Here is a 230070-nt window from a genome sequence, read left to right on the forward strand (position 1 = left end):
TCCGAACGGCAATACGGTCGCGATCGAGGATGAGGTCTTTCGCCTCGCCGATGCCCGGCGCGAATTCGATCTCGCGATCAGCATCACGAAATCATCGCTCTCGCTGATCCGCGCGAGCCTTGGCCGCAAGTTCTGAGGCCACCCATGACCGATATGCTCTCTGCGACCCAGATTTCGACTTCGGGCATGAAGGCGCAGGCCGTGCGGCTGCGCCATGTCTCGGAAAACATCGCCAATGTCGACACGCCCGGCTATCGCCGCAAGATGGTCAGCTTCGAGGAGGCCGCCGATTTCGGCCGTCCCTCGGGGGGTGTCACGACCAGCGCAACCCAGCTTGACCAGTCCGACCTGCCCGAGCTCTTCGATCCCAGTCACCCCATGGCCAATGCCGAGGGCTACTACCGTGGCTCGAACGTCGATCTGGTGATCGAGATCGCGGATTCACGTGAAGCGAGCCGCAGCTACGAGGCCAATCTGCGCGTCTTCGAACAATCGCGGCAAATGAGCTCATCGCTGCTCGACCTGATCCGCCGCTGAAAGGAACCGACATGATTTCCCAAATCTCTGCCGCCAATGCCTACCACAGCGCGCTGAGCTCGGTCGCGCCGACCGAGCCGCTGCCAGATGGCGCCAAATCCGCGATCAGCGATTTCTCCCGTGTCATGGACGAGATGGACCGCACTGCGCAGGGCGCAATGACCGGGCAGGCCGACACCCATGATCTCGTGCAGTCGATCGCCCGCGCCGAACTGGCGCTCGATACCGTGACCGCGATTCGCGACAAGGTGGTCGAGGCCTATCAGGAACTCATGCGGATGCCGGTCTGAGCTCAGCCATGAAAGAGGACCTGCTCTTCGACATGATGCGTCAGTCGCTCTGGATCGCGGTCCGGATGTCGGCCCCCCTGCTCGCGGTCGCGCTGATCACCGGCGTGGTGATCGGTCTGGTCCAAGCGCTGACCTCGATTCAGGAAATGACCCTGACCTTCGTGCCGAAAATCGGCCTGATGCTCGTGGTTTTCTGGGTCACGATGAGCTTCATGACCTCGATGCTTGCCGGTTTCTTCACCGACCAGCTGCTGCCGCTGATCGGAGGCGCCTGAGCGATGGATAACGCGATCTACGCCGCCCTGACCCGGCAGTCGGGCCTGATGCGCGAGATGCGCACCGTGGCGAACAACATTGCCAATGCCAACACCACCGGCTTTCGGCGCGAGGGCGTGGTTTTCTCGGAATATATGGTGTCGCTCAATCGCGGCGGAGAGACCCTCGCCATGGCCAATGCCCGTGGCCGGATGATCGATCTGCGTCCGGGCGGGCTGACCCAGACCGGCGGCACGCTCGACCTCGCGCTCGAAGGCGATGGCTTTTTCATGGTCCAGACGCCACAGGGCAACCGGCTGACGCGCGCCGGGGCCTTCGCGCTAAGCCCGAATGGCGAAATCGTCGATATGGCGGGAAACCAGCTCCTTGATGACGGCGCCGCCCCAATCGCGATCCCCGATGGCACCAAGAACATTGGCATCGGTTCGGACGGCACGGTTTCGGCCGATGACCAGCCCGTCGGCAGGGTCGGCCTTTTTGCGACGCCCGACCCTTCGCTTCTTCAACACGAAGCGGGCACGCTCTTCGACCCCGGGCCCAACCCGCAACCCCTTGAGGACGCCCGTGTCCGCCAGGGTTTCATCGAGGAATCGAACGTCGATCCGGTTCTCGAGATCTCGCGCATGATCGAGGTGCAGCGTGCCTATGAGCTTGGGCAAAGCTTTCTCGAAAATGAAGACCAACGCATCCGCAATGTCATCGTCTCCCTGACCCGCTGAAAGGAGCGTTATGAGAGCCCTTCAAATCGCCGCAACCGGCATGAGCGCGCAGCAAACTCGTGTCGAGGTCATCTCGAACAACCTGGCGAACATGTCCACCACCGGCTACAACGCCCGCCGCGCCGAATTTTCGGACCTTTACTACCAGCAGGCCGTCCGTCCGGGCACGCTGACCTCGACCGAGGGCACGATGGTCCCGGCAGGCGTTCAGTTGGGCCTTGGCGTGCGCCCGACCGCGGTCACGGTCCAGCTTCAACAAGGCTCGCTCACCCAGACCAATGGCGATCTCGATGTCGCGATCGACGGGAACGGCTATCTGGAGATCACCCTGCCCTCCGGCATCTCGGCCTATACCCGCGACGGCAGCCTGAAGCGTTCGGCGGACGGCCAGATCGTGACCAACGACGGCTATCCGGTCGCGCCGGGCATCACCATTCCCGCCGATGCTGCCAGCGTTGCCATCAGCCCGAATGGCGAGGTCCTTGCCTTTTTCAACGATCAGGTCGATCCCCAGAACCTCGGCCAGTTCTCGCTTGCGACCTTCGTCAACGAAAAGGGGCTTGAGGCGACGGGCGGCAACCTTTTCCTCGAAACCCCGGCATCAGGCCCGGCGCAGGTCGCCAATCCCGGCGAACAGGGGCTTGGCACGCTGCGCGCGGGCTATCTCGAGGAAAGCTCGGTCGATCCCGTCCGCGAAATCACCGAGCTGATCAAGGCGCAGCGCGGCTATGAGCTGAACTCCAAAGTCATCACCGCCGCCGACCAGATGCTCGGCGCTACCGTGCAGATCCGCTGATGCGCTGGTTTGTCCTTTCGCTGCTGCTTCTGCCCGTCGCAGCCCCGGCCGCCCCGCCACTTGCCACCCGCACCCTGCCCGCCGGAACGATCATCAGCCCCGAGGATCTGACCGAGGGCGATCCGGACGAAAACGCCGGGATGGTCGGGTTGGCGACGCGGGTGATGATTTATAGCGGTAAACCGGTTCAGCTGACCCAGCTGACTGCACCCAAGCTGATCGAGCGCAACCAGCTCGTCACGCTCGTCTATGAAAACGCGCTCCTGCGCATCGAAGCCGAGGGACGCGCGCTGGCCGCCGGCTCGGTCGGAGAGATCGTGCGCGTGATGAATCTCTCGTCCCGCACAACGCTTGCGGGCCGCGTTCAACCCGATGGCACCATTCTCGTCGAACAGAGATGATCCCCATGACCAGACTGCCCCCCCTTCTGCCCGGAACGCTCTGCCTGCTCCTGATCGCGCTTTCGGGCTGTGGCCGCGTCCGCGAGATCGGCCGCGCGCCCGAAATGACCGACCCGCTTGCAGGCGATGAGTTCCGCGCTATGACCGAGGTCAGCTATGCCACGCCAAGCTTCCCGGATGAAGGCACCAGCCAGACCGGGCTCGCCTCGCTTTGGACCACGCGGCAGAATTCGCTCATCAGCGACAGCCGCGCGAGCGAGCGCGGTGATATCCTGACCGTGGTCATCGAGATCGACGACAAGGCAGAGTTCCAAAACAGTTCGGGCCGGACCCGCTCTGCCTCGGATACGGCCGGGATCCCGAATATGATGGGCATCCCGCAGCGCCTCGATAAAATTTTGCCCGAAGGCGCCAGCATGGATTCTCTGGCCGAAGCCAAGTCGAGCTCGACCTATAAAGGCAGCGGCAATATTTCGCGCCGCGAGAAGCTGACGCTGCGGGTCGCGGCAACGGTGATCGGCACGCTCGCGAACGGGGTTTTGCGCATTCAGGGCTCGCAAGAGGTGCGCGTGAACAACGAAGTCCGCGAGCTCACCGTCAGCGGCTTCGTGCGGCCTTCGGACATTGGGCGGCGTAATGAGATCGCCTATGACCGGATCGCGGGCGCGCGCATTTCCTATGGCGGGCGCGGCACGATCAGCGACGCACAGCGACCGCGCTATGGCCAGCAGATCGCCGATATCATCCTTCCCTATTGAGAGCCGAGATGATCCGTAAAATCCTGATGCTCGTGCTGCCGCTTCTGGCCTTTCTGGGCGGAGCCGTCGGCGGCAATATCCTCCACGACAAATCCAAGCCCGCCGAATCCGTTTTTGCCGAAGGCGAGGAGGGAGAGGGCGAAGGTCATGCGAAAGGCAAAGACGCCAAACCCGAGGCGACCGAGATGGGCTATTTCCGGTTCCCGACGCAATTCTTCGTGCCGATCATCCGCAATGGCGATGTCAGTGGCACGATGATCCTCGCCGTGACGCTGGAGGTGCCGAAACCCGCGCAGGAAAAGGTTTATGGCGCCGAATATCGCTTGCGCGACGCCTTGCTTGGTGCCCTGATGATCCATGCCAATACCGGCGGATTTGACGGAAACTTCACCGCCGACGCCCAGATGGACCGGCTGAAAGCCGCCTTGCTCAAAGCCGCGCAAGCTGCGGATGCCCCCGACGTGAGCCGGGTTCTGGTCGAAGATATCGCCTTTCAGCCCCTGCCCGGCTGATCGGCTCTGGTAGAGCGGCAGCCAAGCCCTTAGGTTTGACCCGCCTTTCAGGGAACCAATGTCTTGGCTTTTCGGATCACCATTGCGCTCGCAAGCTACCAGGGCGCGCGCTTTCTACGCGAACAGCTCGACAGCATTGCCGGGCAGGATCACCGCAACTGGAACTTGCTGGTCTCGGATGACGGCTCGGACGATGGCACGCGCGAGATCGCCGAGAGCTTTCTGCGCGAAGGGCATGGGACAGGGGGACGGATCATCGACGGTCCGAAAGCCGGGGCCACGCATAACTTTCTGGCGCTGGCCCAAAAGGCCGATCCCGACGGATGGCTGGCCTTCAGCGATCAGGACGATGTCTGGCTGCCTGACAAGCTCAGCCGGGCTGCGGCCTTTTTGTCCGCGCAGTCGGGACCGGCAATCTATGCCGCGCGCACCACCATTTGCGACGAAGATCTGAATGTCCTGAGCCCCGCCCCTGCCTTCATGCGGCCTCTGACCTTTCGCAATGCGCTGATCCAGGCCTGCCTGCCGGGCAATACGATCGTCGCCAATTCCGCAGCCCTGCGGCTGATGCAGGCGGCTGCGCCGGCGGCCGCAGCCGCAGATGTCATTTCGCATGACTGGTGGGCCTATCAACTGCTGTCAGGCGCGGGTGCCGCAATCCGGCGCGATACCGCGCAGGTGCTGCTCTATCGCCAGCACCCGGAGAATGTGATGGGGCGCAACGATACCGCGAAGGCAAAGGCGGCGCGGCTCGGCATGTTGACCGATGGGCGCTACGCCGATTGGCTGGCGCGCAACCAGCGGGCGCTCGAAGGCGCCGAGCATCTTTTGACCCCGGAAAACCGCATCCTTCTGCGCCGCTTTGGCAAGATGCTCACGCAGGCCGGTCCCGCCGCAATGATCGAGTTTCTTCGGATGGGGCTTTATCGCCAAAGTCGCCCGGGCACGCTGGCGGTCTGGGGCACGACGGCGCTTGGCCGCCTGCGCCCCCGTACTTCAGCCAAGCTGGGGTGATCGCCAAGCCGCGCAGCAGCTGCGCGGCCCGGAATAATCAGGCAAGCAGGCGCAGCAGATACTGGCCGTAAGCGTTTTTCGCGAAACGCGCGGCTTGCGCGCGCAGAGCATCCGCGTCGATCCAACCCTGAACGAAAGCGATCTCGTCCGGGCAGCCGGTCTGAAGTCCCTGACGCTGCTCGAGCGTGCGCACGAAATTCCCGGCATCGAGCAGGCTTGTATGGGTGCCCGTATCGAGCCAGGCATAACCGCGCCCCATCCGCTCGACCGTCAGCGCGCCCTCGTGGAGATAATCCTCGAGCAGGGTCACGATCTCGAGCTCGCCGCGCGCCGAGGGCTTGACCGAGCGCGCCCGGGTCGAGGCCGTGCCGTCGAGGAAATAAAGCCCGGTCACCGCATAATCGGACAGGGGCTTTTCCGGCTTCTCGATGATCGAGACCGCCTTGCCCTCGCCGTCAAAGGCCACGACGCCGTAGCGCTCGGGATCGACGACACGGTAGCCGAAGACCGTCCCCCCCGAGCTCCGGCCATCCGCCGCCGACAAGAGCGCGCGCAGGCCCTGCCCGAAGAAGATATTGTCGCCCAGAACCATCGCCGAGGGCGCGCCCGCAAGGAAATCCTCGGCGAGAAGATAGGCCTGCGCCAGACCGTCCGGCGAGGGCTGGATAATCCATTCCAGCCGAATGCCCCATTGGCTGCCATCGCCCAGAAGACGTTGGAACTGCGCCTGATCCTCGGGCGTGGTGATCATCGCGATTTCGCGGATGCCAGCCAGCATCAGCACCGAAATCGGGTAATAAATCATGGGCTTGTCATAGATCGGCAGCAGCTGCTTCGAGACGCCCATGGTGATCGGATAGAGCCGCGTGCCCGATCCGCCCGCGAGAATGATGCCCTTGCGCGCCGGCACATTTGCTTCGGTCATGGTTTCAGCTCCGTCAGCACTGCCGCCAGACCAGCCTGCCAGTCGGGGCGATAAATTCCAAAATCCTGCGCGATCGCGCTGCAATCCAGACGCGAATTCGCAGGCCGCTGCGCCGGGGTGGGATAATCGGCGGTCGCAATCTCGGTCACGCGGCAGGGCAGCCCGGCCTGTGTCATGATCTCGCGCGCGAAACCGGCCCAGCTCGTGTCAGCCGCACCCGAGAAATGGTAAACGCCGCCCTTCTCCGGATCGCCCTTCATGCCCACGGCCAGTGTCAGGCAAGCGGCGGCGATATCGCGCGCGGGGGTCGGGCCGCCGTGCTGATCGGCCACGACGCGCAGCTCGTCACGCTCGGCGCCGAGACGCAGCATGGTTTTCACGAAATTCGCGCCATGGGCCGAGAAGACCCAAGAGGTCCGCAGCACCGCCCATTGCCCGCCCGCAGCCGCGATCGCGCGCTCTCCGGCAAGCTTGGTTGCGCCGTAAACGCCAAGGGGGCCGGTCGCATCGGTCTCGCGCCAAGGCGCGGTGCCGCTGCCGTCAAAGACGTAATCGGTCGAGATATGGACGAAGGGAATGCCCAGCTCGGCGCAGGCTGCGGCCATCGCGCCCGGAGCCTCGCCATTGACGCGCGCGGCAAGATCCGGCTCGGATTCGGCGCGGTCGACGGCGGTATAGGCCGCGGCATTGATGACGGCATCCGCCCCCGAGGCGCGGATTGCGGCGGCGCAGGCGGCGGGATCGCTCAGATCGGCCTGATCGCGGCCGAGAAAGGTTTCTTCGGGCAAAAGCAGCGCCAATTCGCGGGCAACCTGACCGGTGCGGCCAAAGACGAGAATGCCGCTCATGCCTTGCCCAGCCTTTCGCCGACGCCCTGCCGCTCGAGCAGCGGGCGCCACCAGTCCTCATGGCTCAGATACCATTCGACGGTGCGGCGCAGACCTTCCTCGACCGTGACCGAGGGACGCCAGCCAAGCTCGGTCCGGATGCGGTCGGGGTCGATCGCATAGCGCCGGTCATGGCCGGGACGGTCGGTCACGAAGGTGATGAGCTGATCGTGGGGCGCGTGATCGGGGCGCAGACGGTCCATCTCGGCGCAGATGGTGCGCACAAGATCTATGTTCTTCGCCTCGTTCTTACCGCCGATGTTGTAGCTGCGCCCGATCTCGCCCTTTTCGACGACCAGCAGCAGCGCATCGGCATGGTCTTCGACATAGAGCCAGTCGCGGACATTGCCGCCATCGCCGTAAACCGGGATCGACTGGCCCGAAAGCGCGCGCAGGATCACCACCGGCACCAGCTTTTCGGGGAAATGGAACGGCCCGTAATTGTTCGAGCAATTGGTCAGCACGACCGGCAGGCCATAGGTTTCATGCCAGGCGCGCACGAGATGGTCCGAGGCCGCTTTCGAGGCCGAATAGGGGCTGCGCGGATCATAGGGCGTGGTTTCGGTGAACTGCCCCTCTTCGCCAAGCGAGCCGAACACCTCATCGGTCGAGATATGGTGGAAGCGGAAGCCCTCGGGTTTGCCAGCCGCCACCCAATAGGCCCGCGCGGCCTCAAGCATATTATAGGTGCCGTTGACATTGGTCTCGATAAAGGCGCCCGGCCCGTCGATCGAGCGATCGACATGGCTTTCGGCGGCCAGATGCATCACCGCATCGGGCTTGTGGCGCGCAAAGACCGCATCGAGCGCGGCGCGGTCGCGGATATCGGCCTGCTCGAAGGCATAAAGCGGGCTGTCGCTGACCGAGGCCACGTTCTCAAGATTGGCGGCATAGGTCAGCGCATCGAGATTGACGACCTCATGGCCGCGCGACACCGCCAGCCGAACCACGGCCGAGCCGATAAAACCGGCGCCGCCGGTGACGAGAAGCTTCATGCCTTGGCCTCATAAACGAAAGGGCTGTCAAAATCGGCCAGCGCCGGAGCCGCGGCATCCTTGCCCGACAGCACCGGCTCGGCGGTCAGCTGCCAGTCGATGCCGACGCTGTCCCAAGCCACGCCGCCGTCACATTCGGGCGCGTAATAATCCGTACATTTATAGCAGATTTCGGTATCCGGCGCGCGCGTGACAAAGCCGTGCAAAAAGCCCGCCGGGATCCAGAGCTGGCGCCCGTTTTCAAAGCTCAGCTCGGCGCCAAACCCCTGGCCATAGGTCGGGCTGCCCTTGCGGATATCGACCGCGACATCGAACAGCGCCCCGCGTCCGCAGCGCACGAGTTTGCCCTGCGCATGGGGCGGCGATTGGAAGTGCAGACCGCGCAACGTATTGACCGCAGTCGAAAAAGAATGGTTGTCCTGCACGAATTCCGGCAGGTGGACCCCTGCGGCTTCCAGCACGCCCCGGTTCCAGCTTTCAGAGAAAAAGCCGCGCGCATCGCCATGACGCTTGGGCGTCAGCAGCAAAACCCCTGGCAGCGTCGTCGTCTCGATTTGCATGTTCCGACAGTCCCAGCCTTGCTCAATCAACCCGCCTGCTATGGCCGAGAGACGCCGGAAAAACAAGGCTTATGCGTGTTAATCACGAAGCGCGAAAGGGTCTCGGGGGTAGCCGGTTCTTAAGCGACACCGTCCTAGCTTTGCCATGAAAACGCAGGACAAGTGCAGCGATCAAGACCGTGGATATTCGCTTCGTCATCACCTATCTGGCCCCGACCGGCGCCTTCACCCGCAACCTCACCGATCTGAAGATCGCGTCCGGGGCCGGCGGGTTCCGGCTTTATGCGGCGACGCATGTGGGCGGCGGGCTCAGTGCCTATGTCCTGACCGCGGCGGACAAGCCGATCAGCTATCTCGCGGGGCAGGCCTATGCGCCTTCGGTGCGCTATCTCGACACACCCCGGATCGAGCTTTTGTCGATCGACGGCAAACAGATCGCAAGCGCCTTGGGTCTGCAGGGTGGGCCAAGGTTCAATCTGGCAGCCGATGGTGGCTTCGGCGGGGTGTCCGGCTTCGGCGGCGCGGCCTTCGCGGCCAATCTCATTCAGGTCGGCCAATATTCAACGCCAAGCTCGGATTTCCTGTTTTCGGTCAAGAACGACCAGCTTGGCTTCGACATCTGGAAGGTCGGCGCGGCGGGCGCTTTGACCAAGACCAGCTCGGTGACCTTTCCTTTTTCCGGCGCCCCCGCGAATGCCGAGATCGACGACATCGCGCTGATGAAGGTCGGCGCGAAACAGTTCATCGCCTCGGTCTCGGCGCTTGGCAATGCCTTGCTGGTGCAGGAAATCCTTGCCGATGGCACGATCGGCATGACCCGGTTGCTCTCGTCGGAAACCGGGGTCGGGATCAATGCCCCGAGCCATATCGAAAGCGTCACCGTCGCCGGGGTGACCTATCTTATCATGGCCTCAAGCGCGAGCTCGTCGCTGACCTCGATGCGGCTGACCTCGACCGGCGACATCCTGCCCGTGGATCACATCATCGACGAGCGCAGCACCCGATTTGCGAGTGCAACCGCCATGACGACGCTGATGGTCGATGGCCGCGCCTTCGTCTTCGTCGGCGGGGCAGATGATGGCGTCTCGATCTTTACTGTGATGCCCGGCGGGCAGCTTCTGCATCTCGATACGCTGGTCGACCGCGACGGCTGGTCTTTGGCCAAGGTGTCCTCGCTTGCCGCCGAGCGGATCAATGGCCAGATCGTGCTGTTCGTCAGCTCAAAGACCGAAAACGGCATCAGCCAATTCGCGATCAACACCGGCCCCATCGGCCGGACTACGACAGTCGGCGCGGGAGTGCAGACCGGCACCTCGGGCTCGGATATGCTGAAGGCGGGCACCGGCACCACGCATCTGCGGGGCGGAGATGGCGACGATATCCTGATCTCGGGCACTGAAAACATCACGCTGACCGGCGGCAAGGGCGCGGATATCTTCGTGCTGATGCCCTTCAAGGGTCGGATCACGATTTCGGATTTCGAATATGGGATCGACCGCATCGACCTGTCCAATTTCGGCATGATCCGCTCGATCGCGCAAATCACCTTCGAGCAGCAAAGCTGGGGGATGCGGCTGAAAATCGGCACAACCACGGTCGAGGTCTATTCTCAGAACGGTCGACCGCTCGCCTCGTGGCAGTTCGGGAACTCCATGTTCCCCCATGCCCATTATCCGCCACCCTCTTTCGCCAATGTCATCCATGGCTCGTCTTGGGATGATACGCTGATGGCCAGCTCGACCGCGAACCGGATCTATGGCGGCGGTGGCAATGACATCATCTTCGGCAGCAGCGGCCCGGATTGGCTCAGCGGCGATGCTGGCAATGACACGCTTTACGGCGGCGACGGCAAGGACAGCCTTTTTGGCGGCGACGGCAATGACCTGCTCAAGGGCGGCGGCGGCGCGGATGAGCTTTATGGCGGGGCCGGCAATGACACGCTTTTCGGCGGCGAGGGCGATGACACTCTGCGCGGCGATGATGGCCATGACGTGCTTTACGGCGATGAGGGCAATGACCAGCTTTTCGGCGGCGCGGGCAATGACACGCTTTACGGGGGGCCCGGCAATGATCTGCTGGAAGGCGGCAGCGGCGACGACCAGCTGTTCGGCGGCGACGGCGACGACACTCTGCGCGCGATTTCAGGCGCGAATTATCTGCATGGCGGCGCAGGCCGCGACCAGCTTTTCGCGGGCACCGGCCGCGACACGCTTTACGGCGGCGATGGTGACGACACATTACGTGCCACGACCGGGCGGCATCTCTTTTACGGCGGAGCCGGGCGCGACCAGCTGTTCGGCGGCAACGGCAATGACACGCTTTATGGCGGCGATGACGACGACACGCTGCTCGGCGGCGCGGGCGATGACGTGCTCTATGGCGACAATGGCCGCGATTATCTGGCGGGCGAAGCGGGCAATGACCTCATCTACGGCGGCGCGGGTGATGATCGCATTGATGGCGGTGACGGCAACGACACCCTGTACGGCGGCGACGGCCAGGACCGGATCGACGGCGGCGCCGATGATGACCTGATCTATGGCGGGGCTGGCCATGACACGATCTATGGCGGCGCGGGCAATGACACGGTTTACGGCGATGACGGCAATGACCTGCTCTATGGCGGCGACGGTGACGATCAGCTGTTCGGCGGAACCGGAAATGACACGATCCTCGGTGGGCGCGGCAATGACCGGATCTACGGCGGCGCGGGCAATGATGTGATCTGGGGCGAAGCCGGGCATGATCTGCTCTATGGCGGCGACGGCAATGACACGATCTATGGCGGGCGCGGCAATGACACGATCTATGGCGACGGCAACAACGATGTCCTCTACGGCGAGCTGGGCAATGACGTGCTTTACGGCGGGCGCGGCGCTGATCTGATCTATGGCGGCGCAGGCAATGACACGCTTTACGGCGGCGCGGGGTTCGACACGCTTTACGGCGGCAACGGCAATGACGTGATCCGCACCGGGCCCGGCAGCAGCAAGCTTTACGGCGGGAATGGCAATGACCTGCTTTATGGCGGAAATGCCAACGATCTGCTCGAGGGCGGGCGGGGCAATGACACGCTTTACGGGGGCCGCGGCCACGACCGCCTGAATGGAGGCCCCGGGCGCGACCGTCTTTTTGGCGGCGCGGGCGACGATACGCTGATCGGTGGGCCGGGGTCGGACACGATGACCGGCGGGCCGGGACGCGATGTCTTCGTCTTCAACCGGAAGGCCGATTTCGACCGCGCCGTCGATGTGATCACCGATTTCACCCACGGGCAGGATCACATCGACATGCGCGGGATGAATCTGAGCTTCGTCGGCACGCAGGGCTTTTCAAGCCATCACCAGATCCGGGCCGAGATCTCGGCGGGCATGGTCACGCTTTACATCGACCTCGATGGCGACAGCCGCCCCGATCTGACGATCCGGCTTGAAGGCCTGTCGCAGATCTTTGCCTCGGATTTCTGGCTCTAGTTTTCCATGAGCGTGCGGTAGTTGCGCAGCAGCAACAGCAGCCCGAAGAACAGCAGCGTGATCGAGACCCCGGCGACATAGGTCTTCGAGATATAGGCGCCCTCATAGGTCGGATAGAGCCCGCGCCGGAACAGCCCGATGCAATGGATGATCGGGTTGTACCACAGGATGTCGCGACCGGCCTGCGGCATCATCTCCATGGTGAAGAAGATGCCCGAGACCAGAAACAGCGGCCGGGTGATGATGTTCCAGGCCCGTTCCCAGATCGGGAAGGCGGTGATCAGGTAACAATTCAGTGTTCCGACCCCGAAAGCCAGCATCACCAGCAGCAAAAGCGATTCGAGCACCGGCCCAAGCCGGACCTGCACCGGCAATTGGAAGATCACGAAGATCCCGCAGATCACAATCAGGATAACCGTGCAGTGGGTCAGCGCGTTCAGAATCGCGCGCGCCAACATGGCATCCATGAAGGTCACGCTGGGATAGGCCATGAAGGGCTTGGAAAACCGGATCGAGGCCGCGATCTTGTTGCTCATGTCGTTGAACATGACAAAGGGCAGGAAGCCCGAGGCATAAAACAGCGGAAAGTTCGAACCAAGGCCCGGATTTTTCACGGAAAGTCCGAAGATCGTCGACAGAAGCGCAATGCCCAGAACCGGCTCGACCAACGCCCAGAGATAGCCGCCCGCAGACCGGCCATGGGTGGTCGTCATCTCTCGCAGCATCAGAGCTGAGATAATCCGAAGCATCTGGAAGCGCGGGCGGGGCGTGCGATGCGACCGGATAAAGGGCCGCTGCGGTTCCCCTTCGGGATGGGTCATTTCGGTCATGTGAACGCAAAGGCTGGTCTTGGCTATCTGCAATATGTAACAACTGCGCGGAAAAGGTAAACCAGCGAAAGCCTCCGCGCAGTGTCCCAGAATTCAGATCCGGCCAAACCGCAGGGCGTAGCTCCGGCCGGCACGCCAGAATCGGCACAAGTGAGACCGCAGCCGACCTCTGACCTCTCTGCCGCCGCGGCGGCAGCGCCCCAATCTGCCGCTCCGATCGATCCGACTGTCGCCCAGGCCCGTGCCGCTCAGGCCGCCGCCGCCGCGCGTCAAAGCGCCGAGCAGGCCGCCGCTAGCCCTGCCCCGGCACAGGCCCCGCGCCCCGCAGCGGCGCAGGCGCGCACGGCAGCGGTCGGTCAGCCACAGGCCGCAGGCCCCTTCCGCGCCCAGCCCGTGCCTGCCCAGCCCGCTCCCGCGCAATCTGTTCCCGCCAAGCAACCCGCCGCGGCCCCGGTTCCGGCCCGCGCCGCCGCCACGGCTGTCGCCGCCCCGGCGCCCGCGGCTGTTGCCCGCAAGGTCGCGCCGCCGCCCGGTCAGCCTCTGCGCCGCCCGGTCAGCTCGGCCCGGCCACGCTCGCGTCATTGGCTGCTTTTGCTGACCTTTCTGATCATCGTCGTCCTGCCCACGCTGGTTTCGGCCTGGTATCTGTGGACGCGGGCGACCGATCAATATGTCTCGACCGTCGGCTTTTCCGTCCGGCGCGAGGATTCGCAGCCCTCTGGCGCCGATCTTCTGGGCGGGCTTGTCGCGCTTGGCGGCACCGCCGGTGCCTCGGATACCGATATTCTCTATCAGTTCATCCGCAGCCCCGACATGGTCGAGACCGTGGACAAGCAGCTCGATCTGCGCCGCATGTTCTCGGAGCCTTGGCCGCATGATTTCGTCTTCGGCTACGATCCCAAGGGCACGATCGAGGATCTGACGACGTTCTGGCAGCGTCAGGTTCAGGTCTATTACGACAATTCGACGGGCCTGATCACGCTGAATGTCAGCGCCTTCCAGCCTGCGGATTCGCAAAAGATCGCCGAGGCGATTCTGGCCGCCGCGACGATCAAGATCAACGATCTCTCCTCGGTGGCGCGCTCGGATGCGATGAAGCTTGCGACCGAAGAGCTGGAAAAGACCCGGATCGCCCTGACCACGGCGCGTCAGGACATAACCGCCTTCCGCATCCGCACCCAGATCGTCGATCCGCAGGCCGATCTCGCCGGGCAGATGGGCGTGCTGACCGGGCTTCAGTCGAAGCTCGCCGAGCAACTGATCGCCCATGACATGCTGTCGGAAAACGCCAAGCCGACCGACAACCGCGTCATCCAATCGCAGCAAAAGATCGACGCATTGCGCGGTCTGATCGAGAAAGAGCGCAACAAGTTCAGCCAGACCGGACAGGGTCCGGATGGCGAAAGCTATGCGCAGCTGATGGCCGATTATGAAAAGCTTTCGGTCGATCGCGAATTTGCCGAGGGCGCCTATCGTTCGGCGCGGATCAACTATGAGGCGTCTCTGGCCGAGGCACAGCGCCAGTCGCGCTATCTCGCCACCCATATCACGCCGCGCGTCGCCGAATCCTCGACCGAGCCGAACCGGCTGCGCCTGCTGGCGCTTTGTGCCGGGGTGCTGTTGATCGGCTGGTCGATCCTCGCGCTGGTCTATTACAGCGTCCGCGACCGCAAATAAGCCATGATCCGGCTCGAGAACCTGACCAAGATCTACCGGCAGAAAGGCCGCCAGCATATTGTCGCGGACAATATCAACGCGGTCTTTCCGACCGGCTCGGCCGTCGCCCTGATGGGGCGCAACGGGGCCGGGAAATCGACGCTGCTGCGCATCATTGCGGGCAGCATCGGCCCGACCTGGGGCCGGGTGGTGTCCTCGGGGACGATTTCCTGGCCGGTGGGCTTTGCCGGCAGCTTTCACCCCGACCTGACCGGCGCGCAGAATGTCCGCTTCGTCGCCCGGATTTACGGTGTCGATACCGACGAGCTGGTTGATTACGTCGCCGATTTCGCCGAGCTCGGCGCGCATTTCGACCAGCCCTTCGGGACCTATTCCTCGGGGATGCGCTCGCGCCTTGCGATGGGCACCAGCATGGGCATCAAATTCGACACCTATCTCGTCGATGAGGTCACGAGCGTCGGCGATGCCGAGTTCCGCGCCAAATCCCAGCGCGTTTTCGCCGATCGGATGAGCCAATCCGGCGCCATCGTCGTCACCCATTCGGTGAATATGGTGCGCGCGATGTGCACCATGGGCGCCGTGCTCAACCGCGGTCATCTCTCGGTCTTCAACGACCTTGAGGAAGCCATCGCCTATCACGAATCGCTGCTGAACCTGCCGCCGCCAGGCAGCTATGTCGAAGAGGAAGGGCTCTACGACGAATAGGCGCCGCGCCGCGCATTCCTGCCGCCCGCCTGTCGCGCCTTAGACCTAAGGATGGAGATGACGCCCGCCGGGGTGCAGGCTAAAGTCTGGGAAACCGACAGGAGCCCCCATGGACAGCAAAGCCCTCATCACCGCCTATTATGACGCCTTCAACGCCGGGCGCACCGACGACATGCTGGCGATGATGCATGATGACGTTGAACATCACGTTAACGAGGGTGGCATTCGCAAAGGCAAAGAGCTGTTCCGCGAATTCAACAAGCACATGACCACCAGCTACAAAGAGCTACTCACCGATATCGTGGTCTTCGCCAATGAGGCGGGTGATCGCGCGGCCGCCGAATTCGTGGTGAACGGGACCTATCTCAAGACCGACGAGGGCCTGCCGCCCGCCACCTGCCAGACCTATCGCCTGCCCGCCGGGACTTTCTTCACCCTGCGCGACGGCAAGATCGCGCGCGTGACCACCTATTACAACCTCGCCGACTGGACCCAACAGGTCGTCGGATGATCGAGACGCGCATCCTCACCGGGGATGCCGTCGGCGCCGCGCTGGACGATCTGGCGCGGCTCCGCATCGCGGTGTTCCGGCATTGGCCCTATCTCTACGACGGCGATCTCGACTACGAGCGTGATTACCTCAAGGTCTATCAATCGCCCGGCGCGGTCGTGGTCGCGGCCTATGACGGGGACCGCATGATCGGCGCCTCGACCGGCGCCCCGATGGAGGATCACGCCAGCGATTTCGCCGCCGCCTTCGCCCATCGCCCCGAACAGCTCGACGAGATCTTCTATTGCGCGGAATCGGTGCTTTTGCCCGAATATCGCGGCCATGGTCTGGGTCATGCGTTCTTCGACGGGCGCGAGGCGCAGGGCCGCGCGCTCGGGCGGAAATATTCGGCCTTCTGCAGCGTCAAGCGCCCCGCGGACCATCCGGACCGCCCCGCCGATTACCGCCCGCTCGACGGCTTTTGGCAAAAGCGCGGCTATGCTCCCCTGCCCGGCGTCGTCGCAGAATTCGAGTGGAAAGACATCGGCGATGATCACGCCACGAAAAAGCCCCTGCAATTCTGGATGAGAGCCCTGTGAGACCGGTCAAAATCGCCACCGCCGCCTATGATTTCGACTGGTTCGAAAGCTTCGCCGATTACGAGGCCAAGATCACCCGCTGGGTCGAAGCGGCAGCGGATAGCGATTTGCTGGTCTTTCCGGAATATGGCGCGATGGAGCTTGCCTCGCTTGGCGGACGCGAGGTCGCCGCCGATCTCGAGCAATCGCTGCACGAAGTCGCGCGCCACGAAAAAGCCCGTGATCGCCTGCATGCCGACCTCGCAGCGCGCCACAATCTGCATGTCCTCGCAGCCTCAGGGCCGGTCTTCGAGAAAGGCCGCCCCTTCAACCGCGCGGTCCTGTTCGGACCCAATGGTCGGATCGGCCATCAGGACAAACAGATCATGACCCGCTTCGAGCGCGAAGATTGGGACGTGATCGGCAATGCCGGTCTCAGGATCTTCGATACCGCCATCGGTAAACTCGGCATCCTGATCTGCTACGACAGCGAATTCCCGCTGCTCGGCCGAGTGCTGGCCGAAGCCGGAGCCGAGATCATCCTCGTGCCCTCCTGCACCGACACGATCGCAGGCTTTAACCGCGTCAAGATCGGCGCCATGGCCCGCGCGCTTGAGGGTCAATCCGTCATCGTGCAATCGCCAACCGTGGGCGACGTCGACTGGTGCCCGGCCATCGACGAAAACCGCGGCATCGCCGCAATCTACGCCCCCGCCGACGGGCTCTGGCCCGAGACCGGCATTGTCGCTGAAGGCACGCTCGACCAACCCGGCTGGGTCCGCGCCGAAATCGACCTCGACCGCGTTACCGAAAGTCGTCGTGATGGCCGCGTCCTACCCTTCAAACACTGGCCCGAAAGCGCCGAGAGCAAATTGCTCTGACGCCCCGCCCGCGACCTGATTTCTTCATCATAAAAATACCCCCAGCGGCAGTGCCAAAAGGGGGGTATTTTCATGATGAAGAAAGAGGCAGCCGCTTGCGACGGATGCCGGGGTCAGTTCGTGGCGGGCTCGGCCGGGACGGTGGCTTCCGGGGTGGGGGCAGGCGCCTCATCCGCCGGGGCCTCGCTGCCGTCGGCGGGCTTGGCCAAGCGGTTGTCGTTCCATTCTCCGGCGGCAATCTGGCCGGTGGCGTAGCGCATCACCCCGTCACCCTGGCGTTTTCCGGCAACGAAATGGCCGGTATAAGTATCGCCATTGGCATAGGTCGCGAGGCCCTCGCCGTCGATCTCGCCCGCTTTCCAGCCGCCTTCGTAGCGGAAGCCGTCTGGCGTGATCAGACGGCCCTTGCCCTCGCGCAGCCCCGCCACGAAATGGCCGTCATAGGTCGTGCCGTCGGGATAGGTCGCCTGGCCTTCGCCGTGGCGTTGCCCTTCGCGCCAGGCGCCGTTGTAGACATAGCCGTCGGGGTAGACCATGCGGCCTTGTCCATCGTTGCGGGCATTCTTGAAGCCGCCCTCATAGACGAGGCCATTGGCATATTTCGCCACGCCCTGCCCTTCGATCACGCCCTCGGCCCAATCGCCTTCATAGGTCGCGCCATCGGGATAGGTGATCTTGCCCTTGCCGTCGGGCAGGTCATTCTTGAGCTGGCCCTCGTAATTCGAGCCATCGGGATAGGTGATGCGGCCGGTGCCCTCCATCCGGCCCTGCACCCAGGCACCGTCATAGATATAGCCGTCTGTCCCGGTGAAGACGCCGTCGCCGTCGCGTTTGTCGGCGCGGAACATGCCCTCGTAACGGTCGCCGTTCTTGTAGACCGCGACGCCGATGCCCTCGCGTTTGCCGTTCACCATGCGGCCGTCATAGCTGTCGCCCGAGGCCTGGACGAGCTTGCCCTCGCCGCTCATCTGCCCGGCCGCCCAGCCGCCGGTATAGGTCAGCCCGTCCGGCATGGTCAGCTTGCCACGCCCCGCGCGCTGGTTCGCGAGCATGTCGCCCTCATAGACCGCGCCATCGGGATAGGTGATCTTGCCCTTGCCCTCTTTGACGCCGTTCTTCCAATCGCCCTCGTAGCGATAGCCATTGGGCTGGGTCAGCAGGCCCTTGCCATTGTGGAGCGCATTGAGAAAGCCGCCCTTATAGACCGAGCCATTGGCGTAATGGGCGACGCCCTCACCGGTGATCTCGCCGTCTTTCCAGTCGCCCTCATAGGTCCCGCCATCGGCATAGGTGATCTTGCCCTTGCCGTCGGGTTTGCCCTTGGCAAAGCTGCCCTCATAGACCGAGCCATTCGGGAAGGTCGCCTTGCCTTGCCCGAGGATCTCGCCCTCGACCCAATCGCCGGTATAGGCATAGCCATTGGGCAGCTTATAGGTGCCCCGCCCGTGCTGGCGGCCATTGCGGAAGGTGCCTTCATAGACGCCACCGTCATCATATTGCTTGGTGATGACGGTCTCCGCCCCTGCAAGGCTCACGCCTGCCAAGAGAATTGCCGCTGCGGCAATCACTGCCTTCATCGCCCTGACTCCGGTTTGCCTGTGTTTTACGCTCGTTTTACCTAGGCTTTACCTCAAGCAGCCCCGGGCGCAAAGGCCGACTTTTCCTTTTGCGCGCGCTCGCCTATCAACAGAGGCGACAGGACAGGAGAGCGCGATGGCCGATCGTTTCCGCATCACTCTGGGGCAGCTCAATCCAACAGTGGGCGACCTTGCCGGCAATGCACGCAAAGCGCGTGAAGCTTGGGCGCTGGCGAAGGAGGCGGGGGCCGATCTGCTGGCTCTGCCCGAGATGTTCATCACCGGTTACCAGACCCAGGATCTGGTGCTGAAAGTGGCCTTCAGCGAGGATGCGATGGCCACGATCGAGGCTTTGGCGCGCGATTGCGCGGATGGGCCTGCAATCGGAATCGGTGGGCCGTTTCTGGAAAACGAGAAGCTTTACAACGCTTTCTGGATTTTGGAAGGTGGCAAGGTCGTCGCGCGGGTGCTCAAGCACGACCTGCCGCACAAGCAGCTGTTCGATGAATTGCGGCTCTTCGATCAGGGGCCGATTTCGGGGCCCTACCGCATCGGGCCCTTGCGCATTGGCAGCCCGATCTGTGAGGATAGCTGGTGGCCCGAGGTTTCCGAGACTTTGGCCGAGACCGGCGCCGAGATCCTGCTGATCCCGAACGGCAGCCCCTATCACCGCAATAAGCTCGATCTGCGGATGACGCATATCGTCTCACGCGTGGTCGAGACCGGATTGCCCGCGGTCTATCTCAATTCGGTCGGCGGGCAGGACGACCAGCTTTATGACGGCGCGAGCTTCGTCTTGAACCCCGGCGCGGGCGGTGGCGTGGAGAAGGTGATGCAGCTTGCGCCCTTCGACGAGATCATCGCCCATGTCGATTTCATCCGCACCGAGGAGGGCTGGCGCGCCGAGCGAAACCGCATGGACCACCAGCCCGACGAATGGGAGCAGGATTACCGCGCCATGACCGAGGGTCTGCGCGATTACATGCGGAAATCCGGCTTCAAGACCGCGCTTCTGGGCATGTCGGGCGGCATTGATTCGGCGCTGGTCGCGACGATTGCCGCCGATGCGATCGGGCCCGAGAATGTCCGTTGCATCATGCTGCCGAGCGAATATACCTCGCCCGAGAGCCTCGAGGATGCCGCCGATTGCGCGACGCGTCTGGGTATCCAGATCGACACGGTCAAGATCGACGGCGCGCGCGGCGCGGTCGATCAGGCGCTTGCCCATCTGATGGAGGGCACCACGCCCGATCTGACCGAGGAAAACATCCAATCCCGCCTGCGCGGCGTGATGCTGATGGCGATTTCCAACAAATTCGGCGGGCTTTTGCTGACCACCGGCAACAAATCCGAGGTCGCGGTCGGTTATTGCACGATCTATGGCGATATGGCGGGCGGCTATAATCCGATCAAGGATCTCTACAAGACCCGCGTTTTCGAGACCTGCCGCTGGCGCAATCGCCATCACCGCGACTGGATGCTGGGCAACTCCGGCGAGGTCATTCCGCAGCGTATCATCACCAAGCCCCCGTCAGCCGAGCTGCGCCCCGATCAGAAGGATCAGGACAGCCTGCCGCCCTATGAGGTGCTGGACGCGATCCTGGACGGGCTGGTCGAGAAGGACATGTCGGTGCGCGAACTGGTCGCCATGGGCCATGAGGCCGAGGTGGTGCTGAAGGTGCAAAGCCTGCTCTATGGCAGCGAGTGGAAGCGCTATCAGGCCGCGCCGGGGCCGCGGATTTCGCCCAAGGCCTTCTGGCTCGACCGACGCTACCCACTGGTCAATCGCTGGCGCGACAAGGCCTGAACCGCTTTAAATACCGATAAATCTGCCAACCCACCCTCCTTTGTAGGGCGGGTTTTTATTTTAATTCAATGCAGTCCATTAACTTTCATTAAATCACTATATGTCTGCATTAATGCAAAAAAGACTTGAAATCTAACTAAACGACACTGTCCAATCAGACAACTTTAAATAAAGTTTCGAGAGTATTAATTCTCCTTTAACGCCAAGACGAAGCGCTGAATGTTCTCTGAAAGCTGCCCCCGTCAACCGCGTCTTTTTGTGAATACGATCCTCTGGAGAGACCAGAGGCTGTTTTTAGCGTTTGCCCTTCCTGTTTGTGGGGCGTGTCGAACGAGTAGGTTATTTATGCCAACCGATACTGTTATCCGCGCCATTTACCTCGGAACCCACGCAGATCTGGATTCCGATCCTTCGACCCCTGGCGCGGATCAGGCATCATCGTTGCTCAACATGACTTTCGGAAGTGTTGAGAATCCGATGTCGAACGACCTGTTTGATCTGACGTTGCATGATGGCGACGACAACGGTCGGCTCGATTTCGAAGATCCCGAAGGCCAGCGTTCCCCGGATTATGCCGTGTTTGGGGACGCCCAGCACTACCTGCTGACCGGCGTGGTCTATCGCGCAACCGTGACCTATCCTGACGGCACGACGGCAACTGACGTGCCCGTCCGGATCTTCCAATCGATCTATACCGGCCATCTGGTTCTTGTGCCCCCGGGCGCGGATGCCAGTGCCGAAGAAATTGCGGCTTTGACGCAAAAGCCGATCCAGTCGATTACGCTGACCAGCATTATCGACGACAACCTCTCTTATATGGATGTCGGCGGCTATCAAAAGCCGGGCGCGCCGCATTTTATCTGCTTTTGCCGCGGGACCTTGATCCGCACCGCGCGCGGCGAAATCGCGGTCGAAAATCTGCGTCCCGGCGACATGATCCTGACCGCGGATCGCGGCTATCAGCCTTTGCGCTGGATCGGCTCGAAAGCCTTGTCGGCCGAGCTGCTGTCGGTGTTTCCGACATTGCGCCCGGTGCGGATCGCGGCCGGTGCTCTGGGGCAAAACCTGCCCGCGCGCGATCTTTATGTCTCGCGCCAACACCGGGTGCTGATCTCGTCGAAAATTGCCGGGCGGCTCTTTGGCGAGACCGAGATTCTGGTCGCCGCGAAATCTCTGACCGAGCTTGACGGGATCGACCTGATCGAGCCCACGGATGGGGTCGAATATTTCCATCTGCTGTTCGATCAGCACGAGGTCATTTTCTCGGAAGGCGCCCGCACGGAATCGCTCTATACTGGCGACGAGGCCCTCAAAGCCGTCGATCCCGCCGCCCGGGCCGAGATCATCGCGCTCTTCCCCGAGCTGATCGAGGCGCGTCGCACCAGCGCGCCCGTGCGCCCGATCATCACCGGCAAGGCGCTGCGCAGCCTGACCCGTCGCCATCGCGAAAAGAGCCGCGCGTTGCAGGCCTGACGCCCCCGGCCCCCTCTCGGGACCGACGACCCGCTCAGACCTCGACCTTGATCCGCTTCTGCGCGCCGACGCCGAAGACCTGTTTGTAATGCTCGATCAGCTCTTTCGGCCCGGTCGCTTTCTCGGGGTTGTCCGAGAGCTTCACCGTCGGCACGCCATTGGCCGCCACCGCCTTGCAGACCAGCGAGAACGGCGCCAGTCCGTCGCCCGGCACCAGCCCACGGAAGTCATTCGTAAGCAGCGTGCCCCAGCCGAAACTGACCTTCACCCGTCCCGAAAAGCGCGCGAACAGATCCTTCATCTGCGGCACATCCAGCCCGTCCGAAAAGATGATCAGCTTCTCACGCGGATCCTCGCCCCGGCTTTTCCACCAGCGGATCGCGGTTTCGGCGCCCTCGACGGGATCGCCTGAATCGATGCGCACCCCGGTCCAGCCTGCGAGCCAATCGGGTGCATGTTCCAGAAAATGCTGGGTGCCGTAGGTGTCGGGCAGGATCATGCGCAACATGCCGTCATGCTCTTCGTGCCAATCGGCGAGCACGCGGTAAGGCGCCTCGGCAAGCTCGGCGTCGTTTTTCGCCAAGGCGGCATAGACCATCGGCAGCTCATGGGCATTGGTGCCGATCGCCTCGATGTCGCGGCGCATGGCGATGAGGCAATTCGAGGTCCCGACAAAGCGCTCGGTCCCCAAGCCCTCGATCATCGCCTGCACGCACCAGTCTTGCCACAGAAAGCTGTGCCGCCGCCGCGTGCCGAAATCGGCGATGCGGAGATCGGGGCCAAGCCCGCGCAGCTCTTCGATCTTTTCCCAAAGCCGGGTCATCGCGCGGGCATAGAGCACCTGTAGCTCGAACCGGCCCATATCCTTCAGCACCGCCCGCGAGCGCAGCTCCATGATGATCGCGAGCGCCGGGATTTCCCACAGCATGACCTCGGGCCATTTGCCCTCGAAGGTCAGCTCATATTGCCCGTCGCGTTTTTCGAGATGATAGGCGGGCAGCCGCAGATTCTCGAGGAAGGTCATGAAATCCGAGCGGAACATCTGGCGCTTGCCATAGAAGGTATTGCCGCGCAGCCAGGTGCTTTCGCCCCGCGTCAGCGACAGGCCCCGCACATAATCGAGCTGTTCGCGCAGCTCGCTTTCGTCGATGATCTCGGCCAGCCGGATCGAGCTTGAGCGGTTGATGATCTGGAAGGTGACATTGGTGTCGGGCCGGTTGCGAAACACCGACTGGCACATCAGCAGCTTGTAGAAATCCATGTCGATCAGCGACCGCACGATCGGATCGATCTTCCATTTGTGGTTATAAACGCGGGTCGCGATGTCGATATTCGGGATCATCATGCGAGGATCACTCCTGCTTCGGTCATGGCCTGACGCGCCGCTTCCAGCGAGCCCTCGAGGTCGATGGCGCGGCAGGCGGCTTCGACAACGGTCGCCTTGAACCCCAGCCGTGCGGCGTCGATGGCCGACCAGCCCACGCAAAAATCAAGCGCGAGGCCGACGAAGGTCAGATCGGTGATCCCGCGATCGCGCAGATAACCGGCAAGCCCGGTCGCGGTCTCGTGGTCGTTCTCGAAAAAGGCGGAATAGCTGTCGATCTCGGGGCGAAAGCCCTTGCGGATGATCAGATCGGCGCGGTCAACGTCCAGCTCCATGTGGAAATCCGAGCCCTCGGTGCCGATCATGCAATGCGCGGGCCACAGCACCTGCGGGCCATAATCCATCTCGGTGACCGAGAACGGCGCCGCGCCGGGGTGGTTGTCGGCAAAGCTGAGATGGTCCGCCGGGTGCCAATCCTGCGTCAGGATGACCGCGTCGAACTCTGCCATCATGCCGTTGATGGGCGCGGTAATCTCGTCGCCTCCGGCAACGGCAAGGGCCCCGCCCGGACAGAAATCCACTTGCATATCAACGACGATCAGAGCTTTGGACATCATGCCCCCTTCCATTTTCGCGCTCAGGTTTGCGGTTTTTATCAACAGCTGCAAGCAATTTGCTGCGAGCGGGATCGGGATTGCTTGATCCCGCGCGCGGTTTCGGGCAAGCGGCGGGCATGTTTACCGTCGCCGCACTTTACCACTTCACCAAGCTTCCCGACCCCGCCGCCGTGCAGGGCCCGCTTCTCGCACTCTGCGATGAGGTCGGCATCAAAGGCACGCTTTTGCTGGCGCAAGAGGGCATCAACGGCACGATCGCGGGCAGCCGCGCGGGCATTGATGCGGTGCTCGCCCATATCCGCGCGTTGCCGGGTTGCGCGGGGCTCGAGTGGAAGGAAAGCGGCGCCGACGAGATGCCTTTCGCGCGGATGAAGGTGCGGCTCAAGCGCGAAATCGTGACCATGGGCCAGCCCGATGTCGATCCGACCGCCGCCGTTGGCCATTATGTCGAAGCCAAGGATTGGAATGCGCTGATCTCGGCCCCCGATGTCGCGGTGATCGACACGCGCAACGATTACGAGGTCGAGATCGGCACCTTTGCCGGAGCGGTCGATCCCGAAACCAAAAGCTTCCGCGATTTCCCAGCCTGGTGGCGCGAGAATGCCCATCGCTTCCACAACAAGCGCATCGCCATGTTCTGCACCGGCGGCATCCGCTGCGAGAAATCGACGAATTTCCTGCTGGCCGAAGGCGTGGATCAGGTCTTTCACCTGAAAGGCGGCATCCTGAAATATCTCGAGGACATGCCGCAGGAAGACAGTCTCTGGCAGGGCGAATGCTTCGTCTTCGACAAGCGCGTCAGTCTGGGCCACGGGCTGAAACAGGGCGATTACGCGCTCTGCCACGCCTGCCGCCGCCCGCTGGCCCCGGCCGACAAGCTGCGCCCCGAATTCGAAGAGGGCGTCTGCTGCCATCGCTGCGCGGCGGATTATTCCGAGGCCGACCGCGCCCGTTTCCGCGAAAGGCAAAGGCAGGTCGAACGCGGCGAACTGGAGCTTTAAGCCCCCGATCAGCGCCCTGCGGGGCGCTTTTCTTATGCGGTCGGTGCCTGCGGGTGAGCGCGCCCGCCGAAGCACGGTGATTTCTTATTGAAACGCTTTATTTCGTCGAAATGCGCGCCGCCAATCCTGAGCGAATGGGTTTAAATCCCGACCGATTTCATTGCATCACCGGGCATTAGAAAGAAGTAAATCGCTCGGCTTTTCTCACGAAATTCCGGCATTGATTCAAGCCTCGGAAATCAAATTAATTTCCGCCATCCCGATAAAATCTCTCAGTTTCAAACATCCGAGTAATCTTCTCAACTATATGTTTTTTAACGATTTTTTATTGACGTCGCTTTCGGTTCAGGCGATACCCGCGCCAACACAGCCAGCCAGCGCAATGCCAGCCAGCCGTTGATTAAAACAGTCAGAAGGTTAAAAGACAATGAGCACCGCCGCTTGCAATGCCTGCGCATTCTACGAAGATCACGCTGCCAATTCCGCAGCCCAGCTTTCGGATGCGGGCCTCTGCCGCGCCAATCCGCCCGTCACCCAGAAAGACGCCGACAGCCGTGGTTTCTGGCCGGTCGTGCAGAAAAATGACTGGTGCGGCAAGTTCGCGACCCTGTTCGCCGCCGAATAATCTTCGCGCGGGACAGATCTTGAAAAGGCAGCCTGTCGGCTGCCTTTTGTCGTTTCAGCGCCTCCTCTTCCGGCGGCGGCTTATTTCACCTGCCCCAGCCGCCCGGCGGCGATGGCGGCCATGTTCAGGATGTCGTTCACCGTCGAGGAGGTCGAGCAGATCTGGATCGGCTGTGGCACGCCGGTCAGAATCGGGCCGATCACCGTCGCTCCGGCCATTTCCTGCAAGAGCTTGACCGAGATCGAGGCCGAATGCCGCGCCGGCACCACCAGCACATTGGCCGGGCCGGTCAGGCGCGAGAACGGGTATTTCGCCGCCTGCGACGGATTGAGCGCGACATCCACGGTCATTTCGCCCTCATATTCGAAATCGACCTTGCGCCGGTCGAGCACCTCGGTCGCTTTGGCCATTTTCACCGCACGCTCGCTGATCGGATAGCCAAAGTTTGAAAACGACAGAAAGGCCACGCGCGGATCAAGCCCAAGCCCGCGCGCCACATGCGCGCCGCGCATCGCGATATCGGCGAGATCCTCGGCCTCGGGCCATTCATGGACCAGAGTATCGCCCATCAGGATAATCCGGCCGCGATTGAGCACCGCCGTGATCCCCACCGCGCCATCCTGCGGCGTCACGTCGAAAACCTTGCCGATCTGCGCCAAAACATGGCCGCTTTTGCGGGTGGCCCCGGTGACCAGACCATCGCCGTGGCCATGGGCCAGCATCAAGGCCGCGAAGACATGGCGGTCGCGATTGGCGAGCTTGTTGGTATCCTCGCGGTCAAGTCCCTTGCGCTGGAGCCGCTGGTAAAGCGTCTGGTGATAGGCGTCGAGATAGCGCGTGTTCGAGGCATTGACGACCGTGAGCTCGCGCGCGGCATCGCCAAGCCCCGCCGCTTCCAGCTTTTCCTTCACGTCAAGCTCGCGCCCGACGACCAGCGCCTGCCCCATGCCGCCGCGCTGCCAAGCGACAGCGGCGCGCAAGACGCGCGGGTCATCGCCTTCAGAAAAGATCATCCGCGCCTGAGCCGAACGCGCCCGGGCGTGGATGCCCTGCAAGATCGCGGCGGTCGGATCCATGCGGGCCTTCAGCGACTGGATATAACCCTCCATATCGATGATCGGACGCCGCGCCACGCCGGTATCCATGCCCGCCTTGGCAACGGCGGGCGGGATCACATGGATCAGACGCGGGTCGAAGGGCGTCGGGATGATGTAATCGCGGCCGAATTGCAGCTTGCGGCCATAGGCGGCGGCGACCTCGTCGGGGACATCTTCGCGCGCAAGTTCAGCCAAGGCGCGGGCGCAGGCGATCTTCATCTCGTCGTTGATGGCACGGGCATGAATGTCCAGAGCCCCACGGAAGAGATAGGGGAATCCCAGCACGTTATTGACCTGATTGGGATAATCCGAGCGCCCGGTCGCCACGATCGCATCGGGACGGACGGCATGGGCATCCTCGGGTGTGATTTCCGGATCGGGATTGGCCATGGCGAAAATCACGGGATTTTCCGCCATGGTCTCGACCATCGCCTGCGTCACTGCGCCCTTGGCCGAAACACCGAGGAAGACATCGGCGCCGCGCATCGCATCTTCGAGCGTGCGCGCCTCGGTCTTGACGGCATGGGCCGATTTCCACTGGTTCATGCCCTCGGTGCGGCCCTGATAGATCACGCCCTTGGTGTCGCACATGATGCAGTTTTCATGGCGCGCGCCCATGGATTTCAGCAGCTCAAGGCAAGCGATCCCCGCCGCCCCCGCGCCATTGAGCACCACTTTCACATCCTCAATGCGCTTGCCCGAGAGCTCGAGCGCATTGAGCAGGCCCGCCGCGCAGATCACCGCCGTGCCATGTTGGTCGTCGTGAAAGACCGGGATGTCGCAGATTTCCTTCAGACGCTGCTCGATGATGAAACATTCAGGCGCCTTGATGTCTTCGAGGTTGATGCCCCCGAAGGTCGGCGACATCAGCTTGACCGCTTTGATGATCTCGTCGGCGTCTTCAGTATCCAGTTCGATGTCGATCGCATTCACATCGGCGAAACGCTTGAAGAGCACGGCCTTGCCCTCCATCACCGGCTTCGAGGCGAGCGCGCCGAGGTTGCCAAGCCCAAGGATCGCCGTCCCGTTCGAGACGACGGCGACCATATTGCCCTTGACGGTATAGTCATAGGCGGTCTCGGGCCGCGCGGCGATGGCCTCGACCGGCACCGCCACGCCGGGGGAATAGGCCAGGGACAGATCGCGCTGGGTCGCCATGGGGGTTGAGGCGACGACATCGAATTTCCCCGGACGCGGCTCCATATGATAGGCCAGCGCCTCCTCGCGGGTGATGCGAGATTTCAGCGGGGTGTTGTCGTCGGTCATTTTATTTCCCTTGATGCGCGTATGTTGGAATATTCGGAAAGAAGTTCGCCCGTTTTCATGCGACTATTTTCCGAAACTTCCAAGAGGGAAGAGCAGCCCGACACACAAATTTGCGTCACTCGGCCAGATTTCGCGCTCCGCATTCTTGGAGGTGCCACGCCAAAGGGTCAGCTTATGACGATGGCCCCGCCGCCCTCGCGCGCCAAAGCCTCGCAGGCGCGCTCGGCGCCCTCGACGATGACCTGACGCATGGCTGCCGCCGCGCCCTCTTCGTCGTGATCGGCGATGACGCGGGCAATGCGCAGATGGGTCGAGGCGCTTTGCATGATCCGCTCGGGGCTGAGCGCGGGCGAGGAAATTCGGAAGCTCACCGCCAAAGCCGCTTCAACAAGGCTCGATACCGAGCGGATGAAGGGATTGCGCGACATGGCGGCGACGGCGAGATGGAATTCGAGATCGACCTCGGCAAAGCTTTCACGCGTGTGACTGCGGTCGTCCATCCGCGCCGCGATATTGTAAAGCCGGATGATCTCGTCGGAGGTCGCATGACGCGCGGCCAAAGCCGCCGTTGCCGGTTCAAGCGCCAGCCGCATCTCGGACAATTGCCGCACGAATTCGGTATCGACGCCGCGCTGCATCCGCCAGGCAATGACATCGCGGTCAACGAAATTCCACAGCTCGCGCCGGTTCACCTGCGTGCCGACCCGCGATTTCGCGCGGATAAGCCCCTTGGCCGCCAGCGTCTTCATCGCCTCGCGCAGGACCGTGCGCGAGACATCGAACCGCGCGGTCAGCACCGGATCGCCGGGCAAAACCTCATCCTCGGCCAGCTCGCCCGCGACAATGGCGCGCCCGAGTGCATCGACCACCTTGGCATGGCTCGTCGCCGGAATGGCGCCGAAAAGAGTGCGGTTCAGGATCTTCATAGGGCGACGGCAGGGCTCCGATGCCGGGCGCGATGTTCGGAGACAAGCAGGATGACGCGCTGCAAAACGATGAAGGCAAAGAGCAGCAAGCCGATCACGATCTTCGTCCACCACGAGGACAAAGTGCCGTCAAAGACGATATAGGTCTGGATCACGCCTTGTATCAGCACGCCGAAGAAAGTCCCCAAGATCAGCCCCGCGCCCCCGGTGAGCAGCGTGCCTCCGACAACCACGGCGGCGATGGCGTCAAGCTCGACCCCGACCGTCGCCAGTGAATATCCGGCCGAGGTATAAAGCGTATAGGCCAGCCCCGAAAGCCCCGCGAGCCCGCCCGACAGCGCATAAAGCTGCACCGTGGTGCGCCGCACCGGCACGCCCATCAGCTCGGCCGATTGGGCCGAACCGCCAAGCGCATAGACATTCGCGCCAAAGCGGGTGCGATGGGCGATGACGACGCCAGCGGCAAAGACCAGCAGCATCAGGATCGCCAGAAAGCTGAGCTTGCCTTTGTCGGGCAGCGCGATCGCAAGGCTCTTGATCGTGCGCAGAAACGGGTGGCTGATCGGCACGGATTCGGTCGAGATCAGAAAGGCCGCGCCTCTGGCCAGAAACATCCCGGCCAAAGTGACGACGAAGGGCGGCATTTTCAGCAGGTCTATCATCAGCCCCATCAGCGCCCCGAATCCGGTCGAGACCACCAGCGCCAGCGCGAAGGCCAAGGCCGGATGCACCCCGGCCCGCACCAGCACCGCGACAAAGACCGAGGTGAAGGCGATTACCGCGCCAACCGAGAGGTCGATCCCGCCCGAGATGATGACAAAGGTCATGCCGACCGCCGCGATCCCCAGAAAGGCGTTGTCAGTCAAGAGGTTCCCCGCGACGCGCCAGCTCAGCATATTCGGGAATTGCGCCACGCAAAGCGCATAGCCAAGGACAAAGATCGCCACCGTGGCGACAAAGGGCAGATTGCGGCTGCGGATCATGCTTTGCCCTCGGCTTTGCGGTTGCGAAGAAAGGCGCGCAGGACGGCGATCTCGCCGCGCAGCGCGGGCGATTGCAGCGTCAGAATCACGACAATGACCACGGCCTTGACGATCAGGTTGAACTCTGGCGGCCAGCCCGACATCAGGATGCCGGTGTTCAGCGCCTGAATGATCAGTGCGCCAATGAGCGAGGCGGTGACGGAAAAGCGCCCTCCGGCAAGCGAGGTGCCCCCGATCACCACGGCAAGGATCGCGTCCAGCTCGAGCCAGAGCCCCGCATTATTGGCATCCGCGCCGCGAATATCGGCGGTGACGATCATCCCCGCCATCGCCGCGCAAAGCCCCGAGACCGCATAGGCCGCGAGGATCAGGAAGCGCGCGCGCACGCCGACCAGCATCGAGGCACGCCGGTTGATCCCCACCGCCTCGATCAGCAGGCCAAGCGCGCTGCGCCGGACCAAAAGCCCGACCGCAAGCCCCATCGCGACCCAGATCAGGATCGGCATCGGAATGCCGAAAAGCGCGCCCGAGCCGATGAAGGCAAAGCCCGGATCGTTAAAGGTCAGGATGACGCCATTGGTGATGAGCTGGGCAATCCCGCGCCCCGCCACCATCAGGATCAGCGTCGCAATGATCGGCTGGATATCGAGAAAGGCGACCAGCACCCCGTTCCAGAGCCCGCAAACCAGCCCGACGCCCAGCGCGACCGTCAGCACAACCGCAATGGGCTGGCCCTCGGCGACAAGGCTCGCGGCAATCGCGCCGGTGATCGCCATGACCGCGCCGACCGAGAGATCGATCCCTCTGGTCGCGATCACCAGCGTCATGCCGATCGCGAGCAGGGCAACCGGCGCCACGCGCACCCCCACGTCAATCAGGCTGCCATAAAGCCGCCCATTCTGGACCGAGATCGCAAAGAACCCTGGCGCGACCAGCCCGATCAGCGCCAACACCACCGCAAGCGCGATCAGTTGCGGCGCAAGCTGGCGCAATTTCGCCTTGATTGCCGTCATGCTGCATCTCCGCTCAAGGCCATGGCATTCATGATCGAGGCCGCATTGACCTCGGCGCCCGTCAGCTCGCGGATATGGTGGCGGTCCGACAAGACGACGACCCGGGTCGAATAGGCGACCAGCTCTTCGACCTCAGACGAGATCACCACCAGCGCCATGCCCTCGGCGCAGAGCCGCTGGATCAGCGCGATGATCTCGGCATGGGCGCCGATGTCGATGCCGCGCGTGGGCTCGTCGAGGATCAGCAGCCGCGGCTCGGTCGCGAGCCAGCGCGCCAGAACCGCCTTTTGCTGATTGCCCCCCGACAGAAACTTGATCGGCCGGTTCGGATCTGGCGGGCGGATGTCGAGCGCCTTGATATAGCGCAGCGCGATCGCCTCGGATTCCGCGCGCGGGATCGGCCTGCCCCAGCCTCGCCGCGCCTGAAGCGCCAGCACGATATTCTCGCGCACCGACAGATCGGCAATGATACCGTCGGTCTTGCGCTCTTCGGGGCAAAGCCCGATCCTCCGGGCAATCGCCTCTTCGGGCGATCTGAGCTCGACCGTCGCGCCGTCAATGGAAAGTTCGCCGCTGTCTGCGCGGTCAATCCCGAACATCAGCCGCGCGGTTTCCGTCCGCCCGGACCCAAGCAGCCCGGCAATGCCCACGACCTCTCCAGGCCGGATCGCAAGCGTGAAGGGCGCAATCACGCCCCGCTTACCGAAATCGCGATAGACAAAAGCCGCCGCGCTTTCGGGGGCAACACGGTCCGACCGGTGGCTCTCGACCTCGGCCAGATCATGGCCCAGCATCAGGCTGACCAGATCGCGCCGCGGCAGATCGGCAATCGCGCGTGAGCCGACCATGCGCCCATTGCGCAGCACCGTGACCCGGTCGGCCAAAGCGTAAACCTGATCGAGAAAATGCGTGATGATGACGATCCCCAGCCCCTGATCGCGCAGGCGCCGCAAGACCGCGAAAATCGCCTCGACCTCGCGGGCATCAAGGCTCGCGGTCGGCTCGTCGAGGAAAAGCACCTTGCCCGACAGATCGACCGCCCGCGCAATGGCGATGATCTGGCGCACCGCGACCGAATAGCGCGCGAGCGTCTCGCCGGGATCGACCGTCAACCCATAGCGCGCCAGAAGCGCGGCCGCATCTGCGCGCATCCGGCGCTGATCGACCAGCCCGAAGCGCTTGGGCTGGCGCCCGAGATAAAGGTTCTCGGCCACGCTCAGATTGTCGAGCAGATTGACCTCCTGATAGACCGTGCCGATGCCCAGATCCTGCGCCTCGGCAACCGAGCGCGGCGCAACCACCTCGCCCCCAAGCCTGATCTCACCGCCATCGCGCCGATAGGCCCCGGTCAGGATTTTGACCAAGGTCGATTTCCCGGCGCCGTTTTCACCCAGCAAGGCATGGATCTCTCCGGCCTCCAGGGTGAAATCGACCCCATCGAGCACCTTGACGCCAAAGAAGGATTTGTCGATGCCGCGCGCCGCAAGCAGCGCCTCCGTTGCAACCATCTGCCCGGCCTCTCCCGAAAGCGAAAGCGGGCGGGACCCGAAAGCCCCGCGCCGCAGCCTCTCAATAGCCCAGACCCTTCTTGGTCTCGTAAACCGCCTTGGGGTCATCGGCTTGGGTGAACAGCTTCGATTCCGTCTGGATCCACTTCGCCGGTTGGGTTCCGTCCTTGAGATAGGCCGCCAAAGCATCATAGGCAGGCCCCGCCATATTCGGCGTCAGCTCGACGGTGGCATTGGCCTCACCAGCGGCCATGGCCAGGAAGATATCGGGCACGCCATCAATCGACACGACCCGGATATCTGAGCCGGGCTTCAACCCGGCCTCCTTGATCGCCTGAATGGCCCCCACCGCCATATCGTCATTATGGGCATAGACCGCGCAAATATCCTTGCCGCCATTCTCGGCCTTGATGAAGCTCTCCATCACCTCCTTGCCCTTGGTCCGGGTGAAATCCCCGGTCTGAGAGCGCGCGATCGAGAGATTGCCATGCCCGGCAATCGCCTCCTCAAAGCCCTTCTTGCGGTTGATGGCCGGGCTCGATCCGGTCGTGCCCTGCAATTCGACCACCTTGCAGGGCTTGTCGCCGACATCCTTGACCAGCCAATCCCCCGCGACTCGCCCCTCATGAACCTGATCCGAGGTCACCGCGGTCAGATAAAGATCATCCGGTGCCTCGATCTGCCGGTCGAGCAGAACCACCGGAATATTCGCCTCTTTCGCCTCGGCCAGCACATCGTCCCAGCCAGTTGAAACCACGGGCGCAATCAGGATGCCGTCAACGCCCTGCGCAATAAACCCGCGCACCGCCTTGATCTGGTTTTCCTGCTTTTGCTGGGCATCGGCAAATTTCAGATCGATGCCGCGCGCCTTGGCCTCGTTTTGCGTCAGCGTGGTCTCCGCCGCGCGCCAACCCGATTCCGAACCGATCTGCGAAAATCCGATGACTTTGCCCTCAAGCCCCTCCGCGAGAACTGGCACAGCCATGGTCAGACAGACGACCGCCGAGGTCGCCGCAAGAATGCGTTTCATATGAATCTCTCCCTGAAAGGCCCGTCCTCCCGGCCCCTTCCTAAGGCGTATTATATGATTAATTATCGGTCAAACATTTCTTCATCATCAAAATACCCATGAATACAGCGCATCCCGCGATGCGCCGCCAAGGTGTCGTGAATTTAATATGATGAATTGGCGTCAGATCGCGGCGGTTGAGGCGCGGATCATCAGCCGCGGCGGAATCATCACCCGCGGCTCGACCGGCCTGCCCTCGATGACGGCGAGCATGGTCTGCGCCGCCATCCGCCCGATCTCGCGCTTGGGCTGGCGCACGGTGGTCAAAGGCGGCGCCAAATGCGAGACCAACTCGATATCGTCAAAACCCACGACCGAGACATCGCGCGGCACTAGGATCCCGTGCCGATGCAGCTCTGAAATGAAGGCGCAGGCCATTTCATCCGAGAAAGACACCACCCCGGTCGGGCGCTCTGCCGGGGCCAGCGCCAGAAAGGCCTCGGCCGCGCGGCGTCCTGCCTCGAGCGAGAAATCCCCAGAAAAGACGGTGAATTTATCAAACACCCGCGCCACCCCGTCCAGTCGGGTGCGGTGCAGCACATTGGCCTCGGGGCCGCCGATACAGGCGATTCGGCGATGGCCGAGCTCGTAAAGATGACGCGCGGCCAGCTCTGTGCCCGCGGCATTGTCGAAGGCCACGGCGGGTAGCTCCATATCCTCGCGCCATTCGCAGGCCATGACGATCGGCGGGGCCAGCCGCGAGTTCGTCAGCTCGGCACGCGGCACCAGCCCGTCGCACAGCACGATGCCATCGGCGCGCGAGGGATCCAGAAAGCGGTGCAGCGAACGCCTGCGCCCGCCCTCGCCCAGCGTATCCCCGACCAGCAAATCATAGCCCGCGCCTTCCAACGCCCGGCCAAGACCGGCCAGAATCTTGGCGAAGAAGGGGTTGCCAAGGTTCGGCACCAGCGCCACCACCGCTCCGGTCCGCTGCTTGCGCAGATTTCGCGCGGCATGGTTCATCCGGTAGCCGGTCTGCTGGATCGCGAGCAAAACCGCCTCACGCGTGGCCTCTGCAACCATGGCCGGACGCGACAGCACCCGGCTCACCGTTGCGGGGGACACGCCAGCAAGACGGGCCACATCGGCAAGTTTGATCGGGGCAGAGGCATCTGTGTCGTCGTTCATAAGAGAGACAGTAAATCCGCTGCTCGGGTCGCACAAGCTTGTTGCAATCGATTTCATATGAAGGCAACACTAGGAACGGGAATGAGGAGGACAGGATGAAGACCATGCGCGGGCCGGGTTTGTTTCTGGCGCAATTCGCGGGCGATCAGGCGCCTTTCAGCGATTGGCAGGGCATTACCGGCTGGGCCGCGGGGCTTGGCTATGCCGGCGTTCAGGTGCCCTCGGGTGATTCGCGGCTCTTCGATCTCGATCTCGCGGTGACCTCGGCCAGCTGGCGCGATGAGTTTCTGGGTCAGGCGCAGGCCCATGGTATCGCCGTGACCGAGCTTTCAAGCCATCTGCAGGGCCAGCTTGTCGCGGTGCACCCCGCCTATGACGCGGCCTTCGACGCCTTTGCGCCTGCGGCGCTGCGCGGCGATCCGCGTGCGCGTCAGGACTGGGCGGTGGATCAGGTCGCCAAGACCATCCGCGCCAGCGCCGCTCTGGGGCTGACCGCCATGGCGACCTTCTCGGGCGCCTTGGCCTGGCCCTATCTCTACCCTTGGCCGCAGCGCGCGCCGGGACTGGTCGAGACCGCCTTTGACGAATTGGCCAAGCGCTGGCGCCCGCTTCTCGATCTCGCCGAGGACCATGGCGTCGATATCTGTTTCGAGATCCATCCGGGCGAGGATCTGCATGACGGCATCACCTTCGAGATGTTTCTCGACCGTGTCGGTCAGCATCCGCGCGCCAATATGCTTTACGATCCGTCGCATTACCTGCTGCAACAGCTCGATTACCTGCAAAACATCGACATCTACCACGACCGCATCAAGATGTTTCACGTCAAGGATGCCGAGTTCAATCCGACCGGGCGGCAGGGCGTCTATGGCGGCTATCAGAACTGGGTCGAACGCGCGGGCCGCTTCCGCAGTCCGGGCGACGGGCAGGTTGATTTCAAGGGAATTTTCTCGAAACTCGCGCAATATGACTATGAGGGCTGGGCCGTGGTCGAATGGGAATGCGCACTCAAACATCCCGAGGACGGCGCGCGTGAAGGCGCGGCTTTCGTGCGCGATCACATCATCCGCGTGACGCCCCATGCCTTCGACGATTTCGCAGCTGGCGCGATTGATCAGGCGGCGGTGAACAAGGCGCTTGGCCTATGAGCACGCGCATTCCCCTTGGCATGGTCGGCGGCGGCGCCGGGGCCTTCATCGGCGGCGTCCATCGCATCGCCGCCCGCCTCGATGGCCGGTTCGAGCTGGTCGCGGGCGTGCTCTCCTCGGACCCCGAGCGCGCGGCAAGCTCGGCGGCATCGCTTGGCATCCGCAGCTATCCCGATTTCGAGACCATGCTGCGCGATGAAGCGGCGCGCCCGGACGGCATCCGCGCCGTGGCCGTGGTCACGCCGAACCATCTGCACGCCGCCCCCGCCATTGCCTGCCTCAAGGCCGGGATTGACGTGATCTGCGACAAGCCTCTGGCAGCGACCCCTGCCGAGGCAGCCGCGATCGCCGAAGCCGCCGCCGCCTCGACGGCGCGCTTTTTCCTGACGCATAATTATTCCGCCCTGCCCCTCATCCGCGAGGCCCGGGCGCTGGTCGCCGAGGGCGCGATCGGCAAGCTGCGGCTGGTGCAGGTGAATTACCTGCAAGGCTGGCTCACCGATGATGTCAGCTCGAAACAGGCCGACTGGCGCAAGGATCCGAAGCAGGCGGGCGCGGGCGCTTTGGCCGATATCGGCACCCATGCCTGGCAGCTTGCGCAATTCGTCACCGGCGAGACACCGGCGGAAATCTCTGCCGATGTGTCGCGCATCGTGCCGGGTCGTCTGATCGACGACGATGCCCGCGTCGCGCTGCGCTATGCCAGCGGCGCCAAGGGCGGGATCTGGGTCAGTCAGGTCGCGGTCGGCCATGAAAACGGGCTGACGCTGGCGCTTTACGGCTCGGAGGGCGCGCTGCATTGGGCGCAGGAAAACTCCGAGCGGTTGATTCATGTCCCGAAGGGCCAACCGGCGCGCATCCTGACACGCGCGCAGGACCGCTCGCACTCCTATCGCACGCCGCCCGGCCATCCCGAGGGCTATCTCGAGGGTTTCGCAAATCTTTATTCAGACATTGCCGATATCCTGAGCGGCGATCTGGCCCATCTTGATCGGGTGCCGGGCATTGCGGCCGGGCTCTCGGGGATGCGTTTCATCGCCGCCGCTCAGGACAGTTCGGCGGCCAATGGCACATGGGTGCGGATATGACAGCGGTCCTTGCTCTTGATCAGGTCCGGCGCAGCTTCGGGCCGATCGAAGTCCTTCATGGCGTCGATCTCGCGCTTCATGCCGGTGAGGTTCACGCGCTGATCGGCGAAAACGGCGCAGGCAAATCGACGATCATGAAAATCCTCGGCGGTTTTCTGGCGCCGACGGCGGGACAGGTGCTGCTTGACGGCCAGCCCGCGCCCTATCGCTCGGGCCCCGAGGCCGAGGCGGCGGGCGTCATCGTCATCCATCAGGAATTCAACCTTGCCCAAGATCTGACGGTCGCGGCCAATGTCTTTCTGGGGCGCGAGCTTGGCGGCTGGCGGCTCGATCACCGCGCCATGCGCGAGCAGACGGCGGCGCTGCTGGAACGGCTGAACACCCGGATTTCACCAGATGCCCTGATCCGCGAGCTTTCGGTGCCCGACCGCCAGATGGTCGAGATCGCCAAGGCCCTGTCGCGCGATGCGCGCGTCTTGATCATGGACGAGCCTTCGGCGGTGCTGACCCATCGCGAGGTTGGCGCGCTTTATGACCAGATCGACCGTCTGCGCGCGGCGGGTGTGGCGCTGATGTTCTGCTCGCATCGTCTGGACGAGGTTGCGCATCTCGCCGACCGCATCACGGTTTTGCGCGACGGCTCGGTCGTGGCGCGGGCGATGCGCGGCGAGATGTCCGAAGACGGCATGGCCACCGCGATGGTCGGGCGCGAGCTGACGGATTTCTTCCCGCCCAAGAACACCGCCCAAAGCGAAACCGTGCTGGAGCTGCGCGATTTCAGCGTGCCGGGCGCGGTCCATGACATCGGCCTCACGCTCCATCGCGGCGAGGTTCTGGGGATCGCCGGGCTGATCGGCTCGGGCCGGACCGAGCTTGCCGAAGGGCTGGTCGGCCTGCGTCCGCACAGCGGCACGCTGACGCTCAAAGGGCGCGAGATCACGATCCGCAACCCGCGTCAGGCCGCCGAGGCCGGGCTCGCCTATCTGACCGAAGACCGCAAGGAAGCCGGGCTTTTGCTCACGAAAGGGCTCTCTGAGAATCTGACGCTGTCGGCCTTGGCGAAATTCGGGCGCATTGCCATCGACAAGCGGGCCGAGGCGCGCGCGCTTGACACCGCCATCGCCGAATTCGACATCCGTACCCCCACGCGCGAGATCGCGGCGGGCAACCTCTCTGGCGGCAACCAGCAAAAGCTTTTGCTCGCCAAGACCATGCTCACCGATCCCGAGATCATCGTCATCGACGAGCCGACGCGCGGCATTGATGTCGGCACCAAGCGCCAGATTTACGCCTTCATCCGCAAGCTCGCGGCCGAGGGGCGCAGCATCATCGTGATCTCGTCAGAGCTGACCGAGGTCATGGGCCTTGCCGACCGTGTGCTGGTCATGCGTCAGGGCCGCCTCGCTGGCGAGGTCGCAGGTCAGGACATCACCGAGGACAATATCGTGCGTCTCGCCATGGGCGTCGGCGCGGAAGCCGACCCTATCCCCGAGCCCAAATCCGAGCCCAAATCCAAGGCAGTCACCCCATGAAGCGCATCAACTTTCACGTCCTCGGCCCGTTGGTGGCGCTGGTCCTGCTGATCTTGCTCGGCTGGTTTCTGAACCCGGCCTTCCTCGCGCCCGCAAATATCACCAACGTGCTCGCGCGCTCGGCCTTCATCGGGCTGATCGCGGTCGGCATGACCTTCGTCATCACCTCGGGCGGGCTCGACCTGTCGGTGGGCTCGATGGCGGCCTTTCTCGCCGGGATCACGATCATGGCGATCAATGCGCTGGCGCCCTATACCGGCGTCAACTGGGGCACGGTGCTGCTCGGGATGGGGGTCGCGCTGTTTGGCGGGCTTCTGGCGGGAACGATCAACGGCACGCTGATCACCAAGGCCAGGATCGAGCCCTTCATCGTCACGCTTGGCACGATGGGGATCTTCCGCAGTCTGGTCACCTGGCTGGCCGATGGCGGCACGCTCAGCCTGACCTCGGACATGCGCACGCTTTACCGCCCGGTCTATTACTCGGGCATTGGCTGGATCACCTGGCCGATCATCACCTTCGCGGTGGTCGCGATCCTGGGTGAGCTGATGATGCGCCATACCCGCTTTGGCCGCTATGTCGAGGCGATCGGCTCGAACGACCGGGTCGCGCGCTATTCGGCGGTCAACGTCAACCGCATCAAGCTGATGACCTATATGCTACTTGGCGCGCTGGTCGGGCTTGCGGTCATCATCTATGTGCCGCGTCTGGGCTCGGCCTCGGGTTCAACCGGGATCGGCTGGGAGCTTGAGGCGATTGCCTCGGTCATCATTGGCGGCACGGCGCTCAAAGGCGGCACAGGCCGGGTCTGGGGCACCGTGGTCGGCGTCCTGATCCTCAGCCTCATCGACAATATTTTGAACCTGACCTCGCTGGTCAGCCCCTATCTCAACGGGGCGATCCAAGGGGTCATCATTGTGCTTGCTGTGGTGTTGCAGCGGGAAAAACGCACCGCCGGGGAGCGGTGAAACTGGGAGGAAGACATGGATCGCAGAAACATGCTGAAACTGCCGCTTGCGGCGGCGCTGATGGTCGGCGTCTCGGGCGGCGCCGTGCTGGCGCAGGGTGGCGAAAAGAAGGTGATCGGCATCTCGATCCCCTCGGCCACGCATGGCTTCATGGGCGGGCTGAACTGGCACGCGCAGGAAACCATCAAGCGGCTGAACACGACCTATCCGCATATCGAGTTTGTGCTGTCGACGGCGGGCGATGCCTCGAAACAGGTCAATGACATCGAGGATATGATCGCCACGCGCAATATCGACGCGCTGGTCGTGCTACCCTTCGAATCCGAGCCGCTGACCGCGCCGGTCAAATCGGTGAAAGAGGCGGGCAAATGGGTGACGGTCGTGGACCGCGGTCTCTCGGAAGAGGGGATCGAGGATCTCTACGTCGCGGGCGACAACACCGCTTTCGGGCGCGTGGCGGGCGATTACTTCAAGGCCCATCTGAAATCGGGCGCGAAGATCGTGATCCTGCGCGGCATCCCGACCACACTCGACAATGAGCGCGTCGAGGCTTTCGAGAAAGCCATCGACGGTTCGGGGATCGAGATTCTCGACAAGCAGCACGGCAACTGGAACCGCGACGATGCCTTCAAGGTCATGCAGGATTATCTGACCAAATTCCCGCAAATCGACGCGGTTTGGGCGGCAGATGACGACATGGCGCTTGGTGTGCTCGAGGCGATTTCCGCTTCGAAGCGCGAGAAGGAAATGTGGGTCATCGGCGGCGCCGGGATGAAGGAAATCGTCAAGCGGATCATGGACAAGGACCCGCAGCTGCCAGTCGACGTCACCTATCCGCCGGCGCTGATTTCCTCGGCCATCGAAATGACCGTGCTGAACTTTGAATCGGATGCGCCGATGTCGGGCCGCTTCATCATCGGCTCGCGTCTGATCACGCCGGAAAACGCCGCGAAATTCTACTTCCCGGACAGCCCGTTCTGATCCGACAAACCTTCGCCGCGGCCTCAGCCTCCCTGAAGCGCCGCGGCGATCTCTGCCCCGTGAAGGCTGAAGGCAATCGCCGCCAGCATCAGCGTGATGAGCAGCACAATCAGATCATGCCGCCGGTCCCAGGCGGCATGTTTGCGCGCCAGCCAGACCGCAATCGGATAATTGGCGAAATAGGCGATGCCCTGCCCCGCCAACACGCCCGGCAGCCCGTAGAAATAGGCGCCAAAGCTGACCAGAATCGTATAGATCAGCGCCCGTGAGCCCTGCATCACAAAGACCCCGCGCGTGTCTCCCGCCGCCAGCGCCGAATAATCGTAGCTGATCGTCAGGATCTGCGGCAGCTGCAACAAAGCGATCAGCACCAAGAGCTCGCCCGCGCTGTGATAGCGCGAATCGTAAAGCCCGCCGACCAGCCCCGGCCCAAAGACCACGAGAATCGCCACGCCCAAGATCAGCAACCCCGCCACCGCCGCCCGCGTCTTGGCGAGCACACGGCGGTTGTGGGCGGTCTCTCCCGGAGGATGCTGGCGATACATCGGGATGAACAGCCGTCCCCCGATCGCGCCGCCCAGCATCATCGGCACGGTGCCGAGGAACAGCCCGATATTGTAGATCCCCAGCTCGTTCAGCGTGAGCACGCGGCCCAGCACCAGCCGGTCGCCCTGAAAGAGCAGGAAGCCGCAGATCGTGCTGAGAAAGATCCATTTGCCGAAGCGCACCAGCTCTTCGCGCGCGGCGGGCTCCATGCGGAAGCGGTCGATATGGCCGGGCAGGAAGGTCCAGGTCAGCACGAGCTGGACCACAGCGCCCGCGACATTGCCGAAGACCAAAGCCCAGACCGATTGCAGCCACAGCGCGGCCAGCACGGTGATGCCGATGTTAAGCGCCTGCGCGACCAGCTCGATCGTGGTCAGCCGGCCGAGATACATATGCCGCGCCGCGCTGTCGATCCGCGTCGGGAAGAAGCCGCCGATGAAGAGCGAGATCGCCGCGACCGGGAAAACATGCGCGAATTGCGGTGCCTGATAAAAGATCGCCAGCGGCCAGGCGAGCAGCGTCGAGACCGCAAGCAAGATCCCGCCCCGGATGATCTTGAGCGTCCAGGCCGTGTCGAGGAAAGCCGGATCATCCCCGCGCTTGCTTTGCTGGATCGAGGGGCCAAGCCCCATATCGCTGAACATCGTCAGCCCGATCAGAAAGCCGGTGACCAGCGTCATCAGGCCGAAGTCATCCGGGCTGAGAATCCGCGTCAGGATGAGGTTCGAGGCCAGGCGCATGACCTGCCCGCCGCCAAATCCGATCATGGAAAAGAGCGAGCCGGTCAGGGCCCGAGAGGCCAGCGAGCCGCGGCTGGCGCGGGGATTTTCCATCTCAGTCTGAACCGAGGTTTCCGCCTCAGACATTGCTTAACCGCTGCCCATCGGGCCAACGACACCCGGAGAGGGCACGCCGGGCAGCAGCCCCAGCAGCCAGACCGAGCCGATGAAGGTCCAAAACAGGATCAGCCCGATATAGATCTTGCGCCGCCAAGCCTTGTCGAGATCTTCGTCGGTTGGGACATAGGCCAGCTCGACAAAGGGCTGGATCCCGGTCGAGCGGGCGAATTGCGCCGCACTATGCAGCACCGGCTGGCGCATCTCGGCGATGAAGGCCAGACCGAGCGAGAAGAAGATACTGCCGAACAGCCCGAGAACCGCGCTTTTCTTGCGACCCGACAGCGCCGGATATTCCGGGGCAAGCGCGCGCTCCAGCACGACGAAGCGTTCGGTCTGGTTGTTTTCCTGCAAGCTTTGCAGGGTCTCGACCTCGGCCAGACGGCGCGAGATCTCGTTATAGCGGTCGCGCTGGCGCTGCTGCTCGCGCGAGAGGGTTTCATATTCGCGCACGACTTCGGCGGAATGGCTGCGGGCGATCTCGATTTCCTGCTGGCGGCTGTTCACGGCGGCCTTCTGGGCGCGCAGCTGGCGCAGCTGGGCGTCGATCAGCTCGACCTGCTCCAGCGTGACGCGCGAGGTATCGCTGAGGCCGCCTTGCGTCAGACGGCGGACGTTTTCCTGCAAGCGGGCGATTTCGGGGTGATCGGGCGCGAGCGTGCGCTTGGCCTGCGACAGCTCGACCTCGGCGGCGCGCAGCTGCTGGACCAGCGAGGCGGCACTGCGCCCCGAGCCTTCGACGGTCTGCGTGTTGTCGCCCGCCTGCAGCGCCAGACGCTCGCGCTCAAGCGACATGATATCGCGGTCGAGCGTCGCATCCTGTTCGGACAGCTGGGTCAGTTGGCTCTGAATATAGGCCTGCGACGAGGGCAACGCGTCTTCGTTCTTCGAGGTGAATTCGGCGACCTTGCGGTCATGGGCATCAAGTTCGCCCTGAATTCGCGCCTCTTCGCCGGTCAGAAACTGCTGGGTTTCCTGAATGCGCGACTGGCGGCTTTCTTCATCGCGGTTAATGACGCTGTCGGCAAAGTCATTGGCGATCGCCGCAGCCTGCTGGGCGGTGCCGCCCTGTGCGGTGATGATGATCGCCGCCAGCGAAGCACTGGTCGTCGCGCCCTGCCCCGGCGCCGCGACGCTGTCGATGCGCATCGAGCGGCGCAGCAGATCGACCTTCTGGTTCTCGCTGAGCGGCAGGTTGACGTAAAGCTGGTGACGGTCGATCACGCTGAGAAGGTTCGAGCGCACCATCATCCGCTGTTCGATCAGCTGCACCCGGCGCGCGACCGGCACGCCGGAATCGCTGGCCGGATCGACAATGGCCGGGGCCTCGATCTGGATGACCGCCGAGGATTCAAAGACCCGGGGCGAGGTCACCGCCAGATAAAGCGCCACCAGAATGCCCAGACAGAAGACGGTCAGCACAAGGGCCAACCGCCTCCGGATCATGGAAACGAGATCGTCGATCGATTGTATCGGTCCCACGGCGGCGCCCTATTTCTCGGATTTATTCAAGATAACGCCCATCAGCGGCGGCTGATCGACCAAAAGCTTCTCGGCCTTGCGGATATCGGCGGCGACCGTCGCGGTGCCGTCCGCCACCAGCAGGATCGCATCGGCGAGCGGCAGGGCCGACAGGCCGACATCATTGCCCAACAGCGGCGCCATATCGTAAATGACGTAATCGGCGGGCAATTGATCATGCAACCGGTCAAGCCCGTCGATGAAACGCGCGCTTTGCAAGAGCTCGGCCGGGTGATCCTCGGGCGCGGCCGGGGCCAGCACCGCAAGATTGGGCTGATCGGCCAGATGCAGCACCAGCCCGCCCAGATCCTCGCCGCGCCGCAGGGCCAGCCGAACCGAGGACGAGCCTTCGGTTTCCAGATGGCGCGCAATCGCGGGATCGGCAAAGTCGAGATCGGCCAGCGTCACATGCACGCCCTCTTGGCGCAGGATCGCCCAGGCCAGCTCAAGCGCGATGGTTGTGGCGCCCGCGCCCTTGGTGACCGGCACGATCGCCAGCCGGGTCCAGCCACGTTCACGCATTTCGCGCAAAAGCCGGGTCCGCATCAAGGCGATGCGACCGACACGCTCGACCTCAGGCCGCTGATCGCCGGGCGTGCCGGCTCGATCGAAGGGAAACAATGTGCGCCTCTCAGTACCAAACAACTCGCCGACGGCCAGACCCTCCTTCGCAGCAGAGCGTTTCGCGTCGAGCCTTGTCTCAGTGCTGTCTGTCAAGAGACTGTTCCTTCGGCAAGCCATTCTTCACCGATGACACGGTCGGCGACGCCATGTTATCGTCCCGGCCATGCATGGGACAACCGAAAATACCGATACAATTCAGCCGAGCAGCCCGTCCGAGGGTGCGCGGCCTCTCCGTTTGGCTGCAATCGCGATTGGGCGTAACGAAGGCGAGAGACTGGTGCGTTGCCTGACCTCGCTGCTGCCACATGCCGAGCGCGTGATTTACGTTGATTCGGGCTCGACCGATGGCTCGCGCGCCCGCGCGACCGAGCTTGGCGCCGAGGTCATCGCGCTGGACATGACCCGGCCCTTCACCGCCGCCCGGGCGCGGAATGCCGGGCTCGATCGGGTCGGATCGGTCGAATTCGTCCAGTTCGTCGATGGCGATTGCGAGGTCGACGCGAACTGGATCCCGACCGCGCTGGCGGCGATGTCGGCCAATCCCGATCTGGCCGTGGCCGCCGGACGTCGACGCGAGCGCTTCCCCGAGGCCTCGATCTACAACCGGATTTGCGACATCGAGTGGAACACGCCGATCGGCCCGGCGCAGGCGGTGGGCGGCGATATGCTGGCCCGGCGCGAGGCTTTGGTCGAAATCGGCGGCTATGACCCCAGCCTGATCGCCGGGGAAGAGCCCGAAATGTGCCTGCGCCTTGCGCGCGCGGGCTGGCAGATTGAACGGCTCGACGCCGAGATGACCCTGCACGACGCCGCCATGACGCGCTTTTCGCAATGGTGGAAACGCTCGCGCCGGGCCGGACACGCCTTTGCCGAGGTCTCGTGGCGCTATCGCGATGGGCCCGAGGGGTTCTGGAGGCGCGAGGCCCGCCGTCCGCTGATCTGGGCCGGGGCGATCCCGCTGGTCCTGATCCTGGTCAGCGCAACCGTCTCGCCTTGGGCCTTGCTGGGCTTTGCGCTTTACCCCATCCAGATCGCACGTCTCGCGCTGGGAGACCCGGAACCGGCGCGCCGCTGGGGTCGGGCTTTTTTCAACACGCTCGGGAAACTCCCAGAGGCTTGGGGCGTTGCCGAATATCACATCCGCCGCTTGCTCGGCCGCCGTTCGGGGTTGATCGAATACAAATGACCTCCGATTCCGCTGTGCAGATCATCATTCCCGCCCATAACGAATCCGGCTTTCTGGGGCATTGCCTCGATGCCGTGCTGGCGCAGGACTATCAGGGCGCCGCTCATGTGATCGTGGTGGCCAATGGCTGCACCGACGACACCGCCGCGCGCGCGGCAAGCTTTGGGCCCGCGCTGAAGGCCCGCGGCTGGCGGCTCACCGTGGCCGAACTGCCCGAAGGCGGCAAGGTCGGCGCGCTCAACCACGGCGACCGCCTCGCCGGAGAGGGCGCGCGGATTTATCTCGACGCCGATATCCAGATGGCGCCAGAGCTTCTGTCCGGCATCGCCGCCGCCCTTGCGACCGATCAGCCGCGCTATGCTGGCGGGCGGCTGGTGGTGGCGCGCAGCGAAAGCCCGGTCTCGCGCGCCTATGCCCGTTTCTGGCAACGGCTGCCCTTCGTGACGACCGGCGTCACAGGTGCGGGGCTTTTCGCGGTCAATCCGGCCGGTCGCGCGCGCTGGGGCGCGTTTCCGGGCATTATCTCGGACGACACTTTCGTGCGTCTGCAGTTTTCTGAGGACGAGCGCATCCTGGTGAACGAAGCCTATCATTGGCCGATCGCCGAAGGGTTCAGCCGCCTCGTGCGGGTGCGTCGGCGGCAGGACAATGGCGTCAGCGAAATCGCGCGCCTCTATCCCGAACTGCTTGGCAATCAAGGCCATGACCGCCCGAGCCGCGGTGAGCTTGTTCGGCTGGCCCTGCGCGATCCGATCGGCTTTTCGATCTATGCCGCTGTGGCCGTCGCCGTCCGTTCAGGCAGAAACCGTCACGACTGGGCCCGCGGGCGCTAGCCTTCGGGGCGCGCGTGGGTGCCCGACCAGCCCGCTCAATCAAAGCCCGAGCCCTCCGGATCACCGCTGCGCGCGGCTTCACCGAGTCCGACATATCGCACCGAACAGTGAGTCGCGCCAATCCAAAGTGACGTAGGGTCATGAACTCCCGTCGAAGTTCGCCCGGAAGATGAGTGTGAATCCGGCAATGGACGGCCTGCCGAAACATCGCTCGAAATGTCTAAAATGCCTTCGAAAATTTTCCGCTAACTCATTGAAATCAATGTAACCTATCCTTTTCGTCAAGCGCAAATATACGTCTAGTTTTATGAAAATGCGGGGCTATACTGCCTCTATTGTTTTTGTAACGAGTGTCATGATGAAACATCACGTCCACATTGTTGGGGATGATCAGTCCCGCATCGATGGTCACGGTTTCGCTTCTGTTCAGGCGACCGACGGGCTGGCAAAAGGGATCGGTTCGGTTTACGCGCGCTTCGTCAAGCGCGGTCTCGACACCTTGATCATTCTTGCGGCTCTGCCGATCATTCTTCCCGTTGTTCTCATTCTTTCCGCCATCGTCGCTTTCGACGGGCATTCGCCCTTCTATTCGCAGATGCGGGTTGGCCGTTCGGGCCGCAGCTTCCGCCTGTGGAAGCTTCGCACCATGGTTCCGAATGCCGATCAGAAGCTTGCCGCCTATCTCGCCGAGAATGCGCAAGCCAAAGCAGAATGGGATCTGACCCAGAAGCTGAAAAAAGACCCGCGGATCACGCCCTTTGGTCACTTCCTGCGCAAATCCTCGCTGGACGAGCTGCTTCAGCTCTTCAACGTGCTCAAAGGCGACATGAGCATCGTTGGCCCGCGTCCGATGCTGCTGGAACAAGCCCAGCTTTACCCCGGCGCAGATTACTACCATCTGCGCCCCGGTGTAACCGGCCTGTGGCAAATCTCGGACCGTAACGACAGCACCTTCGCCGCCCGCGCGACCTATGATGCGCGTTATGCGATGGATCTGAGCTTCACCGGCGATCTTCGGATCATGTATCAAACCGTCGGCGTCGTGGTGCGCGGCACCGGTTATTGATCCGGGCCAGCACATCAAGCTGATGCGACAAAGCGGCGCCGCAGGTTACTGCGAGCGCCGAAATTGTGTGACCACGGTCTCGGCTGTGCCGTCCTCCGCCCAATGCGAAAGCTCATCACGCTCTGTCTCTGCTTGGAACTTACGCCAGGCGAGATAAAGCATCGCGCTGGCTCCGGTCACCGAATACAGGCAGAGCAGCGACAAAATAGACATCCCGGTCCATCGGGCAGCTGCAAAAGTCAACGCAGCTGCGGCGATGGATGAGGTTCCCAAAATCCCAAACAGCGTCTTGCCCCTTCCAATTGGGTCGCTTCCGAGCACGCGTCGGGCCTTGGTCGGGCCGCAAATCGCGAGACGGTTTCAATAAACATCTCAGATCTGGCCCCGGTCACAAAGCCGACTCTCAGGTCGACATTTTTCACTGGGCCAATTTCGCCTAAAAGAGTTAAAAATTTGGCAATACTATGCCGATAATCTCGAACAAAACACGGATAAGTAGAATTGAGCAAGAAGCTGCCGCGAATCGGTTACATCGTCAATACCTATCCACGCCCCTCGCATAGCTTCATCCGGCGTGAAATCGTCGCAGTGGAGCGAATCGGTTTTGACGTGCATCGCTTCGCCATGCGCGGTGATCTCGCTCAACTCAAGGATGCAGGCGATCTGGCGGAACATGAGCGGACCGAACGGGTTCTGGAACGCGGGAGTCGCGGTCTGGCGGGCGCCTTTTTCGGCGCCGCTTTCCGCAAACCGCGGCAGTTTCTGACGGCGCTGCGCCGCGCGCGGTCTCGGGCGAAGGCGGGCGAATCGTCCTTCCCGCGCCAGATGATCTATCTCGCCGAAGGTGCGATCGTGGCCGCGCGGGCGAAAGAGCTGGGGCTCGACCATCTGCACGCGCATTTCGGCACCAATTCGACCTCGGTTGCGCAATATGCGCATCTTCTTTCCGGGGTTCCTTACAGTTTCACGGTCCACGGCCCCGAGGAATTCGACCGTCCCGAGGCCTTCGATCTTGGCGCGAAGATTGCCGATGCAAAATTTTGCGCCGCAATCAGCAGTTTTGGCCGGTCTCAACTGTTCCGATGGGCCGAGCCGGCGGACTGGGCGAAGGTCGAGATCGTGCATTGCGGGATCGAGCCCGCCCGCTGGGGCGCGCCCTCGGCCTTTCCCGGCGGGATGGCACTGCGCCTGGTCGCGGTCGGGCGGTTTGCCGAGCAAAAGGGCTTTGGGCTGCTGATCGACGCTTTCGCCAAGGCGCATCGGCAAAACCCGAATTTGCAGCTCTCGCTGGTTGGCGACGGCCCGCTTCGCCCCGAGATCGAGGCGTTGATTCGGCGCGAATCTCTGGGCGATGCGGTCGAATTGCTGGGTTGGCAGGACGAAACCGGCGTGCGCGCCGCGGTGACCGCCGCGCATCTCATGGTCATGCCCAGCTTTGCCGAAGGGCTTCCGGTCGTCATCATGGAGGCCATGGCCAGCGCGCGTCCGATCATCGCGACCTATATCGCCGGGATCCCCGAGCTGGTGCGCCCGGGTCAGGAGGGCTGGCTTGTGCCTGCGGGCGATAGCGCGGCTTTGGCCGAGGCCATGTTGACGGCGGCGGCAGCCGATCGCGTCACGCTTGAGGCGATGGGGGCCGCTGCGCGCTGCCGCGTGTTGGCGCGCCATGACATCGACGCCTCGGCGGAAAAGCTGGCGCAGCTCTTTACCGCGACCGCCAACTGATCGCGAGAAGATGGCCTTCCGCGATCTCCCAACGACCGGAGATCACGGCGCCACAGCCAAGCTGCGCGCGAAAGCGCCGCCCCCGCACCACCAGCGCCAGATCCGAGAAATCGAGCATTTGCAGGCTTTGCGGAAACTGGCTTTTATAGACCGCCTCCTTGGCGCAAAAGCACAGCAACTCGTCGGGCACGCCCTCGGCGGAGATCCGAAAGGGCGCGATGATCTCGGCCATGCCCTCGGGCAGCCTGGCAGCCATCGGCTCGAGATCGACGCCGGGCATCAACCGGGTGTCGCGCGTGGCCAGAGCAACGCAAAAGCGTGCGCTGTGACTGAGCGAAACCGCGAGGCCCGGCGGCAAATCCGGGCGCCGATCCGGCAGGATGCCAATCGGCTGCAAGGCAGGCAAAGCCATGCCCGCCCGCGCGCAAGCTCGCCGGATTGCCAACCGCCCCGCCGCGAATTCGGCCTGCCGCTTGGGCACGGCACACGCGACCGCCTTGGCCTCAAGCGGCAAAAGCCGCGCGGCAGGATCGCCGATTTCCTCGACCGCGCAAGCAAGGCCCGGCGGCATGATCCGCCGGGCTGCTGCTTCGATCTCTTGCTGCGCGGTCACCCGTTCTGACGAAGCTGCGCGCGCAACGCCCGTCGACGCGCCATCGTGTCGCTGATCGGGGCCGCTGCCGGCGCGCTCAGGATCTGCGGCGTGGGTTGAGCGGGCGCGGCGGGCGCCGGTGCCGCGGCGATTGGCGCGGGTGCTGGCGCGACCGGTTTGGCTGCGATCGGCGTGCTCGGCGCCAGTCCCGAGACATGTTTCTGGAACGCCTCGAAGACCGGGAAGCGGAAGATATCCGTCACCCCCAGCCGCGCCAGCCCCAGCTGATCGCGCAGGGTCCGGTGCAGTTGAATCGCCAGCAGCGAGTGGCCGCCCATTGCGAAGAAATTGTCGCGCGGCAGGATCTGCGGCACGCCAAGCGTCTCGCGCCAGATGCGAGCGACCGCGTCCAGCAGCTCGGCCTTTTGCGCGGCGGCAGGTTCTGGCTGGGCGATAGGCGCCGCTGTCACGACCACGGGCGGCGCGACCGGAGCCGGTGCCACGACCGGAGCCACGCGCGTGACCACCCCACCCGGAGGCGGCAATTGCTTGCGGTCGATCTTGCGGTTCGGCGTCAACGGCATCTGGTCAAGAGTCACGATCCGGCCCGGCACCATATGGCCCGGCAGATGCGCGATCAGGGTCTCGCGCATTTTGGCCTCATCGACGCTCGCGCCGGTGACATAGCCGACGAGACGACGGTCGCCCGGACTGTCCTCGCGCACGATCGCCACCGCGTCGCGCACGCCCGGCAAAGCCGCCAAAGCCGATTCGATCTCGCCCAATTCGATGCGGAACCCGCGAAGCTTGATCTGGTGATCGGCGCGACCGAGGTAGTCGAGCAGACCATCCTCGCGCCAACGCACGAGATCGCCGGTCTTATACATGCGCGCGCCGCCCGGCGCGGCATGGCCGGGGGTCACGAAAGGATCGGGACGGAAGGCCGCCTCGGTCAGATCGGGGCGCTGCCAATAGCCGCGCGTGACGCCATGCCCGCCGATCCAGAGCTCGCCCTGCCCGTCCGGAGGCACAGGATTTCCTTCGCCGTCAAGGACATAGACCTGCGTATTGGCAATCGGACGGCCCAGAGTGACCTCTGCGCCCTGGCTCAGATCCGCGACAGTCGACCAGATCGTCGTCTCGGTCGGGCCATACATGTTCAGGATCTTCGCCCCGCTCGCCTTGCGCAATTCGGCCAGAAGCGTGGGCGGCAGCGCCTCGCCACCGACCATGATGCATTTGAGCCGGGCGAGTTCCGTCGCAACCACCGGGTCCGAGACCAGAATCCGCGCCATCGAGGGCGTGCATTGCAGATGGGTCACGCCATAGCGGCGGATCTGCGCGGCAATCGAGAAATCGCTGTCATCCTCGACCGGGTTCACCGCACGACGCAGCTCGGCCAGCAGCGGGAAGCCCTCGACCACCTGCGCGGGCGCGATGCCGTAATCAATGAGGCAGGCGATTTCGCCGACGCCAATGCCACGCAGATGCTCGACCCGCGCAATCGCATCCTCGAGCGAGCCAAAGAGGCCCGAATCCTCGAAATAGCGCAGGAAGGCGAATTCGAGGATGCCGTCCATCTCGTCGTCAGACAGCGAGCCGAGATCGATCGCCATCGGGTTCGACATGCCTTCGGGGCGACGGAAGGCCGGGAAATCCCAGGCATATTGCTTCACCAGCGCCGCGGCCGAGCGCAGATAGGCCTTCATCGGCTCGCGCGCGATTTCCCGCGCCGTCTCGCGATCCGCGGCAAGGCAGGTGTGCAGCATCAGCGAGACCTTGAATTCGGCCGGGTCATGGCCCGCCTCGCGGAGCGCCGCGTGGTAATCCTTGATCCGCGCCTCGACCACCTCGATGCTTTGGCCAAGGAGATGCGTCAGGACGTTCATGCCCAGACGCCCGGCCTCTTTCCAGGTGTCAGGATTGCCCGCGACGGTCATCCACAACGGGATTTCCGGCTGAACCGGACGCGGCTGGGTCACGACCGCGAAATCCTTGCCGTCGCCGGTCGGGAAGGAAACCGCCTCGCCGCGCCACAAGCGGCGCAGCTGGTCGATCCCTTCGATCATCGAGGGCTTGTTCTGCGGCGGACGGTTTTCGGGACGCAGGACGAAATCATCGGGCTGCCAGCCCGAGGCAATCGCCAGCCCGGCGCGACCGCCGGTCAGGTTGTCGATGACCGACCATTCCTCGGCGACGCGCGCGGGATGGTGCAGCGGCAGCACGCAAGAGCCCGCCCGCACCGCGATGTTTTTCGTCACCGCCGCCACCGCCGCACCCGAGACCGAGGGGTTCGGATAGGGGCCGCCGAACGCGTGGAAATGGCGCTCGGGCGTCCAGACGGCGGTAAAGCCGTTTTCGTCGGCAAAGCGCGCGCCATCGAGCAAGAGCTTGTATTTCTGCGGCCCCGGCCCGTCGTCATTGCCCCAATAGAACAGGCTGAAATCGATCTGCTTGCCCGAGGGACGCGGCGCGCCTCCCGAGACCGCCAGTCGCGATTCCTCGCCCGCGATCACCAGTTTCATACCGCGCGCGAGCGTCCAGAAGATCTCGAGCACGGAAATATCGAACGACAGGCTCGTCACCGCAAGCCAAGCGTCGCCCGGCTGGTGGGGAATGAACGCATCCATGCCCGCAAAGAAATTGGTGACATTTCGGTGCTCGACCATCACGCCTTTCGGCCGTCCGGTCGAACCCGAGGTGAAGATCAGATAGGCGATGTTTTCTGGCTGAACGGCGGTAACCGGCGCCTCGGCCACGGCCGGAACCGCCGCAGGAATGGTGATGACCTGCGCGCCATGGGGCGGCAGATCGCCTTCGCGTCCGGCCTCGACCAAGACGACCGAGGCGGCGCTGTCCTCGACATAAAGCGCGATGCGGTCGGCGGGATAATCGGGGTCGAGCGGCACATAGGCCCCGCCCGCTTTCAGGACGGCCAAGGCCGCAATCACCAGCTCGGGCGAGCGGCGGGCGAAGATGCCGACCGGCTTGTCCGGGCCGACGCCCAGTTCGACCAATTGGCGGGCCAGCGCATTGGCGGCGCGGTCCAACTCGCCCCGCGTCAGCTTACGGTTTTCAAAAACCACGGCCACAGCATCGGGATCGCTGGCCGCCGTCGCCGCGATCAGCTCGTGGATGGTTGCGGGCGTGAACGCGACGGCGGTCTGGTTTCGGGCGTAAAGCAGGTCCTGACGCTCGGCGTCCGAGAGCAGCGGCAGGTCTTTCAGCAAAGCCTCGCCTGGCAGCGAAAGACCCGCTCGGATTGCGCCCGCAGCCCGCTCGGCCCGCGCCGCCGAGATCCGGCTCGCGTCATAATCGATTCGCCCGCGGCCCCCGCTCAACACCACGCGCAAAGCGGTGGGCAGCGGGGTATCGCTGAGGCTGATCGCGAGATCGGGCAGCGCCGCTTCGCGCAATTCGGGCGCGCGGCGCAACAGGTCGAGCATGAAGGGCCCGCGTTTTGCGATCTGCGCGATCTGATCCGCCAGCCCCTGCCCAAGCGCCGCGAGCGTGCTGCGCGGCGCGGCATCGACGCGGAGCGGCAGCCAGGGCGAGAGAATCCCCTTGGCCTCGGCCAGGGTCTCGGGCTGGAAGGCGATGTCGGTCTCGACCTGCCCGGCCAGCCGCGCCAGAACGGCGGCGGCCAAAGGCAAAGCGCGGGTCGCGTCGATCTCGCCCAGATCAATCTGGGTCAGCGCGGCATCCTCGGCGGTGACGCCGGGCAAAACCGCCGGGCTCATCCGCGCCAGACGCTTGCGCCAGAAGCCGTCAGCCTTGGCCGCAGGCCCCGAGAGCGCCGTCAGCCGCGCCTTTTCCTCGGCCGCCAGCAGTGGCAAAGGCGAGGCGATTTGCACCACCGGATGCGCCAGCACCAGCCGCACCGCACCATCCGCGACCGCAACGGTCAGCTCGTCGCCGAGATGTTCGAGCAGCTGACCGGGCGCGCCGCTGCCCTCGGCATAATCCGCCGCGCGGACCGGCAGGATGCGACCGCAGGCCAGTTGCAGCTTGGGCTCGGCCAAGGGGTTCCAATAGCCGCTGTGATCGAGCGCGCGCACCAGATCGACGATCTGGCGGGCGTTTTGGCTGAAATCGATCAGGCTTGCCGCCTCGGGGCGCTTGTCGAGCGCGTAATAACCGCGCTGGCTCAGATCCTGCTTTTGCCGGATCGGCGCGCCGTTTTCGAGCATCTGGATGACATCGGCAAAGGCCTCGGCCCCGCGCGCAAAACAGCGCGCATTCATCGTCAGCGCATTGTCATCGGGCCGGATCGGGAATTGCCGGGTCGCGAGAATATCGCCCTCGTCAATGCCGCCCTCGATCAGATGCCAGGTGATGCCATGATCGGATTTGCCCTCAATCATCGCCCACAAAGGCACATTCAGCCCGGCCATGCGCGGCAGCGGACCATCGTGGAAATTGATCGCGCCCAAACGCCCGCGCGCCAGCATCTCGGGCTTCAGGACCGAGAGATTGGCGACGCTGAACAGCCAGTCGGCAGCCGGGGCATCGGCGGCCAAAGGCGCGTCCTGATCTTCGACCCTGAGGCCCGCGCCCTGCGCCCAATCCCGCAGATCTGGGTTGCGCGTCACCACGGCGGCAATGCGATGCCCGCGCGAGATCAGCTCTTCGGTCGCATGGCGCATGAGGGATTCATTGCCAATGACGATGGCGGAAAATTCGGTCATGACTGTCCCTTTTCGAAATGGGCTGGCTTTGGCTGGCGACGCAAAGCATGGCGCGTCAGCAAGCCCAGATGTCCTTCCGGCGCGCCATGCGGCTGGCGCTGGATCAGGCAGCGCAGCCGCCAGAGGCCGGTGCCCGCCACATGCGCGGCGGTCGCAAACAGCGCCCCCGCCCGACCGTGATGTTTCTCGAAATAGCGGCGGCGCGAATCATACCAGTAATCCGGCACGCGGCCCCATTTCTTCATCCCGGTCGAGGCCGAGCCGATATGAGCGATCTCGCTTTCCCAGACGTAATGGGTCTCCCAACCGGCATCGGCGGCGCGGCGACAGAGATCGGTTTCCTCGAAATAAAGGAAAAAGCCCTCATCAAAGAGCCCGATCTGATCGAGCACCTCGGCCCGCATCATCATTGAGGCCCCCGCCGACCAATCGACGCGCAGCGAATGGTCGGGCTGCGGCATGGCGACAATGCGGTTGCGCAAAAGCCGCGAAACCGGGCCGATCCGCGTCGTCGCCTCGAATTCGCCCGCGACCGAGGGGAAACGGAAGGCAGTGTGATGGGGCTCGCCATCCATGCCGCGAATGCGCGAGCAGACGATCCCGGCCTTGGGATGGGCGGCGAGGTAGTCGATCAGAACCCGGATCGCGCCCGGCTGCGGGATTGCGTCCGAATTCAGCAAATAGACCAGATCGGCCCGGCGCCCATCCGGCGTGCCCTGACGGATGCCGTAATTATTGCCCGCGCCAAAGCCGCCATTGTGACCGGATTCGACAATCGCCAGCCGTCCCGAGGCAAGCCAGCCGCGCGCTTCCGCCTCGGCCCGCATCTTCTCGAAGGAGCCATCGCCTGAATCGTTATCGACGAGCGTCACGCCGCCCGCGATCCCCTCCATCTCGCGCAATGCGCCTTCGACCGCCATCAGCGACAGATCGGGCGTGCGGAAATTCAGGACGATTGTGTTCAGAACAGGACCAGACATTCTTACTCCGCCGCTTCGGCACGCGCCGCGCCTGCCCGATCCGCCTCACGCAGGATCTCGCGCAGGACAGAGGCAAGGCGGCGCACATTGGGTTCAAGCACCATGGAATCATGGTCGCCCGGCACTTCGATGACACGCAGCTGCGGCATCCACTCTGACCAGCCGTTGTCGTCGAGCAGATATTCGCGACCCGTCGTGACCCAGCGCCCGCCCGAGACCTTGAAACGGGGATCGAGCGGCGGCCGGAACATCGCAACCGGACCGTCCCAGCGGCTCAACTCGACCTTGGGCAAAGCCGCGCGGAACGAGGCCTCGATCGCGAGATCGTGGAAGGCCGCACCATCTCCCTCAGGCGCGGCGGCCTGCGCGCGCTGGCGCTTGGCCATCTGATAGCCAAGCTTGTTTTTCACCCAATTGGCGGCGAAAGCCGGGCCTTGCTCGCGCATTTCGCTAAAGCGGATCAGGATTTTGTCCTGTTTCGACAGCGACGGTCGCAGCGGCAGCGGCGTGTCGAGCATGACGAGCTGCGCCACCTCTTCGCCCGCATCGCGCAAGAGCCGCGCCATTTCCAGTGCGATCAGCCCACCGCCCGAGAATCCGCCGAGCAAATAGGGCCCGTTCGGCTGGACCTGCCGCACCTCTTCCAGATAATCGCGCGCCGCGTCGATGAAGCTCTCATGCGGCTTGTCGTCGCCGAAAAGCCCGCGCGCCTGCAGCCCGTAGAAATGCCGGTCCGGCCCGATCCTTTGGGCAAGCTGGCGCAGGTTCATAATATTGCCGAACATGCCCGCGACCATGAAGAAGGGCGTGCCCTGCTCCGCGCCGCCCATATCGACGACGAAACGGCGAGCGGGCGCGCCTGCCTCGGTCGAGGCGACTAGACGCGGACCCGGCTGGGGCAGACCGTCGCGCGGCGCGATCCGGGGGGCGATCAGCGCGGCGAGCTGTGCAATCGTCGGCGCCTCGAAAAGCGTCGAGATCGGCAGATCGATCCCCATCGCCTTTTTCACCTGCGCAAACATCCGCACCGCGATCAGCGAATGGCCTCCGAGATCGAAGAAACTATCCGCCGCACCGATCTGGGCAATGCCCAGCAGCTCGGACCAGATCGCGGCAATCTCGGCTTCCAGACCCGGCGCGGGCTCGACGAAATCGGCCTCGAGCTCGGGCCGCTCGAACCCGCCCTCGCCCGGCCCGCTGTCCTCGGTCAACGCGGCTTCGGTGATCAGATGCGGCAGATCGAGCGAGGAGACAAAGACCTGCGGCAAGCCGGTCGCCAAGGCGCGGTCGAGCATCTCCGGCCCGATCTCGGCGGGGATGCCTTGCGAGATATTGTGATGCAGCCGCCGCTCGGCCGGGCTGAGCGGACGCGCCGCCTCGACCTTGCGCGGCGCGGCGCTGAAGCCGCCCTCCAGACGGCGAATGGCAAAGCCGCGGATCTCGACCACGACGGTCCCGTCGGGTTGGGCCAGATCAATGTCAAACTGCGCCATGCCCGCCGCCGCCGTATTCGTCCCGGCATTGCGGATGCGGCTGAGGACATGGCCGCCCATCGGGCCGTGAACCGTGATCGAGGCATAGCCCATCGGCACCCAGAGGTGATCGGGCCGCCAGCCCTCGACCAACTCCATCGCCCAACCTGTTGCGATATCGAGAAGGGCCGGATGCAAGATATAGCCCTGCGCCAGATCACCGGCAAAGGCCGGATCCAGGGCCAGCTCGGCAATCCCCTCGCCGCCCGCGATGCTGTAGCGGCGCAGAACCTGCCAGCGCTGGCCAAAGCGCATCTGGCTGTCCTGGGCCGAGCGCAAGGCAGCACCCTGCCCGTCCTTTTGCCAGATTTGCGGCGCGCTCACGCCCCGCGGCACGCCTGCCTGAACCGTGCCGATCAGCGCGGTGACATTGGCATCGGCCTGCGGATCGTCGAGCACCTGCACGCGCAGGCGGTCTCCCTCGGGCTCGACGCGGACCGTGACCAAGGCCGAGCCACCATCCGCGACCAGCACCGGGCGCAGGAATTCGAGGTCCGAGATCTCGATCGGCAGGGCAAGCCCCGCCTCGACCGCGGCCTCGGTGATCAGCTCGACCCAGCCCGTGCCCGGCATCAGCGCCTGACCCGAGGCAGTGCGGTGGCCGCCGATGATCCAATCCTCGATCTTCAAAAGCTTGCGGAACTGCCGCCCGCGCGGGCTGGGCTGGCTGTCGTCCAAAAGCGGCCGCCCGACCGGCGCTGCCAAAGTCTCTGCTGCGCGGTCGAGACCCGCCGCCCGCGCCGCCATCCCGGCGTCGGCCCAGACGCCCCAATTGACCGCGAGCACCTGCCCGAAGGCCGCTGGGGCCGAACGCGCCACCGCGTTCAGATATTCATTCGCCGCGACATAATCGGCCTGCCCCGCCGCCCCGATCACCGAGGAGGTCGAGGAAAACAGCACCGTCCGCTGGACCGGATGATCCTTGAGCGCCTCGGCCAGAGCCTGCGTGCCCAAAAGCTTCGGCGCCAGAACGTCCCAGGCCTCTTCGTCGGATTTCGCCGCGATCAGCGCATCGCGGGTCACGCCCGCCGCGTGCAGCACCGTATCGACCGAGCCAAAGCGCGCCCGCGCCTCGGCCAAGGCGCGGCGCATATCCTCGGGGCTGGTCACTTCGGCGCGCACCGCGAGAACCTCGGCCCCCAAGGCCTCCAACTGGCGCACCGCCGCCTCGACCGGAGCAGAGGTCACCGCGCCGCGCGTCGTCAGCACCAGCTTCGCCCCGCCCTTCTGCGCCAAATGGCGGGCAATGGTCTGGCCGATACCGCCGAAACCGCCGGTGATCAGCGTCACGCCTGCCGCCGCAGTCGCGACCTCGGGCAAGGCGGCCGCCTCGATCCCTTGGGCAAAACGGCGCGCGCCGCGCCACGCCGCAACCTCGACGCCGGTCGGGGGCGAGAGCACCTCTTCGGTCAGTTGCGCGGCCAGCACATCGAGCGCCGCCTCGTCGGTTTTCGCCCCGCCGAAGGCCGAGCGCCGGGTTTCGGGCGCGCGCAGATCAACGAGCCGCGTTGAGACCCCCGCCGCCTCATGCGGCAGCACACGCAGCGGGCCAAGCGCGGTCGCCTTTTCGGGCTGCGTCGCCACCTCGCCCGAGACCGACAAAGCGTCCGAAGTCGCCGCGATCAGCTCGATCTTGGCATCGGGCAGCTCGGTGCCAATCGCCTGCGCGAGGTGCAAAAGGCTGAAGAAACCGCGTTCAAGCCGGGTGTTCAGCACCGACGAGCCGGGGCGGATGCGGTCCTCGGTCGTGACCGACCACAGATGCACGATCCGCTCGGGCGTGCGGCCCTGCCCGATCAGCGCGGCGAGCAGGATCTCATAGCCTTCGCGGTCGGATTCGGGCGGCAAGGTGAAATTGCCCTCGCCCTGATCGTGGAAGCGATCGCCCGCACGCACGCGCGAGACGCTTTGGCCAAGCCCCGTCAGCCGGGTGGCGAGACGCTCGCCTAAGCCCGCCTCATCCATGAAAATCAGATAGTTGTGCTGACCCGCGGCAATCGGCAGGCCATTCGCGCCGATCTCGACCTCGGGAGCCGCCAGACGCCATGCCGGACGCCAGCCCCAATTCGCGGGATCTTCGATGCGCACCAATTCCTCGGCGGCCTGCGCCGTTTCAGGCTGGGCGGCTTCGATGAAATAGCGCTTGCGCTGGAACTGATAGCCGGGCAGCGACAGGCGGCGGCGCTGGATGCCGCCCCAGATCTGCGCCCAGTCGATGCCGACGCCCGCCGCCCAAAGCCGTGCGAGACCCAGCATGAAATAGACATCATCGCCCACCGCATGATCGCGGTGGCGCAGGGTCGAGACGACCTGATTGGAGCTGAGCGCGGCATGGGATTGCGCCATGACCTTCATCGCGCGACCCGGCCCGACCTCAAGGAAGATCCGCCCCGGCACGCGCGCCAAAGTGTCGATCCCATCGGCAAAGCGCACCGTGCCGCGCAGATGGGCGACCCAGTAATCGGGATCGGTCGCCTCGGCATCGCTCAGCACCGCGCCCGAGCGGTTCGAGATGATCGGCACCTGCGGCGGGTTCAGCGGGATGCGCGCCAGATAATCGCGGAAGCGGCCGAGGATCGGTTCCAGCATGCGCGAATGGGCGGCGATGGCGATGGCGATGCGCTGCACCTCGATCCCGCGCGCGGCCATTTTGGCCGCAAACGCATCGAGCTTGTCATCGGGGCCGGAGACCACCGACAGGCCCGGCGCGTTCACGGCGGCGAGGTCGAGCTCCAGCTCGCCCAGCTCGGCGGCGAAGTCCTGCGGGTCAAGCTCGATGCTGAGCATGCCCCCCGCCGGAACGGTGTCGAAGAGCTGGCCGCGCAGATGGACAAGGCCGATGCAATCCTCGAACGACATCACGCCCGCCAAAGCCGCAGCGGTATTTTCGCCCATCGAATGGCCGATCAGAGCGGCGGGCTGGACGCCCCAACTGATCCAAAGCTGCGCCAAAGCATATTCAGTGATCATCAAGAGCGGCAATTGCAGCGAGGGCTGCAACAGGCGCTGATCGGCGGCCTTGCGACCTTCCTCAGACGGCAGCCAGAGCGCGCGCAGGTCCTCGCCGCTGGCTTTCGCCATATGGTCGAGGCCCCGGTCCATCCATTCGCGGAAGACCGGCTCGGTCGCGTAAAGATCGCGCGCCATGCCCGCATATTGCGCGCCGCCGCCGGGCAGCATGAAGATGACCTCGGCATCCTCGGCGACGAGCTGCTGGTCAAAGACGAGCTGCGGATCGGGGCTCGCGAGATATTTCGCGGCCTCTGCCGGGTTATGCGCCACCGCGACGCGGCGGCGGTCGAACCGGCGGCGGCCATGGGTCAGCGTGAACGAGAGATCGGCCATATCCGTCTCGGGATGGGCCTGAAGCCAGCCAGCCATTGCCTGCGCATTGGCGTCCAGCGCGCCCTTGGTCCGCCCCGAGACCGCGACAATGTGGAAGGGCCAATCCGAGGCGGCGGGCGGCGCGACCAGCGGCGGGTTCTCGACCACGACATGGGCGTTCGTGCCGCCCACCCCCAGCGAGTTCACCCCGGCGCGGCGCAAAGGCGCGTCCCAGTCGCGCAGCCGGTCATTGACCTGAAACGGCCCGCCCTCGAAGTCGATCGCGGGGTTCGGACGCTCAAACCCAAGGCTTGGCGGGATCTTCCCGTGATGGACCGAAAGCGCGGTCTTGATCAGGCTCGCGCCCCCGGCTGCGGTATCGAGATGGCCGATATTCGTCTTGACCGAGCCGATATAGCAGGGCGCAGAACGCGGCCCCGGCACCAGCTCATAGGCTTGATTGAGCGCGGCAACCTCGATCGGATCGCCAAGCGCCGTGCCGGTGCCGTGGCATTCGACATAGCCGATCGAGCCCGCATCAACGCCCGACATCACCAAAGCCTCAGAGATCGCCTTGGCTTGCCCCTCGACGCTCGGCGCGAGATAGCCCGCCTTGGCCGCGCCGTCGTTGTTGATCGCCGAGCCCTTGATCACCGCCCAGATGTGATCGCCATCCGCAAGCGCATCCGACAGCCGGCGCAGCACCAGAACCGCCGCGCCCGAGCCGAAGACCGTGCCCTGCGCGCGATGGTCGAAGGCGTGGCAATGGCCGTCGGGCGAGAGGATCTCGTTTTCCTTGTAGAGATAGCCGCGCCCCTGCGGCAGCTCGATGGTGACGCCGCCCGCCAGCGCCATATCGCTTTCGCCCGACATCAGCGATTCGCAGGCCATATGGATCGCCACCAGCGAGGTCGAGCAGGCGGTCTGGACGTTCACGCTCGGCCCGGTCAGGTCGAAGACATGGCTGACGCGGGTCGAGAGGAAATCCTTGTCATTGCCGGTATGGCGCAACAGGAAATGCCCGACATTATCCACGAGATCGCGGTTCGAGCAGATGTTCCAATAGAAATAGCTGCCCATGCCGCAGCCGCCGAAGACGCCGATCGGCTTCTTGAAATCCTCGGGCATATGGGCCGCGTCTTCCAGCGCGCTCCAGCAGGTTTCCAGAAACTTGCGGTGCTGCGGGTCCATGATCGCGGCTTCCTTGGGGCTGAGCCCGAAGAATTCCGCGTCAAAGCCGTCGAACTCGGCCAGAGGCGCTGCCGCGCGCACATAGTTCGGATCGCGCAACCGCGCGCGCGACTCTCCCGCCGCGATCAGATCTTCCTCTGAGAGCGGGCGAATGGACTCGACGCCCCGGCAGAGATTGTCCCAATATTCCGCAATATTGGCCGCGCCCGGAAGCTGCGCCGCCATGCCGACAATCGCGATGTCGGTGCTTTCGGCATTCAGCAGTTCGGAAGACATATCCGGGCCCCTCAAGAATAAACTAACCAAACGAGATCGGCCGCCAATCCGGCCGCCTCTACAATTTCTTGCTTATATAACAAGTGCCCCGGCTTCGCCTATATGACCGGGGTCAATCCTGCCTTTTTCGACAGGATTTTCTGCGCGGGCTGACCGCCATCAGAAAAATACCCGCCCTGCCGCATCCGCGCAGCACTGCCTGCGACCAGACCGGCCATCATCCAGGTGTTCGGCGTCAGCGTCGCATTCGGGATGAGATCGACCATGTTCAGCCCGATAATCAAGGCCACCGCCGCCAGATTCATCTGCTCATGCGAGATCTGCATCGGCCCGCCCTTGGGCCAACTGCGCCAGAGCATGAAAAGCGGCACCAGCATCAGGCCGAATTGCGCGATGAAGCCCAGAAGGCCGCGCGCGCCCAGAATGACGATCCAGGCGCCGTCGGGAATGGTCAGATAGCGCGTGCCATCCGCATCCAGCAGCAGCGCCCGGCCCCAGCCGCCCCAGCCGAAATAGGGGCGCTCCTTGGCGCGTTCGAGCAGCATGGTCTCGTTGCGCAGCCGGAAGGCCAGCGACTGGCCCCGGTCCTGATCGGCCTGCAAGGTGGTGTCGACGATTTTCTCGATCGGCATCCAAGGCTGGGCGCGCAGCACCGGATAGGCGCAAACCAGCGTGCCGAGGAGCGCCGCCAGCGCCACCATCCGGCGCGGGCGTGCGAACCACAGGAAGGGCAGCGCCAGCCCGAACTGCAAGATCACCCCGGCCGATTTGCACATCAGCAGCATCATCCCGAGATAGCCGGAAATCCCATACCATTTCCGGTTCCGCTTCACCCGCGTCGTGGCAATCGCGCAGACGAGCGCGGTCAGGGTGATGAAGGCGACCCAGAGCGGATGCTCGAGAAAGACGATCGGGCGATAGCCGCCATAGCGCATGGTCTGGACGAAATCGTGCTGGAAATAGCCATAGACCCAGACGTTCATCTGCGGCGACAGACGCACCTCGAGGATCATCAGCACCGAATAGGTCAGAAGCGCCGAGACGAAGGCCTTGACCAGCACCTTCGCCCCCTCGGGGTTCGACAGATAGCGGTAGGCCAGCCAGAAGGGCAGCAGCTGCGGAAAGACCATCAGCGCATCCATCATCGAGCCGGTCAGCGTCACGCCGGGCCGCACCGAGACCTCATCCACCAGCGCGTCGCGGTTGGTGAGCCCGGTCAGCAAGGGCGAGAGCACCGCGCAGAGCAGCAAGAACCCGATCACCCCGACCAGCCGCGGCGGCGGGTCGAGCGCCGCTTTATCCTTGCTCGCCAAGGTGAAGAGCCAGGCAGAGAGCGCGGGAATCGCCGCCTTGTCGAGCCCCGGGCCCAGAGGCAGGGGAATCACCGCCAGCGGTGGCAGCACCAGATAACCGCCCAGAATGGTCCAGACGATGGCCTTTTGCAGCGGCAGCCGGGAAAACAGGATGCCGGTCACCACGGGCCAGATCATCAGCATCAGCAGCGCCTGCGGTGACATCAGCCCGCGCCTCCCATGCCGATCAAGCCTAGGCAAACTACCATGACACCACGCCCGACGTTGCAATCGCGACCGCCGCGACCCATGCTTGCACCGGGATAGCCGCAGCGAGGGGCAAGATGCAATTCCACTTTCCGGACGGCGTAAACGTCCGGGTTAACAGCACGGACGAGAAAAGCCTTCTCGCCGAGGTCGGGCGCCGTCTGAAAACGGGCCAACCCTTTGCAATTGCGACAATCAATGTCGATCACCTGCAACGTCTGGGCGAGGATCCGGTGTTTCGCCGCGCCTATGCCGCCCATGATCTGATCTGCGCCGATGGCAATCCGATCGTCTGGCTGTCGAAGATCGCGAAAAAGCCGGTCGCGCTGGTGCCGGGCTCGGATCTCGTCGTGCCGCTGATGCACGAGGCCGTCGCGGCGAATGTGCCGGTGGCGCTGGTCGGGGCGAATGACGATTCGCTTGCCAAGGCGGCGGATCGGCTGCGCGCACTGGTGCCGGGGCTGCGGATCGTGCTTTGCCATGCGCCCGGTTTTCCCTTCGATCCCGAGGGGGACGAGGGCGCCGAGATCATCGAGAAGCTGCGCGCCTCGGGGGCGCGGCTGTGTCTTCTGGCGCTCGGCGCGCCGCGTCAGGAACGCTTCGCCATCCGTGCCCGTGATGCGCTTGGCAATGTCGGCTTTGCCTCGATCGGCGCCGGGCTCGACTTCCTCTCCGGCCATCAGCAGCGCGCGCCGAAGCTGATGCGGCAGGTCAAGATGGAATGGCTTTGGCGAATGCTCTCGAACCCCAAGCGGCTGGCGGCGCGCTATGCCAAGGGCTTTGGCATCCTGCCCGGTCATGTCATCCGCGCGGCGCGGCAAAGGTCAGATCAATCGGGCAGGTGAGGTTGAAGACCCGTTTGAGATGCTCCATCCGCGCCGCGAATTCGCTTTCGAAATCGTGGCGCCGGGCATAGGCGAGCGCAGCCTCGGCAGTGGCAAGCACGGCCGGACGATCGGCGGCGAGCTCGGCGATCCGGGCCGCCATGCGCCGGGTCTGGTTCATCGGCACCGTCCAGCCGCCACTTGAATCGCGCACCAGCGGCGACAGCATCTGATTGTCAAAGCCCAGAACCGGCAGGCCGCAGCCCATCGCCTCGATATAGGTGCAGGAGGGATCGGACTGGACATGGCAGCTGACAAACAGATCCGCCTGCTGGCGCGAGACTGGAACCAGCGTCGTTTCAAAGGGAACCGGGCCGTGCAGCGTGACCTTGTCGCCAAGCCCCTTGGCCGCGATTTGCGCGCCGATCTGCGGGGCGAGGCTGCCATCGCCATAGATCGCGAAGGTGAAGGGCACATCTTGCGCCGCAAGCTGCTCGGCCAGCGGGATCAGCAAATGCGCGCCTTTGAGCGCCTCGAGCCGCCCGGAATGGATCAGCCGCAACGGCCCCCCCGCCGCGTGATAGCGCTTGCGCACCGCCATCTCTCCGGCGGTCGCAAACATGTCGCGCCGCATCCGATTGTCGAGATAGCGCAAGGCATATTGGTTCAGCGCGCCGTAATCCTGCGCCGCCGGAAAGCCGTTAAGCTGGATCCCATCGGCCTCACGCAGTGCACGGCGGCGTTTCTTTTCCTGGCGATAGTTCCACAGCGCCGACCACAGCCGCTTCGCCAGACTGCGGTTCTGGTCGATCATGGCAATGCGCAGCCGGGTGCCGAGTGTATATTCGATGCCGTAAACGACCGAGAGCCCCATATTCTTGGCGGCCGGCCCGATCTGCAACTGATCCGTCATATCGGCAGAGACCAGCACCAGGCCCGGGCGCGCTTCAAGCGCGCTGGCGGCGGGCGCATCGGGCGCCAGCAACGTCACGTTGAAGCCAAGCTCCTCGGGCGCATAAAGCGAGGTGAAGGGCAAAGCCGCCTGCCCCGCATCGCGCATCACTGCCGTGACCGGACCGCCCCATTGCGCCGCATGAAGCCGCATTCCGGCGACGAATTTATCGTCGATGCGCAGCTGCCCATTCTCGGCGGACAAGGCAGGGGCCGCCGAGAAAAGCGTCAGATGGGGAAGTGTCTCAGTCATGACCGTCCGAAGTCCCGAGCAAAGGATAATGCAGCAGGATCAGGTTGCAGCCCCGGGGTCAAGCAGAGGCCGGTGGTTGCGCTGATGCCGCTCGGCCATCTGACGCGCTTTCTTGCCGCTGACAACCGGACGGGCCAGCGCCGCCGCGTCGCGATGACGCAGCTCGGGAAAGAGCGTGAAAATCTCGTGCTGGGCGGCAATACCCACGGATTTCAAGGCCTCCTCGCCGGTGAAGAGCGATTCCGTCTCGGCCCCGTTCGAGAACAGGATCTCATGGTCCTCGAAAAGCAGGTGGAAATATTCGACCTCGGTCACCTCGGCCAGCTCGATCCCATCGAGCGCCAAAAGCTGCTTGGCCGCGACCAGAACCTCGTCGACCCCGAACATGCGTTGCGCAATCGCCGAGCGCACGAGAATGCGGTGCTGTGGCGAGACCGTCAGATCCGCCGAGGGCACGCCCGCCGCCAAAGCCCCGGCGCGGATACGGATCGGCATCAGATTGGGCAGCCGCGCCAGCTCTTGCGCGCCGATTTGGCGATGACCGATCCAGCGGATCGGGCGCAGCCCGTGGTCGCGTGTCCGCACGAGATCGCCGACCGCAAGCGCCTCGACCGCGATCAGGCCCTCGGCACATTCCAGCAAAGTCCCGCGCGCAAAACAGATCGGCGTCAGCTCGAAGATCGAGCCGAGCACCGCAGGGTCGTGAAACGGCGTCGGGTCGAGCGGCGAATAATTGTCGCCCTTGAGGATGATCGTATCGCCTGAGGGAAAGGTGAAACGGACATGGTTGGTCCCGTTTTCGTCGACGGTATCCACCACGATATCGTTTACGGAAATCGGATTGCCGTTCGCATCGAGCTGCCCGGAGATGTTGATATGCAGCTGCGAATTATAGCCGCCATTGCCATCGGATTCGGGCGGGCGCACGCCTGAAATCGTGTCATGACCGTCGCCGTTGCGGAAGATGACGGTGTCATGGCTGGGATTCCAGCTGTTCTCGTCCAGGACGATCGAGTCGTCACCCTTGCCGCCCCGGATCACATTCGTGCCGGTTCCCGCGAAAATGACATCATTCCCGTCAGAGCCATAGACCGTGTCATCGCCGTCTCCGGCGAAAAGCCCGACACCGACGCCGCCGCTGACCTGCGCGTGCGACGCATCGATGAAATCGTTGCCGCCGCTGGTCAGGATGCGGTTGAACTCGTAGAAATCGATCGTATTGCCGCGATCATCGACCGCATGGCCGTCGGCCCCGATCTGATTGGTCGCGGTGATCGTGACATGGATGTTGCGGGTGCCGCTGGCATCCTCCAGCATATTGAGCGCGTCATTGTCGCCCGCGCCGGCATAGGCGATGTCGTGATAGGCCGTGCCGCCGTTCAGCGTCGTGCCGCCATCGGCCGACCAGCGGATCCCGTCATTGCCGTCGCCGCCATAGACGATGTCGTCGCCTGCGCTGCTGAGGATCAGGTCGTCGCCGCCACCGCCATAGATGATGTCATTGCCAACGCCGCCGTCCAGCGTGTCGCGCAGATCGCTGCCATAGATTGTGTCATCGCCCGCGCCGCCATGCAGGCCGACGCCGTTGCGCTCTTGATAATAGCCGGTCGCGCCATCGGTGCGATGGCCCATGTTGCGCGCATCCAGCACGTCATTGCCGCTGCCGGTATAGATATGCTCGGCACCGATGAAATGGACGCTGCCATTGCCATCGCCCCAGTTCATATCTCCCGAGCGGAAATCATTGACGACCACCGTCGTATCGGTCGTGATCGCCGAACCGTCGAGCTTGTCGCCAACGTCGCTGACATAGCCGTCATCGGGCTCGTCATTGCCCGGCCCGATGGTGGTCACATAATTGACCATCGAGATATTGGGCGAGGTGCCCAGATCTATCGTGTCGTGGCCGGAATTGTCATCGACATAGGCAACGTCCTGACCGCTGCCGCCATAAAGCGTATCATCGCCCGGACCGCCGTAAAGCGTATCGGCGCCATCGCCGCCGTAAAGGACATCATTGTCATCCCCACCGTAGAGGATGTCATTGCCGTCGCCACCGTAAAGGACATCATCCCCGGCCCCGCCGTAGATGATGTCATCTGCAGAGCCACCCGTAAGCGTGTCGCCAATCGGCGTCCCGTCAATCTGTGCCATGATAACAGCCACTCACATTTAACCAACTACCGGAAGGATCTGACACACACCCGATCCCCGGCCAGTTTGGCAATCTACCCAAATGCGACAAAAGGTCACCTGTTCTTTTCAGCAAGACGCATTGGGACACCTCTCCACATCTACTCCTCAAGGCCTTGGGTAAACAACTACCAAAACAAATGGTTAATATGTCTGAGATGCCTCATGGACGCATCAAGATACTGTAGAGGTTCCCTTGCCGGGCCACAGGGTTTAGAAGGGAAAAATCCCGCGCAGAAGGCTTTTCCATGTCCGACCAGCCCACTCCCATGATGGTGCAATATCTCGCGATTCGCGACGCCAACCCCGGAGCGCTGCTCTTCTATCGCATGGGCGATTTTTACGAAATGTTCTTCGAGGATGCCTTGGCGGCCTCGGCGGCGCTCGACATCGCGCTGACCAAGCGCGGCACCCATCAGGGCGAGCCGATCCCGATGTGCGGCGTGCCGGTCCATGCCGCCGAAAGCTACCTGCTCACGCTGATCCGCAAGGGCTTTCGCGTGGCGATTGCCGAGCAGATGGAGGATCCGGCCGAGGCGAAGAAACGCGGCTCGAAATCGGTCGTTGCCCGCGATGTCGTGCGGCTGGTCACGCCCGGCACGCTGACCGAGGATTCGCTTCTGGAGGCGCGACGCCACAATTTCCTCGCCAGCTTCGCCACCGTGCGCGACGAGAGCGCGCTGGCTTGGGTCGATATCTCGACCGGCGCATTCCGCGTCTCGCCCTGCCCGCTGGTGCGGCTTGGCCCCGAGCTTGCCCGCCATGCCCCGCGCGAGCTTTTGGTGCTGGAAGGCAGCGGGCTCGATGATCTCGCGCAGGAAGCCGGCGCGGCCTTGACCGAACTTGCGGCAGGCAGCTTCGACAGCACCGCCGCCGTGCGCCGCCTTTCCGCGATGTTCGGGGTCGAAACTTTGGACGGATTCGGCAATTTCTCCCGTGCCGAGCTGGCCGCGATGGGCGCGATTGCCGATTATCTCGAGCTCACGCAGCGCGGCAACCTGCCGCTTCTGCGTCCGCCGGTGCGCGAGGCTGCGGGCGGCGCGATGCAGATTGATGCGGCCACGCGACGCAATCTCGAACTGACGCAAGCGCTGTCAGGTGGGCGCGAGGGCTCGCTTCTGGCCGCCATCGACCGCACGGTGACGGCGGCGGGCGCGCGGCTTTTGGACCGCCGCATCTCGGCCCCGTCGCGCGATCTGGGCGAAATCCATGCCCGTCAGGCCGCCGTCTCTTATCTGGTCGAGGCCCCGCGTCTGACCGCCGATCTGCGCGAGGCTTTGTCGCGCGCCCCCGATATGGACCGCGCGATTTCCCGTATCGCGCTGGACCGCGCCGGGCCGCGCGATCTCGCGGCAATCCGCGCAGGCCTGACCCAAGGTGCGGCGATTGCGGCACTTCTGCCCGAAGATGCGGGCGCGGTCTTGACCGAGGCTGCCCGCGATCTGGTCGGCCACGACGAGCTGATCGACCTCTTGGATGAGGCGCTGGTCGCCGAGCCGCCGCTGCTGACCCGTGACGGCGGCTTTACGGCCAGCGGCTATGATGAAGACCTCGACGAGACCCGCCGTCTGCGCGACGAGGGCAGGGGCGTCATCGCCGGAATGCAGGCCGATTACATCCGTGAAACTGGCGTCACCAGCCTGAAGATCAAACATAACAACGTTTTGGGCTATTTCATCGAGACGACGACGACCCATGCCGAAAGGATGCTCGCCGCGCCCTTGAACGAACGTTTCATCCATCGCCAGACCACCGCGAACCAGATCCGCTTCACCACGGTCGAGCTTTCCGAGCTCGAAACCCGCATCCTCAATGCCCGCGACCGCGCGCTGGAGATTGAGCGCGGCGTCTTTGCCCGTCTGGTCGCGGCGGTGCTGGCGCAAGCGGGCCCGATTGGCCAAGCCGCCCGCGCTCTGGCCGAGATCGACCTTCAGGGCGCTTTCGCCGATCTCGCGACCGGGGAAAACTGGGTGCGCCCGACTGTCGATGACAGCCGCGCCTTTGAAATCACCGGCGGTCGCCATCCGGTCGTCGAGCGCGCGCTAAAGCGCAAGGGCGAGACCTTTGTTGCCAATGATTGCGCTCTGACCGCAGGCGAAACCCCGGCGATCTGGCTGCTGACCGGCCCGAACATGGCGGGTAAATCGACCTTCCTGCGCCAGAATGCCCTGATCGCCGTGCTGGCGCAGGCAGGCGCCTTCGTGCCTGCGAGCGCCGCCCATATCGGCATGGTCAGCCAGCTTTTCAGCCGTGTCGGCGCGGCGGATGATCTGGCGCGGGGCCGCTCGACCTTCATGGTCGAGATGGTCGAGACCGCCGCGATCCTCAATCAGGCCGACGATCATGCTCTGGTCATCTTGGATGAAATCGGGCGCGGCACGGCGACGTGGGACGGGCTTTCCATCGCTTGGGCGGTGATGGAGCATTTGCACGCGACGAACCGCTGCCGCGCGCTGTTCGCGACCCATTACCACGAGATGACCGCGCTTTCGGCCCGGCTCGACGGGGTGGAAAACGCGACCGTCACCGTGCGCGAATGGGAAGGCGAGGTCATCTTCCTGCATGAGGTCAAGAAGGGCGCGGCGGATCGCTCTTACGGGGTGCAGGTGGCGCGGCTGGCCGGGCTGCCGGGCTCTGTCGTCGAGCGCGCCAAAGAGATCCTGCACACGCTGGAAAGCGGCGAGCGCGAGGGCGCGGCGCGGCCCCAGATGCTGCTTGATGATCTGCCGCTCTTTCGCGCAGCGCCTCCGCCCGCGCCCAAAGCCGCCGCCCCCAAGGCCTCGCCCGCCGAGGCACGTCTGCGCGAGATCAACCCCGATACGCTGACCCCGCGCGAGGCTTTGGACCTGCTCTACCAGCTCAAGGATCTGCAGGCCGAAGGCTAGGGCGCGGGCCTGAGGCAACCGAGCGGATCGAACTGCAACAAGATGACGCGCGGCATCGCTTTGCGCGTCTCTTCGGCCAAGGTTACGCGCAAAAGGCCGGACCCGACCGGGGCGCTGTGCCAGCCCAACGCCGTGGCCGCCGTCGCGATCTGATCAGGGGTCAGACAGGCGCCCTGACCGGCGCGGCGTAAAAGCTGGACCTCCTTGCGCAACAGCGCGGCATCGCGCCGCTCTGCCACCAGCGCGAACCGCTGAGAGACCGCGATCACCGCAAGGCCACAGATGAGAGCGGCGATGAGGCTTCGGATCAGGATCGCCCGCCGCATCGCCCCGCCCCGCTTAAATCGGCATCTTGATGAAGCTTTCACGCAAAGCCTCGGACCAGGCGGCGCTCATCGCGCGGAACTGAGGGTCGTCTTCGGCAATGCGCCGCGCCGAGGTGACGCGGCAATCGTCCTTGCGGATCACCGCGAGATCCAGCGGCATCCCCACCGAAAGATTCGAGCGCAGGGTCGAATCCATCGACAAAAGCGCGGCCTTTTGCGCATCGAGCAGATCGGTGGCGGGGGTGATGACCCGGTCCAGAATGGGCTTGCCGTATTTATGCTCGCCGATCTGGAGAAAGGGCGTGTCCTCGGTCGCTTCGATGAAATTGCCCTCGGGATAGATCAGGAAAAGCCGCATGTCATCGCCCGCGCGCTGGCCCGCGACGATCAGGCTGGCCGAGGCCTCATAGCCCTGAAGATCGCGGAATTGCTCGGAAATCTCGCGCCGGGTCTGGGCAAGGGTATTGCCGATGATCGTCGCGATCTGCAGCATCGTCGTGGCGCGCATGATCGAGGTGGTCTCGTCAGCGCCCTCGGCATGGATCGCCTCATGCAGCCGCGCAATCGTGGTCTGGGTCACCGAGAGGCTGCCCGCCGTCATGATCCCGATCACGCGCTCGCCCGGGGTCTCGAAGAAGAACATCTTGCGATAGATCGAGATATTATCCAGCCCGGCATTGGTGCGCGTATCCGCGAGCAACACCAGTCCCGCGTCCAGTTTCAAGCCAACGCAATAGGTCATGGCACGTCCATCTTGTGATCGCCTGTCTGTCGCAAAGGCGGCCAAGCCGCGCCGCGCGAAAGACTGCGGCCTGCTTATTGATCCATTTCCTCGACAGCAACTCGCACATCGAGGCTTTCGTTTCCCTGCCCCAGCGTCACCCCCGAAATCGGCGCTGCATCGCCCGCGTCAAAACCCGATCCCAGCCGGACGTAGCGATCATCCGGGCAGCAGCGGTTCGCCGCGTCAAAGCCAACCCAGCCGAGCGGGCCGGTGTGGATCTCGGCCCAGGCATGGGCGGCGTCATGGGGCGTGCCGTCGATGCTCGAATGCAGATAGCCCGAGACATAGCGCGCCGGCAGCCCCCGCGCCCGGGCGCAGGCGATCAGGGCATGGGCATGGTCCTGACAGACCCCCTCGCCCAAAGCCAAGGCCTCGGCGGCGGTGGTCCAGGTCTCGGTCACGCCGGGATTATAGCGGATCGCGTCCGAGACCGCGGCCGACAGCCGGTGCGCCAGATCGAGCCCATCCTCGCCCTGCACCGAGCCCGCGAGATCGCGCAAGGCCGCATCGGGCGCGGTCGCAACCGTATCGCGCAGATAGACCAGAGGATGCACGGTTTCGCGATGGCCGCGCAACACGCCCGCGGTATCGCGGGTCTCGACCAGCCCACGGATCGCCACGGTGACCTCGCTGATCGGGCCGCGCACGGTCCAGGCCTCGATCAGATCGCCTGCCCCGTCGCGGAACGTGCCGCCGCGATGGCCGCCGGTCACCGCGATCTTCCAGCCGCCGACGCGTTGCCCCTCGTAATCCGAGGGTGTCAGCCGCAGGCTTTGGATCAGGCCAAGGATCGGCGCATCGTAATTATAGGTCGTCTCATGGGTGATCTGAAGTTTCATCGCGCTCTCCTCAGGTTCGACCGCTGAGATAATCGTCCTGCACCGCATCCGCGATCAAAGCGATTTCTCCGATGAACCAGCTTAGAAATTCATGCAGCCCATCCTCGAAAATCCGTTCGATGTCATGGCTTTGAAGATCTTCGAGCACGCGCTGCGCCGCCTCATGGGCGAGGCTGGGCACGCCCGGCCCATAGCGCGCAACCAGTCCCGAAAGATGGCCCTCTGCTTCGATCAGCGCCGACATCAGCGAGCGCGGGCTTTCGGGGTTCAGGATCAGGAATTCGGCCACTTTCGTCGCGGTGATCTCGCCGCCATAGGCCCAGTTGAAGGCGCGATGCGCGGAAAGCGCGCGCAAGAGCACCTGCCATTGATAGCTGTCGAGCCCCGAGCCGATGAATTCGACGCGCGGCAGCAGGACGAAATATTTGACATCGAGCATCCGCGCCGTGGCATCGGCACGTTCGAGATCATAGCCGAGGTTGAGAAAGCGCCAGCCGTCATTGCGCAGCTGCGTCGCGGCAATCGCCCCGCGGATCGTCGCGGTATGGCGCATCGCGAAATCGGTCAGCGTGGCGGAATCGCGGGCCTCGCGCGACAGCGCCTCAAGCTTGCGCAGCTTCTGATAGGCGGTGTTGAGCGCGTCCCAGACCTGCGAGGTCAGTGCGGTCCGCACCACCCGCCCGCCCTCGCGCGCCTTTTCCAGACAAGAGGCGAAGGAGGCCGGATTGCAGCGGTCGAAGAACATGAAGCTCTCCATGGTCTCCTGCGTGATCTCGCCATATTTCTCGTGAAACGCATCGGCGGTGCCCGACGCGCGCAGCAAGGATTCCCATTCGTTTTCAATGCGCGCGGCATTCGAGGGGATCAGCGTGATCCGCGCGCCGACATCAAGCAGGCGCGCGGCGGTCTCGGCGCGCTCGAGGTGGCGGCCGATCCAGAAGAGGTGAAAGGCGGTGCGGCTGAGCATGGCTGTTCCCCTATTCCGACAGGACCCAGGTGTCTTTGACGCCCCCGCCCTGCGACGAGTTCACCACCAGCGAGCCCGCACGCATCGCGACCCGCGTCAGCCCGCCCGGCACCAGTTCGATCCGTTCGCCGCAGAGGCAAAAGGGCCGCAGATCGACATGGCGCGGCGCAATGCCCTCATCGACGAAGGTCGGGCAGGTCGAAAGCGCCAGCGTCGGCTGGGCGATGTAGTTCGCCGGATTGGCGCGGATGCGCGCGGCGAAATCGGCAAGCTCGGCCTTGCTCGCCCGCGGGCCGATCAACATGCCATAGCCGCCCGAGCCATGGACCTCCTTCACCACCAGCTCGTCCAGATGGGCAAGCGCATAGGCCAGATCATCCTCGCGCCACAGCGCCCAGGTCGGGACATTTTGCAAGATCGGCTCTTCGCCAAGGTAAAAGCGGATCATCTCGGGGACGAAAATATAGATCGCCTTGTCATCCGAGACCCCCGCCCCCGGCGCCGAGGCGATCGAGACCCCGCCCGAGCGGTAGACATCCATGAGCCCCGGCACGCCCAGAATGGAATCGCGCCGGAAGCACAGAGGATCCAGAAACGCGTCGTCGATCCGGCGATAGATCACATCGACCCGCTTTGGCCCCTGCGTCGTGCGCATGTAACAATATTCGCCATCGACGAAGAGATCGCTGCCCTCGACCAGCTCGACCCCCATCAGATTGGCGAGAAAGGAATGCTCGTAATAGGCGCTGTTGTAAGGCCCGGGCGTCAGGATCACGATGGTCGGGCGCCCCTCGCATTTCACGGGCGCGACCGAGGCGAGCGTGCGGCGCAACAGCTCGGAATAGCCATCGACCGGCTCGATCCGGTTGTTGCGAAAGAGCGCGGGAAACATCCGCATCATGATCTCGCGGTTTTCCAGCATATAGCTGACACCCGAGGGCGTGCGGCAATTGTCTTCGAGCACATGGAATTCGTCGCGCCCGGTGCGCACGATGTCGATGCCGACGACATGGGAATAGACCCCGCGCGGCGGCACAAAGCCCACCATTGCCTTTTCATAGGCCGCGTTTTGATAAACCAGATGGGCCGGAATGCGGCCCGCGCGAATGATCTCGCCCCGGCTATAGACATCGCGCAGAAAGGCATTGAGCGCCCGCGCCCGCTGCTTGATCCCGCGTTCCAGCTTGCGCCATTCGGCCTGCGAAAAGACGCGCGGCATCATATCGAAAGGCATCAGCCGGTCGGGATCACCGCCCTCGCCATAGACGGCGAAGGTGATGCCGATGCGGCGAAAGAGGGCCTCGGCCTCGGCCTGCTTCATCTGGCGGAACTCGGAGGGCATGGTGGCAATCCAGTCCGACAGAAGCGCATAAGGCGCGCGCACCTGATCGCCATCGAGCATTTCATTGTAAAACATCGCGCCCCCTTGCTTTGACCTCAAGCATGCCAGAGCCGCCGCCCGCGTCATGCAAGCGAACGAGATCGCGCGGGCCAAAGTTCCGATTTGCCACCAGAGCGCGCAGCCTGCCCGGTTTTCGGGCAGGCCGGGCGCTGCAGGTGACAGCAGGAAAATCCGGGCAGTCGAGGCGCGGGCCTAAAGGCTGATGCCCCGCCCGCGCGCGCGCTCAGAGAAAGGCGAGATCGTCGGCCAGATGGGCGACGCGCTGGACGCCGTGCACGTCAAGCCGGTTGCCATTGCCGAAGTCAAAGACGACATGGCCCGCGACCTCGCTGGCCATTTGCAGGACCTGCGCCGTCGTCAGATGCCGACCGCCCCACAGCCGCTCGCTCAGCACGATCGTATCGACACCGCGCTGGAAATCCATGATCGCGTCGTGGCCGGCCTCGAAGATGAAGCGATCCGCGCCCGCGCCGCCGTAAAGCACGTCATTGCCCGCGCCGCCGCGCAGCTCATCATTGCCCGCACCGCCCAGCAAGGTGTCGTTGCCGATCCCGCCAAGCAGCGTGTCGCGCCCGGCGCCGCCGACCAGCCGGTCATTGCCCGCGCCGCCCATCAAAAGGTCATGGCCCGCGCCACCGAAGATCGTGTCATTGCCGCCGAGCCCCGACAGCACATTCGCGCCGATATTGCCGCGGATGACATTGTCGAGCCCATTGCCCGTTCCCTGCAACGGCCCGCGCCCCTGCAGGGTCAGGTTTTCCAGATTGGCGCCGAGACGATAGTCATTGCCGATCGAGATCACCGTATCGATCCCGGCGTTGCGCGCCTCGACGATCCGGTCGCGCGGATCGGTCACGACATAGACATCATTGCCGGTGCCGCCGACCAGAAGATTGGCGCCCGCGCCGCCGTAAAGCGTGTCATTCCCCGCACCGCCATAGATGGTGTCATTGCCCGCGCCGCCCCAGATCTGGTTGTCGGCATCATTGCCGATGATCAGATCATGGCTCGAACCCGCAATGACATTCTCGATCACCGTGCTGGCCGAGATCGAGATATTGCCGGTCAGGCCATAGGCGCTTGAAACCGAGCCCGGCGTCAGGTCGATCGACTGCATCATCTTGTCGCTGTGCAGATCCAGCGTATCCCTGCCGCCATCATCATGGATGGTGAAGGTGATCTTGTCGCGCAGACCCGCCGTGATCTGGCGCGCAATCAGCCCATAGACCCCGCCCGCATTCGAGCCCTCGCCATAGATCGTATCGCCGGTGCGCAGCTGGGTCGGGCCGTAAAGATCGCGGATCGCGATCAGATCGGCGATCATCGGCGTCGCCGTAAAGGCATAGCTCGCATTAATCGACGTATTCTGGCTCTGGCTGAAATAAGACATGATCGTCGCTTGCCAGCTGTCGTTGCGAAACAGCTCATCGACGCCATAAACGGCATTGCCGTTGTAATTGCCGGCGTGGCCGAGCCCCAAAGCATGGCCGATTTCATGCAGATAGGTCTGGTAGCCATAGCTGTTCAGCCCGCGCCCGTAATCTGCGATCCAGTCGCTGCCGATATTGATCGTGGCGCGCTCGGTATGACCATCGGCCGAGAAACGGTCATGGGTGGCATAGGCGCGGCCAAGCCGGTTGTCGTCGATCACGATGTGAGCGGTCTGACCGGGGCGCAGGTTGGTGTTGAACTTGATCCCGCTCATCTCGCTCCAGGTATTGAGCGCCATGAGCGCCACGGATTTTCCCGCCGCATTCAGCCCGGAAAGATCGACATTGAGCGTGCCTCCGGGGGCGACATCAAAGCTGCGGCGGCTTTCCCCAAGGTTTTCCCAAAAGCCGTCAGTCAGCTGATGCGCGATCTGCGCGGGCGTGAAAACCGGCGGCGAGGCGACGGAGCTCACGCTGACGCGGTATTCGCCCACTGCACCCAGAAAGCCAGACGCGGTATATCCTTGAACTTCAATGAAATAACGCCCGGCTGTCGCAGCAGTCAGAAAGCCTGTCGGGTTCAAGGTGCCATTGGAATCGTCGAAGGTCGAGATGACATTCCCGAACATGTCTCGCAAAACCAGAAGCGGATCGTTCAGGCCCAGACGGCCAATCCCGGTCACATCAACCTGAATGCGCTGCCCGGCGCTCAGGTCGATCCCGATCCAATCCACATCGCCCGCCCAGCTCAATCGCCCGGAGAACGTATCGCCGACCGACATCCGCGCCGAGGTCGCGATCGAGGCCAATGCGTCGAAACTCCCCTCGAAGCGCGCGGCATCAAGGGTCACAGAACCACCCGAAGATTTTGGAGACAGTGATTGGACGGACATAGAGATCCTCGGCAGCGAAAGCGTGTGAAACAGGGAAACCGAAAAGGGCAATTTCTCCCTTTAAGACCAGTTCTCCGAAAAAATTCAATTGCCCTACCCGCCTCTGTTTCCGGTTTATTAACCATTGGGGCCAATCAGACACGCCTTTGGGGGTTGGCGCGGCGCGCAATCGCGGAGGAAAGGCGTTTTTCGGGCTGCGCTTACCGGCTGGTAAGGAATTTGCGCTAAATCCAAGACAACACGCCGTCCCCGTCAGGAGAAAAGATGGAGCTCGAACTGATCCGCCACGCGACCCACGATCATGTCGTGGTCGGCGAAGTCCGCCTTGATGCCGCGGTCGCGACCGCCTTCAAGGACCGTATGCGGGAAATCCTGCCCCATGCCCCGGGCCTTGTCCTGCTCGATCTCGGCAAGGTCGATTTCATGGACAGCTCGGGCCTTGGCGCCGTAATCTGGACGCTGAAAGCGCTGCCGGAAGGGCAGCGGCTTGAGCTGACGGGACTGACACCGAATGTCGAACGCGTCTTTCGCCTGACCAGGATGGAAACGGTTTTCAACATTCGCCCGACCGATTCTGACGCGGCTCTGCCCCCGACGGACAGCGCCGCCCCCGCGCGAACGGAATGACGCTCATGACCGCAACCCGCAGCCGCCTGTCCCGCCGTCCCATGCCCCGCAAACAGCCCATGTTTCACCGCATCTTCCCGGCCGAGAAAATCGCCATCCGCACCACCCTGCTCGAGCTACGTGGCCGTTTTGCCGCCGAACTGGCGGGCGATGCCATCGGGCGGCTGGAACTCGCGGTCGCCGAGGTGCTGAACAATATTTGCGAGCATGGCGCGACCGAGCCTCTGGCCGAACGCCCGACCAGCGCCGCGCCGGATCGCCCTCATGGCCGCGCACCTGAAGGGCTGGTGCCGCCGACGGTCCATCTCTGCGTCATTCAGCAAAACGCCGGGCTGGCCTGCGCGATCACCGACAATGGCGTTCCCTTGCCCGCCGAATGTTTTGAACCCTTCGGCACTCCGGCCTTCACCACAGGCCTTGTGGCGCTCAGGTCACGCGAGGCGCAGACCGGAGCTTTGCCCGAAGGCGGTTTCGGCTGGTTTCTGATTCAGGATCTGACCCGCGCGATTTGCTACTACCGCGAAGAGCAGCGCAATGTGCTGGCCTTTACCATTCCGCTGCAAGAAGGCGCGACCGAAGACGGCGCCGCCTGACCCTCAGTTCATCGGCATTTGCAGGGGGTAACGACCATCCTCGAACTCACCGAACATCGAGGTCACCTCAGGATGTTCCAGCGGCTCACCCGATGAATCGGGCACCAGATTCTGCTCGGAGACATAGGCGACATAGAAAGTCGCTTCGGTCTCGGCATAGAGATGGTAAAAGGGCTGGTTGCGGGCCGGACGCGCATCTTCGGGAATGGATTCATACCATTCCTCGGTATTCGAGAACTCCGGGTCGATGTCGAAGACCACGCCACGAAACGGATGCTCGCGATGGCGGACCACCTGCCCCAGATTGTATTTGGCGATTTTCAACGTCTGCTGCATCACTCTCGACCTCAGTACAGGGACAGATAGCCTTGCGCCCGGCTTATGTCTACAGTCTTGCGCAGCCTCTCCGACCCTTGGCCGGGGCTTTGGGGCGCGAAATACACCGCGTTTTCGCTATTTCCCGAGGGGTTGCGCCGCGCCGCCCGCCAGCGCCAAAGGCACGGTTGAAATCGACATTTTCGCCGAGCCCTCGCTCAGCTGATTGGCATGGGACAGATAGATCAGAACCTGATTCTGCTCGTCATAGATCCGCTTGACCCGCAGCGACTTGAAGATGAGCGAGCGACTTTGGCTGAAGACATCCTCGCCCTTGGGTCCGCGCGCGATGTCGCCCAAGCGGATCGGGCCGGTCTGATTGCATTCAATCGCCGAATTCGACGGATCCTCGAACCAGTTGCCCTGCCGCAGCCGATCGAATACCGAGCGCGAAAAATAAGCCAGATGGCAGGTCACGCCCTCGACCTTGGGGTCGGCAAAGGCCTCGATCAGAATGTCATTGCCCGCCCAATCGACCCCAACCTTGCCGACCTGATCGGCCGCCGCAGGCAGCGCAAAAAGCAGACAAAGCGCCCACAACCCGCGCATCGCCTAGCGCCCTTTCGTCAGAGGCAGGATCGGCGCGCGCCCATCCTCGGTCACAAGATGGACAGCTTCGTCGGAAATCTCGACCGCGCTCAAAGTGCCGCCAAACACCGCGCCGGTATCAATCGCCAGCCGGTTGCCGTGGTGCTCGACCGTCTTCACCGGCGTATGGCCATGGACGACGAGAATGCCGTGATCGCGCGGATCGTTCAGGAATTCGGGGCGGATCCAGACCAGATCTTGCTCGATCTGATCGCCAAGATCGACGCCCGGACGTATGCCAGCATGAACGAAAAGCGCCTCGGGCCGCAGATGCCAAAGCGGCAGATTGGTCAGCCAATCGATATGTTCGCGCGGCACCGCCTGCAGGGTGCGCTCATGCAGCGTCCAGCGCGGGCCCTCGATATCAACGCCGTAGCTCGCGAGCGTCGCCGGCGCCCCAAGCGCATCGTGATCGATCCAATGCCGCCCCGAGGTCAGGCTCGGATCGATCCACTCAGGCTCCAGGATGAATTTCGGCAAAAACCGGTCGTGATTGCCCTTGACCACGACCCAATTGCGCCCGGCGAGCTGGCCGTCGCGCAGGTAATCGACCACCCCGCGCGAATCCGGCCCCCGGTCGAGCAGATCGCCGACATGAACGATTTCTGCGTCGCGCCCGGCGATGCGCTCGATCCGGCGATGGGCTGCGCGCAGCATCTCCAACTCGCCGTGAATATCCCCGATGGCAAAAACCGGCATCGCTTACTCCAGCTCAAAAACCCCCGCCGACATCCGGGCGGGGGCCTCTCCCATCGGGCGGTTCCCTCAGACCTCGAAACGCATCGGCCGCACCTGAAGGAATTTGCCGGTTTTCTCCAAAGCCGCAAGGGCCTCCGGCTTGATCGGCTCATCGAGGTAAAGAATCGCGATCGCATCTTCGCCAAGCTTGGTCCGGCCAAGCGTGAAATTCGCGATATTGACGCCCATCTCACCCAGCGTCATGCCCAGAGCGCCGATCACGCCGGGAATGTCGCGGTTGCGGGTGTAAAGCATATTGGCGCCGATCTCGGCATCGACATTGATCCCGCGGATCTGGATGAAGCGCGGCTTGCCATCCGAAAAGACCGTGCCCGCCACCGAGCGCTCGCGGGTCTCCGTCACGACCGTGACCTTGATATAGCCGTCGAAAATCCCCTGCTTGTCCTGATGCGTGGTCGCAATCTGAACGCCGCGCTCCTTGGCCACAACCGGGGCCGAGACCATGTTCACATCGGGATTAACCACCTTCATCATCCCCGCGATCACCGAGGCATTCAGCGCATTGAGGTTCATCTCGCCCGCAACGCCGTCATAAAGGATGTTCACCGCGCGGATCGGCTCATCGGTCATCTGGCCGACGAAACTGCCAAGGAAACCGGCAAGCTTGATCCAGGGCCCCATGATCGCGGCCTCTTCCGCCGTGACCGACGGCATGTTGAGCGCGTTCTGCACCGCCCCGGTCAGCAGGTAATCCGACATCTGCTCGGCCACCTGCAAGGCGACGTTTTCCTGCGCCTCATTGGTCGAGGCCCCGAGATGCGGCGTCACCACGACATTCGGCAGGCCGAAGAGCGGGCTCTCGGTCGCGGGCTCGGTCGCGAAAACATCGAGCGCGGCCCCGGCGACATGACCCGATTTCAACAGTTCGGCCAAAGCCTCCTCGTCGATCAGCCCGCCACGCGCCGCATTGATGATGCGAACGCCCTTCTTGGTCTTGGCCAGATTCTCGCGCGAGAGCACATTGCGCGTCTTGTCGGTCAACGGCACATGCAGCGTGATGAAATCGGCCTTGGCCAAAAGCTCGTCCAGCTCGACCTTCTTCACGCCGAGTTCAAGCGCGCGCTCTTCCGACAGGAAGGGGTCATAGGCCAGAACCTTCATGCGCAGACCCAAAGCGCGGTCGATGACGATCGAGCCGATATTGCCCGCGCCAATGATGCCAAGCGTCTTGTTGAAGACCTCGACCCCCATGAAGCGGTTCTTCTCCCACTTGCCCTGATGGGTCGAGAGGCTCGCTTCGGGCAATTGCCGCGCCACCGCAAACATCAGCGCAATCGCATGTTCGGCCGTGGTGACAGAGTTCCCGAAGGGCGTGTTCATGACGATCACGCCTTTTTTCGACGCGGCCGGAATATCGACATTGTCGACCCCGATCCCGGCGCGGCCGATCACCTTGAGATTGGTCGCATGGGCCAGCAGCTTCTCGGTCACCTTGGTGGCCGAGCGGATCGCCAGACCGTCATATTGACCGATGATCTCGGCCAGTTTGTCTTTGTCCTTGCCCAGATCGGGCAGGTAATCGACCTCGACCCCGCGATCGCGGAAGATCTGGACGGCGGTTTCCGAAAGTTTGTCCGAAACGAGAACCTTGGGCATCTCTCTATCCTTTGGATAAGTCTGTTCGGGCGGGGAAATCGCTCCCCCGCGCACCATTCTTCATCAGGTAAATACCCCGGGGGTCCGGGGGCTGGCCCCCGGCTCCGGGTAAGTGATCTCAGGCCTGAGCCGCGATCTCGGCCTCAAAGGCCCATTCGATCCAGGGCATCAGCGCCGCGACATCCGAGGTCTCGACCGTCGCCCCGCACCAGATCCGCAGGCCCGCCGGCGCATCGCGATACGCGCCCGCATCCAGCGCGACGCCCTCTTTCTCGAGCCGCTTGGTCACCGCTTTGGCAAAAGCCGCGGAATCCTTGATCCGGCTGTCGGTGAAGCGCAGACAGACCGAGGTATTCGAGGCCGTCGCCGGATCGACCGCCAGATCGGCGATCCAGTCGCGGGTCGCGATGAAGTCGCGCACAGCGCGGGCATTGGCATCCGACCGCGCGATCAGCGCATCCTTGCCGCCCAAAGCCTGCGCCCATTTCAGCGCAACCAGATAATCTTCGACGCAAAGCATCGAGGGCGTGTTGATGGTCTCGCCCTTGAAAATGCCCTCGATCAACTTGCCGCCTTTGGTCATGCGGAAAATCTTCGGCATCGGCCAGGCGGGAGTATAGCTTTCCAGCCGTTCGACGGCGCGGGGCGACAGGATCAGGACGCCATGCGCCCCCTCTCCGCCCAGCACCTTTTGCCAGCTAAAGGTCACGACATCGAGCTTGTCGAAGGGCAGATCCATCGCGAAAGCGGCCGAAGTCGCGTCACAAATGGTCAGTCCCTGACGGCCGGCCGGGATCGCATCGCCATTCGGAACCCGCACGCCCGAAGTCGTGCCATTCCAGGTGAAAACCACGTCCTTGTCGAAATCGACATTCGCAAAATCAACGAGATAGCCGTAATCGGCCTTGCGGGTGGTGGCGTCGAGCTTCAGCTGTTTGACGACATCGGTGACCCAACCTTCACCGAAGCTTTCCCAAGCGAGCATCTCGACCGGGCGCGCGCCCAGAAGCGACCACAGCGCCATTTCGACGGCGCCGGTATCCGAGGCGGGGACGATGCCGATGCGGTAATCCGCAGGCACGTTCAGAATGTCACGGGTAAGATCAATCGCCTCGGTAAGCTTGGCTTTGCCGACGGCAGAACGATGCGAGCGGCCCAAAGGCGCGTCTGCGAGCATGTTCAGATCATAATGGGGGATTTTGGCGCAGGGGCCCGACGAAAAACGCGGATTCGCCGGCCGCGTAGCCGGAGTTTGTACAGTCATAGTCTACCCTTCCAGGTATATAGCCTCTCGTTGGGGAGAGGTGTCCCACTGACCGCACTAAACCTGCCCCAAGAGTCGCGCAAGAGAGAAAATCCGTCGCTTTTGACTTTTCCTTTTTGCGCCAGATCTGCTGCCACAGCCGCCATTTCTCTGGCACAGCCGGTCCCTTTGGATTAGGCAACCGCTGATTCTTGCCCCCACGGGAGATGTCATGCTCACGGTCAGCATCCTTGCCGCCCCCCAAACTGCCAATCTGCGCCAATCGCATATCGACGCCTTGCGCGCGCGCTGGAACGGCGGTCATGCGCTTTGGTTAGCGCCTGAAATCGCTGCGGAATTCATGGTCGAAACCCCGCCCGCCGATTTCTGGGAGATCTGGGCCGAGCTTCAGATTCAGGGTCTCGATCTCGCGATCCAACCGACCAAGGGCCGCCAGAAAGCAATCCTGATCGCCGATATGGATTCGACCATGATCGAGCAGGAATGCATCGATGAGCTTGCCGATTTCGCGGGCGTCGGTCCGCGCGTCGCCGCGATCACCGCGCGCGCCATGAATGGCGAGCTGAATTTCCACGAGGCGCTGATCGAGCGCGTCGGCCTGCTTGCGGGCCTAAGCGAATCAGTCATCGCCGAGGTCCTGCGCGACCGCATCACCCTGGCCCCCGGCGGGCGCGAGCTGGTTGCGACCATGCGCGGGCAAGGCGCCTATGCCGCGCTTGTCTCGGGCGGCTTTACTGATTTCACCGGACCGATCGCCGCAGCCCTCGGTTTTGACGAAAACCGCGCCAATACGCTGTTGTCCGACGAGGGCGTGCTGACCGGCCATGTCGGCCTGCCGGTCCTTGGTCGCGAAGCCAAGGTCGAGGCCCTGCACGAGATCGCGACCCGGCACGGCGTCACCCCGGCCGAGGCGATTGCGGTGGGCGACGGCGCCAATGATCTGGGCATGATCCAGCTTGCGGGCACGGGCGTGGCGCTCCACGCAAAACCCTCGGTCGCGGAACAAGCGCAGGTCCGGGTGAACTTTGGCGACCTGACCGCGTTGCTTTACCTGCAAGGCTACGGACGCGACGAATTCATGACCTGACTTTCGGGACGCTGATGCCTTAAAGCGGCATATTATGGAAATGGCGGACCTGCATGGCCGCCATTCTTGTTATTTTAACCATTCGGTGACAGAACCACGACATGAACCCACGCGTCAAAGCCCTCTCCGTCCATCTGCTCACCGCAACCGGCGCCGTCTGGGCGATGCTTGCCATGCTCGCCGCGGTGAAGGGGCAATATGCGACGATGTTCCTGTGGCTCTTGGTCGCGCTCATCGTGGACGGGATCGACGGGCCGCTCGCGCGGCACTTCAACGTCAAGCAATATTGGCCGACCTATGATGGCGTGATCATGGATATGATCGTCGACTATCTGACCTATGTCTTCATCCCGGCCTTCGCGCTGTTCAACTCTGGCCTGCTGCCGGGGTGGAGCGGCTGGATCGCGATCATCGTGATCACTTACGGCTCGGTGCTCTATTTCGCAGATACGCGGATGAAAACAAGGGATTACTCCTTTGCGGGCTTCCCTGCGGCCTGGAATATGCCGGTGCTGGTGCTCTTTGCGCTGAAACCGGTCTGGTGGGTCAGCCTGCTCGTCGTGATCGCCTTGACTGTCACCATGTTCACCAATGTGAAATTCATCCATCCGGTCCGCACCAAGCGCTGGCGCGCGATCTCGCTGCCGATGACCGTGCTCTGGGTGGTGTTTGCCGCCTGGGCCGCCGCGCAGCATTTCCACCCCGGCAGCTGGGCGCATTGGGGGCTGATGATCACCTCGGTCTGGCTGATGTGCGCGGGCTTCCTGCAACAGATGACCGAAGGACGGTCTTGATCGAGCCGCGTGAAGCCCCAATGATGCGGTAACAGACCGCAAGGGGGTTTCATGTTCGCCAGAGTCACGCTTTCCGCCGCCGTTCTGGCCCTGCTTTCGGGGGCCCTGCCTTCGGGGGCCGCGCTGGCGGCGCAAGACACGATCACGCTTGGCATGGTGCTCGAGCCGCCAAATCTCGACCCGACCTCGGGGGCCGCGGCAGCGGTCGATGAGGTGGTTTATGCCAATATCTTTGAAGGCCTGACCCGGATCGGCCCGGATGGCACGGTTCGTCCGGCGCTGGCCGCAAGCTGGGATGTCGAAGAGGCGGGCAAGGTCTATGTCTTCCACCTCCATCCCGGCGTGAGCTTCCATGACGGCAACGCCTTCGATGCGCAGGATGTGATCTTTTCGCTCGACCGCGCCCGCGCCGCCGATTCGACCAATGCCCAGAAAGAACTCTTTTCCGGCATCGACAAGATCGAGGCTGTGGATCCTCAGACCGTGAAGATCACGCTCAAGAGCCCGGATGGCGGCTTTCCCTTCAAGATGGCCTGGGGCGATGCCGTGATGGTCGATCCAGCCAGCGTGAAGGATATCGCCACCCGCCCCATCGGCACCGGCCCCTTCCGATTCGAGAGCTGGCGCCAAGGGGACAGTCTGAAAATCGCGGCTTTCGACGGCTATTGGGGCGAGAAGCCGCAGATCAAAAGCGCGACTTTCCGCTTCATTTCGGACCCGACCGCGGCCTTTGCCGCCGTCATGGCCGGTGATGTCGATGCCTTTCCGAATTACCCCGCGATCGAGACCCTGCCCCAGCTCGAGGCCGATCCGCGTTTCAAGGTCAGCGTCGGCACGACCGAGGGTGAAACCATTCTGGCGATGAACAATGCCAAGGCGCCGCTCGATAATCTCAAGGTGCGCGCGGCGATTGCCCATGCGATGAACCGCAAAGAGCTGATCGATGGGGCGATGTTTGGCTATGGCACGCCGATTGGCAGCCATTTCGCGCCCCATAACCCCGATTACGTCGATCTCACCGCGAAATCGGCCTTTGATCCCGAGCTGTCCCGCAAGCTGCTGGCCGAGGCGGGCGTCACGGATCTCAAGCTGCGTCTGGCGCTGCCGCCGCCGCCCTATGCCCGGCGCGGCGGCGAGATCGTCGCGCAAGAGCTCAAGGCCGTGGGCATCGCGACCGAGATCACCAATATGGAATGGGCGCAATGGCTGGAAACCGTCTTCAAGGGCGGTGATTTCGACCTGACCATCATCAGCCATGTCGAGCCGATGGATATCGGGATCTATGCCCGCGACGATTACTATTTCCACTACGCCAAACCCGCCTTCAAGGCGCTGATGGCGAAGCTACAGGAAACCGTCGATCCGGCGCAACGCTCGGCGCTGCTGGTCGAGGCACAAGAGATGATCGCGGATGATTACGTCAACGCCTTCCTCTTCCAGCTGCCGAAAATCGGCGTCGCGGATGCTCGGATCACCGGGCTTTGGGAAAACGCGCCGATGCCTGCCAATGATCTGAGCGAGGTTCGCTGGACCGACTAGGGTCACTGCCGGACGGTCATGGCCGGACGCTGGGGCTTTGCGCCCCCGCACCCCCGCAAGGTATTTTCGTCAAAGCGAAGGGCTTAATTCTTGAGCACGATGCAGCGCCCGCCGAGGCCGCGCAGGCGGGTGCAAAAGGCCACGGCTTCGGCCTGATTGCTGTAGCCGAGCTGGGCCGTATAGAGCTTGCGTGCGGATCCGGTCAGGCGGCGGCGGACATAGCTCACGCGCTTGCCGCCGAGGATCGGGCGGAGCTGCCGGTTGAGACGGTCGACCTGCGCGCTCGCCCCCGATTTGCTGGGATGCGAGGCAAGGATGACGCCAAAGGGCCAGGCGTGCTCGGGAGTCGAGAATTCGCGGAGTTTGCGGTTGCCGGCAAGTGTGGTGCAGGCTTTGATGAAGGGCTTTTCCTTATCGAGCCGGATATCGAGCTTGTCCTTGGTCGGCGGATTGTCTCGCCATTCGGCTGCGTCGAGCCCGGTGATCGCCTGAACATAATCCTGCGTTTCCCAAGGCAGGCCGGAGGCGCCGCCTTTGAAGCGCGCAGCGCGGTTCTCGCCGCCATTATAGGCGATCGCGGCCATGCCGATGCTGCCAAAGTTGTCGGTCAGGCGTCGCAGATAGCCCGCCGAGGCGTCGATGGCTTTTGCCGGGTTGAACGGATCATCAAGGCCGACGAGATCGGCGGTGCCGGGCATGAATTGCGCGATGCCCTGAGCGCCGACCGGGCTGATCGCATTCGGCTCGAACAGGCTTTCCTTCCACAAAAGCCGGGCAAGGAAATGCGGATCGACGCCATGTTTGGCCGAGGCCTGTTCGATCGTGCGGCAGACATCGGGGATATAGGTCTGGATCTCGATGCAATAGAGCCCGTCGGTCGTGCACCGGCGCTCTTTGCTGTCCTTCTTCGGGCCGTCCTTGTGGGCGCCATCCTTTTTCGCGTCATCCCCATGCAGCACGCGCGGCGCAGGAATGCCAGAATGGGCATCCATGGTCTCATAGGCCGCCGCAGGCAGCGCCATCAAGGCGATCAGGGCTGAGAGAAGAAATCGGCGCATCGGGTCAAGCACAATCCTTTGCGCCGGAAATAGCAATCGCGGCTGGGTTTGGGAACCGATCTTGCCAAGGGGGGCGGGAGAATTCGGCGGGTTCTGGCCAAAAGGCAACGCGCCCTCCCGTGGGAAGGCGCGCGCCAGCAAGCAGGGTGATCGGGAGTGCGGCCAGCGTTACTGGGCCGCCGCCGCGATCTCTTGTGCCGAGACGAGATAGCCGTCCGGCGTCGGGGTCTGGTGGCCTTCAAGCTGAATGCTCTCGGCCTGGCTGCGGACCTTCACATGGGTGCCGATCTTGGTCTCGCCGAAGATATCCATGATGTCCTGGTTGAACAGGCGGATACAGCCAGCCGAGGTCGCCTTGCCGATCGAGCTCGGGTCCATGGTGCCATGGATGCGATACATCGTGTCGCGGTCGCCCTGGTAGAGATAGAGCGCGCGCGACCCAAGCGGGTTCGAGCTGCCGCCGGGCAGGCCGTTCTTCAGATGGCCGTAAAGCTCGGGCTCGGTGCGGACCATGTTCGCGGTCGGCGTCCAGGACGGCCAGACCGCCTTGCGCTTGATCGTGGCATTGCCCTTGAAGCCCGTGCCCGCGCGGCCGACGGCGATGCCGTAGCGCATGGCCTGACCGTTATCGAGCACGCGATACAGCAGGCGCGCATAGGGGTCGACAACGATGGTTCCGGGCGCATCGGGGCCGTTATAGGCGACGAGCTGGCGGGTGTTGCGCTCATTCAGATAGGCCGGGCGGACCGCAGGAATCTCAATCGACTCACCGTTCGGGCCGGTATCGGCGCGCGCACCATAGATCGCCGGCTCGGCGGGGGCCTGAACGCCGGTCGCCTGAGGCTGGGGAGCACAGGCAGCCAGACCCAGCACAAGGGCCAGCAGAAGCGGAGCAGTTCGCATTGTTCATATCCTTCGTAACACGATCGCCCCGTCACGAGACAATCGCAGCAGCAGTAACGCAGGTCAGGCAGAGGCAGCACCGGGGCAGACCGATCCCGCGATTCGTATCTGTTCTTTAAAGCCCGTTTACAGCGTCAAGCGTCAAGTGGCGCGGGCCGTCCCTTGAGCAAACGTGACAGGATTAAGTTGATTTAATTGGCCAGGGCGTCTTGAAAGCAACAGAAAGCCGGGAAGAACTCTTCCCGGCTTTTGGTCGTGCGGTGCAGGCAAAGCCGCAATCAGGCGCGAGCGGGCTGCGCCTTGGCCGCAGCGCGCGGGGTCGGCAGCTTGCCGGTATAGCGCGCATAGCCAAGGTCCTCATATTCGATATGAGGCGTCTTGCCGCTGATCAGATCGGCCAGAAGCTGACCCGAGCCGGTCGACATCGTCCAGCCAAGCGTGCCATGTCCCGAGTTGATGAAGAGGTTCGGCAGCTGGGTCGCGCCGACGACCGGGGTTCCATCGGGCGTCATCGGGCGCAGACCGGTCCAGAATTGCGCCTTGCTGGTGTCGCAAGCGCGGCCAAACAGATCGTTCACCGACAACTCCAGTGTGGCGCGGCGGCGCGCGCTCAGCGACATGTCATAGCCGGTGATCTCGGCCAGACCGCCAACACGGATGCGGTCGCCCAAACGGGTGATTGCGACTTTGAAGGTCTCATCCATGACCGTCGAAACCGGCGCGGCAGCGTCGTTTTCGATCGGAATGGTCAGCGAATAGCCCTTGAGCGGATAGATCGGCAGCTTGATGCCGAGATGGCGGACGAGGAAGGGCGAATAGCTGCCCAAAGCCACGACATAGCGATCCGCCGTCAGACGGCCCGCGCTGGTTTTCACGCCGGAAATCTTGCCGCCCTCGGCCTCAAGCGCCTCGATCGAAACGCCCCATTTGAAGGTCACGCCAGCCGCCGCAGCCATCTGTGCGAGGTTATTGGTGAATTTGAAGCAATCCCCGGTCTCATCGCCCGGCAGACGCAGACCGCCGACGATCAGGTCCTGCGATTGCGCCAGCCCCGGCTCGGCGGCAACGCAGCCCGCACGGTCCAGAACCTCGAAGGGCACGCCATCGGCCTGCAAAACCGCGATATCCTTGGCAACTGCCTCGACCTGCTTCTCGCTGCGGAACACCTGCAAGGTGCCCTGCATCCGCTCGTCATAATGAATCCCGGTCGCGGCGCGCAGCTCTTTCAGGCAGTCGCGGCTGTATTCGGCCAGACGCACCATGCGGCTCTTGTTGATCGCATAGGCCGAGGAGGTGCAGTTCTTCAGCATCTGCGCCATCCATTTGGCGCGCTGCAGATCGAATTTCGGCTGCAAAACCAGCGGCGCATGTCGCTGGAACATCCATTTGATCGCCTTCAGCGGAATCCCCGGCGCGGCCCAGGGCGAGGAATAGCCGGGCGAGACCTGCCCGGCATTGGCAAAGCTCGTCTCCAGCGCAGGCCCGGTCTCGCGATCGACGACGACAACCTCATGGCCGGCCTGAGCAAGATACCAGGCCGAAGTGATACCGATGACACCGGCGCCCAGAACGACAACCTTCATGTGAGGAAACCCCTGATTCCAAAACTTTAGGTGGAGAATAGGCAAGGGCGTGGAAATTAGTTCCTATTCTTCATCATAAAAATACCCAATCACACACGTTTTCGCACTCATATTGGTAAATATTCGAATTATGTTCGATGAATATGTGATTAAACGAAAGGATACCCCTTCATATCGACCTATTCCCGCCGAAACGACCAGCCGCGCCGGTCCACCGCTGATTGAAGCTGGCGGCGAGGATGCTAGTCTTAAGTCGCAGAAGCCACGGAAGCATGAAATTGTCCGAGCGAAAGAGTCCCCTCGCCCCGTTCCGCCACAGCGATTTTCGAATGCTCTGGTCAGCCACGCTGATCTCGAACTTCGGAGGATTGGTGCAGGCGGTCGGTGCGGCCTGGATGATGACCCAGCTCACCGATTCGCCCACGTTGATCGCGCTGGTGCAGGCCTCGAACACGCTGCCGATCATGCTGTTTGCGCTGGCCTCGGGCGCTTTGGCCGATAACTTCGACCGTCGCACACTGCTGATCACCGCGCAGGTCTTCATGGCGGTGGTCTCGCTGTTGCTCGCGATCGTGACCTGGCAGGGCTGGATGACGCCTTGGCTATTGCTGACCTTCACCTTCCTGATCGGCGCGGGTCAGGCGCTTTACAACCCGCCTTGGCAGGCGAGCATGGGCGATCTCGTCCCGCGCGAAGACCTTCCGGCGGCTGTCACCATGAACTCGGTCGGCTTCAACCTGATGCGCAGCGTCGGACCGGCGGCGGGCGGGATCATCACCGCCGCCTGGGGTGCGGCGGCGGCCTTTGCGGTCAATGCGCTCAGCTACATCCCGCTGCTCGGCGCGCTCTTCCTGTGGCATCCGAAACCCGTGCCGCGCCGCATCGCGCGCGAGCCCTTCGTCTCGGCTGTCGGCGCGGGGCTGCGCTATGTCGCGCTGTCGCCGAACCTCTTGCGGGTGCTGATCCGCTCGGCGCTTTTCGGCTTTGCCGCGGTCGCGGTGCTGGCGCTGCTGCCGCTGGTCGCCAAGGCCCATCCCGATGGCGGCTCGCTGCTCTTTGGCCTCTTGCTCGGCTGTTACGGGCTGGGCGCGATCATCGGTGCCGTCATCAACCCCTATATCCGCGAGCGGCTGCCGAATGAGGTCATCGTCCGGGTCTCTTTCGCGGCCTTTGCCGCGTCGGCACTGATTCTGGCCTTCACCGATGCCGTCTGGCTTCATGCGATTGCGATCCTGCCTGCGGGAGCGTCTTGGGTGCTGGCGCTGTCGCTCTTCAACGTCTCGGTGCAGCTCTCGACGCCGCGCTGGGTCGTGGCGCGGGCGCTGGCGCTTTACCAGACCGCGACCTTCGGCGGCATGGCGGCGGGAGCGTGGATCTGGGGCACGGTCGCGACGGCCTATGACACCGACACGGCGCTCGCCTGCGCGGCGGTGCCCCTGATCGTCGGCGCCATTCTGGGCCATTGGCTCTCTGTCCCGGAATTCGGCACGCTCAACCTCGATCCAAGCGACAATTTCCGCGAGCCCGAGCTGCGGCTTGATCTGCGCGGGCGTTCGGGGCCGATCATGATCATGATCGACTATAAGATCGACCAGAAAGACGTGCCGCTGTTTCTGGAACTGATGGCCCAGCGCCGCAACATCCGCCGCCGCGACGGCGCCCGCAATTGGGCGCTTTTGCGCGATCTCGAGACGCCGAATCTCTGGTCGGAGAGCTATCACATCGCGACGTGGGACGATTACGTCCGCCACAACATGCGCCGCACCAAATCGGATTCGACCATCGGCACCGAGCTTGCCAAGCTGCATCAGGGCCCGGGCGCGCCCGCGATCCATCGCATGATCGAGCGCCACAGCGTTTCGCAAGACGATGACCTGCCGCTGATCGGCAAGCTTGAAGTTCCGTAAGCGGCCATGTTGCAGCCCTGCCCGTCCGCCCAGCATTTCACGCGCCCCCGCCCGCGCGCCCTTTACCCGGGCGCGGCGGTTTTCTAGCCTTTCGCCATGACCGGATTTCTTCTTCGCCGCATGCTTTCGCTTGGCCTCAGCCTGGCTGTGGCCTCGGCGCTGATCTTTGCCGTGGTCGAGCTCATCCCCGGCGATCCCGCGAGCTATATGCTCGGGACCGGCGCGCAGCCCGATACTCTGGCTGCCCTGCGCGAGCAGATGGGGCTGAACCAGCCCTTTCCGCTGCGCTATCTGCAGTGGATCGGCGGCATTCTCAGCGGCGATTTCGGGCAAAGCCTGACCTACAAGACCCCGGTCGCCGCGATGATTTTGGACCGTATGGCGGTCTCGCTGCCTTTGGCGATGCTCTCGCTTGTGCTGGCCGTAGCGCTGGCGGGGCCGATTGGCCTTTTTGCCGCGCGCTGGCGCGGGCGCGCGCCTGACACCGCCGTGATGGCCACGACCCAGATCGGCATCGCGCTGCCGAATTTCTGGTTCGCCATGCTTCTGGTCCTGATCTTCGCCGTCCGGCTGCGGCTGCTGCCTGCGGGCGGCTTTCCCGGCTGGGCGCATCCCGTGGCCGCGCTTAAGGCGCTGATCCTGCCCGCCGTGGCGCTGGCGCTGCCGCAAGCCGCGATCCTTGCGCGGGTGCTGCGCTCGGCGCTGATCGAGGTCATGGATCAGGACTATATCCGCACCGCCCGCGCCAAGGGGCTGAGCACCAGCCAGACCCTGATCCGCCATGGCCTGCGCAATGCGATGATCCCGGTGCTGACGGTCATGGGGATGCAGTTTTCCTTCCTGCTGGCCGGGGCGATCATCATCGAGAATGTGTTTTATCTGCCCGGACTGGGCCGGCTGATCTTTCAGGCAATCACCCAGCGCGACCTAATCGTGGTGCAATCGGCGGTGCTTGTGATGGTCGCGGTGGTGATCCTCGTCACCTTCCTTGTCGATCTGGCCTATGCCGCCGTCGACCCGAGGCTGCGCCGCGCATGAGAGCCACCCTGATCCTCGGAGCCTGCCTTGCCGGGCTCGCCGTGCTGGGGGCGCTGGTCTCCTTCGTCTGGACGCCTTTCGATCCCACCGCCCTCTCGATCCCCGACAAGCTGCAACCGCCCTCGGCCACCCATTGGCTCGGGACCGATCACTTCGGACGCGACATCTTGTCGATGATCATGGCGGGCGCGCGCGTCTCGATCGCGGTGGCGCTGGTCGCGGTGGGCATCGGCATGGGCTTTGGCGTGCCGCTGGGGCTCTTGGCCGCCGCCCGGCGCGGCAGCTGGCTTGATGAGATCATCATGCGCGGCAATGACCTGATCTTCGCCTTCCCGAGCCTTGTCATCGCAATCCTGATCACCGCCGTCTTCGGCCCCTCGGCGGTCAATGCAATCATCGCCATCGGCATCTTCAACATCCCGGTCTTCGCTCGCGTCACCCGCGCCGGTGCCCTGCCCTTATGGACGCTCGATTACATCCGCGCCGCCGAGGTCGCGGGCAAGGGCGCGACCCGGATCAGCCTCGAGCATATTCTGCCCAATATCGCCAATCTGCTGATCGTTCAGGGCACGATCCAGTTCAGCCTTGGCATTCTCGCCGAGGCGGGCCTGTCCTATGTCGGCCTTGGCGCGCAGCCGCCGACGCCAAGCTGGGGAAGGATGCTCGCCGATAGCCAGACCATGATCACGCTCGCCCCCCATGTCGCGATCATCCCCGGGGTCACGATCCTGCTGACCGTTCTGGGACTGAACCTGCTGGGCGACGGGCTGCGCGATGCTTTGGACCCAAGGCTGAGGGCGCGGCGATGATCGAGGCGCGCGATCTTTGCGTTACCATCGGCAAGACGCCGATCCTCAAGGGCGTTTCGCTGCGTCTCGCTCCCGGAGAGATCACCGGGCTGGTCGGCGAAAGCGGCTCTGGCAAGTCGATGGCGGCGCTTGGCCTGATCGGGCTTTTGCCGCGCGGCGCGCGCGCCTCGGGCCGGGTCGAGCTGGACGGGCGGGATCTGCGAACCCTGCCCGAGCGCGAGATGTGCAAGATCCGGGGCAAGCGCATCGCCATGATCTTCCAAGAGCCGATGACCGCGCTCAACCCGCTGATGAGCATCGGTGATCAGGTCGCCGAGGCGCTGCGCCTGCATGAGAACCTGCCCCGCGCCGAGGCCTTGGCGCGTGCCCGCGACCGGCTCGACCGCGTCGGGCTAAGCGCGCCGCGCTTTCCGCTGACGCTCTATCCGCATGAACTTTCGGGCGGCCAGCGCCAGCGCGTGGCGATTGCCTTGGCGATTGCGGCAAAGCCCGATCTGCTGATCGCCGACGAGCCGACAACCGCGCTCGATGTGACGACGCAGGCGCAGATCCTTGATCTGCTGCAAGGCCTCGTGCGCGACGAGGGCATGGCGCTGCTCCTCATCACCCATGACCTCGCCGTGGTCGCGGGGATTGCCGACCGCGTCGCGGTGATGGAGGCGGGCGAGATTGTCGAAGCCGCCCCGACCGAGCAGCTCTTTCGCGAACAAAAGGCCCCCTATACGCAGGCGCTTTTCGCGGCCTCGCGCCACCTGCCCCGGCAGGTCCACATCAAGCCAAGCGACGAGGCGCCGCTGTTGCAGGTCACGGATGCGGTGCGCGAATATGCGCTGCCGCATGGCGTTCTCGCCTCTGGCACGGTGCTGCGTGCGGTCGATGGCGCCAGCCTCTCGATTGATCCGGGCGAGTCGGTCGGGCTGATCGGCGAATCCGGCTGCGGGAAATCAACGCTCACCCGCGCGATCCTTGGCCTCGATCCGCTGCAAGGCGGGCGGATCACGCTCGACGGGCAAGAGATCCGCGCCGGGCGGGCGATGGACCGCGCCCTGCGCGCCAAGGTTCAGGTCGTCTTTCAGGACCCGTTCGGCAGCTTCGATCCGCGCTGGACGGTGGCCGAGCTCGTGGCCGAGCCCTTCTACCTCACCGCCCGCCCCAAGGACTGGCGCGCGCGCGTCGCCGAGGCGCTGGCCGATGTCGGTCTTGGGTCCGAGGCGATGGGGCGCTACATCCACGAATTCTCGGGCGGCCAACGCCAGCGCATCGCCATCGCCCGCGCGCTGATCATCCGCCCGAAGCTCATCGTGCTCGACGAGGCGGTGAGCGCGCTTGATGTGCGGGTGCGCGCGCAGGTGCTCGATCTCTTGGCGCGGCTGCGGGCGGATTACGGGCTCGCTTATCTCTTTATCAGCCACGATCTCTCGGTCGTGCGCCAGATCACCGAGCGGGTCGCGATCATGGACAAGGGCCGGATCGTCGAGACCGGCCCGACCGCGCAGTTCATGGACGCGCCCCGGCACCCAACCACCCTGCGACTGGTCGCCGCAGTGCCCAAAATCCCCAGCAATTGGCGGGTTTTTGCGCCGGCGGACTAGCGCTCATGGCCTTGTTCGCACCCCGATGCAGCCCCACGTCAAAGCTGCATTAGGACAGGAGAACCCCATGCACTGCCCGATCGACGGCGAAACTCTGGTGATGAGCGAGCGCAACGGAGTCGAGATCGACTATTGCCCGAAATGTCGGGGCGTCTGGCTGGACCGCGGCGAGCTCGACAAGATCCTCGAACGCGCCGCAGCCGACACCGCCCCGGCCCCCCGTGCCGATGCCCCGCGCGCCGATGCCCCCCGTGCCGATGCCCCCCGTGCCGAGCTGCAGCGTCAGGACGCCAGTCAGGACCGCCGCCGCTTCGAGGAGCGCCGTGATGACCGAAGGGATGACCCCCGCGATGATCGCCGCGACGAGCGTGACGACTACCGCCGCTATGATGACGAACCGCGCCACGGCAAGAAAAAGCGCGAGTCCTTCCTTTCGGATCTCTTTGATTTCTGATCGCTAGGCCCTGCTTGGGCGCGGCAGATTGTGCCCGCCCAGAATGGAACACAGGCCCGGAATGTAACAGGCCCCGCGCTGCCGCAGGGCCTGTCTCCTCCCCCGTATGGACGGCTTTGCCTCCCCGCGCAGCCGTCCGGGTATTCTTATTGTGCCGAGGCGGCGATCAGCTCTGCCTGGCTCACAATCACTTGTGCCTGACGAATCGACGCGATGTCAACAAGTCGACCTTTGTATACCGTCGCGCCCAACCCCTTGGCTTGGGCCTCTTCCATCGCCGTCAGAATCCCGCGCGCATCGGCAACGGCATCGTCATTGGGCGAAAAGACCTCATTGGCCAAAGCGATCTGCTTGGGATGGATCGCCCATTTCCCGACCATGCCCAAAGTCGCCGAGCGGCGCGCCTGCGCGCGGAAGCCCTCTTCATCGGTGAAATCGCCGAAGGGGCCATCGACCGGCAGAATGCCATGGGTGCGGCAGGCTGCGACAATCGCCGCTTGCGCCCAATGCCACGGGTCCGACCAGTATTTCGCGCCCTGATGGGCCATGTAGTAATTGTCCTGCGTGCCGCCGATCCCGGTCGTGGCCATGCCCATCGAGGCGGCGAAATCGGCCGCGCCGAGGCTCATCGCCTGCAGGCGCGGGCTCGAGGCGGCAATCTCTTCGACATGGGAAATCCCGGCGGCCGATTCGATGATGACTTCCAGACTGATGCGCTTCTTGCGCCCCTTGGCGGCCTCGATCGCAGAGACCAGCGCATCGACTGCATAGACATCCGCCGCACAGCCGACCTTGGGGATCATGATCTGATCCAGCCGCTCGGGGGCCTGCTCGAGCAGATCGACGACATCGCGATACCAATAGGGCGTGTCGAGCCCATTGATGCGCACCGACAGCGTCTTGTTGCTCCAATCGAGATCGCCAATCGCTTGAATGATGTTCTTGCGCGCCTGCGCCTTGTCATCGGGCGCGACGGAATCTTCGAGATCAAGGTTGATGACATCCGCCGCCGACGAGGCCATCTTGCCAAACAGCGCTTCGCGCGAGCCGGGGCCGAAAAGCTGGCAACGGTTCAGGCGGGCAGGCGCAGGCGGCTGGAGACGAAAGGACATATCGATTCCGTGAGCAACGATGTTTCGCACGACTTGCTGGCCTTGTTATATTCTTGCCCGCCGCCCTTCAAGCTGAATTTGCAGATGCAGAAAGATGACCCATGACCCTGACAGCCCGGATGCGCCGCTATGCGTTTGACGGCCATTTCACCATTGCGCGCGGCTCGCGCACCCATGTCGAGGTGGTCGAGGTCGCCGTCACCCGCAACGGTGTGACCGGCTTTGGCGAATGCGTGCCTTATGCCCGTTATGGCGAATCGGTCGAAAGCGTGCTCGCCGCGATCACCGCTTTGCCCGAGGATGTCAGCCTCGAGGCGCTGCAAACCCTTTTGCCCGAGGGCGCGGCGCGCAATGGCGTTGATTGCGCGCTCTGGGATCTTGCCGCCAAGACCGCGGGCCAGCCGGTGCATGAACTGCTCGGCCTGCCCGCGCCAGAGCCCCTGACCACCGCCTTCACGCTCTCGCTCGACACGCCCGAGGCGATGCGCGCCAAGGCCGCCGCCAATGCCGCGCGTCCGGTCCTGAAGATCAAGCTCGGCACGCCCGACGACCTGCCGCGCTTGCGTGCGGTGCGCGAGGGCGCGCCGAAATCCGATCTGATCCTCGACGCGAATGAGGGCTGGACGCCCGACAGCTACCGCGTGCTGATCCCCCAGATCGCCGAACTGGGCGTCAAGCTGATCGAGCAGCCGCTGCCCGCCGGTCAGGACGCCGCTTTGCGCGATCTGCCGCGTCCGGTGCCGATTTGCGCCGATGAAAGCTGCCACGGGCGCGCGACTTTGGCCGATCTTGCCGGGAAATACGATGTCATCAACATCAAGCTCGACAAGACCGGCGGGCTGACCGAGGCGCTTGCGTTGAAGGCCGAGGCCGAGCGTCAGGGCTTTGGCATCATGGTCGGCTGCATGGCCGCCTCGAGCCTCGCGATGGCGCCCGCGGTGCTGGTGGCGCAGGGCGCGGCTTTCGTGGACCTCGACGGCCCGCTGCTTCTGGCGGAGGACCACGAAAACGGGTTGCGTTACGAGCAATCGAGGCTCATTCCTGCATCGCCTGCGCTCTGGGGATAGGAGAGAAAGACAGCATGACCCGCACAGTTTACCTCAACGGCGAATATTTGCCCGAAACCGAAGCGAAGGTTTCGATCTTCGACCGCGCCTTCCTGATGGCCGATGGCGTCTACGAGGTCGTGAGCGTGCTTGGCGGCAAGCTTCTGGACTTTGACGGCCATCTCGTGCGCCTCAAGCGCTCGCTCGATGCGCTGGCGATGCAGAATCCGCTGAGCGACGCCGATTATCTGGAGGCCCATCGCGCGCTGGTCGAGAAAAACGCGATCACCGACGGGCTGATCTATCTGCAGGTCTCGCGCGGGAACCCGGGCGACCGCGATTTCGCCTTCCCGTCCGACGACACCCAACCGACCGTCGTCATGTTCACGCAGTCGAAGCCCGGCCTTGCCGACTCGCCTGCGGCCAAGGCCGGCATTCGCGTGATCTCGGTTCCCGATCAGCGCTGGCATCGCCGCGATATCAAGACGGTGCAACTGCTCTACCCGAGCCTCGCCAAGATGGAGGCCAAGAAGGCCGGGGTCGATGACGCCTGGCTGGTCGAAGAGGGCAAGGTGACCGAGGGCACCTCGAACAACGCCTATATCATCAAGGGCGGCAAGATCATCACCCGCGAGCTGAGCCATGACATTCTGCACGGGATCACCCGCGCCGCCGTCCTGCGCTTCGCCCGTGAAGCCCAGATGGCGGTGGAAGAGCGCAGCTTCACCATCGAGGAAGCCCAAGGCGCGGATGAGGCCTTCGTGACCTCGGCCTCGGCCTTCGTCACCCCGGTAATCGAGATCGACGGCAAGGCCATTGGCACCGGCAAACCCGGCGCGCTCGCCCTGCGCCTGCGCGAGATCTATCTTGAGGAATCGCTGAAAAACGCGCGCTGAGCCGTCAGGCTCGCCGAAGCCAGAGACCAGAAACCCGCCGCTTCAGATCCGAAGCGGCGGGTTTTTTCGATCTTATGGATGGGCCCAAGCCCTGCCCGGCGCCATTCCGGCTCAGGTGGTTTGCCAGGGCGCTTTCGGCGCGTCGCTTTGGTTGATGAAGGACACATCGCGCACATTGGCGACCTTCACATCGCGCAGCAGCGCAAGGTCATTGCCATCGACCAGCAGCCGGACATTGTCGCCGTCCTGCACATATTCGAAATGCTTGTCGCCAGTGTAATCGGCGGGCAAAGCGATCTGGATATTATCCGCGTCGCCATAGGTGATATCGACCGGACCGCTTGAATCGCTGCGGATGATATAGAGATCCGAGCCCTTGCCGCCGTCGAGAATGTCGTGACCACCGGCATAGATCGTATCATCGCCGTCGCCGCCATAAAGCGTATCCGGGTGATCCTTGTCGGAATCGTCGGGCGACCAGATCAGGTCATTGCCCGGACCGGCATCGACATAGACCGTGCCGCCATTGTCATAGATCGAGTCATTGCCGCTGGCATGGTCGTCATCTCTGGAATCGTCGTTCGGATCGGCATCGCCATAGATGTGATGCTCGCCGCCGTTGGTGATGATCACGTCATCGCCGCTGCCGCCTGCGACGGTGTCATGGCCCTCATCGACGCCGGGGTTATAGGCGCCGTAGTGGTCGTCACCCTCGCCCAGATAGACCAGATCATTGCCCGGGGTCGCATCGACCGTATCATTGCCGCGCCCGGTCCAGATGATGTCATCGCCGCCGCCGCCATTGACCGAATCGTCGCCGTCAAAGGTCAGGATCGCATCGCCGCCCGGCGTGCCCTCGATCGTGTCGTCACCTTCGGTGCCCTCGATCACATTGCGATCGCCATAGGGATCAGGCGGGGTCTCTGGCCCATGAGAATCCGAACTGCTGGACATGAGAGAGCCAAGACCGGCAAGGCCGAGCACTCCAAGAAGTAAAAACAAAGTCTGGTTCATCTATGTCCCTCCGACGCCTTGGCGCAGGATAAACCTGCAAAAGGCTCGGGAGCAACCGCGCTTTCAGTGCCCCAGAACCTGACTGAGAAAAAGTTTAGTCCGTTCGGATTGCGGATTGGTAAAGAACTCATGCGGCGTGTTCTCTTCGACGATCTGGCCTTGATCCATGAAGATCACCCGATGCGCGACGGCTTGGGCAAAGCCCATCTCATGGGTGACGCAAAGCATGGTCATGCCCTCTTCGGCGAGCTGGATCATCGTATCGAGCACCTCCTTGATCATCTCGGGATCAAGCGCCGAGGTCGGCTCGTCAAAGAGCATGATGCGCGGCTGCATACAAAGCGAGCGCGCAATCGCCACACGCTGCTGCTGGCCGCCCGAAAGCTGGCCCGGATATTTCAGCGCCTGTTCAGGAATGCGCACTTTTTCAAGGAAATGCATCGCGGTTTCCTCGGCCTGCCGCTTGGGCACCTTGCGCACCCAGATCGGCGCGAGCGTGCAGTTCTCCAACACGGTCAGATGCGGGAAGAGGTTGAAATGCTGAAACACCATCCCGACCTCCGAGCGCACCTTGTCGATGTTTTTCAGGTCATGCGTCAACTCGACCCCATCGACGATGATGCGACCGCGCTGATGCTCCTCAAGCCGGTTGATGCAGCGGATCAGCGTCGATTTCCCAGACCCCGACGGCCCCGCGATCACGATCCGCTCGCCGCGCGCGACATTGAGATTGATGTCGCGCAGAACGTGGAAGGTGCCATACCACTTGTTCACATCCTGCATCTCGACCGCGTAAGCGGCAGCTTGCTGCTCATGGATCTGGCTCATCTGGCCCCCTAACGTTGGTCGCGCTTCAGCTTGCGTTCGAGGTAAAGCGAATACCGCGACATGCCGAAGCAGAGGATGAAGAAGATCGCGCCAGCAAAGAGATAGGGCTCCCAATAGGTGCCCTTCCACTCAAAGCTCGCGCGCACCGAATCGGACATGGCCTTCAGCGGGTCGTAAAGCCCGACGAAGGTGACGAGCGTCGTGTCCTTGAACATGCCGATGAAGGTCGAGACGATCGAGGGGATCGAGACCTTCAGCGCCTGCGGCAAGATAATCAGCCGCTGCGCCTTCCAGTAATCCAACCCCAAGGCATCCGCCGCCTCGTATTGGCCCTTGGGCAGCGCGGCAAGCCCGCCGCGGATCACTTCGGCCATATAGGCCGAGGCGAAGATCGTCACCATGACGATCACCCGCAAGATGATGTCAAACTGGACCTTGGGCGGCAGGAAATAATTGAGCAAGAGCGAGGCCACGAAGAGCATCCCGATCAGCGGCACGCCCCGGATGAACTCGATGAACATCACCGCCAGCATCCGCACGACCGGCAGATGCGATTGCCGCGCCAGTGCAAGGATAATCCCCGCTGGCAGCGACATGGCGATGCCCGCGACCCCGATGGTGATCGACAAGACGAAGCCGCCGAACTGGGTCGAGGGCACGCGCGGCAGGCTCAGCGGCAAAGCGGTGCCAAGCGCGCTCCCCAGCGGATGATAGGCAAAGCCCCAGAAAAGCAGCGCCGCGACCACGCCAATCGCGAGCCCGATCATCCCGAGCCGCGCAAGCACGCGCGAGACGGCATAGCCCAGCACAAAGCCCGCCAGCGCGAGAACCGGAAACCAGACCGAGCCGCCCCAGAGCAGCCAGACCCCAAGGAAGGGATAGACCAGCGTCGCGATCAGCGACCAGCGCGGGCGATATTCGATCAGCGCCACCCAGAGCACCATGCCCAGAGCCGCGACCAGCAGATGCGTTCCGCTCGCACCAAGGATCTGGCAGGCCATGAAGGTCAGGACCGAGGCCAGCGCGAGCACGCTCCGCCGCCCGCGGAGGCTGTCCGAAAAGAGCACCGGCGCAATGGCGAAGAACAAAAGCCCAAAGGCCAAGGTCGGACGCCAATATTCGGCGCGCGGGTAAAAGCCGAAGAGGAACTGGTTCCAGCGATGCTTGATCACCGCGAAACAGGCGCCGGTGGCGCCCTCGCCATAGCGCTCGGTGATGATCTGGCGGCATTCGCGCAAGGAATCGGCGTGCCAGACCGCGTGGCTCAGCCAGGGCCCGAATTTCGCAATCAGCAGCCAGATCGCCGCGAGACCGCAAAGCGTCAGCGCAATGTTGAGCGGGCCGCGAAACAGGTTTTCCCGCATCCAATGCAGGATTCCGCTGTCGCCGCGTGGCGGGGCAGCGGGCGCGATCATCTCGTTGCGGACGAAGGGAAGCGGCGGGGTTTGGGGCGCGGTTCGGGACTCGGTCATCTCACCGCTCCTTCAACGCGACGCGGCGGTTATAGAGGTTCATCGCCCCCGAGATGATCAGCGAGACCACCAGATAGATCAGCATCATCAGGATCATGCATTCCATCTCGCGCCCGGTCTGGTTCAGCGTCGTGCCGCCAAGCGTGCCGCGCAGATCCATGTAACCCACTGCAATCGCCAGCGAGCTGTTCTTGGTCAGGTTCAGATATTGCGAGATCAGCGGCGGGATGATGACCCGCAGGGCTTGCGGCAACACGACCAGAGTCATCGTCCGCCCCGGCCGCAGACCAAGCGAATAGGCGGCCTCCGTCTGCCCCGCGCTGACCGCCATCACGCCTGCGCGCACCGCCTCGGCGATGAAAGCGGCGGTGTAAAGCGACAGCGCGACCAGCAGGACCACGAAGGAATTGTCGAGATTGATGCCGCCGACGAAGTTGAAGCCCTTGAGCTCGGGCCGGTTCAGATGCAGCCCGTAATGCCAGGCAAGCCACACGAAAGGCACCACAAACAGCAGAATCTGCACCCACCAGGTCACCGGCCGCTTGCCCGTGCGGTTCTGCTCCCGGCTGGCCCATCTCGCAAGCTGCCGCCTGATGCCAAGCGCCGCCAGAAACACCAGCGCGAAGACGATCACCGCGATATTGATGCCCTCGCGGCCCAAGGGAAGGACGCCCGGATCATTGCTCAAGGACAAGGACGGGATCGCGGTATAGCGGTTCGTCGGCGCGATCGTCTCGAAAAGGATCATGCTCGCGGCGGGATTTTCGCCGCGATAGGCATTCGGCGGCGGCAGCACATCGGTGAAGATCGCCAGAAAGACGAGGATCCACATCAGCAGCGGCACGTTCAGGAAGATCTCGACATAGATCGTCATCAGCCGCGACACGAGCCAGTTCGACGAGAGCCGCAGCACCCCCACCGCCACGCCGATGATGGTCGCGAAGATGCAGCCGAAGAACGACACGAGCAGCGTGTTCAAGAGCCCGACCACGGTCGCGCGCAGATGCGTGTCATCCGAGGTGAAGGGGATCAGCTGTTGCGGGATATCATAGCCCGCGCGCCGCCACAGAAAGTCGAAGCTGAAGGTCTTTCCGGCGATTTCGAAGGCGATGACGGCGTTACGCACCAGACCCGCGATCGCCAGCATGACCAGAATGAAGACCACGACCTGAATGGTGATGGCGCGGTAGCGCTGATCGTAGATCAGCATGGACAAGCGGAAGGGTGGTTGCTCCGCCCCCGGATAATCGACCATTGTTTTCCCCTGCTTCCGGACCAGCGGGCGTTACGCTCTTGTGGGCTGGTCAGGCCTTGTCGTTGAAACGGGCGCGCCCATGGCGGTCAGGCGCACCCCGGTCGGTCTGTGCGATTACCGGAACGGCATCGCGTACATCAGCCCTCCTTGGGTCCATTGCGCATTGAGCCCGCGCGCCAGCCCGATCGGGGTCTGCTCGCCAATGGTCGCCGCGAAGATCTCGCCGTAATTGCCATTGGCCTTGATCGCGCGCTTGGCCCATTCGGCATCCAGCCCGACCATTTTGCCGAGATCATCGGTCGTGCCGAGAATGCGTTGCACCTCGGGGTTGGTCGAAGATTTCGCAAGTTCGTCGATATTGGCCGAGGTGATGCCGTATTCCTCCGCCGCAATCAGCGCGTAAAGCGTCCAGCGCCCGATATCGGCCCAATTGTTGTCGCCATGGCGCACCAGCGGGCCGAGCGGCTCTTTCGAGATGATCTCGGGCAGGATGACGTGGTTTTCGGGATCGGCAAAAGCCGCGCGCAGCGAGGCCAGCCCCGAGGCGTCGGTTGTATAGGCGTCGCACGCACCCGCAAGATATTGTTGCTCACCCTCAGAGCTTGTATCAATATTGACCGGCTGATACTTGATGCTGTTGGCCTTGAAGTAATCGGCCAGATTCATCTCGGTCGTGGTGCCGGTCTGCACGCAGATCGTCGCGCCATCGAGCTCTTTGGCCGAGCTCACGCCCAGATCCTTGCGCACCATGAAACCCTGACCGTCGTAATAGTTGACGCCCAGAAAATCGAATTTCAGCTCGGTGTCGCGCTGGAAGGTCCAGGTGGTGTTGCGCGCCAGCACATCGACCTCGCCCGAGGCCAGCGCGGTAAAGCGGGTCTGGCCGGTCAGCGGCACGAATTTGACCTTGCTCTGATCGCCCAGAACCGCCGCGCCAAGCGCCTTGCAGAAAGCGATGTCAAAGCCCGACCAACTGCCGTTCGAATCCGGGGCGGCAAAGCCCACCAGCCCGGTATGGACGCCACAATTCAGGACGCCCCGCTGTTTGACTTCCTTCAGCGTATCGCCCTCGGCGGCAAATCCGGCACCGGCGACCAAGGCTGCGGCGGTCACAGTTCCTGTGAATAGCGTCTTTTTCATGAGTCCCCTCTCTGCTGCTGGGCCACGCCATGCGCGGACGGAGCATGTTCAAACCTCAACCGGCCATGTTCTGGCTCGACAAGCACAGATGCTCTTATGAGCAATAGTGCGCATAAGGTTTCTTAGGTCAAGGTTTTAGGCGAATTGGACTAGGGGCGGCTCAGATGCCAAAGCTGCTCGGCGACCTTCATCGCTTCGAGCCGTCCAAGCGCGGAAGCATCGGCCTCTTCGTCGCGGCCCCATTGCTCGGCCTGGAACTCTTCGTCGATGCGGGCCAGCGCATGGGCCTCGGCGGCGGTCAGGCGACCCTTGAGCACGGCCAGCCCCAGCACCAGCGAGCCCGGCAGAGTCACCAGATCATGAATTGCGGTCAGGCCAAAGACATCGAGCGCACCCAATTCATCGCGCAGATTGCGCAGCGCCGCCTCATCCTGCGCGATATGGATGATGCCTTGGGTGTACTTCAGCGGCGCCTCAAGGCTCTTGCCGGCCCAATCGAGCAGCGGATCCCAGTGTTCGGCCTGACGCGCGATCAGCCCAGCCGGCGCATCGGCGCGGTAAGACAGCAAATCCGAGCCGCCATAGGCGCCCAGCATATCGGCGACGGCATCGAATTGCGGCGCGACCTTTTCGATGGCGGAATTGGCGGCACGGGTCAGCGGCATGGTCTCGGGGCGGATCACCGCCTCTTGCGCGTCCCATTCTGCGGCAATGGCGCGCGCGAGCCGCTCTGTCGGGACGATCAGCGGGTGCTTGCCCGGCGTGCGCAGGGGCTTGTCGTCCAGAACCACGGTCCAGCCATCCCCTTCAGGACGGACGCCAGCCGCTTTCCAAAACCGTTTCGCCGCCCATTCAGCCATTGGCCCAATCCTCGATTGCTTCGGTGAGCGCCACATAATCGGGCGCAATCAGCGCCGCGCCAGAGCGGCGCAGCGCCTCGTCCGGGTGATAGCCCCAGCTGACGCCGAAACCGGTCACCCCGGCCGCCCGCGCCATATCCATGTCAAAGGTCGTATCCCCGATCATCACAGCATCTTGTTGCGTGACGCCCGTATCAGACAAAACCTTGTTGATCATCGAGGGATTCGGCTTGGAGGGATGGTCATCTGCCGTCTGGACCGACACAAAGATCCCGGTCCAGCCATGCTGCTCCATCATCGCGAGCAACCCGCGCCGCGATTTGCCGGTGGCGATGGCGAGCAGAATATCCTCGCGTGCGGCCAAGCGTCGCAGAGCGGCATCCGCGCCCGGATAGAGCGGCGCAGTCGTCTGCAACCGCTTTTGGAAAAACGCCTCGCGGTAGCCTGCGACGACCGCGTCCTGCACCTCTTGCGATTCCTGCGGGATCAGCTCTGCCACCGCGATCGGCAGCGACAGGCCCACGATCGAGAGCACCTCTTCGCGCGGCAATTCGGCAAGCCCGGCCTTGACCAATCCGCCATTCATCGCCGCGACAATCAGGCCCTGACTGTCGACGAGCGTGCCATCCACGTCGAAGATCACGGTTTTCATGACGGCTTACTCCTCGTCGGCGAAAGGATCTTCGGGAACGTCATTCGGGTTCCAGCCGAGCGACTTCCAGGTCCGCGCCATATGGTCGGGCAGAGGCGCGGTCACCGACATCATCTTCTTGGTGATCGGATGCTGGAAGGTGATCATGCGCGCATGAAGGTGCAGCTTGCGCGAGATATCCCCGCCCAGCTGCGCGCCCCAGCCATCGCCGAGGTTTTCCTGCCCCGAGCCGCCATATTTGCCGTCTCCGACGATCGGATGGCCGATCTCGGCCATATGGGCGCGCAGCTGATGGGTGCGCCCGGTGATCGGCGACAGCGCGACCCAGGAGGCGCGGCTTCCCAGCGCGTCGAGCACGGCGTAATCGCTATGCGCGCGCTTGGCGCCCTCGGTCTCCTGCACCTTCGAGGGATGGATGCAGATCATCTTCTCGCCCTCGCCCATGCGCCCGCGACCGGGCGCCTTCACCAGCCCGTATTTGATCGAACCCATGCGCGGATTGGGCACGCCTGCAACCACGGCCCAATAGATCTTCTTGGTGTTGCGGTGGCGAAAGCCTTCGGACAAGGCGCGGGCGACCCGGTCGGTGCGCGCCAAAAGCAGCACGCCCGAAGTGTCCTTGTCGAGCCGGTGCACCAGTTTGGGCCGCTCTTTATAGCCAAACATCAGCGCCGTGGTCAGCCCGTCGACGTGACGCTCGCCCTGACCGCTGCCGCCCTGCGAGGGCAGGCCCGCAGGCTTGTTCAGCGCGATGATATGCTCATCCTTCCAGATCACCGCCGCCTGAATCATCTCGGCGTCGGATTTACTGACGTGCTTGACGCGCGGCGCGCGCGGATCAATCGGCTCGGCCTCGGGCAAGGGCGGAATGCGGACCTCTTGCCCGGTCTCGATCCGGGTGTTGGCCTTGACCCGACCGCCATCGACGCGAAGCTGGCCGGTGCGGCACAGTTTCTCGATCATGATCTGGTTGAGCTGCGGGAATTTCTTCTTCAGCCAGCGGTCGAGGCGCTGATCGCCCTCATCCGCGCCGATGCGAATTGTCTGAACGCTCATGCGAACACTGTCCTTCCAAATGCCATTCCCGCGATGATCGCCACCAGTGAGGCCCCGACCGAAAGCGCAACATAGGTCACGGCAAGGCTGCCCTGACCGCGTTGCCACAGGGTCATCGTATCGAGCGAGAAGGCTGAAAATGTGGTAAAGCCGCCGAGGATCCCGGTCATGAGAAACGGCGCGAGATGCTGGCCGCCGCGCAGGGCCAGCAGCGTGACCACAAGCCCCATGAGGAATGACCCCGACACATTGATCAGAAGCGTCGCCAGCGGAAAGCCCGGCATCAGCCGGCCGACCGCGACATTGACCGCGTAGCGGGCGGTTGCGCCGAGCGCACCGCCAAGGGCCACTTGCAGGAATGTCAGTTTCATATGCGCTCCGATCCGCGCCGCTTCTGCCTGAGCCCCGCGAACCAGTCCACCCGCTTTTTCAGCTCGCGCTCGAATCCACGCTCGACCGGGGCGTAAAGGACGGGACGTTTCATGCCATCGGGGAAATAGTTCTGTCCCGAGAAGGCATCTTCGGCGTCATGGTCATAGGCATAGCCCGCGCCAAAACCCTGATCCTTCATCAGATCGGTCGGCGCGTTCAAGATATGGGCGGGCGGCATCTGGCTGCCCGAACGCCGCGCCAGATCGCGCGCGGCCTTATAGGCGACATAGCCCGCATTGGATTTCGGCGCGAGCGCGAGATAGATCACCGTTTGCGCCAAAGCGAGCTCGCCCTCGGGCGAGCCGATGCGCTCATAGGTCTCCCAGGCGTGGAGGGCATGGGTCTGGGCCTGCGGATCGGCAAGGCCAATATCCTCGACCGCCATGCGCACCAGACGCCGGGCGAGATAGCGCGGGTCCTCACCGCCCTCGAGCATGCGCGCGAACCAGTAAAGCGCGGCATCCGGGTCCGAGCCGCGCACCGATTTGTGCAAGGCCGAGATCAGATTGTAATGCTCATCCCCGGATTTGTCGTATTTCGCCGCCCGCCGCATCAGGCGCTTCGAAAGCTGCTCGGGATCGAGCTTGTCGGTGACCTTCCAGGACAAAACCTGCTCGATCAGATTGAGCGCGGCACGCCCGTCGCCATCGGCCATTTCCAGCAGCCGATCGCGCGCCTCTCCGGTCAGGGGCAGCGCCCGGCCGGTCTCCATCTCGGCGCGCTGCGCCAGACGTTCGAGATCCGCGAGGCTAAGCCGTTCGAGAATGACCACCTGCGCCCGCGAGAGCAAAGCCGCGTTCAGCTCGAAGCTGGGGTTCTCGGTGGTCGCGCCCACGAGGATGATCGTGCCATCCTCCATATAGGGCAGGAAACTGTCTTGCTGGGCCTTGTTGAAGCGATGGATCTCATCGACGAACAGCAGCGTGGACTGGCCCTGTTGATGGCGGATCTTCGCGGCCTCAAAGACCTTGCGCAGTTCGGCCACGCCCGAAAAGATCGCCGAGATCTGCACGAAGGCGCGGTCGGATTCCTGCGCGAGCAGCCGGGCAATCGTCGTCTTGCCGACGCCGGGCGGTCCCCAGAGGATCAGCGAGGACAGGCTGCCGGCCGCCAGCATCGCCCCAAGCGGGCCGTCGGCGCCAAGCAGCTTTTCCTGCCCGATGACATCGGACATCCGGGCCGGTCGGATGCGATCCGCCAGCGGTCTGGGCGCGGCGCGGCCGGGACGGTCCGCGGGTGGCGCAGTATCGAACAAATCAGCCATGCGGGCGGCATGTTACGCCGCCCGATGCTGTGGTGAAAGCCCCCCAGCACATGGGGCCCAGCTTCTTAGTGCATCTTCTGAGCAAGATTAATCGACACGCATTGGAAATAACCATCATCGATCCACATTTCGCGACCAATCGCCTGAGCTTCAAGTCCGGTGGGCAGCAACCAGCGCTCCCAGCTTGCCGCAACCAGAGCGACGAGTTTGGTCGCGCCAAGCGCACGGGCCGAGGCGCTCATTTCAGTGACGAGGTGGCGGTGGACATGGCGGCGTTTGGCCTGGGGCGTCGAGTGATCGACAAAGAGCCGGCTCGCCTCCCAGGTCCCGGCTTCAACCGGCGCATTCTCATAGAGAAGGTCTTGGGGAATCGAGCTGCCAAGAAGGCCCGCTTGAGCGTCCTTGATCATATAGGAATAGACACCGCAGCGGGCGGTGGTGGGGGTCAGGCGGACGCCCGCGTAGACCTGGCCGAGCTCATGGATTGCAACCCAGCGGCTCATCGGTGTGTCGTACTGGTCAAACTCCATTTCCTCGGTCTGAGGACGGTCCCAGTTCTTCTGGATAATGAAACTCTGTTTGCGCGCCCGGAACACATTGGCAAAAAGGTCGCCGTGATTGTGAAGGTTCGCGAAGGAAAGGGTGGTGGTCTGCATTTGCTATCTCCTGGGTGCTGGTATTGGCCCCAGGGCATATGCGGACGAACGGGCTTCGCCCTACAGGAGGCGGTAGTCCTTGGCCCTCTGCAGCGCCTCAGCCGTCGTGCGCGCCATCAGACGCTCACGCGCCGAGATCAGACGCGCCTTAAATGCGCTTTCGGTAATGCCAAGCTTAGCAGCCGCCGCTGCGTGACGATCCCCCTCCGCGATACACCGAAGGGCCTCTTGTTGAGCCTTGGTTAGGCTCTCCGGCGGCTCGGTAATATCGTGGAGCCGACGTAGCGTTGTCGAGATTATCTCAATCTCGTCATCCGTAAATTCCCGCTTGTTGTTGGTGAAACAAGCAATCGTCCGTGACTGCATCGGGCCATGGGACACGGCCAGCCCGTAAGTCAGCCCGTGGTCCGCAGCATCCTGAAGAATCGAAAATGGATCTGGAATTGGCAAAACGCTCCACCGGCAGGCGCCGGTCGTCGAAAAACCCCAAGCAATGGTCGGGTCCCGCAGCGCATAAGCCCGCTCAGAGTAGCGTAAAGACCACTCCTCCGGGTATGTCTGAAACTGCATCAGGGGAGCAGCAAAACGGATATGGAGCCCAATGAAATAGCCCGTGGGGGACAATTTCTTGAGTTTCTGAAGTGCTGCGTTGATTTCTGCGCGTGAGGACATGTCGCTTTAGACAGATTGATGCCTCCGGGATCGAAGGCTAATTGTGATAAGGGTAAGTCTATTCAGAATATTCTTAAGAAGTCTATAACTGTGGCCGAGGCCGCAGAAGGATGGGCAGGTCTATGACCTTTCTGCCCGATCCGGGAGGAAATGGCTACCAACATCGGACAGTTCACCTGTCTCTGGCGCCTATGTGACCACCAAAATCACTGATCGCAAGGGTTTGAGCCCCTTAAGCCATGAAAAAGGCCCCGGACGGGTGTCCGAGGCCTCTCTACTTTCGATTGCTTCACGCGGGAAGCGAATCACTCTTCGGTTGCATCGGCCTCGGCTTCGACGCGTGCGCGGTCAGCCGCACCTTTGGCCGAAGTGTCGCGATCGACGAATTCGATGATCGCCATCGGAGCCATGTCGCCATAGCGGAAGCCGGCTTTCAGGATACGGACATAGCCGCCCTGACGCTCTTTGTAACGCGGGCCCAGGATCTCGAACAGGCGAGCGACATACTGGTCTTGTTTCAGCTGCGAAGCAGCCTGACGACGGGCGTGCAGATCGCCGCGTTTGGCCAGCGTGATCAGCTTTTCGATGATCGGGCGAAGTTCTTTGGCTTTCGGCAGAGTCGTTTTGATCTGCTCGTGCTCGATGAGCGAGCCAGCCATGTTGGCGAACATCGCTTTGCGGTGTTCGTGAGTACGGTTCAGACGGCGGTAACCGCGAGCGTGACGCATGATAATCTCCTATAACGTCTTTTCTTTGTCCGGCAGCCCATGCGTGGCGGGCCGCTCTCCTTGGGGCGGAATGCCCAGATTTGGTGAGGCGGGGTATAACCCCGCCCCGCCGAATGTCAAACCAGCAGATTAGAACTGGTCGTCGAAACGCTTGGCCAGATCTTCGATGTTTTCCGGCGGCCAATCGACCACATCCATGCCGAGATGCAGGCCCATGCCCGAAAGCACTTCCTTGATCTCGTTCAGCGACTTGCGACCGAAGTTCGGAGTGCGGAGCATCTCGGCTTCGGTTTTCTGGATCAGGTCGCCAATATAAACGATATTGTCGTTCTTGAGGCAGTTTGCCGAACGCACCGACAGTTCCAGCTCGTCGACCTTCTTGAGAAGGCGCGGATCGAACTCGAGCCCGTCATCCGCATCCTTCTGGCTGGCCGATTCCGGCTCTTCGAAGTTCACGAAGACAGAAAGCTGGTCCTGGATGATGCGCGCGGCATAGGCCACGGCGTCTTCCGGGGTGAGCGAGCCGTCGGTTTCGACTTTCATCGTCAGCTTGTCATAGTCGAGAACCTGACCTTCGCGGGTCGGGGTGACTTCGTAGCTGACGCGCTTCACCGGCGAGAAGATCGCGTCGATCGGAATAAGCCCGATCGGGGCATCTTCCGGACGGTTCTTGTCGGCGGCGACATAGCCCTTGCCGTTCTGGACGGTCAGTTCCATGCGCACTTCTGCACCCTCGTCGAGGTGGCAGATGATGTGATCGCGGTTCAGGATGGTGATGCCAGCCGATTCCGAGATGTCACCAGCGCGGACTTCGCCCGGGCCTTTCGCGGTCAGCGTCAGACGCTTCGGCGTGTCGACATCCATCTTCAGCGTCACGCCCTTGAGGTTCAGGACGATATCCGTGACGTCTTCGCGGACGCCCGGAACCGACGAGAACTCGTGCAGGACATTGTCGATCTGAACCGAGGTGATCGCGGCGCCCTGCAGAGACGACAGCAGGACACGGCGCAGCGCGTTGCCAAGCGTCAGACCGAAACCGCGCTCGAGCGGCTCGGCGACGACCGTGGCGACGCGGCTAGCATCGGCACCAGGCTTGACGTCAAGCTGCGTCGGCTTGATCAACTCAGCCCAATTCTTATGGATCATGCGATTGCCTCCATACCAGTTTCCCACCCATGTCCAGTAGTGGGAAACGCCCGAGGTGAAATGCGGATAAGCGCCCCGCGCCAGAAGACGCGGGACGCCAAAGTTCAGATCGAATCAGACGCGGCGGCGCTTGGGCGGGCGGCAGCCGTTATGAGCGATCGGGCTCACGTCGCGGATCGCGGTGATGTTGAAGCCGACAGCGGCCAGCGCGCGGAGCGCCGATTCGCGGCCCGAGCCGGGGCCCTGGACTTCGACTTCCAGCGTGCGGACGCCATGTTCCTGAGCCTTACGGCCAGCGTCTTCAGCAGCCATCTGAGCAGCGTAAGGGGTCGATTTGCGCGAGCCCTTGAAGCCCATGGTGCCAGCCGACGACCAGGAGATCGCGTTGCCTTGCACGTCCGAGATCAGGATCTTGGTGTTGTTGAACGAGCTGTTCACATGCGCCACGCCCGTGGCGATGTTCTTGCGCTCTTTACGCTTAATGCGGGTTTTATCGCGTGCCATTGATCAGTGCCCCCTTACTTCTTCTTACCGGCGATCGGTTTCGCCGGGCCCTTGCGGGTGCGGGCGTTGGTGTGGGTGCGCTGGCCGCGAACCGGCAGGCCGCGACGGTGACGCAGACCGCGATACGAGCCCAGATCCATCATGCGTTTGATGTTCATCTGGGTTTCACGACGCAGGTCACCTTCGACGGTGAGGTTGGCATCGATGAATTCGCGGATTTTCAGAACTTCGTCATCCGAGAGTTCGTTCACGCGGCGGGTCGGCTCAATGCCGACAGCCTCGATGATCTGCGAGGCATACAGCGGACCGATGCCATGGATATAGGTCAGAGCGATGGGGACGCGTTTCCCCGTCGGAATGTTGACGCCAGCAATACGAGCCACGCGTTTTCCTTTTCAGTGTTGCGGATCCGTTATACCGGAACCTTTTTTCACAACCAAAGACCCGAAAGCTGTGCCTTCGGGCCCTTAACCGGCCACCCACAGAGTGTGGATGATTCTCAAGCGAGATGCTGCGGGGTAAAGGATTCCGACACAGGCGTCAAGCCTGCACCGATTCCTTGCCCAAAGCTCCGTCGATCTGACGGGCAACCTCTTCGATCTCGGCCAGGCCATCGACCGTGCGCAGCAGGTCCTTGGCATAGTAATAACCGATCAGCGGCGAGGTCTTTTTGTAATATTCGAGGAGCCGCGTTTTCAGGCTTTCCTCATTGTCGTCGGCGCGGCGGCGCAGGTCATGCGAGCCGCAGACATCGCAAACACCCGCCACTTTCGTCGGCTTGGTCGTGTCGTGATAGACCTCGCCGCAATTGCCGCAGGTGAAGCGGCCGGTGATGCGGGCGACAAGCGCCTCGTCATCGACACGCATCTCGATCGCGGCGTCGATTTTCTGGCCCATATTGCGCAGCAGCTCGCCCAAGGCATCGGCCTGAGGCAGCGTCCGCGGGAAGCCGTCGAAAATGAATCCGGCGGCATCCGAGGTTTCCAGCTTTTCGCGGATCAGGCCAATGACGATCTCATCCGTAACAAGCTGGCCCTTGTCCATGACTTCGGCCACGCGCTTGCCCATCTCGGTGCCAGAGCTTTTCGCGGCTCGCAGCATGTCGCCGGTCGAAAGCTGGACCAGACCCCGGCCCTCTTCCAGACGGCGCGCCTGCGTGCCTTTGCCAGCGCCCGGAGGGCCGAGAAGGATGATGTTGATCGTCATATGTCCGTGTCCCTCTTTCTTAATCGTTTAACGCCGAGCCGGAGCTTTCTTCGGCCGGGCTTCCCCCGCCTTGCGCTTGCCGCGCAGCTGCGACTTCTCGATCAGGCCCTCATATTGATGCGCGAGCAGATGGCTCTGCACCTGGTTGATCGTGTCCATAACTACGCTGACAACGATCAGAACCGAAGTTCCACCAAAGTAGAAGGGGATCGAGAGCTGGTGACGGATGATCTCGGGCAGAAGGCAGACGAGCGCCAGATAGGCCGAGCCCAGAACCAGCACGCGGTTCACGACGTAATTCAGGTAATCCTCGGTGCGTTTGCCCGGACGGATCCCCGGAATATAGCCGCCCTGATTCTTCAGGTTATCGGCGACATCCTCGGTCTTGAACGCGACGTTGTGGGTGTAGAAATAGGTGAAGAACACGATCATCGCCGCGAAGAACACCATGTAGAGCGGCTGACCCGGACCGAAATAGGCAAGGATCGTCGACATGACCGGGCCGGTCTGATTGCCCGAGAAGGTCGAGAGCGTAATCGGCAGCAGCAGCAGCGAGCTCGAGAAGATCGCCGGGATCACGCCTGCCGGGTTAACCTTGATCGGCAGGTGCGAGGACTGGCCGTCATAGATCTTCATGCCGACCTGGCGCCGCGGATATTGGATGTGGATCTTGCGCAGCGCGCGCTCCATGAAGACCACGAAGCCGATGATCGCGACGACCATGACGATCACGCCCAGAACCACCGGGGTCGAGATCGCGCCCGAACGGCCTTGCGCAAAGAACTGCGCCATATGGCCCGGAATCTCTGCAACGATGCCGACGAAGATGATCAGCGAGATGCCGTTGCCGATGCCGCGTGCGGTGATCTGCTCACCCAGCCACATCAGGAACATCGTGCCGCCAACCAGCGTGATGATGACCGAAGCGCGGAAGAAGAGCCCGGTCTCATGGGCAAGGCCGCCATGCTCAAGGCTAACCGCAAGGCCATAGGCCTGGAAGAAGGCCAGCAGCACGGTCGCATAGCGCGTGTATTGGTTGATCTTCTTGCGGCCCTGCTCGCCCTCTTTCTTCATCTGCTCGAGCATTGGCACCATCGAGGCCAGAAGCTGAACGATGATCGAGGCCGAGATATAGGGCATGATGCCAAGCGCGAAGACGCCCATCCGGCCAAGCGCGCCGCCGGTGAACATCGAGAGCATGCCCCCGATCCCCGATTGCGCCTGATCCATGAAGTTGCGCAGAGCAGCGCCGTCGATCCCGGGCACCGGGATATAGGTGCCAAGGCGGTAGATGATCAGCAAGCCGATGGTGAACCAGATTCGCTGACGAAGTTCTGTAGCCTTGCCGAACGTCCCCCAAGAGAAGTTCGCGGCCATCTGTTCTGCGGCTGACGCCATTTCTTGCCCCATTCATGGCTGCGCCGCCGGAGGGTTTCCCCATCCCGCGGCGCATGGAAAACTAAAAGCTATCTATGGGGCCGCGGTGCCCCAATCAACAGCTTATTCGGCGGCAGCTTCTTCCGCTTTCACCGGGCGGGTCACGGTGACCTTGCCGCCAGCTTTCTCGACCGCTTCGACAGCAGCCTGCGAGGCGCCGGCAACGGTCAGATTCAGCGAGGCTTTCAGCTCACCTTTCGCCAGCAGGCGAACGCCGTCGAGCTTGCGGCGGATGACGCCCGAAGCAACCAGCGCGTCCTCGGTCACGTCAGCTTTGACGTCGAGTTTACCGGCATCGATGAAGGCTTGCAGCTGGCCCAGGTTCACAACGGCGAACGACAGGCGATTCGGCTTCGAGAAGCCGCGCTTGGGCAGACGACGGTAGAGCGGCATTTGGCCGCCTTCGTAACCGTTCAGCGCAACGCCCGAACGCGAGGTCTGACCTTTGATACCACGGCCAGCGGTTTTACCCTTGCCCGAGCCCGGACCACGAGCAACGCGCTTTTTCTTGCGGTTGGCGCCGTCGTTGTCGCGAATTTCATGAAGTTTCATATCGCTTCTCCTTGCCGGAATCGTCCCTGAAGCGAAGAGGACGGACACGGCTTGCTTAAAACTGGTTTGATTGTTCGCAATGAACAAGCGATGCCTTTACCCGCACAATCGTCTATGGTCAAGGGAAAGCGGGGAATGGCAGCACCTGCTTGATAGCTAGCTTGCCAACTCCCGCTAAAGATGATCGCATTTTAGAAAGCTCATTTCAGGTCAGCAATCATGCGCCGTGCCAGTTTTTCCCGATTCTATCCGGTGACCGCACGGCTCGTGAGGCAATGGCCGCTGCGCCGCCGCCCTGCTCCTCAGCTCAGCGAAGTGATCTGCCCGGCCGAAACCAGCCTTTACCCCAGCGTGTTCACCGAACCCGATATCTGGTCGCAAATCATTGCGGTGCAAGAGGAAACCACGATCGAGCAGGAAAAGCTTCGTCTGACCGGTGGCACGCGTCATCATCAGATGACCGAAAGGCGGACGCTGCGCCACGCTCTGGCGACACCGCAGGGCATTTTCACCTTGGGGGCGAGTTGGCTGCGGTCGGGCTGGCCCGAGCGGGGGTTGCTTTTTGGCCGCAATATCCCGCGAATGTCCAAAGGATTTTATGCACTTTCGCCGATCTCATCGCGGTATTTCGGTCATTGGGTTCCCGACGCGCTCTCTGTCGCCGCGCTGTGCCGCCCCGACGAAGCGCTCTATCTGCCAAAGCCCCCTGCCGATTGGCAGCATGCGGCCTCTTATGGCACCTTGGCGGGGCTCAGCTTTGCCAAAGCGCCGGTGATCTATTTCGACGAGCTGAGCTTTGCCTCGGATATTGGCCTGAACTCGCACCGCCAAAACCGGATGCGCGCGCTGCAAACCCGGTTTCGGGCAGGCCGTCCGGCCACGCCCCATCCCGGCGTCTTCATCTGCCGCGGGACCTCGGGCAAAAGCCGGTTGCTGCTCAATGAAAGCGCCCTTGTCGCGGCTTTAGAGCAGCGCGGCTATGCGATCTGCTCGGTCTCTGACCCGCTTGAGCGGATCCTCGACCTCTGTGCGGGGGCCCGCGTCGTCGTGACGATCGAGGGCAGCCAATGGATTCACGGGCTTTTTGGCGCGGCTCCGGGCGCGCTGATTGCCACGATCAACCCCGCGGACCGCTTCAACAATGTCATCGCCGATCTCGCACCGATTTTCGGCCATCGCATCGCCACCATGGTCGCGGCCCCGGATGGCGAGGGCTATCAGGTCGATATCCCGCGTCTTTTGGCGCTGATCGAGCGCGCCCGCACCGAGATGGAGCGCACGCCCCAACCTCAGCCAAGCGTTTCCGAACCCGTGATTGCGGCTCCTCAACCCGACGAAGCGGCGGCGAGCCCGCGGCCAGATCCGCTCCGCTCTCTCTTCGTGCTCTGACGCCCAGCCGGCGCTCAGAACTCGAACCAGCTTCCAAGCTTCACTGCACCTTCGCCCCGACCGCTCACCGGCAGGACCACGCCAAGCTCGGCTTTGGCCGGTCCCGGCAGGTCATAGACCAGCGCGCTCGCCCAATTGACCGCGCGCCCCTGATCCCGACGGTCCTCAAACCGAAGCTGATTGATCCAATCGATGCGCGACGCGACCTTCCAGCCAAGCGTAAGCTGCGCTTTGCTGGTCGTTTCGGGCGTGAGATAGGCAAAGGCGCCTGCCCCGCTCGCGAGATCATCTTGCGGCGCCTGACCCGCGAACTTCAGCTCGGCTTCGGCGGTAAACCAACCGCCGCCCGGCAGGTGGCGCAGTAGCGGCAGATCACCGAGCCCGCGCCCCCAGCTCGCACCAAGCGTCGCAAGCGGCGCGACATGCCCCTCGCGGCGAAACGCGCCAAGCCCGGTATAGACCGCCCAATGATCCACCCCGCGCGTAAAGGCCTTCTGCAGCCAGACCGTCGCGCTCAGCTCTTGCTTCGAGCGGCCAAGCTGAAACCCAAGCGTGCGCGCGCGGCTTAACCCATATTCCGCATAGAGATTGACAGAACCGTCGCCGTCCCGGGTTCGCTCGCCCGAGAGCGCGACAAAGCTCTCGGCCTCGGCGCGCGCCCAAGGACCGGCCGACGCCCCTGTAGGCGCCGTCAGCAGCACGATCAGCAGCCAGAGCTTGCGCATCGCCTCCTCCAGGCGTCAGGGACGGCATGGCGCAAGCCTAGTCAGATCTGGTTAGCGAAAGATTAACGCGCGCCCGAGACCCGCCCCAAACGAAAACGCCCCGCTTTCGGCGGGGCGTTTCCAAACTGACGAACCGAAAGGTCTCAGTTCTTTTCTTCGATGATGACGGCCAGATGCGGGATCTTGGCGACCATACCGCGGACGGCCGGGGTATCTTCCAGCTCGCGGGTGCGGTTCATCTTGTTCAGGCCAAGGCCTTTCAGCGTTTCGCGCTGGATGGCCGGGCGACGGATCGGCGAGCCGATCTGTTTGACGACGATGGTTTTAGCCATAGTGCCTCTCCTTACGCTTCGACAGCGGCTTCAGCAGCCGGCTTGTCGTGGGACGGGAGGATGTCGGCGACTTTCTTGCCACGACGCTGAGCGACGTTGCGCGGCGACGATTCCGACTTCAGACCGTCCAGGGTGGCGCGGATCATGTTGTAGGGGTTCTGCGAGCCGAGCGATTTCGCAACGACGTCCTGAACACCCAGCATCTCGAACACAGCGCGCATCGGACCACCGGCGATGATACCGGTACCGGCCGGGGCGGTGCGCATCACGACTTTACCAGCGCCATGACGGCCCTCGACATCGTGGTGCAGCGTGCGGCCATCGCGCAGCGGAACGCGCATCAGGTTGCGTTTCGCTTGCTCGGTTGCCTTGCGGATCGCCTCGGGCACTTCTTTCGCTTTACCCTTGCCGAAGCCGACGCGGCCACGCTGGTCGCCGACAACCACGAGAGCGGCGAAGCCGAAGCGCTTACCACCTTTGACGGTTTTCGAGACGCGGTTGATCGCGACCAAACGATCGGCGAATTCCGGAGTCTCTTCGCGCTCTTCGCGGCGACCCCGACGGTTTTCACGTTCTGCCATAAGGCATTCCTTCTACGCTGGCGCGAGTGACGCGCCGTTAACTCCAATCCAGGTGGGCGCCCGATAGCTCGGACAGCCCCCGGATCATCGGGGTGACACGGATGCCACCCGCAGGATCAGAACTTCAGACCGCCTTCACGGGCAGCATCAGCCAAGGCCTTGACCTTGCCGTGGAAAAGGAAGCCGCCACGGTCGAAGATCACTTCTTCCACACCGGCTTTTTTCGCACGTTCTGCAATCGCTGCGCCGATTTTGGCGGCAGCTTCGACGTTGTTCTTGCCGACGACGCCGAGATCTTTCTCGAGCGACGAGGCCGAAGCAAGCGTTACGCCCTTCGCATCGTCGATCAGCTGAACGCTGATGTTCTTCGACGAACGATGAACGGACAGACGCGGACGACCGTCGTTGATCGCACGCAATTTGTTCCGAACGCGCAGGCGGCGCTTGAGGAACAGCTCTCTTTTGTTCAGTGCCATTTTTGCGCCCCTTACTTCTTCTTGCCTTCCTTACGGAAGACGACCTCACCCTTGTAGCGGATGCCTTTGCCTTTATAGGGCTCGGGCTTGCGCCACTCGCGGATGTTCGCAGCCACCTGACCAACGATTTGCTGGTCGATGCCTTCGATGACGATTTCGGTCTGTTTAGGAGCCGTGATCGTCACACCCTCGGGGGTTTCGAAGTTCACATCATGCGAATAGCCCAGAGCGAGCTTCAGGGTCTTGCCCTGCATCGAGGCGCGGTAACCAACGCCCTGAATTTCAAGCTCTTTCTTGAAGCCTTCGCTGACGCCGACGGTCAAATTCTCGACCATCGAGCGGGTCATGCCCCACTGCTGACGGGCGCGCTTCGAGAGACCACGGGGGGTCACTTTCACAGCACCTTCGTCAATCGACAGGGTCACATCGTCACCAGCCGTGAAGCTGCGGGTCCCTTTCGGGCCCTTCACTTCGATCGTCTGGCCTTTGATTTCTGCGGTCACGCCTTTCGGGAGGGCGACCGGTTTTTTACCAATCCGAGACATAAGTCTTCCCTCCTTAGAACACGGTGCAGAGAACTTCGCCGCCAACATTGGCGTTGCGAGCCGCTGCATCCGTCATGACGCCTTTCGGCGTGGACACGATCGAAATGCCAAGGCCGTTGCGGACCTGCGGAATTTCTTTGACCGAAGCGTAGACGCGACGACCGGGCTTCGACACGCGAGCAAGCTCACGGATCACGGCCTGGCCTTCATAATACTTCAGGCCGATTTCCAGTTCAGGATGCCCGGACTCGGTCGTCACGGAATCATAACCACGGATGTAGCCTTCAGACTTGAGCACATCGAGCACCCAAGCGCGAAGCTTGGACGCGGGCGTGCGGACGGTCGATTTGCCCCGCATCTGCGCGTTGCGGATGCGGGTCAGCATATCGCCGAGAGGATCGTTCATCGACATAAGTTGCCCCTTACCAGCTCGATTTGACCATGCCGGGGATCTGACCGAACGAGCCGAGCTCGCGCAGCATGATCCGCGACAGTTTCAGTTTACGGTAATACGCATGCGGACGACCGGTCAGTTGGCACCGGTTGTGCAGACGCGTTGCCGAAGAGTTGCGCGGCAGTTCAGCCAGTTTCAGGCTGGCCTTGAAGCGCTCTTCCATCGGCAGGGACTGGTCGTGAATGATCTCGTTCAGATTCGCGCGCTTTTCAGCGTGCTTCTTCACCAAACGCTCGCGCTTTTTCTCGCGCTCGATCATGGATTTTTTAGCCATATCTTTTACCTCCGCGATCAGCTGTTGAAGGGCATGTTGAAATGCTTCAACAGCGCTTTCGCTTCCGCGTCGGTCTTCGCGGTGGTGCAGATGATGATGTCCATGCCCAGAACTTCGTCGACCTTGTCGAAGTTGATTTCCGGGAACACGATCTGTTCTTTCAGGCCCATGGCATAGTTGCCACGACCGTCAAAGGACGTGCCTTTCACGCCGCGGAAGTCGCGGACGCGGGGCAGTGCGATGTTGATCAGACGATCGAGGAATTCATACATGCGGTCGCCACGAAGGGTAACCTTCGCACCGAGCGGCATTTCCTCGCGGACGCGGAAGCCTGCGATCGACTTTTTCGCATGCGTGATGACAGCTTTCTGACCAGCGATCAGCGATAGCTCTTCAGCGCCCTGTTTCACTTTTTTGGTGTCTTTGACCGCTTCACCGATACCCATGTTCAGGACGATTTTGTCCAGCTTGGGGATCTGCATGTCGTTTTTGTAGCCGAATTCTTCTTTCAGCGCAGCGCGGATCGAATCCTTGAACTGCTGCTTCAGACGCGGCGTGTAGGTGGCTTGGTCCAGCATCAGATCGCCTCCCCAGTGGTCTTGGCGAAACGGATCTTCTGGTCGCCTTCCACACGGAAGCCAACGCGGGTCGCTTTGCCGTTTTTGTCCATCAGAGCCAGATTCGACAGGTCGATCGGCATCGCTTTCGAGATGCGGCCGCCCTGGGTCGTCTGGGTTTGACGCTGGTGACGGATGGCGATGTTGACGCCATCGACGACCGCTTTGTTCTCTTTCGGGAACACGGCGGTGATTTCACCTTGCTTGCCTTTGTCCTTGCCGGCCAGCACGACGACCTTGTCGCCCTTTTTCAGCTTGGCAGCCATTACAGCACCTCCGGCGCGAGCGAGATGATCTTCATGAAGTTCTTCGCGCGCAGCTCACGAACCACCGGCCCGAAGATACGGGTACCGACCGGCTCGCCCTGGTTGTTCAGGATGACAGCGGCGTTGCGGTCAAAACGGATCGACGTCCCGTCTTCACGCTTCACTTCTTTGGCGGTGCGAACGACGACAGCCTTGCGGACGTCACCTTTCTTCACACGACCCTTCGGAATCGCCTCCTTGACCGACACCACGATGATGTCGCCCACGGATGCGTAGCGGCGATGCGAGCCGCCCAGAACCTTGATGCACTGAACCCGGCGAGCGCCGGAGTTGTCAGCAACATCCAGATTGGTCTGCATCTGGATCATAGGGTTACTCCCGACCTATGGGGACGGACGACTTTCCGCCCCAGGGTTTCGATTATTCTGCGACAGCCACGCTCACGAAGCCTGAGCTTCGTCAACGAGAACGGTCCAGCGTTTCGTCTTCGAAATCGGTGCACATTCGATGATGCGAACGGTGTCACCGGTCTTGAACTGGTTTTCAGCGTCATGAGCGCGATATTTCTTCGAGCTCCGGACGATTTTGTGCAGCACGGGGTGCTTGAAGCGGCGCTCGACCAGAACCGTGACGGTCTGTTCGTTTTTATCGCTGACCACTTTGCCTTGCAGGATGCGCTTGGGCATAGTCCGGGCTCCTTAGTTCGACGCCGCGGCTTCCGCCGCTTTCTGGTTCAGAATGGTTTTCACACGAGCAACGTCACGACGGACGGCGCGCATGCGGGCGGTCGACTCGAGCTGGCCGGTGGCCTGCTGGAAACGCAGGTTGAAGGCTTCCTTTTTCAGCGCGATCAGCTGCTCGCGCAGTTGTTCGGGCGTCTTGGACGTCAGTTCTTGCGCTTTCATGCGCCTTTTCCTTTCAACATCACCGGAGGGCCCCTGCGTGCAGGGCCACCCTGATTCCGGTGGAGCTTCATGATGAAGCCTTGCCTGTACAGGCCCGGCCCCGGTTTTGCAAGCCTTCATTGGAAAAGCTGCAAATAGCAGGCCCCGCCGGCAGAACCGGCGGGGCCCGTGTCTTGGAAGATGCGCCTTAGCGCACCCGACTTACCAGTCTTCGCGCTGAACGATGCGAGTCAGGACCGGAAGTTTCTGAGCGCCGAGGCGCAGAGCTTCGCGGGCGATCTCATCGCTCACACCGTCGATCTCGAACATGATCCGGCCGGGGTGGACGCGGGCGGCCCAGTAATCGACCGAGCCTTTACCTTTACCCATCCGAACCTCGGTGGGTTTACCGGTGACCGGGAGATCCGGGAAAATCCGAATCCAAACGCGGCCTTGGCGCTTCATGTGGCGGGTGATCGCACGACGGGCAGCCTCGATCTGGCGCGCAGTGACGCGCTCCGGCTCGGTGGCTTTCAGTGCAAAGGAGCCGAAGTTCAGGTTGAAGCCGCCTTTGGCTTCGCCGTGGATCCGGCCCTTGTGCTGTTTGCGGAACTTCGTCCGTTTCGGTTGCAGCATTTGCGTCTACTCCTTAACGCGCGTCGCGGTCGCGGCGCGGGCCGCGCGGGGCGGGACCTTCCTGCGACTCGGCCGCACGGCGGTCATGAGCCTGCGGATCATGTTCCATGATCTCGCCTTTGAAGATCCAGACCTTCACGCCGATGATCCCGTAGGGCGTCGTGGCTTCCGACAAAGCATAGTCGATGTCGGCGCGGAGCGTGTGCAGCGGCACACGACCTTCACGATACCATTCGGTCCGGGCGATCTCGGCACCGCCAAGACGGCCACCGACGTTCACACGGATGCCCAGGGCGCCCATGCGCATCGCGTTCTGCACCGCACGCTTCATGGCGCGACGGAACGAGACACGACGCTCGAGCTGCTGAGCGATCGATTCGGCGACCAGCTGAGCATCGACTTCCGGCTTGCGGACCTCGACGATGTTCAGGTGCAGTTCGGACTGCGTGAAGTTCGCCAGTTTCTTGCGCAGCGTCTCGATATCGACGCCTTTTTTGCCGATGATGACGCCAGGACGGGCGGCATGGATCGTGACACGCGCTTTCTTGTGCGGGCGCTCGATGATGACTTTGGCGATACCGGCTTGCTTGGCTTCATTGTGGATGAAGTCGCGGATCTTGAGATCCTCGAGCAGCAGGTTGCCGTAGTCTTTGTCATCCGCATACCAGCGGCTGTCCCAGGTGCGGTTGACCTGAAGACGCATCCCAATCGGGTTTACCTTCTGACCCATTATGCACGCTCCCCGGCTTCGATGGCTTCGACCTGACGGACCTTGATGGTGATTTCCGAGAACGGCTTCATGATCTTGCCATACCGGCCACGAGCACGCGGGCGACCGCGCTTCATGACCAGGTTCTTGCCGACCCATGCCTCGGCGACGACGAGACCGTCGACGTCCAGGTTATGGTTGTTTTCGGCGTTGGCGATGGCCGACTGAAGGCATTTCTTCACATCGATCGCGACCCGTTTTTTCGAGAAGGTGAGATCGGCCAGAGCCTTCTCGACCTTCTTGCCGCGGATCAGCGCAGCAACGAGGTTCAGCTTCTGAGGCGAGGTGCGAAGCATTTTGATCTTCGCAAAGGCCTCATTGTCCGCCACGCGGCGCGGATTCTGTTCCTTACCCATGGCGATTACTTCCTCTTCGCTTTCTTGTCAGCTGCGTGACCGTAGTAGGTCCGCGTCGGCGAATATTCACCGAACTTCTGGCCGATCATCTCTTCGCTGATCGTGACCGGAATGTGCTTGTGGCCGTTGTAGACCCCGAAGGTCAGACCAACGAATTGCGGCAGGATCGTCGAGCGACGCGACCAGATCTTGATCACATCCGACTTGCCCGAGTCGCGAGCTTTCTCTGCTTTTTTCAGCAGATAGGCGTCAACAAAGGGGCCTTTCCAAACAGAACGTGCCATAGGTTAACGCCCCTTCTTCTTCGCGTGGCGCGACCGCAAGATGTACTTGTCAGTCGTCTTGTTCCGGCGGGTCTTGTTACCCTTGGTGCCTTTACCCCAGGGGGTAACCGGGTGACGGCCACCCGAGGTGCGGCCTTCACCACCACCATGCGGGTGGTCGATCGGGTTCATCGCGACACCGCGGACGCTCGGGCGGATACCGAAGTGACGGTTACGACCGGCTTTACCGAGGTTTTGGTTCGAGTGATCAGCGTTCGAAACTGCGCCGATCGTCGCCATGCATTCCTGACGGACCAGACGCAGCTCGCCCGAGGACAGGCGGATCTGTGCATAGCCACCGTCGCGGCCGACGAACTGGGCGTAGGTGCCAGCCGAACGTGCGATCTGACCGCCTTTACCCGGCTTCAGTTCGACGTTGTGGACGATCGTGCCGATCGGCATGCCCGAGAACGGCATGGCGTTGCCCGGCTTCACGTCAACTTTGGCGCCAGCGATGACTTTATCGCCGACAGCAAGACGCTGCGGAGCAAGGATATAGGCCTGCTCGCCGTCTTCGTATTTCACAAGCGCGATGAACGCGGTGCGGTTGGGGTCGTATTCGATCCGTTCAACCGTCGCAGCAATATCGAACTTCGTGCGTTTAAAATCGACGATGCGATAGAGACGCTTCGCCCCGCCGCCTTTGCGGCGCATCGTGATCCGTCCGGTGTTGTTCCGGCCGCCGTTCTTGGTCAGACCCTCAGTGAGGCTCTTGACCGGGCGACCTTTCCAAAGCTCCGAACGGTCGATCAGAACCAGCCCGCGCTGGCCAGGCGTAGTCGGTTTATACGACTTCAATGCCATCTTTCTGTCTTCCGTTGCTTTGGACCTGGGTGGTCCGTTTCGTCAAAAGATGAACGGCCCCGCTGCCGGGGCCGTCGATTCGTGGGTCTATATCAGAGGCCCGTCGAGACGTCGATGGTGTTACCCGCCTCGAGCGTGACATAGGCTTTCTTGACATCCGAGCGAACGCCCGGACGGCCTTTGAAGCGCTTGACTTTGCCTTTGGTGATGGTGGTGTTGACCGCCTTCACCTTGACGCCGAACAGCGTTTCGACAGCTTCCTTGATCTGCGGCTTGTTGGCCGATTTGGCGACCTGGAAGACGACGCCGTTGGATTCCCCAACGAGCGTTGCCTTTTCGGTGATCAGGGGCTTCACGAGAACATCGTAATGTTCCGGCTTGGCAGTCGCTTTGGTTTCTTTGCTCATTTCAGGCGAGCCTCCAGAGCTTCGACACCGGCGCGGGTGATCACGAGCGTGTCACGACGCAGGATGTCATAGACGTTGGCACCGATCGACGGCAGAACGTCCACACCCTCGAGGTTACGCGCGGCGCGAGCGAAGTTCTCGTTCACGTCGGCGCCATCGATGATGAGCACGCGCTTCCAGCCGTTTTCTTTGACCGCTTTTGCAACGGCCGCAGTTTTGGCGTCGGTGATGTTCAGGCTGTCAACGATGACGAGCTCGCCCGCTGCGACTTTCGCCGAGAGAGCATGCTTGAGGCCGAGTGCGCGCACTTTCTTCGGAAGATCGAAGGCATGCGAACGCGGGGTCGGGCCCTTGTAGACACCACCCGAGCGGAAGATCGGCGCCTTGCGCGAACCGTGGCGAGCGCCGCCGGTGCCTTTTTGGCGATAGATCTTCTTGGTCGAATAGCTGACATCGGACTTGCCGAGAACCGAGTGGGTCCCCTGCTGAGCCTTCGCGCGCTGCCAGCGCACGACGCGGTGCAGAAGGTCCGCACGCGGCTCCAGACCGAAGATGTCATCGCTCAGTTCGATATCACCAGCTTTGCCGGCATCGAGCTTGATCACATCAAGTTTCATCAGTTATCTCCTTCCGGCGCAGCAGCTTCGGCGGAAACCTGAGCCTCGGCAGAAGCCTTGGCGCGCGTCGCAGCCGGGAAGACCGTGCTTTCAGCCTGCGGCTTTTTCACGGCATCCTTGATCGTGACCCAGCCACCTTTCGAGCCCGGAACCGAACCTTTGACAAGGATCAGGCCGCGGTCTGCATCGGTCCGAACGACCTGCAGGTTCTGGGTGGTGACGCGAACGGCACCCATGTGGCCAGGCATTTTCTTGCCTTTGAACACTTTGCCCGGATCCTGGCACTGACCGGTCGAGCCGATCGAGCGGTGCGAGATCGAGACGCCGTGCGAGGCACGAAGACCGCCGAAGTTGTGGCGTTTCATACCACCGGCGAAGCCTTTACCGATCGAGGTGCCGGCGATGTCGACGAACTGACCTGCGAAATAGTGGTCGGCGATGATTTCTTCGCCCACGTTCACAAGGTTTTCTTCCGACACGCGGAATTCCGCGATCTTGCGCTTCGGCGCGACATTCGCTTTCGCGAAATGGCCACGCAGAGCAGCGGTCGTGCGCTTGGCTTTCGCCTCGCCTGCACCGAGTTGAAGCGCGACATAGCCGTCTTTTTCAACGGTGCGCTGAGCGACGACCTGAAGGTTGTCGAGTTGAAGAACGGTCACAGGAACCTGCTTGCCGTCTTCGAGGAAAAGCCGGGTCATGCCCAGCTTCTTGGCGATTACACCAGTCCGCAGCATATGAGCCTCCTTAGACCTTGATCTCGACGTCCACGCCAGCAGCGAGGTCGAGCTTCATCAGCGCGTCCACGGTCTGGGGGGTCGGGTCAACGATGTCGAGAAGACGCTTGTGCGTACGGATTTCCCACTGGTCACGCGACTTCTTGTCAATGTGCGGACCGCGCAGAACGGTGAATTTCTCGATTTTGTTCGGCAGCGGAATCGGGCCACGAACCTGAGCGCCGGTGCGCTTGGCAGTGTTCACGATTTCCTGCGTGCTGGCATCCAGAACGCGGTAGTCGAACGCTTTCAGCCGGATGCGGATATTCTGGCTTTGCATTGTCATCCCTCTTGCGGGGAGTTCCAGTTGAGAGGCTGACAGCACACCACGCACCGCCAGCGTCGAACCGTAAAAATAAGAGCAGGCCGCCCGATTACATGGCGACCCGACATATGGCAACCGATTCTTTCAGAAAAGCAGGGGAACGGTAGCGATGTGGGCTTATGCAGGAATTACATCGAAGCGTCAAGCGTCAGGTCTGGCTTGCTCGAGAACCCGGCCAACTAGCACCTTCATTTCTTCGATCTCGGATCTGGTTGGAGGAGCCTCACGCCGCCGGAAACTTCTGCTCATTGCGGAGGCCTGCCGCGCAGCATCTGCAACTCCATTTGTAATAAATCCGTCGTGAGACAGTGCGTCAATCAGCCTCTCATAGGAACGCCGATCGATCCGGGTATACTTTGCACGAGTCCGGCCATCAATCTCTGGGGAACTGGCAATTTCCTCAAGGTGATCTCGAGCACCGCTCCAGAGCTCTGATATATCGTCCTTGGTATAGCTTTCGCTCTCAGAAGCCTCAGGACCGGCTCCCGCGATATCCTCGTCCGGCCTTTCACTTTCGATCTGATTACTTTCAATCCGACCAACCTGTGAAGAGAGACCAGCCAGAACCTCGGACAGTGCCTCTGTCTTTTCTTTCATCAATTTCAGTGCATGATCCATATTGTCAACGTGCCCGTCGACCGCGCGCTTGGAGGCGTCAATGGCACTCTGTATGTTTGCGACTTTTCCCCCAAACAGCTTCGCGCCCAAGAGAACCCCACCGCCCGCTGCAAGAATAGTTAATATACCATTTAAAAGCGCACCCTGCGCCTCAGACAGATTCGTCCAAAAAATATCAAGCACAGCGCTCTCCAAAAGCAATCGCTCAAACATCTCCACTGAAGGCCCTGTTTCCCAGAAATGTGGAAGAACCGGGCTCCGTGATTGAAGTGCCTGGAATCTTTAGATTTTGCAACTGACTTATCAAACTCAAAAGGCCGCCCTTTTGGGGCGGCCTTTCTCATCGCGATATCCGGTTGCCCGGATCATCCGATGTAAGCGGCGGTCGGATGCGCAAAAGCGCATCCGGAACCAATCACTTCAGGATCTTCGAGACGACGCCTGCACCAACGGTGCGGCCACCTTCGCGGATCGCGAAGCGCAGTTTCTCTTCCATCGCGATCGGAGCGATCAGCTCGACCGTGAACTTCAGGTTGTCGCCCGGCATCACCATCTCGGTGCCTTCCGGCAGCTTCACGGTGCCGGTGACGTCGGTGGTGCGGAAGTAGAACTGCGGACGGTAGTTCGCGAAGAACGGCGTGTGACGGCCACCTTCCTCTTTGGTGAGGATATAGGCTTCGGCTTCGAACTCGGTGTGCGGGTTAACCGATTTCGGTTTGCACAGAACCTGACCACGCTCGACGCCGTCACGGTCAACACCGCGCAGCAGAACGCCGACGTTGTCGCCAGCTTCCCCACGGTCCAGCAGTTTGCGGAACATTTCCACGCCCGTGCAGGTCGTTTTCTTGGTGTCGCGGATGCCGACGATTTCGAGTTCGTCGCCAACGTTCACAGCGCCACGCTCGATACGACCGGTCACAACCGTACCACGGCCCGAGATCGAGAACACGTCTTCGATCGGCATCAGGAACGGCAGATCGATCGCGCGCTCCGGGGTCGGGATATAGGCGTCAACGGCGTCGAGCAGCGCGCGGATCGAGTTCTCACCGATCTCGGCATCGCGACCTTCCAGAGCGGCCAGAGCCGAACCCTTGATGATCGGGATATCGTCGCCGGGGTAGTCGTAGGACGACAGAAGCTCACGAACTTCCATCTCGACCAGCTCGAGCAGTTCCTCGTCATCAACCTGGTCAACCTTGTTCAGGTAGACGACCATGTACGGAATGCCGACCTGACGGCCGAGCAGGATGTGCTCGCGCGTCTGCGGCATCGGGCCGTCAGCTGCGTTCACAACCAGGATCGCGCCGTCCATCTGTGCCGCGCCCGTGATCATGTTCTTCACATAGTCAGCGTGGCCGGGGCAGTCGACGTGGGCGTAGTGACGGTTCGGGGTCTCGTATTCGACGTGCGCCGTCGAAATCGTGATCCCGCGCGCACGCTCTTCCGGAGCGCCATCGATCTGGTCGTAGGCTTTGAATTCACCGAAATACTTCGTGATCGCAGCGGTCAGCGTGGTTTTGCCGTGGTCAACGTGGCCGATCGTGCCGATGTTGACGTGCGGTTTCGTACGTTCAAACTTTGCCTTTGCCATAAGCAGGGCTCCTTAACTTCATGAGTTCGTCATGGAGAGGCGGGACCAAGGCCCCGCCATTCCGATTAGGCGTATTTCTTCTGGATCTCGTCCGAGATGTTCTGCGGCACGGCGTCGTAATGGTCGAACTGCATCGTGAACACTGCACGGCCCGAGGACATCGAGCGCAGGTTGTTGATGTAGCCGAACATATTGGCCAGCGGCACCATCGCGTCGATGACGTTCGCATTGCCGCGCGAGTCCTGACCACGGACCATGCCACGACGGCTGGTCAGGTCGCCGATGATCGAACCGGTGTATTCTTCCGGCGTCACGACTTCCACTTTCATGATCGGCTCGAGCAGTTTTGCCCCTGCCTTGCGCAGACCTTCACGCATCCCGGCACGCGCCGCGATTTCAAAGGCCAGAACCGAGGAGTCGACGTCGTGGAACGCACCATCGATGAGCGCGACCTTGAAGTCGATAACCGGGAAGCCTGCCAGCGGACCGGAGTCCATGACCGACTTGATGCCTTTTTCGACACCCGGGATGTATTCCTTCGGAACCGCACCACCGACGATCTTGGATTCGAACGAGTAACCCTCGCCCGGCTCCGTCGGGGTGATCTGCAGCTTGATACGCGCAAACTGGCCGGTACCACCGGTCTGTTTCTTGTGCGTGTAGTCGATCTCGGCCGGCTGCGAGATGGTCTCGCGGTAAGCCACCTGCGGCGCACCGATATTCGCCTCGACCTTGAACTCGCGCTTCATGCGGTCGACAAGGATGTCGAGGTGAAGTTCGCCCATGCCCTTCATGATCGTCTGGCCCGATTCTTGATCGGTTTCGACGCGGAAGGACGGGTCTTCGGCTGCCAGGCGCTGAAGGGCGAGGCCCATCTTTTCCTGGTCGGCTTTCGACTTCGGCTCGACGGCGATCTCGATCACCGGCTGCGGGAAGGTCATGGTTTCGAGAACCACCGGCTTCGCCGGATCGCAGAGGGTGTCACCGGTGGTGGTCTCTTTCAGACCGGCCAGCGCGATGATGTCGCCTGCGAAAGCTTCTTCGATCTCTTCGCGGTTGATGGCGTGCATGACCATCATACGACCGACGCGCTCACGCTTGCCTTTGGTCGCATTCATCATCTGGTCGCCTTTTTTCAGGGCGCCCGAATAGATGCGGGTAAAGGTCAGCGAGCCGACGAAGGGGTCGTTCATGATCTTGAACGCAAGCGCCGAGAAGGGATCAGCGTCCGAAGGTTTCCGAACGATGTCGCGGGTTTCGGTCTCGTCGTCCGGGGCAAAGCCCAGCAGATCCGGAACATCGGTCGGTGCCGGCAGGAAGTCGATCACCGCGTTCAGCAGCAGCTGGACGCCTTTGTTCTTAAACGCCGAACCGGCCATGACCGGGAAGAACGACATCGACAGCGTGCCCTTGCGGAGCAGCGCGCGCAGCGTATCCTCGTCGGGCTCGTTGCCCTCGAGGTAAGCTTCCATCGCGTCGTCGTCCATTTCGACGGCGAGTTCGATCATCTTGCCGCGCCATTCGTCGGCCAGATCCTTGAGCTCTTCACGGATCGGTTGACGGACCCAGGAAGCCCCGACGTCCTCACCTTTCCAGACCCACTCTTCCATCTTGATCAGGTCGATCGCGCCTTCCAGCGTGTCCTCGGCGCCGATCGGCAGAGCGATCGGGCAAGGGATACCGCCGGTGCGGTCTTTGATCATGTGCACGCACTTGAAGAAGTCGGCGCCGATCTTGTCCATCTTGTTGACGAAGACGATCCGCGGAACTTTGTAGCGGTCAGCCTGACGCCAGACGGTTTCGGTCTGCGGCTCAACACCAGCGTTGCCGTCGAGAAGGCAGATCGCCCCGTCGAGAACTGCCAGCGAACGCTCGACTTCGATGGTGAAGTCAACGTGGCCGGGGGTGTCGATGATGTTGAACTTGTGACGAAGCTCTTGATCCGCAGTGAACTCGGTATCTTCGTGCTTCTGCCAGAAGGTCGTGGTGGCAGCCGACGAGATGGTGATCCCGCGCTCGGCTTCCTGTTCCATGAAGTCCATGGTGGACGCACCGTCGTGCGTCTCACCCATTTTGTGGTTCTTGCCGGTGTAGAACAGGATACGCTCGGTCGTCGTGGTTTTACCCGCGTCGATGTGAGCCATAATCCCAAAGTTGCGATACCGTTCGAGCGGATATTCGCGTGCCATAGACGTTCCTTCCGTTTACCAGCGGTAGTGGCTGAACGCTTTGTTCGCGTCGGCCATCTTGTGGGTGTCTTCGCGTTTCTTGACCGCGGTACCACGGCCATTGACGGCATCGGACAGCTCACCGGCCAGACGCTCTTCCATGGTGTGCTCGTTGCGGTTTTTCGCAGCGGTGATCAGCCAACGGATAGCAAGAGCTTCGCGACGGGTCGGGCGAACCTCGACCGGAACCTGGTAGGTTGCACCACCAACGCGACGCGAGCGCACTTCGACCGAAGGCTTCACGTTGTCGAGGGCTTCGTGGAAGACTTCGATCGGCTCGCGCTTCAGCTTGCCCTCAACGCGCTCGAGCGCGCTGTAGACGATGCGTTCGGCGGTCGATTTCTTACCGTCAACCATCAGGTTGTTCATGAATTTCGTCAGAACCCGATCGCCATATTTGGCGTCAGGAAGGACTTCGCGTTTTTCAGCGGCGTGACGACGTGACATCTGTGCCTCTCCTTACTTCGGACGCTTCGCGCCGTATTTCGAACGACGCTGACGACGGTCTTTGACGCCTTGGGTATCCAGAACACCGCGGAGGATGTGGTAACGGACACCCGGAAGGTCTTTGACGCGGCCGCCGCGGATCAGCACGACGCTGTGTTCCTGCAGGTTGTGCTTTTCGCCCGGGATGTAGGAGATGACCTCGAAGCCATTCGTCAGACGCACTTTGGCGACTTTACGCATAGCGGAGTTCGGTTTCTTCGGCGTCGTGGTGTAGACGCGCGTGCATACGCCGCGTTTCTGCGGGCATGACTGAAGGTGCTGCGACTTCGAGCGCTGCACCTTGGGCTGCCGCGGTTTGCGGATCAGCTGTTGGATCGTCGGCATTCGGTTCCCCGTCTTGCTTTCGTCAATACTCGCGGACCTGATGGCCGCGCCACTTCTCGACAGCGTCTTGCGCGAATCACAAAACGCCAAACCCATCCAGCCCTCAGATGAGGATGGACGGGAATTCCAGATAATTCAGGCATGTAGGCCCAAATTGTGACCAGTTTGGTTCTGGGCCCCGGAACTGAGACATTCTCCGGGTAGCGCGGCTATAGGAAGATTCCCCCGCTGAGTCAACAGGAGCAAGGGTTTCGCGGGGTTTGGCCCGGTCATTCCCGCGTGAAGCGGCGCCCGCGTGGGCCCTGCCCTGCCCCGACGCTCTCGCCCCAGCGCGTTGGCCTATCCGGCCTCGTGGCTTTCGCGCGCGACCAGATCAAGCGCCGCGCGGTCGATGCCGAAGCGACGACCAAGCAGCTCGGCGAAGTCGGTATCGGTATCATCGACGCCGTAACCCGCGCCGACCTCGCCCGAGTCATTATCGGCATGGATCAGCCGCAGAAACATGCGCTTTTGGCCAAAGGTCAGAACCGGCATCCGGGTCGCAAGCCGCCAATGCTCAAAGTCGATCGCAGTCTGAGGCGTCTCGGCGGGAAGATAGACGGTCAGCGCCGCGGTCGAGAGATAGATAAAGCGGCTCGTGAGGCGAACGCCGTCCGGCTCGACCTTGCCGACGACGCCGAGCGCATAGTCACAGGCGAGCTTGCGGCTGCGCTGCCAGATCGCGCGCGCGCCCATGAAATCGCGCTTGGCCGAGGCGATATAGTCGAGCGCGATCGCATCGTCATCATCATGGCGGAAATGCCCGACCACCTCCGCATCCGGGTCGATATGTGGTTGGATTGCCGCGCGGCAGGCCTCGAGATAGCGCTCTTGCGGTTCGATCAGCGAGAGGCGGATCGCGGGGATCTCGGCCTCGAGCTCGCGCAGGCGCGAGAGATAGGGCTCGGGCAGATCGGGACAAGCCATCATCACCAGCGTGAAATCCTCGTCGCTCTGGCTGACGAGCCCGGGCAGCGCGACGGTTTCAAACCAGTTCCAACGGCGGCGCAGCCGGGCCGGATCGTAAAGCACCGCCTTGCGGTCGGCCACCGTCTCGTGGCGCTGCTGATGACCGCCAAGTCCGGCATATGAAAACCGGCAAAGACCCAGCATCTGAAGGCGCATTAACTCTCCCTCGCGATCCGGGCCTCGCGCCAGATCGAATAAAGTCCGGCGCCGACGATCAGCACCGCACCGGTCTGCGTCCAGACATCCGGCCATTTGCCGAAGACGACCGCCCCCATGATGATCGCCCAGACCAGAGCCGTATAGCGGAACGGCGCGACAAACGAGATCTCACCGATCCGCACCGTCGCGATCGCCGCAACATACGAGACCGCGATGAACCCCGCCGCCAGCGCCATCAGCCCGACCTCGCCCGCCGTCATCGGCTGCCAGCTTTCGGTCGGCAGCATCGCCAGCCCGAAAAGCGTGACCGAGCCCGCCGCGTAAAAGGCGATGGTGGTCGAGCTGACCCGGGGCGAAACCACACGCGAGGTCAGATCCCGCCCGACGATCAGAATGACCGAGGCCAGCACCGCCAGCGCCCAGATATCGAAGGCCGAACTGCCCGGACGCAGAATGATGAGCATACCCAGAAAGCCCACGAAGATCGCGGCCAACCGCCGCCGCCCCAGCTTTTCGCGAAAGACCACGGCGGCGGCCAGCGTGACCAGAAGCGGCAGCGACTGGAAAATCGCCGACAGATCGGCAAGCGCCATCCGGCGCAGCGCATAAAGGTAAAGGATGGTCGAGCTGACCTCGAAAACCGAGCGCAGCAGCACCGCGGCGAAATCGCGCGGCGCCAGCCGCAGCTTCAACCCGCCCTGTCGGCGCGCGTAAAGCATCATCAGCGGCAGGATGAAGATGCCTCGCATCACCACCGCCTGATAAAGCGGCACGGTTTCGGTCACGAGCTTCATGATCGTGTCGTTGCAAACGATGGTCGCGGTGCTCAGGACCATCAGAACGGCAGCGCGCTGGTTCTGCTCGCGCTGGGGATTGGCCGGACCGTCGGCCAGCAGCGGCTCTGGCGACATCAATGGATTGTGCATCCGCGCTTCTCCCCTGCCAAGGAGAGCACCCGCCAGCACCGCTCCTCCTCCATTTCAAAGGGATAGGCCGGGCGCGTCGCTTTGAGAAGGGGGTCCGCATGTCGCAGGACCGGAAGGCGCAGAAGATATCGAGCGCGAGGACGAAGGGGATCAATTCCCAAAGCAAACCGGGCGAATAGAAATGTCGTTCCCGGTGCCACCTATAAGGTAGCAGAGGAATATAGCTTGATCGTGCTGAATAAACGCTTCGTGGACGCGCGCGCCAGTCGGCATGGGTCCCAAGTTTGACGCAATAGGGATAGCGGAAACTGGTGCTGATGTGAGGATTTTCCCCTCTGTGACAATTTTCACAGATTGCTCAAGTGGAATGTCCTTTGCAAAGCATGGGGCCGCGATCAAAGCGACGACTGCCGCGCAGTAACTAGCGTTTTTTCGTTTCATAATGAGCCCTTGCGTTGACGATGCAGGGAACTTTGGGCTGCGGCCGATTGGAAAAGCAAGTGACAGATTTTGCAAACTTTATCCTGGCGGCAGATACGAAACGCAAACGCAGGGCGGTATCGAGAAGCACCTGCGCAAAAGAAAAGGCCCGGCGCGGGGCCGGGCCTTTCCAATCAGTGAACGGGCAGGATCATTCCTGCTCGTCGGAGGTCGTCACGACGACCGCTTCGACAACCTCGGGCGCGACCAGAGCGGCAGCGGCCTCGGCCTCGGTGCGACGGGCCTCGATGACATCGGCATCACGATCCGCGGCAATCTTACGGATGCGGGCTGCCGCGCCACCGGTCCCGGCCGGGATCAGACGGCCGACGATGACGTTCTCTTTCAGACCGACGAGCTTGTCGCGCTTGCCCTGAACCGCCGCTTCCGTGAGGACGCGGGTGGTTTCCTGGAACGACGCGGCCGAGATGAAGCTGCGGGTCTGCAGGCTGGCCTTGGTGATGCCCAGAAGCACCGGCTCGCCCACGGCCGGACGACGGCCCTTGGCTTCGATCTTGGCGTTCTCTTCGACAAACTCTTCGCGGTCGACGTTCTCGCCTTTGAGAAGCGTGGTGTCGCCGCTGTCGAGGATCTCGATCTTCTGCAGCATCTGCCGCACGATCACCTCGATGTGCTTGTCGTTGATCTTCACGCCCTGCAGACGGTAAACGTCCTGCACTTCGTCGATCAGATAGTCGGCCAGAGCCTCGATCCCCATGATCCGCAGGATGTCATGCGGCGCCGGGTTGCCGTCCATGATGTAGTCACCCTTCTGCACGAAGTCGCCTTCCTGCACCGGGATGTGCTTGCCTTTCGGCACCATGTATTCGACGGCATCGAGCCCTTCTTGCGCGGGTTCGATCGCGATGCGGCGCTTGTTCTTGTAGTCCTTGCCGAAGCGCACATAACCATCGATTTCAGCGATGATTGCGTGATCTTTCGGACGACGGGCTTCAAAGAGTTCGGCCACACGCGGCAGACCACCGGTGATGTCCTTGGTCTTGGCGCCTTCACGCGGAATACGCGCGATCACGTCACCGGCTTTCACCTCGGCACCATCCTCGATCGAGAGAACGGCGTCGACCGACATCGGATAGCTGACCGGGTTGCCCTGATCGTTGCGAACCGGCTCGCCATCGGCATCCATCAGGATGATTTCCGGCTTGAGCTCGTTGCCTTTCGGCGCCGAACGCCAATCGGTCACGATCTTCTGGGTCATGCCAGTCGCTTCGTCGGTGTCGTCGCGAACCGAGATGCCCGAGAGCAGGTCGACATAGCGCGCCACACCGGCCTTTTCGGCGATGATCGGCAGGGTATAGGGGTCCCATTCGAACAGCTTCTGACCACGGGTCACAGCCTCGCCCTCGCGGACAAAGAGCTTCGAGCCGTAGAACAGCTTGTGGCTCGACAGAGCCTCGCCGGTCGCGCTCATGACGTGAAGCTGCATCGAACGGCTCATGACGATCAGCTCGCCATTTTCGTTCGCCAGCAGGCTTTCGTTTTCGAACGCAATCGTGCCGTCCTGCGACGCCGCGATGAAGGACTGCTGACCACCCTGAGCAACGCCGCCGATGTGGAAGGTTCGCATCGTCAGCTGGGTGCCGGGTTCACCGATCGACTGCGCGGCGATAATGCCGACAGCTTCACCGATGTTGACCAGCGTGCCGCGCGCCAGATCGCGACCATAGCACAGCGCGCAAACGCCGTCCTCGGCTTCACAGGTCAGAGCCGAGCGGATGCGCACGGTCTGGATGTTGGCGCGCTCGATCTCGTCAGCCTTACGCTCGTCGATGATCTCGCCGGCGCGGACGATGACGGTGTCTTCGCCCGGAACCAGAACGTCATCGGCAGCGGTCCGGCCCAGAACACGCTCGGAGAGCGGGCTGACGACTTCGCCATCGTTCACAGCTGCCGAAGCGGTGATCGCGCGGTCGGTGCCGCAATCATGCTGACGCACGATGCAGTCCTGAGCGACGTCAACCAGACGACGGGTCAGGTAACCCGAGTTCGCCGTCTTCAGAGCGGTATCCGACAGACCCTTCCGGGCGCCGTGGGTCGAGTTGAAGTATTCAAGAACGGTCAGACCTTCCTTGAAGTTCGAGATGATCGGCGTCTCGATGATCTCGCCGTTCGGCTTGGCCATCAGGCCGCGCATCCCGCCGAGCTGTTTCATCTGCGTGACCGAGCCCCGCGCACCGGAGTGCGCCATCATATAGACCGAGTTCGGTTCCGCTTCCGAGCCATCCGCATCATGCTTCACGGCCGAGATCGTCGACATCATCGCATCGGTGACGCGGTCGTTGCACTTCGACCAGGCGTCGACGACTTTGTTGTACTTCTCGCCCTGGGTGATGAGGCCGTCCAGATACTGCTGTTCGAACTCTTTGACCTGATCCTGGACTTCTTCGACGATGGTCCATTTGTTGTCCGGAACCACCATATCGTCCTTGCCGAACGAGATGCCCGCGCGGAATGCCGAACGGAAACCCAGCGACATGATCTGGTCACAGAAGATCACCGATTCCTTCTGGCCGCAGTAGCGGTAGACGGTGTCGATGACGCTCTGGATGTCTTTCTTGCGCAGCAGACGGTTGACCATCTCGAAGGGCGCTTTCGCGTTCTTCGGCAGCAAGGCACCAAGGCGCAGACGGCCCGGCGTGGTTTCGAAGCGTTTGACGACTTCGTTGCCGTTCTCGTCGATCTGCGGCAGACGCGCGGTGATCTTGGCGTGCAGATGCACCTCACCGGCGGCAAGGGCGTGCTCAACCTCGTCGAGGTTCGCAAAGATCGAGCCTTCGCCCTTCATGCCTTCGCGCATCATGGTCGTGTAGTAGAGACCAAGGACCATATCCTGCGACGGAACGATGATCGGCGCGCCGTTGGCGGGCGACAGAACGTTGTTCGTCGACATCATCAGGACGCGCGCTTCCAACTGCGCTTCAAGCGACAGCGGGACGTGAACGGCCATCTGGTCGCCGTCGAAGTCGGCGTTGAAGGCCGAGCAGACCAGCGGGTGAAGCTGGATCGCTTTACCTTCGATCAGGATCGGTTCGAACGCCTGGATGCCCAGACGGTGCAGCGTCGGCGCGCGGTTCAGAAGAACCGGATGCTCGCGGATGACCTCGTCGAGGATATCCCAAACCTCGGGACGCTCTTTCTCGACCAGCTTCTTCGCCTGTTTGACGGTCGAAGACAGACCCTTCGCCTCAAGACGCGAATAGATGAACGGCTTGAACAGCTCGAGCGCCATTTTCTTCGGCAGACCGCACTGATGCAGCTTGAGCTCCGGGCCGGTCACGATGACCGAACGCCCCGAGAAGTCGACGCGTTTACCCAGAAGGTTCTGACGGAAGCGACCTTGCTTACCCTTCAGCATGTCCGACAGCGACTTCAGCGGGCGCTTGTTGTTGCCCGTGATGACGCGGCCGCGACGGCCGTTGTCAAACAAAGCATCGACCGATTCCTGCAGCATCCGCTTTTCGTTGCGCACGATGATATCGGGCGCACGAAGCTCGATCAGGCGCTTCAGACGGTTGTTACGGTTGATGACGCGGCGATAGAGATCGTTCAGGTCCGAGGTCGCGAAACGGCCACCATCCAGCGGAACCAGCGGACGCAGTTCCGGCGGGATGACCGGGATCACGGTCATGATCATCCATTCGGGACGGTTGCCCGACTCGAGGAACGACTCAACGATTTTGAGGCGTTTAATGATCTTTTTCGGCTTCAGCTCGCCGGTCGCCTCTTTCAGATCCTCGCGGAGCTGTTCGGCGGTCGCGGCAAGATCGATATTGGCCAGCATCGCGCGGATCGCTTCAGCACCGATATCGGCGGTGAAAGCGTCGGCGCCATATTGGTCCTGCGCGTCCATGAACTCTTCCTCGGTCAAGAGCTGACCATAGGTGAGATCCGTCAGACCCGGCTCGATGACGACGTAGTTCTCGAAGTAGAGAATACGCTCGAGATCGCGCAGCGTCATGTCGAGCATGAGGCCGATCCGGCTCGGAAGCGATTTCAGGAACCAAATGTGAGCGACCGGAGCGGCCAGCTCGATATGGCCCATGCGCTCGCGGCGGACCTTTTGCAGCGTGACTTCAACGCCGCATTTCTCGCAGACGAGGCCGCGATATTTCATGCGCTTGTATTTGCCGCACAGGCATTCGTAGTCCTTGATCGGGCCAAAAATGCGCGCGCAGAACAGGCCGTCACGCTCGGGCTTGAACGTGCGGTAGTTGATGGTTTCCGGCTTCTTCACCTCACCGAAAGACCAGGCGAGGATTTCCTCCGGCGAGGCGAGCGAGATCTTGATCTCGTCGAACTGACGCGGGGAGGCCAGCGGGTTAAGGGGGTTGTTGGCGAGTTCCTGGTTCATTTTCAATTCCTAATGAGTGGCGCGGGGGAGCGAGGGGGCAGGCACAAGGCCCGCCCGACCGGGTGGCGTAGGGTGGGCTTCAGCCCACCATTGCCGCCCGATTATTCCTCTTCCTCCGCATCCAGGAGTTCCATGTTGAGGCCCAGACCCCGGACCTCTTTCACCAGCACGTTGAACGATTCCGGCACGCCGGCCTCGAAGTTGTCGTCGCCTTTGACGATCGATTCGTAGACCTTGGTCCGGCCGGCCACGTCATCCGACTTCACCGTCAGCATCTCTTGCAGGGTATAGGCGGCGCCGTAGGCTTCCAGAGCCCAGACCTCCATCTCCCCAAGACGCTGACCACCGAACTGCGCCTTACCACCCAGCGGCTGCTGCGTGACGAGCGAATACGGACCGGTCGAACGGGCGTGCATCTTGTCGTCGACAAGGTGATGCAGCTTCAGCACGTATTTCATGCCCACGGTGACCGAGCGCGCGAATTGCTCGCCGGTGCGGCCGTCGAAGACCACCGACTGACCCGACGTGTCGAAACCGGCACGCTTGAGCGCGTCGTTGATATCGGCCTCTTTGGCGCCGTCGAAGACCGGCGTCGAGATCGGCACGCCACCGCGAACGGCATCGGCGTGTTCGAGCAGCTGCCCGTCCTCCATATCCGCGAAGGTTTCGGCATACATATCGTCGCCATAGCCGTTCTTCATCGCGTCACGAACCGGGGTCATATCGCCGTTGCGGCGGTAATCCTGCAGCGCCTCGTCGATCTTGATGCCAAGACCGCGCGATGCCCAACCCATATGGGTTTCAAGGATCTGACCGATGTTCATCCGCGACGGCACGCCGAGCGGGTTCAGCACGAGGTCAACCGCAGTGCCGTCTGCCAGGAAGGGCATGTCTTCGATCGGAACGACCTTCGACACCACACCTTTGTTGCCGTGACGACCGGCCATCTTGTCGCCAGCCTGAAGCTTGCGCTTCACTGCGACGAAAACCTTGACCAGTTTCATCACGCCCGGAGGCAGATCGTCGCCCTGACGGACTTTCTCGACCTTGTCTTCGAAGCGGGCCTCGAGCGCCTTGCGCAGCGTGTCATATTGCTGGTTGAGCGCTTCGACTTCCTTGGCGGTCTCTTCTTCATTGACCGCAAGCAGCCACCACTGACCACGCGAGAACATGCCGAGCAGGTCCTCGTTGATCTCGGCGCCGGCCTTGATGCCTTTCGGGCCCTTGGCGACGGTCTTGCCGATGATCAGCGACTTCAGACGGGCGTAGATGTTGCGATCGAGGATCGCCATCTCATCGTCACGGTCGCGGGCCAGACGTTCGACTTCTTCACGCTCGATCTGCAGCGCACGCTCGTCTTTGTCGACGCCATGACGGTTGAAGACGCGCACTTCGACGATCGTGCCATAAGCACCCGGCGGCAGACGCAGTGAGGTGTCGCGCACGTCAGAGGCTTTCTCACCGAAGATGGCGCGCAGAAGCTTTTCTTCCGGCGTCATCGGGCTTTCGCCCTTCGGAGTGATCTTGCCCACCAGAATGTCGCCCGGGCCAACTTCGGCACCGATGTAGACAATACCGGCTTCGTCGAGGTTGCGCAGAGCTTCCTCGCCGACGTTCGGGATGTCGCGGGTGATCTCTTCCGGCCCCAGCTTGGTGTCGCGCGCCGCCACTTCGTATTCGTCGATATGGATCGAGGTGAACACGTCGTCGCGGTGGATGCGCTCCGAGATCAGGATCGAGTCTTCGTAGTTGTAGCCGTTCCAGGGCATGAAGGCGACGACCACGTTGCGGCCGATTGCCAGTTCACCCTGATCGGTCGAGGGACCGTCAGCAACAACCTGATTCTTGACGACCTTCTCGCCGACTTTCACCAGCGGACGCTGGTTGATGGTCGAGGATTGGTTCGAGCGTTTGAACTTGCGCAGACGGTAGATGTCCACGCCCGCGTCACCCGCTTCGAGATCTTCGGTCGCCCGGATAACGATACGCTGCGCATCGACCTGGTCGATGATGCCGCCACGACGCGCCATGATCGCCGCGCCCGAATCGCGCGCCACGATCGCTTCCATGCCGGTGCCCACGAAAGGAGCCTCGGCGCGCAGAAGCGGCACGGCCTGACGTTGCATGTTCGAGCCCATCAGAGCGCGGTTGGCGTCGTCGTTTTCAAGGAAGGGGATCAGCGCCGCCGCGATCGACACCAGCTGTTTGGGCGAAACGTCGATCAGGTCGATCGCTTCCACCGGGTTCAGCGTGAAGTCGCCCGCCTGACGGGTCGAGATCAGCTCATCCACGAACTTGCCGTCAGCATCCAGCACCGCGTTGGCCTGAGCCACGGTGTGACGCATCTCTTCGGTTGCGGACATATAGACCACATCATCGGTCACCTGACCGTCGATCACGCGACGATAGGGGGTCTCGATGAAGCCATATTTGTTCACGCGCGCGAAAGTGGCGAGCGAGTTGATCAGACCGATGTTCTGACCTTCCGGCGTTTCAATCGGGCACATCCGGCCGTAGTGGGTCGGGTGAACGTCGCGCACCTCGAAGCCCGCGCGTTCACGCGTCAGACCGCCCGGCCCGAGAGCCGAGAGACGACGCTTGTGCGTGACCTCCGAAAGCGGGTTGGTTTGGTCCATGAACTGCGACAGCTGCGAGCTGCCGAAGAACTCACGAACGGCCGCCGCCGCCGGTTTGGCGTTGATCAGATCTTGCGGCATGACCGTGTCGATCTCGACCGAGGACATGCGCTCGCGAATGGCGCGCTCCATGCGCAGCAAGCCGACGCGATACTGGTTTTCCATCAGCTCGCCGACCGAACGGACACGGCGGTTGCCGAGGTGGTCGATGTCGTCGATCTCGCCTTTGCCGTCGCGCAGTTCCACGAGGCCGCGGATACAGGCGATGATATCGGCGCGACGCAGCGTGCGCTGGGTGTCCGGCGCATCGAGGTCGAGACGCATGTTCATCTTCACGCGGCCCACGGCCGACAGGTCGTAGCGCTCGCCGTCGAAGAACAGGTTGTCGAACATGGTCGAGGCAGCCTCGACGGTCGGCGGCTCACCCGGGCGCATGACGCGGTAGATGTCCATGAGCGCGCTGTCGCGGTTCATGTTCTTGTCCGCCGCCATCGTGTTACGGATATAGGGGCCGACGTTGACATGGTCGATGTCGAGAACCGGGATCTCGGTCACGCCATTGTCGAGCAGGACCTTGAGCAGACCGCCCGAGACTTCACCATCTTTGCTGTGCTCGAGGGTGATCTCATCGCCGGCTTCGGCATAGATGAAACCGGTGTCCTCGTTGATGATGTCTTTCGCGACGAAGCGGCCGACGATCTTTTCAAACGGCACGAGCAGGTTGACGTCGCCCTTCTCGATCAATTGCTTGACCAGACGCGGGGTGACCTTTTCACCGGCTTTGGTGATGACTTCGCCGGTTTCGGCATTGACCAGATCGAAAGCCGGACGGGTGCCGCGCACGCGATCGGGGAAGAAGCGCGTGACCCAGCCGCCCTCTTGACCCTTGCCTGCCTTCTGCAGCTTGTAGTTCACGGTATCGTAGAAGGCATCCATGATGCCCTCTTGATCCATGCCAAGCGCATAGAGAAGCGTCGTCACCGGCAGTTTGCGGCGGCGGTCGATGCGCGCGAACACGAGATCTTTGGCGTCGAATTCGAAATCGAGCCACGAGCCGCGATAGGGAATGATCCGGCACGCGAACAAGAGCTTGCCCGAGGAATGGGTCTTGCCGCGGTCGTGGTCGAAGAACACGCCCGGGCTGCGGTGCATCTGCGACACGACGACGCGCTCGGTGCCGTTCACAATGAACGTCCCGTTCTGGGTCATCAAAGGCATGTCGCCCATGTAGACGTCTTGTTCTTTGATGTCCTTGACCGATTTCGCGCCGGTGTTCTCATCGACATCGAACACGATCAGACGCAGCGTCACTTTGAGCGGCGCGGCATAGGTCATGTCGCGGGCCTGGCACTCGTCGACATCATATTTCGGGCGTTCGAGCTCGTATTTCACGAATTCGAGCGTCGCCGTCTCGTTGAAGTCCTTGATCGGGAAAACCGACTGGAAAACGCCCTGGATACCCTCGCCGTCCTGGTGTCCGCTCGCCTCACCCGACCGCAGGAAGAGGTCGTAGGAAGACTTCTGAACCTCGATCAGGTTCGGCATCTCCAGAACTTCGCGGATATTGCCATAGTAACGCCGGATGCGTTTCTGGCCGACATAAGCTTGCGCCATAGGGGGTCATACCTTTCGTCTTTCGCTTACACCGACCGTCGGGGCCCGACCGGCGCAAGAGGCGAATGAGGGGCGAGGTCCCATTCGTGCCCCGCGTCCCACCGCGAAGCTCCCGAACCTCGAACATGCCCTGAAGGAAGGTTTGTTAACGAAACCGCCCTTCAAGACAGGTTCGGCAGGGACCGGGGAAGCCCGGACCCTGCCATTGTGACATACGACCAGAAGGTCGAATTACTTGAGCTCGACTTTAGCGCCAGCTTCTTCAAGTTTTTTCTTGATCTCTTCAGCTTCTGCTTTCGCAGCGCCTTCTTTGACCTTGCCGCCAGCTTCGACGAGGTCTTTGGCTTCTTTCAGGCCAAGACCGGTGATGGCGCGAACTTCTTTGATCACGTTGATCTTGTTCGCACCAGCGTCGGTCAGAACGACGTCGAATTCGGTTTTTCTTCAGCGGCTTCGGCTGCAGCAGCCGGGCCAGCAACCATGACGGCGCCACCGGCGGCCGGCTCGATGCCATACTCATCCTTCAGGATGTTTTTCAGTTCCTGGGCTTCCAGCAGGGTCAGGCCCACGATTTCTTCGGCGAGTTTCTTAAGATCAGCCATTTTTCCGTTCTCTTAACTAAGTGTTCCAGCATCGGGGTTTCAAGCCCACGACGGAATCGGGTTTGCCTCAGGCAGCCTCGCGCTCTTCGAGCGTTTTGAGGATGCCCGCGATGTTCGAAGCAGGTGCGCCAATCGCGCCCGCGATGTTCGAAGCAGGTGCGCCAATGCTCGACACGATCTGAGCGATAAGCTCTTCGCGCGACGGCAGTTGTGCAACAGCTTTGACACCGGCCGGGTCAAGCGCCGTGCCGCCCATAGAACCACCAAGGACAACAAGCTTGTCGTTGCCTTTGGCGTACTTATCCACAACCTTGGCCGCAGCCACCGGGTCTTCGGAATAAGCGAGCACGGTCATGCCCGTAAGATAGTCGGCGATGCTTGCGCAGGGCTTCCCATCCAGGGCGATCTTGGCGAGCCTGTTCTTGGCAACGCGGACGGACCCACCAGCTTCGCGCATCTGCGCGCGCAGGTCCTGCATTTCGGCAACCGTCATGCCTTCGTAGCGTGCAACCACCACGACGCCAGAGGCATCAAAGATCTGGCCGAGTTCGTCGACCACTTGCTCTTTTTGCGCTCTATCCACGGTTTCACTCCAAGTAGGGGGGTTTCCCCCCGGCTCTCACAATCCTGACACCCCGAAGGGCGGCAGGGCGGGTCCGTGACGGTCCCAAGATCCCCCCGAACGTAGGTTCGGAAAATGGTCTTGATCCCATCTCAGGAAGGACATTAAGCGGGGAAACCCCACACCCTCCGTCTCGGACAGGACGGGGCGAAAGAGCGCCCCGCCATTCGCCGGATCTCTCCGGCGAAATTCTTTCCGCGTTCTTACGCGGTTGCCGACGCCAGGTCCAGCGAAACGCCCGGGCCCATGGTCGAGCTGATCGAGACCTTCTGAAGGTAGGTCCCTTTCGCGCCCGAGGGCTTCGCGCGGTTCACGGCATCCACGAAAGCGCGGATGTTTTCGGCCAGCTTGGCTTCGTCGAAGCTGACTTTGCCAACGCCCGCATGGACGACACCGGCTTTTTCAGCTTTGAACTGCACTTCGCCGCCTTTGGCTGCTTCGACGGCCGCTTTCACGTCCATCGTCACCGTGCCGACCTTCGGGTTCGGCATCAGGTTGCGCGGGCCAAGGATTTTGCCCAGACGGCCGACCAGCGGCATCATGTCCGGGGTGGCAATGCAGCGATCGAATTCGATCTTGCCCGACTGGATGGTCTCCAGCAGGTCTTCTGCACCGACGATTTCCGCACCGGCTGCTTTGGCTTCATCGGCTTTCGGGCCGCGAGCGAAAACCGCAACGCGCACGAATTTACCGGTGCCGTTCGGCAGGGTGACAACGCCGCGGACCATTTGGTCTGCGTGACGCGGGTCAACGCCGAGGTTCAGCGCGATTTCAACGGTTTCGTCGAATTTCGCGGTGGCATTGCCTTTGACCAGCTTGACAGCGTCTTCGACGGTCAGAGCCGATTTGCCTTCGAAGGCGGCACGGGCAACGGCTTGTTTTTTCGAAATTTTAGCCATGACTTACCCTTTCACCTCGATGCCGATCGACCGGGCAGAGCCCAGAATGATCTGCATTGCGGCTTCGACGTCATTCGCCGAGAGATCTTTCATCTTGGCTTCGGCGATCTCGCGAACCTGCTTGACGGTCACGGTGCCAGCGGTCAGACGACCGGGCTTTTCCGAGCCGCGTGCGCGGTTACGCTTGCCAACGGGCTTCAGACCAGCGGCTTTCTTCAGCAGGAAGGAAGCGGGCGAGGTCTTGGTCTCGAAGGTGAACGACTTGTCGGCGTAGTAAGTGATCACGACCGGAACGGGCGAACCCTGTTCCATTTCCTGCGTGCGGGCGTTGAACGCCTTGCAGAATTCCATGATGTTGATGCCGCGCTGACCCAGTGCAGGGCCGACCGGCGGGGACGGGTTGGCTTGACCCGCCTTGATTTGCAGCTTGAGGCTGCCGACGACTTTCTTGGCCATCTGGCCTTCTCCTTATCATCATGCCTTGCCGCAATGGCGAAGGCCCGACTTAGCGGTGCGGCTCACGCCTCCCGCACGACAATCACGCGGCCTTGGTGACCTGCGTGAATTCCAGCTCGACCGGCGTGGGCCGGCCAAAAATCGAGACCGTGACCTTGATCCGGCCAGCGGCATCGTCGACTTCCTCGACCATGCCCGAGAACCCTTCGAACGGCCCGTCGGTCACATTGACCTTCTCGCCCACCTCGAAACGGATCAGGTTGCGCGGCGCAACCTCGACCCCGCCCTCACCCGAGCGGTTCAGAATCGTATTCACCTCTTCATCCCGCATCGGCATCGGCTTGCCCTGGGCACCCAGGAAACCGGTGACGCGGTTGATCGAGTTGACCAGATGGTAGGTCCGGTCAGAGAGTTCCATGTGAACCAGAACATAGCCCGGCATGAAGCGACGCTCAGAGGTCACCTTCTTGCCACGACGGATCTCGATCACTTCTTCGGTCGGGACGAGCACCTCGTCGATCTGCTCCTCCAGCCCCTTCTCGGCAGCGGCCAGACGAATCGCCTCGGCAACCTTCTTCTCGAAGTTGGACAGAACACTGACCGAATACCAACGCTTTGCCATGCTTCGATCAACCCCTGCTTCCTGAAGGAACTGGCGCGCCAATCCCTGAAATTCCATTCACCCGTGGTCGTGAGACCAAATTGAAATCGGCGCGCACGAGCGAATCGTTGCACGCCGCTTGCCGGGCTAGTTGGCCGGACATAACGTCCAACCCCTCCCTTGGCAAGCCCTTAGCTGCTGGTCGCGCCCAGAAGAGCGTGCAGTCCGGTGCGCAGACCCAAATCCACCAGCGAGAAGAAAAGCGCACAAAGCGCGGCCATGATCAGGACCATGATCGTGGTCGTGATGACCTCGCGGCGCGTCGGCCATGCGATCTTGCTGATTTCGGCGCGGACCTGGCCGATGAACTGAACGGGATTCGTCATGGGGTTCCCCTTGGCGTTGCAGCGGCTGAGATAACGTGACCGCCGAAGGTTTTCAACCCGCCTGTTGCCAAAGCCGCCCTGCCCTGCTGGGTCCGGACGGCTTTGGGGTCACGGCGTCAGAAACGAGACCCGCTCAAAGCCGCGCAATTGCGCGATCTCGCGGGCGTAAAGATCGGCCGAACGCGCATAGACCGCATCCTCGAAAAGCCGCAAGGACGAGTGGCCCGCCGATTTCGGAAAGCGCTTCCAGGCATCATGGGCGAGTTGACGCAGGTCGCTGTCGCTGTCCTCCATCGCGCGCGCCATCAGCCAGTCATAGCCCGCTTGGGTCACGGTGACATTGGCCGGGGGCGGATCGGTGATCGTGCCCGCAAAGCCCTCGGGCAGCAGCGCCTGCAAAATCCGGGGGCGCAGCGGCCGATAATCCTCATAGCGCCACAAAATAAGCTCCGAGACGCCCTCGACCGACAAAAGCCGCTCGACCAGCGCGCTCCACCCGATCACCGCCGGATCGCGGCCCCGCATGTAATCCTGAAGATCAAGCTCTTTGCCCCGCGCGAGCTGAAGCGCGAAAGCCGAGACATGATAGCTGGCCGGATCGCGGATCGACAAAGCCAGCCGTACCGGCCCGCCGCCGAGAAGGTCGATCACCTTGCGCAACCGCGCCGCCGCATCGGGATAGATCTGGCCGCCGCGAAACAGACCGCCGCGATTCGTGCCGCCGATCATATTCTCGTCAGAAAGCAAAAGCTGGGGAAACCTTGCGCGGATCTCGGCAAGCCTGTCCCGCGCGCGCTGCTTGAGGCTGAGATCGCGGTGACCGGCCTGATTGATTGCGTCGATGACCGGCAGCTCGGTCCCGCGCAGATCATCGGGTCCGGCGAAAAAGACGCCGGCATCCTGCAAAGCGGGTTGACTGAGTTTCAGCGATTTCTGGAGATGCGTGGTTGCCGTCTTGTGCACGCCCAGATGAAGCGTCACCGCCATAGCCTTGGAACCTGACTGTGGAAATTCTTCATCCGGACGACTGGCAGGGGCAGGGGGACTCGAACCCACGACCCTCGGTTTTGGAGACCGATGCTCTACCAACTGAGCTATACCCCTAAGTCGTGCGCCTGCTTACGGCAGGACGCGGGAGGGATCAAGGGGGGAAGTGCGCGCTTTTGCAGATCACGCCTCCGCCCGCTCGCGCGCCTCTGGCTCAGGGCCAGCCCCCTCGCCCGCACCTGCAGGTTCGGCCAAAGCGTCGAACGCGTCCGCCGCCAGAAAGCCGCCCGACTGCCGCGACCACAGCCGCGCATAGATGCCGCCCTGCGCCAGCAAGGCCTCATGCGAGCCCTCTTCGACGATCCGGCCGCCGTCCATGACGATCAGCCGATCCATCTGCGCAATCGTCGACAGCCGGTGGGCGATGGCGATGACGGTCTTGCCCTCCATCAGCCGCACGAGCTGCTGCTGGATCGCCGCCTCGACCTCGCTGTCAAGCGCCGAGGTCGCCTCATCGAGCACGAGGATCGGCGCATCCTTCAAGAGCACCCGCGCAATGGCGATTCGCTGGCGCTGGCCGCCCGAAAGCTTCACCCCACGCTCGCCGACATGGGCGTCGAGCCCACGCCGACCGCGGCTATCAACCAGCGTCTGGATGAACTCCCACGCCTCGGCGGAACGCGCGGCCTCGACAATCTCTGCCTCGCTCGCATCAGGACGGCCATAGGCAATATTGTCGCGCACCGAGCGATGCAGCAGCGAATTGTCCTGCGTCACCACACCAATCGCGGCACGCAGGGATTCTTGTGTCACCCGCGAAATATCCTGCCCGTCGATGGTGATCTTGCCCTGATCAATGTCATGGAAACGCAAAAGCAGGTTGATCAGCGTCGATTTCCCCGCGCCCGAGCGGCCGACCAGACCGATCCGCTCCCCCGCGCGCAGGGTCAGATCGAGATCGTTCAGCACCACTTTCGGCGCGTCTTCGACATCCGAGCGATAGCGGAAGGTCACATGATCGAAACGCACCTCGCCGGGGCCGCGTTGCAAAGGCTTCGCGTCCGGCGCATCGGTGACCATGCGCGGCAGAGCAAGGCTGCCGATGCCGTCGCGGACCGTGCCGATATTCTCAAAGAGCCCGGCGAATTCCCACATGATCCAATGCGACATGTTCCCGAGCCGCAAGGCCAGCGGAATGGCCACGGCAACCGCGCCAACCTCGACCTTTCCGATCAGCCAGAGATAAAGCCCAAGCGCCGTCACCACCCCGGTCAGCAGCGAGTTCAGCGTCGACAGCGAGACGTTCTGGATCGAGGCAAGCCGCATCTGGGCATGAACCGAACCAAGAAATTCGTCCATGCTTTCACGCACATAAGCCTCTTCCCGCGCGGAATGCGAGAAAAGCTTGACCGTGGTGATATTGGTATAGCTGTCGACCACGCGCCCGGTCATCACCGCGCGCGCATTGGCCTGGGTCTCGGACACATGCGCGATCCGTGGGATGATCCACCACAGAAGCAGGCCATAAAGCACGCCCCAGCCCGCGAAGGGCACGGCAAGCCAAGGATCTGTCGTCGCGGCCAGAATCAGCGCGCCGATAAAATAGACGCCGACATAGACCATCACATCCATGAACTTCATCGCAACCTCGCGCACGGCAAGCGAGGTCTGCATCAGCTTGGTGGCGATGCGGCCGGCGAATTCATCCTGGAAATAGCTCATCGACTGGCGCAGCAGATAGCGATGCGCCTGCCAGCGGATGCGCTGGGGGAAGTTGCCCATGAGCGTCTGATGCATGACCAGCGAGAACAGGATCTGCAAAAGCGGCAGGCCGATCAGCAAGATCGCGGCCATCAGCATCAGCCGACTGCCCTCCTCCTGCCAAAATCCGGTGCGATCGGCGTTTGAAAGCCGGTTCACCAGATCGCCGAGATAGCCAAACAGCACGACCTCGGCGACGGCAATCAGCGCCGAGCAGGTCGACATCACCGCCATCCACGGCAGCGCGCCTTTGGCATAATGCAGGATGAATCGCCACATGCCCCGCGGGGCCATTTGCGGGGCTTCGTTGGGATAGGGATTAAGCCGGCTTTCGAACCAGCTGAACATGGGAGGAAACCTTCAAATCAGACGTTTTATGGGCCGGAGGACGTCGATGCCATGCCCCGGCCCACAGGTCAACCTCTAGTCCCTTTCGATTACGAAAGCATGAAGAGATCAGAGATGCGCCGTGTCAGCCGGCGCATGCCACCAATCATTCTCGGCACCATTGGCATAATGGACGGGCGCGGCCAGCAACTCGTCGATCGCGACATCCTCGAGCGCGGGAACAAAGACCAAGGTCACGCGCCCACCCATCTCGGCAATATTGCCCTTGGTCCAAAGCCGCGTGCCGCAGCTCTGACAAAAGGCATGCTGCATCGCCTCACCCTCACCCAACGGGTGCTGGCTCGGCGTGATTGCGATCGCCTGCGCCCCGCTCAGGATGCGCAGCCCGTCGGGATCGGGCAGGCGCATCTCCCAATAGCGCATCTTGCGGCAAAAGCGGCAGTTGCAGCGCATCGTCCCATGCGAGAGATCGCCATCCACTTCAAACCGCACCGCGCCGCAAAAGCACGCGCCGGGATAGGTCCGCAGCGTGGTCATGCCGCAGCGCCGTGGTTCACCGCCTCGATATTATTGCCATCGGGGTCGATGACGAAGGCGGCGTAATAGCTCGCGTGGTAATGCGGGCGCAGCCCCGGCGCGCCATTGTCACGCCCGCCCGCAGCCAGCGCCGCGCGGTAAAACGCATCGACCGCCGCCTGATCGGGCGCGACGAAAGCGACATGCGCCGCGCCTCCGGTCGGACCGCTGTTGCCGAGCCAGAAGAAGGGCTTGCCTTCAGTGCCATAGCCCAGATGCGCGCCATGGCCGCCGGTCATCTCTTCGGTGACCTCCATCTGCAGGGTGATCCCCAAAGCGGCTAGCGTGGCGTCGTAAAAAGCGCGCGCGCGGGTGAGGTCGGCGGTGTTGAGACCAATGTGATCAATCATGATTCTGCTCCGTTTGAGAGGCACAGAATGATGCAACCCTACTGACAGATCACGTCAGGAGCCGCGCAGGCCCCAACAGGTTTCCCGCATAAAAGCCCCTGCCCCTCCCCCCTGCCCTTTCTTTCATGTCCAAATATCCCGGGGTCCGGGGCAGCGCCCCGGCTTGGCCCCTCACCGATCCCTCGCATGCAAAAGGCCGCCCTTTTGGGGCGGCCTTTCTCATCGCGATATCCGGTTGCCCGGATCATCCGATGTAAGCGGCGGTCGGATGCGCAAAAGCGCATCCGGAACCAATCACTTCAGGATCTTCGAGACGACGCCTGCACCAACGGTGCGGCCACCTTCGCGGATCGCGAAGCGCAGTTTCTCTTCCATCGCGATCGGAGCGATCAGCTCGACCGTGAACTTCAGGTTGTCGCCCGGCATCACCATCTCGGTGCCTTCCGGCAGCTTCACGGTGCCGGTGACGTCGGTGGTGCGGAAGTAGAACTGCGGACGGTAGTTCGCGAAGAACGGCGTGTGACGGCCACCTTCCTCTTTGGTGAGGATATAGGCTTCGGCTTCGAACTCGGTGTGCGGGTTAACCGATTTCGGTTTGCACAGAACCTGACCACGCTCGACGCCGTCACGGTCAACACCGCGCAGCAGAACGCCGACGTTGTCGCCAGCTTCCCCACGGTCCAGCAGTTTGCGGAACATTTCCACGCCCGTGCAGGTCGTTTTCTTGGTGTCGCGGATGCCGACGATTTCGAGTTCGTCGCCAACGTTCACAGCGCCACGCTCGATACGACCGGTCACAACCGTACCACGGCCCGAGATCGAGAACACGTCTTCGATCGGCATCAGGAACGGCAGATCGATCGCGCGCTCCGGGGTCGGGATATAGGCGTCAACGGCGTCGAGCAGCGCGCGGATCGAGTTCTCACCGATCTCGGCATCGCGACCTTCCAGAGCGGCCAGAGCCGAACCCTTGATGATCGGGATATCGTCGCCGGGGTAGTCGTAGGACGACAGAAGCTCACGAACTTCCATCTCGACCAGCTCGAGCAGTTCCTCGTCATCAACCTGGTCAACCTTGTTCAGGTAGACGACCATGTACGGAATGCCGACCTGACGGCCGAGCAGGATGTGCTCGCGCGTCTGCGGCATCGGGCCGTCAGCTGCGTTCACAACCAGGATCGCGCCGTCCATCTGTGCCGCGCCCGTGATCATGTTCTTCACATAGTCAGCGTGGCCGGGGCAGTCGACGTGGGCGTAGTGACGGTTCGGGGTCTCGTATTCGACGTGCGCCGTCGAAATCGTGATCCCGCGCGCACGCTCTTCCGGAGCGCCATCGATCTGGTCGTAGGCTTTGAATTCACCGAAATACTTCGTGATCGCAGCGGTCAGCGTGGTTTTGCCGTGGTCAACGTGGCCGATCGTGCCGATGTTGACGTGCGGTTTCGTACGTTCAAACTTTGCCTTTGCCATCATGGCCTCCTGTCGAGGGGGAGACACATAAGCCGGCCCCCATGAATCATCCGCCGCGATCTATAAGCGCCACAGGGAAAAATCAAGGGTCGGCAAGACATCGCCGGGCCTTCGGATGAAAGCGGAACCTGAAAGTCGCAACGGCGTTTCCCCCTGCGGCTGCAAGGCGGCGTTTTGCGCGCCTGCGGAGCCGCAAAACAGGGAGAGCCTGAGATGAGTCTTGTCAAGACACTCGCACGCGTCGCCGCTGGCGTGATCCTTGCCAAAGGGATCGGAACAATCATGCGAAATGCCCAGAATGGCACGGCCGAGGCCGCGCCCTCTGGCCCGTCCACGGGTCCGTCCTCTGGCGCATCGCGCCGCTCGACCGGCGGCGGCATTCTCGGAGATCTGCTCAATCGTGGCACCGGCGCCCGCAGCGGCGGAGGCGGCGGGCTCGGCGATATTCTGGGGCAGGTTCTCGGCGGCACAGCGAGCCCTGATCCGACCTCGGGAGGCGCGGGCACAGGTCGGCGCTATGGCGGGCCACAATCGGGCGGCGCGCAGGGCGGGCTCGGCGGGCTTTTCGACAAGATCACCTCGGGACGCGGCCAGCCCTATGGCGACACATTCGGCCGCAATCCTCCCCCGTCGCCCGCGCAAGACAGCGCCGCGCCGCAACCGACCGGTCCCACCGCAAGCGGTTCCGCTGGCGGCGGGCTTGGCGGCATTTTGGCGGGCGCGGTCTCGGGCGGTTTGGGCGGTCTGCTTGGCGGACTTCTGAGCGGACGCGGCCCGACCGCTTCGCCGATGGACGGGCTCGCCCATAAGGATTCCCAGCCCCACAATGAGGCCTCTTTCGGCGAAGTGCTGAATGATGCCATCGCCACGGGCAACGAGCCGCAGATCCCGCCCACCCCGGAGCAAAATGCGGTTGCCGGGCTTTTGCTGCGCGCCATGATTCAGGCGGCCAAATCCGACGGCCAGATCGACGACCGCGAAATGCAGCGCCTCGTGGCCGAAACCGGCGAGCAGGACGGACCCGAGCGTGATTTCATCCGCGAGCAGATGGCCGCGCCGGTCGATCCGATCGCCTTGGCGCGCGAGACGCCGCAAGGGCTTGGCCCGCAGGTCTATCTGGTCTCGCTGATGGCGATCGATTTCGACAATGAAGCCGAGGCCCGCTACCTTCACGCATTGGCCGAAGCGCTTGGTCTCGCTCAGGAACAGGTCAATGCCATCCACCAGCAGGTCGGGGTCCAGAACCTCTACTCCTGACGAGAGAGCCTTTTCGGTCCGTCCAGATCCTGGCCTGGTCTTGGCCCAGTCTTGGCCCAAATCTTGGCCTAGTCCCGATCGAAAAGGCCCAGTTGGCGCGGCCCTTCCTCCTCCCTGAGGGCCGCGCCTTCCAACCCCGAAAGCGTTACCCCCAACAGCCGCACGCCATGCGGATCGGCAAAGACCGGCGCCAGAAGCTCCTGCGCGATCTCCAGCATTTCCGCCGCGTCGTGAACCGGGCGCGGCAGAGAGCGCGCCCGCGTGATCTGGCGGAAATCGCCGTATTTCACCTTCAGCGTCACCGTCCGACCGCGATCCTCGGCCTTCTGCGCATGGCGCCAGACCTTCTCGGCAAGGGGCTGCAACTCGGCGCTGGCTTGCGCCAAATCGCGCAGATCGCTGAAGAAGGTGGTCTCGGCGCCAATGGATTTGCGGATGCGGTCGGGCTTGACCTCGCGGTGGTCGATGCCACGTGAAACATTCCAGTAATAACAACCCGATTTGCCGAAGCGTGCGGTCAAAAACTCCAGCGATTGGCGACGCAGATCGGCGCCGGTGCGGATGCCGTGTTCCTCCATCCGCGCGGCGGTCGCGGGGCCGATTCCGTGAAACTTGCCGATCGGCAGGCCCGCGACGAAATCGCGCCCGGCTTCGGGCGGGATCACGAACAACCCGTTCGGCTTGCGCTGATCCGAGGCCATTTTCGCGAGAAACTTGTTGTAGCTCACCCCGGCCGAGGCGGTCAGCCCGGTCGTCTCGAAGATGCGGCGGCGGATCTCTTGGGCGATGCGCGTAGCGGTGCGCCCCTCAAGGTGATCGGTCAGATCGAGATAGGCCTCGTCGAGCGACAAGGGCTCGATCAGCGGCGTATAAAGCGCAAAGATCTCGCGGATCTGCTGGCTGATGGCGCGGTAGACGTCAAAGCGCGGCGGGACGAAAATCAGCTCGGGGCAGAGCCTCAGCGCGCGGCTCGACGGGATCGCCGAGCGCACGCCAAAGCGGCGCGCCTCGTAGCTCGCCGCCGCAACGACGCCGCGCTTGATGCCGCCGACCGCGACGGGTTTGCCGCGAAAGGACGGATTATCACGCTGCTCGACCGAGGCATAAAAGGCATCCATATCGACATGGACGATGCGGCGAACCCGTTCGCCCGCCTCGCCTTCCGCCGCCTCCGACGCGCTCACGGCAAGATTTTGGCCCCGGCGGCGGTCAGCCCCTCCTTCATGCGGTCAAAGCGCAGATGCGCGAGGGCGCGGTTGCCCGATTGGGTGAAAAGCGTGCCCGCTTCGCGCCCGTCGGCCATGAGGATCGGCGTGCCCGGCGGGGCTTCGCCCTCGATCCCGACGCTCACCAGCCCCTTCTTCAGCTCGGTCTTGTGCTTCATCCGCGCGGTGACCTCTTGGCCGACATAGCAGCCCTTGCGGAAATCCACGCCATGCAGCCGGTCGAAGCCCGCTTCCAGAATGAAGGTCTCGTTCGGGATCAGCTCGATCAGGCTTTCGGGGATGACATGGGCCACCCGGATCGCGTCGAAATCGCTGTCTGTCTCTGCGGCGACCTCGTCCGAGCCGCCATAAAGCCGCCAGCCAAGCGCCGGATCGCGCGGATCGGCAATCGCGCCCGCAGGCGTGGGGCCGGTGCCGCGCGTGACCGTGATCTCGGTCGGCGCCAGCTCGACCTTCGAGCGCAGCTTATACATCGACAGGCGGCGGATCAGGTCATCGGCGAGCCTTGCGTCGACATCGATCAACAAAGCCTCGCCCTGCGGCACGATCAGGAAATCCGCCAGATATTTGCCCTGCGGCGTCAGCAGCGCCGCCCAGACCGGAGCCTGCGTCACGTCATTGGTGACCAGCCCCTGCAAGAACTCGACCCGGTCCTCCCCGGTGACCGCGATGATCCGTCTCATATCCGCCTCACTTCCCGAATTGCAGCCGGACAAGCGCCGCATAGGCGCCGCCCTTTTCCATCAACTGGTCATGAGTGCCCTCTTCGACAACCCTGCCCGCCTCGATCACCACGATCTTGTCGGCTTGGCGGATGGTCGAGAGGCGGTGCGCGATGACCAAAGTGGTGCGCCCGACCGAGAGCGTATCGAGTGCCTCCTGCACCAACCGCTCCGAGGCCGCATCCAGCGCCGAGGTCGCCTCGTCGAGCAAAAGGATCGGCGCATCGCGCAGGATCGCGCGGGCAATCGCCACGCGCTGACGCTGGCCGCCCGACAGGGCCGAGCCGCGCGGACCGGCCGGCGTATCCAGCCGCATCGGCAGATGATCGGCGAAATCGGCGACATGGGCGGCGGTGACGGCGCGGCTCAGCGCGGCCTCTTCAGCGATCTGACCGAGCAGGATATTCTCGCGCAGGGTCTCGTCAAAAAGCGCGGCATCCTGGCTGACAGTGGAAAACTGGTCGCGCAGCACCGCCAGATCGTAATCCTGAACCGGCACCCCATCGAGCAGCACCTGCCCTGAGCTTGGGTCAACCATGCGCGTCAGCAGGTTGAAGACCGTCGATTTCCCCGCCCCCGAAGGCCCGACCAGCGCGGTGGTCTGACCGGCCTCGGCGGTGAAGCTCAGGCCCTTGAGCACCGGATGCAGGTCATAATCGAGCGTCACGTCGCGCAGCTCGATCCGGGTCGATGCGGGCGCGATCTTGCGGGGCCCCGAGACGATTTTCGGGCGCATGTCGAGCACCGCATAGATCCGCTCCAGCGAGGCCGCGGCGGTCTGCCAGGTCCCCGCAAGGCTGCCCAGACGCCGCAGCGGCTGGAAGGCCAAGGCGAGCGCGGTGAAGAAGGACATGAAATCGCCGACGGTGCGCGTGCCCTCGGTGACCTCGCGTCCGCCGAGCGCCAGAACGCCGATAAAGCCGATGCCGGTCACGACATCGACCAGCGCCGGGATCAGCGCACCAATCGCCGACATCTTGATCTGGCCCTGCCGGATCGAATCGACGATTTCGCCGAAGCGCGAGGATTGATAGGCCTCCATCCGGTTCAGCTTGACCGCATTGATCCCGTGCAGGACCTCGTCGATGCGCGTGGCGCGCTGGCTCGAGATCTCGCGGTTCTGGCGCATCTTGCGGCGGATGTAGCGCTGGACCAGCACCATCGGCAGCACGAGGATCGGCGCGCCGATCAGCGCGGTCAGCGTCCAGATCGGATCAATCGCGATCGCCACCGCAAAGAGCGAGGCCAGCGAGACAATGTCACGCCCCATCCCCGAGATGAAGGTGGACCAGACGCCCTGTACGGCTTGGCTGTCGCCCTGCACCCGCTCGATCAGCGCACCGGGCGGGTTTTGCTGAAAGAAGCTCCCGTCCAGCGTCATGATGTGATCCATCATGTCTTTCTGCATCTGGGTCGAGACCGAGAGCGAGACCGAGGTCATCAGGCTGCGGTTGATGACATAAGTCACGGCGCGGATCAGGAAGAGCGAGAAGATCGCGCCGCCGACCCACCAGATCGTGCCGCTTTGACCGCCGACGAAGACCTTGTCGAACAAAGGCTTGAGCAACCAGCTCAGCGCGCCAAGGGTCGAGCCTTCAAGGATCAGGAAGAACAGCGCCAGCCCGATCCGGAACCAGTAGGGCTGCAAATAGTCCCGCCACATTCGTCCAAACAGGCCGAATCTGCGCTGTGCCGTGCCTTGCATCCGTGTTCCTTGCGGGTGATTGAACTGGGCACAGGGATACTTGCCACAGCCGCGCGGGGCAAGCAGGCCCTGCGCGGCGAGGTTTCCGGGTTCAGGCGGCGGCGTGGGGCAGGATCCAGATCCCGCTTTGCGGCACCGCATTGACCCGCAGATGACAACCATAGGCATCCGACAGGGTCTGATCGGCCAGCACCTCGTCGGGGCGACCCTGCGCAAGCATCTGCCCCGCTTTCAGCAAGGCGACGCGGTCGGCAAACATCGCGGTCAGGTTCAGGTCATGCATGACCGCGATCACCCCGCCGCCCCCGCTTGCATAATCGGCGGCCAGCCGCATCACCGTCAGCTGATGGGCAATGTCGAGACTGCTCACCGGCTCGTCGAGGAAAAGCCAGCGCGGCCCGTCCTCGGCCAAGGGCTGCCAGACCTGCACCAGCACGCGCGCGAGCTGGACGCGCTGCTGCTCGCCCCCCGAAAGCTGCTGATAGAAGCGCCCGGCAAAACCGCCGAGATCGACCCGCTCGAGCGCGGCAAGGATCAGCGCATCACCGCGCTCGCCCGAGGCTTGCAGGCCCAACCGCACCACCTCCGAGACGGTGAAGGGGAAGGACAAAGCCGTCGCTTGCGGCAGCACGCCCCGCATCCGCGCAAGCCGCTCTGGCCCCGCCGCGCGGATGTCCTGCCCGTTGAGCGTGATCCGCCCGGTCGCGGCCAACTCTCCGGTCAAGGCGCGCAGAAGCGTGGTCTTGCCCGAGCCATTCGGCCCGACGATCGCGGTGAACTGGCCCGGCGCGGCGGTGAAATCGATGCCGCGCAGGATCTCCTTGCGGCCAAGCGAGAGGCGGATGTTTTCGGCAATCAGGCTCATAGGTCGATCACTCCGCGGTTGCGCAGCAAGATCCACAGGAAGACCGGCCCGCCGAGGATCGCGGTGATGATCCCGATCGGCAGCTCGGCCGGTGCGATGATGGTGCGGCTGATGACATCGGCGAGGATCAGCATGGTCGCGCCCAAAAGCCCGGCGTTGATCAAAAGCCAGCGGTGATCCGGCCCGGTCGCGAGCCGCAAGAGATGCGGCACGACAATGCCGACAAAGCCGATGCCGCCCGAGGCCGCAACCGCCGCCCCGGTCGCCGCCGAGACGGTGATGATGGCAAGGTTCTTGACGCGCTGGACGCGGATGCCGGTATGGCCCGCAGCCGCCTCGCCAAGCGCCAGCCCGTTCAGCCCGCGCGCCAGCATCGGTGCAAAAGCCAAAGCGGCGCAGATGACCGGCGCGGCGGCCATGACCTTGACCCAGTTCGACCCGGCCAGCGAGCCCAAGCCCCAGAAGGTCAAGTCGCGCAATTGCCGGTCATCGGCGATATAGACGAGCACGCCCGAAATCGCGCCGGTCAGCGCGCCCAGCACGATTCCTGCGAGCAGCATGGTCGCAATCGAGGTCCGCCCCGACCGCGTCGCGATGCGGTAGAGCACCATCATGCTGACCCAGCCGCCGGTGAAGGCCGCGACCGGGACCAGATACCAGCCGAAAAACGCCGCGACCGAGACCGGCAAGGCGCTCGCCAGAACAATCGCCGAGATCGCGCCAAGCGAGGCCCCGGCGCTCACGCCCACCAGCCCCGGATCGGCCAGCGGGTTGCGAAACAGCCCCTGCATGACCGCGCCCGAAACCGCGAGCGAGGCGCCGACCAGCACCCCCATGATCAGCCGCGGCAGGCGGATGTCGAGAATGATGATGCGGTCCTGCGCCGCGATCTCGCGACCGGCGATCAGATCGGCCAGCACGCGGGCAAGCGAGGTGCCCGAGGCGCCCCATCCAAGTGAAAAGACCCCGGCAGAGATCAGGACCAGCACGAGCAGCAGACACAACCACCGCGCCCGGTGGCTGCGATCGCCCTCGAGCCGGGTCATGTCAGAGGTGATCGCAACCATCACGGGGCCTTGTAGAGCGCGTCGTGAAGTTCGCGCGCAGCCCCTGCCGTGCGCGGGCCAAAGCCCAGAAGCTTGAGCCCGTCCATATAGATCACCGCATTGTTCTTGCCTGCGGGCGTGGTCTGGATCGCGGGCAGGTCAAGCGTGGCCGCCTTGGCAATCTCATGATCGGCGCTGCCATTGGCGGCGGCATCGGCCTTCGGCTCGCCCCGGTTCATCATCAAGACGACATCGGGCTGGGCCTGAGTGATCGCCTCATCGGTGATCGGCTTATAGCCCGAGATCCCGGTCAGCGCATTTTCCCCGCCTGCAAGCCGGATGATCGCATCGGCTGACGAACCTTCGCCCCCCGCCATGATCCGACCGCCCTGCAGGGAGAGGATGAAAAGCACCTTTTTCGGTTTCTCGATCTTGCTGAAATCGGCGGCGACTGCCGCCAGATCCTCGGTGATCTTGCCCGACAGCGCCGCGCCTTTCTCTGGCACGCCAAGCGCATCGGCGACCGTGGTGACCTTCAGCGCAATGCCCTCGGCCGTCAGCGTATCGGGCACCTCGACATAAGGGATGCCCGCGCCTTTGATGACCGAAACCGCCTCGGGCGGGCCTGCGCCCTGATCGGCGATGATCAGATCCGGCCCGACCGAGAGCACGCCCTCGGGCGAAAGCGCCCGGACATAGCCGACATCGGGCAGTTTCTCGGCCTCGGGCGGGAAGCTTGAGGTGGTGTCGCGCGCGACCAACCGCCCCTCTTCGCCCAGAGCATAGATGATTTCCGTGATCGAACCGCCGATCGACAGCACCTTCTTCGCCTCGGGATGGCCCTCGGCGAAAGCGGGTGCGACCGGCGCTGCGATCAGAAAGGCCGCAAGCGCCGCGCGGATCATTCCGCAGCCTCGGCGAGACGCGGCAGGTCATTGACCAGCGCCGCCCAGGCCTCGGGATCGCCGCCTTTTTCCTCACGCATGCCGAAGCATTGGAAGATCAGCCCGCCCTCGGCGTCAAAGGCCTCGACCGAGATCGCCGGACCGCGCTTGGTCGGCTTTTCGATATGCCAGACCTCGGCGATATGATCGCCGCGCAGATGCAGGTTGAAGCGTGGATCCATGACGTTGATCCAGGGGCCCATCGGCCGCAACGTTTCGAATTTGCCCGAATGGATCTCGATACAGCCGGTGCTGCCGACAAAGAGCATGACCTGCGCGCCGCTTTCCTGAACCCGGTCGAACAGCTGCTTGCCCGCCTCGACGGTCAGCGGCTGCGCGAAGGGCGCGCCCGCGATGCGGTAAGAGCCCAGACGATTCATCTTCAGCCGCCGGATCACGGTGTTGAACTGATGCGTGTCGGTCATCGCGCGCCATTCCTCGCGCAAAGCATCGGCGCGATCGAGCGAGGCTTTCGCGCCCTCGACCGGCGCACGCGGCTCGAAGGTGATCTCGTCGGACTGATCAGCCAGCGCGAGATCTTGCTTCAATGCTTCCCAAGCCGCCAGATCTGAAGTCTCGCGCAGATGGATCTTATGAACCGCGTCACCAGCGGCGTTGAACACCTGCACCGAGCGGCGGGTGCCCTTTTCGCTCGGGGTTTCGACGGCAAAGGCGTGGACAAACTGGCCCGGAAAAAAGCGCAGGTCGATCTCCGGGTCGAGCGTCATCGCGGCATGGTCGCCATCGTGGAAGTTGTTGTAGACGCCAACCTTTTCGATGACGCAGGATTTGTTGCGCGTCAGGGCCATGACTTCGCCCAAAGCCTGAACGGCGGGGATCAGGCGGCCCGGATGGGCTTCGACGCGAATCGTCCCGTGACCCGTTTCCGCCGCAACCAGCGCCGCCTCGGGCACGCCGAGCTTGTCGGCCAGATCGAACGGACGGCCGGTGTCCTCTGCCTTGATGTTGCGCAGCTCGGCCGCAGTATATCGCGTCATGGTATTCCCTCGTTGGCGTGAAGTTGGCACTGGCGGGATCTTGATCTTGGCTGGGTGCTTGACAGTTTTACTAAGGATTCGTTAACCCCGCAAGAGCGCCAGCACATCCCGCCAGCCGAAACCAAAAAATCCAGCCAACCCGCACCTTTCTGCTGAGTAGGGACCATGAATCACACGACGCTTCGCGCGGCCCTTTTGGCCAGCGCCGCCGCGCTGGCGTTTGCGCCAGCCCATGCACAAGATCTGACCGCCCAAACCGTGACCGCCCAAGAGAGCGAGAAGACGCGCACCTCCTATACGCTCGACCCGGTCGTCATCCGGGCGGGCACGCCGAAAGTCGCCTCGGAGGTGCCGCAATCGGTCTCTGTCGTCGGGCTGGAGCAGATGGATGAGATCGCCCCGGTCCATATCGGCGAGGTGCTTGCGCAGGTGCCGGGCGTCGCGGGCGTCGGCTCGGGCAGCTTCTTCGGTCAGGGCTTCAACATCCGCGGCTTTGGCTCTAGCTCGATGGCGGCCTCCGAGGCCGGGATCGTTCAACTGATTGACGGCGAAAAGAAATATTACGAATCCTACCGTCAGGGCTCGCTCTTCGTCGAGCCGGATTTCCTGCGGCAGGTCACCGTCCTGCGCGGTCCGGGCTCGTCCACGCTCTACGGTTCGGGCGCGGTCGGCGGCATTATCGCCATGGAAACCATCGAGGCCGGGGACCTGATCCCCGAGGGCGCGACCTCGGGCGGCAAGGCCAAGCTTGGCTATGCCTCGAACCCGCGCTCCTATCTCGGCTCGGTGGCCTATGGCTGGCGCCCGACCGAGGATTTCGAAGCCGTCGCGGCCTTCGCCTATCGCAAACTGGGCGACACCAAGGACGCCGATGGCAATGTCACGGTGCGCTCGAATTCCAAGGCGCCGAACCTCTTGCTGAAGGCCAAGAAAACCTTTGGCGATCATTATGTTGCCCTGTCCTATCAGCATCTTGAGGCCAAGGGCCGCAATCAGGACTTCAACCAGCTCGAAGGCGCGCAGGTTGGCGTGTTCTACCCGGGCTTTCCGGGCTGGGGCGTCGGCGACATCACCACACGCGACCAGACCGCGAAACTGGTCTGGGGCTGGAATCCGGCCGACAACCGCTACATCGACCTGACCGCGACGCTGTCTTATACCAATACGATCAAGAACATCGAGCAGGGCACCAACCCGCGCGAGCCGATCATGCGCAGCCTGCTCGGCAAGCGCGATTATGCTTTGGTCAAGCTGCGGGTAAACAACACCGCCGATCTCTCGGGCGACAGCTACGAGCATATTCTCAGCGCCGGGGTCGAGGCCTGGAAACAGGACCGCAGCTCGAGCACGGTTTCGGCCTCCCATCCCGAGGCCTGGACCCGCGCTTGGGCGGCCTATGCTCTGTCGCAGGTCACCTGGGGCGATCTCAGCGTGAACACCGGCCTGCGCTACGAGGTCCAGCGCACCGAGCCGAAAAGCACCGTCACCTTCACCTCGGACAAGCACCGTTTCGAGGCGATCGAGCCGCAGATCGCCGCGCTTTATCGCCTGAACGATCAATGGTCGGCCTTCGGCTCGGTCTCCTATGTCGGGCGCATCCCGAATGTGGACGAGCTTTACGACGGCTCGATGGTGACGGCGCCGAATCCCAATCTCAAGGATGAGAAGGGCAAGAACGTCGAATTCGGCCTGTCTTATCGTGCGAATTCCCTTCTGGCCGAGGGCGATGAGATCGTGGCCAAGGTCACTTATTTCCGCAACCACATCACCAACATGATCGCGCGCTCTGGCGATGGGCCGAATGCCTATTTCACCAATATCGACCGCGCCTATCTGCGCGGCGGCGAGCTCGAGGCCAATTACCTGCAAAACCAGTGGGAATTCGGCGCGGCGGTTTCCATCGTCGATGGCGAGAATCAGGACGGCAAGATCCTGAACACGCTGCCGAACGACCGCGTAACGCTGTCGGCCAATTGGCGCGCCAGCGACAGCTGGAAGATCGGGCTGCGCTCGACCTTGGCTGCGGGCCGCGACAAGCCCAATGGCACCCATCGTCCGGGCTATGGCGTCCATGACATCTATGCCACCTGGACCCCGCAATCGGGCGCGGCCAAGGGCGTCGAGGTCCATATGGGCATCGATAACTTCGCCAACCGCGACTACACCCCGGCGACTTGGGTGACCGGCCCCGCGCCGGGCCGCAACTTCAAGCTTTCTGTTTCGCGCGCCTTCTGACGAAGACCTGCGAGACCGGGCCGCCCCCCTTCCCTCGGGCGGCCCGGGTTTTCTGCGCTTCCCGCTTTCTGTGATCCCGCGACCACTCTATTGTCAGGCAAGGAGAGCGCTCTGATGCGAACGACACCCCTTCCCGAATTCCAATCCGAAACCGAGGCCCGCGACCGGCCCTTCGGCCCCATCGAGACCGCCTTGCGCGCCGAGGCCGCCGCCCATGCGCTCGATCTGCACGAGGGACATGGCCGCTCGATCTGGTGCGAATTGCCCGAGGGCGAATTCGGCGCGAAAAAGCGCGGCGAGGGCACGCTCTTCTTTGCTCGCGCCCATCAGCCCGGCGATCTGCCCGCGCTTCAGGCCCGCCTCGCGGCGCTGACCGATGCGCCCTTGCGCTGGATCTCCCCCGATGATGCCGGGGCGCTGCCGCCCAATGTTTCGCTCGCGACCGTCGAAAGCCTGCGCCCGATTGGTGCGCATTTCTGGCGCCTGCGCCTGCGCAGCACCGGGCTCGACCGGCTGGCGCAAAGCGATTCGCTGCATTTCCGCCTGCTTTTGCCGCCCAAAGGCGAGGCCGCGCCGGACTGGCCCCGGATCGGCGCGAATGGCCAGACCGTCTGGCCAAGCGGCGCGAAGGCGCTGCACCGCCCGCCCTATACCACCCGCGCGATTGACCCGGCCGAGGGCTGGATCGAGACTGATATCTTCCGCCATGACGGCGGCCGGATCAGCGATTGGGCCGCTCAGGCGCGTCCCGGCGAGACGGTTGGCCTCGCAGGGCCTGCCGGGGGCGGCGTGCCGGACGCGCCCGAACTGGTCCTCGCCGGGGATGAAACCGCCTATCCGGCGATTGCCCGCATTCTCGAGGCCCGCGCGGGGCAGGCGACCGGCCATGTCTGGTTGATCGGCGCAAGCCACGACTATCCCCTGCCCCGGCCCGAGGGATTCGAGATCACCCATCTGCCCGGCGACCCCGCCGCTTTGGCCGAGGCACTGCGCAGGCTTACCCCCGCGCCCGACCGCTTCTTCTGGATGGCGGCAGAGCGCGCCGTGATCTCTGCCTTGCGCACGGTCGTGCTGGACGAGCTGGGAGTCGATGCGAAGCGCACCCATCTTTCCGCCTATTGGAGCGCGCCCGCCATGGCCGCCGCCTCCCGGACCAGCGCCGCGCTTGAGGCCTGAAATCAGAGCCGGATTCGGCGCTGGGTTTCGGGTCTCAGAATAGTTGACAATTTTACATTGCTAGCAGATAGAGAGCCAAAACACCCTTCCCGGCAGAGTCCGCTTCTGCCGTAAAACAGGATCTGACCGGGGCTTCGGGTCGCGGCACTGCCAGGAACAAGAAGGAAGACCATGTCCGAACTGCCGAAGGCGTCCGCACGCAAGAAAGTCCAGGCTCTGACGCTCGCGTGCCTGATGATGGCATCTCCGATGGGCGCGGCTCATGCGCAGGAGGCCGCGACCGGCAGCACGGAGACGACGCAACCCGCCGCTCCCGCAACCACCCCGACCACAGCGCCGGTCGCAGCGCCGACCACCGGCCAGACCGCGCCGGAAGCCGCAGCACCAGTTGTATCCGCCCCGGTTACGCCCGCGTCCGAGATCCCGGCCACCGAGCTCGCAGCAACTCAGCCCGAGACCCAGACCGGCACCGCTCCGGCTGTCGCGCCCGAGGCAAACGAACCCGCCGCGACGCCGTCGCCGGATGCACAGCCCGCAGAGCCGCAAACCGGCACCGATGCCCCGGCAGCGCAAAGCCCGACCGCAGAAGGCACGCCCACGGAGGCCACGCCCACCGCTGGCGCGACCGAAACCACCCCCGCAGCCCCGGCCGAGCCGGTCGTTGCGGCGCCCGTCGCCTTCGAACCCGATCCGGAATCGATGCTGCCCGAATCCGTGCAGCGCGCGCTTGATCCGCTGCTGAACCCGCCGCCGCGCGATCCGAACCTGCCCCATGACCTCTCGCCGGTCGGCATGTTCATGGCCGCCGATATCGTCGTCAAAGGCGTGATGATCGGGCTGGCCTTTGCCTCGGTCGTGACCTGGACGGTGCTGGTGGTGAAGGTGCTCGAACTGTGGAAAGCCTCGGGCAATGCCGCCCGCGCGCGCCGCCGCATCGAAAGCGCCGCCGACCTGCCCTCTGCCGTTCTGGCCACGGGGCGCCGCAACGATCCCGCCTCGCAAATGGTGCGCGCCGCCATGGCCGAGGTCGAGCGCTCCGCCCCTGCCCTTGCCCGCGCGGGCGATGAGGGCACCAAGGACCGCGTCGGCTCGATGCTGTCGCAGATCGAGGCCACCGCGAGCCGCCGCATCGGTCGCGGCACCGGCCTCTTGGCCACCATCGGCTCGACCGCGCCTTTCGTCGGCCTCTTCGGCACCGTCTGGGGCATCATGAACAGCTTCATCTCGATCTCGGAATCGCAGACGACCAACCTCGCCGTCGTGGCCCCGGGTATCGCCGAGGCGCTGCTCGCCACCGCCATCGGCCTTGTCGCCGCTATCCCGGCTGTGGTCATCTATAACGTCTTTGCCCGGTCGATCACCGGCTACCGCCTGCGTCTGGCCAATGCCTCGGCCGGTGTGCAGCGTCTGGTCAGCCGCGACCTCGATTTCCGCACGGAGAACTGAGCATGGCTGGTGGCATCCGCGAATCCCATGGCGGCGGGGGCGATGATCTCGCCGAGAACCACGAGATCAACGTCACGCCCTTCATCGACGTGATGCTGGTGCTGCTGATCATCTTCATGGTGGCAGCGCCGCTGGCGACGGTGGATGTGAACATCGACCTGCCGGTCTCGAATGCTACCCCGGTTCAGCGCCCCGACAAGCCGATTTACCTGACGATCCAACCCGATCTGACGGTCAATCTTGGCAATGATCCGGTGGCAAAAGACGCGCTGCAAACCGCGCTCGACGCCCAGACCAAGGGCGACCGCGAGCAGCGCATCTTCCTGCGCGCCGACAAGGTCGTGGCTTACGGCGATGTCATGGAAGTGATGAACGAGCTGCGCCGCGCGGGCTATCTCAAGATCGCGCTGATCGGGCTCGAAGCCACCCCGGCGGATCAGGTTGCGACCCCCGCCGCAGGAGCCGCACAATGAGCGCGGCTCAGGGCTGGATGCGCGACAGCGCGCTTTGGGCCGGCGCCGGCGCGGTGGTGCTCGCCGCGCATATCGGCGGCGCGGTCTGGCTGATGAACCGGGCCGAGGCCTCGCAGGTCGCGGGCCTACCCGATCCGGTCTATGTCGAGCTGGCCGCCATGCCCGAAGCCGCAGCGCCGCTGGCCGAAGATGAGATGATCGAGCAGGTCGATCAGCCCGATCCCACCCCAGAGCCGGAACCAGAGCCCGAGCCTGAGCCCGAACCGGAGGTCGTCGATTTCACCCCGCCGCCGCTGCCCGAAATGGTGCCCTTGCCCGACATGAGCACGCTCGTGCCGGTCAAAGAGGCTGTCGTGCTCGACCGTCCCGAACCGCGCCCCGAGCCGAAGAAGGAAGAGCCCGAGAAGAAGGTCGTCGAGAAGCAGCCGGAAAAGAAGAAAGAGCCGCCGAAAGAGCGCAAGAAAAAGCCCGAGCAGCAGATCGAATCGCAAAAGACGACCCGGCTTCAGGCAGAGCAGGGCACCCGCACGGCGGCGCCCTCGGCGCAGGTCGGCGCGCGCGCCAGCCAAAAGCAGGTCGCGAGCTGGCAAAGCAAGGTGCAGGGCACTGTCGCGCGCCATATGCAGCGCGCCCGCATCAACCGCTCGCGCGGGGCGACGGTGGTCATCAATGTCAGCTTCACCGTTTCGGCGAGCGGTCAGGTGACCAATGCCCGCGTGCTCAGCTCGACCGGCGATTCCAGCATGGATTCGGTCATCAGCCGTCAGGCCGCGCGCCTGCCCTCTCTGCCCCCGCCGCCCTCTGGCGCCTCGACGCAGGTGACCTTCCCGGTCGAGATCCACGCGCGTTAAGCCAGCTTGGGCCGTGGCGGGCGCCATCGCCGCCGCCCCTGACGCAACGAAACCCGCGCCCGGGCGGCGACACGCGACAGTTGTTTTTGACTTCCCCCCGCGGGCTGTGATTAATCCTTTTGCAACAACGGGACAGACAGCCCCCGGAAAGACCAGACCGTGACCACGGACCTTTTCATCATCGGTGGCGGCATCAACGGCTGCGGCATTGCCCGCGACGCCGTCGGCCGCGGCCTGACCGTGCGACTTGCCGAGCAAGGCGATCTCGCACAGGCGACCTCTTCGAAATCGACCAAGCTTTTCCACGGCGGCCTGCGCTATCTCGAGTTTCTCGAGATCCGGCTGGTCCGCGAGGCTTTGCAAGAGCGCGAGACCCTGCTGCGTGCGATGCCCCATATCGCGCGGCCGATGCGCTTCGTGCTGCCGCTCGATCCCGAGATGCGTTTCGACAGCGACACGCCGGTCTCGCGCACCTTGGCGCGGCTGATGCCCTGGGAAAAGGGTCGTCGCCCGGCGATCCTGATCCGCGCGGGGCTTTTCCTTTACGACCATCTCGGCGGGCGCAAGATCCTGCCCGGGACGACCGCGCTCAAGCTGCCCGGCTCGCCCGAGGGCGCGCCGCTGAAGGACCGGCTCAAGCGCGCCTATGAATATAGCGATGTCTGGGTCGATGACGCCCGGCTCGTGGCGCTGAATGCCCGCGACGCGGCCGAGCGCGGCGCGCTGATCGAGACCCGCGCGCAAGTGGCCGAGGCCCGGCGCGAGGGCGATCTCTGGCGCGTCACCATGGCCGATGGGCAGGTCCATTACGCCCGCGCGCTCGTCAACGCGGGTGGGCCTTGGGTCGGGCATCTGATCCATGACGTGATCCATCTCGACACGCGCCAGAATGTCCGGCTGGTGCGCGGCAGCCATATCGTGGTCCCGAAGCTTTACGACCACGACAAAGCCTATTTTTTCCAGGGCGCGGATGGCCGCATCATCTTTGCGATCCCCTATCAGCAGGGCGAGTTCACGCTGATCGGCACCACCGACAAGGACCACCGCGAGGCGCCGCAGGATGCCGTCTGCACGCCCGAGGAACAGGACTACCTGTGCAATTTCGCCAGCCAGTATTTCAAGAAACCGGTGACGCGCGACCAAATCGTCTGGACCTATTCCGGCGTGCGCCCGCTTTACGATGACGGCGCGAAATCGGCGACGGCGGCGACGCGGGATTATGTGCTCGCGGTCGATGACAAGGGCGCGCCCTGCCTGAACGTCTTTGGCGGCAAGATCACCACCTATCGCCGTCTGGCCGAACATGCGCTGGAAAAGCTCGCCCCCTTCTTCCCCGAGGCAGGCCCGGGCTGGACCGCTGGCGTGCCGCTGCCCGGCGGGGCCTTCCCGGTCGATGGCGTGCCCGCGCTGGTCGCGACCCTGCGCCAAAAGCACGGCTATGACGAGGCCACTGCTTTGCGGCTCGTGCGCGCCTATGGCACCGAGGCCCAGACCATCGCCGCCCGCCCACAGGGACGCGATTTCGGCGCGGGTCTGAGGGAGGCCGAGCTCGGCTGGATGATCGACCACGAATTCGCCTTGACCGGCGAGGATGCGCTCTGGCGGCGCTCGAAGCTTGGCTTGCATCTGTCCGAGGATCAGGCGCAGGCGGTCAGCGACTGGATGGCCGAACGCGTCGCGTCGTCGGTCTAGGCGGCGCGCCGCCCTCGGCGATTGACACCGGCTTGCCCGCAGGGCGACAGTCCCCCAACCGGGATGGAGGGACGGATGGTGATACTCGCGCTCGATCAGGGGACGACCTCGTCCCGCGCCATTGTCTTTGACACGGCCCTTCATCCGCTGGCGAGCGCGCAGCAGGAATTTCCCCAACATATGCCCGCCTCGGGCTGGGTCGAACATGACGCGGCGGATCTTTGGGCGACCACCGCCGCCACCGCCCGCGCCGCGATCGAGCGGGCGGGCAAAAGCAGCCGCGAGATTTCCGCGATCGGCATCACCAACCAGCGCGAAACCACGGTGATCTGGAACCGCAAGACCGGCCGCCCGATCCATCGCGCCATCGTCTGGCAAGACCGCCGCACCGCCGAGACCTGCCAGCGCCTCAAGGCCGAGGGCCATGAAGAAGCCGTCAGCGAGGCCACCGGGCTTCTGCTCGATCCCTATTTCTCGGCCACGAAAATCGGCTGGATCCTCGATCACGTCGAGGGCGCGCGGGCCTCGGCGCAGGCGGGCGAGCTGGCTTTCGGCACGGTCGATAGCTGGCTCATCTGGAACCTCACCGGCGGCAAGACCCATGCGACCGACGCGACCAATGCCGCGCGCACGCTGCTTTATGACATCCGCAAGGGTGCGTGGAGCGAGGATCTGTGCCGCCTCTTCAACGTGCCGATGGCGCTTCTGCCCGAGGTCCGCGACAGCGCCGCCGCTTACGGGCTGACCCGCAGCGACCTCTTCGGGGCCGAGATCCCGATTCTGGGCGTCGCGGGCGATCAGCAGGCGGCGACCGTGGGTCAGGCCTGCTTCCAGCCGGGCATGATGAAATCGACCTATGGCACCGGCTGTTTCGCGCTTTTGAACACCGGGCCGCAGCTCGTCCGCTCGAAAGATCGCCTGCTCACGACGATTGCTTATCAGCTGGACGGCAAGCCGACCTATGCGCTTGAAGGCTCGATCTTTATCGCGGGGGCGGTGGTGCAATGGCTGCGCGACGGGCTGGGTCTGATCGCGAAAGCGGGCGAAACGCAGGCCTTGGCCGCGCGCGCCGATGCAGGGCAGGATGTCGTCCTCGTGCCCGCTTTCACCGGGCTGGGCGCGCCCTATTGGGACCCCGATGCGCGCGGCTCGATCTTTGGCCTGACCCGCGCGACCGGCCCTGCCGAACTGGCCCGCGCGGCCTTGGAAAGCGTCGGCTATCAGACCCGCGATCTCTGGGAGGCGATGCGCAAGGGCTGGCCCGGCGCGACGGAAACCGTGCTGCGCGTCGATGGCGGCATGAGCGCGAATGAACCGGCGATGCAGTTTCTCGCCGATATGCTCGGCGCGCCGGTCGACCGCCCGAAGAATGTCGAGACGACCGCCAAAGGCGCGGCCTATCTCGCCGGATGGAAGGCCGGGCTTTTGCCCGACCCTGCCGATTATGCGAAAGGCTGGGAGCTCAACCGCCGCTTCACTCCGGCGATGGAGGAGGCCGAACGCGAGCGCCGCTATGCGCGCTGGAAACGCGCGGTCGCGGCGACCATGTCGGTCTAAGCCTCCGGTTCAGGCGCTCAGAAGGGCTTCCCGAGCGAGGCGACCGAATTGCGCTTCATCCGCAGCTTGTTCGAGGAAATCACGCCCAGAATGATGATCGTCACCAGATAGGGCATGGCCGCCAGCAGCTGCGAGGGCAGATGCACGCCCTTGGCCTGCGCGGCCAGCTCGGCCAGCGACAAAGCCCCAAAGAGAAGCGCACCGGCAAAGACCCGACCCGTCACCCAAGTGCCGAAGACGACCAGCGCCAGCGCGATCCAGCCGCGCCCCGCGATCATGCCATCCGCCCACATCGGCGTGTAAACCGTCGCGGCATAGGCCCCGGCAAAGCCCGCCATCAGCCCGCCAAAGGCCACGGTCGCATAGCGGATGCGGATCACCGGATAGCCGATGGCACGCGCCGCTTGCGGGTTTTCTCCGACCGCGCGAATGACCAGACCCAGCCGCGACTTGCTTAGGACCAGCGCAATCACCAGCGCCGCGATCAGCGTGAGCCAGGTCACCGCATCCTGCTTGAAGAGCCCGCCGACCATCGGCAGCGACGCGAGCCCCGGAATGGCGATTTGCGAGAGACCGGTGGTGGTCAGGCTCTCATAGGGTTTGCCGATCAGCGCGGCCAGACCTTGCCCGAAAATCCCGACGGCAAGCCCTGCGGCCACCTGATCGGCACGGAACTCGAGCGCCAGAACCGCAAGGATCAGCGCGGCCAGAACCCCGATCACGCCGGCGGCCAGAAAGGCCAGAAGATGCGGGCCGCCGTGATAGACGCAAATGAAGCCGATCACCGCGCCAAGCGCCATGATGCCCTCAAGCCCAAGGTTCATCACCCCGGATTTCTCGGCCACCAGCTCTCCCAAAGCGGCGAGCAGGAAGGGCGTGGCCGCCGCCAGCATCCCCGAGAGAATGAATTCGATCGCGCTCATGCCCGGCCTCCGTCTTGCGTCGCGCCGCGTTTGCGCCATTGCACGCGGTAGCGGATCCAGGTCAGTGCCGCGAGATAGGCAATCAACACCAGCCCCTGGAAAAGCCGCACCGAAGCGACCGGCAGCTCGGCCGAGACCATCGCATTGTCGCCGCCGATATAGATCACCGCGAGCAGGAAGGACGAAAACACCATGCCAAGCGGATTGAGTCCGCCGAGATAGGCCACGATGATCGCGGCAAAGCCGTAGCCCGTCGAGATCGAGCGCTGCAACTGCCCGACTGGCCCGGCAACTTCCGCCGCCCCCGCCAGACCCGCCGCCAGCCCGCCAATCAGCAGCGAGATCCAGACCGCGCGGCTTTCGCGAAAGCCCGCATAGCTCGCCGCATCAGGCGCCAGCCCGCCGACCATCAGCTGATAGCCCGAGAAGCTGCGCTTGACATAGACCCAAGCGAGCAGCGTCGCGGCAATCGCAAAGAGGAACGAGACATTGACCCGCGTGCCGGGGATCAGCGTCGGCAGCATCGCCTCGTATTGGAACATCACCGTTTGCGGGAAGTTGAAGCCCATCGGGTCTTTCCACGGCCCGAGCAGCAGATAGTTCAGAAGCTGCGTCGCGACAAAGCCCAGCATCAAAGTGACGAGGATCTCATTGGCATTGGTCCGAACCCGCCAGAAGGCGGCAAGCCCCGCCCAAAGCGCGCCGCCAAGCGCGCCCATGACCATCATCAAAGGCCAGAGCCAGATCGAGGTCGAATCCGGGAAATAGACCGGAATCGCGGCGGCAAAGATCGCGCCGAGCACGAACTGACCCTCGGCTCCGATGTTGAAGATCTGCGCGCGAAACCCGATCGCCAGCCCCTGCGCGATCAGCAAAAGCGGACCCATCTTGAGCAGCACTTCGGAAAAGGCCGAGCGCGTCATGAAGGGCTCGATCAAGAGCGCGTAAAGCGCCGCGCCGACCGGTTTGCCGGTGATCGTGAACAAAGCGGCGCTGGCCGCGGCGGCGAAGGCCACGGCGATCAGCGGCACCAGAAGCATAAGGGCGGTCGAGGGCCGCTCGCGGCGGATAAGGTCAAGCCACATGGTCATTCTCTTTGGACGCGCGGCCCAGCATATATTCGCCGATCTCGGCCGAATTGGTCGCAGCCGTCATCAGCGAGGGCGACAATTCACCGTGGTGCAGCACCTGCAAACGGTCGCAGATCTCGAAAAGCTCGGAGAGTTCATCCGACAGGATCAGGATCGCCGTGCCCTGATCGCGCAAGGCGACAAGGCGGCGGCGGATCTCGGTCGCGGCGCCGATATCGACGCCCCAAGTCGGCTGCGAGCACAGAAGCAGCTTCGGCCCAAGATGGATCTCGCGGCCCATGATGAACTTCTGAAGATTGCCGCCCGAAAGGTTCGCGGCCTCGACATCCGGCCCGGCGGTGCGGACATCGAATTCCTCGATGCAGCGGCGGGTGTAATCGCGTTCCCGCCCGCGCTGGATCAGACCGGCGCGCACCATCCCGCGCGCATGGGCGGTCAGAAGCGTGTTGTCGGCCAAAGTCATATCCGGGACGGCACCCCGGCCCAGACGCTCTTCGGGGACGAAGGCGAAACCGAGCTCGCGGCGTGCGGCAGCCCCCAGATGCCCGGCGGGCTGGCCCATCAGGCGGATGCTGTCGCGCCCGGCGCGCCCCAGCCGCGTCTCGCCCGAGATCAGCCGCACGAGCTCTTTCTGGCCATTTCCGGAAATCCCGGCGATGCCGAGGATTTCGCCGCCGCGCAGGCTCAGCGAGACATTCGCGAGCGTCACGCCAAAGGGATCGTCCGGCGTGTGATTGACGCGCTCGAGCCGCAGCCGCTCCTCGCCCAGATCATGGGCAAGGCCCGGTTGGGCGGCGGGCATGTCGCGCCCGATCATCATCCGCGCCAGATCAGCCGCGCTGGCCTGACGGGGATCGACGCGCTCGACCACCTGCCCGGCGCGCAGCACTGTCGCCGCATCGCAGATCGCGCGGATTTCCTCGAGCTTATGCGAGATGAAGAGGATCGAGACCCCTTCCTCGCGCAAAAGCCGCAAGGTCTCGAACAGCCGCTCGACGCTTTGCGGCGGCAGGACCGAGGTCGGCTCGTCAAGGATCAGCAACTTGGGGTTCAAAAGCAGACAGCGGATGATCTCCACCCGCTGACGCTCGCCCATCGACAGCGAATGGACCGAGGCGAAAGGATCGACCTCGAGCCCGAAGCGTGCGCCGAAATCGCGCACCTTCACCGCCAGTTCGGCACGCTTGCCGGGGACGACAAGCGCAATGTTTTCCACGACCGTCAGCGTCTCGAACAGCGAGAAATGCTGGAACACCATGCCGATGCCCAGACGCCGCGCGGTCGAGGGCGCGTCGATGCGGGTCTCGCGACCCTGCCAGACGACACGCCCCTGATCGGGCTCCTCGACGCCATAGATCAGCTTCATCAGCGTGGATTTACCCGCGCCGTTTTCGCCCAAAATGGCATGAATCGAGGCTTCATCGACCGTGAGGTCGATGCTTTTGTTGGCCTGAACCGTCCCGTAAGATTTCGAGACGCCTTCCAGTCGAAGCAACGCAGTCATGGGCTTACTTCGGCAGCGGGGTCACGATGCCTTTGACCTGCCAGTCCATCGGCCAGAGCTGCTCGTCGGTCATATTGGTCCCGGCTGCGGCAAGCTCGGTGCCGTCATCCTTGATGACCGGACCGGCGAAGGGCGGGTGGCTGCCGTCGGCAATCGCGGCCTCGGCGGCCTTGATCTTCTCGACGATCTCAGCCGAGAGATCCGCGCTCCAATCGACGCATTTGATGACGCCGTCCTTGATGCCCAGCCAGTTTGCCGTGCCCTCGAAGGTGCCCGCGATCTTGGCGTCGATCTCGCGTTTGAAATAGGGCGCCCAATCGGTCAGCACCACGCCGAGATATTTCGTCGGCGCATATTTCTTCATCGTCGAGTTCAGATTGAACGTATAGACGCCCTCTTTCTCGCACAGAGCCACCACCGAGGGCGTGTCCTGCGCATTCGAGAAGACCACGTCGCAGCCCTGCGCGATCAGCGCCTTGGCCGAATCCTGTTCCTTGGCCGGGTCGAACCACGAGTTCACCCAGACGACCGAAACCTCGATCGTGGGATCAATCGCCTGCGCACCCAGCGCAAAGGCGCTGTTCGAAGCCAACAGTTCCGGGATCGGGAACGCGCCGACGACGCCCAGTTTCTTCGATTTGGTCACCGAGGCCGCGGCCATACCCATGAGGTAGGTGCCCTCATAGTTGCGCGCGGTGAAATTCGAGAAATTCGGCAGCGTCTTGAAGCCCGAGGCATGGAGCACCGCGACATCGGGGTGGCGGCGTGCCAGCTGCATCGCGCCGTTCATATAGCCAAACGAGCCCGCGATGACGATCTTGTTGCCGTCGGCCACCGCTTTTTCCATGATGCGGTCCGCATCCGGGCCTTCGTTGATCTTGTCGATGAAGGTCAGCTTCAGCGCGCCGCCCAGCTCTTTGTTGACCTCTTCCAGCCCGGTGGCCAGCGAGCGCGACCAGCCGACATCGGCGATCGGCGAGGGCGTGATCAGCGCGATGTTAAGCGGTTCGGCCGCAGTGGCGCGGGTGAGGCCAAGACCGGCCAACACACTGGTCGCAGCAGCTGCGCCCAGAAAATCGCGGCGGTTCAACGTCATGTCGGTATCTCCTGTGGAACCCGCCTGAGGAGGTCGGGTGGTTTTTGTTATCGCAGTTTCCTTGCGGGATGCGCGCGGCCCCAGTTGGGGCAGGCACGCACCACTTTCAGGATCTCTTGTCAGTCGCCGTGATGACTGATCCCCGGTTCCGGCTTCTGATCGTGAAGGCGGTGGATGCCCGGCATCTCGATGAAGCCCGGCAGAGCGCGGACGGCGCGCAGCCAGAGCCGGACCGAGGGATAGGGGGCCAAGGTCACGCCGCCGTCTTCGGCCAAAGCGACATGGGGGAAGCAGGCAATATCGGCAATGCTCGGCGCATCGCCCAAAAGGAAGGCGCGCCCGGCCAGACGCCCCTCGAAGAGCGCGGCCTCAAGCGCGCGCAGCGCGGCGATCCCGCGCGCGCGGGCAGCCTCGATATCGACCGGCACCGTCAGCATATCGTGGAGCCGCGCCACGCCAAGGCTGTCGGTCAGGCCCTGCGCGAAGGCCAGCCAGTTCTGGACCAGCGCCGCGCCTTCGGGCGTGTCCTCCCCCAGCCAGCCCCCGGCGCGCTTCGCCAGATAGACGAGGATCGCGGCGGAATCGGTCAGGGTCAGCGCGCCCGTCGTCAGCACCGGCACGGTGCCCGCGGGGTTCAGCGCCAGAAACGCCGGCTGCTTATGGGCATTGCCCGGATAGACATCCAGCGCCTTGAGATCGAGCTTTTGCTCCGTCAGCGCCGCCATCAGGCGCGCCTTGTAGCAATTCGGGCTGAGAACGTAGTCGTAAAGAATCATGCCGCCACCAATTGCGCGCCATAGGTAAAGCCGCGCTTCTTCAGCCAGCGCCGATAAGCGATCGAGGTCATGTCGGCGCGGGTCGGAATTTCAAGACCGGGATCCAGCGGCAGCTTGCGCGGCAGCTGGTTTTCAAGGATCGAGCGGTCTTGCAGGAAGATCATCTGCTGGAACTGGATCATGTCGGCCAGCTCGGAGTCGTCGTCGAAGAGCGCCATCCACGGCCAGGCGTCGCAGAGCTCTTCGGTCAGCGGCTGAACGAAAATGCCGATCACATCCATCTCTTCAGGACGCGGCGGGCAGGTCTTGTAAAGCACCGCGCAGGTCGGAGCCGCGACGCGGTAGAGGTAATCCGTCTCGATCCCGCCCTCGGCCGATTTCGCGGCCTGCGGCTGATAGAACTTCACCTTGGTCGCCCAGACCTCATCGACATCCTCGCGGATCTCGACCTGATAGCGATAGACCTCGGTATGGGGCTCAGCGCCCAGAACATCGGTGTGAACGAAGGGGAAATGCGCGATGTCGAGGAAATTCTCGACCGCGCGCAGGGGCGAGCATTTCACCCGCACCGCGCCGACATCGACCAGACGACGGCCGGGCTGATCGGCCTCGGGGATCTCGAAAAGCTTCGCGGGCTTGCCGAAAGAGGCCCAGACATGGCCGTAAGCCACCTTCACCGCCAGCACCGAGCCATCGGCCGCGACCACCGCCGGGCCCTGCGCGCCTTTATAGACGCGGATCGGCTCGCCCAGAAGCATGGTCTGGCGCTCGATCCCGGCATTGACCGATGAGGCCATCGCCACCGGATACCATTCGTTGCGGATAACAGGATCGTTGATCATGCGACCTTCTCCTTGGTGGCAGCCTCAAGCTCAAAGCGCAGCGCCTCAAGCCGACGCGAGGCCGCGATCCGAGCCTCGGCATCCGCCTCTGCGGCGATCAGCGCATGAAGAACGGCGGTCGTGCCGACATGCTGCATCAGAATCGTCAGATCGCCCTTGGTCAGGACGCAGGCATTGGCGCTGTCGCAGGCCAAAGCGATCTCTTCCGGCGCGGCCTCGACCGCAAGCGAGCGCAGCGGCGCAAGCCCCGCGAAAGCAGGCGGCTCGCCCTCAGCGCCCTGCGGCGCGACCCAGATCACGCCGTCCTGCTCGACGCAGGACCAGGCGTTGACGCGGATCGTCGCCGGCGGTTCGAGATCAGGATGCGCGGGGATCTTGCGGCAAATGCCCGCGCCGTCATAGCGCCAGCCGTGATAGATGCAGGACAGGAACTCGCCGCGCACGAAGCCATGAGACAGGCGCATCCCGCGATGGGGGCAGCGGTCGTTCCAGGCCTGAACCTTGCCGGATTCCGCGCGCCACAGCGCAAGATCCTGTCCGTCGCAGGAAACCGGGATGACCAGTCGAGGTGGCAGATCGCTCGCAAGAGCAATGGGCGTCCAGACCGATGAGGGCATTTTTATTCCGTCCGTCTTGTGGATTGCCCTGCCCTACGCCGAAGGCCGGGTAGATTGAAGATGGTTCCCATGCATATCAGGTGCCCTGCGGCGAATCTGCATAGGAGTTTAACTCATGTCGCGCCGCGTCAATTGTTCAGGCGACGCCGCTCGATTTCATCGACCCAGACCTGAATCGGTCCAAGCAGACAGGCCATTTCCATCGCATCGAGAAGCTCTTCAGGTCCGGCAAGCACCAATTCGATCTTGTCGGCATCCTGCCGGTCAATGCGGCACCGCAGCCCCAGACGGTCGGCATGGCGCTGAATCCATGGCGGAAACTGCTCGGACTGCACCTCTCCAAGAATGAAGAAACGCTCGCTCCTGAAATGGGCTGGTGTAGACACCGCTGGACCTTCGCGACTGTGAGGCCATGGATCGACCTTGCGCCAGCACATCGTTGAAATCAAGTCTGGACGCAAGAGCCGCCCCCGGTCAGGCAAAAACGCCATCCGCGATCGCCCCAGTCATTACGGCATTTTTGCGACATTTCGGCCACAAGTTTAGCGAAATTTTAACCATTCGCCGCCAGATTGCAGAACGGCTCCCCAGCCTTTTCCGAATCCGGAGTTCCGTCATGAGTGCCGATATCCCCGTCGCCGTTGTCATTCCGGTGCTGAATCGCGCCTCTCGCATCGCGGCGGCGATCCGCGCGGCGCTGGCGCAGTCTCATCCTGATTGTATCGTGGTCGTCGTCGATGACGGTTCTCGCGATGGAAGCTGGGCCGAGATGTGCCGCTTTGCCGGGGAGGACCGGGTCGCGCTGATCCGGCTCAAGCGCAATCTCGGCACGGCGCAGGCCAAGAATGTGGCGCTTCTGCTGACCGGCGGGCGCGCGGTCAGCTTTCATGATTCCGACGACCGCCCCCATCCCGACAAGCTGCTGCGACAGGCGCGGGTGCTGGGCCAAGGCGGGTTGAGCGGAGATGCCGGGCTCAACTGGCGCGTCATCGGGCGTGCCCCGGGCGCCGCACTTCAGATCGACGCGGTCTTTTGTCATCACGAGCTGATCCTGCCCGATGGCGGACGGCGGATCATCCGGCGCGAGCTCGCGCTCTTTGACGATCTCTTCCCCAATGCTCAGCCTGAGCAGGCGCCGGGCGATTGGCTGCATATCAACTCGGGCCTCTTTCACCCCCGCGTCTTCCGCGAAATCGGGGGTTACGCCGACAGCATCGAAGAGGACCGCGACCTGCGCAACCGGCTGCTCTGCGCCGGGCAGATCCTGCGCGTGATCGAAGAGCCGTTGCTCACCAAGATCGAAACCGCGGATTCGCTGACGCAATCGCCAGAGACCGGCTATACCAGCGCGCGGCGGCGGGCCGATCGCGAGGCGGTCTGGCGCGACATCGACCTGTGGTTTCGGACCCGGCAGATCCCGCCGCGCGCGATCTCTGTGCCTGCGGATGCGGTGGCCGAAATCATCCGGCCCGCGCTGCTCGCGCCAAGTGCTGCCTTGGCCGATAGCGCAACGGCGGCGGCGCGCGATATCTGGCTGGCCCGGGCGAGCGCCGCCCAAGGCCCCGCCCAGAGCCCTGCCGAGCTTGCCGGTCAGGCGAAACGCTGATCCTGAGCTAAGGCCTCATCCGCAGGCGCGTCCTGGCCCTCACGCGCCACGCGCTCGCCCGCCGGACGGCCCGAGCGCAGGATCAGCCAGGATGCCCCGACCAGATCGACGATCCCGACCAGCGCGCGCTGCAAGTTGCTGTAATTCGAGCGCCCGGCCTCGCGCGCACGGTGGTTGACCGGCGCAGTCAGCACCTGCCAGCCCTCGCGTTTGATCATCGCCGGGGTGAAGCGGTGGATGTGGTCAAAGAACGGCATATCGAGCCAGGCCTCGCGCCGGAACAGCTTCAGCCCACAACCCGAATCCTGCACACCGTCCTTGAGCATCGCGGCCCGCAGACGGTTGGCAAAGCGCGAGGCCTTGCGCTTGGCCCAGGTGTCCTGCCGTTTCTGGCGCTGCCCCTGCACGATCCCGACCCGCGCCGCCGAAGCAGGCAGCGCGCCGATCAACGTCAGGATCTGGTCGGGCGGGTTCTGGCCATCGCCATCCAGCGTCGCGACCCAGTCGTGGCGCGCCGCGCGCACGCCGCTGCGGATCGCGGTCGACTGGCCGCGGCGGGTGGCGTGGTGGATGACATGGACGCGCGGATCGCTGGCAGCGGCCTCTTCGAGGATCTGCGGCGTGGCATCACTCGACCCATCGTTGACGACGATCAGCTCGACCTCAAGCCCCTGCAAAGCGGTCAGGGTCTCGGCAATCAGAGCGGCGGCGGAGCCCTCTTCGTTGAGAAAGGGGATAACGACGGAAAGAGATGAAATCTTCACTGCACTGCCTCGGTTTGACTGTTCTGGGTTGTGCCTTCACTGGCTCCGGCGCCAAGCGAGGCACCAGATGTTGTTGAGCTTTCCTTGTTCAGCCACAGCCCGTAGGAGCGGCCCCGGAAAGACAGAAGCTGATCCGGCGCGGCCTGCGGCTGCGGACGATCCATCCGCCCCATCAAGGCCCGCCCCGGTTTCTCGGCGAGCCAAGCCGCCGCCGCGACGGGATCGGGGAGCATCGCGACCGGCTGGGCCAAGCGCCCGGCAAAGCCGAATTCGCCCGCATAGCCATCGTCCATCGTCGCGAGCCCCGCCTGCTCATACGCGGCAAGCTGACGGCCAATCAGGGTCGCGTCATAGGCGTCGCCCGCCTTGCCGATGAAAAGCAGGCTCAGAAGTACGACCACCGCCGGGCTCAGAACCGCAAGCCAGCCGCCCCGGCGCAGCACCGCCACCGCAGCGACCAGCACCAAACCGACGGCAATCGCCACCAGCAGCCAAGCCGGGCCGATCACCTCGCGGACCTCGCCCTTGACCAGCCCGAAGGCCACGCCGAGCAGATAGAGCGCCGCCGCCAAGGGCCCAAGCGCGGCCAAAGGCGCGCGTGCCCCCTGCGCGATGGCAGGCGCGGCGATCAGAGCGACCGCGGGCAGCATCGGGACGAGGTAATGGGTCTGTTTGCCACTGATCAGGCTGAAGATCGCCACGGTCGCCACGATCCAGACCGGCATCGGCCCGATCAGGCGCAGGTTTTTCCAAAAGCCGAGCGACCAGATCCAAGGGAAGGCCAGAAGCGGCAGAAGCGGCACGAAGAACCACCACGGCTTCTGGTGGGCGAAAGAAGACACCACGCGCCCGGCGCTTTGCGTCCAGAGAATCTCTTGCCGGTAATCGGCGCCGCCCAGCAACAGCGCGGGCACGAGCCACAAAAGCACAAGCCCAAGCGCGATCAACACGCCCAGGCCGACGCCCTTGAACGCGGCTTTCAGCGGCATTCCGCCCCAGAACGGCAGGGCGAGCCCGACCGGCACCAGATGAACAAGAATCACCGGCCCCTTGCTGATGACGCCAAGCGCGATCGCCGCGCCATAACCGGCCCAGGGCAGCCAGCTGCGCGGCGCCTCAGCGGGCGTGCGCGCGGCATGAACCAGCGCCAGAACGCCAAGCGCGGTCGCCAGCGTCAGCATGGCGTCAAACATCGTCAGCCCGGCGAAAAAGGCAAACCCGCCCATACCCGCCAGCGCCAGCGCGGCATAGCCGCCGAGCTCGGGCCGGGTCGGATAGAGCGCCCGGCCGAGGCGCGAAGTCACCCAGATCGCGCCAAGGCCGAAAGCCGGCGCGACCAGACGCCCGGCAAATTCCGAGGGACCGGTCACGGCCCAGACCAGATTGATCAGCCAGAACAGCAGCGGCGGCTTGTCGCCATAAATCTCGCCATTGAGATGGGGCACGATCCAGCTGTGATGCAGCCGCATTTCCCAGGCGACGGTCAGATAGCGGGTCTCGTCGATCGGCATCGCCGGGCGCAGCCACACCCCAAGCACGGCCATGACCGCGAAAATCGCAAGGGCAATCCCGGTCAGCGGCAGACGGCTGGCCTGCCCTCGGGCAGCGGCACGCACGGCGGGATCGGCGGAAAGGTCGCCGGGGGCAGTCGGGTCAAGCATCGGGTCGGTCACAGAACTCACAGGGCGGCCTCCGCAGCGGTCTTGGGGCTGCCGAGGTCGGAGCTGGCGACGCTGGGGCTTTCAGCGTCGGATTTATGGCGGGTTTCGCGCGAGATCAGCATGAGGTTCCGCAAATAGACGATCAGCCCCATGCCTTGGCCGAGGCTGAAAACCGGGTCCTGCCGATAGATCGCATAGGCCAGCAGCAGGACGCCGCCACCAATGCTGAACCACCAGAAAGCGGTCGGAACCACGCTCTTCTTCAGCCGCTCGCTCGCAATCCATTGCACGAGAAAGCGCGAGGTGAAAAGCGCTTGCCCAAGGAACCCCACAACCAACCAGACTGTTGCTGTCATTGGTCCATCCTTGTTCTTGATTCTGCGCATATGTCTTCAGTCAGCATGCCGCTTTCTAGGCGCAAACCCTGACAGAAAGCTGAACGTTCCTTGAATTCGCGTTCAGCCCTGTGTCAGTTATGCCGCATAGGGTAAAAGGATGATCGTATTGAGGGTTCTGCTGGTCGAAGACGATACTGGGCTGGGAAGCGCGCTGCGTGACCAGATCCGGGCCGAGGGACATACGCCCGATTGGGCCGAGACTCTGGCGACCGCCGACGACCTGATGGCGACCGTGCAATACGACCTGATCCTGCTTGATATGAACCTGCCCGACGGCAATGGGCTCGATTTTCTGCACCGGCTGCGCCGGGCGGGGCGCGACATGCCGGTGATCGTGCTCACCGCCAAGGACCGGGTCACCGACCGCATTGCCGGGCTGAATGCGGGGGCCGATGATTACCTCGTCAAACCCTTCGATCTGGCCGAGCTTTCCGCCCGGATCGGCGCGGTGGCGCGGCGCTATGCCGGGCGTCCCAACCCCGAGATCCGGCTGGGCGAAAACCTGATCGACCTCGCGGCGAAATCAATCCGCCATGCGGGCGCGCATGTCGATCTCAGCCCGCGCGAATGGGCGATTTTCGAGGCTCTGCTGCAAAATCCGGGCATCGTAATGACCAAATCCCGGCTGGAAGAGCGGCTTTATTCCTTCGACGCCGAGGTCGAGAGCAATACGATCGAGGTCTATGTCAGCCGCCTGCGCAAGAAGCTGGGCCGCGACGCGATCGAAACCCTGCGCGGATTGGGGTATCGCCTTGGCCGCGACTGATCCCCGCCCCGCACAGGACCGCCCCACCCCGAACCGGCCCGCCCCAAACCGGCCCGCGCCCAGCTTGCGCCGCGATCTCGCCGTGCGGCTGGGCCTGTGGATGACCGCGCTTTGGGTGCTGGCGCTGGTCGCAGGCTGGCTGACTATGCGCCACGAGATCGACGAGATCTATGACGCCGTGCTCAAGCGCACCGCCGACCGCTTCCTGCCGCTTGCCGATTCCGTCGAGGATCATGCCGGGCCGATCCTGTCATCAGAGGGCGGCGGGCTCTGGATCCAGATCATCGGCGCCGATGGCGCGATGCGGATGATCTCGACCACGGCCGATCCGGGGATTTTCGCAGAGCCGATCCGCGACGGTTTTTCCGAGGCCGCCGATGCGCGCATCTTCACCCGCACTTCGGCCGAGGGCACGGTCATCCGCGTCGCCGATCCGATGGCCGAGCGGCGCGAGGCGACGCTCGACACGCTCTCGTCCTTCCTGATCGCGGCGGCGCTGATGCTGCCGGTGAATATCCTTGCGATCTTTTGGCTGACCCGGGCGCGGCTGCGGCCGGTGACGCGCTTTGCCGCGACGGTGGCCGATCGCGGCGCGCAGGATCTCGATCCGGTCCGGACCCCCGACCTGCCGCAAGAGCTCTTGCCGGTCGAGGCTTCGGTCAATCGGCTGATGGCGCGGATCAAGCAGGCGCTCGACACCGAGCGCGCCTTTTCCGCCAATGCCGCGCATGAACTGCGCACGCCCATCGCCGCCGTTCTGGCCCAGACCCAGCGCCTCGTCGCCGAGGCCCCTGAGGGCGCGCTGCGCGACCGGGCCGAAGCCATCGTCGAAGAGGAAAAGCGGCTGGCGCGGCTGGCGGAAAAGCTTTTGGAGCTGACCCGCGCCGAGGGCGGCCCCGCAAACCACCCGCTGCGCGACATGCGCGATATTGCTGGGCTCGTGGTGCGCGATTTCGACACGCCGGTCGAGCTGGCCGCGATGCCAAAACCCGTGCTGATCGCAATGGACCCCGATCATTTCGCGATTCTGCTGCGCAACTTGATCGAAAACGCCATCCGCCACGGCCAACCGCCGATCCGGGTCTCGCTGACCCCGGGCGAGATCTCGGTCACCAATCAGGGCGCGCCCGTCCCCGCCGACAAGCTGCCGCATCTGACCCAGCGCTTTGAGCGCGCGGGCAGTCGCAAGGCGGGCTCGGGGCTGGGGCTCGCGATCGTTGAGACGCTGGTGCGTCGCGCCGGCGCGCGGTTGCAGCTGATTTCGCCGCTGCCCGGGCAATCGACGGGCTTTGCCGCCGTCATCCGCTTTCCGATCACCTCCTGAGCGCCCTCACAACTTTACGCTGATCCCGGCACGTCCGGGTCATTTCTGGCTTGCGCAATCGCGGCGGCTTTCTGAATATGTCTAGTGATAATTCAGAAACAACGCGGAACCCGCCGTCGCATCCTGCCCGGCCAGACGCGACAAAACCGGGAGGGGCCTGTGTCCCATGCAATCATTATCGGCGCGGGTGTGATCGGCTGCGCAACCGCCTATGAGCTGGCGAAATCCGGCTGGCAGGTCACCGTCGTCGATAAGGCGCCGGAAGCGGGCTACGGCTCGACCTCGCATTCCTCGGCGGTGATCCGGGTCAATTACTCGGTCTATGAATCCTGCGCCTTGGCCTATGAGGGCTGGCATTACTGGAGCAAATGGGCCGATTACGTCGCGCTGCCCTCAGAGCGTCCGCTGGCGGTCTATCACGAGACCGGCAATCTCGTGATCAAGGCCGAAACCAACGGCTATCTCGAAAACGTCATGGCGATGATGGAGCAGATCGGCTGCCCCTATCGGCAGGTCGCGCCCGCAGGCATCGCCGCCTATCTGCCCGGCGCCGATCTTCAGGCCTATGCTCCGGCCAAGCGCTCCGAGGATGACGGCTTTTGCGAGCCGACCGGCCCCGAGATCGCGGGCGCGGTCCATTTCACCATCGCGGGCTATGTCAACGACCCAAAGCTTGCCGCGCAGAACCTGCAATGGGCGGCCGAGGCCCATGGCGCGCGCTTCCGTTTTCGCAGCAAGGTCGCCGCGCTCGAGATCCGCGAGGGCCGCGCGGCGGGCGTGCGTCTTGAGGATGGCAGCCTGATCGACGCGGATGTCGTGGTGAACGTCGGCGGGCCGTGGTCCGCGGGGCTGAACCGCATGGCCGGGGTCGATCAGGGCATGACCATCCAGACCCGCGCCAACCGTCAGGAGGTCGCCTATATCCCCGGCCCGGTGAATATGGATTTCGCCAAGGAGGGCCTCGTGGTCGCGGATGGCGATACCGAGATCTATCTGCGCCCCGATCCGGTCGGCATCTGCATCGGCTCGACCGATCCGACCTGCGACGCGCGGATTTTCGTCGATGATCCCGATGCGGTCGACACCCGCTTCACTGACGAATGGACCACGATCGTCATGCGCGCCGCTCAACGCCTGCCCGAGCTGCGCATTCCCGGTCAGGCGAGCGGCGTGGTCGCGCTTTACGATGTCTCGGACGATTGGCTGCCGATCTATGACAAATCCGATCTGCCGGGCTTTTACATGGCCTGCGGCACCTCGGGAAACCAGTTCAAGAATGCGCCGGTCGCGGGCAAGATCATGGCGCGGATCATCGCCGATTGCGAAGCCGGTCACGACCATGATGCCGATCCGATCCGCTTCCGGCTGGACCACATCGACCGCGAGATCAGCCTCGGCACCTATAGCCGCAAGCGCAAGATCAATGCTGATTCGAGCTTTTCGGTGATGGGCTGACAGAAAAGGGGCCGCGTCCTTGCGGCGCGGCCCCGTTCAGGACTGTCGCTAAACTGCTAGCGAAATTCAGACATGCTCGAAATGGTCGAGCTCGGGGTCGTATTGCAGCAGGCCACCGTCGCCGATGTCGTGCAAAACGCCGTGCAGCGACAGATCGCCCGCCTCGACCGCCGCCTTGATGAAGGGGAAGGTCAGCAGGTTTTCGAGCGAGATCAGCACCGCCTGTTTTTCCAGTGCATGGATCTGATCGGCCTCGGGAAGATCCTTCACCCGCTCATAGCCCGGACGCAGGATGTCGAGCCAGTGACCGACGAAGCTGGTCTTTTCCTCAAGCTCGGGCGCATGGCCCGAACACATGGCATGACAGCCCGCGACGCCACCGCAATTGGTGTGGCCAACAACGACCAGATGCGCCACTTTCAAGGCATTTACAGCATATTCCACCGCCGCCGAGGTGCCGTGCTGCTCGCCATCCGGCTTATAGGCCGGGACGAGATTGGCAATATTGCGGTGGATGAAGAACTCGCCCGACTCGGCTCCGAAGATCGACGTGACATGGACGCGCGAGTCGCAGCAGGCGATGACCATGGCACGCGGACGCTGGCCATCCTGAGCCAATCGCTTGTACCAGGCCTTGTTTTCCGTAAAGGCTGTCGCCTTCCAGCCATGATACCGCTGGACCAGATAATGCGGTAGAGGACGTGCTTCTTTCATCGCGGTCTCACCTTGTTTTGCGGGTTTCATAACTGCCGAACGCATAAAGTTCGAGTGTTTTATTCGTCTGCATCTAACCTTTTCTTGATGGAAAACCTGCATCTCTAAGCCCTGAACGCGATGAGGAAGGCGGTGTGGCAGTGATGGAGAAGGTCGCGATCCTAGAGGTCGACGAGGAAATCAATGTCGATGGACGCCGCATTGGCGAGATCGTCGCCGAGCTGGGCGAGACGGCGGCGCAAAGCCTTTTGGTCTCGGCGCTCGAACATCTTGCCGAGGCGTTTCGCCAGACCATGCGCGCCGCCGAGGCGGGCGATTTCGCCCAAGCGGTCAGCCATCTCGACCGGCTGTCGCGGCTGGCTTGGCAGGTTGGGCTGGTCTCGCTCGCCGGGGTGGCGATCGATGTCGGACGCTGCGCGGAAACCGGGGATATGGCCGGGTTCGCGGCGACGCTGGCGCGGCTCTCGCGCGTGGTCAACCGCTCGCTGACCGAGATCTGGGACCATGATCTCGACGCAGAGGAATAGGCACTGGGAATAGGCGCCAAAGCCCAAGCGGCGCATGGCTGGGTTGAGCTTTTACCGCCCCTCGGCCCTTGCGGCTGCGGGTGGGGGCGCTACCTTGGCGCGCAGAGTAATCTGCAGAATAATATCCAGCCGAGGTTCGCCATGACCGCCGAATTCGCCCCTTCCTCCGCCCCCAGCCTGCCGCTCTGGCTGATCCGATCCGGCGAAACCGGCCCGGTTTTTCCCGAGCAGATCGGACCAGAGGCGCGGGCCTGGGCGAAGGCCTCGGGCTTTGCCGCGCGACCGGGCCAGATCTGCCTCTTGCCCGGCGCGGATGGCGCGCTGCTGGGCGCGCTTTACGGTCTGGGCGCGGCGCCCCAACCCGGCGCGCGGCCCGCACGCGAACGCTATCCGCTGGCCCGCGCCGCCGATGCTTTGCCCGGCGGCAACTGGCGGCTGGAAAACGTGCCCGATGATCTCGATCTGACGACCGCTGCGCTCAGCTGGCTGCTCGCGAATTACCGCTTCGACCGCTACAAAAAGGCCGAACCGGCGCGCGCCCATCTGGTCGCTCCGGCGGGTGTCGACGAGGCGCGCGTGCTGGCGATGGCGGCGGGCGAATATCTGGCGCGCGATCTCATCAACACGCCGACCTCGGATCTCGGCCCCGATGAGCTTGAGGCGGCGGCGCGCGATCTCACGGCCCGTCATGGCGGCGAGATCACCGTGATCGCGGGCGATGAGCTGCTCGCTCAGAATTTCCCGATGATTCATGCGGTCGGACGCGCCTCAGCCTTTGCACCGCGCCTGATCGACATCCGTTTTCCGGGCGAAGGCCCCAAGGTCACGCTGGTCGGCAAGGGCGTCTGTTTCGACACCGGCGGGCTCGACATCAAGCCGCCGTCCTCGATGCTTTTGATGAAGAAGGACATGGGCGGCGCAGCCTCTGTCATGGGCCTGACCGAGATGCTCGCCCGCCTTGGCGTCACCCGCCAGATCAGCCTGCGCGTGCTCTTGCCGGTCGTCGAAAACTCGATCTCCGCCAATGCTTTCCGGCCCGGAGACGTGCTGACCAGCCGCAAGGGCCTGACCGTCGAGGTCAACAACACCGATGCCGAAGGCCGCCTGATCCTTGCCGATGCCTTGGCCTTGGCCGAGGAAGAAGCGCCCGATTTCCTCGTCTCGATGGCGACGCTGACCGGGGCGGCTCGGGTCGCGCTTGGCCCCGATCTGCCGCCCTTCTATTGCGACGACGACCGCATTGCCGGGGCGATCCAATCCGCTGGGATGCGCGCCGCTGATCCGATCTGGCGCATGCCCTTCTGGGAGCCCTATGAATCCCAGATCGAGCCGCAGATCGCCGATCTCGACAATGCGCCTTCGGGCGGCTTCGCGGGCTCGATCACGGCGGCGCTGTTCTTGCGCCGCTTCACCACGGGCGCCAAGACCTATGCGCATTTCGACATCTACGGCTGGCAGCCCAGTGCCGCGCCGGGCCGTCCGAAAGGCGGCACCGGTCAGGCCATGCGCGCCTTGCTTGACGCTCTTCCCGAAATCCTGAAATGACCGCTGACATGAGCCAGATCGCCCCCAATCTCACCGACCGCCGCCTGACCCCCGCGACCGACCGCGTTGCGCTCGACAGCCTGAAAGGCCTGCTCGAGCGGCCCGCCTATGTTCCGGGCGAGCCCGCGCGGATCAAGGTCATGGTCACCGATATCTGGCGCGCCATCGGCGGCGCGCGCGATCGCCAGATCAACTACGGCGCCGATGTCACCGTGATCGAAGAGCGCGACGGCTGGAGCTTTATCCAAGCGGCGCAGGACGGCTATTGCGGCTGGGTCTCGTCGGAGGTCCTGACCCGCGATCTGCCGCCGATCACCCATCGGCTGGCCGTGCCCGCCTCGCAGATCTATGCCGAGGCGGATCTGAAATCGCGCGATATCGGCACGCTGTCGCTTGGCGCGCGCCTGTCCGTCGTCGGGACCAAGGGCCATTTCGCCGAGCTTGCCACCGGCGGCTGGGTCCCCGCGATGCATCTAAGCGCGACCCCGGCCACCGATCCCGGCGATGTCGCCGAAACCCTGCGCGGCACGCCCTATCTTTGGGGCGGCAACAGCCGCATCGGGATTGATTGCTCGGGCTTTGCGCAGGCCTCGCTGGTCGCTTGCGGCATCCTCTGCCCCGGCGACAGCGACATGCAGGAAAAGAGCTTCCCCAAGGTCGAGGGCGAGTTCCAGCGCGGCGATCTGTTGTTCTGGCCGGGCCATGTCGCCATGGCACTTGATGCGACGCGGATGATCCATTCGACCGGTTTCGTCATGGGCGTCATCATCGAAAACACCGCCGAGGCGATCGCGCGCATTGATGCCGCGGGCGACGGCCCCTTCCTTGGCGCGCGCCGCCCGGACCGCACCAAGCGCATCGCCTTCCCGTAAGGCCTTCACGCGAACAGATCGCGGCAGGCGCGACAATCCGCCCCGCAAGGCAGAGGGATCCCCCCTTTGCCCTGCGGCGTCTTGGCTGCATGATGGTCTGACCCATGCAAAGGAGGACGGAAGGATGAAACGCCTCGCCGCTATTCTGCTGGCCCTGCTCGCCACCCCCGCATTCGCAGATTTCAACGACGCGCCCCCGAATGCGCCGGACCAGAAGCCTGCTTTCCCGGATCAGACCCGCGCGCCGGTGCTGGCCCCGGCCCTTTCGCTGAAGGTGCAGCCGCTGGTTCAAGGGCTCGAACATCCCTGGGGCATGGCCTTTCTGCCTGATGGCGCGATTCTCGTGACCGAGCGTCCCGGCCGGATGCGCCTGATCGGGCCCGACAATCACGTCAGCGCGCCGCTGACCGGCCTGCCGCCGGTCGATGCCCGCAATCAGGGCGGGCTTCTCGATGTCGCGGTCCGCCCGGATTTCGCCAAGACCCGCCAGCTCTGGTGGAGCTATGCCGAGCCCCATCCCGACGGCACCACCAACACCGCCGTCGCGACCGGCACGCTCTCGGCAGATGGCACCGCGGTTGAGAATGTGCGGGTGATCTTTCACCAGCAACCCGCCTGGGCCTCGACGCTGCATTACGGCTCGCGGCTGGTCTTTGACCGGCAGGGGATGCTTTTTGTCACCACCGGCGAGCGCTCGCTGCCCGAGCCGCGCAAACTTGCGCAGGATCTGACCACCGATCTCGGCAAGGTCATCCGCATCGACCCCGAGACCGGCGCCCCTGCCCCCGGCAATCCGCGCTTTTCGGGCGTCGAGGCGCGTCCCGAGATCTGGTCCTATGGCCATCGCAACCTGCAAGGCGCGGCGCTCGATCCCGCGACCGGCGCGCTCTGGACGGTCGAGCACGGGCCCAGAGGCGGCGATGAGCTGAACCGACCCGAGGCAGGCAAAAACTACGGGTGGCCGCTCATCACCTATGGCGAGGATTACAGCGGCAAGCCGATCGGCAAGGGCCAGACCGCCGCGCCGGGACTGGAGCAGCCGGTCTATTACTGGGATCCGGTGATCGCGCCCTCGGGCATGGTCTTTTATGAGGGCGCGATGTTTCCCGAGATGAAAGGCGACATCCTGATCGGCGGCTTGCGCGGCGAGGCGGTGGTGCGGCTCAAGATGTCGCAGGGCCGCGTCGTGGGCGAGCAGCGTCTGCTTGAGGGCATCGGTCGGGTGCGCGATGTCGCGGTCGCGCCCGATGGGGCAATCTATCTGCTGACCGATGCCGACAAGGGCGCGCTGATCCGGGTCACGCGCAACTGAGCGCTGCCTGATCCGGCAGTGGGGGCCAAGATCCCTGCGCGGTCAGACCGGATGCTGGATCCGGTCGGCCTCGTCTTCGGGGGAGAGGCCAAGCGCCGCCAGCCCGACCTCGAGGAAATCAGCCAACTGCGGCTCGGCGGTCAGATAATCGCCCGGCCGTTCGCCGCGTTCGGCCTGCGCGGTCTCGAAAGCCTCGGAAAGCTCGTCCGGCAGGAAGGTCTCACGACCGACCCACATGATCGCGACCAGCCCCGCAAGCTCATCGGCATTGAGCCCGTCGAGAAACTCGCGCAGCTCGGCGCGGGCGGCATTGCCATGGGCGCTGTCAGCCTCGCGGGCCAGCAAGATGACGAAGGCGATCTTATCGGCGGTGACGTGAAGCATCGGACCCTCCTGCTGCCATGTTGAGCCAATGGGACCATCCGTCAAGCGCCGTCAGCGCCCAAACAGCCGCTCGATATCGGAAAGCTTCAGCTCGACCCAGGTCGGGCGCCCATGGTTGCACTGACCCGAGCGCGGCGTCCGCTCCATCTCGCGCAGAAGCGCATTCATCTCCTCCGCGCTCATCCGCCGCCCCGAGCGGACCGAGCCGTGGCAAGCCATCGACGAGAGCACTGCATCGACCCGCGCCTTCAGCCGATCCGAGGCGCCCTGATCGGCGAGATCGTCCAGAATGTCGCGGATCAGCCCCTTGGCGTCGAGCTTGCGCAGCAGCGCGGGCACCTCGCGCACGGCAATCGCGCCGCCGCCGAAGGGCTCGATGACCAGCCCAAGCCCGGCGAGCTCGTCGGCAATCGCCAAAATCCGCGCGGCATCGCCTTCGGAAAGCTCGACGATTTCGGGGATCAGCAGTGCTTGCGCGGCAATGCCCCGGCTTTCGGCCTGCGCCTTCAGCCGCTCATAGACCAGCCGCTCATGCGCCGCATGTTGGTCGACGATGATGAAACCGTCGCGGGTCTGCGAGACGATCCAGTTTTCGTGCAACTGCGCCCGTGCCGCCCCCAAGGGCGCGTCATCGGGCACGGCGGTCTCGGGCTCGACACGGGCCGAGGCGGTGGCAAAGCCCGCCGCGTCAGCAAATCCCGGCGCTTCGGCAAAGCCCGGCATCTCGGGCGGGGCCTGAAAGGCAAAGGCCGTGCTGACCGCCTCGGCCGAGGGACGCGGCGCGGACCATGACGGCGCGGGGCGGTAATCGGACTGATAGGCCGGGCGCAGCAGCGGCTGATCGGCAAAGGGCTCGGGCCGGGCGACGTTCAGCACCGCAGCCCCTCCGGTCGAGGAGGCGCGATGCCCCGCCCCGGCCAAGGCATGGCGCAGGGCCGAGACCACCAGCCCGCGCGCGGCATCGGGCTCGCGGAAGCGAACCTCGGCCTTGGCGGGATGGACGTTCACATCGACCGAATGGGGGTCGCAGGTCAGAAAGAGCACCGCCGCCGGATGCCGGCCGCCCGCGAGCACATCCATATAGCCCGCGCGCAGGGCTCCGGTCAGCAGCTTGTCGCGGACCGGGCGGCCATTCACGAAGAGATGCTGCGCCACCGCCGTGCCGCGCGAATAGGTCGGCAAGGCCGCAAATCCGGTCAGGGTCAGCGCGTCGCGGGTCGCGTCGATCGGCAAAGCATTGTCGATGAAATCGCGCCCCATCACCCGCTCGAGCCGGGTTTGCAGCGCGCCAAAGAGCTCGCCCTGTTCGGCATCGGCGCGAAAGAGCACCCGGCCCTCGTCCTCATCGGTCAGGGTGAAGGCGACATAGGGCTCGGCCATGGCGAGGCGGCGGATGGTCTCGATGACGGCCTGCGTCTCGGCCCGGTCCGAGCGCATGAATTTGAGCCGCGCCGGCGTCGCGAAAAAGAGATCGCGCAGCTCGACCACAGTGCCGCGATTGCCCGCCGCCGGGCGAACCTCGCCGCCGCGCCCGCCCGCGACGGTGATCTGCGCCGCGTCATGGCCCTCGGCGCGGCTGGTGATCGTCAGCCGGCCGACCGCGCCAAGGCTGGGCAGCGCCTCGCCGCGAAAGCCGAAACTGCGGATGTCGAGCAAATCCGAGCCGTCGATCTTCGAGGTCGCGTGACGCGACAACGCCAGCGGCAGGTCGGCGCCGGTCATGCCCCAGCCGTCGTCGCTGACGCGGATCAAGGCTTTGCCGCCCTTGGAAATCGCCACGCCAATCCGGCTCGCGCCCGCGTCGAGCGCGTTCTCGACCAGCTCTTTCACCGCCGAAGCGGGTCGCTCGACCACCTCTCCGGCGGCGATCCGGTTGGCAGCGGATTCGTCGAGCTGACGGATGACAGGACGTATTTGGGGGGTCTCGCTTTTCATACCGCGAAATATAGCAGAGCCAGAGACAGGCGGAAGGAATTTCCACCCGGCGGCACATTCAGACGGAACTGATCGGGCAGGATTCGCGCTTCTTTCAGACAAGTCGTTCAAATTAGCGGAGAACAGCAATGAAAAAGACAGTCGTCTTCCTGCTTTGCGGCGTCACCCTGACCCTCGCCGCTTGCGGGCCGAATACGGCCACCCGGGCCACCACCGGCGCGGCCACCGGAGCCGTCGTGGCGGGCCCAGTCGGCGCGGTTGCAGGGGCTGCTTTGGGCGGCACCGGCGCGGTTCGCGTCAAGTAACCGCAGCCCCCAATCACCAATCATCAATCGCGTCTCAGATCTCGGCGGCTCCGGGGGCTTTCCCCCGGAACCGGCCCTTGGCTGGGTTGCCGGTCAGTTCGTTGCCGCTTCCGGCTCTTTGGCCGGGGCGGCGTCGCTGGCGGTCGTGGCCGAGGCCCCCGCAACACCGACCGGACGGCCGACCAGCACGAAGCGCAGATCGGGCGAATGCAGCATCCGCGCCGCGACCCGTTTCACGTCATCTGCCGTCACCGCTTCGATCTTGGCGTTGCGGGTGTTGACGTAATCGGCGGGCAGGCCGACCAGCTGCATTCCGGCGAGAATCCCCGAGATCTTGGAGTTACCGTCAAAGCGCAACGGGTATTCCCCGGTCAGATAAGTCTTGGCATTGTCGAGCTCTTTCTCGGTCACGCCCTGCGCCATGCGGTCCCATTCGGTCTTGGTCAGCTCGACCGCCTCGGCGACCTTGTCATTGGCCGAGGCCATGCCACCGCGCCACAGATCGCCGTAAAGCCCGTTGTCGAGCGTCGTGCTGACGCCATAGGTCAGGCCGCGCTTTTCGCGGATCTCATCCATCAGCCGCGAGGAAAACCCGCCGCCGCCCAGAATGAAATTCGCAACATAGGCCGAGAAATAATCCGGATCGCTCATCGGCAGACCGGCCTGCGCAAAGCTGACGATGGTCTGGGGGCTGTCCCAATCGATGACCGTGGTGCCGCCGGTCAGCCCCAGTTTCGCGGGCTGGGGCAAGGGTGCGGTGCCGGTCGCGGGCAGATCGCCCAGAACCTTGTCGAGCAGCGCGCCCAGCTCGGCCCCGGTGATGTCGCCCGCGGCAGAAACCAGCACGCGGTCGCGGGCCAGCACGCGGTTCTTGGCATCCAGCAGATCGTCACGCGTCAGCTTGCCGACCGTCTCCAGCGTGCCGTTGATCGAGCTGCCATAGGGGTGGTCGCCCCAAGCCTGCCGCGCCATTTCCTTCGCCGCAATCGAGGAGGGATCGGTGTTTTCCGAACGGATCGCCAGCTCGACCTGCGAGCGCACGCGGTCAATCGCCTCTTGGTCAAAGCGCGGCGTGGTCAAGGCGGTTTTCAGCACATCCGCGACCTCATCGCGGTTGTCGGTCAGAGCGCGGGCGGTCACGATCAGGGCGTCATCGCCCACGTCGAAATTCACATCCGCGCCGAGCTCTTCGATCTTCTGGGCGAATTGGGTCGAGTTCATCTCGCCCGCGCCCTCTTCGAGCGTCGCGGTCATCAGATTGATCGCCCCACGCTTTTCGGGCGCATCAAGGCTCGCGCCGCCTTTGAACATCAAGGTGAAGGCGGTGAAGGGGATCGAGTGATCCTCGACCAGCCAGGCCTTGACGCCGCCCGGAGACGTGACCTGCTGGATCTCGATCGCGCCAGCGGGCAGGCTCGCGAGCAGAAGGAAGCAGAGAGATGCGAAGCTGCGGCGGATCATTGGGCCACCTCCTGAGTCGAGTTGAGCGGCGCATTGGCCGGAGCCGCAGGCGCGTCAGCCGCAGCGGTCGCGTCAGCCGGGCCTGCGGGCAAAAGCCAGCCCGTCACCGAGGCCTTACTGGTCAGCACCTTCTCCGCCGCGGCGCGGATGTCATCGACCGTCACCGCCGCGAGAATCGTCGGCCAGTCGTTCACATCCTCGACCGACAGACCGACCGCCAGACCCTGCCCGTAATCATAGGCGCGGCCATGGGCGGAATCCTGTTTGTAGACCTGCGCCGCGCGGATCTCGGTTTTGACGCGTTCAAGCTGGGCGGGATCGGGGCCGTCCTTGAGGAAATCGGCCAAAGCCTGATCGAGTGCCGCTTCGGCGTCCGCATTGCTGACCCCCGGCCCCGGCATCAGCGTGATCGCGAAGGTGGTCGGATCGACCGACATCCCGTCATAGGAGACGCCCGCATAAAGCGCCTTGCCGGGCAGGACGACCTTTTGCGCCAGCACCGAGGTCTGGGCAGAACCGCCCAGCAATTCGGCCAGAAGCGTCAAAGCGGCGGCCTCTTTCTGATCGCCGGGCTTGCGCTGCGCGGCCAGAATCGTGCGCACCATGCTCGGCTGCGGCACGCGAGCGTCGACGCGCTCCATCCGGCGGGGTGAGGCCTGTTCGGGCTCTTGCGGGCGCGCTTTGCGCGGCGCATCGGGTTTGGCCGGGATCGGGCCGTAATATTTCTCGGCCAATTGGCGGACCTTTTCAGCCGAGACATCGCCCGCCACCACCAGAACAGCGGCATTCGGGGCGTAATGGCGGCTGTACCAATCCAGCGCGTCGTCGCGGGTCAGCCCCTCCATCTCTTGGCGCCAGCCGATCACCGGGCGGCCATAGGGGCTGTTGTAATACTGAACCGCATTGCGCTCTTCGCCAAAGAGCGCCGAGGGATCGCTGTCGGTGCGCTGCGCGCGTTCGGCCAGCACGACCTGACGCTCGGCCTGCCAATCATCGGGGCCGATGCGCAGATTTTCCATGCGGTCGGATTCCATCTCCATGATCAGCGGCAGGCGGTCACTGGCGATGCGCTGGAAATAGGTGGTGAAATCATAGCTGGTGAAGGCATTGTCCATGCCGCCATTGGCGGTCACGGTTTTCGACAGCTCGCCGGGCGCGAGCTTTTCCGTGCCCTTGAACATCAGATGCTCGAGGTAATGCGCAATCCCGGATTTGCCTGCGGTTTCATCGGCAGAGCCGATCTTATACCACACCATTTGCACGACGACCGGGGCGCGGTGGTCTTCGATGACCACGGCCTCCAGCCCGTTCGGCAAGGTGAAATGACTGATCCCCTTCGGCATCTCTGCAAAGGCCGGGGCGGCAGAGACCAGAAGGGCGAGGGCGGCAAGACGCATGAAGATGCTCCGGTTCGGATAGTCTCGCCAAACCTGCCCCGCCGCCCCGGGCAGGGCAAGGCCACGCGCTGTCATCAAAGCGTGAACCCGTGACAAAAGACGCAAAAGGAGGCGCAAGCGCCCCCTTTTTCGATCCTCAGCGGGCTGCGCCGATCACTTGCGCATGTGATCGGGGGCCTGTGCTTTCTTCGGTGCGGTCACGGCCCCGGTCGCGCTATAGCCGCGCGGCGGTGCCGAAGGGGTCTGCACGCCGGTGGTGCGCCAACGCTCGATCTCGGTCCAGCTGTCGAGCGTCATCGGCTCATAGGCGCGGTAATAGACATTGGTATGGGCGATGACTTCGAGCAGGCGGCGCGAGTGGCGGCTGCGCCAGGCGAGATCTTCCTGCGCGGTCACTTGCCGGATATTGCCCTCGCGGCCAAGTCGGCCGGTATAGGCGAGAAGCGCGCCATCGGCCGCGCCGACGCCCTGCGCCGAAAGCTGGGCCGGATTGCCGCCAAGCGCCGCGACCGCATCGGCCGCCGGGGTCGGGTCGGTGATGTTCGAGCCGCCCGGCGTCGGCGCAGGCAGCGCGTTCAGATCGGTCGGGATCGTCAGCGGCTTGGTCGGCACGATCGCAAATTCATCGGGTCCGCGCTGATCCGATTTGATGCTCATCAGATGCGGATCGGTGCTACACGCCGCCAGCGTCAGCATGGTCATCGTCAGCAGAGTTGCCCGCAGCCGCATCGTCACGTCCCTTTCGCCCGTTTGAGCCCTTCTAGCGTTATTTGCCCGCCCCGTCACGGGTCTTATCGTCGGCTTTGCTGCGCGACGACGTGCTCTTGCCGACAGGCTTTGCGCCTGCCGCTGTCGCGCTGTTTCCTGCGGACTTCGCCGCCGCTTTGGCACTGGTCTTTGCCGCGGGTTTGGTCTCGGCCTCGCCCGCCGTCTCGCTGCGCTCGCGCCGCAGCGGCGGTTGCAGGAAAAGCCCCACCGCGCCCGCAAAGATCGCGATATCGGCGACGTTGAAACTATAGGGGTTTTGCCAGCTCGGCAGCGACATGTTCAGGAAATCGGCCACCGCGCCATAGGTCATCCGGTCGATGACATTGCCAAGCGCGCCGCCGATCAAAAGCCCGGCAGAGATCTGCGCAAAGGCCGAATGGACGGTGTTTCGCAGCCAGATCCAGACCCAGACGCAGACCGCGACAGCCACTGCGACCAGCACCCAGCGCATCACTTCGACATCGCTGGCGAAGAGCCCGAAGTTCACCCCCTGATTCCACGCCATGCGCAGATTGAGCCAAGGATAGAACACATCGACTTCGCGCACGCGGTCGAGCTTGAGGATATGGATGACGTAATATTTGAGCAGCTGGTCGATCAGCAAAACACCGATCGCCACCGAAAGCACGCGCCGGGTTTCAGCCCGGGGCGCGGGATCTTCGGTCACCGCCTGCACAGAGCTGCGACCAGAGCCCGAGGCTATGCGCTCGGTCTTCGGCGTCGCGGCTTTGCGCGCGCGGGGCTTCGGGGCCGCCGGGTCGCCAGACTCGGCAGCTTTGGCCACGCGGGGCTTTTTCGGCTTGGGCTCTTGCTCTTCGTCGCTCATGCCGGCCGGTTCTCAGTGGCGGAAATGGCGCTGGCCGGTAAAGACCATGGCAAGACCGCGCTCATCGGCGGCAGCGATGACTTCATCGTCACGCATCGAGCCGCCCGGCTGGATCACCGCAAGCGCGCCGGCATCGGCCAGAGCGATCACGCCATCCGCGAAGGGGAAGAAGGCATCCGAGGCCACGACCGCGCCTTGCGTCAGCGGCTGGGCCAGACCCAGCGCCTCAGCCATGTCCTGCGCCTTGCGCTGCCCGATCCGGGTCGAATCGATGCGGCTCATCTGGCCCGCGCCGATCCCGACCGTTGCCAGATCCTTGGCATAGACGATCGCATTCGACTTGACGTGTTTGGCGACGGTCCAGGCGAAGAGCAGATCCTTCAGCTCGGCCTCGGTCGGCTGACGCTTGGTCACGACCTTGAGGTCGGCAGGCCGGATCACGCCATTGTCCCGGCCCTGCACCAGAAAGCCACCCGCGACCTGACGGAAGGTGTCGCCCGCCGCCGCCGGATCAGGCAGGCCGCCGGTGGTCAGCAGACGCAGGTTTTTCTTCGCCGCAAAGATCTCGCGCGCTTCATCGGTCGCATCGGGGGCGATGACGACTTCGGTGAAGATCTCGGTGATCGCGCGGGCGGTTTCAGCGTCGAGCGTCGTGTTCAGCGCGATGATCCCGCCAAAGGCCGAGGTCCGGTCGCAGTCGAAGGCGCGGCGATAGGCCTCGCCCGCGCTGGCGCCAGTCGCCACACCGCAGGGATTCGCGTGCTTGATGATCGCGACCGCCGGGCCCTTGGCCGGGTCGAATTCGGCGACCAGCTCAAAGGCGGCATCGGTGTCGTTGATGTTGTTGTAGGAAAGTTCCTTGCCCTGCCATTGCTTGGCCGTCGCCACACCGGCCCGGTTCGAGCCGTCGGTGTAGAAAGCCGCCGCCTGATGCGGGTTCTCGCCATAGCGCAGGGTCTGGGCCAAGGTGCCAGCAAAAGCGCGGCGGCGCGGGGTTTCCTCGCCAATCGCCTTTGCCATCCAGGTGGACACAGCCGCATCATAGGCCGCCGTGCGCGCATAGGCAGTCTGGGCGAGCTTCTGGCGGAAGCTATAGGTGGTGTCGCCGTCGTTCGCGTTCAGCTCTGCCAGCAGAGCGGCATAGTCCTGAACATCGGTGATGACGCTGACGAATGCGTGGTTTTTCGAGGCCGCGCGGATCATCGCCGGGCCGCCGATATCGATATTCTCGATACAGGTGTCGTAATCGGCACCTTTCGCCACGGTTTCCTCGAACGGGTAGAGGTTCACGACCAGAAGGTCGATCATCCCGATCTCATGGGTCGCGGCCGCGGCCATATGCTCGTCATTGTCGCGCAGGGCCAGAAGGCCGCCGTGAACCACCGGATGCAGCGTCTTGACGCGGCCATCCATCATCTCGGGGAAGCCGGTGACATCGGCCACGTCGATCACGGTCAGGCCCGCCTCGCGCAGGCTTTTCGCCGTGCCGCCGGTCGAGAGGATTTCGATCCCCCGCGCGGAAAGGTCACGGGCGAACTCGACCAGACCGGTCTTGTCGGAAACGGAAATCAACGCGCGGCGCATCGGAACGCGGTCACTCATCGGCAGGGCCCCCAATTTGTGTTGGCCTCACCTACCCTCTGCCCGCGCCAAGGTCCAGCCAATCTGCATCGCCTGCCCGGTCAAGACCGCGGTAAGGACGATCTGCCGCGTCGGAACCGGCCCGGCTTGCGCGGGATCCAGCCAACAGGAGGGCTCGATGCGCAGTTCCGCCGTGCCGTCATGCGAGAAATACCAGTCATCGCCATGGGCCAGCCGCAGATGAACGAAATCGCCCTCGACCTCGGGCGTGACCTCGGCGTGCAGGTGGAAGCGCAGGTCAAAACCGATGCCCGCACGACCCGCATCGCTGACGATCTCGGCCAGCCGGGCCTGCGCGACCTCGTCGAGCGCCGCGATCGAATCCTCGCCGTCCAGCACGAAGCCGTCGGGATCGAGCCAAAGCTCGCGCAGATGGCTGAGCCCGTGACTGGCCATCCAGCCGTCATGGCCCGCCAGCATATGGGCGACGGTGCCGGAATGAGGCAGGCCGAAATCCGGCCCGATCAGGCGGCCCTGCCCGTCATAATCCCCGGCCCAGACATTCTCCGGGCGCTGGGTCAGCACATCGGGCGCCGCGCCGGGATCGCCCGCCGCCGGACCCAGCCGCGACGAGGACAGCCCGGCCAGACAAAGCGTCGAATGGCAGGGCGTCGCCCGGCTCGCCCGCGCCCAGATCGGGCCAAAGCCCATGCCCGGGCCGCAGGACACGATGAGCGGCTGGCGCGCGACCGTCATCTCGAAGGCCAGCGTCGAGGCGTGCCCCGTCGCCGCAGCCACCCCGGTCGGCGGCGCCGCCGCGTCAAGGATCACCGTCGTGCGCCCGCGCACCATCCGCGCAAAGCCCATCGCCTGACCGCGCGCCGAGACCGCGGGGCCGGGCGCCGCGCGCAGGCAATGGTCAAGCCGCCCCGGCACGCCGCGTCCGCCGCCGTGAAACTGCGGCAACGCGCCATCGGCATGGCGTAGCGCGCGCAGGCTTGGCGCCATCTCGCCGACGCTTGCGAGAAGCTGCGGCGGGGCCTCGATCCCGGCCTCACTCGCGGCCTCGACCGTCCAGACCAGCAGCGTGCAGGCATCGAGCAGGGATTCGGGCGAGCGCGGCTGCATCAGCGTCTCGGCCCCCATCGCCTCGGCCTCTTCGCCAAGCGCGATCAGCGCGGGCATGACCAGATGTTCGGCGCCGCGCAGATAGATGGTGGCGACGGCCAGACCAGCCAAAGTTTCCAGCCGGGGTTTGCCGTCGGGGCTGGTGTGCCAATGCTCGGCCAGAAAGTTCACATGCTTTTCAAGCGATTCGAAAAACGGCTCCGAGCCGTTGCGATCAAGGCCGGGCAGGACCATGCCGGAATGGAAGATCCAGCGCAGCACGCGCTTGCCCGCAACCTCGGGCGCCCATTCGACCGCGCCCGGCGCGGCCTCGGGGTGATCGGCGATCCAGTCGAGCACGCGGCGCTGGACCACCGCCCGCGCCGGATGGCTGGCCAGAGCCGCCAGATCATCGAGCCAGCCAAAGCCGTGCAATTCGCTTGCGACATTGACCGGAAGCCCGGGCGTGGCAAAGGGATCGCCCTTGAGCACATGCCCGGCGAGCTGAAGCTCTCCGCCCAGAATCTGGCTGCCACGATCGACATTGCCGATCGCCTTGGGTTCAGGCCGGTGCACGAAGCCTCGGGCCGGAGATGGGGTCGGAGGCAAATCGTTCATGGCCGCCCGGAAAATTGGATGCGTTGAGATTAGGTTGCGTCGGCAGCAAGGCGCAAGCGCGCGATGTAAAACCCGTCCATTCCGCCACGCTCGGGCCACAGATCCGGGCGCAGCCGCAGCCCGCCCTCGGGCGTGATCCATTCGGGCGCAATGCCGGGCACGGTCGGCGGCTCGACCGTCAGGCCGGGATGGCGCGCCAAAGCGGCGCGGATCTGCTCTTCGCCCTCGGCTGGCAGAAGCGAGCAGGTCGCATAGACCAGCCGCCCGCCGGGTTTGAGCTGTTCGAGCGCATGGTCGATCAGCTCGGCCTGAAGCGCGACGATCTCGGGGATCTCGGTATCGTCGCGGATGAGCGGCAGATCGGGATGGCGGCGAATCGTGCCGGTCGCCGAACAGGGCGCATCGAGCAGCACCGCATCCAGAGGCGCCTCGGCCTGCCATTCCAGCGCGTCACTGGCGACAAGCGTCGCCGACAGCCCGCAGCGCGCCAGATTTTCCGCGACACGCGCTAAGCGATGCTCGGAAATGTCGATGGCGGTGACCTCGGCGCCTGCGGCTGCAAGCTGCATGGTCTTGCCGCCCGGCGCGGCACAAAGATCGGCGATTCGCTCGCCCGGACGTGGATCGAGGATGACCGCCGCCAGCGCGGCCGCCGCATCCTGCACCCACCAATCGCCCGCCTCATAGCCCGCCAGCGCCGAGACCTGCGTCCCAACCGGCAAGCGGTGCGAGCCGGTCGGCAGCGCCTCGCCCGGCGCTTCACGCCCCGGCTTCGCGGTCAGATCAAGCGATGCGCCCGCCTCATGGGCGGCCTCGATCGCCTGCGCGACCTCTTCGCCCCAAGCGGCGACCACGGGCTCGCGCAGCCAATCGGGCATCTCTTGCGGCGTGAGGCTCGCCCAAAGCGCGCCTTCATCGGCAACCTTGCGCAGCACCGCATTGACCATGCCTGCCGCTGCCTGCCCCTTCTGGCCCATGCCACGCGCCAGAGCGACAGCGGCATTGACGACGCCGTGGGGCGCCTCGCCCAAGGCCAACAGTTCGACCGTGGCCAGACGCAGCAGCATCAGGATTTCAGGGCGCGGACGGCGGGCGAGATGCTTGTCCAGCACCGGCTCAAGCCGTCCGACCCGGCGCAGGGTTTCCAGCGCAAGTCGGCGGGCTCGGGCCTTTTCGGCCGGGGCCAGACGCTCGATCACGCCCGCGGCCTCGTCCAGCGTCTGGCCGGTGGCCACCGCGTCGAGCAGCCGCAAAGCGCCCGCACGTGAGCGGTCGGGGCGTGGTTTGTCCCCGCCAGCGCCGGTGACAGCGCCCATCCCTGCGCCACTGCGCGCGGGCTTGCCCTGATCGCTGCGCCGTTTGCCCGCGCCTTGCGCGCCCGATCCTTTGCCGTGCTTGTCCAAAACCGACCCCATGCCTAGATTGAACCTCTCTAGCCCCAAGCGGAAGAAACCGCCATGACCGACCCGACGCCCAAAGACATTCCCGCAGCCGCCCAGCGCGCCCTCGCTGAAGCCGAAGAGCGCCGCAAAAATGCCAAACCGTTGAATCTGCCGACCGAGCTTGGCGGACGTGATGGCCCCGAGCCCGTGCGCTACGGCGATTACGAGCGCAAGGGAATCGCGGTCGATTTCTGATCCGAACCCCGCAAGCCTCTTTGGCGCCATGGCCCGCCCGTCATAAGCGCGTCACGATTCTCGCAAAACCGTGACCGGGGTTTTTGGTCTCGTTTACTTGCCATTGGGTATCCCGGTAGAAGAGTGACGCCGGAACACGCACCCGCCTGACGAGGAACGAAACCGCATGCCCTGCCGCAAGATGATCCGGTGGCCTCTGGCCGCCGCGACGATCGCGATCCTGATCGCCAGCCAATCCCTCGGACAGGGCTTTCCGGGCGGACGGGGCGGAGGCGGCGGCAAGGGTGGTCCGCAGGGGCCGCGCGATGTCGGCACCATCACGGTGACGCAGGAAGATGTCCCCTATGTCGTGACCCTGCCGGGCCGCGCCGTCGCCTTTCAGGAAACCGGCATCCGCCCGCAGGTCGGCGGAGAGCTGCGCGAGGTGGTCTATCACCCCGGCCAGCCGGTGAAGATCGGCGATGTGCTGTTCCGCATTGACCCCGAAACGCTGGCCGCCGCGCTGTCTGCCGCAGAAGCGCAGGTGTCGGGGGCCGAGGCCAGCCTGTCTTCGGCGCAGGCCACGGTCGAGCGCTATCGCAAGCTGGAACGCTCCAGCGTCAGCTCGGTCGATCTGACCAATGCCGAGGTCTCGCTGAAACAGGCGCAGGCCCAACTCAAATCCGCCGAGGCCGCTCGCGACACCGCCGCGCTCGCGCTCAAGCGGACCGAGATCACCAGCCCGATCGACGGGATGCCGGATGTGCCGCAGGTCTCGGTCGGGGACATTCTGACCGCGAACCAGGCGGCGGTGCTGACCACGATCACCCAGATTGATCCGATCTATGTCGATGTCACCCAGTCGAGCGCGCGCATTCTCAAGGCGCGCGAAAGGGTCGAGGCGGGCAGCCTCTCGCCCGCGGACGGGTTCGACATGTCGCTGCGGCTGGAAACCGGAGAAGCCTATTCCGGCAAGGGCCAACTGGTGAGCCCGGGCATCACGGTTTCGCCCACCACCGGCACCGTGCCGATCCGGCTGCAATTCGACAATGCGCAAGGGCTGATCCTGCCCGGCCAGTTCCTGCGCGTTGAACTGACCATGGGCCAGACCCGGGCGGTGCTGATCCCGCAACGCGCGACGCGGCGGGCTTCGGACGGGACGCTGACCGCCTTTGTCGCCCGCGACGGCAAGGCGCAGCAAGTGACGCTGACCGAGGCGGGCAGCTATCGCAATTCATGGATCGTGACGCAGGGCATTTCCGAGGGCGAGCAGGTCATTCTCGACGGGCTCGAAAATCTGCGCGTCGGGGCCGAGGTGAAGCCTTTGCCCGTCACCATCGACCAAAACGGCGTCGTGCGAGACAGCGCACCAACCACAGGCGCGGCCACCGATGCACCCGCGGGACAGGCGGGCGCTCCGTCAGGGCAAGGCTCCGACGGGTCTGGCGCGCGCGGCACAAGGGGGGCCGCGCAGCAAAGCGGCACACCTGCCGCCACAACCGCAGCCGAGCCCACGGCAGGAACCACGACCGCTGACGCCCCCGCCGCTGCGAGCGCCACCGACACCGCGCCCGCGCCGGTCGCGCAAGCGCGCAAGGCGGATTGATCCGGCATGGCACAATTCTTCATTCACCGCCCGGTCTTTGCCTGGGTTCTGGCCATCGTCACCATGCTGGCGGGAGCCTTTTCGATCTTCACTTTGCCGGTCTCGCAATATCCCGATATCGCGCCGACCACCGTGCGCATCACCGCCAATTATTCGGGCGCGACAGCGGTCGCGGTCCAGAACTCGGTCACCACCCCGATCGAGGATGCGCTGACCGGGCTTGATGGGTTGCTTTATACGGTCTCGTCCTCCTCGACCGGGCGCGCAACCATCACGCTAACCTTTGACGACAGCGTCGATCCGGTCGATGCGTTGAACGAGGTGCAATCCAAGGTCCGCTCGGTCGAAAGCCGCCTGCCGACGCCGGTGCAGACCTCGGGGGTCAGTGTCACCCGCTCGACCTCGTCGATCCTGATGGTCGGCGCGCTGGTCGATACCACCAACCGCTATAACCGCATCGAGCTTGGCAACCTGCTGGAAGAGGTCGTCGAAGGCCCGATCAAACGGGTCGAGGGCGTCGGCGGCGTCAATATTTTCGGCTCGGGCTATGCGATGCGGATCTGGCTGGATCCGCTGCGGCTGGCGCAATTCCAGCTCACGCCAGATGATATCACCGCCGCCGTCAAGGCACAGAACATGACGGTCTCGGTCGGCTCGCTCGGCACTCAGCCGGTGGTCACGGGCCAGCAGTTCACCGCGACGATCACCGCGCAAAGCCAGCTGACCTCGGTCGATGATTTCCGCAATATCTTGCTGAAATCCGGGGCCGACGGCGCGACTGTAACGCTGGGAGACGTGGCCGATATCGAGATCGGGCAAGAGCGTTACGGCTCGGATTCGCGCTTCAACCAGATGAACGCCTCGGGCTTTGGCGTGAACCTTGCCAATGGCGCCAATGCGGTCGAGACCGCCGCAGGCGTGCGCACGGCGCTGCAAAACCTCAAGGCGGCGCTGCCCGATGGTGTCGAGGTCCGCACCGCCTATGACACCGCGCCCTTTGTCGAACTGTCGATCGAGAAGGTCTATCACACGCTGATCGAGGCAATCGTCCTCGTGTTTCTGGTCATCCTGATCTTCCTGCAAAACTTCCGCGCAACGCTGATCCCAATCATCGCGGTGCCGGTCGTGTTGCTGGGCACCTTCGGCGTGCTGGCGGTGCTGGGCTATTCGATCAACACGCTGACGATGTTTGCCATGGTGCTGGCCATCGGCCTGCTGGTCGATGACGCCATCGTCGTCGTCGAAAACGTCGAGCGCGTCATGGCCGAGGACAATATCGGCCCGGTCGAGGCGACCGAGAAAAGCATGACCCAGATCACCGGCGCGCTGATCGGCATCGTCGTCGTTCTCTCGGCGGTGTTCTTGCCGATGGCCTTCATGCCGGGCTCGACCGGGGTGATCTATCGCCAATTCTCGGTGACGATCATCTCGGCCATGGTGCTGTCGCTCGCGGTGGCGCTGATCCTGACGCCGGCCATGTGCGCGACCATGCTCAAGCCGAACCACGGCCCGACCCGTTTTGCGCCCGCGCGCTGGTTTAACGCGGGTTTCGAGCGGCTGACCAACGGTTATGGCAGCACCGTCCGCCGCACCTTGCGCCGCCCCTTTCTGGTCATGGTCGTGCTGGCCGCGATGACCTTTGGCGTCGCCGATCTCTTTGGCCGCATGACCTCGACCTTCATCCCGACCGAGGATCAGGGCGTGCTTCAGGTGCAGGTCAATCTCTCGGAGGGCACGACCTCGGCGCAAACTGCGGCGGTGGTCGATCAGATCGAGACCTATCTCCTCAAGGACGAGAAAGAGACGGTCGATTCGGTCTTCACCGCGCTGGGGTTCGGCTTTGCGGGCACCTCGCAGGCTCGCGCGATGATGTTCGTGAAACTGCGCGATTTCGGCGAGCGCAGCACCGAGGCGCAATCGGCCAAGGCCCTTGCCGCGCGCGCCAATGCGAAATTCGGGAACAACCGCGCCGGGCGGATCACCTTCATGCAGCCTCCGGCGATTCCGGGTCTCGGCAACTCTTCCGGCTTCAGCATGTATCTGCTCGACCTGCCAAGCGCGGGCACGGATGCGCTGGGGCAGGCCTCGGATGCGCTGAAAGATCTCGCCGCCGCCGACAGCCGTCTGCAAAACGTTGAGGGCCGCAGTACCGATGCCGAGGCCGCTTTGCGCATCGACATCGACCAGCAGAAGGCGGAAAGCTTCGGGGTGAAAGTCACCGGGGTGAACTCGATGCTCTCGACCATCTTCGCCGGGACCGAGGTCAATGACTTCGCCCTCGGCGCACAGCTGCGCCCGGTTATTGTGCAGGGCAGCGCGCCGAACCGGATGCAGCCCGAGGATGTGGACAAGTGGTATGCCCGCAATAGCACGGGCGAAATGGTGCCCTTCACGGCGTTCATGTCCACCAGATGGGAGCCGGTCGCGCCCAGCCTCGCCCGCATCGACGGCATCAACGCGATCGAGGTCACCGGACAGGAAAGCGACAGCGCGAGCTCAGGCACCGCGATGGTCGCGATGGAAGAGCTCGTCCAGCAGATCCCGGGCGGCTATGGCTCGGCATGGACCGGGCTTGCCTATCAAGAGCGCCAATCCGGCAATCAGGCGCCCTATCTTTACGCGCTCTCGGTGCTCGTGGTCTTCCTGTCGCTGGCCGCGCTTTATGAAAGCTGGTCGATCCCCTTCTCGGTCATGCTGGCCGTGCCGGTGGGGGTTCTGGGGGCCGTGGTCGCCGCGCTCGCGCTTGGCCAAACCAATGATGTCTATTTCAAGGTCGGCATTCTCACGACCATCGGCCTTGCCGCGAAAAACGCGATCCTGATCGTCGAATTCGCCCGAGAGCTTGAGGGCAAGGGCCGCGCCACGGTCGAGGCCGCGATCGAGGCGGCAAAGCTGCGCCTGCGCCCGATCCTGATGACCTCGCTGGCCTTCATCCTTGGCGTTCTGCCTCTGGCGATTGCCACAGGCGCGGGGGCGGCGGCGCAGAACTCGATCGGGATCGGCGTGATGGGCGGGATGATTTCGGCGACCTTCCTTGGCATTTTCATGGTTCCGGGCTTTTATGTCGTCGTCCGCCGCCTGACGACGCGGCGCCAGAAAAAGGAACAAACCGCATGACCGACGCCTCTCCCCGTTTGACCTCGCTGGCGCATGGCGGCGGCTGCGGTTGCAAGCTGGCGCCCTCGGTGCTGCGCGAGCTTCTGGCCGATCAGCCGATTGCGCAGGCCTTTCCGCAGCTTCTGGTCGGAACCGAAACCGCAGATGACGCCGCCGTCTGGCAGGTCGATGACAACACCTGCGTGATCGCGACCACCGATTTCTTCATGCCGATGGTCGATGATCCGCGCGATTTCGGCCGCATCGCCGCGACCAATGCGATTTCGGATGTCTATGCGATGGGCGGGCGTCCGATCATGGCTTTGGCGATTCTGGGGATGCCGATCGACAAGATGGACCCCGCCGATATCCGCGAGATCCTTGCCGGCGGACGCGAGATCTGCGCCGAGGCGGGCATCCCAGTCGCGGGCGGCCATTCCATCGACGCGCCCGAGCCGATCTATGGCCTCGCCGTGATCGGCCTTTGCCATCCCTCGGAACTGCGCCGCAATGCCGAAGCGCGCCCCGGCGACCGGCTGATCCTGACCAAGGGCATCGGCGTCGGCATCTATTCGGCGGCGATCAAGAAGGGCCTGTTGAGCGAGGCCGGGCTGGCCGAGATGGTCGCGACGACCACGCTTCTGAACAAGGTCGGCCCCGATCTCGCGAAACTGCCCGAGGTCCATGCGATCACCGATGTCACCGGCTTCGGCATTCTCGGCCACGGGCTCGAGCTCGCGCGTGGTGCCGGGCTGCGGGTCACGCTGAACCTCGCCGATCTGCCTTTGCTCACGCAGGCCAGCGCGCTGGCGGAAAGCGGGCTGCTGACCGGAGCCTCGACGCGGAACTGGATGGCTTACGGCGAGGAGGTCGCCTTGCCCGAAGGCCTGCCGCTTTGGCAGCGCAACCTGCTGACCGATCCCCAGACCTCGGGCGGGCTTCTGGTCGCGGTCGCGCCTGAGGCCGCCGATCGCGTGCTCGCGCTGATTCGCGCGGCAGGTTATCCGCTCGCCGCGATCATTGGCGAGGTCGGTGCGGGCACACCGGGCATCACCGTCGTCTAAGATCGATGCCGGGCCCCTGCCCGGCATCCTCCGCTTTGCGCGCGGGCAGCGCCCGGAAATTTTGAAACTAAGCTGCTGATTTATCGCCATAACAGATCGGCCGCCCCGCGCGCCGCCGCCTGCGTCATGGCCCCGTATCCCTGAAATCCACCGATTGCGGCGCAACCTTTGCGCGTCACGCTCTGCTCCCAACGGGCAGAGCGGCATTGGTATTTTGTGCCGATACCCGGCCTTCCGCACAGGAATATGACACCGGACAAAACATGCTAAAAGGACATATTAAGGTTGATTAAGAAACTGTTAATATGTGTGATAACCCTAACCAGTCGGTCTTGTCGCAATGTCACACAAGTTATTGTTTTCGACCAACGAACTCCTCGATTCAGGCCTTCACGGAATTTCACAGACCTCGCCTTTGACGCGTTTTCCGCTCGGCGGCGCGCAGGCCTCTGCCCAAAGCTCTGCCCCTATTTCGGGCACAACCTCGCGGCGTTGGCTTGGCCTTAGCGTATCTGCGCTGCCGCTTGTCGCGGCGCTTACCATGCTTGCGACCACAGATGCGGCCCGGGCGGCGGATGCGGTTTGCGTCGATCCGAACAATCCCTCGGCCACGGTCGGCACGCCCGCCGGGACCGGCGATTCGGTTGCTTGCGGCGAGGGCGCGGTGACGGGTTCGGCGGCTTCGGTTGTGGTCGGCGCCAATGCGACGATTGACACCCATTCGAGCGGATCTCTGGCCTTTGGCAGCGGCGCGCATATCACCTACAGCCAAGGCGCGCTGGCCTTTGGTCAGAACGCGGGGGTCAACGGTGGTGACAGCCGGGCCGGGTATAACTCGAACGGCGCCGTGGCTTTGGGCAATGGCGCCACGATTGGCGCAAGCTCGGGCGGAGCGGCGGCCATCGGCAATGGTGCCACGATCGGCAGCTTCTCTTTCAACTCGATGGCCATCGGCAATGGCGCCTCGGTCTCGAACCAGAGCGAAAGCTCGGTTGCCTTGGGCAATGGAGCAACCATTTCGGGCGCAAACTCGAACTTCTCGGTGGCCCTTGGATATCGGGCGACCGCAAGCGCGCCCTGGGCGACCGCCATTGGCCAGAACGCGCTTGCTGGCGATCAGAGCACCACGGCCATCGGCTCGGGTGCGGCCGCCGTTTACAGCAATTCCATCGCCATCGGCTCGGGCGCGGTGACGACCTATTACAACACCATCGCGCTGGGGAACAACGCCAGCGCCGGAGGCCGTTTCGGCATCGCCTTGGGCAATGGCGCGGTCAGCCAGAACGACAATTCGGTGTCGATCGGCAGTGCGGCGCAGGCGGTGTGGTCGAACAGCATCGCGATCGGCAGCAATGCGCGGATCACCTATAACAACAGTGTCACCATTGGGTCGGATTCCAGCGCCGAGGGCAATGCCGTCGCGGTGGGCCAAAGTGCGACGGCGGCCGGAACCTTTGGCGTGGCCGTCGGCAATGGCGCCGTCGTCGGGCAGCGTGGCTATTACGGCGTGGCCATCGGCAACGGGGCAAGCGTGAGCACGAGCTATGGCGTCGCCATCGGCAACGGCGCGATCTCGGGCGAGGCCAATGCCTTGGCCGCAGGCAATGGCGCGACGGCCTCTGGGTTGTCGTCGCTGGCCTTTGGTCAGAGCGCTGTAGCGACGGCGCAAAACGCCATGGCCTTCGGCACCAGCAGCGCGGCGCGGGGCGCAAACAGCCTCGCCTTCGGGGCAAACAGCACGGCGTCGGCGGATAACAGCTTTGCCTTTGGCGCGAATGCCCAGGCCGGCACCGCCAACAGCGTGGCACTTGGCGCAAGCTCGCAGACAGCGGCGGCGGTCGGCACGGCCAGCGCGACGATTGCGGGCACGAGCTATACCTTCGCCGGGGGCACACCGGGCGGCACGATCTCGGTCGGCTCGGATACGCTTCAGCGCACGGTGACCAATGTCGCGGCAGGGCGGCTGAGCGGGACCTCGACCGATGCCGTGAATGGCAGCCAGCTTTTCGCCACCAATCAGGCGGTGAATGGGCTGAACACCAGCGTCACCAACCTCAACACCAATGCCCTGCAATGGAGCACCGCGCTTGGTGCTTATGACGCGAGCCATGGCTCGGGCGCGCCGCAGCAGATCACCAATGTCGCCGATGCCGCGCTGACGGGCAGCTCTACCGATGCGGTCAACGGCCGCCAGCTTTTCGCGACCAATCAGACCGTCGCCGGGCTGAACACCAATGTCACCAACCTCAACACCAATGCCCTGCAATGGAGCACCGCGCTTGGTGCTTATGACGCGAGCCACGGCTCGGGCGCGCCGCAGCGCATCACCAATGTCGCCGATGCCGCGCTCTCGGCCACGTCGAGCGATGCGGTCAACGGTCGCCAGCTTTTCGCGACCAATGAGCTGGTTTCCGGGTTGAGCAATGATCTGGGCAACCTCAACGCGAACGCGCTTTTGTGGAATGCCTCGATCTCGGCCTTCGACGCCGGGCGTGGCTTGGGCACCGCCCACCGCATCACCTATGTCGCCGCCGGAGATCTATCTGCCGCCTCGACCGATGCCGTCAATGGCAGCCAGCTTTATGCGACCAACCAGACCGTTGCGGGCCTGAGCACCAATGCGCTGCAATGGGACGCGACGCTTGGCGCCTATGACGCGAGCCATGGAACTGGCAGCGCGCAGAACATCACCAATGTCGCCGATGGCGCGCTGACCGGCACCTCAACCGATGCGGTCAACGGCAGCCAGCTTTATGCCACCAACCAGACCGTCGCGGGCCTGAGCACCGATCTTGGCAATCTCAACGCCAATGCGCTCTTGTGGAGCAGCGCGCTCGGAGCCTTTGACGCGAGCCGTGGCGGTGTCGCGCAGCGTATCACTTATGTCGCTGCCGGAGACCTTTCCGCCACCTCGACCGATGCCGTCAACGGTAGCCAGCTTTACGAGACGAACCAGACCGTCGCCAGCAATGCGGCCACGGTCAGCAGCTATCTGGGTGGCGGCGCGGATGTCACGAATGGCGTGGCGCCGAGCTATTCGGTGCAGGGCGGCACCCATCACGATGTCGGCTCGGCCCTGAATGCGGTCGATAACAATCTGACGACGCTCAACAATCAGATCACCAATGTGGCCCAAGGCGGCACGCGTTACTTCCAGTCGAACTCGACCGGCACCGGAGCCGCTGCCAGCGGCACCGACAGCACGGCGATCGGGGCCTCTTCGGTGGCATCCGGAACGAACAGCATCGCTGCCGGGACCAATGCGCAGGCCGAGGGCAGCAATGCCGTGGCGCTTGGCGCGAATGCGGTGGCGAGCAACACCGGCGATGTCGCGCTCGGTTCTGGTTCGGTGACGCAAACGGCGGTCCAGACCTCGACCATGGAGGTCAACGGCACGACCTATCAGGTCGCGGGCAATGCGACCTCGACGGTCTCGGTGGGCGCGGAGGGCGCCGAACGCACCATCACCAATGTCGCCGCGGGCCGGGTCAATGCGACCTCGACCGATGCGGTGAATGGCAGCCAGCTTAACGCCACCAATGAAGCGATCTCGCGGCTGGACAGCAGCATCGGCACGCTCAATCGCAATGCGGTGCAATATGACAGCACGGCGGCGGGCGGCCGGGGCAATTCGATCACGCTGCAAGGCGGCGATCCGTCTGCGCCGGTGCTGATCTCGAATGTCGCGGCGGGGGTCGCCAATACCGATGCGGTGAACGTGGCCCAGCTGCACGAAAGTGCCGCGACCACGCTGTCGACGGCGCGCAGCTATACCGATACGCGCTTCGAGGCGGCGGTGCGGCGTTCGCGCGAATATACCGACACCCGCGCGGCAGAGACGCTGCGCTCGGCCAATGCCTATACCGACGAGAAATTCGCCTCGCTGACCCGTGACATCGGTGATGTGCGCCGTCAGGCCGGTCAGGCGGCGGCGATCGGGCTTGCGGCCTCGTCGCTGCGCTATGACGACCGCCCGGGCAAACTGAGCGTCGCGATGGGGGGCGGCAATTGGAAAGGCGAGAACGCCATGGCGATGGGTCTGGGCTATACGTCGCTCGACCAATCGGTGCGCGCCAACCTGTCGGCGGCCAATGCCGGCGGCGATTGGGGCGTCGGTCTGGGCGTCAGCTTCACGCTGAACTGATGCCCAAGCGCCTGATCGCCTGCCTTGTCGCGGCTTTCGCCCTCACCGGCGCCCTTTGGGTCGGTGAGGGGAGCGCCCAGCAGGCGGCCCCTGCTCCTGCGGCGGCCCCGGCTCCGGCAACGGCCCCAAGCTTCAGCATCAAGCCCTCGGATGTAGCTTTGCCCGAGGGCGTCCCCTTGGGCCAATACCGCCGCATCATCATGCCCTTCCCGAACTGGACGCTGATCTGCGATGAAAACCTCGCGGCCAAACAGCGGATTTGCAATATCACGCAAAGCCTTGTCGATGCCGAGGGTCAGGACAGTTTCAGCTGGTCGCTCGCCTCGACCGCCGAGGGCCAGCCCTTGATGATCTTCCGCTTGCCGCCCGCCGTCGGCCCGCAAGGCCGGGTCGAGTTGGAATTGGGCGATGGCAAGGGGCTGGTTTCCGTGCCGGTGCGTGATTGCGCGGCGGGCGTCTGCATCGCCTATCAAAGCGTCGGCCCGCGCCTGCGCGAAGCGATCACGCGCGGCGGCACGGTGGGCATCGGCTATCGCCTGACCGGCGCGGCAGGCGCCTCCGATATCCGGTTCGCGGTGCCGCTCGACGGGCTCAATGCCGCGCTGGATGCGATCTAGCGCGAGCGCCTAAGGGTGCCCCCGGGTCAGATCATCTCCAGCGGCACGCGGCGGGTCGGTTCGGGGAAAAGCCGGTCGAGCGCCAGCGCCACCTCTTCGTGCAAGGTCAGATCAAGCCCTGCGGCTGCGACATTCGCCTCGACATGGGCAAGGCTGGCGGCCTTGGGAATCGCCACGGTGCCCGGGCGGTTCAGCACCCAGGCGAGCGCGAGCTGCGCGGGCGAGAGCTCCAGCCCCGCCGCCAGATCCGCCAATTCGCGATGGGCGGCCAGCCGACCCTGCTCGATCGGGCTATAGGCCATCAGCGGGATGCCTCGGCCCTCCAGCCAGGGCAGCAGATCGAATTCGGGCCCGCGCCGGGTGAGATTGTAAAGCACCTGATTGGCCGCGCAGCGCGTGCCGCCCGCCGCAATCAGATCCTCCATATCCTCTTCGTCGAGATTGCTGACGCCCCAATTGCGGATCAGCCCGCGCGCGCAGAGCTTTTCCATCGCGGCGACGGTCTCGGCCAAGGGCACCTCGCCGCGCCAATGCAGCAAGTAGAGATCCAGCCGGTCGGTCCCGAGCCGGCGCAGGCTGGCCTCGCAGGCGCGGGCGAGCCCCGTGGCCGAGGCGTTCCACGGATAGGCTTTCGAGACGAGATAGACCTTGTCGCGCTGACCAGCGATGGCTTCGGCGACCAGCTCTTCAGCACCGCCATCGGCATACATTTCAGCGGTGTCGATCAGGGTCAGGCCCCGCTCGATCCCGTGGCGCAGCGCCGCGATCTCGACCGCGCGTCGCGCCGGAAGCTCGGCCATTTTCCAGGTGCCCTGCCCGAGAGCCGGAACGATATCGCCCGAAGGGAATGTCACATTGCGCATCATTCCCCGATCCTGCCCTGCCCGGTGCCACCGCGCAAGCGCCCAGAGTCTCGGCGATTGAAGAAGGCCCTCGCGCGTGGCAAGTCTGGGACCCAAGATGCCAAGGAGGCCGCGATGAACGAAGACGAGCGCCGGGAAGCCGTTGCGATGGATCAGCCGCCCTTTGCCCATCTGCTTGGGCTCAAGGTGATCTCGGCCAGCCCCGACGAGGTCGTGGCCGAGCTGCCAGTGACGGTCGATCTGAGCAACCGCAATGGCGTGCTGCATGGCGGGGCGATCATGAGCTTTGCCGATAATGTCGGCGGCACCGCGACAATGATGAACCTCGCCGAAGGGATGTCGACGACCACGGTCGAAAGCAAGACCAACTTCCTGCGCCCGATCCGCATCGGCGACACCGCACGCGCAACCGCCATCGCGCTGCACAAGGGCCGCACGATGATGGTCTGGCAGACCTCGATCACACGCGGCGACGGCAAGCTCGCTGCCGTCGTCACGCAGACCCAGCTCGTGCTGGAGTGGAAAGACGGCTGATCGTTACGCGGCCGATCCCTCTTCGGCGCGGCCGATCGTCAGCGTAATCCCGCCGAGCCCGTCGATCCCGCCCTCAAGCCGGTCGCCCGCCGTCACCGCGCCCACGCCCGCGGGCGTGCCCGTCATGATGAGGTCGCCCGGCGCGAGATGATAAAGCCGCGACAGGTCGGCAATGATCTCGGCCACGCTCCAAACCATGTCCGAAAGATGCGCGTCCTGACGGATCTGCCCGTTCAGCGCCAGATGGATCCGCTGCGCTGCCACCGCCCCGAAAGCCGCGCGCCGGGTCAGCGGGCCAAGCACCGCCGAGCCCTCGACATCCTTGCCCGTATCCCAAGGCTGGCGCTTGTCCTTGGACCGCGCCTGAAGGTCGCGGCGGGTCATATCAAGGCCCAAACCATAGCCAAAGACCACGTTTTCCACCTGATCGGCCCCAATCCGGAAGGCCGGAGCGCCGATGGCGACGACCAGTTCAAGCTCGTAATGGAAGTCTGCGGTCCCCGGCGGATAGGGCAGAACCGTGCCGCTTTCTTGCACCGCATGGGGTCCCTTGAGGAAGTAGAACGGCGCCTCGCGATCGACCTCATTGCCCATCTCTGCGGCATGGGCGGCATAGTTGCGTCCGACGCAGAAAATGCGGTTGACCGGATAGCGCCCCGCCTCATCATGGACCGCAATGGATTTCGGCGCGGCCGGGGGAAAGAGCATTTCAGTCATTTCTGCCTCCTGACGAAAGCCTCCGCAGGCAAGCGGAGGCCAGCAATACCAGCAAAGGCTAACGAATTTCACCTGCTCGCTGCCGTTGCCGAGCCGGGAGTTTCGTGGCAATAGAGATCAAAAGCAATCAAGAGCAGGCTTCGACGATGACCGATTTCGCGCAGCGCCGCACTATGATGGTCGACACTCAGGTCCGGCCGAATGACGTGACCAGCTATCCCGTGATCGAGGCGATGCTGAACGTCCCGCGCGAGGAGTTCGTTCCCGACGCCCTCCGCGATGTCGCCTATACCGGAGAGAACATTCCTCTCGGTCACGGACGGGTCGAACTAGAGCCCCGCACCCTCGGCCGCCTTCTGGAATCTCTGGACATCCAGACCAGCGATTTCGTTCTGCATCTGGGCTGTGGTTATGGCTATGCCTCGGCTGTGATCGCCCGCATCGCCGAAGGCGTGGTCGCGGTCGAGCAGGACCCCGACATGGCCAGTGCCGCGCAAGCGCGCCTGACCGATGCCGAAATTTTCAATGTCGCCGTCACGCAGGGCGACATGGCCGCGGGCTGGCCGGGACAGGCGCCTTATGACGCCATCCTGATCGGCGGCGCGATCGAGACGCTTCCCGACGCCGTGGCCGAGCAGCTGCGTGAAGGTGGACGGATCGCTGCGGTTTTCGTCGAGAATCAGCTGGGCATCGCCCGGATCGGGCACAAGCTCGATGGCCGGATCAACTGGCGCTACGCCTTCAATGCCTTCGCGCCGGTCCTTCCCGGCTTCAATCGCACCCCGAGCTTCGCGCTTTGATCGTGAACAGAAAGGCCCGGAGATGATCGCAAAAACTCTCAAGACCCTGCGTCGGCCGCTTTTTGCTGCCCTTCTCGCAGGTGCGCTGGCCGCCCCGGCTGCTGCAGAAACGCTGGCCGACACCATGGTCGACGCCTATCGCCACTCGGCTCTGCTCGATCAAAACCGCGCCGTTCTGCGGGCTGCCGATGAAGATGTCGCAACCGCGATCTCGGCGCTGCGTCCGGTGGTGCAGTGGATCCTCAAGCAAAGCTTCCAGCGCGGCGATACCACGCAGAACGGCTTCTACATCAACACCCGCCAGACCTCGCTGGCACTGCAGGCCCAGATCACGCTCTATGATTTCGGTCGCTCGCAATTTGCCATCGACGCGGCGAAGGAAAACGTGCTCGCGACCCGCTCGGCACTGGTCGGCGTCGAGCAGGACGTGCTCTTGTCGGCGGTTCAGGCCTATCTGAACGTGCGCAGCGCGATGGAGCAGGTCGATCTGCAAGAAAACTCGGTCCGCGTGCTGTCGCAAGAAGAGCGCGCCGCCAAGGACCGCTACGAGGTCGGTGAGATCACGCTGACCGACGTGTCGCAGGCCGATGCCGCCGTCGCCGCCGCGCGCGCCTCGCTGGCCGCCGCGCAGGGCAATCTGGAAGTCGCGCGCGAGACCTATCAAACCGTGACCGGCCATATGCCGAAAAACCTCGCGGCCCCGCCGAAACCGCCGAAACTGCCGCCCTCGCTTGATCAGGCGCGGATGGTTGCGCAAAAGACCCATCCGGGGATTGCACAGGCCCAGCACCTCACCGCCGCCGCCGAGCTTGGCGTCTCGGGGGCCGCGGCACAGCGCAACCCGACGATCACCGGCTCGGTCGGGGTGACCAGCTCGCGCACCCATACCTCAGCAACCGATCGCTCGCAGACGACCGATGTCGGCGTTGCCTCGATCGACATGTCGCAGACGATCTATTCGGGCGGCGCGCTGTCCGCCGCGCATCGCAAAGCCATGGCGCAGCGCGATTCGGCTCGGGCACAGCTTCTGAACACCTCGCGTCAGGTCAACCAGTCGGTCGGCACCTCCTGGTCGCGGATCGACGTGGCCCGCGCGCAGATCAAAGCGATTTCGGAACAGATCGCGGCGGCGCAACAGGCCTATGACGGCGTGCGCGAGGAAGCGACGCTTGGCGCACGGACGACGCTGGATGTGCTCGATGCAGAGCAAAGCCTGCTCGTCGCCCGCGCCAACATGATTTCGGCCGAGGTTGATCTGCAATTAGCATATTATCAACTTTTGTCCTCTATGGGTTTGCTGACGGTAGAAAACCTGAAGCTCGGGATCCCGACCTATGACCCATCGGCCTATTACAATGCGGTGCGTAACGCGCCCTACACCAGCACGCAGGGCAAAAGCCTTGATCGCGTGCTGCGCGCCATCGGCAAGTCTGAATAAGACCAGCTTCGAACCGGCTTCAGCCTGGCGGGGTGCCCGCCATGGCTGAACCGGCACCTCAGGCACATCCCGCCGAAACCTCGGAAAACATCGGTGACGTTCTCGCCTCGATCCGCCGCCTGATCGCTCAAGATGAGGCCAATCGGGCCAGCAGCGATCCCGGACAGCGCCTGCGCCAAGTCGCGCTTCAACAAGCCGAAGAACGGCGCAGCGCCCATCCCACGCCTTCGGCCAGCGAACATGAACCGCCGCTGGTGCTCGGCCATCCCGATCTGGTCCCGCCTGCGCGCCCGCCTTTCCGGCAGCCGACGCTCTCGATGCCGCGGATGCGCCCCGCGGCAGAGGACCGGGTCTTCGCCGCACAAGCAACCGGCGGCCCGGTTGTGCTGAATGAGGGCGGCTCCCCGCGCGAGCTGCACCAAGCGCCCGTGATCGCGCCCCAGCCCCAGCTCGCCGCCGTTAATGCCGAGGCGATCGCAGCGCAAACGGATGCCCCTGCGCCTTTGACGGCCCATGCGCCGGCCTTTGCGGGACGCCCGCTTCGCGCCGAAACCCCGCCCTCCGCCGCAGAGATCGCGGCACATCCGGACGCAGCCGAGACGCCGCCCGCTGAGCCCGCGCTGACGGCTCACGTTCCCGCAGAAAGCCCGACCCGTGAGCATCCGCTCGCAGTAGCCCCGCCGCCCCCTGCCGCTCTGGCCGAGGGGGAGGGCGAGAGCGAGGACTTCCACCTTTTCCTCATGCCCGAGGATGAGAACCCGCATGAAGAGCTTCTGCGTGGCCTGATCCGCGAGGCCATCCGCGACGAGCTTCAGGGCGAGCTCGGCGGCCAATTCAGCCGCAACCTGCGCCGCGTCATCCGCTCAGAGATCGAGCTGGCGCTGCGCCGCATGGGCGGCCTGCGCTAAACAAAAGGGCGGACCTTGCCGGTCCGCCCGTCTCGCTGTTCCGAGCCTTTGCGCTCAGTTCAGATATTTCTCGGGATCGACGCTTTCAAAGCCGTTGCGGACCTCGAAATGGACGATGCCCTGATTGCGGGCCTTGCCCAAGGGCGTGCCCGCGCTGACCTTCTCGCCTTTCGAGACGCTGACATTGTCGAGCCCGGCATAGACGGTCATCAAATTGCCGTCGTGACGCACCACGATGATCGGGACATTGTCGACATCGCGGGTGATCGCGGCGACCGTGCCCGCGCCAGCCGCGCTGACAGTCGATCCCGGCGCCGCCGAAATGTCGATCCCGTCGTTCTTGCCCTTGGCATAGGTCCGGGCGATGGCACCGTTGACCGGCATCCGGAAACGTCCATTGCCCGAAGCCGCCGTGCGCGAGGCACCCATATTGTTTTGTGGCACCGCAACCGGGGTCGAGTTCGGCACCGTTTTTTCTTTGGGCAAAGGCTCGGTCGAGGACGGCGGAGCGGGCGTCGGGCTGCCCGCGCCGGGCGCCGTCACCGTGGCAACCGCGCTTTTCGGGGCAGCAGCGCCCGCGACCGGGATCAGCAGATGCTGACCAGTACGCAGCGACATATCGCCCGAGAGCCCGTTCCATTTGGCCAGATCATTGACCGTGACATTATATTTGCGCGCCACTGACCAGGCGGTCTCGCCCGCAGCGACGATATGCTGCTTGGGCTGGGCGCCGGTCTGGGCCGAAACCGGGGTCGCGGGTTTGGTGCCTGCGGGCGCGAGCGTTTTCGAGGTCACGCCCTCATCGCTCGACGCGGTCGGGCGGCCGCTCGCCTGCCCGGCGAAGGGATCGGTAACCTGCCCGGTCGTCGAGATGACGCCACCGCGCGGGCCGGTGCTTTCCGCCACACGGGTCGGCAGCGCCACCACCGCGCCATTGTTCAGCACCACATTCGGATCGAGCGCGTTATATTGCGCAAGCGAGCCCGCGCTCAGCCCCAGCCGCGCGGCGATGGTGCCGACCGTATCGCCCTGCCGCGCGATCGCGACCTGATAGCCCGGGTAAGAGATCACGCCGCGCTGGTCGGGCTCGGGACGCGGGGCAGCCGCCGCGGCCGCGCCGATGGTGTTCAGCCCGCCAGAGCGGAAATCGGGGTCGAAATTGCTGAGGGTCGGGCCGTTATATTCGCCGTTCGGACCGCAAGAGGCCAGCGCCAGCGTCGTGGCCGAGGCCAAAGCCCAGAATTTAAAGCCTGTCATACACCCGTCCTTGTGTGCTCATTCCTGTGGGGGTCATGTCTGTCCCAACCCCTCGACCAGCGGTACGAAACGCACCTGCCGCAACTCATCGTAATCAAAGCCAGTTTCGGTCCGGCGCACGCGGATCAGGGTCTGCACGGCATCCGACTGCCCGACCGGCACGACCATGATACCGCCGATCTTGAGCTGCGCCAAGAGCGGCCCCGGCGGGTCCTCGGCGGCGGCGGTGACAATAATGCGATCAAAGGGCGCTTGCTCGGGCAGCCCGTAAGAGCCATCCGCGACCCGCGTCGTGATATTCGATAGATCGAGCTGGCGGAAAATCTCTTCGGCCTCGACCACCAGACGGCGGTGGCGATCAACGGTATAGACCCGGCGGCACAGAAGCGCGAGGATCGCGGCCTGATAGCCCGAGCCCGTCCCCACTTCGAGCACCTTGTCGCGGTCGCCGACCTCAAGCGCCTGCGTCATCAGCCCGACCACCGAGGGCTGGCTGATGGTCTGGCCGCAGGGGATCGGCAGCGGCGTGTCCTCATAGGCACGGTCCTCGAAATGGCCGCGCACGAAAACGCCACGGTCAATCCGCTCCATCGCCGCAAGAACGCGCGGATCGGTCACCCCGCGCGAGCGCAGGTGGAAGAGAAAGCGCATCTTGCGCTCGGGGAGATCGTCCGGATCGGTCATCCCTGGTCAAACACTCCGCGCAGGTCCCGAAGGCTGTCATGGCAGGTCAGATCGGCGCGCATCGGCGTGACCGAGACATAGCCCTGCAGGTTGAGATCGACATCGCTGCCCTCGGTCGCGGCAACCGTCTGCGAGCCGCCGACGGCCCAGAGAAACTGCCGCCCGCTTGGCGAGGCTGCCGGCGCGACGCTGAAATTCGAGCCATGCCGCCGCCCCTGAGCCGCCGCGCGCGTGCCCTTGACCTCGCTGGCCGGGCAGGCCGGGAAATTCACGTTGTAAAACAGCCGATAGGCGTCATCCGCGCCCCAGGCGCCGTGATCGAGCAGTTGGCGAATGATCGCGGGGGCATGCATGCGCGCGGCCTCGAACGGATCGGCAAGGCCGTTGTTGCCCTTGCCCATATATTGCGACAAAGCCATTGCCGGGACGCCTTGCAGCGCGGCCTCCATCGCGGCGCCGATCGTGCCGGAATAAACGGCATTCTCACCCGAGTTGTTGCCCCGGTTCACCCCCGACAGCACGAGATCGGGCGGGCAATCCTTGAGCACATGGTAAAGCGCCGCCAGCACACAATCGGCCGGGCTGCCCTCGGCGGCAAAGCGGCGCGGGCCAAGCTCGGCGATCATGGTCGGATGGGTATAGCTGATCGCGTGACCGACGCCGGATTGCTCGAAGGCCGGGGCGACGGTCCAGACCTCGCCTTCGGGACCGGCCACCTCACGGGCGATTGCTGTCAGCGCCTCAAGGCCCGGAGCATTGATGCCGTCGTCATTGGTGATGAGAATCCGCATGTTGTCGTCCGTCCCCTGCGTCGCGCCGCCCCTGCCATGATTAACCGGCAGGCGAGTCGGCGACAAGACAAAGGAAAACTCTCAGTTGTCAACAAATCCGCTCTATTGTGACACTCTGTTCATTTGACGCCGCGAGAGCACGCAGGCAGTATCCCGCCGAGCGCTTCTTCCGGACAAAACATGCAGATCTACCTTCCCATTGCTGAGGTCGTCGTCAATTCGCTGACATTGGTGGGCTTGGGGGGAATCGTCGGCGTGATGAGCGGCCTTTTCGGGGTCGGCGGCGGCTTTCTGATCACGCCGCTGTTGTTCTTCATCGGCATCCCGCCCGCGATTGCGGTGGCGACCGGGGCCAATCAGGTCGTGGCCTCGTCCTTTTCCGGCGTGCTCGCGCATCTCAAGCGCAAGACGGTTGATTTCCGCATGGGCTGGGTGCTGTTAGCGGGCGGTCTGGTCGGCTCGTCGATCGGGGTGATGATCTTCAACTTCCTCGCCCGGCTCGGTCAGGTCGATCTGGTCGTCCAGCTGTGCTATGTCGTCTTTCTCGGCCTGATCGGCACGCTGATGTTCAAGGAGAGCCTCAGCGCGATCCGCGCCTCGCGCGCCGGGCCGGTCCTGCGCAAGAAGCGCCACCAACACGGCTGGGTCCATCGCTGGCCCGGCAAGATGAAATTCCGCGCCTCGGGCCTTTATATCAGCGTCATCCCGCCTTTGCTGGTCGGCGCCGCGGTCGGCGTGTTGGGCGCGATCATGGGGGTCGGCGGCGGATTCATCATGGTGCCCGCGATGATCTATCTGCTTGGGATGCCAACGAAAGTCGTCATCGGAACCTCGCTCTTTCAGATCACCTTTCTGTCGGCCTATACGACGCTGATGCATGCGATCTATTCGAATACGGTCGATATCATGCTCGCGGTGCTGCTGATCGTCGGCGGCGTGGTGGGGGCGCAGATCGGCGCCAATCTGGGCGCGAAGCTGCGCGCCGAGCAGTTGCGCATCCTGATGGCGCTCTTGGTGCTGGCGGTCTGCGGCAAGCTGGCGCTCGATCTCTTTATGACGCCGACCGATCTTTACTCGATCACGCCGGGGCTGATCGGATGACGCTGCGCGCTTTCTGCCTCGCCTTGCTTCTCGGCTCTGCCCTGCCCGCGCTGGCGCAGGAAAGCTATCCGAACCACAGCGATCCCGCGCTTAGCCCGGCGGCACGCCCGCCGCGCCCGGCCGAGCAGGTCGTCGCGGGCCTGTCCCATAAGGATGTCAATATCACGACCAATTTCGACGGGTCGGACATCATCATTTACGGCGCGATCAAGCGCGAGACGCCGATCCCCTTCGGCCCGCCGCTCGATGTCATCGTCACCGTCGAGGGCCCCGCGCAATCGCTGACCATCCGCAAGAAAGAGCGCCATCTCGGCCTGTGGATCAACACCGAGAGCGTTCGGATCGGTGCGGCACCCGGCTTTTACGTCGTCGCCACCACCGGCCCGCTCGACAAGATCCTGACGCCCGAGCAGGACGCGAGCTACCGCATCTCGATCCCGCGCGCGATCCGCGCCTTTGCCGGGCCGATCACGGTCTCTGATACCGTGCCCTTCACCGAGGCGCTGGTGCGGCTGCGCGAGGAAAGCGATGCCTACCGGTTGGACGAGGGCGCGGTCACCGTGGTCGAGCAGACCCTCTTCCGCGCCGATGTGAAAATGCCCGCCAATCTGATCGAGGGCGATTATTCGACCCGCATTTTCCTGTTGCGCAACGGCGAGGTCATCGACACCTATCGCGCCCCGATCGAGGTGCGCAAAGTCGGGCTCGAGCGCTGGCTTTACCATCTCGCGATGGCGCAGCCCTTCCTTTACGGGCTGATGTCGCTGGCGATTGCAATTGCGGCGGGCTGGGCGGCTTCGGTGGCGTTCCGCGCCCTGCGGCGGAAATAGTCAGTCGCGCCGGAAGGGGCTCCAATCGCCGAGCTCTTCGATTTCATCGCAGACCGCGTCCCGCTCGCGTTCCAGATATTCGGCAACCGCGCGGCGGAAACCGGCATCGGCGATCCAATGGATCGAATGGGTCTGCTTGGGCAAATAGCCGCGCGCGAGCTTGTGTTCGCCCTGCGCGCCCGCCTCGACCCGCGCCTTGCCATGCGCAATCGCCCAGTCGATCGCCTGATAATAGCAAAGCTCGAAATGCAGGAAGGGCACCTCTTCGACGCAGCCCCAATAGCGCCCGTAAAGCGCATCCGCGCCGATGAAGTTCAGCGCGCCCGCAATCGCCTGACCCTCGCGGAGCGCCAGAACCAGCACGACATCGTCGCGCATCGTCTGGTGGATCTGGTCGAAAAACGCCCGCGTCAGATAGGGACGACCCCATTTGCGCGAGCCGGTGTCCTGATAAAAGCGCCAGAAGGCCTCCCAATGCGCGGGTTCGATCTCGGCGCCCGAGAGCACCCGGATCTCGCCGCCAAAGGCCTGCGCACGCTCACGCTCTTTGCGGATGTTCTTGCGCTTGCGCGAGGACAGCGCCGCGAGGAAATCGTCAAAGCTGGCATAACCGTCGTTCAGCCAGTGATATTGCTGCGAGATGCGCGGCAGAAAGCCCACTGCCGCGCCCAACTCTGCCTCGGCCTCGGTGCAGAAGGTGATATGGGCGCTGGAAAAGCCCGATTGCGCTGTGACCTGCGCCATGGCCTGCAAGAGCGCGCCCTGCACCTGCGGATCGCGCGCGATCAGGCGCGGGCCGGTGACCGGCGTGAAGGGCACCGCCGCTTGCAGCTTGGGGTAATACTCGCCGCCCGCGCGCTGCCACGCCTCGGCCCAGCCATGATCGAAGATATATTCGCCCTGCGAATTCGTCTTGAGATAGCAAGGCGCGACGCCAACCACGACCTCGTCCAGCCGCGCGACCAGATGGCTCGCATACCAGCCATTGCGCTCGCCGACCGAGCCGGATGCTTCAAGCGCCGCGAGAAAGCGATGGGAGGTGAAGGGATTGCCGCCATCACCACAGCCATCCCATTCGGCGGCGGTGATCCCGGAGATCGAGCTGAGGACAGAGACGGTAAGTTCGGCCATAGTGAGAAGCTAGGTCTTCGGCGCGCGGGCGCAAGGCCCCATTCGGGGCTTATCGCGCCGCCGTGAAGACAGAGCCGCCGGTCCACCCGACGGCCCGCTTTGGGGTCATGTCGCCGGGTGATAGCTCTCGAAGGTGATATTATCGGCAGTCTTGCGCGCCAGCGCCTCCTGCTCGGCCGAGCGGATCGTCCAGCACAGCACCGGCACGCCCTGCGCTTTCAGCGCCGCGACCGCCGGATTGTCCAGATCAACGCGATCATGCGAGATGAAGCACGAGCCCGAGCGCACGTAATCCTTGATCGTGGCCAAAGCGGCGCGCTCTTCGGCATCAAGCATCGGCCATTCATCGGCGTCATAGGCGCAGGTGGTCAGGCCGACCGGAATGTCCGGCGCGGCGCGGTGGAAGGCCGCGACGGTTTCGGGGTTGAAGGACATCACCGCCACCGGCCCGCTATAGGCCTTGAGCTGCTCGGCCACCCGGTCCTGAAGATCGCCGATATTCGGCCCGAGACGGCCGTCCTGATCCTTGATCTCGATGAGCAAAGGCACACGACCCGCGACTTCCTTGAGCATCTGCGCCAGCGTCGGGATCGCCTCATCGGTGCGCAACAGACGGAATTCGCTTAATTCTTCCAGCGCGCAATCGGCGACGAAGGCCTCATCGCCGCACATCCGGCTGAGGTCGTAATCGTGAAAGACGATCGGCGTGCCCTCGGCAGTGTGCTGGATGTCGCATTCGATCGCATAGCCCGCCGCGATCGCCGCGCGAAACGAGGCAAGGCTGTTTTCCGGAACGCCCGGGCTGTGCAAGCCGCGATGGGCGACGGGCATGGTCAGAAGCTCACGCGGAAGGACTGTCATCGCGCCACCTCGAACACAGCTTCGATTTCGACGGCAACGCCGCGCGGCAGCGCGGGCGCGGACACGGCGGCGCGGGCATGACGGCCCCTGTCGCCGAAGACCTCGACCATCAGATCCGAGCAACCGTTGATGACCTCGGGCTGGTCGGTGAATTCCGGGGTCGAATTGACGAAGCCCGTCAGCTTCACCACCTGCGCCACCCGGTCAAGCGAGCCAAGCGCCGCACGCGCCTGTGCCAGCAGCGCCAGCCCGCAGGCCCGTGCCGCCTCGGCACCAGCTTCGGCAGCCATATCCGCGCCCAGCCGCCCGGTGATCAGCCCACCGGCATCCGAGCTGATTTGACCCGAGACGAACAGCAAATTTCCCGTCTGAACATAGGGCACATAATTGGCGGCCGGAGCCGGTGCTGCGGGAAGCGTGATCCCGAGTTCCGCGAGTTTGCTGTCTATGCTCATGGCCTGTCCCTTGTTCAAGGTTCCGATTCCTGCGAATTCTCGCGTCCCGCAGGGTCCTGTGCAAGCGGAATGAGACGCCGACCTCAGGCGACCAGCGCCTCGGCGCGCTTGAGATCGACGCTGACAAGCTGGCTGACGCCCTGCTCGACCATGGTCACGCCAAAGAGCCGGTCCATCCGGGCCATCGTCACCGCATGGTGCGTGATCACAAGGAAGCGGGTGTCGGTGCGGCGCCGCATTTCATCCATGAGATCACAGAACCGGCCGACATTGGCATCGTCCAGCGGCGCATCGACCTCGTCCAAAACGCAGATCGGCGCGGGATTGGCCAGAAAGACCGCGAAGATCAGCGCCAGCGCGGTCAGCGTCTGCTCACCGCCCGACAGAAGGCTAAGCGTCGCCAGCTTCTTGCCCGGCGGCTGGCACATGATTTCAAGCCCCGCCTCCAGCGGATCGTCGGATTCGACCAGCACCAGACGCGCCTCGCCCCCGCCGAAGAGATGGGTGAACAGCGTCGCGAAATTGGCGTTGACCGTGTCGAAGGCGGCCAGCAGACGCTCGCGCCCTTCGCGGTTCAAACTGCCGATCCCGGCGCGCAGCTTGCGGATCGCCTCGGTGAGATCGTTCTTTTCGCCCGCAAGCCGGTCGCGCTCGGTTTCCAGCTCACGCTTATCGTCATCGGCGCGCAGGTTGACCGAGCCCAGCCCGTCGCGCTGCTGGCGCAAGCGCCCGATCTCGACTTCCAGCCGGTCGGCCTCGGGCATCTCGGCGGGATCGGCGCCAAGCGCGGTCAAAAGCGCCTCGGGCGAGCCCTCGGTTTCTTCAAGGATGCGCGCGCGGGCGGCGGCCTCGGTTTCGGTCGCGGCCTCGGCGCGAGCTTCACGGGCGGCGCGGGTCTCGCGCGCCTCAGAGGCGGCGCGTTCCGCCTCGCGCTCAGCCTCGGCCTTCAGGCGGACGGCAGTATCGGCCCCGGACAAAGCCGCGCGCGCGCGCTGCAGGCGGTCCTCTGCGGCTTTCTCGGCGGCAATCAGCACCACGCGGCGCTCGGCCAGAAGATCGGGCTGGGCCTTGGCCTCTTCGAGCTCTTCCAGCGTTTCCTCGCGCCGTTCAGAGAGCTCGGCGGCGCGCCCCCCGGCCTGATCGAGCCGCAGCCGCCAGCCCGATTCCTCCTTGCTGATCTCTTGCAGACGCTTCAACCGCGCCGTGCCCTCGCGGCGCAGCTCGTCCAAAGCCGAGCGCCGGGTCATGGTCGCGATCCGCGCCGCCTCGACGCCGGTGCGGGCATATTCGACCGCCGCCGCCGCCGCACCGCGATCGGGGAGCTCCGCCAAAGCGCGCTCGGCCTGCATCAGCCGCAGCGCCGCATCTTCGGCATCCGCGCGGTGACGGGCAAGCTCGGCGCGCGCGGATTCGGCGCGGCTGTTGGCCAAAGACAGCTCGGATTCGCTGCGCGTCGCCGCCCGCGCCGCCTCGGAAAGCGCACGCTCGGCCTCACGACGCTGATCGCGGGCGCGCTTTTCTGCGGTGGTGGCGCTGTCGAGTTCCGCTTTCGTTTCAAGATGTTGGCTGGCCGCATCCTCGGCGCGCGCGCGCGCCTCTTCGGCCTGACCGGTGATCTCGGCCAGTTGGTTGACCTTTTCGAGATGCAGCGCAGCGCTGGACGAGGCCTCTCCCGCCATGACCCGCATCCCGTCCCAACGGAAGAGATCGCCCGCGGGCGTGACCAGCCGCTGACCGGGCTTCATCGCGCCTTGCATCGCGGCCCCTGCCGCCGCATCCGCGACCAGCCCGACCTGAGACAGACGCCGCGCCAAAGCCTCGGGGCCAGTGACATGGGGGCCAAGCGGGCGCGCGCCTGCGGGCAGCGGATGATCGTTGCCGTAACCCGGCAGAAGATGCCAGCCCGAGCCGCCGTCCTCGGCGAGCCCCGCTTTCAGATCATCGCCCAGAGCCGCGCCGAAGGCCGCCTCATAGCCCTTGGCCACGCGCACCGCATCGAGGATCGCGCGTCCGCCGGTCTCGCCGCGCTCGACCAACCGCTTCAGCGCCGCCATTTCCGAGGCCAAAGCCGAAGCCTCGCCCTCGGCCTCGGCGCGGGCCGCGCGGGCGGCGCTTTCGCGGATCTCGAATTCAGCGCGGGTGGCCTCGGCCTCGATCAACGCCTCTTCGGCGCCCTCGGCGGCCTCCCGCGCGAGGCTTTGCGCCTCTTCGGCACCGGCCAAAGCGGCAGCGGCCTCTTGCCCGGTACCTGCGGCCTTGACGGCGGCCTCTTCAGCCAGCCCGGCGGCTTTCTGGGCGCGGTCCTGCATCGCGCGCAGATCGCCCGCCAGCCGCTCCGCCGATTGGTGACGCGCCGCCAGCCGAGCGGATTCGTCGGTGAGTTCGCCCAGTTTCAGCTCGACCTCGCGCAGGGCCTCGGCGGCCTCTTCGGCGGCGGACAAAGCATTGTCGACGCGGTCGTCATGGCCCTCGGCGGCCTTGGCGATGCCGTTGCGTTCCCATTCCAGCCGCTCGACCATCTCGCCCGCATCGCGGTTGAGCGCGGTTTCGCGGTCGATGTCGCGTTGCAGCTGGGCGATCCGGGCCGAAAGCGTCTCGATCGCCTGATAGGCGCGGGCCTCGACCTCGTCCAAGGCCTCGCGCTCGACCGTGGCGCGCGAGAGCACCGCCGCCGCGATCTGCTCCTCTTCGCGCAAGGGCGGCAGCACGGTCTCGGCCTCTTCGCGCGCTTCGATGGCGCGACGGGCGGCAGCCTCGAGGCTGGCGGCGGATTTGATCGCCTCCTGCAGCGCAGTGGCGGCTGCGGCGCGGCCCTGATCCGCCTCGGACCAGCGCAGATAGAGCAGCACGCCCTCGGCCCGGCGCAAAGCCGCGCCGATCTCGCGATATTTCGCCGCCGCGCGCGCCTGACGCGCCAGCGAGGCCGCTTGCGACGTCAGTTGGTCGAGCGTGTCATCGACGCGGGTCAGGTTCTGCTCGGCGGCATTGAGCTTCAGCTCGGCCTCATGGCGGCGCTGATAAAGCCCCGAGATCCCCGCCGCTTCCTCAAGGATCCGCCGCCGCGCCTTGGGTTTGGCGTTGATCAGCTCGGAAATCTGGCCCTGACGCACCAAAGCGGGCGAATGCGCGCCGGTCGAGGCATCGGCGAAGAGCATCTGGACATCCCGCGCCCGCACTTCCTTGCCGTTGATGCGGTAGGCCGAACCCGCGTCGCGGGTGATTCGGCGCGAAATGTCGAGCATATCGGCTTCATTCACCGAAGCTGGCGCAAGGTGGTCGCGGTTGTCGATGGTCAGCGTGACCTCGGCATGGGCGCGCGCGCCGCGCCGGGTCGTGCCCGCGAAAATCACATCCTCCATCCCGTCGCCGCGCATGGCGGTCGGGCGGTTTTCGCCCATGACCCAACGCAAAGCTTCGAGCAGATTGGACTTGCCACAGCCATTGGGTCCGACGACGCCGGTGAGCCCTTCCTGGATGACCAGATCGGTCGGGTCCACGAAGCTTTTGAAGCCATTGAGGCGAAGGCGGTCGAAGCGCAAAAAACTATCCACAGAATCGGGTGACGGGTCGGCGGATTTTCTGGAAAACCGCGCCCGAGGTCAACCAATCCCGCTAAATCTGGGCGGCACGTTGCAGCGCGCCACAAGATTTGAGGGATCAACAGAAGCTCGCGCCAATGGTATGAGGGGCCATGATCCCCGCGCTCGCCCTCATCCTGTGCTTTCAGCTGCTTGGCGAAACCATCTCGCGCGGGCTGGGCCTGACGCTGCCCGGGCCGGTGATCGGGCTGGTTTTGCTGGTCGTGGCGGGCGTGCTGCGGCCCCGGCTGATCGAGTTCCTGCGTCCCGCCGCCTCGGGGCTTCTGGCCAATCTGTCGCTGTTCTTCGTGCCTGCGGGCGTCGGCATTGTCGCCCATCTTGGGCAGTTTCGCGACCATGCCTTCGCGCTTGGCGTCGCGCTGGTCGTCTCGACGGTGCTGGCGATTGCGGCGGGCGCGCTCGTGTTCACCTGGGTCGCGAAGCTGACCGGCCAAAGCGAGGAGCCGCCCGAATGAAGCTCGATAACGCGGTGCTGCTCTGGTCCTATCTGACGCAGGGGCCGCTGTTGTGGCTGACGGCGACGCTGATCGCCTATTGCATCGGAGACGCGATCTTTCGCGCGGCCTCGCGCCGCAGCATCGCCAATCCGGTGATGATCGCGGTCGCCATTCTGGCGGTGGTGCTGGGCGTGACCGGCACCGATTACAAAACCTATTTCGAGGGCGCGCAATTCGTCCATTTCATGCTCGGCCCGGCGACGGTCTGTCTGGGCCTGCCGCTTTACGACAACCTGAGCCGGCTGAAACACGCGGTTCTGCCGCTTCTGGCGGCGCTGGTCGCGGGATCGCTGACGGCGGTGGTCTCGGTGCTGCTCATCGCGCAATATTTCGAGCTTGGCCCGGTGATGATGGCCTCGCTTGCGCCGAAATCGACGACAGCCCCGGTCGCGATCGGCATCTCGGAAAGCCTTGGCGGCGAGCCGACGGTCACGGCGGTGCTGGTCATCCTGACCGGGATCGTCGGCGCGATCGTGGTGACGCCGCTGCTCAATCTGCTGGGGATCCGGGACTGGCGCGCGCGCGGCTTTTCGGTCGGCGTCGCCGCCCATGGCATCGGCACGGCGCGGGCCTTTCAGGTCAACCAGACCGCGGGCGCCTTTGCCGGTATGGGCATGGGGTTGAACGCGGTGCTGACCGCGATCATCGCGCCGCTGGTCCTGCATCTCTTCCAGTAACCAACTAACCAACAAAAAAGGCCGCCCCGAAGGACGGCCCGGCAATGCCATTGGTTGCGCGAAGCCTTAAGCGGCTTCGGCTTCTTCGGCGGCGTGGCGACGCTCGCTTTCCTCGCGCGAAAGCGCG

213 protein-coding genes, 1 tRNA gene and 1 pseudogene (2 of these 215 cut by a window edge) are annotated in these 230070 nt (G+C 63.7%); 75 read left to right on the top strand and 140 right to left on the bottom strand.

The annotated features are described in order from the left end of the window. From JCM7686_RS15630 to JCM7686_RS15675, 10 genes are all read left to right on the top strand, one after another. On the top strand, positions 1-136 hold the final stretch of the coding sequence (locus JCM7686_RS15630; RefSeq protein ID WP_020951761.1) for a FlgB family protein. The gene continues 254 nt to the left of window position 1, outside the view; 136 of the gene's 390 nt are visible here — the last part of the coding sequence; its start codon lies off the left edge, out of view; its stop codon occupies positions 134-136. Between the two features lie 8 nt (positions 137-144). Beyond that, positions 145-537: a flagellar basal body rod protein FlgC gene (gene flgC, locus JCM7686_RS15635; protein ID WP_020951762.1), complete on the top strand. Its 393-nt coding sequence runs from the start codon at positions 145-147 to the stop codon at positions 535-537. An 11-nt stretch (positions 538-548) separates the two neighbouring features. Further along, complete coding sequence (locus JCM7686_RS15640; protein ID WP_020951763.1) at positions 549-827, top strand: flagellar hook-basal body complex protein FliE; 279 nt, start codon at positions 549-551, stop codon at positions 825-827. An 8-nt stretch (positions 828-835) separates the two neighbouring features. Further along, positions 836-1102, top strand: a complete 267-nt coding sequence (locus tag JCM7686_RS15645) for a flagellar biosynthetic protein FliQ (RefSeq protein ID WP_020951764.1) — start codon at positions 836-838, stop codon at positions 1100-1102. 3 nt (positions 1103-1105) lie between these two features. Continuing rightward, positions 1106-1822: a flagellar hook-basal body complex protein gene (locus tag JCM7686_RS15650; protein ID WP_020951765.1), complete on the top strand. Its 717-nt coding sequence runs from the start codon at positions 1106-1108 to the stop codon at positions 1820-1822. Between the two features lie 10 nt (positions 1823-1832). Then, positions 1833-2618: a flagellar basal-body rod protein FlgG gene (flgG, locus tag JCM7686_RS15655; RefSeq protein WP_020951766.1), complete on the top strand. Its 786-nt coding sequence runs from the start codon at positions 1833-1835 to the stop codon at positions 2616-2618. Then, complete coding sequence (gene flgA / locus JCM7686_RS15660) at positions 2618-3019, top strand: flagellar basal body P-ring formation chaperone FlgA (protein ID WP_020951767.1); 402 nt, start codon at positions 2618-2620, stop codon at positions 3017-3019. The genes flgG and flgA overlap by 1 nt, the downstream gene beginning before the upstream one ends. Positions 3020-3024: 5 nt before the next feature. After that, positions 3025-3777 carry a flagellar basal body L-ring protein FlgH gene (gene flgH, locus JCM7686_RS15665; RefSeq protein ID WP_041528010.1) on the top strand — a complete coding sequence of 251 codons (753 nt, stop codon included), beginning with the start codon at positions 3025-3027 and terminating at the stop codon, positions 3775-3777. A gap of 8 nt (positions 3778-3785) precedes the next feature. Continuing rightward, a complete protein-coding gene (locus tag JCM7686_RS15670) occupies positions 3786-4289 on the top strand; it encodes a hypothetical protein (RefSeq protein ID WP_020951769.1) in 504 nt (167 codons plus the stop codon). A gap of 63 nt (positions 4290-4352) precedes the next feature. Beyond that, complete coding sequence (locus tag JCM7686_RS15675; protein ID WP_020951770.1) at positions 4353-5303, top strand: glycosyltransferase; 951 nt, start codon at positions 4353-4355, stop codon at positions 5301-5303. A gap of 37 nt (positions 5304-5340) precedes the next feature. Here the strand turns inward: JCM7686_RS15675 and rfbA are convergent, their stop codons facing one another. Genes rfbA through rfbC form a run of 4 tightly spaced genes read right to left on the bottom strand, consistent with a single transcriptional unit; the run spans position 5341 to position 8670 of the window. Continuing rightward, entirely contained in the window at positions 5341-6228 is an 888-nt protein-coding gene (gene rfbA / locus JCM7686_RS15680; protein WP_020951771.1) for a glucose-1-phosphate thymidylyltransferase RfbA, read from the bottom strand. Beyond that, positions 6225-7076: a dTDP-4-dehydrorhamnose reductase gene (gene rfbD / locus JCM7686_RS15685; protein WP_041527415.1), complete on the bottom strand. Its 852-nt coding sequence runs from the start codon at positions 7074-7076 to the stop codon at positions 6225-6227. Before rfbD ends, rfbA begins: the two co-directional genes overlap by 4 nt. After that, positions 7073-8110, bottom strand: coding sequence for a dTDP-glucose 4,6-dehydratase (rfbB, locus tag JCM7686_RS15690; protein WP_020951773.1), 1038 nt, complete (start codon positions 8108-8110; stop codon positions 7073-7075). The genes rfbD and rfbB overlap by 4 nt, the downstream gene beginning before the upstream one ends. Then, positions 8107-8670, bottom strand: coding sequence for a dTDP-4-dehydrorhamnose 3,5-epimerase (gene rfbC / locus JCM7686_RS15695; protein WP_020951774.1), 564 nt, complete (start codon positions 8668-8670; stop codon positions 8107-8109). Before rfbC ends, rfbB begins: the two co-directional genes overlap by 4 nt. A 179-nt stretch (positions 8671-8849) precedes the next feature. Here rfbC and JCM7686_RS15700 point away from each other — a divergent pair, with 179 nt between their 5' ends. Further along, positions 8850-12143 (top strand): calcium-binding protein, encoded by a 3294-nt coding sequence (locus JCM7686_RS15700; protein WP_020951775.1) that lies wholly within the window; start codon positions 8850-8852, stop codon positions 12141-12143. On the opposite strand, the gene JCM7686_RS15705 is transcribed toward JCM7686_RS15700, so the two are convergent. Beyond that, positions 12140-12892: an ABC transporter permease gene (locus JCM7686_RS15705; protein WP_051201669.1), complete on the bottom strand. Its 753-nt coding sequence runs from the start codon at positions 12890-12892 to the stop codon at positions 12140-12142. The two genes, JCM7686_RS15700 and JCM7686_RS15705, sit on opposite strands and share 4 nt — an antisense overlap. Positions 12893-13123: 231 nt before the next feature. On the opposite strand from JCM7686_RS15705, the gene JCM7686_RS15710 reads away from it, so the two are divergent. From JCM7686_RS15710 to JCM7686_RS15730, 5 genes are all read left to right on the top strand, one after another. Next, the gene (locus JCM7686_RS15710) at positions 13124-14650 is read left to right on the top strand and encodes a capsule biosynthesis protein (RefSeq protein ID WP_236635846.1); all 1527 of its coding nucleotides are present in this window, start codon (positions 13124-13126) and stop codon (positions 14648-14650) included. A gap of 3 nt (positions 14651-14653) precedes the next feature. Further along, a complete protein-coding gene (locus JCM7686_RS15715) occupies positions 14654-15355 on the top strand; it encodes an ABC transporter ATP-binding protein (RefSeq protein ID WP_020951778.1) in 702 nt (233 codons plus the stop codon). Between the two features lie 109 nt (positions 15356-15464). After that, positions 15465-15866 carry a ketosteroid isomerase-related protein gene (locus tag JCM7686_RS15720; RefSeq protein ID WP_020951779.1) on the top strand — a complete coding sequence of 134 codons (402 nt, stop codon included), beginning with the start codon at positions 15465-15467 and terminating at the stop codon, positions 15864-15866. Next, positions 15863-16444 (top strand): hypothetical protein, encoded by a 582-nt coding sequence (locus tag JCM7686_RS15725; RefSeq protein ID WP_020951780.1) that lies wholly within the window; start codon positions 15863-15865, stop codon positions 16442-16444. The genes JCM7686_RS15720 and JCM7686_RS15725 overlap by 4 nt, the downstream gene beginning before the upstream one ends. Beyond that, a complete protein-coding gene (locus JCM7686_RS15730; RefSeq protein ID WP_020951781.1) occupies positions 16441-17304 on the top strand; it encodes a carbon-nitrogen hydrolase family protein in 864 nt (287 codons plus the stop codon). The genes JCM7686_RS15725 and JCM7686_RS15730 overlap by 4 nt, the downstream gene beginning before the upstream one ends. 113 nt (positions 17305-17417) lie before the next feature. On the opposite strand, the gene JCM7686_RS15735 is transcribed toward JCM7686_RS15730, so the two are convergent. Continuing rightward, positions 17418-18881, bottom strand: a complete 1464-nt coding sequence (locus tag JCM7686_RS15735) for an MORN repeat-containing protein (RefSeq protein ID WP_020951782.1) — start codon at positions 18879-18881, stop codon at positions 17418-17420. Between the two features lie 136 nt (positions 18882-19017). On the opposite strand from JCM7686_RS15735, the gene JCM7686_RS15740 reads away from it, so the two are divergent. After that, positions 19018-20688 carry an NAD+ synthase gene (locus JCM7686_RS15740; RefSeq protein WP_020951783.1) on the top strand — a complete coding sequence of 557 codons (1671 nt, stop codon included), beginning with the start codon at positions 19018-19020 and terminating at the stop codon, positions 20686-20688. A 477-nt stretch (positions 20689-21165) separates the two neighbouring features. Then, the gene (locus tag JCM7686_RS15745) at positions 21166-22161 is read left to right on the top strand and encodes a Hint domain-containing protein (protein WP_236635847.1); all 996 of its coding nucleotides are present in this window, start codon (positions 21166-21168) and stop codon (positions 22159-22161) included. A 34-nt stretch (positions 22162-22195) separates the two neighbouring features. On the opposite strand, the gene pncB is transcribed toward JCM7686_RS15745, so the two are convergent. Continuing rightward, positions 22196-23491: a nicotinate phosphoribosyltransferase gene (pncB, locus tag JCM7686_RS15750; protein WP_041528016.1), complete on the bottom strand. Its 1296-nt coding sequence runs from the start codon at positions 23489-23491 to the stop codon at positions 22196-22198. 11 nt (positions 23492-23502) lie between these two features. After that, a complete protein-coding gene (pncA, locus tag JCM7686_RS15755; RefSeq protein WP_020951786.1) occupies positions 23503-24099 on the bottom strand; it encodes a bifunctional nicotinamidase/pyrazinamidase in 597 nt (198 codons plus the stop codon). 119 nt (positions 24100-24218) lie between these two features. On the opposite strand from pncA, the gene trhO reads away from it, so the two are divergent. Continuing rightward, entirely contained in the window at positions 24219-25103 is an 885-nt protein-coding gene (gene trhO, locus JCM7686_RS15760; RefSeq protein ID WP_041528017.1) for an oxygen-dependent tRNA uridine(34) hydroxylase TrhO, read from the top strand. Between the two features lie 427 nt (positions 25104-25530). Then, a complete protein-coding gene (locus JCM7686_RS15765; protein ID WP_020951788.1) occupies positions 25531-25728 on the top strand; it encodes a hypothetical protein in 198 nt (65 codons plus the stop codon). 80 nt (positions 25729-25808) lie between these two features. Here JCM7686_RS15765 and JCM7686_RS15770 read toward each other — a convergent pair whose 3' ends face one another. The 7 genes from JCM7686_RS15770 to JCM7686_RS15800 form a co-directional block, all read right to left on the bottom strand. Then, positions 25809-28091: an NADP-dependent malic enzyme gene (locus JCM7686_RS15770; protein ID WP_020951789.1), complete on the bottom strand. Its 2283-nt coding sequence runs from the start codon at positions 28089-28091 to the stop codon at positions 25809-25811. 167 nt (positions 28092-28258) lie between these two features. Further along, positions 28259-29017 carry a FadR/GntR family transcriptional regulator gene (locus tag JCM7686_RS15775; protein WP_020951790.1) on the bottom strand — a complete coding sequence of 253 codons (759 nt, stop codon included), beginning with the start codon at positions 29015-29017 and terminating at the stop codon, positions 28259-28261. Then, the gene (gene yjfF, locus JCM7686_RS15780; RefSeq protein WP_020951791.1) at positions 29014-30000 is read right to left on the bottom strand and encodes a galactofuranose ABC transporter, permease protein YjfF; all 987 of its coding nucleotides are present in this window, start codon (positions 29998-30000) and stop codon (positions 29014-29016) included. Before yjfF ends, JCM7686_RS15775 begins: the two co-directional genes overlap by 4 nt. Then, the gene (locus tag JCM7686_RS15785; RefSeq protein ID WP_020951792.1) at positions 29997-31013 is read right to left on the bottom strand and encodes an ABC transporter permease; all 1017 of its coding nucleotides are present in this window, start codon (positions 31011-31013) and stop codon (positions 29997-29999) included. The genes yjfF and JCM7686_RS15785 overlap by 4 nt, the downstream gene beginning before the upstream one ends. After that, positions 31010-32521 (bottom strand): sugar ABC transporter ATP-binding protein, encoded by a 1512-nt coding sequence (locus JCM7686_RS15790; protein ID WP_041527416.1) that lies wholly within the window; start codon positions 32519-32521, stop codon positions 31010-31012. Before JCM7686_RS15790 ends, JCM7686_RS15785 begins: the two co-directional genes overlap by 4 nt. Positions 32522-32582: 61 nt before the next feature. Beyond that, complete coding sequence (ytfQ, locus tag JCM7686_RS15795; protein WP_020951794.1) at positions 32583-33551, bottom strand: galactofuranose ABC transporter, galactofuranose-binding protein YtfQ; 969 nt, start codon at positions 33549-33551, stop codon at positions 32583-32585. Between the two features lie 162 nt (positions 33552-33713). Further along, positions 33714-34718 carry a LacI family DNA-binding transcriptional regulator gene (locus JCM7686_RS15800; RefSeq protein ID WP_041527417.1) on the bottom strand — a complete coding sequence of 335 codons (1005 nt, stop codon included), beginning with the start codon at positions 34716-34718 and terminating at the stop codon, positions 33714-33716. 95 nt (positions 34719-34813) lie between these two features. Here JCM7686_RS15800 and JCM7686_RS15805 point away from each other — a divergent pair, with 95 nt between their 5' ends. Genes JCM7686_RS15805 through JCM7686_RS15825 form a run of 5 tightly spaced genes read left to right on the top strand, consistent with a single transcriptional unit; the run spans position 34814 to position 40435 of the window. Further along, a complete protein-coding gene (locus tag JCM7686_RS15805) occupies positions 34814-35866 on the top strand; it encodes a sugar phosphate isomerase/epimerase family protein (RefSeq protein WP_020951796.1) in 1053 nt (350 codons plus the stop codon). Then, a complete protein-coding gene (locus JCM7686_RS15810) occupies positions 35863-36954 on the top strand; it encodes a Gfo/Idh/MocA family protein (RefSeq protein ID WP_020951797.1) in 1092 nt (363 codons plus the stop codon). The genes JCM7686_RS15805 and JCM7686_RS15810 overlap by 4 nt, the downstream gene beginning before the upstream one ends. Beyond that, entirely contained in the window at positions 36951-38486 is a 1536-nt protein-coding gene (locus tag JCM7686_RS15815) for a sugar ABC transporter ATP-binding protein (RefSeq protein ID WP_020951798.1), read from the top strand. The genes JCM7686_RS15810 and JCM7686_RS15815 overlap by 4 nt, the downstream gene beginning before the upstream one ends. Next, the gene (locus JCM7686_RS15820) at positions 38483-39454 is read left to right on the top strand and encodes an ABC transporter permease (protein WP_020951799.1); all 972 of its coding nucleotides are present in this window, start codon (positions 38483-38485) and stop codon (positions 39452-39454) included. Before JCM7686_RS15815 ends, JCM7686_RS15820 begins: the two co-directional genes overlap by 4 nt. A 60-nt stretch (positions 39455-39514) precedes the next feature. Beyond that, complete coding sequence (locus tag JCM7686_RS15825; RefSeq protein ID WP_236635897.1) at positions 39515-40435, top strand: ABC transporter substrate-binding protein; 921 nt, start codon at positions 39515-39517, stop codon at positions 40433-40435. A 23-nt stretch (positions 40436-40458) separates the two neighbouring features. Here JCM7686_RS15825 and JCM7686_RS15830 read toward each other — a convergent pair whose 3' ends face one another. The 3 genes from JCM7686_RS15830 to JCM7686_RS15840 are packed head-to-tail and all read right to left on the bottom strand — an operon-like array spanning position 40459 to position 44115. Further along, positions 40459-41847 (bottom strand): oligosaccharide flippase family protein, encoded by a 1389-nt coding sequence (locus JCM7686_RS15830; RefSeq protein ID WP_020951801.1) that lies wholly within the window; start codon positions 41845-41847, stop codon positions 40459-40461. A 3-nt stretch (positions 41848-41850) separates the two neighbouring features. Then, entirely contained in the window at positions 41851-43359 is a 1509-nt protein-coding gene (locus JCM7686_RS15835; RefSeq protein WP_020951802.1) for a GumC family protein, read from the bottom strand. 9 nt (positions 43360-43368) lie between these two features. Beyond that, a complete protein-coding gene (locus JCM7686_RS15840) occupies positions 43369-44115 on the bottom strand; it encodes a P-loop NTPase family protein (RefSeq protein WP_148292636.1) in 747 nt (248 codons plus the stop codon). Between the two features lie 70 nt (positions 44116-44185). Between JCM7686_RS15840 and JCM7686_RS15845 the strand changes: the two genes are divergently transcribed. The 3 genes from JCM7686_RS15845 to JCM7686_RS15855 all read left to right on the top strand — a co-directional run bounded on the left by JCM7686_RS15845 (position 44186) and on the right by JCM7686_RS15855 (position 47107). Next, positions 44186-45208, top strand: a complete 1023-nt coding sequence (locus JCM7686_RS15845) for a glycosyltransferase (RefSeq protein ID WP_020951804.1) — start codon at positions 44186-44188, stop codon at positions 45206-45208. Continuing rightward, the gene (locus tag JCM7686_RS15850; protein ID WP_020951805.1) at positions 45205-46041 is read left to right on the top strand and encodes a glycosyltransferase family 2 protein; all 837 of its coding nucleotides are present in this window, start codon (positions 45205-45207) and stop codon (positions 46039-46041) included. Before JCM7686_RS15845 ends, JCM7686_RS15850 begins: the two co-directional genes overlap by 4 nt. A gap of 358 nt (positions 46042-46399) precedes the next feature. Next, positions 46400-47107 (top strand): sugar transferase, encoded by a 708-nt coding sequence (locus JCM7686_RS15855; protein WP_084621184.1) that lies wholly within the window; start codon positions 46400-46402, stop codon positions 47105-47107. A 45-nt stretch (positions 47108-47152) separates the two neighbouring features. On the opposite strand, the gene JCM7686_RS24765 is transcribed toward JCM7686_RS15855, so the two are convergent. After that, the gene (locus JCM7686_RS24765) at positions 47153-47320 is read right to left on the bottom strand and encodes a hypothetical protein (protein WP_158442373.1); all 168 of its coding nucleotides are present in this window, start codon (positions 47318-47320) and stop codon (positions 47153-47155) included. A gap of 288 nt (positions 47321-47608) precedes the next feature. Between JCM7686_RS24765 and JCM7686_RS15860 the strand changes: the two genes are divergently transcribed. Then, positions 47609-48832, top strand: coding sequence for a glycosyltransferase (locus tag JCM7686_RS15860; RefSeq protein WP_020951807.1), 1224 nt, complete (start codon positions 47609-47611; stop codon positions 48830-48832). On the opposite strand, the gene JCM7686_RS15865 is transcribed toward JCM7686_RS15860, so the two are convergent. The 5 genes from JCM7686_RS15865 to JCM7686_RS15885 all read right to left on the bottom strand — a co-directional run bounded on the left by JCM7686_RS15865 (position 48813) and on the right by JCM7686_RS15885 (position 62932). Continuing rightward, positions 48813-49445 (bottom strand): 4'-phosphopantetheinyl transferase family protein, encoded by a 633-nt coding sequence (locus tag JCM7686_RS15865; protein WP_041527419.1) that lies wholly within the window; start codon positions 49443-49445, stop codon positions 48813-48815. The genes JCM7686_RS15860 and JCM7686_RS15865 overlap by 20 nt on opposite strands. Beyond that, the gene (locus JCM7686_RS15870; RefSeq protein ID WP_020951809.1) at positions 49442-54112 is read right to left on the bottom strand and encodes a MupA/Atu3671 family FMN-dependent luciferase-like monooxygenase; all 4671 of its coding nucleotides are present in this window, start codon (positions 54110-54112) and stop codon (positions 49442-49444) included. The genes JCM7686_RS15865 and JCM7686_RS15870 overlap by 4 nt, the downstream gene beginning before the upstream one ends. Further along, complete coding sequence (locus JCM7686_RS15875; protein WP_020951810.1) at positions 54109-55092, bottom strand: glycosyltransferase family 2 protein; 984 nt, start codon at positions 55090-55092, stop codon at positions 54109-54111. The genes JCM7686_RS15870 and JCM7686_RS15875 overlap by 4 nt, the downstream gene beginning before the upstream one ends. Before the next feature lie 2 nt (positions 55093-55094). Then, entirely contained in the window at positions 55095-61415 is a 6321-nt protein-coding gene (locus JCM7686_RS15880) for a type I polyketide synthase (RefSeq protein WP_020951811.1), read from the bottom strand. Positions 61416-61513: 98 nt separating this feature from the next. After that, entirely contained in the window at positions 61514-62932 is a 1419-nt protein-coding gene (locus tag JCM7686_RS15885) for an O-antigen ligase family protein (RefSeq protein WP_020951812.1), read from the bottom strand. 119 nt (positions 62933-63051) lie between these two features. On the opposite strand from JCM7686_RS15885, the gene JCM7686_RS15890 reads away from it, so the two are divergent. Then, positions 63052-63819, top strand: coding sequence for a WecB/TagA/CpsF family glycosyltransferase (locus JCM7686_RS15890; RefSeq protein WP_020951813.1), 768 nt, complete (start codon positions 63052-63054; stop codon positions 63817-63819). Here the strand turns inward: JCM7686_RS15890 and JCM7686_RS15895 are convergent. Together JCM7686_RS15895 and JCM7686_RS15900 are read right to left on the bottom strand one after the other, a co-directional pair. Next, positions 63776-65002, bottom strand: coding sequence for a glycosyltransferase (locus JCM7686_RS15895; protein ID WP_020951814.1), 1227 nt, complete (start codon positions 65000-65002; stop codon positions 63776-63778). The two genes, JCM7686_RS15890 and JCM7686_RS15895, sit on opposite strands and share 44 nt — an antisense overlap. Before the next feature lie 39 nt (positions 65003-65041). Continuing rightward, the gene (locus JCM7686_RS15900; RefSeq protein WP_020951815.1) at positions 65042-67156 is read right to left on the bottom strand and encodes a Hint domain-containing protein; all 2115 of its coding nucleotides are present in this window, start codon (positions 67154-67156) and stop codon (positions 65042-65044) included. A gap of 287 nt (positions 67157-67443) precedes the next feature. Here JCM7686_RS15900 and mutS point away from each other — a divergent pair, with 287 nt between their 5' ends. After that, complete coding sequence (gene mutS, locus JCM7686_RS15905; RefSeq protein ID WP_020951816.1) at positions 67444-70080, top strand: DNA mismatch repair protein MutS; 2637 nt, start codon at positions 67444-67446, stop codon at positions 70078-70080. Here mutS and JCM7686_RS15910 read toward each other — a convergent pair. The 6 genes from JCM7686_RS15910 to JCM7686_RS15935 form a co-directional block, all read right to left on the bottom strand. Next, positions 70077-70406, bottom strand: a complete 330-nt coding sequence (locus JCM7686_RS15910) for a hypothetical protein (protein ID WP_020951817.1) — start codon at positions 70404-70406, stop codon at positions 70077-70079. The genes mutS and JCM7686_RS15910 overlap by 4 nt on opposite strands. A gap of 13 nt (positions 70407-70419) precedes the next feature. Then, on the bottom strand, positions 70420-71148 hold the full coding sequence (locus JCM7686_RS15915) for a proteasome-type protease (RefSeq protein ID WP_020951818.1): 729 nt from the start codon (positions 71146-71148) through the stop codon (positions 70420-70422). Positions 71149-71222: 74 nt separating this feature from the next. After that, a complete protein-coding gene (locus JCM7686_RS15920; RefSeq protein ID WP_020951819.1) occupies positions 71223-72029 on the bottom strand; it encodes a transglutaminase family protein in 807 nt (268 codons plus the stop codon). 10 nt (positions 72030-72039) lie between these two features. Then, positions 72040-72996 (bottom strand): alpha-E domain-containing protein, encoded by a 957-nt coding sequence (locus tag JCM7686_RS15925; RefSeq protein WP_020951820.1) that lies wholly within the window; start codon positions 72994-72996, stop codon positions 72040-72042. 10 nt (positions 72997-73006) lie between these two features. After that, positions 73007-74413 carry a circularly permuted type 2 ATP-grasp protein gene (locus JCM7686_RS15930; RefSeq protein ID WP_020951821.1) on the bottom strand — a complete coding sequence of 469 codons (1407 nt, stop codon included), beginning with the start codon at positions 74411-74413 and terminating at the stop codon, positions 73007-73009. Between the two features lie 208 nt (positions 74414-74621). After that, complete coding sequence (locus tag JCM7686_RS15935) at positions 74622-76679, bottom strand: M10 family metallopeptidase C-terminal domain-containing protein (RefSeq protein WP_051201588.1); 2058 nt, start codon at positions 76677-76679, stop codon at positions 74622-74624. 306 nt (positions 76680-76985) lie between these two features. Here JCM7686_RS15935 and JCM7686_RS15940 point away from each other — a divergent pair, with 306 nt between their 5' ends. Next, positions 76986-77348 carry an STAS domain-containing protein gene (locus tag JCM7686_RS15940; protein WP_020951823.1) on the top strand — a complete coding sequence of 121 codons (363 nt, stop codon included), beginning with the start codon at positions 76986-76988 and terminating at the stop codon, positions 77346-77348. Positions 77349-77353: 5 nt separating this feature from the next. After that, positions 77354-77941 (top strand): ATP-binding protein, encoded by a 588-nt coding sequence (locus JCM7686_RS15945; protein WP_041528026.1) that lies wholly within the window; start codon positions 77354-77356, stop codon positions 77939-77941. Between the two features lie 3 nt (positions 77942-77944). On the opposite strand, the gene hspQ is transcribed toward JCM7686_RS15945, so the two are convergent. The 5 genes from hspQ to JCM7686_RS15970 all read right to left on the bottom strand — a co-directional run bounded on the left by hspQ (position 77945) and on the right by JCM7686_RS15970 (position 82523). Further along, complete coding sequence (gene hspQ, locus JCM7686_RS15950) at positions 77945-78277, bottom strand: heat shock protein HspQ (protein WP_020951825.1); 333 nt, start codon at positions 78275-78277, stop codon at positions 77945-77947. 117 nt (positions 78278-78394) lie between these two features. Continuing rightward, positions 78395-78865 carry a CreA family protein gene (locus JCM7686_RS15955; protein WP_020951826.1) on the bottom strand — a complete coding sequence of 157 codons (471 nt, stop codon included), beginning with the start codon at positions 78863-78865 and terminating at the stop codon, positions 78395-78397. A gap of 3 nt (positions 78866-78868) precedes the next feature. After that, the gene (locus JCM7686_RS15960; RefSeq protein ID WP_020951827.1) at positions 78869-79603 is read right to left on the bottom strand and encodes a metallophosphoesterase; all 735 of its coding nucleotides are present in this window, start codon (positions 79601-79603) and stop codon (positions 78869-78871) included. Between the two features lie 66 nt (positions 79604-79669). After that, positions 79670-81259, bottom strand: coding sequence for a phosphoglycerate dehydrogenase (gene serA / locus JCM7686_RS15965; protein ID WP_041527420.1), 1590 nt, complete (start codon positions 81257-81259; stop codon positions 79670-79672). Positions 81260-81377: 118 nt separating this feature from the next. Then, positions 81378-82523, bottom strand: a complete 1146-nt coding sequence (locus tag JCM7686_RS15970; protein ID WP_020951829.1) for a phosphoserine transaminase — start codon at positions 82521-82523, stop codon at positions 81378-81380. Positions 82524-82734: 211 nt separating this feature from the next. Between JCM7686_RS15970 and serB the strand changes: the two genes are divergently transcribed. The 3 genes from serB to JCM7686_RS15985 all read left to right on the top strand — a co-directional run bounded on the left by serB (position 82735) and on the right by JCM7686_RS15985 (position 85943). Next, complete coding sequence (serB, locus tag JCM7686_RS15975) at positions 82735-83610, top strand: phosphoserine phosphatase SerB (protein ID WP_020951830.1); 876 nt, start codon at positions 82735-82737, stop codon at positions 83608-83610. Positions 83611-83711: 101 nt separating this feature from the next. Next, entirely contained in the window at positions 83712-84404 is a 693-nt protein-coding gene (locus JCM7686_RS15980) for a CDP-alcohol phosphatidyltransferase family protein (RefSeq protein WP_020951831.1), read from the top strand. Between the two features lie 51 nt (positions 84405-84455). After that, entirely contained in the window at positions 84456-85943 is a 1488-nt protein-coding gene (locus JCM7686_RS15985) for an ABC transporter substrate-binding protein (protein WP_020951832.1), read from the top strand. Positions 85944-86026: 83 nt separating this feature from the next. On the opposite strand, the gene JCM7686_RS15990 is transcribed toward JCM7686_RS15985, so the two are convergent. From JCM7686_RS15990 to JCM7686_RS16000, 3 genes are all read right to left on the bottom strand, one after another. Next, entirely contained in the window at positions 86027-87001 is a 975-nt protein-coding gene (locus JCM7686_RS15990; RefSeq protein ID WP_020951833.1) for a lytic transglycosylase domain-containing protein, read from the bottom strand. Between the two features lie 168 nt (positions 87002-87169). Next, complete coding sequence (locus JCM7686_RS15995) at positions 87170-87904, bottom strand: L,D-transpeptidase (RefSeq protein WP_020951834.1); 735 nt, start codon at positions 87902-87904, stop codon at positions 87170-87172. Positions 87905-88182: 278 nt separating this feature from the next. Further along, positions 88183-89487, bottom strand: a complete 1305-nt coding sequence (locus tag JCM7686_RS16000; RefSeq protein ID WP_020951835.1) for a D-amino acid dehydrogenase — start codon at positions 89485-89487, stop codon at positions 88183-88185. Between the two features lie 272 nt (positions 89488-89759). On the opposite strand from JCM7686_RS16000, the gene JCM7686_RS16005 reads away from it, so the two are divergent. The 5 genes from JCM7686_RS16005 to JCM7686_RS16025 all read left to right on the top strand — a co-directional run bounded on the left by JCM7686_RS16005 (position 89760) and on the right by JCM7686_RS16025 (position 95287). Next, a complete protein-coding gene (locus tag JCM7686_RS16005) occupies positions 89760-91394 on the top strand; it encodes an MFS transporter (protein ID WP_041527421.1) in 1635 nt (544 codons plus the stop codon). Between the two features lie 96 nt (positions 91395-91490). Beyond that, complete coding sequence (locus tag JCM7686_RS16010; RefSeq protein WP_020951837.1) at positions 91491-92432, top strand: ABC transporter permease; 942 nt, start codon at positions 91491-91493, stop codon at positions 92430-92432. Next, the gene (locus tag JCM7686_RS16015; protein WP_020951838.1) at positions 92429-93241 is read left to right on the top strand and encodes an ABC transporter permease; all 813 of its coding nucleotides are present in this window, start codon (positions 92429-92431) and stop codon (positions 93239-93241) included. Before JCM7686_RS16010 ends, JCM7686_RS16015 begins: the two co-directional genes overlap by 4 nt. Next, complete coding sequence (locus JCM7686_RS16020) at positions 93238-94833, top strand: ABC transporter ATP-binding protein (RefSeq protein WP_020951839.1); 1596 nt, start codon at positions 93238-93240, stop codon at positions 94831-94833. Before JCM7686_RS16015 ends, JCM7686_RS16020 begins: the two co-directional genes overlap by 4 nt. 67 nt (positions 94834-94900) lie before the next feature. Continuing rightward, positions 94901-95287, top strand: coding sequence for a TFIIB-type zinc ribbon-containing protein (locus JCM7686_RS16025; RefSeq protein ID WP_020951840.1), 387 nt, complete (start codon positions 94901-94903; stop codon positions 95285-95287). Positions 95288-95433: 146 nt separating this feature from the next. Here JCM7686_RS16025 and JCM7686_RS16030 read toward each other — a convergent pair whose 3' ends face one another. Next, a complete protein-coding gene (locus tag JCM7686_RS16030; protein WP_020951841.1) occupies positions 95434-96399 on the bottom strand; it encodes an L-malyl-CoA/beta-methylmalyl-CoA lyase in 966 nt (321 codons plus the stop codon). A gap of 101 nt (positions 96400-96500) precedes the next feature. Here JCM7686_RS16030 and dgcA point away from each other — a divergent pair, with 101 nt between their 5' ends. Beyond that, positions 96501-97466 carry an N-acetyl-D-Glu racemase DgcA gene (dgcA, locus tag JCM7686_RS16035; protein WP_020951842.1) on the top strand — a complete coding sequence of 322 codons (966 nt, stop codon included), beginning with the start codon at positions 96501-96503 and terminating at the stop codon, positions 97464-97466. A 14-nt stretch (positions 97467-97480) separates the two neighbouring features. Then, a complete protein-coding gene (locus tag JCM7686_RS16040; protein ID WP_020951843.1) occupies positions 97481-98341 on the top strand; it encodes a D-amino-acid transaminase in 861 nt (286 codons plus the stop codon). A gap of 111 nt (positions 98342-98452) precedes the next feature. Here the strand turns inward: JCM7686_RS16040 and JCM7686_RS16045 are convergent, their stop codons facing one another. The 19 genes from JCM7686_RS16045 to rplO form a co-directional block, all read right to left on the bottom strand. Then, positions 98453-99295: a calcium-binding protein gene (locus tag JCM7686_RS16045; protein ID WP_236635849.1), complete on the bottom strand. Its 843-nt coding sequence runs from the start codon at positions 99293-99295 to the stop codon at positions 98453-98455. A 123-nt stretch (positions 99296-99418) separates the two neighbouring features. Continuing rightward, positions 99419-100183 (bottom strand): amino acid ABC transporter ATP-binding protein, encoded by a 765-nt coding sequence (locus JCM7686_RS16050; RefSeq protein WP_020951845.1) that lies wholly within the window; start codon positions 100181-100183, stop codon positions 99419-99421. 8 nt (positions 100184-100191) lie between these two features. After that, on the bottom strand, positions 100192-101655 hold the full coding sequence (locus JCM7686_RS16055) for an amino acid ABC transporter permease (protein ID WP_020951846.1): 1464 nt from the start codon (positions 101653-101655) through the stop codon (positions 100192-100194). Between the two features lies 1 nt (position 101656). Next, complete coding sequence (locus JCM7686_RS16060) at positions 101657-102910, bottom strand: amino acid ABC transporter permease (protein WP_020951847.1); 1254 nt, start codon at positions 102908-102910, stop codon at positions 101657-101659. Between the two features lie 114 nt (positions 102911-103024). Further along, positions 103025-104050 (bottom strand): amino acid ABC transporter substrate-binding protein, encoded by a 1026-nt coding sequence (locus JCM7686_RS16065; RefSeq protein ID WP_020951848.1) that lies wholly within the window; start codon positions 104048-104050, stop codon positions 103025-103027. 149 nt (positions 104051-104199) lie between these two features. Further along, on the bottom strand, positions 104200-104910 hold the full coding sequence (locus JCM7686_RS16070) for an ATP12 family chaperone protein (protein ID WP_020951849.1): 711 nt from the start codon (positions 104908-104910) through the stop codon (positions 104200-104202). After that, the gene (locus JCM7686_RS16075) at positions 104903-105562 is read right to left on the bottom strand and encodes an HAD-IA family hydrolase (RefSeq protein WP_020951850.1); all 660 of its coding nucleotides are present in this window, start codon (positions 105560-105562) and stop codon (positions 104903-104905) included. The genes JCM7686_RS16070 and JCM7686_RS16075 overlap by 8 nt, the downstream gene beginning before the upstream one ends. Positions 105563-105568: 6 nt before the next feature. Next, positions 105569-106618, bottom strand: a complete 1050-nt coding sequence (locus JCM7686_RS16080) for an RluA family pseudouridine synthase (RefSeq protein ID WP_020951851.1) — start codon at positions 106616-106618, stop codon at positions 105569-105571. After that, on the bottom strand, positions 106615-106989 hold the full coding sequence (gene crcB, locus JCM7686_RS16085; RefSeq protein ID WP_020951852.1) for a fluoride efflux transporter CrcB: 375 nt from the start codon (positions 106987-106989) through the stop codon (positions 106615-106617). The genes JCM7686_RS16080 and crcB overlap by 4 nt, the downstream gene beginning before the upstream one ends. Further along, complete coding sequence (locus JCM7686_RS16090; RefSeq protein ID WP_020951853.1) at positions 106986-108314, bottom strand: replication-associated recombination protein A; 1329 nt, start codon at positions 108312-108314, stop codon at positions 106986-106988. The genes crcB and JCM7686_RS16090 overlap by 4 nt, the downstream gene beginning before the upstream one ends. 65 nt (positions 108315-108379) lie before the next feature. Further along, positions 108380-108970, bottom strand: coding sequence for an acyl-homoserine-lactone synthase (locus JCM7686_RS16095; RefSeq protein ID WP_020951854.1), 591 nt, complete (start codon positions 108968-108970; stop codon positions 108380-108382). Positions 108971-109030: 60 nt separating this feature from the next. Further along, positions 109031-109642, bottom strand: a complete 612-nt coding sequence (locus JCM7686_RS16100; protein WP_020951855.1) for an autoinducer binding domain-containing protein — start codon at positions 109640-109642, stop codon at positions 109031-109033. Between the two features lie 305 nt (positions 109643-109947). After that, the gene (gene rplQ, locus JCM7686_RS16105) at positions 109948-110370 is read right to left on the bottom strand and encodes a 50S ribosomal protein L17 (protein WP_020951856.1); all 423 of its coding nucleotides are present in this window, start codon (positions 110368-110370) and stop codon (positions 109948-109950) included. A 129-nt stretch (positions 110371-110499) separates the two neighbouring features. Next, a complete protein-coding gene (locus JCM7686_RS16110) occupies positions 110500-111516 on the bottom strand; it encodes a DNA-directed RNA polymerase subunit alpha (protein WP_020951857.1) in 1017 nt (338 codons plus the stop codon). Between the two features lie 114 nt (positions 111517-111630). Further along, the gene (gene rpsK, locus JCM7686_RS16115; RefSeq protein ID WP_020951858.1) at positions 111631-112020 is read right to left on the bottom strand and encodes a 30S ribosomal protein S11; all 390 of its coding nucleotides are present in this window, start codon (positions 112018-112020) and stop codon (positions 111631-111633) included. 14 nt (positions 112021-112034) lie between these two features. Next, positions 112035-112403, bottom strand: a complete 369-nt coding sequence (gene rpsM, locus JCM7686_RS16120; RefSeq protein WP_020951859.1) for a 30S ribosomal protein S13 — start codon at positions 112401-112403, stop codon at positions 112035-112037. A gap of 157 nt (positions 112404-112560) precedes the next feature. Beyond that, the gene (locus tag JCM7686_RS16125) at positions 112561-113226 is read right to left on the bottom strand and encodes an adenylate kinase (protein ID WP_020951860.1); all 666 of its coding nucleotides are present in this window, start codon (positions 113224-113226) and stop codon (positions 112561-112563) included. Positions 113227-113253: 27 nt separating this feature from the next. Continuing rightward, positions 113254-114624, bottom strand: coding sequence for a preprotein translocase subunit SecY (secY, locus tag JCM7686_RS16130; protein WP_020951861.1), 1371 nt, complete (start codon positions 114622-114624; stop codon positions 113254-113256). 102 nt (positions 114625-114726) lie between these two features. Further along, positions 114727-115215 (bottom strand): 50S ribosomal protein L15, encoded by a 489-nt coding sequence (rplO, locus tag JCM7686_RS16135; RefSeq protein ID WP_020951862.1) that lies wholly within the window; start codon positions 115213-115215, stop codon positions 114727-114729. A gap of 219 nt (positions 115216-115434) precedes the next feature. On the opposite strand from rplO, the gene JCM7686_RS16140 reads away from it, so the two are divergent. After that, positions 115435-116604, top strand: coding sequence for a glycosyltransferase 61 family protein (locus JCM7686_RS16140; RefSeq protein ID WP_020951863.1), 1170 nt, complete (start codon positions 115435-115437; stop codon positions 116602-116604). 14 nt (positions 116605-116618) lie between these two features. Here the strand turns inward: JCM7686_RS16140 and JCM7686_RS16145 are convergent, their stop codons facing one another. From JCM7686_RS16145 to tuf (JCM7686_RS16350), 42 genes and pseudogenes are all read right to left on the bottom strand, one after another. Beyond that, complete coding sequence (locus JCM7686_RS16145) at positions 116619-117329, bottom strand: hypothetical protein (RefSeq protein ID WP_020951864.1); 711 nt, start codon at positions 117327-117329, stop codon at positions 116619-116621. Positions 117330-117472: 143 nt separating this feature from the next. Beyond that, complete coding sequence (gene rpmD, locus JCM7686_RS16150) at positions 117473-117661, bottom strand: 50S ribosomal protein L30 (protein WP_020951865.1); 189 nt, start codon at positions 117659-117661, stop codon at positions 117473-117475. A gap of 11 nt (positions 117662-117672) precedes the next feature. After that, positions 117673-118242 (bottom strand): 30S ribosomal protein S5, encoded by a 570-nt coding sequence (rpsE, locus tag JCM7686_RS16155; RefSeq protein WP_020951866.1) that lies wholly within the window; start codon positions 118240-118242, stop codon positions 117673-117675. 116 nt (positions 118243-118358) lie between these two features. Continuing rightward, positions 118359-118718, bottom strand: coding sequence for a 50S ribosomal protein L18 (rplR, locus tag JCM7686_RS16160; protein WP_020951867.1), 360 nt, complete (start codon positions 118716-118718; stop codon positions 118359-118361). 11 nt (positions 118719-118729) lie between these two features. After that, the gene (gene rplF, locus JCM7686_RS16165; protein ID WP_020951868.1) at positions 118730-119263 is read right to left on the bottom strand and encodes a 50S ribosomal protein L6; all 534 of its coding nucleotides are present in this window, start codon (positions 119261-119263) and stop codon (positions 118730-118732) included. 13 nt (positions 119264-119276) lie between these two features. Further along, positions 119277-119675, bottom strand: a complete 399-nt coding sequence (gene rpsH, locus JCM7686_RS16170) for a 30S ribosomal protein S8 (protein WP_020951869.1) — start codon at positions 119673-119675, stop codon at positions 119277-119279. A 10-nt stretch (positions 119676-119685) separates the two neighbouring features. Beyond that, the gene (gene rpsN, locus JCM7686_RS16175; RefSeq protein ID WP_020951870.1) at positions 119686-119991 is read right to left on the bottom strand and encodes a 30S ribosomal protein S14; all 306 of its coding nucleotides are present in this window, start codon (positions 119989-119991) and stop codon (positions 119686-119688) included. A 17-nt stretch (positions 119992-120008) separates the two neighbouring features. Then, positions 120009-120569, bottom strand: coding sequence for a 50S ribosomal protein L5 (rplE, locus tag JCM7686_RS16180; protein ID WP_020951871.1), 561 nt, complete (start codon positions 120567-120569; stop codon positions 120009-120011). Then, positions 120569-120874: a 50S ribosomal protein L24 gene (gene rplX, locus JCM7686_RS16185; RefSeq protein WP_020951872.1), complete on the bottom strand. Its 306-nt coding sequence runs from the start codon at positions 120872-120874 to the stop codon at positions 120569-120571. Before rplX ends, rplE begins: the two co-directional genes overlap by 1 nt. Continuing rightward, positions 120874-121242, bottom strand: coding sequence for a 50S ribosomal protein L14 (gene rplN, locus JCM7686_RS16190; protein WP_020951873.1), 369 nt, complete (start codon positions 121240-121242; stop codon positions 120874-120876). The genes rplX and rplN overlap by 1 nt, the downstream gene beginning before the upstream one ends. Positions 121243-121314: 72 nt before the next feature. Beyond that, a complete protein-coding gene (rpsQ, locus tag JCM7686_RS16195) occupies positions 121315-121560 on the bottom strand; it encodes a 30S ribosomal protein S17 (protein WP_020951874.1) in 246 nt (81 codons plus the stop codon). A gap of 12 nt (positions 121561-121572) precedes the next feature. Next, the gene (gene rpmC / locus JCM7686_RS16200) at positions 121573-121779 is read right to left on the bottom strand and encodes a 50S ribosomal protein L29 (protein WP_020951875.1); all 207 of its coding nucleotides are present in this window, start codon (positions 121777-121779) and stop codon (positions 121573-121575) included. 201 nt (positions 121780-121980) lie between these two features. Next, complete coding sequence (rplP, locus tag JCM7686_RS16205) at positions 121981-122394, bottom strand: 50S ribosomal protein L16 (RefSeq protein WP_020951876.1); 414 nt, start codon at positions 122392-122394, stop codon at positions 121981-121983. Between the two features lie 13 nt (positions 122395-122407). Beyond that, positions 122408-123124 (bottom strand): 30S ribosomal protein S3, encoded by a 717-nt coding sequence (gene rpsC / locus JCM7686_RS16210; RefSeq protein WP_020951877.1) that lies wholly within the window; start codon positions 123122-123124, stop codon positions 122408-122410. Then, a complete protein-coding gene (gene rplV / locus JCM7686_RS16215; RefSeq protein ID WP_020951878.1) occupies positions 123124-123519 on the bottom strand; it encodes a 50S ribosomal protein L22 in 396 nt (131 codons plus the stop codon). The genes rpsC and rplV overlap by 1 nt, the downstream gene beginning before the upstream one ends. A 5-nt stretch (positions 123520-123524) precedes the next feature. Continuing rightward, positions 123525-123803, bottom strand: a complete 279-nt coding sequence (gene rpsS, locus JCM7686_RS16220) for a 30S ribosomal protein S19 (protein WP_020951879.1) — start codon at positions 123801-123803, stop codon at positions 123525-123527. A 3-nt stretch (positions 123804-123806) separates the two neighbouring features. Continuing rightward, positions 123807-124646 carry a 50S ribosomal protein L2 gene (rplB, locus tag JCM7686_RS16225; RefSeq protein WP_020951880.1) on the bottom strand — a complete coding sequence of 280 codons (840 nt, stop codon included), beginning with the start codon at positions 124644-124646 and terminating at the stop codon, positions 123807-123809. 92 nt (positions 124647-124738) lie between these two features. Beyond that, positions 124739-125053, bottom strand: coding sequence for a 50S ribosomal protein L23 (locus JCM7686_RS16230; protein WP_020951881.1), 315 nt, complete (start codon positions 125051-125053; stop codon positions 124739-124741). Continuing rightward, a complete protein-coding gene (rplD, locus tag JCM7686_RS16235) occupies positions 125050-125670 on the bottom strand; it encodes a 50S ribosomal protein L4 (RefSeq protein ID WP_020951882.1) in 621 nt (206 codons plus the stop codon). Before rplD ends, JCM7686_RS16230 begins: the two co-directional genes overlap by 4 nt. Beyond that, positions 125670-126401, bottom strand: coding sequence for a 50S ribosomal protein L3 (gene rplC, locus JCM7686_RS16240; RefSeq protein WP_148292680.1), 732 nt, complete (start codon positions 126399-126401; stop codon positions 125670-125672). The genes rplD and rplC overlap by 1 nt, the downstream gene beginning before the upstream one ends. 13 nt (positions 126402-126414) lie before the next feature. After that, complete coding sequence (rpsJ, locus tag JCM7686_RS16245) at positions 126415-126723, bottom strand: 30S ribosomal protein S10 (protein ID WP_010400227.1); 309 nt, start codon at positions 126721-126723, stop codon at positions 126415-126417. A gap of 186 nt (positions 126724-126909) precedes the next feature. Continuing rightward, positions 126910-127569: a hypothetical protein gene (locus JCM7686_RS16250; RefSeq protein WP_148292637.1), complete on the bottom strand. Its 660-nt coding sequence runs from the start codon at positions 127567-127569 to the stop codon at positions 126910-126912. Between the two features lie 232 nt (positions 127570-127801). Further along, positions 127802-128977, bottom strand: a complete 1176-nt coding sequence (gene tuf / locus JCM7686_RS16255) for an elongation factor Tu (protein WP_020951885.1) — start codon at positions 128975-128977, stop codon at positions 127802-127804. 65 nt (positions 128978-129042) lie between these two features. Continuing rightward, positions 129043-131166, bottom strand: a complete 2124-nt coding sequence (fusA, locus tag JCM7686_RS16260) for an elongation factor G (RefSeq protein ID WP_020951886.1) — start codon at positions 131164-131166, stop codon at positions 129043-129045. A gap of 15 nt (positions 131167-131181) precedes the next feature. Then, complete coding sequence (gene rpsG, locus JCM7686_RS16265; protein ID WP_020951887.1) at positions 131182-131652, bottom strand: 30S ribosomal protein S7; 471 nt, start codon at positions 131650-131652, stop codon at positions 131182-131184. Between the two features lie 12 nt (positions 131653-131664). Beyond that, a complete protein-coding gene (gene rpsL / locus JCM7686_RS16270; RefSeq protein ID WP_010399029.1) occupies positions 131665-132036 on the bottom strand; it encodes a 30S ribosomal protein S12 in 372 nt (123 codons plus the stop codon). Between the two features lie 339 nt (positions 132037-132375). Beyond that, entirely contained in the window at positions 132376-133200 is an 825-nt protein-coding gene (locus JCM7686_RS16275) for a glycosyltransferase (protein ID WP_020951889.1), read from the bottom strand. Then, positions 133200-134129, bottom strand: a complete 930-nt coding sequence (locus JCM7686_RS16280) for a DMT family transporter (RefSeq protein WP_020951890.1) — start codon at positions 134127-134129, stop codon at positions 133200-133202. The genes JCM7686_RS16275 and JCM7686_RS16280 overlap by 1 nt, the downstream gene beginning before the upstream one ends. A 631-nt stretch (positions 134130-134760) precedes the next feature. After that, the gene (gene rpoC / locus JCM7686_RS16285) at positions 134761-138981 is read right to left on the bottom strand and encodes a DNA-directed RNA polymerase subunit beta' (protein ID WP_020951891.1); all 4221 of its coding nucleotides are present in this window, start codon (positions 138979-138981) and stop codon (positions 134761-134763) included. A 101-nt stretch (positions 138982-139082) separates the two neighbouring features. Continuing rightward, complete coding sequence (rpoB, locus tag JCM7686_RS16290; RefSeq protein ID WP_020951892.1) at positions 139083-143231, bottom strand: DNA-directed RNA polymerase subunit beta; 4149 nt, start codon at positions 143229-143231, stop codon at positions 139083-139085. 231 nt (positions 143232-143462) lie between these two features. Continuing rightward, a pseudogene (gene rplL / locus JCM7686_RS16295) lies at positions 143463-143833 on the bottom strand (50S ribosomal protein L7/L12). A 67-nt stretch (positions 143834-143900) separates the two neighbouring features. Continuing rightward, positions 143901-144416 carry a 50S ribosomal protein L10 gene (rplJ, locus tag JCM7686_RS16300; RefSeq protein ID WP_020951895.1) on the bottom strand — a complete coding sequence of 172 codons (516 nt, stop codon included), beginning with the start codon at positions 144414-144416 and terminating at the stop codon, positions 143901-143903. Between the two features lie 242 nt (positions 144417-144658). After that, on the bottom strand, positions 144659-145354 hold the full coding sequence (rplA, locus tag JCM7686_RS16305) for a 50S ribosomal protein L1 (RefSeq protein WP_020951896.1): 696 nt from the start codon (positions 145352-145354) through the stop codon (positions 144659-144661). Positions 145355-145357: 3 nt separating this feature from the next. Then, positions 145358-145810 carry a 50S ribosomal protein L11 gene (gene rplK / locus JCM7686_RS16310; RefSeq protein WP_020951897.1) on the bottom strand — a complete coding sequence of 151 codons (453 nt, stop codon included), beginning with the start codon at positions 145808-145810 and terminating at the stop codon, positions 145358-145360. An 82-nt stretch (positions 145811-145892) separates the two neighbouring features. Continuing rightward, positions 145893-146432, bottom strand: coding sequence for a transcription termination/antitermination protein NusG (gene nusG / locus JCM7686_RS16315; protein ID WP_020951898.1), 540 nt, complete (start codon positions 146430-146432; stop codon positions 145893-145895). A gap of 170 nt (positions 146433-146602) precedes the next feature. Next, a complete protein-coding gene (gene secE, locus JCM7686_RS16320) occupies positions 146603-146797 on the bottom strand; it encodes a preprotein translocase subunit SecE (RefSeq protein ID WP_020951899.1) in 195 nt (64 codons plus the stop codon). Positions 146798-146905: 108 nt separating this feature from the next. After that, complete coding sequence (locus JCM7686_RS16325) at positions 146906-147784, bottom strand: hypothetical protein (protein ID WP_020951900.1); 879 nt, start codon at positions 147782-147784, stop codon at positions 146906-146908. Between the two features lie 41 nt (positions 147785-147825). Beyond that, positions 147826-147901: transfer RNA gene (locus JCM7686_RS16330), tRNA-Trp, on the bottom strand. A gap of 66 nt (positions 147902-147967) precedes the next feature. Further along, entirely contained in the window at positions 147968-149893 is a 1926-nt protein-coding gene (locus tag JCM7686_RS16335; protein WP_020951901.1) for an ABC transporter ATP-binding protein, read from the bottom strand. Positions 149894-150001: 108 nt separating this feature from the next. Then, on the bottom strand, positions 150002-150430 hold the full coding sequence (locus JCM7686_RS16340) for a GFA family protein (RefSeq protein WP_020951902.1): 429 nt from the start codon (positions 150428-150430) through the stop codon (positions 150002-150004). After that, positions 150427-150819: a VOC family protein gene (locus JCM7686_RS16345; protein ID WP_020951903.1), complete on the bottom strand. Its 393-nt coding sequence runs from the start codon at positions 150817-150819 to the stop codon at positions 150427-150429. Before JCM7686_RS16345 ends, JCM7686_RS16340 begins: the two co-directional genes overlap by 4 nt. A 294-nt stretch (positions 150820-151113) precedes the next feature. Then, entirely contained in the window at positions 151114-152289 is a 1176-nt protein-coding gene (gene tuf, locus JCM7686_RS16350; protein WP_020951885.1) for an elongation factor Tu, read from the bottom strand. 213 nt (positions 152290-152502) lie between these two features. Here tuf (JCM7686_RS16350) and JCM7686_RS16355 point away from each other — a divergent pair, with 213 nt between their 5' ends. Next, positions 152503-153546, top strand: a complete 1044-nt coding sequence (locus tag JCM7686_RS16355; protein ID WP_020951904.1) for a tellurite resistance TerB family protein — start codon at positions 152503-152505, stop codon at positions 153544-153546. 68 nt (positions 153547-153614) lie between these two features. Here the strand turns inward: JCM7686_RS16355 and dinB are convergent, their stop codons facing one another. The 7 genes from dinB to JCM7686_RS16390 form a co-directional block, all read right to left on the bottom strand. Beyond that, the gene (dinB, locus tag JCM7686_RS16360; protein ID WP_020951905.1) at positions 153615-154730 is read right to left on the bottom strand and encodes a DNA polymerase IV; all 1116 of its coding nucleotides are present in this window, start codon (positions 154728-154730) and stop codon (positions 153615-153617) included. Then, a complete protein-coding gene (ygfZ, locus tag JCM7686_RS16365) occupies positions 154727-155455 on the bottom strand; it encodes a CAF17-like 4Fe-4S cluster assembly/insertion protein YgfZ (RefSeq protein ID WP_041528033.1) in 729 nt (242 codons plus the stop codon). Before ygfZ ends, dinB begins: the two co-directional genes overlap by 4 nt. A gap of 7 nt (positions 155456-155462) precedes the next feature. Then, on the bottom strand, positions 155463-157157 hold the full coding sequence (locus JCM7686_RS16370; RefSeq protein WP_148292638.1) for an ABC transporter ATP-binding protein: 1695 nt from the start codon (positions 157155-157157) through the stop codon (positions 155463-155465). Positions 157158-157290: 133 nt separating this feature from the next. Beyond that, positions 157291-158064, bottom strand: a complete 774-nt coding sequence (locus tag JCM7686_RS16375; protein ID WP_020951908.1) for a heme ABC transporter ATP-binding protein — start codon at positions 158062-158064, stop codon at positions 157291-157293. After that, positions 158061-159131, bottom strand: a complete 1071-nt coding sequence (locus JCM7686_RS16380; RefSeq protein WP_020951909.1) for a FecCD family ABC transporter permease — start codon at positions 159129-159131, stop codon at positions 158061-158063. Before JCM7686_RS16380 ends, JCM7686_RS16375 begins: the two co-directional genes overlap by 4 nt. Continuing rightward, positions 159131-160015: a heme/hemin ABC transporter substrate-binding protein gene (locus tag JCM7686_RS16385; RefSeq protein WP_020951910.1), complete on the bottom strand. Its 885-nt coding sequence runs from the start codon at positions 160013-160015 to the stop codon at positions 159131-159133. The genes JCM7686_RS16380 and JCM7686_RS16385 overlap by 1 nt, the downstream gene beginning before the upstream one ends. After that, positions 160012-161052, bottom strand: coding sequence for a hemin-degrading factor (locus JCM7686_RS16390; protein WP_020951911.1), 1041 nt, complete (start codon positions 161050-161052; stop codon positions 160012-160014). Before JCM7686_RS16390 ends, JCM7686_RS16385 begins: the two co-directional genes overlap by 4 nt. A gap of 165 nt (positions 161053-161217) precedes the next feature. On the opposite strand from JCM7686_RS16390, the gene JCM7686_RS16395 reads away from it, so the two are divergent. The 7 genes from JCM7686_RS16395 to glpK all read left to right on the top strand — a co-directional run bounded on the left by JCM7686_RS16395 (position 161218) and on the right by glpK (position 170482). Further along, the gene (locus JCM7686_RS16395; RefSeq protein WP_020951912.1) at positions 161218-163287 is read left to right on the top strand and encodes a TonB-dependent receptor domain-containing protein; all 2070 of its coding nucleotides are present in this window, start codon (positions 161218-161220) and stop codon (positions 163285-163287) included. A 114-nt stretch (positions 163288-163401) separates the two neighbouring features. Next, positions 163402-164463, top strand: a complete 1062-nt coding sequence (locus JCM7686_RS16400; protein ID WP_020951913.1) for a siderophore-interacting protein — start codon at positions 163402-163404, stop codon at positions 164461-164463. 171 nt (positions 164464-164634) lie between these two features. Further along, positions 164635-165909: a tonB-system energizer ExbB gene (gene exbB, locus JCM7686_RS16405; protein ID WP_020951914.1), complete on the top strand. Its 1275-nt coding sequence runs from the start codon at positions 164635-164637 to the stop codon at positions 165907-165909. 2 nt (positions 165910-165911) lie between these two features. Then, entirely contained in the window at positions 165912-166382 is a 471-nt protein-coding gene (gene exbD, locus JCM7686_RS16410; protein WP_020951915.1) for a TonB system transport protein ExbD, read from the top strand. Then, a complete protein-coding gene (locus JCM7686_RS16415) occupies positions 166379-167233 on the top strand; it encodes an energy transducer TonB family protein (protein WP_020951916.1) in 855 nt (284 codons plus the stop codon). The genes exbD and JCM7686_RS16415 overlap by 4 nt, the downstream gene beginning before the upstream one ends. A 159-nt stretch (positions 167234-167392) precedes the next feature. Continuing rightward, entirely contained in the window at positions 167393-168925 is a 1533-nt protein-coding gene (gene glpD / locus JCM7686_RS16420) for a glycerol-3-phosphate dehydrogenase (RefSeq protein ID WP_020951917.1), read from the top strand. A gap of 75 nt (positions 168926-169000) precedes the next feature. Continuing rightward, positions 169001-170482: a glycerol kinase GlpK gene (gene glpK, locus JCM7686_RS16425; RefSeq protein ID WP_020951918.1), complete on the top strand. Its 1482-nt coding sequence runs from the start codon at positions 169001-169003 to the stop codon at positions 170480-170482. A 17-nt stretch (positions 170483-170499) separates the two neighbouring features. Here glpK and JCM7686_RS16430 read toward each other — a convergent pair whose 3' ends face one another. From JCM7686_RS16430 to JCM7686_RS16465, 8 genes are all read right to left on the bottom strand, one after another. Beyond that, the gene (locus JCM7686_RS16430) at positions 170500-171405 is read right to left on the bottom strand and encodes an ABC transporter permease (protein ID WP_020951919.1); all 906 of its coding nucleotides are present in this window, start codon (positions 171403-171405) and stop codon (positions 170500-170502) included. After that, on the bottom strand, positions 171402-172490 hold the full coding sequence (locus tag JCM7686_RS16435) for an ABC transporter permease (protein ID WP_236635850.1): 1089 nt from the start codon (positions 172488-172490) through the stop codon (positions 171402-171404). The genes JCM7686_RS16430 and JCM7686_RS16435 overlap by 4 nt, the downstream gene beginning before the upstream one ends. Then, the gene (locus tag JCM7686_RS16440; RefSeq protein ID WP_020951921.1) at positions 172480-174000 is read right to left on the bottom strand and encodes an ABC transporter ATP-binding protein; all 1521 of its coding nucleotides are present in this window, start codon (positions 173998-174000) and stop codon (positions 172480-172482) included. The genes JCM7686_RS16435 and JCM7686_RS16440 overlap by 11 nt, the downstream gene beginning before the upstream one ends. Before the next feature lie 4 nt (positions 174001-174004). Then, positions 174005-175096 (bottom strand): BMP family ABC transporter substrate-binding protein, encoded by a 1092-nt coding sequence (locus JCM7686_RS16445; protein WP_020951922.1) that lies wholly within the window; start codon positions 175094-175096, stop codon positions 174005-174007. A 119-nt stretch (positions 175097-175215) separates the two neighbouring features. Further along, complete coding sequence (locus JCM7686_RS16450; protein WP_020951923.1) at positions 175216-175872, bottom strand: glutathione S-transferase family protein; 657 nt, start codon at positions 175870-175872, stop codon at positions 175216-175218. Then, on the bottom strand, positions 175869-176714 hold the full coding sequence (locus tag JCM7686_RS16455; protein WP_020951924.1) for an aromatic ring-hydroxylating oxygenase subunit alpha: 846 nt from the start codon (positions 176712-176714) through the stop codon (positions 175869-175871). Before JCM7686_RS16455 ends, JCM7686_RS16450 begins: the two co-directional genes overlap by 4 nt. Further along, entirely contained in the window at positions 176711-177331 is a 621-nt protein-coding gene (locus tag JCM7686_RS16460; protein WP_020951925.1) for a Rieske (2Fe-2S) protein, read from the bottom strand. The genes JCM7686_RS16455 and JCM7686_RS16460 overlap by 4 nt, the downstream gene beginning before the upstream one ends. A gap of 128 nt (positions 177332-177459) precedes the next feature. Further along, a complete protein-coding gene (locus tag JCM7686_RS16465) occupies positions 177460-177822 on the bottom strand; it encodes an acylphosphatase (protein ID WP_020951926.1) in 363 nt (120 codons plus the stop codon). 125 nt (positions 177823-177947) lie between these two features. On the opposite strand from JCM7686_RS16465, the gene JCM7686_RS23595 reads away from it, so the two are divergent. Then, the gene (locus tag JCM7686_RS23595) at positions 177948-178937 is read left to right on the top strand and encodes a glycosyltransferase family 2 protein (protein WP_020951927.1); all 990 of its coding nucleotides are present in this window, start codon (positions 177948-177950) and stop codon (positions 178935-178937) included. Here JCM7686_RS23595 and JCM7686_RS16475 read toward each other — a convergent pair. From JCM7686_RS16475 to JCM7686_RS16485, 3 genes are read right to left on the bottom strand one after another with little or no spacing between them, the layout of a single operon-like run. Further along, entirely contained in the window at positions 178922-179701 is a 780-nt protein-coding gene (locus JCM7686_RS16475; RefSeq protein WP_020951928.1) for a glycosyltransferase family 2 protein, read from the bottom strand. The genes JCM7686_RS23595 and JCM7686_RS16475 overlap by 16 nt on opposite strands. Continuing rightward, complete coding sequence (locus JCM7686_RS16480; protein WP_020951929.1) at positions 179698-181383, bottom strand: ArnT family glycosyltransferase; 1686 nt, start codon at positions 181381-181383, stop codon at positions 179698-179700. The genes JCM7686_RS16475 and JCM7686_RS16480 overlap by 4 nt, the downstream gene beginning before the upstream one ends. Further along, on the bottom strand, positions 181380-181718 hold the full coding sequence (locus tag JCM7686_RS16485; RefSeq protein ID WP_020951930.1) for a lipid-A-disaccharide synthase N-terminal domain-containing protein: 339 nt from the start codon (positions 181716-181718) through the stop codon (positions 181380-181382). The genes JCM7686_RS16480 and JCM7686_RS16485 overlap by 4 nt, the downstream gene beginning before the upstream one ends. A 148-nt stretch (positions 181719-181866) precedes the next feature. On the opposite strand from JCM7686_RS16485, the gene JCM7686_RS16490 reads away from it, so the two are divergent. The 3 genes from JCM7686_RS16490 to JCM7686_RS16500 all read left to right on the top strand — a co-directional run bounded on the left by JCM7686_RS16490 (position 181867) and on the right by JCM7686_RS16500 (position 185305). Next, the gene (locus tag JCM7686_RS16490; protein WP_041528039.1) at positions 181867-182526 is read left to right on the top strand and encodes a response regulator transcription factor; all 660 of its coding nucleotides are present in this window, start codon (positions 181867-181869) and stop codon (positions 182524-182526) included. Then, a complete protein-coding gene (locus tag JCM7686_RS16495) occupies positions 182513-183850 on the top strand; it encodes a sensor histidine kinase (RefSeq protein WP_020951932.1) in 1338 nt (445 codons plus the stop codon). The genes JCM7686_RS16490 and JCM7686_RS16495 overlap by 14 nt, the downstream gene beginning before the upstream one ends. A 159-nt stretch (positions 183851-184009) precedes the next feature. Next, positions 184010-185305: an NAD(P)/FAD-dependent oxidoreductase gene (locus tag JCM7686_RS16500; RefSeq protein WP_020951933.1), complete on the top strand. Its 1296-nt coding sequence runs from the start codon at positions 184010-184012 to the stop codon at positions 185303-185305. 66 nt (positions 185306-185371) lie between these two features. On the opposite strand, the gene JCM7686_RS16505 is transcribed toward JCM7686_RS16500, so the two are convergent. Beyond that, positions 185372-186019 (bottom strand): carbonic anhydrase, encoded by a 648-nt coding sequence (locus JCM7686_RS16505; protein ID WP_020951934.1) that lies wholly within the window; start codon positions 186017-186019, stop codon positions 185372-185374. A gap of 143 nt (positions 186020-186162) precedes the next feature. Between JCM7686_RS16505 and JCM7686_RS16510 the strand changes: the two genes are divergently transcribed. The 4 genes from JCM7686_RS16510 to JCM7686_RS16525 all read left to right on the top strand — a co-directional run bounded on the left by JCM7686_RS16510 (position 186163) and on the right by JCM7686_RS16525 (position 190275). Continuing rightward, positions 186163-186546, top strand: coding sequence for a hypothetical protein (locus JCM7686_RS16510; RefSeq protein ID WP_020951935.1), 384 nt, complete (start codon positions 186163-186165; stop codon positions 186544-186546). A 141-nt stretch (positions 186547-186687) separates the two neighbouring features. After that, the gene (locus JCM7686_RS16515; protein ID WP_020951936.1) at positions 186688-188091 is read left to right on the top strand and encodes a leucyl aminopeptidase family protein; all 1404 of its coding nucleotides are present in this window, start codon (positions 186688-186690) and stop codon (positions 188089-188091) included. A gap of 8 nt (positions 188092-188099) precedes the next feature. Continuing rightward, a complete protein-coding gene (locus JCM7686_RS16520) occupies positions 188100-188963 on the top strand; it encodes a C40 family peptidase (RefSeq protein ID WP_041527424.1) in 864 nt (287 codons plus the stop codon). Between the two features lie 124 nt (positions 188964-189087). Further along, positions 189088-190275, top strand: coding sequence for a PQQ-dependent sugar dehydrogenase (locus JCM7686_RS16525; RefSeq protein ID WP_020951938.1), 1188 nt, complete (start codon positions 189088-189090; stop codon positions 190273-190275). A gap of 42 nt (positions 190276-190317) precedes the next feature. Here JCM7686_RS16525 and JCM7686_RS16530 read toward each other — a convergent pair whose 3' ends face one another. Further along, entirely contained in the window at positions 190318-190659 is a 342-nt protein-coding gene (locus JCM7686_RS16530; protein WP_020951939.1) for a DUF3775 domain-containing protein, read from the bottom strand. A gap of 51 nt (positions 190660-190710) precedes the next feature. Next, entirely contained in the window at positions 190711-192594 is a 1884-nt protein-coding gene (gene mutL, locus JCM7686_RS16535) for a DNA mismatch repair endonuclease MutL (protein WP_020951940.1), read from the bottom strand. A gap of 128 nt (positions 192595-192722) precedes the next feature. On the opposite strand from mutL, the gene JCM7686_RS24830 reads away from it, so the two are divergent. Then, entirely contained in the window at positions 192723-192899 is a 177-nt protein-coding gene (locus JCM7686_RS24830; protein ID WP_020951941.1) for a hypothetical protein, read from the top strand. A gap of 93 nt (positions 192900-192992) precedes the next feature. Here JCM7686_RS24830 and JCM7686_RS16540 read toward each other — a convergent pair whose 3' ends face one another. From JCM7686_RS16540 to JCM7686_RS16570, 7 genes are all read right to left on the bottom strand, one after another. Beyond that, positions 192993-194360 (bottom strand): M16 family metallopeptidase, encoded by a 1368-nt coding sequence (locus JCM7686_RS16540; protein WP_020951942.1) that lies wholly within the window; start codon positions 194358-194360, stop codon positions 192993-192995. After that, on the bottom strand, positions 194357-195757 hold the full coding sequence (locus JCM7686_RS16545; RefSeq protein ID WP_041528041.1) for a M16 family metallopeptidase: 1401 nt from the start codon (positions 195755-195757) through the stop codon (positions 194357-194359). The genes JCM7686_RS16540 and JCM7686_RS16545 overlap by 4 nt, the downstream gene beginning before the upstream one ends. Before the next feature lie 153 nt (positions 195758-195910). After that, positions 195911-196480, bottom strand: coding sequence for a DUF3035 domain-containing protein (locus JCM7686_RS16550; protein ID WP_084621192.1), 570 nt, complete (start codon positions 196478-196480; stop codon positions 195911-195913). 43 nt (positions 196481-196523) lie between these two features. Then, positions 196524-197351, bottom strand: coding sequence for a signal peptidase II (gene lspA, locus JCM7686_RS16555; protein ID WP_020951945.1), 828 nt, complete (start codon positions 197349-197351; stop codon positions 196524-196526). A 12-nt stretch (positions 197352-197363) separates the two neighbouring features. Next, positions 197364-198953 (bottom strand): bifunctional phosphoribosylaminoimidazolecarboxamide formyltransferase/IMP cyclohydrolase, encoded by a 1590-nt coding sequence (gene purH, locus JCM7686_RS16560; protein WP_020951946.1) that lies wholly within the window; start codon positions 198951-198953, stop codon positions 197364-197366. 27 nt (positions 198954-198980) lie between these two features. Next, positions 198981-200657: a heparinase II/III family protein gene (locus tag JCM7686_RS16565; protein ID WP_020951947.1), complete on the bottom strand. Its 1677-nt coding sequence runs from the start codon at positions 200655-200657 to the stop codon at positions 198981-198983. Positions 200658-200686: 29 nt separating this feature from the next. Next, positions 200687-201973, bottom strand: a complete 1287-nt coding sequence (locus tag JCM7686_RS16570) for an RsmB/NOP family class I SAM-dependent RNA methyltransferase (protein ID WP_051201679.1) — start codon at positions 201971-201973, stop codon at positions 200687-200689. 141 nt (positions 201974-202114) lie between these two features. Here JCM7686_RS16570 and JCM7686_RS16575 point away from each other — a divergent pair, with 141 nt between their 5' ends. The 6 genes from JCM7686_RS16575 (at position 202115) to JCM7686_RS16600 (ending at position 212800) form a co-directional block, all read left to right on the top strand. After that, complete coding sequence (locus JCM7686_RS16575) at positions 202115-202294, top strand: DUF1674 domain-containing protein (protein ID WP_041527425.1); 180 nt, start codon at positions 202115-202117, stop codon at positions 202292-202294. 166 nt (positions 202295-202460) lie between these two features. After that, positions 202461-203879: an efflux RND transporter periplasmic adaptor subunit gene (locus JCM7686_RS16580; protein ID WP_020951949.1), complete on the top strand. Its 1419-nt coding sequence runs from the start codon at positions 202461-202463 to the stop codon at positions 203877-203879. A gap of 6 nt (positions 203880-203885) precedes the next feature. Continuing rightward, the gene (locus JCM7686_RS16585) at positions 203886-206996 is read left to right on the top strand and encodes an efflux RND transporter permease subunit (RefSeq protein ID WP_020951950.1); all 3111 of its coding nucleotides are present in this window, start codon (positions 203886-203888) and stop codon (positions 206994-206996) included. Beyond that, positions 206993-208039, top strand: coding sequence for a selenide, water dikinase SelD (gene selD, locus JCM7686_RS16590; protein ID WP_020951951.1), 1047 nt, complete (start codon positions 206993-206995; stop codon positions 208037-208039). Before JCM7686_RS16585 ends, selD begins: the two co-directional genes overlap by 4 nt. A gap of 541 nt (positions 208040-208580) precedes the next feature. After that, positions 208581-212183, top strand: a complete 3603-nt coding sequence (locus JCM7686_RS16595; RefSeq protein ID WP_158442374.1) for a YadA-like family protein — start codon at positions 208581-208583, stop codon at positions 212181-212183. Further along, positions 212183-212800 carry an invasion associated locus B family protein gene (locus JCM7686_RS16600; protein WP_041527427.1) on the top strand — a complete coding sequence of 206 codons (618 nt, stop codon included), beginning with the start codon at positions 212183-212185 and terminating at the stop codon, positions 212798-212800. Before JCM7686_RS16595 ends, JCM7686_RS16600 begins: the two co-directional genes overlap by 1 nt. A 26-nt stretch (positions 212801-212826) precedes the next feature. On the opposite strand, the gene JCM7686_RS16605 is transcribed toward JCM7686_RS16600, so the two are convergent. Further along, positions 212827-213666 (bottom strand): aldo/keto reductase, encoded by an 840-nt coding sequence (locus JCM7686_RS16605; RefSeq protein ID WP_020951954.1) that lies wholly within the window; start codon positions 213664-213666, stop codon positions 212827-212829. 111 nt (positions 213667-213777) lie between these two features. Between JCM7686_RS16605 and JCM7686_RS16610 the strand changes: the two genes are divergently transcribed. Beyond that, on the top strand, positions 213778-214197 hold the full coding sequence (locus tag JCM7686_RS16610) for a PaaI family thioesterase (protein WP_020951955.1): 420 nt from the start codon (positions 213778-213780) through the stop codon (positions 214195-214197). 3 nt (positions 214198-214200) lie between these two features. Here the strand turns inward: JCM7686_RS16610 and JCM7686_RS16615 are convergent, their stop codons facing one another. After that, complete coding sequence (locus tag JCM7686_RS16615) at positions 214201-214914, bottom strand: fumarylacetoacetate hydrolase family protein (RefSeq protein WP_020951956.1); 714 nt, start codon at positions 214912-214914, stop codon at positions 214201-214203. A gap of 146 nt (positions 214915-215060) precedes the next feature. Here JCM7686_RS16615 and JCM7686_RS16620 point away from each other — a divergent pair, with 146 nt between their 5' ends. Genes JCM7686_RS16620 through JCM7686_RS16630 form a run of 3 tightly spaced genes read left to right on the top strand, consistent with a single transcriptional unit; the run spans position 215061 to position 218060 of the window. Then, entirely contained in the window at positions 215061-215714 is a 654-nt protein-coding gene (locus JCM7686_RS16620) for a protein-L-isoaspartate O-methyltransferase family protein (protein WP_041527428.1), read from the top strand. Between the two features lie 22 nt (positions 215715-215736). Then, positions 215737-217152: a TolC family outer membrane protein gene (locus JCM7686_RS16625; RefSeq protein WP_041527429.1), complete on the top strand. Its 1416-nt coding sequence runs from the start codon at positions 215737-215739 to the stop codon at positions 217150-217152. Between the two features lie 41 nt (positions 217153-217193). Beyond that, positions 217194-218060: a hypothetical protein gene (locus JCM7686_RS16630; RefSeq protein ID WP_020951959.1), complete on the top strand. Its 867-nt coding sequence runs from the start codon at positions 217194-217196 to the stop codon at positions 218058-218060. A gap of 54 nt (positions 218061-218114) precedes the next feature. Here the strand turns inward: JCM7686_RS16630 and JCM7686_RS16635 are convergent, their stop codons facing one another. Genes JCM7686_RS16635 through surE form a run of 3 tightly spaced genes read right to left on the bottom strand, consistent with a single transcriptional unit; the run spans position 218115 to position 220792 of the window. After that, positions 218115-219317 (bottom strand): M23 family metallopeptidase, encoded by a 1203-nt coding sequence (locus JCM7686_RS16635; RefSeq protein WP_020951960.1) that lies wholly within the window; start codon positions 219315-219317, stop codon positions 218115-218117. A gap of 33 nt (positions 219318-219350) precedes the next feature. Then, positions 219351-220001 (bottom strand): protein-L-isoaspartate(D-aspartate) O-methyltransferase, encoded by a 651-nt coding sequence (locus tag JCM7686_RS16640; RefSeq protein ID WP_020951961.1) that lies wholly within the window; start codon positions 219999-220001, stop codon positions 219351-219353. Continuing rightward, positions 219998-220792 (bottom strand): 5'/3'-nucleotidase SurE, encoded by a 795-nt coding sequence (gene surE / locus JCM7686_RS16645; protein WP_020951962.1) that lies wholly within the window; start codon positions 220790-220792, stop codon positions 219998-220000. Before surE ends, JCM7686_RS16640 begins: the two co-directional genes overlap by 4 nt. Positions 220793-220972: 180 nt before the next feature. On the opposite strand from surE, the gene JCM7686_RS16650 reads away from it, so the two are divergent. Then, positions 220973-221893, top strand: coding sequence for a sulfite exporter TauE/SafE family protein (locus tag JCM7686_RS16650; RefSeq protein ID WP_020951963.1), 921 nt, complete (start codon positions 220973-220975; stop codon positions 221891-221893). Next, positions 221890-222723 carry a TIGR02186 family protein gene (locus tag JCM7686_RS16655; RefSeq protein WP_020951964.1) on the top strand — a complete coding sequence of 278 codons (834 nt, stop codon included), beginning with the start codon at positions 221890-221892 and terminating at the stop codon, positions 222721-222723. The genes JCM7686_RS16650 and JCM7686_RS16655 overlap by 4 nt, the downstream gene beginning before the upstream one ends. Here the strand turns inward: JCM7686_RS16655 and JCM7686_RS16660 are convergent, their stop codons facing one another. From JCM7686_RS16660 to JCM7686_RS16675, 4 genes are all read right to left on the bottom strand, one after another. Continuing rightward, positions 222724-223854 (bottom strand): GNAT family N-acetyltransferase, encoded by a 1131-nt coding sequence (locus tag JCM7686_RS16660; RefSeq protein WP_020951965.1) that lies wholly within the window; start codon positions 223852-223854, stop codon positions 222724-222726. A 105-nt stretch (positions 223855-223959) separates the two neighbouring features. After that, positions 223960-224715: a glycerophosphodiester phosphodiesterase family protein gene (locus JCM7686_RS16665; protein ID WP_020951966.1), complete on the bottom strand. Its 756-nt coding sequence runs from the start codon at positions 224713-224715 to the stop codon at positions 223960-223962. After that, positions 224712-225170, bottom strand: coding sequence for a RidA family protein (locus tag JCM7686_RS16670; protein ID WP_020951967.1), 459 nt, complete (start codon positions 225168-225170; stop codon positions 224712-224714). Before JCM7686_RS16670 ends, JCM7686_RS16665 begins: the two co-directional genes overlap by 4 nt. 83 nt (positions 225171-225253) lie before the next feature. Further along, on the bottom strand, positions 225254-228709 hold the full coding sequence (locus JCM7686_RS16675) for a chromosome segregation SMC family protein (protein ID WP_041528047.1): 3456 nt from the start codon (positions 228707-228709) through the stop codon (positions 225254-225256). A gap of 152 nt (positions 228710-228861) precedes the next feature. Between JCM7686_RS16675 and JCM7686_RS16680 the strand changes: the two genes are divergently transcribed. Both JCM7686_RS16680 and JCM7686_RS16685 read left to right on the top strand, forming a co-directional pair. After that, positions 228862-229224 (top strand): CidA/LrgA family protein, encoded by a 363-nt coding sequence (locus JCM7686_RS16680; protein WP_020951969.1) that lies wholly within the window; start codon positions 228862-228864, stop codon positions 229222-229224. Further along, complete coding sequence (locus tag JCM7686_RS16685; RefSeq protein WP_020951970.1) at positions 229221-229943, top strand: LrgB family protein; 723 nt, start codon at positions 229221-229223, stop codon at positions 229941-229943. Before JCM7686_RS16680 ends, JCM7686_RS16685 begins: the two co-directional genes overlap by 4 nt. A 66-nt stretch (positions 229944-230009) precedes the next feature. Here JCM7686_RS16685 and JCM7686_RS16690 read toward each other — a convergent pair whose 3' ends face one another. After that, a protein-coding gene (locus JCM7686_RS16690; protein WP_020951971.1) for a DUF6280 family protein crosses the window boundary here: on the bottom strand, positions 230010-230070 show its 3' portion. The gene runs 260 nt beyond the window's last position; the window shows 61 of its 321 coding nt (coding positions 261-321); the start codon falls outside the window, past its right edge; its stop codon occupies positions 230010-230012.

The sequence above is a fragment of the Paracoccus aminophilus JCM 7686 genome, from assembly GCF_000444995.1.
GTDB classification, from domain to species: Bacteria; Pseudomonadota; Alphaproteobacteria; order Rhodobacterales; family Rhodobacteraceae; genus Paracoccus; species Paracoccus aminophilus.

Coding starts and splice junctions, on each gene's coding strand:
- flgC (WP_020951762.1), top strand. CDS start 145: ATGACCGATATGCTCTCTGCGACCCAGATTTCGACTTCGGGCATGAAG.
- JCM7686_RS15640 (WP_020951763.1), top strand. CDS start 549: ATGATTTCCCAAATCTCTGCCGCCAATGCCTACCACAGCGCGCTGAGC.
- JCM7686_RS15645 (WP_020951764.1), top strand. CDS start 836: ATGAAAGAGGACCTGCTCTTCGACATGATGCGTCAGTCGCTCTGGATC.
- JCM7686_RS15650 (WP_020951765.1), top strand. CDS start 1,106: ATGGATAACGCGATCTACGCCGCCCTGACCCGGCAGTCGGGCCTGATG.
- flgG (WP_020951766.1), top strand. CDS start 1,833: ATGAGAGCCCTTCAAATCGCCGCAACCGGCATGAGCGCGCAGCAAACT.
- flgA (WP_020951767.1), top strand. CDS start 2,618: ATGCGCTGGTTTGTCCTTTCGCTGCTGCTTCTGCCCGTCGCAGCCCCG.
- flgH (WP_041528010.1), top strand. CDS start 3,025: ATGACCAGACTGCCCCCCCTTCTGCCCGGAACGCTCTGCCTGCTCCTG.
- JCM7686_RS15670 (WP_020951769.1), top strand. CDS start 3,786: ATGATCCGTAAAATCCTGATGCTCGTGCTGCCGCTTCTGGCCTTTCTG.
- rfbA (WP_020951771.1), bottom strand. CDS start 6,228: ATGACCGAAGCAAATGTGCCGGCGCGCAAGGGCATCATTCTCGCGGGC.
- rfbD (WP_041527415.1), bottom strand. CDS start 7,076: ATGAGCGGCATTCTCGTCTTTGGCCGCACCGGTCAGGTTGCCCGCGAA.
- rfbB (WP_020951773.1), bottom strand. CDS start 8,110: ATGAAGCTTCTCGTCACCGGCGGCGCCGGTTTTATCGGCTCGGCCGTG.
- rfbC (WP_020951774.1), bottom strand. CDS start 8,670: ATGCAAATCGAGACGACGACGCTGCCAGGGGTTTTGCTGCTGACGCCC.
- JCM7686_RS15705 (WP_051201669.1), bottom strand. CDS start 12,892: ATGCTTCGGATTATCTCAGCTCTGATGCTGCGAGAGATGACGACCACC.
- JCM7686_RS15715 (WP_020951778.1), top strand. CDS start 14,654: ATGATCCGGCTCGAGAACCTGACCAAGATCTACCGGCAGAAAGGCCGC.
- JCM7686_RS15720 (WP_020951779.1), top strand. CDS start 15,465: ATGGACAGCAAAGCCCTCATCACCGCCTATTATGACGCCTTCAACGCC.
- JCM7686_RS15725 (WP_020951780.1), top strand. CDS start 15,863: ATGATCGAGACGCGCATCCTCACCGGGGATGCCGTCGGCGCCGCGCTG.
- JCM7686_RS15735 (WP_020951782.1), bottom strand. CDS start 18,881: ATGAAGGCAGTGATTGCCGCAGCGGCAATTCTCTTGGCAGGCGTGAGC.
- JCM7686_RS15740 (WP_020951783.1), top strand. CDS start 19,018: ATGGCCGATCGTTTCCGCATCACTCTGGGGCAGCTCAATCCAACAGTG.
- JCM7686_RS15745 (WP_236635847.1), top strand. CDS start 21,166: ATGTCGAACGACCTGTTTGATCTGACGTTGCATGATGGCGACGACAAC.
- pncA (WP_020951786.1), bottom strand. CDS start 24,099: ATGTCCAAAGCTCTGATCGTCGTTGATATGCAAGTGGATTTCTGTCCG.
- trhO (WP_041528017.1), top strand. CDS start 24,219: ATGTTTACCGTCGCCGCACTTTACCACTTCACCAAGCTTCCCGACCCC.
- JCM7686_RS15765 (WP_020951788.1), top strand. CDS start 25,531: ATGAGCACCGCCGCTTGCAATGCCTGCGCATTCTACGAAGATCACGCT.
- JCM7686_RS15770 (WP_020951789.1), bottom strand. CDS start 28,091: ATGACCGACGACAACACCCCGCTGAAATCTCGCATCACCCGCGAGGAG.
- JCM7686_RS15775 (WP_020951790.1), bottom strand. CDS start 29,017: ATGAAGATCCTGAACCGCACTCTTTTCGGCGCCATTCCGGCGACGAGC.
- yjfF (WP_020951791.1), bottom strand. CDS start 30,000: ATGATCCGCAGCCGCAATCTGCCCTTTGTCGCCACGGTGGCGATCTTT.
- JCM7686_RS15785 (WP_020951792.1), bottom strand. CDS start 31,013: ATGACGGCAATCAAGGCGAAATTGCGCCAGCTTGCGCCGCAACTGATC.
- JCM7686_RS15790 (WP_041527416.1), bottom strand. CDS start 32,521: ATGGTTGCAACGGAGGCGCTGCTTGCGGCGCGCGGCATCGACAAATCC.
- ytfQ (WP_020951794.1), bottom strand. CDS start 33,551: ATGAAACGCATTCTTGCGGCGACCTCGGCGGTCGTCTGTCTGACCATG.
- JCM7686_RS15800 (WP_041527417.1), bottom strand. CDS start 34,718: ATGAACGACGACACAGATGCCTCTGCCCCGATCAAACTTGCCGATGTG.
- JCM7686_RS15805 (WP_020951796.1), top strand. CDS start 34,814: ATGAAGACCATGCGCGGGCCGGGTTTGTTTCTGGCGCAATTCGCGGGC.
- JCM7686_RS15810 (WP_020951797.1), top strand. CDS start 35,863: ATGAGCACGCGCATTCCCCTTGGCATGGTCGGCGGCGGCGCCGGGGCC.
- JCM7686_RS15815 (WP_020951798.1), top strand. CDS start 36,951: ATGACAGCGGTCCTTGCTCTTGATCAGGTCCGGCGCAGCTTCGGGCCG.
- JCM7686_RS15820 (WP_020951799.1), top strand. CDS start 38,483: ATGAAGCGCATCAACTTTCACGTCCTCGGCCCGTTGGTGGCGCTGGTC.
- JCM7686_RS15825 (WP_236635897.1), top strand. CDS start 39,515: ATGGTCGGCGTCTCGGGCGGCGCCGTGCTGGCGCAGGGTGGCGAAAAG.
- JCM7686_RS15830 (WP_020951801.1), bottom strand. CDS start 41,847: ATGTCTGAGGCGGAAACCTCGGTTCAGACTGAGATGGAAAATCCCCGC.
- JCM7686_RS15845 (WP_020951804.1), top strand. CDS start 44,186: ATGCATGGGACAACCGAAAATACCGATACAATTCAGCCGAGCAGCCCG.
- JCM7686_RS15850 (WP_020951805.1), top strand. CDS start 45,205: ATGACCTCCGATTCCGCTGTGCAGATCATCATTCCCGCCCATAACGAA.
- JCM7686_RS15855 (WP_084621184.1), top strand. CDS start 46,400: ATGAAACATCACGTCCACATTGTTGGGGATGATCAGTCCCGCATCGAT.
- JCM7686_RS24765 (WP_158442373.1), bottom strand. CDS start 47,320: ATGTCTATTTTGTCGCTGCTCTGCCTGTATTCGGTGACCGGAGCCAGC.
- JCM7686_RS15870 (WP_020951809.1), bottom strand. CDS start 54,112: ATGACCGAATTTTCCGCCATCGTCATTGGCAATGAATCCCTCATGCGC.
- JCM7686_RS15875 (WP_020951810.1), bottom strand. CDS start 55,092: ATGTCTGGTCCTGTTCTGAACACAATCGTCCTGAATTTCCGCACGCCC.
- JCM7686_RS15880 (WP_020951811.1), bottom strand. CDS start 61,415: ATGTCTTCCGAACTGCTGAATGCCGAAAGCACCGACATCGCGATTGTC.
- JCM7686_RS15885 (WP_020951812.1), bottom strand. CDS start 62,932: ATGTCACCGCAGGCGCTGCTGATGCTGATGATCTGGCCCGTGGTGACC.
- JCM7686_RS15890 (WP_020951813.1), top strand. CDS start 63,052: ATGCAATTCCACTTTCCGGACGGCGTAAACGTCCGGGTTAACAGCACG.
- JCM7686_RS15895 (WP_020951814.1), bottom strand. CDS start 65,002: ATGACTGAGACACTTCCCCATCTGACGCTTTTCTCGGCGGCCCCTGCC.
- JCM7686_RS15900 (WP_020951815.1), bottom strand. CDS start 67,156: ATGGCACAGATTGACGGGACGCCGATTGGCGACACGCTTACGGGTGGC.
- mutS (WP_020951816.1), top strand. CDS start 67,444: ATGTCCGACCAGCCCACTCCCATGATGGTGCAATATCTCGCGATTCGC.
- JCM7686_RS15910 (WP_020951817.1), bottom strand. CDS start 70,406: ATGCGGCGGGCGATCCTGATCCGAAGCCTCATCGCCGCTCTCATCTGT.
- JCM7686_RS15915 (WP_020951818.1), bottom strand. CDS start 71,148: ATGACCTATTGCGTTGGCTTGAAACTGGACGCGGGACTGGTGTTGCTC.
- JCM7686_RS15920 (WP_020951819.1), bottom strand. CDS start 72,029: ATGAAACTTCAGATCACCCATGAGACGACCTATAATTACGATGCGCCG.
- JCM7686_RS15925 (WP_020951820.1), bottom strand. CDS start 72,996: ATGCTCAGCCGCACCGCCTTTCACCTCTTCTGGATCGGCCGCCACCTC.
- JCM7686_RS15930 (WP_020951821.1), bottom strand. CDS start 74,413: ATGTTTTACAATGAAATGCTCGATGGCGATCAGGTGCGCGCGCCTTAT.
- JCM7686_RS15940 (WP_020951823.1), top strand. CDS start 76,986: ATGGAGCTCGAACTGATCCGCCACGCGACCCACGATCATGTCGTGGTC.
- JCM7686_RS15945 (WP_041528026.1), top strand. CDS start 77,354: ATGACCGCAACCCGCAGCCGCCTGTCCCGCCGTCCCATGCCCCGCAAA.
- hspQ (WP_020951825.1), bottom strand. CDS start 78,277: ATGCAGCAGACGTTGAAAATCGCCAAATACAATCTGGGGCAGGTGGTC.
- JCM7686_RS15955 (WP_020951826.1), bottom strand. CDS start 78,865: ATGCGCGGGTTGTGGGCGCTTTGTCTGCTTTTTGCGCTGCCTGCGGCG.
- JCM7686_RS15960 (WP_020951827.1), bottom strand. CDS start 79,603: ATGCCGGTTTTTGCCATCGGGGATATTCACGGCGAGTTGGAGATGCTG.
- serA (WP_041527420.1), bottom strand. CDS start 81,259: ATGCCCAAGGTTCTCGTTTCGGACAAACTTTCGGAAACCGCCGTCCAG.
- JCM7686_RS15970 (WP_020951829.1), bottom strand. CDS start 82,523: ATGACTGTACAAACTCCGGCTACGCGGCCGGCGAATCCGCGTTTTTCG.
- serB (WP_020951830.1), top strand. CDS start 82,735: ATGCTCACGGTCAGCATCCTTGCCGCCCCCCAAACTGCCAATCTGCGC.
- JCM7686_RS15980 (WP_020951831.1), top strand. CDS start 83,712: ATGAACCCACGCGTCAAAGCCCTCTCCGTCCATCTGCTCACCGCAACC.
- JCM7686_RS15985 (WP_020951832.1), top strand. CDS start 84,456: ATGTTCGCCAGAGTCACGCTTTCCGCCGCCGTTCTGGCCCTGCTTTCG.
- JCM7686_RS15990 (WP_020951833.1), bottom strand. CDS start 87,001: ATGCGCCGATTTCTTCTCTCAGCCCTGATCGCCTTGATGGCGCTGCCT.
- JCM7686_RS15995 (WP_020951834.1), bottom strand. CDS start 87,904: ATGCGAACTGCTCCGCTTCTGCTGGCCCTTGTGCTGGGTCTGGCTGCC.
- JCM7686_RS16000 (WP_020951835.1), bottom strand. CDS start 89,487: ATGAAGGTTGTCGTTCTGGGCGCCGGTGTCATCGGTATCACTTCGGCC.
- JCM7686_RS16005 (WP_041527421.1), top strand. CDS start 89,760: ATGAAATTGTCCGAGCGAAAGAGTCCCCTCGCCCCGTTCCGCCACAGC.
- JCM7686_RS16010 (WP_020951837.1), top strand. CDS start 91,491: ATGACCGGATTTCTTCTTCGCCGCATGCTTTCGCTTGGCCTCAGCCTG.
- JCM7686_RS16015 (WP_020951838.1), top strand. CDS start 92,429: ATGAGAGCCACCCTGATCCTCGGAGCCTGCCTTGCCGGGCTCGCCGTG.
- JCM7686_RS16020 (WP_020951839.1), top strand. CDS start 93,238: ATGATCGAGGCGCGCGATCTTTGCGTTACCATCGGCAAGACGCCGATC.
- JCM7686_RS16025 (WP_020951840.1), top strand. CDS start 94,901: ATGCACTGCCCGATCGACGGCGAAACTCTGGTGATGAGCGAGCGCAAC.
- JCM7686_RS16030 (WP_020951841.1), bottom strand. CDS start 96,399: ATGTCCTTTCGTCTCCAGCCGCCTGCGCCTGCCCGCCTGAACCGTTGC.
- dgcA (WP_020951842.1), top strand. CDS start 96,501: ATGACCCTGACAGCCCGGATGCGCCGCTATGCGTTTGACGGCCATTTC.
- JCM7686_RS16040 (WP_020951843.1), top strand. CDS start 97,481: ATGACCCGCACAGTTTACCTCAACGGCGAATATTTGCCCGAAACCGAA.
- JCM7686_RS16045 (WP_236635849.1), bottom strand. CDS start 99,295: ATGTCCAGCAGTTCGGATTCTCATGGGCCAGAGACCCCGCCTGATCCC.
- JCM7686_RS16050 (WP_020951845.1), bottom strand. CDS start 100,183: ATGAGCCAGATCCATGAGCAGCAAGCTGCCGCTTACGCGGTCGAGATG.
- JCM7686_RS16055 (WP_020951846.1), bottom strand. CDS start 101,655: ATGACCGAGTCCCGAACCGCGCCCCAAACCCCGCCGCTTCCCTTCGTC.
- JCM7686_RS16060 (WP_020951847.1), bottom strand. CDS start 102,910: ATGGTCGATTATCCGGGGGCGGAGCAACCACCCTTCCGCTTGTCCATG.
- JCM7686_RS16065 (WP_020951848.1), bottom strand. CDS start 104,050: ATGAAAAAGACGCTATTCACAGGAACTGTGACCGCCGCAGCCTTGGTC.
- JCM7686_RS16070 (WP_020951849.1), bottom strand. CDS start 104,910: ATGGCTGAATGGGCGGCGAAACGGTTTTGGAAAGCGGCTGGCGTCCGT.
- JCM7686_RS16075 (WP_020951850.1), bottom strand. CDS start 105,562: ATGAAAACCGTGATCTTCGACGTGGATGGCACGCTCGTCGACAGTCAG.
- JCM7686_RS16080 (WP_020951851.1), bottom strand. CDS start 106,618: ATGAGCGTTCAGACAATTCGCATCGGCGCGGATGAGGGCGATCAGCGC.
- crcB (WP_020951852.1), bottom strand. CDS start 106,989: ATGAAACTGACATTCCTGCAAGTGGCCCTTGGCGGTGCGCTCGGCGCA.
- JCM7686_RS16090 (WP_020951853.1), bottom strand. CDS start 108,314: ATGGCTGATTTGTTCGATACTGCGCCACCCGCGGACCGTCCCGGCCGC.
- JCM7686_RS16095 (WP_020951854.1), bottom strand. CDS start 108,970: ATGCAGACCACCACCCTTTCCTTCGCGAACCTTCACAATCACGGCGAC.
- JCM7686_RS16100 (WP_020951855.1), bottom strand. CDS start 109,642: ATGTCCTCACGCGCAGAAATCAACGCAGCACTTCAGAAACTCAAGAAA.
- rplQ (WP_020951856.1), bottom strand. CDS start 110,370: ATGCGTCACGCTCGCGGTTACCGCCGTCTGAACCGTACTCACGAACAC.
- JCM7686_RS16110 (WP_020951857.1), bottom strand. CDS start 111,516: ATGATCCATAAGAATTGGGCTGAGTTGATCAAGCCGACGCAGCTTGAC.
- rpsK (WP_020951858.1), bottom strand. CDS start 112,020: ATGGCACGCGATAAAACCCGCATTAAGCGTAAAGAGCGCAAGAACATC.
- JCM7686_RS16125 (WP_020951860.1), bottom strand. CDS start 113,226: ATGACGATCAACATCATCCTTCTCGGCCCTCCGGGCGCTGGCAAAGGC.
- secY (WP_020951861.1), bottom strand. CDS start 114,624: ATGGCGTCAGCCGCAGAACAGATGGCCGCGAACTTCTCTTGGGGGACG.
- rplO (WP_020951862.1), bottom strand. CDS start 115,215: ATGAAACTTCATGAAATTCGCGACAACGACGGCGCCAACCGCAAGAAA.
- JCM7686_RS16140 (WP_020951863.1), top strand. CDS start 115,435: ATGCGCCGTGCCAGTTTTTCCCGATTCTATCCGGTGACCGCACGGCTC.
- JCM7686_RS16145 (WP_020951864.1), bottom strand. CDS start 117,329: ATGCGCAAGCTCTGGCTGCTGATCGTGCTGCTGACGGCGCCTACAGGG.
- rpmD (WP_020951865.1), bottom strand. CDS start 117,661: ATGGCTAAAACCATCGTCGTCAAACAGATCGGCTCGCCGATCCGTCGC.
- rpsE (WP_020951866.1), bottom strand. CDS start 118,242: ATGGCAGAACGTGAAAACCGTCGGGGTCGCCGCGAAGAGCGCGAAGAG.
- rplR (WP_020951867.1), bottom strand. CDS start 118,718: ATGGCACTGAACAAAAGAGAGCTGTTCCTCAAGCGCCGCCTGCGCGTT.
- rplF (WP_020951868.1), bottom strand. CDS start 119,263: ATGTCTCGGATTGGTAAAAAACCGGTCGCCCTCCCGAAAGGCGTGACC.
- rpsH (WP_020951869.1), bottom strand. CDS start 119,675: ATGTCGATGAACGATCCTCTCGGCGATATGCTGACCCGCATCCGCAAC.
- rpsN (WP_020951870.1), bottom strand. CDS start 119,991: ATGGCTAAAAAATCCATGATCGAGCGCGAGAAAAAGCGCGAGCGTTTG.
- rplE (WP_020951871.1), bottom strand. CDS start 120,569: ATGCTGGACCAAGCCACCTACACGCCGCGTCTGAAGCAGCAGTTCAAG.
- rplX (WP_020951872.1), bottom strand. CDS start 120,874: ATGGCTGCCAAGCTGAAAAAGGGCGACAAGGTCGTCGTGCTGGCCGGC.
- rplN (WP_020951873.1), bottom strand. CDS start 121,242: ATGATCCAGATGCAGACCAATCTGGATGTTGCTGACAACTCCGGCGCT.
- rpsQ (WP_020951874.1), bottom strand. CDS start 121,560: ATGCCCAAGCGCATCCTGCAAGGCAAAGTGGTCAGCGATAAAAACGAA.
- rpmC (WP_020951875.1), bottom strand. CDS start 121,779: ATGAAAGCGCAAGAACTGACGTCCAAGACGCCCGAACAACTGCGCGAG.
- rplP (WP_020951876.1), bottom strand. CDS start 122,394: ATGCTGCAACCGAAACGGACGAAGTTCCGCAAACAGCACAAGGGCCGG.
- rpsC (WP_020951877.1), bottom strand. CDS start 123,124: ATGGGTCAGAAGGTAAACCCGATTGGGATGCGTCTTCAGGTCAACCGC.
- rplV (WP_020951878.1), bottom strand. CDS start 123,519: ATGGGTAAGGAACAGAATCCGCGCCGCGTGGCGGACAATGAGGCCTTT.
- rpsS (WP_020951879.1), bottom strand. CDS start 123,803: ATGGCACGTTCTGTTTGGAAAGGCCCCTTTGTTGACGCCTATCTGCTG.
- rplB (WP_020951880.1), bottom strand. CDS start 124,646: ATGGCATTGAAGTCGTATAAACCGACTACGCCTGGCCAGCGCGGGCTG.
- JCM7686_RS16230 (WP_020951881.1), bottom strand. CDS start 125,053: ATGAGCAAAGAAACCAAAGCGACTGCCAAGCCGGAACATTACGATGTT.
- rplD (WP_020951882.1), bottom strand. CDS start 125,670: ATGAAACTTGATGTGATCAAGCTCGATGCCGGCAAAGCTGGTGATATC.
- rpsJ (WP_010400227.1), bottom strand. CDS start 126,723: ATGCAAAGCCAGAATATCCGCATCCGGCTGAAAGCGTTCGACTACCGC.
- tuf (WP_020951885.1), bottom strand. CDS start 128,977: ATGGCAAAGGCAAAGTTTGAACGTACGAAACCGCACGTCAACATCGGC.
- fusA (WP_020951886.1), bottom strand. CDS start 131,166: ATGGCACGCGAATATCCGCTCGAACGGTATCGCAACTTTGGGATTATG.
- rpsG (WP_020951887.1), bottom strand. CDS start 131,652: ATGTCACGTCGTCACGCCGCTGAAAAACGCGAAGTCCTTCCTGACGCC.
- rpsL (WP_010399029.1), bottom strand. CDS start 132,036: ATGCCGACGATCCAACAGCTGATCCGCAAACCGCGGCAGCCCAAGGTG.
- JCM7686_RS16275 (WP_020951889.1), bottom strand. CDS start 133,200: ATGCGCCTTCAGATGCTGGGTCTTTGCCGGTTTTCATATGCCGGACTT.
- JCM7686_RS16280 (WP_020951890.1), bottom strand. CDS start 134,129: ATGCACAATCCATTGATGTCGCCAGAGCCGCTGCTGGCCGACGGTCCG.
- rpoC (WP_020951891.1), bottom strand. CDS start 138,981: ATGAACCAGGAACTCGCCAACAACCCCCTTAACCCGCTGGCCTCCCCG.
- rpoB (WP_020951892.1), bottom strand. CDS start 143,231: ATGGCGCAAGCTTATGTCGGCCAGAAACGCATCCGGCGTTACTATGGC.
- rplA (WP_020951896.1), bottom strand. CDS start 145,354: ATGGCTAAAATTTCGAAAAAACAAGCCGTTGCCCGTGCCGCCTTCGAA.
- rplK (WP_020951897.1), bottom strand. CDS start 145,810: ATGGCCAAGAAAGTCGTCGGCAGCCTCAAGCTGCAAATCAAGGCGGGT.
- nusG (WP_020951898.1), bottom strand. CDS start 146,432: ATGGCAAAGCGTTGGTATTCGGTCAGTGTTCTGTCCAACTTCGAGAAG.
- secE (WP_020951899.1), bottom strand. CDS start 146,797: ATGACGAATCCCGTTCAGTTCATCGGCCAGGTCCGCGCCGAAATCAGC.
- JCM7686_RS16325 (WP_020951900.1), bottom strand. CDS start 147,784: ATGGCGGTGACGCTTCATCTGGGCGTGCACAAGACGGCAACCACGCAT.
- JCM7686_RS16335 (WP_020951901.1), bottom strand. CDS start 149,893: ATGTTCAGCTGGTTCGAAAGCCGGCTTAATCCCTATCCCAACGAAGCC.
- JCM7686_RS16340 (WP_020951902.1), bottom strand. CDS start 150,430: ATGACCACGCTGCGGACCTATCCCGGCGCGTGCTTTTGCGGCGCGGTG.
- JCM7686_RS16345 (WP_020951903.1), bottom strand. CDS start 150,819: ATGATTGATCACATTGGTCTCAACACCGCCGACCTCACCCGCGCGCGC.
- tuf (WP_020951885.1), bottom strand. CDS start 152,289: ATGGCAAAGGCAAAGTTTGAACGTACGAAACCGCACGTCAACATCGGC.
- JCM7686_RS16355 (WP_020951904.1), top strand. CDS start 152,503: ATGAGTCTTGTCAAGACACTCGCACGCGTCGCCGCTGGCGTGATCCTT.
- ygfZ (WP_041528033.1), bottom strand. CDS start 155,455: ATGAGACGGATCATCGCGGTCACCGGGGAGGACCGGGTCGAGTTCTTG.
- JCM7686_RS16370 (WP_148292638.1), bottom strand. CDS start 157,157: ATGTGGCGGGACTATTTGCAGCCCTACTGGTTCCGGATCGGGCTGGCG.
- JCM7686_RS16375 (WP_020951908.1), bottom strand. CDS start 158,064: ATGAGCCTGATTGCCGAAAACATCCGCCTCTCGCTTGGCCGCAAGGAG.
- JCM7686_RS16380 (WP_020951909.1), bottom strand. CDS start 159,131: ATGGTTGCGATCACCTCTGACATGACCCGGCTCGAGGGCGATCGCAGC.
- JCM7686_RS16385 (WP_020951910.1), bottom strand. CDS start 160,015: ATGATCCGCGCGGCGCTTGCGGCCTTTCTGATCGCAGCGCCGGTCGCA.
- JCM7686_RS16390 (WP_020951911.1), bottom strand. CDS start 161,052: ATGACGCGATATACTGCGGCCGAGCTGCGCAACATCAAGGCAGAGGAC.
- JCM7686_RS16395 (WP_020951912.1), top strand. CDS start 161,218: ATGAATCACACGACGCTTCGCGCGGCCCTTTTGGCCAGCGCCGCCGCG.
- JCM7686_RS16400 (WP_020951913.1), top strand. CDS start 163,402: ATGCGAACGACACCCCTTCCCGAATTCCAATCCGAAACCGAGGCCCGC.
- exbB (WP_020951914.1), top strand. CDS start 164,635: ATGTCCGAACTGCCGAAGGCGTCCGCACGCAAGAAAGTCCAGGCTCTG.
- exbD (WP_020951915.1), top strand. CDS start 165,912: ATGGCTGGTGGCATCCGCGAATCCCATGGCGGCGGGGGCGATGATCTC.
- JCM7686_RS16415 (WP_020951916.1), top strand. CDS start 166,379: ATGAGCGCGGCTCAGGGCTGGATGCGCGACAGCGCGCTTTGGGCCGGC.
- glpK (WP_020951918.1), top strand. CDS start 169,001: ATGGTGATACTCGCGCTCGATCAGGGGACGACCTCGTCCCGCGCCATT.
- JCM7686_RS16430 (WP_020951919.1), bottom strand. CDS start 171,405: ATGAGCGCGATCGAATTCATTCTCTCGGGGATGCTGGCGGCGGCCACG.
- JCM7686_RS16435 (WP_236635850.1), bottom strand. CDS start 172,490: ATGTGGCTTGACCTTATCCGCCGCGAGCGGCCCTCGACCGCCCTTATG.
- JCM7686_RS16440 (WP_020951921.1), bottom strand. CDS start 174,000: ATGACTGCGTTGCTTCGACTGGAAGGCGTCTCGAAATCTTACGGGACG.
- JCM7686_RS16445 (WP_020951922.1), bottom strand. CDS start 175,096: ATGACGTTGAACCGCCGCGATTTTCTGGGCGCAGCTGCTGCGACCAGT.
- JCM7686_RS16450 (WP_020951923.1), bottom strand. CDS start 175,872: ATGATTCTTTACGACTACGTTCTCAGCCCGAATTGCTACAAGGCGCGC.
- JCM7686_RS16455 (WP_020951924.1), bottom strand. CDS start 176,714: ATGATCAACGATCCTGTTATCCGCAACGAATGGTATCCGGTGGCGATG.
- JCM7686_RS16460 (WP_020951925.1), bottom strand. CDS start 177,331: ATGCCCTCATCGGTCTGGACGCCCATTGCTCTTGCGAGCGATCTGCCA.
- JCM7686_RS16465 (WP_020951926.1), bottom strand. CDS start 177,822: ATGGCGTTTTTGCCTGACCGGGGGCGGCTCTTGCGTCCAGACTTGATT.
- JCM7686_RS23595 (WP_020951927.1), top strand. CDS start 177,948: ATGAGTGCCGATATCCCCGTCGCCGTTGTCATTCCGGTGCTGAATCGC.
- JCM7686_RS16485 (WP_020951930.1), bottom strand. CDS start 181,718: ATGACAGCAACAGTCTGGTTGGTTGTGGGGTTCCTTGGGCAAGCGCTT.
- JCM7686_RS16505 (WP_020951934.1), bottom strand. CDS start 186,019: ATGAAAGAAGCACGTCCTCTACCGCATTATCTGGTCCAGCGGTATCAT.
- JCM7686_RS16510 (WP_020951935.1), top strand. CDS start 186,163: ATGGAGAAGGTCGCGATCCTAGAGGTCGACGAGGAAATCAATGTCGAT.
- JCM7686_RS16515 (WP_020951936.1), top strand. CDS start 186,688: ATGACCGCCGAATTCGCCCCTTCCTCCGCCCCCAGCCTGCCGCTCTGG.
- JCM7686_RS16520 (WP_041527424.1), top strand. CDS start 188,100: ATGAGCCAGATCGCCCCCAATCTCACCGACCGCCGCCTGACCCCCGCG.
- JCM7686_RS16525 (WP_020951938.1), top strand. CDS start 189,088: ATGAAACGCCTCGCCGCTATTCTGCTGGCCCTGCTCGCCACCCCCGCA.
- JCM7686_RS16530 (WP_020951939.1), bottom strand. CDS start 190,659: ATGCTTCACGTCACCGCCGATAAGATCGCCTTCGTCATCTTGCTGGCC.
- mutL (WP_020951940.1), bottom strand. CDS start 192,594: ATGAAAAGCGAGACCCCCCAAATACGTCCTGTCATCCGTCAGCTCGAC.
- JCM7686_RS24830 (WP_020951941.1), top strand. CDS start 192,723: ATGAAAAAGACAGTCGTCTTCCTGCTTTGCGGCGTCACCCTGACCCTC.
- JCM7686_RS16540 (WP_020951942.1), bottom strand. CDS start 194,360: ATGATCCGCCGCAGCTTCGCATCTCTCTGCTTCCTTCTGCTCGCGAGC.
- JCM7686_RS16545 (WP_041528041.1), bottom strand. CDS start 195,757: ATGCGTCTTGCCGCCCTCGCCCTTCTGGTCTCTGCCGCCCCGGCCTTT.
- lspA (WP_020951945.1), bottom strand. CDS start 197,351: ATGAGCGACGAAGAGCAAGAGCCCAAGCCGAAAAAGCCCCGCGTGGCC.
- purH (WP_020951946.1), bottom strand. CDS start 198,953: ATGAGTGACCGCGTTCCGATGCGCCGCGCGTTGATTTCCGTTTCCGAC.
- JCM7686_RS16565 (WP_020951947.1), bottom strand. CDS start 200,657: ATGAACGATTTGCCTCCGACCCCATCTCCGGCCCGAGGCTTCGTGCAC.
- JCM7686_RS16570 (WP_051201679.1), bottom strand. CDS start 201,973: ATGGGCGCTGTCACCGGCGCTGGCGGGGACAAACCACGCCCCGACCGC.
- JCM7686_RS16575 (WP_041527425.1), top strand. CDS start 202,115: ATGACCGACCCGACGCCCAAAGACATTCCCGCAGCCGCCCAGCGCGCC.
- JCM7686_RS16580 (WP_020951949.1), top strand. CDS start 202,461: ATGCCCTGCCGCAAGATGATCCGGTGGCCTCTGGCCGCCGCGACGATC.
- JCM7686_RS16585 (WP_020951950.1), top strand. CDS start 203,886: ATGGCACAATTCTTCATTCACCGCCCGGTCTTTGCCTGGGTTCTGGCC.
- selD (WP_020951951.1), top strand. CDS start 206,993: ATGACCGACGCCTCTCCCCGTTTGACCTCGCTGGCGCATGGCGGCGGC.
- JCM7686_RS16595 (WP_158442374.1), top strand. CDS start 208,581: ATGCTTGCGACCACAGATGCGGCCCGGGCGGCGGATGCGGTTTGCGTC.
- JCM7686_RS16600 (WP_041527427.1), top strand. CDS start 212,183: ATGCCCAAGCGCCTGATCGCCTGCCTTGTCGCGGCTTTCGCCCTCACC.
- JCM7686_RS16605 (WP_020951954.1), bottom strand. CDS start 213,666: ATGATGCGCAATGTGACATTCCCTTCGGGCGATATCGTTCCGGCTCTC.
- JCM7686_RS16610 (WP_020951955.1), top strand. CDS start 213,778: ATGAACGAAGACGAGCGCCGGGAAGCCGTTGCGATGGATCAGCCGCCC.
- JCM7686_RS16615 (WP_020951956.1), bottom strand. CDS start 214,914: ATGACTGAAATGCTCTTTCCCCCGGCCGCGCCGAAATCCATTGCGGTC.
- JCM7686_RS16620 (WP_041527428.1), top strand. CDS start 215,061: ATGACCGATTTCGCGCAGCGCCGCACTATGATGGTCGACACTCAGGTC.
- JCM7686_RS16625 (WP_041527429.1), top strand. CDS start 215,737: ATGATCGCAAAAACTCTCAAGACCCTGCGTCGGCCGCTTTTTGCTGCC.
- JCM7686_RS16630 (WP_020951959.1), top strand. CDS start 217,194: ATGGCTGAACCGGCACCTCAGGCACATCCCGCCGAAACCTCGGAAAAC.
- JCM7686_RS16635 (WP_020951960.1), bottom strand. CDS start 219,317: ATGACAGGCTTTAAATTCTGGGCTTTGGCCTCGGCCACGACGCTGGCG.
- JCM7686_RS16640 (WP_020951961.1), bottom strand. CDS start 220,001: ATGACCGATCCGGACGATCTCCCCGAGCGCAAGATGCGCTTTCTCTTC.
- surE (WP_020951962.1), bottom strand. CDS start 220,792: ATGCGGATTCTCATCACCAATGACGACGGCATCAATGCTCCGGGCCTT.
- JCM7686_RS16650 (WP_020951963.1), top strand. CDS start 220,973: ATGCAGATCTACCTTCCCATTGCTGAGGTCGTCGTCAATTCGCTGACA.
- JCM7686_RS16655 (WP_020951964.1), top strand. CDS start 221,890: ATGACGCTGCGCGCTTTCTGCCTCGCCTTGCTTCTCGGCTCTGCCCTG.
- JCM7686_RS16660 (WP_020951965.1), bottom strand. CDS start 223,854: ATGGCCGAACTTACCGTCTCTGTCCTCAGCTCGATCTCCGGGATCACC.
- JCM7686_RS16665 (WP_020951966.1), bottom strand. CDS start 224,715: ATGACAGTCCTTCCGCGTGAGCTTCTGACCATGCCCGTCGCCCATCGC.
- JCM7686_RS16670 (WP_020951967.1), bottom strand. CDS start 225,170: ATGAGCATAGACAGCAAACTCGCGGAACTCGGGATCACGCTTCCCGCA.
- JCM7686_RS16680 (WP_020951969.1), top strand. CDS start 228,862: ATGATCCCCGCGCTCGCCCTCATCCTGTGCTTTCAGCTGCTTGGCGAA.
- JCM7686_RS16685 (WP_020951970.1), top strand. CDS start 229,221: ATGAAGCTCGATAACGCGGTGCTGCTCTGGTCCTATCTGACGCAGGGG.